Source organism: Ewingella sp. C233 (genome assembly GCF_055407225.1).
In genome coordinates this window covers 343,318-574,003 of sequence record NZ_JBUZRI010000001.1, presented here as the reverse complement: position 1 = coordinate 574,003, position 230,686 = coordinate 343,318, and the positions used below count along the sequence as shown (strand labels likewise).

The 230,686-nt window shown below is 51.0% G+C and carries 194 protein-coding genes, 7 tRNA genes and 8 pseudogenes (2 of these 209 running past the window's edge); 97 read left to right on the top strand and 112 right to left on the bottom strand.

Going from position 1 to position 230,686, the window contains the following annotated elements:
• Nucleotides 1–161 carry the 5' portion of a chorismate synthase gene (aroC, locus tag ACZRKO_RS02710; protein WP_463735721.1) on the bottom strand. Its footprint begins 925 nt before the window's first position, so the window shows 161 of its 1,086 coding nt (coding positions 1–161); the start codon lies at nucleotides 159–161; its stop codon lies off the left edge, out of view.
• 44 nt (nucleotides 162–205) lie between these two features.
• Nucleotides 206–1,138 carry a 50S ribosomal protein L3 N(5)-glutamine methyltransferase gene (gene prmB, locus ACZRKO_RS02705; protein WP_463735720.1) on the bottom strand — a complete coding sequence of 311 codons (933 nt, stop codon included), beginning with the start codon at nucleotides 1,136–1,138 and terminating at the stop codon, nucleotides 206–208.
• 234 nt (nucleotides 1,139–1,372) lie between these two features.
• On the opposite strand from prmB, the gene smrB reads away from it, so the two are divergent.
• Nucleotides 1,373–1,912 carry an endonuclease SmrB gene (gene smrB, locus ACZRKO_RS02700; protein WP_463735719.1) on the top strand — a complete coding sequence of 180 codons (540 nt, stop codon included), beginning with the start codon at nucleotides 1,373–1,375 and terminating at the stop codon, nucleotides 1,910–1,912.
• A 129-nt stretch (nucleotides 1,913–2,041) separates the two neighbouring features.
• Here smrB and sixA read toward each other — a convergent pair whose 3' ends face one another.
• The 4 genes from sixA to ACZRKO_RS02680 form a co-directional block, all read right to left on the bottom strand.
• Complete coding sequence (sixA, locus tag ACZRKO_RS02695) at nucleotides 2,042–2,524, bottom strand: phosphohistidine phosphatase SixA (RefSeq protein ID WP_463735718.1); 483 nt, start codon at nucleotides 2,522–2,524, stop codon at nucleotides 2,042–2,044.
• Between the two features lie 419 nt (nucleotides 2,525–2,943).
• Nucleotides 2,944–5,094 carry a fatty acid oxidation complex subunit alpha FadJ gene (gene fadJ, locus ACZRKO_RS02690; RefSeq protein ID WP_463735717.1) on the bottom strand — a complete coding sequence of 717 codons (2,151 nt, stop codon included), beginning with the start codon at nucleotides 5,092–5,094 and terminating at the stop codon, nucleotides 2,944–2,946.
• Nucleotides 5,091–6,404, bottom strand: a complete 1,314-nt coding sequence (gene fadI, locus ACZRKO_RS02685; RefSeq protein WP_463735716.1) for an acetyl-CoA C-acyltransferase FadI — start codon at nucleotides 6,402–6,404, stop codon at nucleotides 5,091–5,093. Before fadI ends, fadJ begins: the two co-directional genes overlap by 4 nt.
• A gap of 161 nt (nucleotides 6,405–6,565) precedes the next feature.
• Nucleotides 6,566–6,898: a YfcZ/YiiS family protein gene (locus ACZRKO_RS02680; RefSeq protein ID WP_463735715.1), complete on the bottom strand. Its 333-nt coding sequence runs from the start codon at nucleotides 6,896–6,898 to the stop codon at nucleotides 6,566–6,568.
• Between the two features lie 416 nt (nucleotides 6,899–7,314).
• Here ACZRKO_RS02680 and fadL point away from each other — a divergent pair, with 416 nt between their 5' ends.
• The gene (fadL, locus tag ACZRKO_RS02675) at nucleotides 7,315–8,592 is read left to right on the top strand and encodes a long-chain fatty acid transporter FadL (RefSeq protein ID WP_463735714.1); all 1,278 of its coding nucleotides are present in this window, start codon (nucleotides 7,315–7,317) and stop codon (nucleotides 8,590–8,592) included.
• Nucleotides 8,593–8,666: 74 nt separating this feature from the next.
• On the opposite strand, the gene mlaA is transcribed toward fadL, so the two are convergent.
• The 10 genes from mlaA to ccmA all read right to left on the bottom strand — a co-directional run bounded on the left by mlaA (nucleotide 8,667) and on the right by ccmA (nucleotide 16,689).
• Nucleotides 8,667–9,431 (bottom strand): phospholipid-binding lipoprotein MlaA, encoded by a 765-nt coding sequence (mlaA, locus tag ACZRKO_RS02670; protein ID WP_463735713.1) that lies wholly within the window; start codon nucleotides 9,429–9,431, stop codon nucleotides 8,667–8,669.
• Between the two features lie 32 nt (nucleotides 9,432–9,463).
• Nucleotides 9,464–10,675, bottom strand: coding sequence for a c-type cytochrome biogenesis protein CcmI (gene ccmI, locus ACZRKO_RS02665; protein WP_463735712.1), 1,212 nt, complete (start codon nucleotides 10,673–10,675; stop codon nucleotides 9,464–9,466).
• A complete protein-coding gene (locus ACZRKO_RS02660) occupies nucleotides 10,672–11,208 on the bottom strand; it encodes a cytochrome c-type biogenesis protein (protein ID WP_463735711.1) in 537 nt (178 codons plus the stop codon). The genes ccmI and ACZRKO_RS02660 overlap by 4 nt, the downstream gene beginning before the upstream one ends.
• On the bottom strand, nucleotides 11,205–11,756 hold the full coding sequence (locus ACZRKO_RS02655; protein ID WP_463735710.1) for a DsbE family thiol:disulfide interchange protein: 552 nt from the start codon (nucleotides 11,754–11,756) through the stop codon (nucleotides 11,205–11,207). Before ACZRKO_RS02655 ends, ACZRKO_RS02660 begins: the two co-directional genes overlap by 4 nt.
• Before the next feature lie 2 nt (nucleotides 11,757–11,758).
• On the bottom strand, nucleotides 11,759–13,726 hold the full coding sequence (locus tag ACZRKO_RS02650) for a heme lyase CcmF/NrfE family subunit (RefSeq protein WP_463735709.1): 1,968 nt from the start codon (nucleotides 13,724–13,726) through the stop codon (nucleotides 11,759–11,761).
• Nucleotides 13,723–14,217, bottom strand: coding sequence for a cytochrome c maturation protein CcmE (ccmE, locus tag ACZRKO_RS02645; RefSeq protein ID WP_463735708.1), 495 nt, complete (start codon nucleotides 14,215–14,217; stop codon nucleotides 13,723–13,725). Before ccmE ends, ACZRKO_RS02650 begins: the two co-directional genes overlap by 4 nt.
• Entirely contained in the window at nucleotides 14,214–14,492 is a 279-nt protein-coding gene (ccmD, locus tag ACZRKO_RS02640) for a heme exporter protein CcmD (RefSeq protein WP_463735707.1), read from the bottom strand. The genes ccmE and ccmD overlap by 4 nt, the downstream gene beginning before the upstream one ends.
• On the bottom strand, nucleotides 14,492–15,226 hold the full coding sequence (locus ACZRKO_RS02635) for a heme ABC transporter permease (protein WP_463735706.1): 735 nt from the start codon (nucleotides 15,224–15,226) through the stop codon (nucleotides 14,492–14,494). The genes ccmD and ACZRKO_RS02635 overlap by 1 nt, the downstream gene beginning before the upstream one ends.
• Nucleotides 15,227–15,410: 184 nt before the next feature.
• The gene (gene ccmB, locus ACZRKO_RS02630) at nucleotides 15,411–16,070 is read right to left on the bottom strand and encodes a heme exporter protein CcmB (protein ID WP_463735705.1); all 660 of its coding nucleotides are present in this window, start codon (nucleotides 16,068–16,070) and stop codon (nucleotides 15,411–15,413) included.
• Nucleotides 16,060–16,689, bottom strand: a complete 630-nt coding sequence (gene ccmA / locus ACZRKO_RS02625) for a cytochrome c biogenesis heme-transporting ATPase CcmA (protein ID WP_463735704.1) — start codon at nucleotides 16,687–16,689, stop codon at nucleotides 16,060–16,062. The genes ccmB and ccmA overlap by 11 nt, the downstream gene beginning before the upstream one ends.
• Nucleotides 16,690–16,938: 249 nt before the next feature.
• Between ccmA and ACZRKO_RS02620 the strand changes: the two genes are divergently transcribed.
• The 4 genes and pseudogenes from ACZRKO_RS02620 to ACZRKO_RS02605 form a co-directional block, all read left to right on the top strand.
• On the top strand, nucleotides 16,939–17,874 hold the full coding sequence (locus ACZRKO_RS02620) for a formate/nitrite transporter family protein (protein ID WP_463735703.1): 936 nt from the start codon (nucleotides 16,939–16,941) through the stop codon (nucleotides 17,872–17,874).
• A gap of 89 nt (nucleotides 17,875–17,963) precedes the next feature.
• A tRNA-Arg gene (locus ACZRKO_RS02615) sits at nucleotides 17,964–18,038 on the top strand.
• A 179-nt stretch (nucleotides 18,039–18,217) separates the two neighbouring features.
• On the top strand, nucleotides 18,218–19,474 hold the full coding sequence (locus ACZRKO_RS02610; RefSeq protein ID WP_463735702.1) for a tyrosine-type recombinase/integrase: 1,257 nt from the start codon (nucleotides 18,218–18,220) through the stop codon (nucleotides 19,472–19,474).
• Nucleotides 19,475–20,001: 527 nt separating this feature from the next.
• A pseudogene (locus ACZRKO_RS02605) lies at nucleotides 20,002–20,313 on the top strand (recombinase family protein); the annotation flags it as partial.
• Here ACZRKO_RS02605 and ACZRKO_RS02600 read toward each other — a convergent pair.
• Entirely contained in the window at nucleotides 20,284–20,415 is a 132-nt protein-coding gene (locus tag ACZRKO_RS02600) for an AlpA family phage regulatory protein (RefSeq protein WP_463735701.1), read from the bottom strand. The pseudogene ACZRKO_RS02605 and the gene ACZRKO_RS02600 sit on opposite strands and share 30 nt — an antisense overlap.
• Nucleotides 20,416–20,581: 166 nt before the next feature.
• Nucleotides 20,582–21,412 (bottom strand): annotated as a pseudogene (locus ACZRKO_RS02595) (DUF6387 family protein).
• 126 nt (nucleotides 21,413–21,538) lie between these two features.
• On the opposite strand from ACZRKO_RS02595, the gene ACZRKO_RS02590 reads away from it, so the two are divergent.
• Nucleotides 21,539–21,940, top strand: coding sequence for a hypothetical protein (locus ACZRKO_RS02590; protein ID WP_463735700.1), 402 nt, complete (start codon nucleotides 21,539–21,541; stop codon nucleotides 21,938–21,940).
• Nucleotides 21,941–21,975: 35 nt separating this feature from the next.
• Here ACZRKO_RS02590 and ACZRKO_RS02585 read toward each other — a convergent pair whose 3' ends face one another.
• The gene (locus ACZRKO_RS02585; protein WP_463735699.1) at nucleotides 21,976–22,170 is read right to left on the bottom strand and encodes a hypothetical protein; all 195 of its coding nucleotides are present in this window, start codon (nucleotides 22,168–22,170) and stop codon (nucleotides 21,976–21,978) included.
• Nucleotides 22,171–22,579: 409 nt separating this feature from the next.
• Here ACZRKO_RS02585 and ACZRKO_RS02580 point away from each other — a divergent pair, with 409 nt between their 5' ends.
• Both ACZRKO_RS02580 and ACZRKO_RS02575 read left to right on the top strand, forming a co-directional pair.
• On the top strand, nucleotides 22,580–22,663 hold the full coding sequence (locus ACZRKO_RS02580) for a hypothetical protein (protein ID WP_463737449.1): 84 nt from the start codon (nucleotides 22,580–22,582) through the stop codon (nucleotides 22,661–22,663).
• Between the two features lie 238 nt (nucleotides 22,664–22,901).
• Complete coding sequence (locus ACZRKO_RS02575) at nucleotides 22,902–23,711, top strand: tyrosine-type recombinase/integrase (protein WP_463735698.1); 810 nt, start codon at nucleotides 22,902–22,904, stop codon at nucleotides 23,709–23,711.
• Nucleotides 23,712–24,035: 324 nt separating this feature from the next.
• Here the strand turns inward: ACZRKO_RS02575 and ACZRKO_RS02570 are convergent, their stop codons facing one another.
• Genes ACZRKO_RS02570 through ACZRKO_RS02560 form a run of 3 tightly spaced genes read right to left on the bottom strand, consistent with a single transcriptional unit; the run spans nucleotide 24,036 to nucleotide 28,546 of the window.
• Nucleotides 24,036–25,187 carry a phosphorylase family protein gene (locus ACZRKO_RS02570; protein WP_463735697.1) on the bottom strand — a complete coding sequence of 384 codons (1,152 nt, stop codon included), beginning with the start codon at nucleotides 25,185–25,187 and terminating at the stop codon, nucleotides 24,036–24,038.
• Entirely contained in the window at nucleotides 25,184–25,633 is a 450-nt protein-coding gene (locus tag ACZRKO_RS02565) for a response regulator (protein WP_463735696.1), read from the bottom strand. The genes ACZRKO_RS02570 and ACZRKO_RS02565 overlap by 4 nt, the downstream gene beginning before the upstream one ends.
• A 3-nt stretch (nucleotides 25,634–25,636) precedes the next feature.
• Complete coding sequence (locus ACZRKO_RS02560) at nucleotides 25,637–28,546, bottom strand: hypothetical protein (RefSeq protein ID WP_463735695.1); 2,910 nt, start codon at nucleotides 28,544–28,546, stop codon at nucleotides 25,637–25,639.
• Nucleotides 28,547–28,913: 367 nt separating this feature from the next.
• Here ACZRKO_RS02560 and ACZRKO_RS02555 point away from each other — a divergent pair, with 367 nt between their 5' ends.
• The 7 genes from ACZRKO_RS02555 to bamE all read left to right on the top strand — a co-directional run bounded on the left by ACZRKO_RS02555 (nucleotide 28,914) and on the right by bamE (nucleotide 34,769).
• Nucleotides 28,914–29,672 (top strand): ABC-three component system protein, encoded by a 759-nt coding sequence (locus ACZRKO_RS02555; RefSeq protein WP_463735694.1) that lies wholly within the window; start codon nucleotides 28,914–28,916, stop codon nucleotides 29,670–29,672.
• Nucleotides 29,669–29,890 (top strand): ABC-three component system middle component 7, encoded by a 222-nt coding sequence (locus tag ACZRKO_RS02550; RefSeq protein ID WP_463735693.1) that lies wholly within the window; start codon nucleotides 29,669–29,671, stop codon nucleotides 29,888–29,890. The genes ACZRKO_RS02555 and ACZRKO_RS02550 overlap by 4 nt, the downstream gene beginning before the upstream one ends.
• Nucleotides 29,884–31,500: a hypothetical protein gene (locus tag ACZRKO_RS02545; protein ID WP_463735692.1), complete on the top strand. Its 1,617-nt coding sequence runs from the start codon at nucleotides 29,884–29,886 to the stop codon at nucleotides 31,498–31,500. The genes ACZRKO_RS02550 and ACZRKO_RS02545 overlap by 7 nt, the downstream gene beginning before the upstream one ends.
• A gap of 163 nt (nucleotides 31,501–31,663) precedes the next feature.
• Complete coding sequence (locus tag ACZRKO_RS02540) at nucleotides 31,664–32,062, top strand: hypothetical protein (RefSeq protein ID WP_463735691.1); 399 nt, start codon at nucleotides 31,664–31,666, stop codon at nucleotides 32,060–32,062.
• Nucleotides 32,031–33,242, top strand: coding sequence for a relaxase/mobilization nuclease domain-containing protein (locus tag ACZRKO_RS02535; protein WP_463735690.1), 1,212 nt, complete (start codon nucleotides 32,031–32,033; stop codon nucleotides 33,240–33,242). Before ACZRKO_RS02540 ends, ACZRKO_RS02535 begins: the two co-directional genes overlap by 32 nt.
• Before the next feature lie 314 nt (nucleotides 33,243–33,556).
• Entirely contained in the window at nucleotides 33,557–34,369 is an 813-nt protein-coding gene (locus tag ACZRKO_RS02530; RefSeq protein ID WP_463735689.1) for a hypothetical protein, read from the top strand.
• A 94-nt stretch (nucleotides 34,370–34,463) separates the two neighbouring features.
• The gene (bamE, locus tag ACZRKO_RS02525; RefSeq protein WP_463737448.1) at nucleotides 34,464–34,769 is read left to right on the top strand and encodes an outer membrane protein assembly factor BamE domain-containing protein; all 306 of its coding nucleotides are present in this window, start codon (nucleotides 34,464–34,466) and stop codon (nucleotides 34,767–34,769) included.
• An 86-nt stretch (nucleotides 34,770–34,855) separates the two neighbouring features.
• On the opposite strand, the gene ACZRKO_RS02520 is transcribed toward bamE, so the two are convergent.
• The 16 genes and pseudogenes from ACZRKO_RS02520 to ACZRKO_RS02445 all read right to left on the bottom strand — a co-directional run bounded on the left by ACZRKO_RS02520 (nucleotide 34,856) and on the right by ACZRKO_RS02445 (nucleotide 51,112).
• A complete protein-coding gene (locus tag ACZRKO_RS02520; RefSeq protein ID WP_463735688.1) occupies nucleotides 34,856–35,275 on the bottom strand; it encodes a hypothetical protein in 420 nt (139 codons plus the stop codon).
• 115 nt (nucleotides 35,276–35,390) lie between these two features.
• The gene (locus ACZRKO_RS02515) at nucleotides 35,391–35,783 is read right to left on the bottom strand and encodes a hypothetical protein (RefSeq protein WP_463735687.1); all 393 of its coding nucleotides are present in this window, start codon (nucleotides 35,781–35,783) and stop codon (nucleotides 35,391–35,393) included.
• A gap of 30 nt (nucleotides 35,784–35,813) precedes the next feature.
• Nucleotides 35,814–37,691 carry a DNA-binding protein gene (locus ACZRKO_RS02510; RefSeq protein ID WP_463735686.1) on the bottom strand — a complete coding sequence of 626 codons (1,878 nt, stop codon included), beginning with the start codon at nucleotides 37,689–37,691 and terminating at the stop codon, nucleotides 35,814–35,816.
• Nucleotides 37,684–39,021 carry a site-specific integrase gene (locus ACZRKO_RS02505; protein ID WP_463735685.1) on the bottom strand — a complete coding sequence of 446 codons (1,338 nt, stop codon included), beginning with the start codon at nucleotides 39,019–39,021 and terminating at the stop codon, nucleotides 37,684–37,686. Before ACZRKO_RS02505 ends, ACZRKO_RS02510 begins: the two co-directional genes overlap by 8 nt.
• Nucleotides 39,014–40,225 (bottom strand): tyrosine-type recombinase/integrase, encoded by a 1,212-nt coding sequence (locus ACZRKO_RS02500; RefSeq protein WP_463735684.1) that lies wholly within the window; start codon nucleotides 40,223–40,225, stop codon nucleotides 39,014–39,016. Before ACZRKO_RS02500 ends, ACZRKO_RS02505 begins: the two co-directional genes overlap by 8 nt.
• Before the next feature lie 363 nt (nucleotides 40,226–40,588).
• Nucleotides 40,589–40,735, bottom strand: a complete 147-nt coding sequence (locus tag ACZRKO_RS02495; RefSeq protein WP_463735683.1) for a helix-turn-helix transcriptional regulator — start codon at nucleotides 40,733–40,735, stop codon at nucleotides 40,589–40,591.
• A gap of 98 nt (nucleotides 40,736–40,833) precedes the next feature.
• Nucleotides 40,834–41,688 carry a DUF6387 family protein gene (locus tag ACZRKO_RS02490; protein ID WP_463735682.1) on the bottom strand — a complete coding sequence of 285 codons (855 nt, stop codon included), beginning with the start codon at nucleotides 41,686–41,688 and terminating at the stop codon, nucleotides 40,834–40,836.
• 329 nt (nucleotides 41,689–42,017) lie between these two features.
• A pseudogene (locus ACZRKO_RS02485) lies at nucleotides 42,018–42,264 on the bottom strand (integrase core domain-containing protein); the annotation flags it as partial.
• Between the two features lie 105 nt (nucleotides 42,265–42,369).
• Nucleotides 42,370–43,095 (bottom strand): fimbrial biogenesis chaperone, encoded by a 726-nt coding sequence (locus ACZRKO_RS02480; protein ID WP_463735681.1) that lies wholly within the window; start codon nucleotides 43,093–43,095, stop codon nucleotides 42,370–42,372.
• Nucleotides 43,095–44,444 carry a fimbrial protein gene (locus ACZRKO_RS02475; RefSeq protein ID WP_463735680.1) on the bottom strand — a complete coding sequence of 450 codons (1,350 nt, stop codon included), beginning with the start codon at nucleotides 44,442–44,444 and terminating at the stop codon, nucleotides 43,095–43,097. Before ACZRKO_RS02475 ends, ACZRKO_RS02480 begins: the two co-directional genes overlap by 1 nt.
• 15 nt (nucleotides 44,445–44,459) lie before the next feature.
• Complete coding sequence (locus tag ACZRKO_RS02470) at nucleotides 44,460–47,093, bottom strand: fimbria/pilus outer membrane usher protein (protein WP_463735679.1); 2,634 nt, start codon at nucleotides 47,091–47,093, stop codon at nucleotides 44,460–44,462.
• Between the two features lie 54 nt (nucleotides 47,094–47,147).
• Entirely contained in the window at nucleotides 47,148–47,891 is a 744-nt protein-coding gene (locus ACZRKO_RS02465) for a fimbrial biogenesis chaperone (protein WP_463735678.1), read from the bottom strand.
• A 49-nt stretch (nucleotides 47,892–47,940) separates the two neighbouring features.
• Complete coding sequence (locus ACZRKO_RS02460; protein WP_463735677.1) at nucleotides 47,941–48,465, bottom strand: fimbrial protein; 525 nt, start codon at nucleotides 48,463–48,465, stop codon at nucleotides 47,941–47,943.
• A gap of 521 nt (nucleotides 48,466–48,986) precedes the next feature.
• Nucleotides 48,987–49,736, bottom strand: a complete 750-nt coding sequence (locus tag ACZRKO_RS02455) for a helix-turn-helix domain-containing protein (RefSeq protein ID WP_463735676.1) — start codon at nucleotides 49,734–49,736, stop codon at nucleotides 48,987–48,989.
• A pseudogene (locus tag ACZRKO_RS02450) lies at nucleotides 49,729–50,448 on the bottom strand (DDE-type integrase/transposase/recombinase); the annotation flags it as partial. The pseudogene ACZRKO_RS02450 and the gene ACZRKO_RS02455, both read right to left, overlap by 8 nt.
• Before the next feature lie 70 nt (nucleotides 50,449–50,518).
• Nucleotides 50,519–51,112 (bottom strand): helix-turn-helix domain-containing protein, encoded by a 594-nt coding sequence (locus ACZRKO_RS02445; protein ID WP_463735675.1) that lies wholly within the window; start codon nucleotides 51,110–51,112, stop codon nucleotides 50,519–50,521.
• 339 nt (nucleotides 51,113–51,451) lie between these two features.
• Between ACZRKO_RS02445 and ACZRKO_RS02440 the strand changes: the two genes are divergently transcribed.
• Nucleotides 51,452–52,090: a helix-turn-helix domain-containing protein gene (locus tag ACZRKO_RS02440; RefSeq protein ID WP_463735674.1), complete on the top strand. Its 639-nt coding sequence runs from the start codon at nucleotides 51,452–51,454 to the stop codon at nucleotides 52,088–52,090.
• Between the two features lie 142 nt (nucleotides 52,091–52,232).
• Nucleotides 52,233–52,844, top strand: a complete 612-nt coding sequence (locus tag ACZRKO_RS02435; protein WP_463735673.1) for a helix-turn-helix transcriptional regulator — start codon at nucleotides 52,233–52,235, stop codon at nucleotides 52,842–52,844.
• Nucleotides 52,845–53,442: 598 nt separating this feature from the next.
• Here the strand turns inward: ACZRKO_RS02435 and ACZRKO_RS02430 are convergent.
• A complete protein-coding gene (locus tag ACZRKO_RS02430) occupies nucleotides 53,443–59,934 on the bottom strand; it encodes an autotransporter outer membrane beta-barrel domain-containing protein (protein ID WP_463735672.1) in 6,492 nt (2,163 codons plus the stop codon).
• A gap of 562 nt (nucleotides 59,935–60,496) precedes the next feature.
• On the opposite strand from ACZRKO_RS02430, the gene ACZRKO_RS02425 reads away from it, so the two are divergent.
• Nucleotides 60,497–66,505, top strand: coding sequence for an alpha-2-macroglobulin family protein (locus ACZRKO_RS02425; protein ID WP_463735671.1), 6,009 nt, complete (start codon nucleotides 60,497–60,499; stop codon nucleotides 66,503–66,505).
• A gap of 3 nt (nucleotides 66,506–66,508) precedes the next feature.
• Nucleotides 66,509–68,866, top strand: a complete 2,358-nt coding sequence (gene pbpC, locus ACZRKO_RS02420) for a penicillin-binding protein 1C (RefSeq protein WP_463735670.1) — start codon at nucleotides 66,509–66,511, stop codon at nucleotides 68,864–68,866.
• Between the two features lie 94 nt (nucleotides 68,867–68,960).
• Here the strand turns inward: pbpC and ACZRKO_RS02415 are convergent, their stop codons facing one another.
• Entirely contained in the window at nucleotides 68,961–70,121 is a 1,161-nt protein-coding gene (locus ACZRKO_RS02415) for a glycosyltransferase family 9 protein (RefSeq protein WP_463735669.1), read from the bottom strand.
• Between the two features lie 75 nt (nucleotides 70,122–70,196).
• A complete protein-coding gene (locus ACZRKO_RS02410) occupies nucleotides 70,197–70,763 on the bottom strand; it encodes a hypothetical protein (RefSeq protein ID WP_463735668.1) in 567 nt (188 codons plus the stop codon).
• A gap of 345 nt (nucleotides 70,764–71,108) precedes the next feature.
• On the opposite strand from ACZRKO_RS02410, the gene ACZRKO_RS02405 reads away from it, so the two are divergent.
• A complete protein-coding gene (locus ACZRKO_RS02405; protein WP_463735667.1) occupies nucleotides 71,109–71,201 on the top strand; it encodes a SymE family type I addiction module toxin in 93 nt (30 codons plus the stop codon).
• A 34-nt stretch (nucleotides 71,202–71,235) separates the two neighbouring features.
• Here the strand turns inward: ACZRKO_RS02405 and ACZRKO_RS02400 are convergent, their stop codons facing one another.
• The 5 genes and pseudogenes from ACZRKO_RS02400 to ACZRKO_RS02380 all read right to left on the bottom strand — a co-directional run.
• Nucleotides 71,236–71,445, bottom strand: coding sequence for a hypothetical protein (locus ACZRKO_RS02400; protein WP_463735666.1), 210 nt, complete (start codon nucleotides 71,443–71,445; stop codon nucleotides 71,236–71,238).
• Nucleotides 71,445–72,314, bottom strand: a complete 870-nt coding sequence (locus ACZRKO_RS02395) for a hypothetical protein (protein ID WP_463735665.1) — start codon at nucleotides 72,312–72,314, stop codon at nucleotides 71,445–71,447. The genes ACZRKO_RS02400 and ACZRKO_RS02395 overlap by 1 nt, the downstream gene beginning before the upstream one ends.
• Nucleotides 72,315–72,402: 88 nt before the next feature.
• A complete protein-coding gene (locus ACZRKO_RS02390; RefSeq protein WP_463735664.1) occupies nucleotides 72,403–72,786 on the bottom strand; it encodes a DUF6911 family protein in 384 nt (127 codons plus the stop codon).
• Between the two features lie 2 nt (nucleotides 72,787–72,788).
• Nucleotides 72,789–73,634: a cytidine deaminase-like fold-containing protein gene (locus tag ACZRKO_RS02385; protein WP_463737447.1), complete on the bottom strand. Its 846-nt coding sequence runs from the start codon at nucleotides 73,632–73,634 to the stop codon at nucleotides 72,789–72,791.
• A 213-nt stretch (nucleotides 73,635–73,847) separates the two neighbouring features.
• Nucleotides 73,848–74,840, bottom strand: a pseudogene (locus tag ACZRKO_RS02380) (VENN motif pre-toxin domain-containing protein); the annotation flags it as partial.
• On the opposite strand from ACZRKO_RS02380, the gene ACZRKO_RS02375 reads away from it, so the two are divergent.
• On the top strand, nucleotides 74,781–74,906 hold the full coding sequence (locus ACZRKO_RS02375; protein ID WP_463735663.1) for a hypothetical protein: 126 nt from the start codon (nucleotides 74,781–74,783) through the stop codon (nucleotides 74,904–74,906). The pseudogene ACZRKO_RS02380 and the gene ACZRKO_RS02375 overlap by 60 nt on opposite strands.
• A gap of 45 nt (nucleotides 74,907–74,951) precedes the next feature.
• Nucleotides 74,952–75,158 (top strand): SymE family type I addiction module toxin, encoded by a 207-nt coding sequence (locus tag ACZRKO_RS02370; RefSeq protein ID WP_463735662.1) that lies wholly within the window; start codon nucleotides 74,952–74,954, stop codon nucleotides 75,156–75,158.
• Between the two features lie 38 nt (nucleotides 75,159–75,196).
• Here the strand turns inward: ACZRKO_RS02370 and ACZRKO_RS02365 are convergent, their stop codons facing one another.
• The 3 genes and pseudogenes from ACZRKO_RS02365 to ACZRKO_RS02355 all read right to left on the bottom strand — a co-directional run.
• On the bottom strand, nucleotides 75,197–75,496 hold the full coding sequence (locus ACZRKO_RS02365) for a hypothetical protein (RefSeq protein WP_463735661.1): 300 nt from the start codon (nucleotides 75,494–75,496) through the stop codon (nucleotides 75,197–75,199).
• Nucleotides 75,497–75,522: 26 nt separating this feature from the next.
• The gene (locus tag ACZRKO_RS02360) at nucleotides 75,523–76,140 is read right to left on the bottom strand and encodes a polymorphic toxin type 50 domain-containing protein (RefSeq protein WP_463737446.1); all 618 of its coding nucleotides are present in this window, start codon (nucleotides 76,138–76,140) and stop codon (nucleotides 75,523–75,525) included.
• Nucleotides 76,138–78,060 (bottom strand): annotated as a pseudogene (locus tag ACZRKO_RS02355) (hemagglutinin repeat-containing protein); the annotation flags it as partial. The pseudogene ACZRKO_RS02355 and the gene ACZRKO_RS02360, both read right to left, overlap by 3 nt.
• Between ACZRKO_RS02355 and ACZRKO_RS02350 the strand changes: the two are divergent.
• Complete coding sequence (locus ACZRKO_RS02350) at nucleotides 78,046–78,261, top strand: SymE family type I addiction module toxin (protein WP_463737445.1); 216 nt, start codon at nucleotides 78,046–78,048, stop codon at nucleotides 78,259–78,261. The pseudogene ACZRKO_RS02355 and the gene ACZRKO_RS02350 sit on opposite strands and share 15 nt — an antisense overlap.
• A gap of 46 nt (nucleotides 78,262–78,307) precedes the next feature.
• Here ACZRKO_RS02350 and ACZRKO_RS02345 read toward each other — a convergent pair whose 3' ends face one another.
• Nucleotides 78,308–78,694, bottom strand: a complete 387-nt coding sequence (locus tag ACZRKO_RS02345; protein ID WP_463735660.1) for a contact-dependent growth inhibition system immunity protein — start codon at nucleotides 78,692–78,694, stop codon at nucleotides 78,308–78,310.
• Nucleotides 78,695–79,329: 635 nt separating this feature from the next.
• Nucleotides 79,330–80,409, bottom strand: a pseudogene (locus tag ACZRKO_RS02340) (VENN motif pre-toxin domain-containing protein); the annotation flags it as partial.
• A 14-nt stretch (nucleotides 80,410–80,423) separates the two neighbouring features.
• On the opposite strand from ACZRKO_RS02340, the pseudogene ACZRKO_RS02335 reads away from it, so the two are divergent.
• A pseudogene (locus tag ACZRKO_RS02335) lies at nucleotides 80,424–80,594 on the top strand (SymE family type I addiction module toxin); the annotation flags it as partial.
• Between the two features lie 40 nt (nucleotides 80,595–80,634).
• Here the strand turns inward: ACZRKO_RS02335 and ACZRKO_RS02330 are convergent.
• From ACZRKO_RS02330 to ACZRKO_RS02305, 6 genes are all read right to left on the bottom strand, one after another.
• Nucleotides 80,635–80,913, bottom strand: a complete 279-nt coding sequence (locus tag ACZRKO_RS02330; protein WP_463735659.1) for a hypothetical protein — start codon at nucleotides 80,911–80,913, stop codon at nucleotides 80,635–80,637.
• Between the two features lie 14 nt (nucleotides 80,914–80,927).
• Nucleotides 80,928–90,959, bottom strand: a complete 10,032-nt coding sequence (locus ACZRKO_RS02325) for a hemagglutinin repeat-containing protein (RefSeq protein WP_463735658.1) — start codon at nucleotides 90,957–90,959, stop codon at nucleotides 80,928–80,930.
• 70 nt (nucleotides 90,960–91,029) lie between these two features.
• Nucleotides 91,030–92,814 (bottom strand): ShlB/FhaC/HecB family hemolysin secretion/activation protein, encoded by a 1,785-nt coding sequence (locus ACZRKO_RS02320; RefSeq protein WP_463735657.1) that lies wholly within the window; start codon nucleotides 92,812–92,814, stop codon nucleotides 91,030–91,032.
• Nucleotides 92,815–93,194: 380 nt separating this feature from the next.
• Nucleotides 93,195–93,524, bottom strand: a complete 330-nt coding sequence (gene csgC, locus ACZRKO_RS02315) for a curli assembly chaperone CsgC (RefSeq protein WP_463735656.1) — start codon at nucleotides 93,522–93,524, stop codon at nucleotides 93,195–93,197.
• Nucleotides 93,525–93,605: 81 nt separating this feature from the next.
• The gene (locus tag ACZRKO_RS02310) at nucleotides 93,606–94,067 is read right to left on the bottom strand and encodes a curli major subunit CsgA (protein WP_463735655.1); all 462 of its coding nucleotides are present in this window, start codon (nucleotides 94,065–94,067) and stop codon (nucleotides 93,606–93,608) included.
• Nucleotides 94,068–94,119: 52 nt separating this feature from the next.
• Complete coding sequence (locus ACZRKO_RS02305; protein ID WP_463735654.1) at nucleotides 94,120–94,635, bottom strand: curlin; 516 nt, start codon at nucleotides 94,633–94,635, stop codon at nucleotides 94,120–94,122.
• A 909-nt stretch (nucleotides 94,636–95,544) separates the two neighbouring features.
• Between ACZRKO_RS02305 and csgD the strand changes: the two genes are divergently transcribed.
• Genes csgD through csgG form a run of 4 tightly spaced genes read left to right on the top strand, consistent with a single transcriptional unit; the run spans nucleotide 95,545 to nucleotide 97,907 of the window.
• Nucleotides 95,545–96,210, top strand: a complete 666-nt coding sequence (gene csgD / locus ACZRKO_RS02300; RefSeq protein ID WP_463735653.1) for a biofilm master transcriptional regulator CsgD — start codon at nucleotides 95,545–95,547, stop codon at nucleotides 96,208–96,210.
• 1 nt (nucleotide 96,211) lies between these two features.
• On the top strand, nucleotides 96,212–96,601 hold the full coding sequence (gene csgE / locus ACZRKO_RS02295) for a curli production assembly/transport protein CsgE (RefSeq protein WP_463735652.1): 390 nt from the start codon (nucleotides 96,212–96,214) through the stop codon (nucleotides 96,599–96,601).
• Between the two features lie 9 nt (nucleotides 96,602–96,610).
• Nucleotides 96,611–97,015: a curli production assembly/transport protein CsgF gene (gene csgF, locus ACZRKO_RS02290; protein WP_463735651.1), complete on the top strand. Its 405-nt coding sequence runs from the start codon at nucleotides 96,611–96,613 to the stop codon at nucleotides 97,013–97,015.
• Between the two features lie 58 nt (nucleotides 97,016–97,073).
• Nucleotides 97,074–97,907: a curli production assembly/transport protein CsgG gene (csgG, locus tag ACZRKO_RS02285; RefSeq protein ID WP_463735650.1), complete on the top strand. Its 834-nt coding sequence runs from the start codon at nucleotides 97,074–97,076 to the stop codon at nucleotides 97,905–97,907.
• 71 nt (nucleotides 97,908–97,978) lie between these two features.
• Here csgG and ACZRKO_RS02280 read toward each other — a convergent pair whose 3' ends face one another.
• Nucleotides 97,979–98,431, bottom strand: a complete 453-nt coding sequence (locus ACZRKO_RS02280; protein WP_463735649.1) for a nuclear transport factor 2 family protein — start codon at nucleotides 98,429–98,431, stop codon at nucleotides 97,979–97,981.
• A 124-nt stretch (nucleotides 98,432–98,555) separates the two neighbouring features.
• Nucleotides 98,556–99,518, bottom strand: coding sequence for a GlxA family transcriptional regulator (locus ACZRKO_RS02275; RefSeq protein ID WP_463735648.1), 963 nt, complete (start codon nucleotides 99,516–99,518; stop codon nucleotides 98,556–98,558).
• A 213-nt stretch (nucleotides 99,519–99,731) separates the two neighbouring features.
• Between ACZRKO_RS02275 and ACZRKO_RS02270 the strand changes: the two genes are divergently transcribed.
• Complete coding sequence (locus tag ACZRKO_RS02270) at nucleotides 99,732–100,427, top strand: cysteine hydrolase family protein (RefSeq protein WP_463735647.1); 696 nt, start codon at nucleotides 99,732–99,734, stop codon at nucleotides 100,425–100,427.
• Nucleotides 100,428–100,607: 180 nt separating this feature from the next.
• Nucleotides 100,608–100,856 (top strand): CsbD family protein, encoded by a 249-nt coding sequence (locus ACZRKO_RS02265; protein ID WP_463735646.1) that lies wholly within the window; start codon nucleotides 100,608–100,610, stop codon nucleotides 100,854–100,856.
• Between the two features lie 100 nt (nucleotides 100,857–100,956).
• On the opposite strand, the gene alaC is transcribed toward ACZRKO_RS02265, so the two are convergent.
• Both alaC and ACZRKO_RS02255 read right to left on the bottom strand, forming a co-directional pair.
• On the bottom strand, nucleotides 100,957–102,171 hold the full coding sequence (alaC, locus tag ACZRKO_RS02260) for an alanine transaminase (protein WP_463735645.1): 1,215 nt from the start codon (nucleotides 102,169–102,171) through the stop codon (nucleotides 100,957–100,959).
• 117 nt (nucleotides 102,172–102,288) lie between these two features.
• Nucleotides 102,289–102,840 carry a GNAT family N-acetyltransferase gene (locus ACZRKO_RS02255; protein WP_463735644.1) on the bottom strand — a complete coding sequence of 184 codons (552 nt, stop codon included), beginning with the start codon at nucleotides 102,838–102,840 and terminating at the stop codon, nucleotides 102,289–102,291.
• A gap of 113 nt (nucleotides 102,841–102,953) precedes the next feature.
• Between ACZRKO_RS02255 and ACZRKO_RS02250 the strand changes: the two genes are divergently transcribed.
• Complete coding sequence (locus ACZRKO_RS02250; protein ID WP_463735643.1) at nucleotides 102,954–104,627, top strand: LytS/YhcK type 5TM receptor domain-containing protein; 1,674 nt, start codon at nucleotides 102,954–102,956, stop codon at nucleotides 104,625–104,627.
• The gene (locus ACZRKO_RS02245; protein ID WP_463735642.1) at nucleotides 104,624–105,370 is read left to right on the top strand and encodes a LytR/AlgR family response regulator transcription factor; all 747 of its coding nucleotides are present in this window, start codon (nucleotides 104,624–104,626) and stop codon (nucleotides 105,368–105,370) included. Before ACZRKO_RS02250 ends, ACZRKO_RS02245 begins: the two co-directional genes overlap by 4 nt.
• A 42-nt stretch (nucleotides 105,371–105,412) precedes the next feature.
• Here ACZRKO_RS02245 and glk read toward each other — a convergent pair whose 3' ends face one another.
• The gene (glk, locus tag ACZRKO_RS02240) at nucleotides 105,413–106,384 is read right to left on the bottom strand and encodes a glucokinase (protein WP_463735641.1); all 972 of its coding nucleotides are present in this window, start codon (nucleotides 106,382–106,384) and stop codon (nucleotides 105,413–105,415) included.
• A 310-nt stretch (nucleotides 106,385–106,694) separates the two neighbouring features.
• Here glk and ACZRKO_RS02235 point away from each other — a divergent pair, with 310 nt between their 5' ends.
• Nucleotides 106,695–107,960, top strand: a complete 1,266-nt coding sequence (locus tag ACZRKO_RS02235) for an ion channel protein (protein ID WP_463735640.1) — start codon at nucleotides 106,695–106,697, stop codon at nucleotides 107,958–107,960.
• Nucleotides 107,961–107,964: 4 nt separating this feature from the next.
• Here the strand turns inward: ACZRKO_RS02235 and ACZRKO_RS02230 are convergent, their stop codons facing one another.
• Together ACZRKO_RS02230 and ACZRKO_RS02225 are read right to left on the bottom strand one after the other, a co-directional pair.
• The gene (locus tag ACZRKO_RS02230) at nucleotides 107,965–108,663 is read right to left on the bottom strand and encodes an aspartate/glutamate racemase family protein (protein WP_463735639.1); all 699 of its coding nucleotides are present in this window, start codon (nucleotides 108,661–108,663) and stop codon (nucleotides 107,965–107,967) included.
• Nucleotides 108,664–108,746: 83 nt separating this feature from the next.
• Complete coding sequence (locus ACZRKO_RS02225) at nucleotides 108,747–109,235, bottom strand: multidrug/biocide efflux PACE transporter (RefSeq protein ID WP_463735638.1); 489 nt, start codon at nucleotides 109,233–109,235, stop codon at nucleotides 108,747–108,749.
• A gap of 151 nt (nucleotides 109,236–109,386) precedes the next feature.
• Between ACZRKO_RS02225 and ACZRKO_RS02220 the strand changes: the two genes are divergently transcribed.
• The gene (locus tag ACZRKO_RS02220) at nucleotides 109,387–110,271 is read left to right on the top strand and encodes a LysR family transcriptional regulator (RefSeq protein ID WP_463735637.1); all 885 of its coding nucleotides are present in this window, start codon (nucleotides 109,387–109,389) and stop codon (nucleotides 110,269–110,271) included.
• Between the two features lie 9 nt (nucleotides 110,272–110,280).
• On the opposite strand, the gene ACZRKO_RS02215 is transcribed toward ACZRKO_RS02220, so the two are convergent.
• A complete protein-coding gene (locus ACZRKO_RS02215; RefSeq protein WP_463737444.1) occupies nucleotides 110,281–111,939 on the bottom strand; it encodes an alpha-keto acid decarboxylase family protein in 1,659 nt (552 codons plus the stop codon).
• Between the two features lie 338 nt (nucleotides 111,940–112,277).
• Here ACZRKO_RS02215 and mgrA point away from each other — a divergent pair, with 338 nt between their 5' ends.
• Together mgrA and ACZRKO_RS02205 are read left to right on the top strand one after the other, a co-directional pair.
• Nucleotides 112,278–113,267 (top strand): L-glyceraldehyde 3-phosphate reductase, encoded by a 990-nt coding sequence (gene mgrA, locus ACZRKO_RS02210; RefSeq protein ID WP_463735636.1) that lies wholly within the window; start codon nucleotides 112,278–112,280, stop codon nucleotides 113,265–113,267.
• A gap of 164 nt (nucleotides 113,268–113,431) precedes the next feature.
• Nucleotides 113,432–113,851: a DUF2502 domain-containing protein gene (locus ACZRKO_RS02205; RefSeq protein WP_463735635.1), complete on the top strand. Its 420-nt coding sequence runs from the start codon at nucleotides 113,432–113,434 to the stop codon at nucleotides 113,849–113,851.
• A 75-nt stretch (nucleotides 113,852–113,926) separates the two neighbouring features.
• On the opposite strand, the gene ACZRKO_RS02200 is transcribed toward ACZRKO_RS02205, so the two are convergent.
• Nucleotides 113,927–115,159: an Nramp family divalent metal transporter gene (locus tag ACZRKO_RS02200; RefSeq protein ID WP_463735634.1), complete on the bottom strand. Its 1,233-nt coding sequence runs from the start codon at nucleotides 115,157–115,159 to the stop codon at nucleotides 113,927–113,929.
• A 410-nt stretch (nucleotides 115,160–115,569) separates the two neighbouring features.
• Here ACZRKO_RS02200 and ACZRKO_RS02195 point away from each other — a divergent pair, with 410 nt between their 5' ends.
• A complete protein-coding gene (locus ACZRKO_RS02195) occupies nucleotides 115,570–116,775 on the top strand; it encodes a NupC/NupG family nucleoside CNT transporter (protein ID WP_463735633.1) in 1,206 nt (401 codons plus the stop codon).
• A gap of 154 nt (nucleotides 116,776–116,929) precedes the next feature.
• Here ACZRKO_RS02195 and ACZRKO_RS02190 read toward each other — a convergent pair.
• Together ACZRKO_RS02190 and ACZRKO_RS02185 are read right to left on the bottom strand one after the other, a co-directional pair.
• Nucleotides 116,930–117,005: transfer RNA gene (locus tag ACZRKO_RS02190), tRNA-Ala, on the bottom strand.
• A 75-nt stretch (nucleotides 117,006–117,080) separates the two neighbouring features.
• Nucleotides 117,081–117,156: transfer RNA gene (locus ACZRKO_RS02185), tRNA-Ala, on the bottom strand.
• A gap of 354 nt (nucleotides 117,157–117,510) precedes the next feature.
• On the opposite strand from ACZRKO_RS02185, the gene ACZRKO_RS02180 reads away from it, so the two are divergent.
• Nucleotides 117,511–118,302 (top strand): formate/nitrite transporter family protein, encoded by a 792-nt coding sequence (locus ACZRKO_RS02180; RefSeq protein WP_463735632.1) that lies wholly within the window; start codon nucleotides 117,511–117,513, stop codon nucleotides 118,300–118,302.
• A gap of 87 nt (nucleotides 118,303–118,389) precedes the next feature.
• Here ACZRKO_RS02180 and gltX read toward each other — a convergent pair whose 3' ends face one another.
• Nucleotides 118,390–119,805, bottom strand: a complete 1,416-nt coding sequence (gene gltX, locus ACZRKO_RS02175) for a glutamate--tRNA ligase (protein WP_463735631.1) — start codon at nucleotides 119,803–119,805, stop codon at nucleotides 118,390–118,392.
• Between the two features lie 276 nt (nucleotides 119,806–120,081).
• Here gltX and ACZRKO_RS02170 point away from each other — a divergent pair.
• From ACZRKO_RS02170 to ACZRKO_RS02155, 4 genes are all read left to right on the top strand, one after another.
• Nucleotides 120,082–120,157: transfer RNA gene (locus ACZRKO_RS02170), tRNA-Val, on the top strand.
• 48 nt (nucleotides 120,158–120,205) lie between these two features.
• Nucleotides 120,206–120,281: transfer RNA gene (locus ACZRKO_RS02165), tRNA-Val, on the top strand.
• Nucleotides 120,282–120,323: 42 nt separating this feature from the next.
• Nucleotides 120,324–120,399, top strand: a tRNA-Val gene (locus tag ACZRKO_RS02160).
• Nucleotides 120,400–120,406: 7 nt separating this feature from the next.
• A tRNA-Lys gene (locus tag ACZRKO_RS02155) sits at nucleotides 120,407–120,482 on the top strand.
• A gap of 183 nt (nucleotides 120,483–120,665) precedes the next feature.
• On the opposite strand, the gene eutC is transcribed toward ACZRKO_RS02155, so the two are convergent.
• Nucleotides 120,666–121,475 carry an ethanolamine ammonia-lyase subunit EutC gene (gene eutC, locus ACZRKO_RS02150; RefSeq protein WP_463735630.1) on the bottom strand — a complete coding sequence of 270 codons (810 nt, stop codon included), beginning with the start codon at nucleotides 121,473–121,475 and terminating at the stop codon, nucleotides 120,666–120,668.
• Nucleotides 121,472–122,851 (bottom strand): ethanolamine ammonia-lyase subunit EutB, encoded by a 1,380-nt coding sequence (locus ACZRKO_RS02145; RefSeq protein WP_463735629.1) that lies wholly within the window; start codon nucleotides 122,849–122,851, stop codon nucleotides 121,472–121,474. The genes eutC and ACZRKO_RS02145 overlap by 4 nt, the downstream gene beginning before the upstream one ends.
• Before the next feature lie 180 nt (nucleotides 122,852–123,031).
• On the opposite strand from ACZRKO_RS02145, the gene ACZRKO_RS02140 reads away from it, so the two are divergent.
• Nucleotides 123,032–123,586: a nucleotidyltransferase family protein gene (locus ACZRKO_RS02140; RefSeq protein ID WP_463735628.1), complete on the top strand. Its 555-nt coding sequence runs from the start codon at nucleotides 123,032–123,034 to the stop codon at nucleotides 123,584–123,586.
• A gap of 95 nt (nucleotides 123,587–123,681) precedes the next feature.
• On the top strand, nucleotides 123,682–124,020 hold the full coding sequence (locus tag ACZRKO_RS02135) for a FlxA-like family protein (RefSeq protein WP_463735627.1): 339 nt from the start codon (nucleotides 123,682–123,684) through the stop codon (nucleotides 124,018–124,020).
• 24 nt (nucleotides 124,021–124,044) lie between these two features.
• Here ACZRKO_RS02135 and ACZRKO_RS02130 read toward each other — a convergent pair whose 3' ends face one another.
• Complete coding sequence (locus ACZRKO_RS02130; RefSeq protein ID WP_463735626.1) at nucleotides 124,045–124,965, bottom strand: LysR family transcriptional regulator; 921 nt, start codon at nucleotides 124,963–124,965, stop codon at nucleotides 124,045–124,047.
• 108 nt (nucleotides 124,966–125,073) lie between these two features.
• Between ACZRKO_RS02130 and ACZRKO_RS02125 the strand changes: the two genes are divergently transcribed.
• Nucleotides 125,074–126,075, top strand: coding sequence for a bile acid:sodium symporter family protein (locus ACZRKO_RS02125; RefSeq protein WP_463735625.1), 1,002 nt, complete (start codon nucleotides 125,074–125,076; stop codon nucleotides 126,073–126,075).
• A gap of 51 nt (nucleotides 126,076–126,126) precedes the next feature.
• Here ACZRKO_RS02125 and ACZRKO_RS02120 read toward each other — a convergent pair whose 3' ends face one another.
• The 3 genes from ACZRKO_RS02120 to zipA all read right to left on the bottom strand — a co-directional run bounded on the left by ACZRKO_RS02120 (nucleotide 126,127) and on the right by zipA (nucleotide 129,469).
• Complete coding sequence (locus tag ACZRKO_RS02120; RefSeq protein WP_463735624.1) at nucleotides 126,127–126,369, bottom strand: DUF3820 family protein; 243 nt, start codon at nucleotides 126,367–126,369, stop codon at nucleotides 126,127–126,129.
• Nucleotides 126,370–126,374: 5 nt separating this feature from the next.
• Nucleotides 126,375–128,396: an NAD-dependent DNA ligase LigA gene (ligA, locus tag ACZRKO_RS02115; RefSeq protein WP_463735623.1), complete on the bottom strand. Its 2,022-nt coding sequence runs from the start codon at nucleotides 128,394–128,396 to the stop codon at nucleotides 126,375–126,377.
• 80 nt (nucleotides 128,397–128,476) lie between these two features.
• A complete protein-coding gene (zipA, locus tag ACZRKO_RS02110) occupies nucleotides 128,477–129,469 on the bottom strand; it encodes a cell division protein ZipA (RefSeq protein ID WP_463735622.1) in 993 nt (330 codons plus the stop codon).
• 225 nt (nucleotides 129,470–129,694) lie between these two features.
• On the opposite strand from zipA, the gene cysZ reads away from it, so the two are divergent.
• The 5 genes from cysZ to crr all read left to right on the top strand — a co-directional run bounded on the left by cysZ (nucleotide 129,695) and on the right by crr (nucleotide 134,689).
• On the top strand, nucleotides 129,695–130,483 hold the full coding sequence (gene cysZ, locus ACZRKO_RS02105; protein WP_463735621.1) for a sulfate transporter CysZ: 789 nt from the start codon (nucleotides 129,695–129,697) through the stop codon (nucleotides 130,481–130,483).
• A 237-nt stretch (nucleotides 130,484–130,720) separates the two neighbouring features.
• Nucleotides 130,721–131,686 (top strand): cysteine synthase A, encoded by a 966-nt coding sequence (cysK, locus tag ACZRKO_RS02100; protein ID WP_463735620.1) that lies wholly within the window; start codon nucleotides 130,721–130,723, stop codon nucleotides 131,684–131,686.
• A gap of 413 nt (nucleotides 131,687–132,099) precedes the next feature.
• Entirely contained in the window at nucleotides 132,100–132,357 is a 258-nt protein-coding gene (gene ptsH, locus ACZRKO_RS02095) for a phosphocarrier protein Hpr (RefSeq protein ID WP_463735619.1), read from the top strand.
• 47 nt (nucleotides 132,358–132,404) lie between these two features.
• Nucleotides 132,405–134,132 carry a phosphoenolpyruvate-protein phosphotransferase PtsI gene (gene ptsI / locus ACZRKO_RS02090; RefSeq protein ID WP_463735618.1) on the top strand — a complete coding sequence of 576 codons (1,728 nt, stop codon included), beginning with the start codon at nucleotides 132,405–132,407 and terminating at the stop codon, nucleotides 134,130–134,132.
• A 47-nt stretch (nucleotides 134,133–134,179) separates the two neighbouring features.
• Nucleotides 134,180–134,689, top strand: coding sequence for a PTS glucose transporter subunit IIA (gene crr / locus ACZRKO_RS02085; RefSeq protein WP_463735617.1), 510 nt, complete (start codon nucleotides 134,180–134,182; stop codon nucleotides 134,687–134,689).
• 99 nt (nucleotides 134,690–134,788) lie between these two features.
• Here the strand turns inward: crr and ACZRKO_RS02080 are convergent, their stop codons facing one another.
• The 10 genes from ACZRKO_RS02080 to ACZRKO_RS02035 form a co-directional block, all read right to left on the bottom strand.
• Nucleotides 134,789–136,138 carry a HAMP domain-containing sensor histidine kinase gene (locus tag ACZRKO_RS02080; RefSeq protein WP_463735616.1) on the bottom strand — a complete coding sequence of 450 codons (1,350 nt, stop codon included), beginning with the start codon at nucleotides 136,136–136,138 and terminating at the stop codon, nucleotides 134,789–134,791.
• Nucleotides 136,119–136,802: a response regulator transcription factor gene (locus ACZRKO_RS02075; protein ID WP_463737443.1), complete on the bottom strand. Its 684-nt coding sequence runs from the start codon at nucleotides 136,800–136,802 to the stop codon at nucleotides 136,119–136,121. Before ACZRKO_RS02075 ends, ACZRKO_RS02080 begins: the two co-directional genes overlap by 20 nt.
• A 114-nt stretch (nucleotides 136,803–136,916) precedes the next feature.
• A complete protein-coding gene (gene cysM, locus ACZRKO_RS02070; protein WP_463735615.1) occupies nucleotides 136,917–137,801 on the bottom strand; it encodes a cysteine synthase CysM in 885 nt (294 codons plus the stop codon).
• Nucleotides 137,802–137,953: 152 nt separating this feature from the next.
• Entirely contained in the window at nucleotides 137,954–139,048 is a 1,095-nt protein-coding gene (gene cysA / locus ACZRKO_RS02065) for a sulfate/thiosulfate ABC transporter ATP-binding protein CysA (RefSeq protein ID WP_463735614.1), read from the bottom strand.
• A complete protein-coding gene (cysW, locus tag ACZRKO_RS02060; protein ID WP_463735613.1) occupies nucleotides 139,038–139,913 on the bottom strand; it encodes a sulfate/thiosulfate ABC transporter permease CysW in 876 nt (291 codons plus the stop codon). Before cysW ends, cysA begins: the two co-directional genes overlap by 11 nt.
• On the bottom strand, nucleotides 139,913–140,743 hold the full coding sequence (cysT, locus tag ACZRKO_RS02055; protein ID WP_463735612.1) for a sulfate/thiosulfate ABC transporter permease CysT: 831 nt from the start codon (nucleotides 140,741–140,743) through the stop codon (nucleotides 139,913–139,915). The genes cysW and cysT overlap by 1 nt, the downstream gene beginning before the upstream one ends.
• The gene (locus ACZRKO_RS02050) at nucleotides 140,743–141,765 is read right to left on the bottom strand and encodes a sulfate ABC transporter substrate-binding protein (RefSeq protein WP_463735611.1); all 1,023 of its coding nucleotides are present in this window, start codon (nucleotides 141,763–141,765) and stop codon (nucleotides 140,743–140,745) included. The genes cysT and ACZRKO_RS02050 overlap by 1 nt, the downstream gene beginning before the upstream one ends.
• A 221-nt stretch (nucleotides 141,766–141,986) precedes the next feature.
• On the bottom strand, nucleotides 141,987–142,886 hold the full coding sequence (locus ACZRKO_RS02045) for a Dyp-type peroxidase (protein ID WP_463735610.1): 900 nt from the start codon (nucleotides 142,884–142,886) through the stop codon (nucleotides 141,987–141,989).
• 119 nt (nucleotides 142,887–143,005) lie between these two features.
• On the bottom strand, nucleotides 143,006–143,608 hold the full coding sequence (locus ACZRKO_RS02040; RefSeq protein WP_463735609.1) for an RpoE-regulated lipoprotein: 603 nt from the start codon (nucleotides 143,606–143,608) through the stop codon (nucleotides 143,006–143,008).
• A gap of 143 nt (nucleotides 143,609–143,751) precedes the next feature.
• Nucleotides 143,752–144,201, bottom strand: coding sequence for a DUF2919 domain-containing protein (locus ACZRKO_RS02035; RefSeq protein WP_463735608.1), 450 nt, complete (start codon nucleotides 144,199–144,201; stop codon nucleotides 143,752–143,754).
• Between the two features lie 175 nt (nucleotides 144,202–144,376).
• On the opposite strand from ACZRKO_RS02035, the gene ACZRKO_RS02030 reads away from it, so the two are divergent.
• The gene (locus ACZRKO_RS02030; protein WP_463737442.1) at nucleotides 144,377–144,778 is read left to right on the top strand and encodes a YgiW/YdeI family stress tolerance OB fold protein; all 402 of its coding nucleotides are present in this window, start codon (nucleotides 144,377–144,379) and stop codon (nucleotides 144,776–144,778) included.
• A 79-nt stretch (nucleotides 144,779–144,857) separates the two neighbouring features.
• Here the strand turns inward: ACZRKO_RS02030 and ACZRKO_RS02025 are convergent, their stop codons facing one another.
• Nucleotides 144,858–145,283, bottom strand: coding sequence for a GNAT family acetyltransferase (locus ACZRKO_RS02025; protein WP_463735607.1), 426 nt, complete (start codon nucleotides 145,281–145,283; stop codon nucleotides 144,858–144,860).
• Nucleotides 145,284–145,574: 291 nt separating this feature from the next.
• Here ACZRKO_RS02025 and amiA point away from each other — a divergent pair, with 291 nt between their 5' ends.
• The 4 genes from amiA (at nucleotide 145,575) to uriH (ending at nucleotide 148,947) form a co-directional block, all read left to right on the top strand.
• A complete protein-coding gene (gene amiA, locus ACZRKO_RS02020; protein ID WP_463735606.1) occupies nucleotides 145,575–146,459 on the top strand; it encodes an N-acetylmuramoyl-L-alanine amidase AmiA in 885 nt (294 codons plus the stop codon).
• Between the two features lie 70 nt (nucleotides 146,460–146,529).
• Nucleotides 146,530–147,495 carry an oxygen-dependent coproporphyrinogen oxidase gene (hemF, locus tag ACZRKO_RS02015; protein WP_463735605.1) on the top strand — a complete coding sequence of 322 codons (966 nt, stop codon included), beginning with the start codon at nucleotides 146,530–146,532 and terminating at the stop codon, nucleotides 147,493–147,495.
• Nucleotides 147,495–147,944, top strand: coding sequence for a YaiI/YqxD family protein (locus ACZRKO_RS02010; RefSeq protein WP_463735604.1), 450 nt, complete (start codon nucleotides 147,495–147,497; stop codon nucleotides 147,942–147,944). The genes hemF and ACZRKO_RS02010 overlap by 1 nt, the downstream gene beginning before the upstream one ends.
• Before the next feature lie 55 nt (nucleotides 147,945–147,999).
• The gene (gene uriH / locus ACZRKO_RS02005) at nucleotides 148,000–148,947 is read left to right on the top strand and encodes a uridine-preferring nucleoside hydrolase UriH (protein WP_463735603.1); all 948 of its coding nucleotides are present in this window, start codon (nucleotides 148,000–148,002) and stop codon (nucleotides 148,945–148,947) included.
• 70 nt (nucleotides 148,948–149,017) lie between these two features.
• On the opposite strand, the gene maeB is transcribed toward uriH, so the two are convergent.
• The gene (gene maeB / locus ACZRKO_RS02000; RefSeq protein ID WP_463735602.1) at nucleotides 149,018–151,297 is read right to left on the bottom strand and encodes an NADP-dependent oxaloacetate-decarboxylating malate dehydrogenase; all 2,280 of its coding nucleotides are present in this window, start codon (nucleotides 151,295–151,297) and stop codon (nucleotides 149,018–149,020) included.
• Nucleotides 151,298–151,664: 367 nt separating this feature from the next.
• Between maeB and tal the strand changes: the two genes are divergently transcribed.
• Together tal and tkt are read left to right on the top strand one after the other, a co-directional pair.
• A complete protein-coding gene (tal, locus tag ACZRKO_RS01995) occupies nucleotides 151,665–152,615 on the top strand; it encodes a transaldolase (RefSeq protein ID WP_463735601.1) in 951 nt (316 codons plus the stop codon).
• A gap of 15 nt (nucleotides 152,616–152,630) precedes the next feature.
• Nucleotides 152,631–154,625 carry a transketolase gene (tkt, locus tag ACZRKO_RS01990; RefSeq protein ID WP_463735600.1) on the top strand — a complete coding sequence of 665 codons (1,995 nt, stop codon included), beginning with the start codon at nucleotides 152,631–152,633 and terminating at the stop codon, nucleotides 154,623–154,625.
• A gap of 86 nt (nucleotides 154,626–154,711) precedes the next feature.
• On the opposite strand, the gene ACZRKO_RS01985 is transcribed toward tkt, so the two are convergent.
• Entirely contained in the window at nucleotides 154,712–155,779 is a 1,068-nt protein-coding gene (locus ACZRKO_RS01985) for a DUF1176 domain-containing protein (RefSeq protein WP_463737441.1), read from the bottom strand.
• A 215-nt stretch (nucleotides 155,780–155,994) separates the two neighbouring features.
• Here ACZRKO_RS01985 and ACZRKO_RS01980 point away from each other — a divergent pair, with 215 nt between their 5' ends.
• Nucleotides 155,995–157,158, top strand: coding sequence for a hypothetical protein (locus tag ACZRKO_RS01980; protein ID WP_463735599.1), 1,164 nt, complete (start codon nucleotides 155,995–155,997; stop codon nucleotides 157,156–157,158).
• A 115-nt stretch (nucleotides 157,159–157,273) separates the two neighbouring features.
• Here ACZRKO_RS01980 and nudK read toward each other — a convergent pair whose 3' ends face one another.
• A complete protein-coding gene (gene nudK / locus ACZRKO_RS01975) occupies nucleotides 157,274–157,849 on the bottom strand; it encodes a GDP-mannose pyrophosphatase NudK (protein WP_463735598.1) in 576 nt (191 codons plus the stop codon).
• Between the two features lie 112 nt (nucleotides 157,850–157,961).
• On the bottom strand, nucleotides 157,962–158,246 hold the full coding sequence (locus ACZRKO_RS01970; protein WP_463735597.1) for a winged helix-turn-helix domain-containing protein: 285 nt from the start codon (nucleotides 158,244–158,246) through the stop codon (nucleotides 157,962–157,964).
• 398 nt (nucleotides 158,247–158,644) lie between these two features.
• On the opposite strand from ACZRKO_RS01970, the gene acrD reads away from it, so the two are divergent.
• Nucleotides 158,645–161,803, top strand: coding sequence for a multidrug efflux RND transporter permease AcrD (gene acrD, locus ACZRKO_RS01965; RefSeq protein ID WP_463735596.1), 3,159 nt, complete (start codon nucleotides 158,645–158,647; stop codon nucleotides 161,801–161,803).
• A gap of 317 nt (nucleotides 161,804–162,120) precedes the next feature.
• Here the strand turns inward: acrD and ypfM are convergent, their stop codons facing one another.
• Nucleotides 162,121–162,180, bottom strand: a complete 60-nt coding sequence (gene ypfM, locus ACZRKO_RS01960) for a protein YpfM (RefSeq protein WP_139804174.1) — start codon at nucleotides 162,178–162,180, stop codon at nucleotides 162,121–162,123.
• A 259-nt stretch (nucleotides 162,181–162,439) separates the two neighbouring features.
• On the opposite strand from ypfM, the gene ACZRKO_RS01955 reads away from it, so the two are divergent.
• The 6 genes from ACZRKO_RS01955 (at nucleotide 162,440) to ACZRKO_RS01930 (ending at nucleotide 167,247) form a co-directional block, all read left to right on the top strand.
• The gene (locus tag ACZRKO_RS01955; protein WP_463735595.1) at nucleotides 162,440–162,913 is read left to right on the top strand and encodes a tetratricopeptide repeat protein; all 474 of its coding nucleotides are present in this window, start codon (nucleotides 162,440–162,442) and stop codon (nucleotides 162,911–162,913) included.
• A gap of 236 nt (nucleotides 162,914–163,149) precedes the next feature.
• Entirely contained in the window at nucleotides 163,150–164,748 is a 1,599-nt protein-coding gene (locus tag ACZRKO_RS01950; RefSeq protein ID WP_463735594.1) for a toxin-antitoxin system YwqK family antitoxin, read from the top strand.
• A gap of 125 nt (nucleotides 164,749–164,873) precedes the next feature.
• Nucleotides 164,874–165,257, top strand: a complete 384-nt coding sequence (locus ACZRKO_RS01945) for an ArsC family reductase (RefSeq protein ID WP_463735593.1) — start codon at nucleotides 164,874–164,876, stop codon at nucleotides 165,255–165,257.
• Between the two features lies 1 nt (nucleotide 165,258).
• Nucleotides 165,259–166,386: a succinyl-diaminopimelate desuccinylase gene (dapE, locus tag ACZRKO_RS01940; RefSeq protein WP_463735592.1), complete on the top strand. Its 1,128-nt coding sequence runs from the start codon at nucleotides 165,259–165,261 to the stop codon at nucleotides 166,384–166,386.
• A complete protein-coding gene (locus tag ACZRKO_RS01935) occupies nucleotides 166,383–167,051 on the top strand; it encodes a M15 family metallopeptidase (protein WP_463735591.1) in 669 nt (222 codons plus the stop codon). Before dapE ends, ACZRKO_RS01935 begins: the two co-directional genes overlap by 4 nt.
• Nucleotides 167,052–167,061: 10 nt before the next feature.
• Entirely contained in the window at nucleotides 167,062–167,247 is a 186-nt protein-coding gene (locus tag ACZRKO_RS01930) for a YpfN family protein (RefSeq protein WP_463735590.1), read from the top strand.
• An 81-nt stretch (nucleotides 167,248–167,328) separates the two neighbouring features.
• On the opposite strand, the gene ypfH is transcribed toward ACZRKO_RS01930, so the two are convergent.
• From ypfH to dapA, 7 genes are all read right to left on the bottom strand, one after another.
• Complete coding sequence (gene ypfH / locus ACZRKO_RS01925; protein ID WP_463735589.1) at nucleotides 167,329–167,955, bottom strand: esterase; 627 nt, start codon at nucleotides 167,953–167,955, stop codon at nucleotides 167,329–167,331.
• A 37-nt stretch (nucleotides 167,956–167,992) separates the two neighbouring features.
• Nucleotides 167,993–170,050: a tRNA(Met) cytidine acetyltransferase TmcA gene (locus tag ACZRKO_RS01920; protein WP_463737440.1), complete on the bottom strand. Its 2,058-nt coding sequence runs from the start codon at nucleotides 170,048–170,050 to the stop codon at nucleotides 167,993–167,995.
• A gap of 4 nt (nucleotides 170,051–170,054) precedes the next feature.
• A complete protein-coding gene (locus ACZRKO_RS01915) occupies nucleotides 170,055–170,507 on the bottom strand; it encodes a DUF441 domain-containing protein (RefSeq protein WP_463735588.1) in 453 nt (150 codons plus the stop codon).
• 123 nt (nucleotides 170,508–170,630) lie between these two features.
• Complete coding sequence (ypfJ, locus tag ACZRKO_RS01910; protein ID WP_463735587.1) at nucleotides 170,631–171,515, bottom strand: KPN_02809 family neutral zinc metallopeptidase; 885 nt, start codon at nucleotides 171,513–171,515, stop codon at nucleotides 170,631–170,633.
• 226 nt (nucleotides 171,516–171,741) lie between these two features.
• The gene (purC, locus tag ACZRKO_RS01905) at nucleotides 171,742–172,455 is read right to left on the bottom strand and encodes a phosphoribosylaminoimidazolesuccinocarboxamide synthase (protein ID WP_463735586.1); all 714 of its coding nucleotides are present in this window, start codon (nucleotides 172,453–172,455) and stop codon (nucleotides 171,742–171,744) included.
• Between the two features lie 96 nt (nucleotides 172,456–172,551).
• Nucleotides 172,552–173,622 carry an outer membrane protein assembly factor BamC gene (gene bamC, locus ACZRKO_RS01900; RefSeq protein WP_463735585.1) on the bottom strand — a complete coding sequence of 357 codons (1,071 nt, stop codon included), beginning with the start codon at nucleotides 173,620–173,622 and terminating at the stop codon, nucleotides 172,552–172,554.
• 16 nt (nucleotides 173,623–173,638) lie between these two features.
• Entirely contained in the window at nucleotides 173,639–174,520 is an 882-nt protein-coding gene (dapA, locus tag ACZRKO_RS01895; protein WP_463735584.1) for a 4-hydroxy-tetrahydrodipicolinate synthase, read from the bottom strand.
• A gap of 127 nt (nucleotides 174,521–174,647) precedes the next feature.
• Here dapA and ACZRKO_RS01890 point away from each other — a divergent pair, with 127 nt between their 5' ends.
• Both ACZRKO_RS01890 and bcp read left to right on the top strand, forming a co-directional pair.
• On the top strand, nucleotides 174,648–175,226 hold the full coding sequence (locus ACZRKO_RS01890; RefSeq protein WP_463735583.1) for a glycine cleavage system transcriptional repressor: 579 nt from the start codon (nucleotides 174,648–174,650) through the stop codon (nucleotides 175,224–175,226).
• Nucleotides 175,227–175,238: 12 nt separating this feature from the next.
• Nucleotides 175,239–175,706, top strand: a complete 468-nt coding sequence (bcp, locus tag ACZRKO_RS01885; protein ID WP_463735582.1) for a thioredoxin-dependent thiol peroxidase — start codon at nucleotides 175,239–175,241, stop codon at nucleotides 175,704–175,706.
• Nucleotides 175,707–175,786: 80 nt separating this feature from the next.
• Here the strand turns inward: bcp and ACZRKO_RS01880 are convergent, their stop codons facing one another.
• Entirely contained in the window at nucleotides 175,787–176,851 is a 1,065-nt protein-coding gene (locus tag ACZRKO_RS01880) for an AI-2E family transporter (RefSeq protein WP_463735581.1), read from the bottom strand.
• 276 nt (nucleotides 176,852–177,127) lie between these two features.
• On the opposite strand from ACZRKO_RS01880, the gene bepA reads away from it, so the two are divergent.
• Nucleotides 177,128–178,648 (top strand): beta-barrel assembly-enhancing protease, encoded by a 1,521-nt coding sequence (gene bepA / locus ACZRKO_RS01875; RefSeq protein WP_463735580.1) that lies wholly within the window; start codon nucleotides 177,128–177,130, stop codon nucleotides 178,646–178,648.
• Nucleotides 178,649–178,675: 27 nt separating this feature from the next.
• Entirely contained in the window at nucleotides 178,676–179,035 is a 360-nt protein-coding gene (gene arsC / locus ACZRKO_RS01870; RefSeq protein ID WP_463735579.1) for an arsenate reductase (glutaredoxin), read from the top strand.
• Nucleotides 179,036–179,059: 24 nt separating this feature from the next.
• On the opposite strand, the gene hda is transcribed toward arsC, so the two are convergent.
• From hda to upp, 3 genes are all read right to left on the bottom strand, one after another.
• Complete coding sequence (hda, locus tag ACZRKO_RS01865) at nucleotides 179,060–179,767, bottom strand: DnaA inactivator Hda (protein ID WP_463735578.1); 708 nt, start codon at nucleotides 179,765–179,767, stop codon at nucleotides 179,060–179,062.
• Between the two features lie 199 nt (nucleotides 179,768–179,966).
• Nucleotides 179,967–181,259 (bottom strand): uracil permease, encoded by a 1,293-nt coding sequence (gene uraA / locus ACZRKO_RS01860; RefSeq protein WP_463735577.1) that lies wholly within the window; start codon nucleotides 181,257–181,259, stop codon nucleotides 179,967–179,969.
• A 90-nt stretch (nucleotides 181,260–181,349) separates the two neighbouring features.
• Nucleotides 181,350–181,976, bottom strand: coding sequence for a uracil phosphoribosyltransferase (gene upp / locus ACZRKO_RS01855; RefSeq protein WP_463735576.1), 627 nt, complete (start codon nucleotides 181,974–181,976; stop codon nucleotides 181,350–181,352).
• Between the two features lie 234 nt (nucleotides 181,977–182,210).
• Here upp and purM point away from each other — a divergent pair, with 234 nt between their 5' ends.
• The 5 genes from purM to ppx all read left to right on the top strand — a co-directional run bounded on the left by purM (nucleotide 182,211) and on the right by ppx (nucleotide 188,661).
• Nucleotides 182,211–183,248 (top strand): phosphoribosylformylglycinamidine cyclo-ligase, encoded by a 1,038-nt coding sequence (purM, locus tag ACZRKO_RS01850; RefSeq protein ID WP_463735575.1) that lies wholly within the window; start codon nucleotides 182,211–182,213, stop codon nucleotides 183,246–183,248.
• 24 nt (nucleotides 183,249–183,272) lie between these two features.
• The gene (gene purN / locus ACZRKO_RS01845) at nucleotides 183,273–183,911 is read left to right on the top strand and encodes a phosphoribosylglycinamide formyltransferase (RefSeq protein ID WP_463735574.1); all 639 of its coding nucleotides are present in this window, start codon (nucleotides 183,273–183,275) and stop codon (nucleotides 183,909–183,911) included.
• Nucleotides 183,912–184,125: 214 nt separating this feature from the next.
• Nucleotides 184,126–184,701 carry a spermidine N1-acetyltransferase gene (speG, locus tag ACZRKO_RS01840; RefSeq protein ID WP_463735573.1) on the top strand — a complete coding sequence of 192 codons (576 nt, stop codon included), beginning with the start codon at nucleotides 184,126–184,128 and terminating at the stop codon, nucleotides 184,699–184,701.
• A gap of 303 nt (nucleotides 184,702–185,004) precedes the next feature.
• A complete protein-coding gene (gene ppk1, locus ACZRKO_RS01835; protein ID WP_463735572.1) occupies nucleotides 185,005–187,089 on the top strand; it encodes a polyphosphate kinase 1 in 2,085 nt (694 codons plus the stop codon).
• 21 nt (nucleotides 187,090–187,110) lie between these two features.
• Nucleotides 187,111–188,661, top strand: a complete 1,551-nt coding sequence (ppx, locus tag ACZRKO_RS01830; protein WP_463735571.1) for an exopolyphosphatase — start codon at nucleotides 187,111–187,113, stop codon at nucleotides 188,659–188,661.
• An 81-nt stretch (nucleotides 188,662–188,742) separates the two neighbouring features.
• On the opposite strand, the gene ACZRKO_RS01825 is transcribed toward ppx, so the two are convergent.
• Nucleotides 188,743–190,980 (bottom strand): EAL domain-containing protein, encoded by a 2,238-nt coding sequence (locus ACZRKO_RS01825; RefSeq protein ID WP_463735570.1) that lies wholly within the window; start codon nucleotides 190,978–190,980, stop codon nucleotides 188,743–188,745.
• A gap of 551 nt (nucleotides 190,981–191,531) precedes the next feature.
• On the opposite strand from ACZRKO_RS01825, the gene ACZRKO_RS01820 reads away from it, so the two are divergent.
• The 3 genes from ACZRKO_RS01820 (at nucleotide 191,532) to ACZRKO_RS01810 (ending at nucleotide 196,546) form a co-directional block, all read left to right on the top strand.
• Nucleotides 191,532–191,690 (top strand): YfgG family protein, encoded by a 159-nt coding sequence (locus ACZRKO_RS01820; RefSeq protein ID WP_463735569.1) that lies wholly within the window; start codon nucleotides 191,532–191,534, stop codon nucleotides 191,688–191,690.
• Between the two features lie 37 nt (nucleotides 191,691–191,727).
• Nucleotides 191,728–193,167 (top strand): magnesium transporter, encoded by a 1,440-nt coding sequence (gene mgtE, locus ACZRKO_RS01815; protein ID WP_463735568.1) that lies wholly within the window; start codon nucleotides 191,728–191,730, stop codon nucleotides 193,165–193,167.
• Nucleotides 193,168–193,564: 397 nt separating this feature from the next.
• Nucleotides 193,565–196,546 carry a PAS domain S-box protein gene (locus tag ACZRKO_RS01810; protein ID WP_463735567.1) on the top strand — a complete coding sequence of 994 codons (2,982 nt, stop codon included), beginning with the start codon at nucleotides 193,565–193,567 and terminating at the stop codon, nucleotides 196,544–196,546.
• Between the two features lie 22 nt (nucleotides 196,547–196,568).
• On the opposite strand, the gene alkA is transcribed toward ACZRKO_RS01810, so the two are convergent.
• The 7 genes from alkA to ACZRKO_RS01775 form a co-directional block, all read right to left on the bottom strand.
• Nucleotides 196,569–197,429 (bottom strand): DNA-3-methyladenine glycosylase 2, encoded by an 861-nt coding sequence (gene alkA / locus ACZRKO_RS01805; RefSeq protein ID WP_463737439.1) that lies wholly within the window; start codon nucleotides 197,427–197,429, stop codon nucleotides 196,569–196,571.
• A 172-nt stretch (nucleotides 197,430–197,601) separates the two neighbouring features.
• On the bottom strand, nucleotides 197,602–198,177 hold the full coding sequence (locus tag ACZRKO_RS01800) for a TerD family protein (protein ID WP_463735566.1): 576 nt from the start codon (nucleotides 198,175–198,177) through the stop codon (nucleotides 197,602–197,604).
• A gap of 71 nt (nucleotides 198,178–198,248) precedes the next feature.
• Nucleotides 198,249–198,827, bottom strand: a complete 579-nt coding sequence (locus tag ACZRKO_RS01795) for a TerD family protein (protein WP_463735565.1) — start codon at nucleotides 198,825–198,827, stop codon at nucleotides 198,249–198,251.
• A gap of 60 nt (nucleotides 198,828–198,887) precedes the next feature.
• The gene (locus ACZRKO_RS01790; protein WP_463737438.1) at nucleotides 198,888–199,928 is read right to left on the bottom strand and encodes a TerC/Alx family metal homeostasis membrane protein; all 1,041 of its coding nucleotides are present in this window, start codon (nucleotides 199,926–199,928) and stop codon (nucleotides 198,888–198,890) included.
• Nucleotides 199,929–199,953: 25 nt separating this feature from the next.
• Nucleotides 199,954–200,400: a tellurite resistance TerB family protein gene (locus ACZRKO_RS01785; RefSeq protein ID WP_463735564.1), complete on the bottom strand. Its 447-nt coding sequence runs from the start codon at nucleotides 200,398–200,400 to the stop codon at nucleotides 199,954–199,956.
• A gap of 20 nt (nucleotides 200,401–200,420) precedes the next feature.
• A complete protein-coding gene (locus ACZRKO_RS01780) occupies nucleotides 200,421–201,593 on the bottom strand; it encodes a TerD family protein (protein ID WP_463735563.1) in 1,173 nt (390 codons plus the stop codon).
• A gap of 2 nt (nucleotides 201,594–201,595) precedes the next feature.
• On the bottom strand, nucleotides 201,596–202,183 hold the full coding sequence (locus tag ACZRKO_RS01775; protein ID WP_463735562.1) for a TerD family protein: 588 nt from the start codon (nucleotides 202,181–202,183) through the stop codon (nucleotides 201,596–201,598).
• Nucleotides 202,184–202,907: 724 nt separating this feature from the next.
• On the opposite strand from ACZRKO_RS01775, the gene ACZRKO_RS01770 reads away from it, so the two are divergent.
• The 7 genes from ACZRKO_RS01770 (at nucleotide 202,908) to yegD (ending at nucleotide 210,496) form a co-directional block, all read left to right on the top strand.
• Nucleotides 202,908–203,306 carry a transposase gene (locus tag ACZRKO_RS01770; RefSeq protein WP_463735561.1) on the top strand — a complete coding sequence of 133 codons (399 nt, stop codon included), beginning with the start codon at nucleotides 202,908–202,910 and terminating at the stop codon, nucleotides 203,304–203,306.
• 4 nt (nucleotides 203,307–203,310) lie between these two features.
• Nucleotides 203,311–204,360, top strand: a complete 1,050-nt coding sequence (locus tag ACZRKO_RS01765) for an ATP-grasp domain-containing protein (protein ID WP_463735560.1) — start codon at nucleotides 203,311–203,313, stop codon at nucleotides 204,358–204,360.
• Nucleotides 204,350–205,522, top strand: coding sequence for a phosphoribosyltransferase domain-containing protein (locus tag ACZRKO_RS01760; protein WP_463735559.1), 1,173 nt, complete (start codon nucleotides 204,350–204,352; stop codon nucleotides 205,520–205,522). The genes ACZRKO_RS01765 and ACZRKO_RS01760 overlap by 11 nt, the downstream gene beginning before the upstream one ends.
• Nucleotides 205,512–206,348, top strand: coding sequence for an HAD family hydrolase (locus ACZRKO_RS01755; RefSeq protein ID WP_463735558.1), 837 nt, complete (start codon nucleotides 205,512–205,514; stop codon nucleotides 206,346–206,348). The genes ACZRKO_RS01760 and ACZRKO_RS01755 overlap by 11 nt, the downstream gene beginning before the upstream one ends.
• Complete coding sequence (locus ACZRKO_RS01750; RefSeq protein WP_463735557.1) at nucleotides 206,335–207,426, top strand: cysteine protease StiP family protein; 1,092 nt, start codon at nucleotides 206,335–206,337, stop codon at nucleotides 207,424–207,426. The genes ACZRKO_RS01755 and ACZRKO_RS01750 overlap by 14 nt, the downstream gene beginning before the upstream one ends.
• A 12-nt stretch (nucleotides 207,427–207,438) precedes the next feature.
• Nucleotides 207,439–208,371, top strand: coding sequence for an HpcH/HpaI aldolase/citrate lyase family protein (locus tag ACZRKO_RS01745; RefSeq protein ID WP_463735556.1), 933 nt, complete (start codon nucleotides 207,439–207,441; stop codon nucleotides 208,369–208,371).
• A gap of 772 nt (nucleotides 208,372–209,143) precedes the next feature.
• Nucleotides 209,144–210,496 carry a molecular chaperone gene (gene yegD, locus ACZRKO_RS01740; RefSeq protein WP_463735555.1) on the top strand — a complete coding sequence of 451 codons (1,353 nt, stop codon included), beginning with the start codon at nucleotides 209,144–209,146 and terminating at the stop codon, nucleotides 210,494–210,496.
• 78 nt (nucleotides 210,497–210,574) lie between these two features.
• Here the strand turns inward: yegD and ACZRKO_RS01735 are convergent, their stop codons facing one another.
• Complete coding sequence (locus tag ACZRKO_RS01735) at nucleotides 210,575–211,528, bottom strand: aldo/keto reductase (RefSeq protein WP_463735554.1); 954 nt, start codon at nucleotides 211,526–211,528, stop codon at nucleotides 210,575–210,577.
• A gap of 200 nt (nucleotides 211,529–211,728) precedes the next feature.
• On the opposite strand from ACZRKO_RS01735, the gene ACZRKO_RS01730 reads away from it, so the two are divergent.
• From ACZRKO_RS01730 to ACZRKO_RS01675, 12 genes are all read left to right on the top strand, one after another.
• Nucleotides 211,729–212,988: an MdtA/MuxA family multidrug efflux RND transporter periplasmic adaptor subunit gene (locus tag ACZRKO_RS01730; protein WP_463735553.1), complete on the top strand. Its 1,260-nt coding sequence runs from the start codon at nucleotides 211,729–211,731 to the stop codon at nucleotides 212,986–212,988.
• Nucleotides 212,988–216,137, top strand: coding sequence for an MdtB/MuxB family multidrug efflux RND transporter permease subunit (locus ACZRKO_RS01725; RefSeq protein WP_463735552.1), 3,150 nt, complete (start codon nucleotides 212,988–212,990; stop codon nucleotides 216,135–216,137). The genes ACZRKO_RS01730 and ACZRKO_RS01725 overlap by 1 nt, the downstream gene beginning before the upstream one ends.
• Complete coding sequence (gene mdtC, locus ACZRKO_RS01720) at nucleotides 216,134–219,238, top strand: multidrug efflux RND transporter permease subunit MdtC (protein ID WP_463735551.1); 3,105 nt, start codon at nucleotides 216,134–216,136, stop codon at nucleotides 219,236–219,238. Before ACZRKO_RS01725 ends, mdtC begins: the two co-directional genes overlap by 4 nt.
• Nucleotides 219,235–220,710: a multidrug transporter subunit MdtD gene (gene mdtD / locus ACZRKO_RS01715; RefSeq protein ID WP_463735550.1), complete on the top strand. Its 1,476-nt coding sequence runs from the start codon at nucleotides 219,235–219,237 to the stop codon at nucleotides 220,708–220,710. Before mdtC ends, mdtD begins: the two co-directional genes overlap by 4 nt.
• Nucleotides 220,707–222,092, top strand: coding sequence for an envelope stress sensor histidine kinase BaeS (gene baeS / locus ACZRKO_RS01710; RefSeq protein ID WP_463735549.1), 1,386 nt, complete (start codon nucleotides 220,707–220,709; stop codon nucleotides 222,090–222,092). The genes mdtD and baeS overlap by 4 nt, the downstream gene beginning before the upstream one ends.
• Nucleotides 222,093–222,812, top strand: coding sequence for an envelope stress response regulator BaeR (baeR, locus tag ACZRKO_RS01705; protein WP_463735548.1), 720 nt, complete (start codon nucleotides 222,093–222,095; stop codon nucleotides 222,810–222,812).
• Nucleotides 222,813–222,969: 157 nt separating this feature from the next.
• Nucleotides 222,970–223,311: a YegP family protein gene (locus ACZRKO_RS01700; protein WP_463735547.1), complete on the top strand. Its 342-nt coding sequence runs from the start codon at nucleotides 222,970–222,972 to the stop codon at nucleotides 223,309–223,311.
• Between the two features lie 171 nt (nucleotides 223,312–223,482).
• A complete protein-coding gene (gene trhP / locus ACZRKO_RS01695) occupies nucleotides 223,483–224,865 on the top strand; it encodes a prephenate-dependent tRNA uridine(34) hydroxylase TrhP (RefSeq protein ID WP_463735546.1) in 1,383 nt (460 codons plus the stop codon).
• A 534-nt stretch (nucleotides 224,866–225,399) separates the two neighbouring features.
• The gene (gene yegS / locus ACZRKO_RS01690; protein WP_463737437.1) at nucleotides 225,400–226,299 is read left to right on the top strand and encodes a lipid kinase YegS; all 900 of its coding nucleotides are present in this window, start codon (nucleotides 225,400–225,402) and stop codon (nucleotides 226,297–226,299) included.
• 201 nt (nucleotides 226,300–226,500) lie between these two features.
• Nucleotides 226,501–227,715 carry a D-mannonate dehydratase ManD gene (manD, locus tag ACZRKO_RS01685; protein ID WP_463735545.1) on the top strand — a complete coding sequence of 405 codons (1,215 nt, stop codon included), beginning with the start codon at nucleotides 226,501–226,503 and terminating at the stop codon, nucleotides 227,713–227,715.
• Between the two features lie 11 nt (nucleotides 227,716–227,726).
• Nucleotides 227,727–228,752, top strand: a complete 1,026-nt coding sequence (locus tag ACZRKO_RS01680) for a Zn-dependent oxidoreductase (RefSeq protein ID WP_463735544.1) — start codon at nucleotides 227,727–227,729, stop codon at nucleotides 228,750–228,752.
• A 141-nt stretch (nucleotides 228,753–228,893) separates the two neighbouring features.
• The gene (locus ACZRKO_RS01675; protein WP_463735543.1) at nucleotides 228,894–230,183 is read left to right on the top strand and encodes an MFS transporter; all 1,290 of its coding nucleotides are present in this window, start codon (nucleotides 228,894–228,896) and stop codon (nucleotides 230,181–230,183) included.
• Between the two features lie 87 nt (nucleotides 230,184–230,270).
• On the opposite strand, the gene ACZRKO_RS01670 is transcribed toward ACZRKO_RS01675, so the two are convergent.
• Nucleotides 230,271–230,686: the 3' portion of a histidine phosphatase family protein gene (locus tag ACZRKO_RS01670; protein WP_463735542.1), read on the bottom strand. It continues 382 nt past the right edge of the window; 416 of the gene's 798 nt are visible here — the last part of the coding sequence; the start codon falls outside the window, past its right edge; the stop codon is at nucleotides 230,271–230,273.

The window sequence follows — 230,686 nt, the reverse complement described above, 5'->3', positions numbered from 1 at the left end:
CGCGAGGTGCCGGGACGGCGGCGGTCGAGATCGTGTTGCAGGTCGGCTTCGGTCAGCGGAATACCCGGCGGCACGCCGTCAATAATACAACCCAGTGCCACACCGTGGGATTCGCCAAAAGTAGTGACGCGGAAAAACTGCCCAATACTGTTCCCTGCCATCACGGCTCCTTAAATGTTGAGTGAATGGTTAAGTGATGTCCGGATCAATCGCGGAACATTTTAAAGTGATCTGCATGTTCAACCAGTTGTTGTTTGGTCAGCATAAAGACACCGTCGCCGCCGTTTTCAAACTCCAGCCAGGTGAACGGGATCTCAGGGTATTGATCAATCAGATGTACCATGCTGTTTCCCACTTCACAAATCAGCACACCGTCATCGGTCAGGTAATCCGGCGCGCAGGAGAGAATACGGCGCGTCAATTTCAGGCCGTCGCTCCCGGAAGCCAGACCCAGTTCAGGTTCATGGCGGTATTCTTGAGGCAAATCTGACATGTCATCTTCATCGACATACGGAGGATTGGTCACAATCAGGTCGTACTGCAATGGAGGCAGGTCGCGGAACAGATCCGAGCGGATGGGCGTGACCCAGTGTTCGATGCCGTGTGCTTCGATATTTTGCTCGGCAACCGCCAGGGCATCCGGGGAGATATCCACGGCGTCCACTTCGGTTTCCGGATATGCGTAGGCGCAGGCGATAGCAATACAGCCGCTGCCGGTACACATGTCGAGAATGTGCTGCGGTTTGTCGCGCAGAATGCCAGAGAAGCGGTTGTTAATCAGCTCACCAATCGGTGAACGTGGCACCAGTACGCGTTCATCAACGTAAAACTCCATGCCGCAGAACCAGGCCTTATTAGTGAGGTAGGCAACGGGAACGCGCTCGTTTACGCGGCGGATCACGCGCTCGACAATACGGTGGCGCTCGCTGGAGGTCAGGCGGGCATTGTGCATATCTTCAGGAATGTCCAGCGGCAGAAACACGCTTGGCAGGACCAGCTGTACAGCTTCGTCCCACGGGTTATCTGTACCGTGACCGTAATACACATTCGCAGCGTTTAGGCGACTGACAGTCCAGCGAATCATATCCTGGATGGTGTGAAGCTCACCGACCGCTTCATCAACGAATATTTTGTCCAATTTTCTCTCCTGACGGTACGCACTTTTGTAACAGGCGTTTAACCATGGGTTTACAGTGCACCCTGGATTTACAGTGCATGATTTTGCGCATAGTTTGCCATGAAGCCCGCCACAAATCAGCAGCTATAGGCCGTTCTTACGAGAAGTGCTGGAGAATATAAGTTGGAGTTTACTTTCTACGAGGTGACTTGCGCAGGTACACTGTTGAAATGACCTAAGAATGATGACGAATCCATGAAGAAAAAACATGCGCTGAGCCCAGAGGAAAAGACCCTCTTTCGCGAAGCCGTGCCAGGCACCAAGCGCCTGCAAAACGACACTATCACCCACCACCCGTTGCGTAAAAAGGTGACGGTTATGTCGCCGAAAAAACTGTTGCAGGAGCAAGTGGACGCCAGCTACTACTTCTCAGATGAATTTCAGCCAATGCTGCAGGAAGAGGGCCCCGTGCGCCATATCCGGCCGGACGTCAGCCATTTTGAACTGAAGAAGCTGCGGCGTGGGGATTACTCGCCGGAACTGTTTCTGGATTTGCACGGACTGACCCAGCGCGAAGCCAAACAGGAACTGGGCGCACTGATTGCCGCCTGTCGCCGTGAACATGTGCACTGTGCCTGCGTGATGCACGGACACGGAAAACATATTCTCAAACAACAGACACCGCTTTGGCTGGCGCAGCACCCGGATGTGCTGGCATTTCATCAGGCCCCCAAAGAGTTGGGCGGAACCGCCTCGCTGCTGGTGCTGATCGAACTGGATGACAAACTGCAATAATCGTATTTGCCGTTATCTGAAAGAATATTGCGCAAAAATAAAAAGCAAAAAGGCACAGCTTGCTGTGCCTTTTGTTCGTCGGTATCCGGTGAGTGGCCTATCCTGATAAGCCAGAAACCTCTACCGTAATCAGACCTTGGCCATGACCTGACAAGGGCTGAACTGCCATTCTAACGTGCCTTTGCCAGTTTTGGCATCCAGCTCAACGCTTGCGATACCCGAAGTCGCAAACATAGGCGGGCAGATACCTGGGCAGAGTTCCGCCACCAGATAGCCTACCAGAGGCAAGTGCGAGACGACCAGCACGCCGGTGATACCCTCCAGCGCCAGCGCCTCAAGCTCCAGCGCTACAGCGGCAGGATCCCCGCCCGGCGTCAGTTCTTTCAGAACTTCACTCTCAGCAGGTAACGTCAACGTCTGACGTATTTTCTCCAGCGTCTGCTGCGCACGCAGATACGGGCTGACAAGAACACGCTGAATATTTACCGGTCGGGCTTTCAGCCACGCCGCCATATGTACTGTTTCGTCACATCCACACTCAGTCAAAGGTCTGGCCGAATCGCTGGCGGCTTCAAGAGCTGCCTCACCGTGACGCATAATTACAACTTGCATATTGCACCGCTTTTGTTAACAAAAATAGCGCTATACAGAAACGCCTCGCGTGCTGTATCACCCTCTGTCCCATGCTTTCCGAGGAAAGTCTGCCGGACAACCGCATGTACCACAGCTACCTGACGCGCCGTCTCTTAAATGGCGGGCGGGCATTTTGCCTGAAAGTTCACGTAAAGAAAACGCTGTTTTTTACATCAACTCATACCGCTTGTAAATCACTTTGATTATTTATTAAACAGAGTGACGTTTTTTCAAACGCTTGCCGGTTTTACAACCCACCGTTTTTACCGCGACAAAAAATGAATCCCACATCGATGCATTATGCTGGAAAGCATTTTACGTTCCAGATTCCCGCGAAAAAGCCCTTCACACCGTGACACGGGTCACAGTATGACGAGCTTTTATGCCATGAGAGAGGATTATTCGTAAAAACGACTGCCTTCCTGGGCGCGTCTGAGCAATCCGGCACAGGGCGCGAAATGCTCGCCATAATGCTGTTGCAGACCTTGCAGGGTTTGTACTACCGCCGCCGCGCCCAACTGGTCGATGTAACGGAACGGGCCGCCAAGGAATGGCGGGAAGCCAATACCAAACACCGCACCGATATCGCCATCGCGGGCGCTGCGTACTACCTGTTCATCCAGACAGCGCACGGCTTCGTTGAGCATGATCATCACGCAGCGACGGGCGATTTGTTCTTCACCCTGCTGCTGCTTCGGTGTGACATTCAGTAAATGATAGATGGCCGGATCGGCCTGTTTCTTCTTCGTCTGACGGCCTTTTTGCGCGTAGAGATAGAATCCTTTGCCGTTTTTGCGTCCCTTACGATCATCCTTCAGCACGGCATCCAGCGCCGGAGGAGCGGCAAAGCGCGGACCGAGGGCATCGACTAAGATCGGGATAATCTTGGTGCCAACGTCGATTCCCACTTCGTCCAGCAACTGCAACGGCCCTACCGGGAAGCCAAAATTCACCAGTGCACTGTCGATGTGTCCGATGGGCTCGCCTTCAAGCAAACACCGTGTGGCTTCATTAATATAGGGAGCCAGAATGCGGTTAACGTAGAATCCGGCGCTGTCGCCTACCACTATCGCCGTTTTTCCCTGTTTCTTCGCCAACGCCACAGTGGTTGAAATAGTCTGTTCGCTGGTGCCAGCATGAGGGATTACCTCAACCAACGGCATTTTGTCTACCGGGCTGAAAAAGTGCAGGCCGATGACCTGTTCAGGTCTGCTGGCATTGGCCGCAATGGCATGTATCGGCAGAGAAGAGGTGTTTGAAGCGAAAATAGTGTGCGGTGAGGCATATTGCTCAATTTCCGCGACCATCTGCTGTTTCAGCGACAGATCTTCGAAGACGGCTTCAATCACCAGATCTGCCCGCTCAAACCCGTTGTAATCTGTTGTCCCGGAGATCAACATCATCTGCCGTTGCTGCTCGTTACGTTTAAGCCGGCCGCGGCGTACGCGTTTTTCCAGCAGATCCCAGCTGTATTTCAGCGCATGACGGATCCCTTCCTGATTAATGTCCTTTATACGCACCGGTAAACCGGCCCGCGTGGCGGTTACGTTGGCAATTCCCCCGCCCATCAGGCCACCGCCCAGAATACCAATGCGTTTTAACGGCAATGGTTCAGCCCCGGCACCCCGCTCTTTTTTCAGGGAGGTCGAGGCAAAGAACAGACCCCGAAGCGCCGCTGATTGCGGCGTCATCACCAGTTCCCCAAAAGCTTTTGCTTCAGCCTGATAACCACTGGCGCGGCCGTGATCCAGCCCGTTTCTCACCACGTCGATAATTTTTTCTGTCGCGGGATAATTTCCGTGCGTTTTAGCGCGGGTCTGCTTACGCACGAAATGGAACAAGATGGCCTTGCCGAGCGGTCCCCCCACCAGCCGCGCCTGCCACGGCAACTGAGCGCGGGCTTTACGGCCCTGCGCCACGCGTTCCAGCGCCGTTTGCAGTAATATCGCCTGTGGAACCGCGTCATCCACCAGCCCCATTCTTTGCGCCTGTTTTGCGCGAATACTGCGACCGGTGAGCATCATATCAAGCGCTTTCGGCGCCCCGATCAGCCGGGGTAAGCGCTGCGTCCCCCCAGAGCCCGGCAACAATCCAAGCTGCACTTCCGGCAGGCCAAGTTGGGTTTTGTCGTCCAGAGAACAGATGCGGGCATGACAGGCCAGCGCCAGTTCAAGGCCGCCCCCCAGGCAGGCACCGTGAATGGCGGCCACCACCGGCACCGACATGGCCGATATATGCGACATCACTGACTGACCTTTTTGTGCCAGACTGCTGGCCTCCGCCGCCGTTTTGCATCCGGCAATCATGGTGATATCAGCACCAGCAATAAAAGAGTCCGGTTTACCAGAAATAAGCACCAGTCCCTTCAATTGCGGGTACTGTTGAGCTTTTTGTAAAATGGCACAGATTTGTTCAACGAATTCAGACTTTAAGGTATTTACCTTTTCACCGGGAACGTCGATGGTAATGATACCGACATGCTGGTCGGTAAACGCCAGCGTAAACGCCGAAGCGGTGGCGGTTTTAACGCCAATGATCTCGTTACTCATTCTGCTGCCTCCAGGATCATGGCTGCGCCTAATCCTCCTGCCGCGCAGGCGGTCGTTAAGCCGAACCGCCCGCCACGACGGCGAAGCTCATGCAGTGTCTGCGTTATCATACGTGCGCCTGTCGCGGCAAAGGGGTGCCCGTAGGCCAGCGAACCGCCCAACACGTTGAACTTATCCCAGTCAATTTCACCGATAGCCTGATCCCGGCCGAGCTTTTCCCGAGCAAAAGTCTCACTGGCAAACATTTTGACGTTAGCCAGCGTTTGGGCCGCGAAAGCCTCGTGCATGTCTATTAAGTCCAGATCGCCAAGCGTCAGCCCCGCCCTGTCGAGCGCCAGCGGAGTGGCGTATGCCGGGCCGAGCAACATATCTTCCCAGACGTCGATTGCCGCAAACGCAAAACTTTTCAGGTATCCCAGAGGGCGTAAACCCAGTTCCCGCGCCCGCGATTCACTCATCATCAGCACGGCGGCGGCGCCGTCAGTTAGCGGTGTACTGGTGGCTGCCGTTACGGTACCGTGGCGGCGATCAAAGGCGGGCCGAAGTTTGGCATACTGGCCCAGTTCGGAATGCATACGGATGTTATTGTCTTTTTGCAGCGCTTCGCGGTAAGGCGGAACCTGCGCGGTCATGACCTGCGTATCCAGATAGCCATTTTCCCAGGCCTGCGCCGCCAGCGAATGAGAACGGTGTGCAAGTTCGTCTTGCTGCTGGCGCGTAATACCATGGGATTTCGCCATCTGCTCGGCAGTGTCTCCCATCCGCAGCCCGGTCGAATATTCCGCAACCGCTGGCGGCACCGGCAGCAGGTCACGGAATTTCAGCTTGCTGAACAACGCAAGACGCTGAGAGAGCGTACGGGCTTTGTTAACATCCACCAGCGTGCGGGCCAGCCTTTTACTGACGCCAATCGGCAGCACCGACGAAGAGTCCGCACCGCCCGCAATCCCCACGCTAAGGGTGCCGCTGATAATACTTTCCGCCACGTTAGCCACCGCCTGAAAACTGGTGGCGCAGGCGCGTGATACGCTGTACGCATCGGTTGAGACACTCATGCCGGTTCCCAGCACAATTTCACGGGCAATGTTTGGCGCTTCTGGCATCTGCACCACCTGACCAAACACTAACTGGTCGATGATTTTCGGGTCGATACCGCTTTTTGCCAACAGTTCGCTCACTACCATCTTGCCTAAATCCACCGCGGGAATGCCGTGATAGGCCGTCGCTTGTTTGGCGAAAGGTGTACGCAAGCCGTCTACGATCGCAATGCGATCGCCTTCGCGTGTCACCAGCGGGATAACCTTGTTCATAGTGGCTCCGGATTAAGAGGTCTGACCTGATAGTTTAGTTTTAACCATATGTTTACATTTGGCAAAGCCTAACGTAACGAAGTGAGAGCAGCAGCAAAAAAAAACCGCGACCTGTAAAGGTCACGGTTATAGGGATCCACACTTTTATCCGGAAAGAGTAATTACCTTAATGCTAACTGGAAAATCATCGTTTCAGCCTGGCATGAGAAGGTGAAATCGATGTTCAGCTCGATGCCACCGTCCACTTTTTCCATGCGGCTTTCAATCACGCAAGGTTCAGATTCCACACTGCGGGCTTTTTCGGTCAGGCTGTTCAGCATCTCTTTTGCCTGTGCTTCGTTGGCAAATACATGGCTGTAAGAAGCGGTACAATCGGTGTTATCCATAATGGTGCCGACATCTACACAGCAGCAGGCCGCGGTTTCTTCCGCGCCGCATTTGTTAATGGAATGCAGTGGCTGCGTGGATTTCGAAGAGAGAGTTACGTCAGACATTGTGTTCTCCTGGCACAAATCACCGCGTTCGCGAGTCGGCCTTATTTGTCATTAAAGAAGTTATTTTCAGCCTTTATTTTACGCCTGCCTGAGCTTTGCGCCTAGCACTTACTTTTTGTGTGACTTTTAAGTGACTAATATCACAGAAATAATAATGGCTCGTTAAATTCATCTCTGATATCCCTCTTAAACGTTATTTAGTTCACCTCAAACTGTTTGTTTTTTGTTAAGCGGATCTAATTTCTAACATCAAACTGGAAATATATAAGAAACATGATTGCAACATACGTACAGGTCGGACCTATACTTCGCTCACTGGTCTGATTTGTCAGACTGAGAACGAACCCTACAATCCTGCGCTCATTGTTACTTGATGTAACATTGTTTGATAAAAACATAAAATTGAGGTTTTGGTCATGAACCAGAAAAACCTGTTTAAAAGATCAGCTCTGGCAGCTGCAGTGGCAATTGTTTCATCAAATGTGTATGCGGCCGGTTTTCAATTAAATGAATACACCGCAGCCGGTCTTGGTCGTTCGTTTTCAGGTGAAGGCGCCATTGCTGATTCCGCAGCATCCGGCAGCCGTAACCCAGCTACTATGACCATGTTCTCCCGCCCGTCTTTCTCAGCCGGAGCTGTTTACGTTGACCCGGACGTTAATATTACTGGCCGTTCACCTCTCACGGGGAACAGTACGGATGCGGACAATATCGCACCGAACCAGTGGATCCCGAACATTCACTTTATTATGCCGTTGAACGACCAGTGGGCGATTGGCGCCTCTGCCACCTCCAACTATGGTCTGGCAACAGAGTTTAATGATGACTATGCAGCCGGTCCTCTGGGTGGCGAAACCGATCTGACCACGGTTAATACCAACCTGAGTGCAGCCTATCGCGTTAACCAGCATTTCAGTGTGGGTGTCGGCTTTGATGCCGTTTATGCCAACGCAAAAATCACCCGTAATGCGGGTGAATTAGGTCCTATCAGCTCCCACGGTTTGATTAGCCCAAGTACAGAAGTGGCCGACCTCAAGGGACATGAGTGGGGTTACGGCTGGAACGCCGGTATTCTGTACGAAGTCGACGACAATAACCGCTACGGCTTCACCTACCGTTCAAAAGTAAATATCGACTTTGACGGTGAGTACAAAAACGGCATTCCTGCGCAGCTAGGCGGTACAGGCGGCAGCACCATTCCTGGCGCACTGACCCTGAATCTGCCAGAAATGTGGGAAGTGTCAGGCTATAACAAAGTGGCGCCGAAATGGGCAATTCACTACAGCCTGGCGTATACCAGCTGGAGCGAATTTCAGGAGCTGAAAGCCACCGGCAACAATGGTCAGACGCTGTTTGAGAAGCATGAAGGCTATCAGGATGCTTACCGCATCGCGCTGGGTACCACCTATTACTACGATGATAACTGGACCTTCCGCACCGGTATCGCGTTTGATGACAGCCCAGTTCCTGCCGACAACCGCACCATCTCCATTCCGGATCAGGACCGCTTCTGGGTGAGCGCCGGTACCACTTATGCGTTTAACAAAGATGCGTCGGTGGATGTGGGTGTTTCCTACATGCATGGTCAGACGGTGAACATCAGCGAAAGCGCGAGTGCTGGCCTGCCTAACTATGAGTTCCAGGCCAAAGGTACGGCGATGCTGTACGGTGCTAACTTCAACTACACCTTCTGATAGACGTTATTTCATAGACAAAAAAAGCGCCGCGAGGCGCTTTTTTATTAGCTATGCAAAACTCATCGGTTCGGTTAGTTCGCCGAGTCGATACTGTCCAGATCACCCTGAATCGCCGCGGCGTTCGGGTTATTCTGTGGCGTCAGCTTACCGCCGCTTGCCAGGAAGTCGTGACGCTGGAAGTAAGCTTCACGCACCATCAGGTAAGGGTCAGAAGAGTTGCGCAGGATTTGATCGGAATCGAGCAATTCGGCACGGGTTTCCACGCCTTCCAGCACAAATTTACCTGCCGACATCCAGAAGGTCAGGTAACTGAGCATCGGATAGAGGTAATCCACCGTGTCGCCACCTTCATCACGCAGCGTGAAACTGCCGTAAGCCGGAAGCTGAACATAAGGACCATAACCTACGCCGTAGTGCGCAAGGGTGGTACCAAAGCCACGTTTCTCTTCTTTTGCCAGTTTAGGGTTGGCCATTGAAGCCACGTCAATCAGACCGCCCATCCCTAACAAGGTATTGAGGAAGAAACGGTTGAAGTGGATCATCGCTCGATACGGGTCACCCTGTGCAAAGGCGTTGACCATGCTCGCCGGTTCGTCGAGGTTATCGAAGAAGTTGGTCATCCCGTTACGCGCTGGCATCGGCACATAGTTTTTCCACGCTACAGCAACCGGACGCAGTACATATGGGTCCATGATGTTGTAGTTGAAATCAAACATTGTGCGGTTAAAACCTTCGAGCGGATCAGAACGCCCCTGCGGTTCGCTGTCCGATGATGTCCCGGCACACCCTATCAATAATGCGGTCGCAAACGCCAGCCCAGTCAGGCGTAAGTTCATGGCTATCTCCCTATTTTTCTTCGGTTCCGCTTTCAGGGAACCTGCTGATTGATCTCAATTCTGACCTGTCCATTGCCGGAAAAATCAGTCAGCGGACTGTCACCGTACCAGTCGCCTTTAGATGGCGTGGCCAAACCGTTTTGTGAAATTCGAACGCGTACTTTTAACTGATGCAATGAAGAAAGCAATCTTTCAGGCATCATGGCACTGCTGTCGTCCATGGTCATCGCCAGCGGGAAACGGCTCAGCGGCAGTTTTTTCACCGCAACCGGCACCGGGCTGCTGCCATCAGTAACGGAAATAAATACCGTGCCATCCTCAGGAAGATGCTTCGCGGCTTCAGCGGACAGGGCAACATTGATAGCTAACTTCACGTTATCCTGCCCTGATTTAGCCTTAGCCTGCTCAATACTGGCGCGCACCATATCGCTACGCTTGTCACCATCTGGCAGAATTTTCAACATCAACTGCCAGGCACCTATCGCTTGAGGATAATGCCCCTGCTCAAATTCATTGTAGGCCAGCAGGCTCAATACGCGTAAATTGCCCTGATTTTGTTCCAGCATACTGCGTAATAGTTTCCCGCCGCTAATGTTATCTTGCGGTTCCGCAGAGCGGGTTAACACTTCGGCATAACCGAGCTTAACATCCATATCGTCTGGTGAAAGCTGATAGGCATGCGCGAACGCCTGCGTCGCAGTGCTGGCGTTATTCAGCGCCATGCCAACGCGGCCTAACATCATCCAGTCTTTGGCATTCGTCGGGTCACGTTGCAAATCGGTACGCAGCCCCAGACCTAAATCCTGCACGTCCATCATGGTCAGTGGCTGAGAATGCTCGTCGGCCACACGGTGGCGCAGATCAGGCATACGTTCCATAACCTGATTCCAGGCACTTACCTGCCCGAGCCCCCCGGTATATAAATAGAAGCCCAGCGACACCAGAACCAGCAGCAGCACACCCGGCACCAGCGTCCAGCGGCCTATCGGCTGCCCGGCGCGTTGTTGCTCTTCGGGAATATCGCTCAGCAGGTTCTCCTGCAGCTCACGAATATGCTGTGGACGCTCGTCAACGACGCCCTGATCTTCGTCCTGCTCAAGTTCGCTCAGGCGATGTTGATAGAAAGCTTTGTTCAGCGCGTCCCGTGACGTGTGCTCAGCCCGTTCGCCACGCAACACCGGTACAACAAACAGTGCCACGGCGATGATCAACATCACCACAATGATCAGCCAAAAAATACTCATGATCCTTTCCCGCCGCTCTCTTTCTTCGTTACATCAGTCAGTAACTGCGCCAGGCGCTGTTGTTCTTTTAATGAGAGTTCTGAATGTGAAGTCTCTGTTTCTGTCACGACGCTTGCCGTGCTGTTAGCCATGACGCTGCCGGCCTGATGCCGCGACCGCATGACAATCACCGTTGCGCCAATCAGCACAAACAGCAGCGGCCCAAGCCACAGAATAATGGTCGAAGGCGTCACCGGCGGTTCATAGGTCACAAAGTTGCCGTAGCGCGCCACCATATATTGCACGATTTGCTCACGCGTCTGCCCTTCATTGAGCAGCTGATAAACCTTGGTACGCATGTCGGCGGCGATAATCGAATCTGACGCTGCAATGCTGGTGTTCTGGCATTTCGGGCAGCGCAACTGTTCAGTTATCTGACGATATTGCTGCTCCTGCGCATCCGACTTGAACTGATAGGTATCAATCGCGGCAAATGCGCCAAAACTCAGGCACAATCCGAGCAGCAGTGCGGTCAGGGAGCGGAAATATGTCATGCGTCACCGCCATATTTCTTGTACAGCGGCAGGACTTCCTTTTGCCACACTTTATCATTCATATCACCGGCATGGCGGTAGCGGATAATGCCCTGCCCGTCGATGAGGAAAGTCTCTGGCGCACCGTATACGCCGAGATCCAGCCCCAGCATACCGTCGCCGTCATACAGGCTCAGTGCGTAAGGGTTACCCAGCGTATTGAGCCAGTTTACGGCTTTCTGGCGGTCGTCTTTGTAATTAAGGCCAACCACGCGGATGCCTTTAGCTGCCAATGTATTCAGATATTCATGTTCCGCGCGGCAGGTCGGACACCAGGTCGCCCAGACGTTAAGCAGAATAGGTTTGCCGTCACGCAGCACCGACTGGTCATAGGTTTTGCCCGGTTCCGATAAGGATTCCAGTTTAAATACCGGCACCGGTTTGCCAATCAGCGCGGATTCGAGCAGCGTCGGGTCATCGCCGTTGGCGTTACGGGTCAGTTGCACCAGCAACGCGGCGGCCAGCGCCAGAAACAGCACTAACGGAATAAAGAGGAGTTTGCGGTTCATGCTTATTCACTCTCCGTTTTGCTCTGTTTCTTGAGTTTTTTACTCATACGGTAACGCGGATCGAGAATACAGAAGATACCGCCGACCGCCATAAAGATGCCGCCGAGCCAAATCCAGCGGACGAAAGGTTTGTAATATAGCCGCACCGCCCACGAACCGTCGTCCATCTCTTCGCCCAGCGCGGCGTAAAGATCACGCGCCAGATTTCCGTCAATAGCCGCTTCGGTCATCATGGTATGTGCCACGCTGTAGTAGCGTTTTTCAGCGTGCAGCGTGGTCACTAATTTACCGTTGCGCGTCACGTCGATATTGGCTTCACCACCTGAATAGTTCGAGCCCTGAATGTCGCGCATGTCGCGGAAAACAAAGTGGTAATCGTGGATATCCACGCTGTCACCGGCTTTCATTCGCACATCGCGCTCGACGCTGTAATTCTGGCTAAAGGCGATACCAATCACCGTCACCGCCACGCCGAGATGGCCGAGCACCATGCCCCAGTGACTGCGCGACAGATGCGTCAGACCGCGCCAGAAAGTATGGCGGTGCGTGGCGCGTTCGTGCAGTTCCATCAGCGTCAGCACAATCACCCACACCGACATCAGCAGACCGACCACGGTCATACCAATGATTTTGTCCTGCAACAGCCACGGCAGCAGAATCGACAGCAGCAGCGTCACCACCAGCGCGACGCCCAACCGACGCCACAGTTTACTGGGTTCATCACGACGCCAGCGCACCAGCGGACCGATACCCAGCAGCAGCGCCAGCGGAGCCATCAGCCAGGTAAACATTGTATTAAAGAAGGGTTCCCCGATGGAAATACTGCCCATGCCGAGCTGCTTGTGGATCAGCGGCAGCAGCGTACCGAGCAGCACCACCAGCATCGCGGCAATCAGCAACACGTTGTTGCCGAGCAGATAGCTTTCGCGCGAATGCAGTTCATGGCGGCTTGGCGCACGCACCGAGTTGCCTTTGATAGCGTACAGCAGCAGTGAACCACCGATGACAATCACCAGATAGGCGAGGATAAACATGCCGCGCGCCGGGTCAGAGGCAAACGAGTGTACCGAAACCAGCACACCGGAACGCACCAGGAAAGTCCCGAGCAGGCACAGCGAGAAACAGGTGATCGCCAGCAATACCGTCCACGCTTTGAAAGTCCCGCGTTTTTCGGTCACGGCCAGTGAATGGATCAGCGCCGTACCGGCAAGCCACGGCATAAAGGAGGCGTTTTCGACCGGATCCCAGAACCACCAGCCGCCCCAGCCCAGTTCGTAATACGCCCAGGCAGAACCCAGCACAATGCCGATGGTCAGAAAGACCCAGGCAGCCTGCGTCCACGGACGAGACCAGCGCGCCCAGGCTGTGTCGAGCCTTCCGGCCATCAGCGAGGCGATCGCAAAAGCAAAAGCCACGGAGAAACCGACGTACCCCATATAGAGCAGCGGCGGATGGAAAATCAGCCCGATATCCTGCAACACCGGATTCAGGTCACTGCCGTCCACCGGGAAGCCCGGCAAGGTGCGGATAAACGGATTGGACGTCAGCAGAATAAACACCAGGAATCCGGCGGTGATCATTCCCATCACCGCCAGCACGCGGGCCACCGCATCCTGCGGCATCTGGCGGCTAAACAGCGCGACGGCGAGTGTCCAGCAGCTCAGCAACAACACCCATAACAGCAGAGAGCCTTCGTGCGCGCCCCAGGTGGCTGCCATGCGGTAGTAGACCGGCAAAAGCGTGTTGGAGTTATTGGCGACGTAGGCTACGGTAAAGTCGTTCACGACGAACGCGTGAACCAGAATAATAAAGGCCAGCGTGATCGTGGCGAACATGCCGTAAGAGAGCGGGCGGGCCATCGCCATCATGCGGCTATCCTGCCGCGCGGCGCCCCATTGCGGGTAAATACTCAGCAGTATTGCCAGACCTAAAGCCAGACAGAGTGAAAAGGTTCCCAGTTCCGGCATCATGAGGGGGCGTTTCCTTTAGTATTGCCAACGTAATTCACCGCTGGTCCTTTGTGATTGTCTTTCATGGCTTCTTCCACTTCCGGCGGTACGTATTTCTCATCGTGTTTCGCCAGCACTTGCTTGGCTTCCACCACGTTGTCAGCCTGCATCACACCCTGCGCGACCACGCCCTGCCCCTCACGGAACAGATCCGGCAAAATGCCGTTGTAAGTGACCGCAATCGCTCCGCGCGCATCGTATATTTTGAAACTGACCTGCAAGCTTTTCGGATCACGCTTTACGGAACCGGGCATCACCATGCCGCCAATGCGCAGGCGCTGGCCAACAAATGGCATTTCGTGGTTTTCCCCTTTTCCCTGCAGGATCTCGCTGGGCGTATAGAACAGATCAATGTTCGAGCGCAGCGCATACATCACCAGCGAAATACTCAGCCCCAGCCCGACCAGCACGACCAATGCCAGCGAGAGGCGTTTTTTACGACGTGGATTCACAATGACGTCTCCCCGGACAGGTCCGGTTTCACTGGCGCAGGGTTTTTCTCACCCGCTGCGCCCTGGCGTTTTTTCGCCTCAATATTGGACTGTATAATGCGTTTTTCGCGTGCCTGACGGCGGCGCACGTCGGCCAGAATATGGCTGCGCTGCCAGAACGTATGCACCACCAGCGCAATGAGGGAGATCAGGGTAGCGGCGACCGAAAGCCAGACATAGAAGGCGTATCCGCCCATATTGAAAAAGGCCTGCCAGCTGGAAAATGCAGCGTTCATCAGCGGCGCTCCTTATTAACCAATGCTGCCACCCACGGACGCAGACGCTCCTGATGCAGGATCAGGTTACGCAGACGCATAAGCGTCAGGGTGATAAAGAAGAACAGGTAGCCGAAGATGGCCCAGCGCAGCGGATAACGCATACTCGGATCGATAGATTGCTGCATATTGGTCGAACCCTGATGCAGCGTATTCCACCACTCCACTGAATAGTGAATGATGGGAATGTTCACCACGCCGACCAGCACCAGAATGCTTGCCGCGCGCCCCGCCAGACGGCGGTCTTCGAAAGCGTTATAGAGCGCAATCGCGCCGAGGTAGAGAAACAGCAACACCAGTTCTGACGTCAGCCGCGCATCCCATACCCACCAGGTGCCCCACATCGGTTTACCCCAGGCGGAACCGGTGACCAGCGCAATAAAGGTGAACACAGCACCGACCGGCGCCATGGCCGCCAGCGCCAGATCGGACATTTTCATCTGCCAGACCAGACCGATAAAGGCCGCAATCGCCATGGCGCTGTAAATCCCCATCGACCAGATGGCCGCCGGGACGTGAATGTACATGATGCGGTAGCTGTTACCTTGTTGGTAATCCGGCGGCGCATAACCAAAGCCCCAGACCCAGCCAATCAGCAGGCAGGCAATACCGATGATGCCAAGCCACGGGATAAAGCGGCCGCAGACATGGTAAAGCCGCTCAGGCCGCGCGAGTTGATGTAACCATTTCCACATTGTTATCGTTGCTCACTCTAAAATTACACTGTGTGGTATGCCATGAAACCTCAGTGGGCTCTTGCGCGGTCTGACGTCAAATCATCCGCACTTATGGGCATCGCTCTATTGTTCCCTATAGGGAATCGTGATGTTAGTCAAAGGTTGCGCTTTTTCTGCCATTTTGTAACGACAGGTAAATATTTTAGTGAACGCTGACTCTCAGCGCCGCCGCTGTAGCAAAAGGCGTCAAGGTCGCACTGCCCGCCAGCATCGCGCCGAGGATCGCCAGATAGCCGCCAATCGGCATACTCATCGACGCGGCATCTATAGCGCCGGTGGCAAAAATCAGCACCGGAATATAGAGCGGCAGCACCAGCAGGCTGAGTAGTACCCCGCCTTTACGCAGCCCGACGGTCAGCGCCACACCAATCGCACCGATGAAACTCAGCGTCGGCGTGCCCAGCAGCAACGTCAGCGCCACTGCTTTCCAGGTGGCAAAATCCAGCGACAGCAGTAAGGCGATCACCGGCGACAGGAGCAGCAACGGTAAGCCGGTCACTACCCAGTGAGCGCATACTTTCCCCAGCACCGTGAGTGACAGCGGTGAAGGCAGTAACAGCAGTTGCTCCAGCGTGCCGTCAAGATAGTCATCACGGAATAATCTTTCCAGCGACAGCAGCGAGGCCAGCAGTGCCGCAACCCAAACAATACCGGGCGCAATGCGCGCCAGCAGTTGCGGTTCTGGCCCCAGCCCCAGCGGAAATAGCGTGATCACGATAATGAAAAACCACAGCGGGTTAATAATTTCCGCGTTGTTACGAAAGGCAATTTTCAGCTCACGACGCAGGATTTTAATAAACATGAGGCTCACTTGTCAGACGGAGTTTGCGCACGTTGCGGTTAATGCCCTGCAAGTCCTGATGCGTGGTCAGCAACACCATACCACCACGGCTGGCGTGCGCTTCAAACAGCGCAATCAGTGTCGCCACGCCCTGCTTGTCGATGGCGGTCAGCGGCTCATCAAGGATCCACAGCGGTGCGCGGGTCAGCCACAGACGCGCCAGCGCCACACGGCGCTGCTGCCCGGCGGACATTTGCGCCACCGTTACCTCTTCATAGCCCAGTAAACCGACATTTTCCAGCGCCTGATAAATAGCGTCGGCGTCGGTTTTACCCTCAATGGACAGATAGAAAGCCAGATTTTCATAAGCAGTCAGAACAGATTTAATTCCCGGCTGATGGCCCAGAAACAGTAATTGCTGGTGAAAAACATCACGCTGACGGTGGGTGTTTTCGCCCTGCCAGCGAACTTCGCCGGCGTCCGGCGACGACAGCCCGGCCAAGATCCGCAACAGGCTGGTTTTACCCGCCCCGTTCTGCCCTTCAACTTGCACCATTTCACCGGGTTTGATGGTGAAACTTAAGCCACTAAACAGGGTTCGCTCATCGCGAACACAACTGAGGTTAAGGGCTTCAAACATGGGCGCATCCCGTAAATTTCACAAGTGTGCATCATATCATAAGCATCCCGCGCGTCGCAGCCTGCGGTTCAGCGTTTACTCCCGCCAAATCCCTAAAAACCAGCATAAATGCGGGAATATGTTCCATTCGGTACGAAGATAAAAATCTTGTTACTTATTGGGCAGATGCAGACAGTTCCCGCAGCGTCTGCGTAGTGCGTCATCTATGCTTAAACGGCATCCTTTACGAGACCAGAGCGGGAACAGCTTATGAATCAGGAAAATAACCACACAACGTCCGGCGTTGATGTCGACAGCGAAGAACACGCGCAGGGAACGGAGATTGAAGTGGATGAGGAGAATCTGCCCTCACCCGCAGCGGCTATTCATGAGCAGATCCGCCTTGAAGGTGAGAAGGAGCTGGAGCGTGATGGGCTGGCGCTGATGTGGTCAGCAATTGCGGCGGGGCTGTCAATCAGCGCCTCATTAATGGTCAAAGGTATTCTGCACGCACGCCTACCCGACACGCCCGAGCGCTTCTTTATTGAGAATATCGGTTATACCGCAGGTTTTATCATTGTGATCATGGCCCGCCAGCAGCTGTTTACCGAAAATACCGTCACCGCCGTGCTGCCGGTGATGCATAAGCCTACGCTGAAAAACCATTTAATCCTGCTACGGCTATGGGGCGTGGTGCTGGCAGGCAACCTGATTGGCTGCGCCTGCGCGGCACTGGCGTTTCATCTGGTGCCCTTCTTTGATGCCGATACCGACGCTGCTTTCCGCGCCATCAGCTTAAAAATCATGGAGAAAGCCCCAACAGCCATGTTTGTCAGCGGCATTATTTCCGGCTGGCTGATTGCCACCATGGTCTGGATGCTGCCGTCGGCGGGTCCCGCAAAAATATGGGTGATCATGCTGATGACGTATCTGGTCGCCATCGCCGATCTGACTCACATTGTGGTCGGTTCGGTAGAGATCTTGTATCTGGTGTTCACAGGAGTTATCCCCTGGTACGAATTCGTCTGGCCGTTCGCGCTGCCGACGCTCGCCGGCAACATCATCGGCGGTACCTTTATTTTCGCGCTGATAAGCCACGCACAAATCCGCAACGATATGAGCAATCAGAACAAAGCCCAAAAGGCCAAGGCTAACAAGAAACAGAATGCAAACAAGTCGCCCGAAAGCAGCAATAAAGCGCAGTAACTGGCGACGAAACAACCAAACGACCGGCTAACATCTTATTATTGTGACAAAAACGGGTATACTACGCGGGCGGTTTCAACACCGTCCGTGTCTCCTTAGTTAAACGGATATAACAAGCCCCTCCTAAGGGCTAGTTACAGGTTCGATTCCTGTAGGGGACACCATTTCAATATCTACGAACGTCTACTCAAGTCCATTTTATTTCATAAATTCAGTAAGTTAACCCCATCTCTTTGTCCACTTAATTCCAATAGCTTTTATCAACATCCTGCTTGTTTTGTTGGTATCTATGTTGGTATGGTAAGTTCGATAATGCAGATACCATCAGCATGGGAGGTTCTCAATGGCACTTACTGAGGTAAAAGTCAGAAACGCTAAACCTGCTGAGAAGCCGGTAAAGCTGACTGATGGTAGTGGTATGCACCTTCTAATTCAGCCAAGCGGTTCGAAATATTGGCGTCTGCAATACCGTTTTTCAGGCAAACAAAAAATGTTGGCGTTAGGTGTTTATCCTGAAATTTCTCTTGCTACTGCACGCCTTAGAAGAGACGAAGCAAGAAAGCTAATCGCAAACAACATCGATCCTGGTGAGAAGCGAAAATCTGAAAAGATTGAAGAAAAAGGTTTGCACACATTCGAAACGGTAGCCAGAGATTGGCATTCGAGCAACAGAACATGGTCTGATAGTCACAGAACAACGGTGTTAAACAGCTTAATAACTCATCTGTTTCCAGTTATTGGTAAACGGAACATCACTGAACTCAAAACCCGTGATTTATTGCTTCCGCTAAAAAACGCTGAGAAAAGCGGGCATCTTGAAGTGGCTTCTCGTTTACAACAACGCATAACAGCTATAATGCGATATGCCGTCCATAACGCTTTGATTGACCAAAATCCCGCCTATGACCTTTCAGGTGCCGTAACAACACCTAAAAGCACTCATCGCCCTGCTCTCCCCTTCGAACGGCTTCCTGAGCTTCTAAGACGAATTGAAGCTTATAAAGGCAAAGGTATCACCCAAATTGCTGTTCAATTAACTCTGCTGACTTTTATCCGTTCAAGCGAATTGAGATTTGCGCGCTGGTCAGAAGTGAATTTCAAAAACGGCATATGGACGATTCCAGGAGAACGTCAAGAGTTGGATGGAGTTAAGTATTCTGGCAGAGGCTCGAAAATGAAAACGCCTCATTTGGTTCCATTGAGTAAACAAGCCAAAACCCTGCTCGAAAAACTTCATGACATCAGTGGTGATAAAGATCTTATGTTCATAGGTTTTAGTCGTGATGACAAACCAATCAGCGAAAACACTGTCAACAAGGCCCTGCGCACTATGGGCTACGATACTAAGACGGAAGTATGTGGACATGGTTTTCGAACCATGGCATGTAGTGCTCTAATTGAGTCTGGACAGTGGTCAAGAGATGCTGTTGAACGTCAAATGAGCCATCAAGAACGAAACTCCGTTCGAGCAGCATATATACACAAAGCAGAACATCTCGAAGAAAGGAAACTAATGCTCCAGTGGTGGGCTGACTACCTTGATGCATGTGAAGAAAGAGAACTGACTCCTTTTTCATTTTGTAACAAAGCTGGATTTTAGCGAACTTATGGGTACTCAAATTCACCGATGAATAGGGTTCTTGTTAAAGCATGCATTTGTTTAAGAGCGCTATGAATGCAGAGCTTTCCTTGTTTTTGTCTGAATTATCATTAACTTTATCAATTACTTAGCTTGCTAATACAGGATAAGGTGTGGGCATTCTTTTACACAAAAAAATGCCCACACCTTGCGACTTAACCAATGTCCAAATTTCAATTCACCTAAAAGCTACACAAAACCCATCTAGGCGCCTTTTCATTTCAAACCATCATTAGATAACAATCCCTATATCTATTGTTCGAGAGCAAAATTTTTTAAAAAAAGATGTTAAAAAAAGTTCAACAACTCAAAATAGATCAACTTTTAACCATGATGAATTAATAAAGTTGCATCAAGGCAATATAATGATAAATAAAATTCAGGAAGCTCATAAGGTTAATGTTGTTCAATACTTGAGGATGTCAACTGAACATCAAATCTTCACAGTTGAAAACTATGCTGAGTTCATCTCCTAATATGCGCAAAGTCACAATATGAAAACCCTAGGAACATATGATGACCGGGACGATAGTCCCATATCAGAAGACGGTAGGGATAGTTTTAACAAGCTGATCCAAGATGTCGTAACTCATACCATAAAAATAGCGGCTGTCTTGGTATATGATGTTAGTCGCTTTGGCAGATTTCAAGATAATCATGAGGCTGGTAATTATAGTTTTTTACTTAACTTACATGGTTTTAAAGTGATTTTCTGTGCTGTGAACTTACTAGATGAATCGTCAGAAATTCAAATATTAACTTTGCAGACGCTAAGGTATGAAGCACGAACCTTTCATTAAAAGTGTTTGCTGGTCAATTTCTACTTCTATAAAAGCGATATCTCGTGAACCTAACCTGATAGGTTGTGGAAATCGATTATCAGAAATTAATCGATAACCCATGATCTCTTATATCCCGTTCTCGATAGCACTTCTGGAAGTCTAATGAATCATGTTCTTGGTGTGTTCATACTGCTCTCCTCATTTCGGTTTCGACGAGAGCAATTGTAACGGGATAGGAAAAATTCAGTTAGCGTGGCTCGTAACAACAGAGCCGCAGAGGGCTGGATCAGTTAGAATCAATAAGTTTCATGACTTCTGAAACTCTCATGTTTTTTAGGAGAAGATTTCGATTAATGAAAAAGTTTAACTGACGTATAAAATCAATGGTTGCAGCCTTCCTAGAGAGGTGTCTGTCAGCATCTTTAATATGGTAATTCAGCCAGATAACGGCTTCATCGTCTTCGTCTGTATCTAAAAGCCTTGAAAGCCTGTCGTCAGAGACTCGGAGAACATACCTTTTTGCCCACAACAGCATGTCGATCATCACAATGAGACGATAAGAGATAATCTTCTTGTAACCAAAGCGTACTGCGCCTTGACTCGTTAGCTTCTAGACCTTTTACCCGCCTCCATTGCGGAAGTTCTGATTTAATTGATTCTGTGATTTCGTTGTCGATTCCTATCGCAAAGTCTATCTCCAACAAAACATTCTTCTCACATATTGGAGACATTACCGTCGAAACGTAGGCCTCAAGGTGAGGAAGATTAACGGTAAACTCATCGCTACCCTTCTCCCAAGAAATGAGATTTACTTTCAGGACCGTAATGCTAAGTTGCGCCAGCCTGGTAATGTCTGTAATGAGGACGTGGGGGGATTTTGGAAAGTTTGATCATCGTCCAAGTAGTTCAATTGCTCAGCCTTGAACAGCAAGGGCTTACTACGAAAAATCTGCCCCATGTTTCCAGCAAGACCTCGCTTTTCTTCTTTGGTTGGCCACGGCTTGAAGAGTAAAGTCCTCGCCCAATGTTCGTGATACAAGATATTCAAAGAAATGTCTTCAAATTTTCGGTAATTATGGATATTCAGCCATGCTTTGACTTCTTTCGTATTTTCTATTGACTAGTTTTTTATAAGTTTTTCTTTACTATTAATCTTGTATGGATCTAATATTGAACTCTAAAATTCCCATCTGGAATTAGCAACTCTCAACTTATCTCATTTCTCACTAACAAGGATTTTAGTATGTTAAAACTTCCTGAAAAAGCTTTTAATATTGCAATATTGCTACTTATATTTTGCTCTGCTTTCCTTGCAGTGATTGCATATTTATTTAACTCTAACCCCTTGGGTTATTTATTGATTTTTTTACCATTGATTTTCTCCTTGCTAATTACATGGTGTACATACGTTCGATATAGTAAATCTTTGAAGGCAATAGTCGATTTTATTATTTACATACCTGCTTCGATTGCTGCTTCTTTATTTTTGTTGAGGATTGCATTAGATATTCCAAATTTAACTTTCGTCAGTCTTTTTAGTTCTTACGCTGTTGCATTTTATGCATATTTTCTAGCAATAGCTGTAGCCACTAAATGTTGCGTGGCTTTTTGCGATGCAGTATTTTCATATGCGTCTGAAAAGTAATAAATAAGCATTTAATTCGGCCTGAATATATTAATTTACTTTCGGGCTTTTCCTTCAAAAGAATGATTACAAATAAAAATAATTGCTGGGAAGTATGCAGCAGAAAAAGCCACTACAAAAGAAAAAAAGCCCCCCCAGAATCCGCTAACATTTATTGTTCCTAGATTAAGAAAGTAAACTGCAGATATTATATTCATAGTAATAAAAATTGCCAATGTGATTTTTTTCATAAAACCATCTCCTTTTTATTTTAATATATCCATCATGTTATTATTTTGTCAAATTTATTTGAAATTTGTATATTCCTTTAGAGAAATATTTATTTAAATGGTGAAATTCATTTAAGATCATTGCTTTAGTCACTTAACAACCATCTTCATTGGTTCTCAACATAATATCAGACATAATTACCCGATATATTTTTAAAATTATTCCTTTAAGCTATATTCGGTGACATTGATAAAGAGGTAAGTAGACTTCTATATTACTTTTGAGGGCCGTACAGTAAATAATTAAAGCTTTTCAATTCTGTTTGATAGTTAAATAAATACATAAGCCATTCAATTTTTCGCTTTGATGGGGAGTAAGTAGGCCCTCATCAAAGCAGGAGAAACGGAGAAGTTTGGAGATGGGCGCAGCTTGTATTTGAAAGTCCCACCAAAAGGTAAGTCATATTGGATGCTTCGATACACAATCAGCTCTAAGAGACGAGAAATCACCTAAGGTAAGGCCCCGCATCTATCTCTGTCCGAGGCACGTAATCACGCTGAAGATACCTGAAGAAAAGTTGCCACCGGAGATGACCCTATTGCTGAGCGGAAACTTAAATGGACTAAGCTACTCACCACGGTAGATGGATTGTTTGAAGACTGGAACAAAGATCTCGTTAAACGGTTGAAGCATCCCCAAATCCCAGAAAGGATATAAAAATGATATTGCTCCAACGATTGGTCAACTTTCTTTGGCAAAGATAACTCACATTGATGTCCGGTCCATTCTGCAAAAAATTACAGATAGTGGAAGACCAACCATTTCAAATGATGCTCTGCTCTACATTAAGCAACTCTTCGACCATGCAATCAAACTAGGATTATTGTTAAACAATCCAGCTTCTGCGTTTAAGGTCAATGATGCAGGTGGAATCGAAAAAAGTAGAGAAAGAGCATTGGGCTTAGAAGAGATTACTCAGGTGTTTAAAGTTTTCAGAGAACACTCTGACAGCTTCTCTCGTGATAACTACCTTGCCGGTGCCCTACTACTGCTCCTTGCTGTTCGCAAAAGCGAGCTAACAGAAGCTCCTTGGACAGAATTCGATTTGGAAAATCAAACATGGAATTTACCAAAAGAGAGAAGTAAATCAGGTGTAGGCATCATAATTCCGCTGCCACCACTTGCGATTGAGATGTTGAAAGAGCTTAAGGTTAGAGCTTTTAGTTCTGATTATGTCTTTCCGAATTGCAGATCCAGTGAGAATCAACATATGGGAAAAGATACCCTCAACAGAGCTATAGCGAAGCTATTTGATATCGAGCCTGGCAGGAAAAAGCAACAGCCAAACGTTATGGGCGATATTGCATATTTTACAGTTCATGATCTGAGAAGAACGACTCGGAGCTTTGCTTCACTGTCAGTTCCTCCACATGTGGCAGAAAGGTGTTTGAACCATAAACTCAAAGGTGTTGAAGGGATTTATGACAGATACGACTACTTTGAGGAAAGAAAGGATGCGTTTGAATCATTATCAGCATTACTGGGACACATAATCTTATGAATTCCATTAAAGCGTCATAAAATTAAAATTTGGCATCTATATTTTTTACAAAAACATATCTGTAATAGAAAATAATTTTTTTTAAAAATTTACTTAGTGTAATGGTCATGAATAAACGCTATCCAAAAAAAATAGATAAGGGAGGCTAATGCACGTCAATAATTAGTGAAAAATCCATTAAATAAAGCAAAAATAATAATTCTTATAAAATAATTACATTAAAACTACCACTGAATAAATCCTTGGATACCCTTAAGAAGAATCTCTAATGCCACCACCAAATAAAAGGTGGCGGCATAGCATAAATAATATAAAGGCATTAAGTTATTTACATATTTTGTACTTAATAAACTCAGCCACAAACCTTGCTGACAGGACACATGCGGGGGCATGGAAAGAATCATCTTTTAGTTTATCGCCTAAGTCAACAACTGACTTTACCCCAAAATATTCTGGTTTAGATTGTGATTGATAGGCAGCCTCATATAAAGAATACATTTCCATTTCAATTGCTTTCAGTTTACGATGTTGGTTACCTACTTCTTTCATTTTCGCATCATCTGCAATCACTGCAGAACCAGATGATAATGGTCCCAACAAGATATTAGAAGTTGATAGCTCACTTTGGTATAAATTCCTTTTAATCCTTTCCACTACATCTTGATGATCAATGAAGTGACTTATTTCAGTTCTTATTTCGCTTGTTAAAGAAACTTGGTATGGTTCTTGAACAAATTTTTTATCTTTATATTTTCCAGTCTGATACTCCCAACAAGTATCACCAATTACCAAGTCTAAGTAATTTGTTTCACCCTTAATGCCAGCGCAAATACCACTCATCGCTACAATTTTTGGTTGAAAAAGTTCAATGGCTTTAGCGGCAGTTATTGCCATATTTACCAAGCCCATCCTTGGGGGTAATAAGCACAATCCTTTATGCTCTTGAATGCTTACTTCTAAGCAATCCAGGCCTTTGATTATTTTCTTTTCACCGATCTGAGCTAAAGTCTGAGTATAGGCATCTCGTTCTTTACTTAAAGCACAAAATATTAAGAAATCAAACCTAGCTTTATCGCTAATTTTAGTAATTTTCTGCCTTAAGCTATCCTTCCATGAATCACTGCTTTCAGTGTAATGGACTACTGTAACCCCCATCACATTGAAAGATTCAATATTTTCGATATCTTCAAGTTCATATTTTGTTATCGCAATAGCTTCGGTTTGATAATTATCACTATGGTTAAACTCGCCTAAAATATCTTCAGAAACATCTATCGATTCTTGATCGTTATCTCTAAGGGGGAGGAAGATATCAAATATTATTAAATCAAATTTTTCAGATAATAATTTTCTCCTTGCACTGGTAAGACTAATAGCATTCTCTATTCTTTTCTGGTCATTTGTGGAAACACTATTAATAATTTTGGTTAAATTATCGCGCTTACTAACTTCATCTTCAATCAATAAAATATTCATAATGCCCCTATAAATTCTTTCAATTTACCGTGCCAGTCGTTAATGTCGTTATCATATAGCGACACACTCACACTACTGAAACCATATAGATTCTCAAGCTCTGCCCCAGCTTTATCTATTGAATAATAATCATCTTCTATTTCAATCTCTTCGTATTGAGTTAATATTAACACAGGTATATTTTCTTTGTTTCTATAACTCAACTCCAAAAGAATCTCGACCCCTCCAGCAGGCATTGGTATAGGGCTTCCTTCACCAATCTTTGCTGCATGACTTGGAAGTGACATATCCAGAATTATTTTATCAGGATTGTTTGACTTAACATACTTTACCGCTGCATGAACATTATCACACCTTTCGATTAAAATGTCGTCTCTCGTCAAATTGATTATTTGAATAATTTTAGAGTACTTAAAAAAATCATCTTCTACGATTAATATATTCATAAACTAATAATCCATCAGGAAGTCAAAAGAGATGGTAAGAGTTAAATCTCCAAAGCAATAGTCTAAATTCTTTATTAAATTATCATCCTCCATTCTTGTAAGTTTTTTTAGACCACTTTTCTCATCAATGTCATTTGCATCTTCATTATTTTCAACAAGTTTCCTTTCAATTTCGATTTTTTTAAAACTAAAATCCTCTCCATCCTTAAACTCTGACTGAACTGATATATTTAGAGCCTTAACTTTGGTATCAAATCTAATTTCCAAGGATAAATTACCATCACTTTTACCATGCCTTGCAGCATTATGTATTATTAAATACAGAGCATCGTAAATTGCAAAATATTTACCACCGCTAATTTCATACTGGTCATCACAGACCCTCACTAGAGGTTCATAATCATTAAGTAATCCTTTGACTTCAGAGACAACTGCTTTGAAAAGAAGAACTATGTCCGTAGTAGGAGATACTATTGAAGGTTTGTTGAACCAAGAAGATATAGTTCTAAACTTTTCAGCAGATACTGAATTTATATTAGATGCAAAATCCTGATAATCTCTCTTCAGTGACCCGGTAAAATTATGGTTTACAATGTTAAAAACCCCATACTTAGACTTATACTCCATCAACAACTTTCTAATATCTGATAAATCCTCCTCAATAAATCGCCAGCAATACTCAACTATAATATAAGGTATATGTGCGCCACTGGGATCTTTTAAATATGAGTTTAGCAAGTCTCTTAAGAGATGATCAGCCATTAATATTTTTGACTTAGAGAGCAACTCAGTTTTAAGAAAACCATTGGGCTTATTTTTGCTATAGATATGTAGGTACCCATTTTTTAACTCATCTAACATTTGTGTATAGTTTCTTATCCATGAGTTATAATTTTCACTAAACATTCTGTTAGTTTTTAACAAGTTAAATTTGGGTAAATTTTGAATATCATTAATATCCTTCAGCCCAGTTCCTTTAAATGTTCCATGTCTTATTCTTCTTCCCAAATATGAAGCAACTCCGAACAAATTATTGACACAAAACTCTTCGTAGCAACTTAAAATTTCTGATGCAATACAATCTATTACAGTAAGGCCTGATTTAGCTTTGGGCCAATTAGCTTTGAAATTAGAAGCTTCGACCGAATTACTAACGTCGAGCATTTCTAAATAATTCAATATTTGATTAATTTTATTGTCATTTAACCACTGAATATATTTTGTTGTATCTACATAGATCCTGGAGTCATCGATCGTGCCTTTTTCTTTACTTATTTTTATATCAGTCCTGAGGTTTTTCGCTTTTTCAATATAATGTTGGTCATTCTTGATCACACCAAACCACTGAAGGATTTCTGCCCTATTGTTAATAGCATCAATCGGCCTTTCAGTTAAATCGAATAGCTTACTTAAGAAGTTTTCATCACAAAGATTTATAAAGTGCTCAGTTACCGCAGGAGATACTTCATAAAAGTGAACTATCATGGCTATGATATCTGAATTAAAATTCCCAACAATAACTTCTTGAAGGTTTGCTCTGAGAACATGCTCTGCCTTCCTTGTTTTATGCTTTATGAATAATAATGATGAAATTATTAAAGAAATATCAGAGTTATTGCTTGTTTTAAGTATTCTAGTAAGGATTCTTTCTGGACAAATCTCACCAACATCATGAGTATAAGTCATTATCTTAATGAACGCTTCTTCCGAGCCTGAAATATCGCCTTCTTTTTTTTCCAAAAGATAAATTAATGCAGTTGTATTTTCCAGGTGACCTGAGGTATCTTTATTATACTTTTCAAAATTTATCACATAATTATCTATAGATTTTAACCTCAAATCATCAAAACTTGAAACCTCACCAAAATATTCATTAATTAGCCTTTGTTGTAAAGGAGGCCTTTGAAAATATCCAGCCTCATCTTTCCGATAGAAAGCCTCGTGAATTAATCTATATTTAAAAACCCACTCAAGCTCTCCTAAAAGAAAAGCTCCCCTGTAAAAAGACTGGTCAACATATTCATCTTCGCTTACTTCCTTTGACTTATTTACAGGATAATATTCTGACCACTTTTCAAACTCAACTCTTAACTCTTCAAAATTTTCACGACATAATAATGTAAAAGGCAGCTTAATCCTTTCACAGTTTAAAATGTAAATTATTGAATCCAAGAGTGAAAATGAGAAGAATGCATTTAGAGTAGAAAAATAACATTCACTATCAGCAGGGAAAGGATCTAAGAAACTTCTGATTATCCAGTCAGCATAATATTCACTTTTATCATATTTGATTTTCCCATAAAAATTAAAGTACTCATCTTTAGACAAGGATATCCATTTTATTGCATCATCTATTTTTTTTACTCGTGAAACCTGTATTTTCTTTAACGCTTCTTCTAATCCTTTCTTTATACCCCCCTCTTCTTGATTAAGAGATTTAGTTTTTATTAAATAAATTAATTTTAATAAAACAATAGAAACACCATGACCATCTATTATCTCATTGATCAACAGCAAAGAATTTTCATAATCTTCTTGGTAGACACTTCTATATAGACAGCCATACTTCTCGAACACTAACTTTAACTTTCCTGAATTCATTTCAATATTATGAAAAATCTCATCGAGTGAACCAATTTCTTCTTGGTCATTTACAAGAAGACATTTATCTATAAAGTATCTTGAATAATTGTTAAACCTAAAAAGCTCATTACCTCTTATTACACTTACGCATTCTTTATACTGATTTTTGTTGCATACACCTTTGACTTTATTAAGAGCCTTAGTTACATCACCTTTATTATCATTATTCAAAATACCTCTGATAATATTCCTTGCACTAATATTAGAAATATTTGAGATTGAGTAGTTTAAATCTTTGTTACCAGCGGATGAGAACACACAATCAAGCATAGAGCTATCCTTAGATCCAAGAAAAGAGTATTAGAAAAGTCTCATTATAACTTAATTGGATTTATCTTTTTAAGCAAGGGCTAACTTATCGAAGCTACGCTTCACTAAGTTACCTTGCTTTTCTGCCCTTTGGTTGAAAAGAAAAACAACCTAACTTTTTGGATAATCACACTGCTCCCGCACAGCTCCGCTTGAAAAAATCTAAGACAGAACAATAATAATTCTCTAAATAAAGTTAGACATAAGATGCAACACCTGCCGCAAATGTGATTTCGATCACATTCTTCGCAACTAATGCTAAATCCTATTGATGTTATAATAAAAAGATATCCAAAGAATATTATTTCCCCTTCGCAAGGAGTCATTAGTGGGTGAAGAACGCAGGAACATCAATAATAATACGCATATAGTTTTATATGATGAGGTGAGTGGTCTTTGCCCAAAATGCTCTAAACCTTTGATGGTTCAGAATGGCAAACGAAAAATAAAGATCTATGAAGTAGCACACATATATCCTTTTTCTCCTCGTAAAGGTGAAAAAGAATTACTAAAAAACGAGCCACTTCTTTGTGATGATGTTGATAGCGAAGATAATTTAATTGCCTTATGTAGAGACTGTCATAAGTTGTTCGACAACCCAAGAACGATTGAGGGTTATCGGGAAATATGCGCTATCAAAAAGCAGTTAAGGCAAGCTGCACAAATCAAAAACAGGCAATATGATTTTAAGATTGAAGAAGATATAAAAGAGATAATTGATAAGCTATCAACACTTGAGCCAAGTGAAGACTCACAATTATCATACAAGGCAATGAGAGTTGATGACAAAATTAATTCAGAATCTGGCCCTGCTTTTAAAATAAAGATCAAGGCTCAAGTTACTTATTTTTACTCTGAAATAAAAAAACTATTCCAGCAACTAGATCAACGTATCCCAAACACTTCAGAAATAATATTCAATGAAGTTAAAACATACTACCTAACTTTAAAAAGAGATAATTTATCTCAATCTGAGATATACGATCATTTAATTAATTGGATAAAAATAAACACTAAAGAAACTAATAGTGTAGCTGCGGAAGTATTGGTTTGTTTTTTTATCCAGAATTGCGAGGTTTACTCATGATTACACCAAGTAAATCTATCTCAATCCAAGATTCAATATTATATAAGATGACAATCATCTTAGAGACTGACTTTAACGAAATTAATATTACTGATTTATACAAAAAAACATTAAGCAATTTTTCATCTCTGGACGAGTTTGTTTACTCACTTGATTTTTTGTTCATTTTAGAGAAAATCATGTTAAACCCAGCCAATGGGACGGTAATAAAATGCTAAAGAATATATACTGTGAAAAACTAATTAGAAAAGAATTAATTTTCAAAAAAGGTTTAAATACTATATTGGGCCCTAAGAATGGTGCCAACTCCATCGGTAAATCATCAGTTTTAATGTTAATTGATTTTGTTTTTGGTGGGGATGATTTTATAACCTTATGCAAAGATGTTATTTCGCAAGTTGGCCATCTAAATATCGACTTCACTTTTGAATTTGACGGGAAATCATATAATTTCACAAGAAAAACAGAAACTCATAGTAGTGTGTTTTTTAAACTCAATGAAGAAAAGATTGAGTGGTCAATTGTAGATTTTAGAACTTTCTTGGCTCAGAAATATGGATTTTCATCAAACGACCCTTCATTAAGAGACTTAATCTCAAGATTTTCCAGAATTTGGGGAAAAGATAATTACAATCCTAATAAACCTCTTTTGCGCTTTACAGGTGAGGGATATGCTTCAATCAAAGAGTTCCTCATAAAATCCTTCGACTATTATAATTTAATTGAAGAAATTGAAAAAAAGAAAGCCGAAAATGAAGTAAAAAGAAAAAATATTGATATTGCGTTCAAGCAAGGTTTTGTCAAAAAAGTAAATTTAAAAGAATATAGGCAAGCAAAACAAGATCTAAATGTTATCGACAATAAAATTGATATCATAAAAAAAGATTTAGATCTTTTCGCAGCCAACATAAAAGCTATTCTTGACGAAAAAAGCCTAACGTTAGCTGTCGAGAAGGATAAATATCTAAAACAAAAAAACTCTCTCGCAAGTAAATTATTTAGGATTGAAGAAAATATTTCCGATACCAAGCCTATTCCCAAAAGATATTTTAGCAAAGTTGTCGATTTCTTCCCAACTGTTAACATTGAAAAGCTAAATGAGGTTGAAGGTTTCCATTCATCAATTTCAAAAATATTAAGTGATGAGTTGAAAAAAGAAAAAGAACGTCTTATGTACCAATTAAAAGAGATCGATATGGGAATTAGTTTGATTGATCTCAAAATTAAAGAAATAGCAGCATCAGTAGATAGACCGGACGAGATTATTGATGAAGTATTGTCTTTATCTATAAAGAAAAAAGAAGTCGAAGATACTGTTAACTACAGAGAACGCCAGGATGATATCAAGGAAGCCTCTACAGCTATAAAAGTAGAACTGAAAGAAAAAACTGAAGAAATCCTGTCAAAAATCTCAAACTTATTAAATGAAAACCTCAAACTCTTTAACACTAAATTCTATGGTCCAGATAGAATACCTCCCCAGATAATTCTCAGTGATACTAATTATCTTTTCGAACATCATTCTGATTCGGGGACAGGTAAATCTTATGCAAATATGCTGGCATTGGATGTGAGTTTTTTACATACAACAAAATTACCTATAGCCATTGAGGATTCGATTATTTTCAAAAATGTTGAAGTCGCAGCTATAGAAAAGATAGTTAACACATTAAATACTATTGATAAACAAGTTTTTATATCACTAGATCAACTAAATATTTATAGTGAAAATACAAGGTCAATTTTGCGACAAGCAAGTTTTATGAGGATAAGTAGAAAATATCCCGCATTTAAATTCTCATGGAATATTGAATCCAAAAACAAATAATCATTTAGAATGGCTACTAGATATTGAGAACGGTGGCCATTTTATATAATTCCCTCCATTATGAAATCACCACATTGACATTTCTCAAGAATGAAATATAAATATTAGAGAGCATATGGAATATGCTCATATATATAAATTATAAGATATGAAAGGAGTTCATATGGATAACATTTCCAGCCACATTAGCAGGGCTAATATATCAGAAAACCTTCTTAGAATATATTGTGTCAGTGTAAGGCTTAATAAAGATGAATTGCAGCTACTCAATGCAAGGCGTGGTGAAAAAAGCAAAGGCGAATGTTTACGTATGGCTTTCCTTAAGAAATTACCACCTGTTATACCTGAAATCAATACAGAGGCTTGGAAAGCCATATCTGATATATCTCAAAAACTAAATCGTATCGCTACCCATATAGATAGTAAAAGCAAAGACAGCAAGCTTACCCATACAGAATTTTTCGCTGTTAAGCGAGAGTTGAGAGAGCTTCGCCAGAAACTCATCAATGCAGACATATGGAGTAAACCCGATGAAGGGAATGCAGAAGATACGCAGAGGTAAGGGCTTCACTGGCGTAGTCCTATACGCATTAAAAGCGGGAATCCACCATAGAAGCGATCCAACCGTCATTGGCGGGAACCTGCTGAACGACTCTGCACTTGAACTGATCACAGAGTTCGATATAAGCAAAAAACTTCGTCCGGAAGTAGAAAAACCCGTTTGGCACAACTCGCTTCGCCTACCCACCGGTGAATCGCTGTCAAATGAACAATGGGTTATGTTCGCAGATGATTACATGAAGAGAATGGGGTTCAATGATACTCACCTACGCTGCTATGTCCTACATGATGACTCAGCAGGCCAACACATACACATTATCGCCAGCAGAATCGATATGGTCGGGGGCAAACTTTACTTGGGTAGGAACGAAAATCTCATCAGCACTCGTATCATTCATGAGTTAGAACGCGACCATGAGCTGACTAAAACTAGAGGACCAGAAAGCAATTCACCTTTTGCGTCTTTAAAGTTAAAGCCAAAAAGCAAAAAATCACGTAACGAAGAACAAATGGAGCAAAGAACTGGCGGGAAGTGTTCGAAAGCTATAATCCAAGAAGCGATTGATGAGATCACCGCAACGCCGCTGTCTTACCAGGAATTCATTGATGCTCTATTGGTAAAGGGCATAACGACCAAGGTGAATATAGCTTCAACCGGAAAAATGAATGGCTTCTCCTTTGAATACGCAGGAATTGCGTTGAAAGCATCTCAACTTGGAAAACAATACGGTTGGAAGAACCTTCAACTGCGATTAAAACATTCTCTTGGGAGTGATATACCAGCGCAGAAGCTTTGCAGTGATGTTGCCTCCCCACTCCTTTTCCCCGCCACTGACGTTGACCTTGCCATTGAAATTAACGCTGGTGCTGGTGCTGGTGCTGGTGCTGGTGCTGGTGCTGGTGCTGGTGCTGGTGCTGGTGCTGGTGCTGGTGCTGGTGAGTATGAAGAACACATAGAGATTCCGAAACGAAGCTTAATCGTCCTATCGATTCGTTGGTTAGAAGCCATTCCGTATGTGGACTCAATCCTTGCTGTTTTGAAAAAGCTAAAAATCTTCATCCTCAAACGCCCTAAGCCTCACACAAAAATCAATAGCGCTAAAATAATCGATTTAAATTTTTCCCCTTCTAGCCCCCCAATAGATGTTCTTGAAAACACGAAATCTCGCTTAAAAATCTAACCTAATATCCATCTTGACCAGCAATGACGCGGTTTCTAAGCACCCCAATCGATCGTTTTTACCGATCTATAATGCCAAACATGATAGACACAAACTATCAATTGATATTTATCGATCGGTACAAGTGATTTGCTATGAATCAAAAAACAGTCAAAATATCATTTTACGCATAGTCTCTAACAGACTGATTTGACTAGTCTATTTACCCATTCTTAATCATAGGTTCAACAATGACTGATTCCATTTCATTTTTATCCCCATGCTGCTTCATATACCGAATATGAACTTAACTATCGGAACATTAAGGAATCTGTATGAGCATCTTCACTATGAGGCGTTTTTGGATCGCTGTATCTCTTCCCGCACTCATTGCATTACTCATTGGTAAAAACTGGTTAATCCTCACTGGTGTAGTTTGGTTACCACTGAGTTTAGCTTTGCTGTTATGGGCATTTTTCACTTATAGAAGCAACAAGAAAGAAGCTGAAGCAGCAAAAGCTAATTTGCAAAATCATCAGAAACTGCAAATTAATACGCCAAACTTTGATCTTTTTGGTCAAAAATACACTTTTGTAGAAACCTACTCTGGCCAAGTAATCGATACTAATTCGCAAAATCAGAGTGTCTGGGTAAAAACAAATACGGGGGATGAGAAACAGCTTAAAAAACATGGAGTTCCATTCAGAATTTCTCACCGCCTTTGTATTTACGATCTCTTGCAGCAAAATGAAGATGGAACACGTAGATCATTTAGTGATGCACTTATTATTAACCAAAGCACTGGGGAATATGAAGTAACATTAGGAAGGAAAACAATTTCAATTCCAGCGCTTCTTACTATTGTTACTCCTAAAACATCTACAACTTCATATTCATTTGCTATGGATGTTCCTTCCACCTTCTCTCTAGGATTCTATTGCTTATGCGGTATTGCGTTTATCTCATTCGTAACAGTACTTAGCGGCTTTAGAGATGGATATGTTTGGCAAGACCATCAATATGCTTGGGTAACTTACCTATCATCAAGAATTGGCAGCTATATCTATATCAAATGGATGAAACTAAGAAGCAATAGATTTGACAGGGAAATTGAAATCCTTATTTCGTCACTAACAATTACAAAATAGAAATCTATAAGGAAGTTTAAAATTGAAAAAAATTCTTACTACGGCATTAGTTTTAGTGACGCTTTCTGGATGCACATCAGTAGGTAACCAGTCGTTGAAAAATGAAACACAAGACAGCGTAAAATCTAAACTTGTTCAAGGAAAAACAACAAAACAAGATGTCTTAGCATCATTTGGCGAGCCTGATAACCGTTCAACAAGTGATGGTGAAGAACAATGGTCTTATACTATGTATAACAGCCAAGCAAAGAGCACTGCATTCATTCCAGTAGTCGGATTTTTAATCGGCGGTGCAAACACGCAGACCAAATCACTAATGATAACGTTCAAAAAAGAAAAAGTTATTTCTTACAGTTTCAGTGCCGGAGCTAATAACGTTAAAACAGGTATTTTTAAGTAGTTCTATTTGATATTTAATGCCAGCATCAGGGAAAGCAAAACCCATAGAAAATACTATGGGTTTTTATTATTGGCATTTAAGACTAGCTATTTATTCATGGACTTGTTGATTCCATCTTTCTTTGAGAGCAAAGTCATTCCTATAGTGTTTTTTTCGTACTTTCTTTTTTCATTTAGGAATATTTGCTCTGTATAATTTTGATTATTAATGATGAAGTTCGTCAGTAAATCACACATTCTCTTGATTCGCTGAGAATCGACAAATCTACTTTTCACCTTACATTTATAACAAAAATATGACGTAAGAAGAAAAGTTAAAACCATATCTCGATTCGATAGTTGGATTTTATTTATTTCACTTTGAAATTTTATATAAAAACCTGAACAAAAAAGATATGATTGCTCCACTAAAACATTCTCTGGCAGTTCGGAATTAATCAACTTGTTGATAAACTTATCAAATAATATTAAGAACCTTTCCATTGTATTTATATTTTCTTTTTTCATAATTTGCATCCTTGCATTTTACTCTTGTCATCCTGACAATATACTAATAGCATTATAGATTATAAAATCAATAGCTATGTAAGAATTTTTTACATTCTTGTATTTAGCTTACAAGCTAATTATATTTAGGAGGCATGGGTTCTTCTAATTGGTGTTCTTTCAATCCATATTTATACGAGTTATAGTGCCATCTTGTAAACTGCTCTTTATATCTAATATTTTGCTCCTCTAACAATTTAATATGTATTGCCATGTTTTTTATTGTCTGGGCAGCAATGGTTAGATTTGCAGGTTTCTTTAGTGGTATTGCAATTTCTTTTATTAAACTCTTTTTCAACAAATATTCATCAACAATATCTTTATGTTTGTTCAAAGACTGACGTGTTGGTTTTTTTCCAATATGCGACTCCACTGCTTCACATAGTGATTCCCACGTTAATTTCCCTTCCCACTGGTGGATAACGCTTTTTATTTTTATAATATTTGCCTTTGTTAAATGTTTTGCCATAGATACTCCTGTTAATTAAATATTTTCATGTTAATTATCAAAAACTTTACCCTCTAAAGTAGATAAGACTTTCTCGTGGTGTAAAGCCCACTTATCTGCCCCATAAAAACCATCATAGATTGCCTGCTGAGCCAATTTGTATAAAGAGCGAATACTGATGATACTTTTTTCAAGTTGTTTTTGACTGTTCTCGTTATAACCAGCCCATCCGTAGTCCAGGGTTTCGGTAAGCTCACGGCATGGGGGGATCACATAGTTGTGAATGCAGTAACCATTAGCTATTGAATGAATCGCGCCATGTTCTGGTTCATCAAAAGTATTCGAATTTTTAGCAGCAACCAACTCGTTTGCATCTTGATTGCAATAACGATTACTTCCCAGTTTTAGCACTTCCATTTTCTCAAGCATCTCTTCTTGAGATACATGGTTATAAGCTCTGTTCTGTATAACGTTGACTCTTCCTGACCATTTTGCAATATCCATCTCTGACAGCTCACCATGATGCGCTAGAGTATTTAGTAAGTGTCTTGGTTGATGAGAACGTAGATATAATGCTTCCCCCGAATCATCCACATAACCATATCGTGCAAAGATGTTTTTCATTGCCTTTCCTGACTTCTTTGGTTTCTCAATATCTTGATAAAAGGCAGCATAAGTTGGTTTGTACAGTGTGTAGCAGGCTGTTTTTTTCAACTCATGACACTGATGTAAATTCAACAGGCATAGTGCATTGCTGTATCGGACCGACTTTTCCTTGTCGAACCATGGGAAATCCGCAGGGAATGAATCTGTTATCATTTTCCAGAGTGACCTCAGGGTGTAGAACCCCTCGGTAGGGTTAAGAAATGATATGCCTCCATCTATACTCGTGCGCTTTAGCCTTTGAATACATTGCATCTTATCATCAAGCGAATAGCCAAGCGCATGGCATACTTGCGTAACATCAAGTGGCTCATCTTCATCAACTGCGGGGCAAAGCTCGTGTCTGTAAAATTTATCAGAATCAGATTCAAAACAACTGGCAAAAGAACGTGCATTAGCAGACAGGCTTAGCAACCTACTAATGGCTTTTTTTGCAACAGGTATCATTACATCAGGAATCCACTTGATATTGGCTCCAAACCCTTTAGCGGAGTAGAATCGAAGCCCGTAGCGTTCCACACCATTTTTATCTTTTCTGACGATCTCACAGTCAGCACTAAGTGATAAAATCTCAGAAATACGACTTGGTGAACACATCAATAGAGCAAAAACAGATGCGGTAAAAAGATCACGATTACTCAGTTCATCATCTTTTCTTGAAAAAATTTCTGCAATAGAAAACAGAGCGTGTTCGTCAGGTAACTTATTCTTCCTATCTATATTTTCAATCTCTGGAAGATAGTTGTTTTTTATATTAGGTATTACTGGATTAGTCCAACTTAGAAACCCACACTTCACGAGATGATATTCTGATAAAAAATTAGCTAATCTTTCAAGCTCAGCAGCACATTTATATAGAACATTATTTGCATAATACCTACTTGCTATCTGAATAGCCTCATCTAAAACAATTACAGAGGTATTATATACAAAAGCATTCTGGCAAACCTGTAGAAGTGCTTTTTCTAAACATCTTAAAGCCATCATTGCTCCACCCACATTTTTAACCGGATTTAGAGCTTGGTGATAGCGAATATAGCTTTTGGAAAAATCGATATAATCGCCACTCAATGAATCTTCTCTCTTAAAGGCACCTTTTAATCCGTCTAACTTTCTAAATATAGCAACATTTTTCCAAACAGATGATTCCCATTTTAGATCGGCTCCAAAAATAGTTAGTTTATCGCGACAAAAATTAATAAAGTCATGGCAATTTCTTTCCGAACTAAAATCTGAATTGGATTTGAATACAACAACATTACTCATACGCAACCTCCATACCTTCATTCTTTTTTCCAAATGCTCTAAAATGAATACAACTATGACATGGTATTGGCGAAATATCAGGGCATGTTGAACAGTCCTCAAATTTTCTACTACTCTTCACTTTTCCTAGAAAAACATCAGCAATGAAAGATAACTTAGCTGATACGGCCTGATTTATTCTCACTGCACCGTCTGCCAAGTTTTCAACATACACTCCTGCGCTGGCAGTCGAGGAATGATCTAATAGTTCAGCTATAATTCTCACATCACACCCATCACGGGCGAGCTTTGTTCCAATCGTATAACGTAATCTGCGAGCATTTATTTTTATTTTTTCACCAGTTCTTTCAGATAATACAGCCTCTGTTTGAATGACTTTTTTCAGAGCGCTATCAACGACACTTTTGGAGACGTGCAGTTTGTCAGAGGTCAATAACTCTAAAATATCACCGCCTTTAATTATGCGTTCGCAATCAGACTTTTTCAGAAAGATAGGGACTTCATTTCTTTCTACTGTATTTAGCTCTCTGACAACTAGTGTCTCAATCATGTTAACTGAATGATTTACTTGTTCAATTAGAATACCAAATAAAAAATCATTGATTTTCAAATTTCTAAATACCTGTCTGAATTTAAGGCCCTGCTTGATTCTAGGAAAGTTGATGGAGAAGGATGCTTCACCATTGCAGGAGATCCCTTTGATCATGTCTTTATGCTTTAGTGATGTTATTTGTTGTGGCCTTCGTCCGGTAAAACTTGCCAATAATGCCAAAGAACATTCTTGTAATGTAATCTTTTCATTACTATAAGACTTATAGATAGCTTTATTCAAAAACTTATGCTCATTATCCGTTAAAGCTCCTTTTTCAGGATTTTCTTGTTTTACGACATCACCGGGTTCTTTAACCTTTATACGCATTGATTTTAAAATAATTAAGACTTTCTCATCAACACCATAATACCCCAATGAGCACCATGTAGTGAAAAAATTTCTCAGTACAGTTAAATAGTTTTTTTTCTCTTTAGGCAAACCACCTCTGTAGTTCAAAATATTTGGCTCATCTATATAATCGACAATATTTTCTTCAAAAAAATGTCTCAAGATTTTGTTAATATGTTTCACATAAGCAGGACTATATTTACAAGCATAAAAAGCAAGTGTTCTTAGGTAACCTTCTTTTAACTTAATGCTGAGTGAAGAAGTTACTGCAGCAACATTAACTATGTAATCTCTGCTCAACACCCATTTGTTATTATTAATTTTGAAATGATACCCGGTTATTTTTGCTTTGAAGTTTTCATCATATTTTTTTAATTGTACGTTATTCATCTCGTAATCTCCCCATTAAATCGTTTTGATATGCTAAAGACGTTTTATGTGATTGTTCAATAATATGCCTTTGGTTATATATTTTTGCTGTTTCTGTACCAGGCCTCCATCCCATCAGATAAGACCTGATTTGTTCTTCTTTCTCTTCCGAAAAACGTTGTTTCATATTGTCCAGTTTCACTGAAAATTCATAATTCCATGTATGCCTCAATTTATGCCCCGTCAACTCCATTAATGCAGGTGACTGTTTACTAATGGTATCAATAATTTTGTGATATGCAGAAAATGACAATCCTTCCCCCTGTGAATATCCTTTCTTATATGTTACGAAAAGGAATTCATTACCTTTAGATTTTTTGATGTTTTTTCTATCTGATACAATGTAATCGAACAACTCGCTCATCAATAATTCATCGACACGAAAAACTCTTTCACATGTTTTAACCAGAGGCTGATTAATTCTTTTATCCGTCTTGTCATCATGTCTTCTTTTTATAGCAATAGTTGAATTTTGAAAATTAATATCGCTAATCCTAAGATTCAACAATTCACCAGCTCTTAGACCTAGACTAAAAATCAATAAAACAATCAGCCTATTTCTTTTTTGTACTTGATTAGAAAACGGGTTTAAATCAGAACCTACTTTAATAATTGAGAACAAACAGTCTATCTGTTCCTTGCTTAATGCCTTATCTGGGAACTGGTTCTTATATCTATCTGCGTTCGCTGGCCTTTTCATTTTCAAATCCTTAATAAATACCTCTACATTGCTTCTAGTTTCATTGTTATATGAATGAGTTAAATTAATTTTACACAACCATTCCAAATAATCACAAATTACAGTCAACCTAAAATATTTTGTTGGCCCTTTAACGTAATTAATCTCATGCAAATATTTTGTTTTTTTATTTTTGAAATTTTTCGATGTAAAATCCACAAGAGCATCAATTTCATTAACCCTTAAAAATTCCATTCTATTAATCCTTTCCTTGATATAAATCTTTTGATTTAAAAAAAAACGATAAAGCAATGCTAGACTCCCTGCAACAGCCTCCATAGTATTGATTGAACACGATCGATTTCTAACTTGTGTTGTTATATACAGATTGGGGTCATATAGAGGTTCCCCAGTATCTTTATAAATAACATGGCAATATCTTTCACCACTTTCAAAAATAAATGAGTTAACAATAATATTATTCATTTCTACCTCTTAAAAATTTACATTAATGTATAGGTGTAAAATAGTAATAAACTATAGAGTTATATTTTTACAAAAAAACATTTATTTATTTTGTGTTTATTTGTTTCACATCAATCATTTACATGTAATTATTTTCCACCTTATATATAAGGTAAACCTAGCTCCCTTTAAGTTCACCTTATACAGAAAAAAACATCTACATCCCCTGCGGGTGCTCTCTCCAAAATTATATGTAAAGTATTTTGTAAAATATCTTAGCTTTTTTTGCAGTTAAAATTTACATTATTAAATTAGGTAACTAAATCCCATAAAATTTATACTCTACATGTTAATAATGTTAATGAACCATACATTAATTTCAGTTTAAATAAACGCCCCAGGGCTAATACCTAATTTGTTAGGCCGTGGATAATGATTCTTAGAAATCAATCCATAGATCCATGCTCTCTTATATCCCGTTCTTGATAGCACTTCTGGAAGTCTTATGAGTCGTGTTGTTGGTGTGTTCATGTTGCTCTCCTCAGTTCTGTTTCGACGAGAGCAACTGTAACGGGGTAGGAAGAAGTGAGTTAGCGTGGCTCATAACAACAGAGCCGCAGAAGGCTGGGTCAGTTAGAATCCGAGAGTTTCATGACTTCTGAAACTCTCATGTTTTTGAGATGGGGATTTCGATTCATGAAAAAGTTAAACTGACGTACGAAATCAATTGTTGCTGCTTTCATGGCAAGGGGTCTATCAGCGTCTTTAATATGGTAATTCAGCCGGATCACGGCTTCATCGTCTTCGTCCGTATATAGAAGACGAGAAAGGCGATCATCTGACACTCGAACATCTTTCCTTTTCGCCCATAGCAATATGTCCAACATCGCTAGCAAACGGTAGTTTATGATTTTTTTGATAGTTCCATAGCCAAAACGAACCGCGCCAACCTCATCAACCTCAACCCCTTTAATCCGTCTCCATTGAGGCAGTGCTGCTTTTATAGACTCTGTAATTTCATCGTCTGTTCCACTACCCAGATCGATTTCGAGCAGGATAGTTTTCTCACATAAAGGGGACATTAGCGTTGATACATAAGCTTCGTGATGAGGAGCGTTAACACTGTATATATCGTTTCCTCTTTCCCAATTGAAAAGATTCACATTAAGAGCAGATACGCTCAGGTGAGCAAGTCTGCTGATATCCGTTATAAAAATGTGGGGAGGGTTGTAAAGGCTATCATTGGTCATTGGGTAGTCGAGTTGTGTTTCATTGAAAAGTTGGGGGTTGCCTCCGAAAATTTTCGTCATGTAGTTCCACAACCCTTTTTTCTCTTCCTCAGTGGGCCATGCTTTAAACAAATGCGATCTAGCCCAAAGTTCATGATAAAGACCGTTTAAAGTGATTTCTTCGAACTTACGGTAGTTATCTATGTCGAGCCAAGCTTTGATTTCTTTAGTATGCTCTGGGAACCAATTTTTCATCGAAACACACTCCAGCAATAGATCATAATCTGTTAGTGTTGAACTTCCCAGACTTACTCGGTTTATGCAAGTTTCAAAGACTTAACCGATGGCAGCGACATAAAAATTCTTTGTTGGTATTAATGTTGGAACAATTATGACTACCTATAAAAATTCTCTTTTAAATCATGAAAATATTTATACGTTCGATTCCTGTAGGGGACACCAATACGACTCTTTTCACCCCCCATAAAACCAAGAAACCAGCACCTCACAAGGTCTGAGCGTCTTTTTCATTGCCAACCAAAACTATCAAAAAGCATGGGTAGCGATAGTGTAAGCATCCCGTTTTAGTTCCACATGCCTTTTGAGATTTCCGGTTTCTCAGCCATCAGCCGATATTCTTCCGGCGTCAGGTTATTCAGGGATTCACTTGGCCGTAAGTTGTTGTATTCTGTCAGCCAGCGCTCCGTTACCTTCCGAGATTCATTCAGCGTTCTGAAAATTTAAAACAGTATTTCTGTCCGATATGGCCTTAAACCGTTCGATAAACGCATTTTCTGTCTGCTTTCCTGGTTTAATGAATTCCATCAATACGCACTGCTCTTCCTCTCATCCTTCCGGCGTTGCCATAAGACTGCTAAATAGTATTACTCGTGAGTTGGACGCCGAATATGATGAGAATTGACTTCCCACTTGTCGTTATGGGCGAAGTGATTTTTTAGCTGAGACGTTATTTCCATCATCGTTGATTAAGGTATAGGTTATATCGTCTGGTTGCCACGTCGGGAGACTGTTCGTCTCGAGTGTTTTGCTCTCAAAAGGCGGCACCATCCCAATTGCAACCTGATACGGTGCACTGGCAGAAGTAATCTGCGCGGCACTGAAAGTGGCAAAGTACGGCGTCGGATTAGTGACTTTAAGAGTCGCAGATCCAGGCGTTCTGACCAGGTTAAATTGGAGTTTCCCCGCAAGATTATCGACATCAGGGGTAAGATTTTTTGGGCGATAGAACATTTTCAGTTGCAAGCGAACCGCTACTTTTACTGCTGAAATACCCGGAGGCAGGTGTGCATCGGTGGGTGGAATTTCATAAATGTTCAGCCAATAAAGCGATTCACGATCTTGTGGTTGGTTAATCTGCGTTGCAAGGAGACGAAGGTTTTTTTTCTCCCCGGGCTCTAAACGAAAGATGCCTGGCAGAGGTATCACGGGGATGTCATTGGCTGTTTCTGGTGTCCCATCAAGAGCACCATGGTCAATCCAAGCCTGTACGACCACCGGGTAATCATTACCATTTGCCAGCATTAATGAGCGTTCTCGGTCAGAGGCGGAAAAGACCACCCGAGAAGATTCGACCATCACGCCAGCCCAAGCCCCGTGACTGAGGAGCAATAATGTCCCCAACCACCCTGCTAATTTTCTCATTATTGTACCTGAATGATGACTTGTGCTGTGGCGCTGACTTTACCGGGAGTCACTGTTTTACCCGGTAGCGCTTTAAGCGTCGCATTGAGTGTTTTTGTGTAAGTAGTGACCCCGTTGACCACTGAACCTGAGGCGGCATCATCCAGTACTGGATACCATCCGGCGGCATTGCCACCCAGTACAGTGCCACTAACTGTACTCAGCAGATTCAGTGCCGCACCACTTGTCCGGCTGAACTGGATGCCCACACCAGTGGCCACGTTAGGTGCGGAACCATAATTATCGGAAAGTAAATACCCAACTCCTGAACCCGCAGTACCAAATCCGGCAGAGATAGCGGATGCCGCATTTGCTGGATTGACCAGTATTCCCATAGCTGTCTGATTAGACGCGACACCACTACTAAACGCCGTTACACCTGTATTTGCCGGACTGGCTGTCTGACAGCTAAATTGTATTGTCACCGGTCTCTGGCGGGTCTGTCCGGTATTGAGTTCTGAGACACTAATGGTTGGGAACAGTACAGTCGGTGTAACATTCGTCACTGAACACGCCGCGGAACGACGAATGTAAATATGGTTATAAAGGTTTACTGCCCCTGGCCAGGAACCATACCAACCGTCATATTGCGAGTTTGAATCGCCCCCAACCTTGAGGCCGGAAGATACACCCCCGCCTTGGAATGCAATATAGGTTGCGGGTTGAGACTGCGAGTAAACCCCCGTTCCGGTTGTCCCCCCCTTGCTACCACTCAAACGGAACAACTCGACTTGCGTGTTACTGAAGTTTTTGGCCTTCACTAAAATCCAGCCTTGTGAATCAGTATCAAGATTGGTTAAGGGCCGTGATTTCCAGTAACGGGAATAGTATTCCCCCGTGTTCAAGTTAGTCGCCCGCAAAGCCATTCCCGTAGCATATGTCTGATAAGCTTGGGGCAAACCATAGGCAGTACCTACTTCAACATTCCCGGCATAAGTAGCATCGCCATTAGTCGCGTAATACTCGAAAAGACTCCCCGCATCTTTAGCCTGACAGCGGTACAAAATTTGGTCTGCAGAATAGCTCTGATTACCTGATTGGAGAAAGTTTACAGTACCGCTACCTAACAAAGTGCCATCTGGTTGGAACGTACTGTTATTTATGTTGATCACAGTGGGTAGGCTGCCACTGGAACCCGCGGTATCAGCGGCTCCGTCCCAGTTGGCGGCAGTACCTTTACCCGGTTCAGTATAATAATTCGATGTGGAGCTCGTCGTAATAGCGGTAATTCTGTAGCAGGTCGCCCCCACAGGAAGAGACATTATTATGCCTGCAATCAAAATGAGTGAGGTTTTAGCAAATCTAAACATAATTGATTATCCGTTTCAGTGGCCAGCACATGGCAATTCAAGGTGATACATCGACTGCTTCATATCTTGTCCACGCAGATCATAGGAAAGAATGCATTGTTCAGAAGATGATTCTCCCCATTTAATCAGCAACTTACCTTGTTTCTTGGGTGCTCGAGCATAAATCTGGTTGCCCTGTCCAACTAAACCTACAACAGCATTGCTGCTGTCATAGACATTAGTTCCCAATGGCAAACCACCTACCGGTTGGTTAATCAATTTGATTAACAAAGCATAGCCTTCCAGGGTTTTGAAACGCATTTTGACTGCGGCACCAGCATAAGGAGCGATCCGTTGCTGGTTTTCGGCTAGTTCGGCATTTTGATTCTCTATACCCTTGGCATCCAGACTAATGTCGTTATAACGATATGGCACCAATGACGGCACAACGGCATAACCAAACCGGTCAATTTTCGCCCCCATACCGTTTTCAACCTGTGCGCCGTCTGCACCGTCAGCTTCGACGATGCCGAATGTATCCCCCAGATAAGGGCCCAAGGTAAGCCCCCCAGAGTGAGCGACGATAGCTCCGCGGGCACTTGCTCCTCCCTGGGTAAAATTCTGACCATGCGAAAGGCTGCCTCCAACAGTAACGTCAGGCAACTGCTGAGTTAGGTTAGCCCCGAAGCTGGTGCCATTTCCGCTATTGTCATACGCACCGTTGACGCTATAGCTCAATAACTGGCTCGCACCCAGAGTCCCCGCCAGCGCTGTCTGATAATTAGTATGCCCATTGTCACCAGATTGCTGGCTGACACCCGCAGAAAGCACGGGTGAGCGAGAACCTTCGCCCAAAGGTATTGAAAGTGAAAACATCAAAATGTTTTGCGTTGAGCCATTAGAAGAAACGTCATCCGATGACTGCGTGCCATAATGTGTGCTACCTGTCTGCTGACGACTCAGCGACAGGTTGTAACTGACAGAATGATAATTTTGTGAATATCCGATTTGATACTGCGTATCTCGGCTACGATCACCCTGATAGGTATTTGTTGAGCCGGAAACATAGATCTGCCCGTAATCACCGAGCCCCTGACTCACTGTCATAACATATTGATTCTTTTGCTGATAGGTACTGGATGACCAAACGTCGTTATGATTTTGGGCATCACGGAGACCCAGTACATCACTAAGATCACGATAGCCATCCGTGGAGTAGCGATATCCCGCCAAAGCGAGGGTTGTCGAGCTGGGAGCAAAAGTACGGCTGTAAGTTGTACCCAGACGCCAGCCCTGCAGCGTCTCACCCCACATATCGGCACGTGAGTACACAATGTTAGTCCCAAGTGCACCCAGTTCACTGGCCAGTACGACCCCGCCAAGCAAAGCTTGATAACCTTGGGAAACACGTGCTCCAGTGTTGGCGGTGACAGCATTGGACAAACCCGTCTGATAAGTCAGATCAGCAAATGTTGCATCACTGTCACCGATATCACGTACCTGTCCCGCAGATAAACTAACGTGTGAACGCCCTGGTCGCATCGAATCCGGCACTGCAGAGAACGGCATGGTAAATGAAGAGACTCTTCCATCTGCTTCCTGAACTTCAACGACTAAATCCCCCTGATAACTGGTCGGATAAAGATCGTCAATAACAAATGGTCCTGGGGCCACGGTCGTCTGGTATATTTGGGAACCAGCCTGACTAACAGTAACCTTTGCGGTCGTTGCAGCGATGCCATGAATTGTTGGCGCATACCCCCTCTGTGATTCAGGTAACATGCGATCATCTGTTTCTAATTGCACACCACGATAGCCAAGGCTGCTGAATAAACTCCCGGAAGTGAAGCTGTCACCTAACGTCAGCTCGCTGTTAACGACGGGGAGCGGACGCTGTATATAAGTACGTATTGATTTCCAGTGACTGTTGTTACTGTAGTCACTGGTATAGCGTGTATAAGTCGATTGTTGTCGCAATTGCCACATGCCGAGATTCGCCCCGGAATTCAGTCCAAGGTAAGTAGAACCCGTGTTGTTATCTGAAGCTTGCGAATGGTAATAGTTGGTATCGTAATTTGCGAATGCAACCGTTTCGCCCGAAGAGAGATCAGATACCGGGACCGCACCACGCGCAATACGTGTCATTAATCCTTGGGGTATAAACAAATCCAGGCGCAAACGGGCAAAATCAAAACGACTTGTCGCTCCATCAACTTGTTGCTTTAGGTTAAGACACTGTTCATCAATGTCAGTAGACTTAATACTGGCTGGCAATATTCCTGCGCCAATTAACGCATCACGTGTGAAGCATGGCGATACATCGCCCTCTTTACTTGCTCTGAAAACGACTGATTGCCTGTTAAGAAAACTACCATTGACGAAAATATCGACCTGATATGTGCCAGGTTCAACAGCATTAGCCTGATTAAACCGGGCAATACTTTTCTGATCTTTTGCACTACCGACCAACATGCTGTTATCAAATTCGAAGCTGTTATCTTTAACTGTATTACCCGGCCCCATTGTCGTTGCAAATCCGGCTGGTGGGAATAACCATAATGCCAGCACTAATGGTTTTAAACGAAAATTACAGCCTGGTGTCATTCTAGGGATAATACCTGTCATTTTAAGTTTGCCATTTTTAGCTTCCATTTTTATTATATTTGTCATTCCTTCGGCCCCTTAAGGTATAATCCTTCCCTTCAATGTAATTGTTTATAAAAACTATTTATTCAGATCTGCCTGCGCGTCAGTATGGCCGCCATAGTCATTGACGAGAGTGAACTTAATCTTTCGTACACCGCTAAGAGACTGATTAGCTTTATTCAACTCCCAACTCAGCTGAGATTTAGGCGGGACCATACTCACAGCGAACGGGATATCTTTACCCCCAACAATAACTGAAGCATTGATGAGTGTTGCAAAATAACCAGATTCATTGTTTGCAGTCAGGATCCAATGATTATTCTTTTCATTCAGAGAAAACTTAATTTCCTTAGAAAGGTTATCCGGACTGCCTACAATACTTTTAGGACGATAGAATATTTTTATTCTATTGCGTAAAACAACCAGCATCTGGTTCTCTGCACTGCTTGCAGTGTTTTTGGGAGGGATTTGCACAGAGTTTAGATAAAATACAGATTCGCGGTCTTGTGGAAGGCTTTTACCAGTGAATACTAAGCGTACTGACTGACCTGTCTTAGGTTCTACTCTAAATAAAGCAGGAATTGCCATAAATGGCCCATCTGCGTTATCTGGCGTAGATGCTGGATTATTAATATCAGACCATACCTGCATTACATACGGAATATCATCATTATTTGTAAATTGCACCGTCTGCGATTGGGCTTCTCCCGGATAAATAACCCGCGTATTAAGCATAGTGACGCTGGCTGTCGCCGATGCGTTTAGCACAAAGATCAGTGCGGTGACGATACCGAACTTATTACTCCATATTTTTATAGTCATCGTTAATTCTCTAGTGAGCCCCTGCCATAAAAAATGGCAGGGGAAATTATTACTGGTAAGACACTGCGTACTGAACACTACCCAACACAGAACCTGGAGTTGCTACGCCTTCAGAATAATATTCAACCGCAAAATCATGCGATGCTGAGGTAGCGTTGGCTGCCAGAGACAGTCCTGGGTTACCTACCTGGCCAGTCAGATCCAAAGCAGTTGCAGGAGTTGCAGGGTCAACCAGCTGCAAAGAAACGTTACTTGCGTTACCGGTATTACCCATACGGCCATTGCTGGTCAGGTTATTACCAACAAACACAGTCTTAATCGCTGTTGCTGATGTTGATGCTGTACAACCCGTCAGGCTAATAGTGAAAGGCGTTTGTCCAGCCGTCGTTCCTGCAGTTGCCAGTGATGATGAAGGCACGGTCGGAAGCAAAACGAGTGGCGTTGATGCATTACCATTAATGCTAACTACGCAAGTTTGATCGGCGACTTCACCCTGAAAATTAATGGTATTTCCAGCCATTGCAGAAGTAGAAGCAAATGCTGCGCAAGCCATAACGAGTGCTAATTTTTTCATGTTTAAATTTCCTTATATTTAGGTATTGGGCGTATCGTTCAACAAAGTTCCCTTCCGCCCGTTTATTTTTACTACGGTGTAAATTAGGTTTTTATGTATTAATTGAAGATGAGTTTCATCAAAAGTTTTCTTAAAAATCACATTAGGCAAAGCTCTCACCCGATTAATTCATTAATGGTTCAATCGATACACTTAAATTAACCAGATTGTAATACTTCTCATGTGATTTATACCCTGCGTTATGGAGGCCATTATGTAGATAAAAAAAATAAGTCGCAACATTATTTGCGTGTAATAAAACGCCAACAGTCTAATTATGGACCGGTGGTGTATAAAGCTATTCTATTCAAGAAATAAACTGAAGATTGGGAGAAGTAAATGCAGTCAATTAATTTACAGTAAGAGTAAAAAATAATTAATATACAAATCACAACACCTCGTTGTGATAAGTTTTAGAATTTACGGAGCAGGTGGGAACCTATCTGGGCTGAATGGGATGTTTCAACCACTCTTCTGTACATCTAGAATTTTTCAGGCAATTTATTTATCTTAATGAGCAATCCGCGCTTAATCACAATGTACCCCCCTGCTTTTAGCTCGGACAAAATCTTCATTATTCCACTTCGGGACAAAAAAGTTCTCTCCTGAATATATTCAGCTGCTGAGGTCATTGCACGCGTTTCGAAATCTTCATTATTCAGTGCATATAGTAAGTTGCTGATGAGTTTATAAGTAGGGATGCCAGCATGCTTACGTTGATACTCATTCAGCCTAGATGAATGAAACATCAGCAAATAGGAAACATGCTTCCATAAATCATGCTTCTCAATGAAAGCAAGAAACTCATCTACTGGAATCTGCATATATTCAATATCCGTCTTCGCCTCAATTACAACGTCGGCCTCAACTTCGATCAATGTATTTACCCCCAAAATACTGGGTGATGATACTGTCGAAATAACAAGGGAATCTGAGTAACGCGATATCACACAGGAGCCACTATAAAGCAAGAAACATAATGAACTTTTATGTTTCAAGAGTTTGAAACGCTTGCCCGAAATGGCCTTTCTGACTCCTTCAGCCTTCATAAAAGCATCAAGTAGGATCTGAATATGGAGGGTCGGTTTTAATGTTGAAAGGTGATTGAGTGAGTTCATCATAAATGCCATCGAAGGAGAAGTTAATGAACTGAGTATAGATAAGTTAATGAAATGATCAATGAAAATTGGCCACGGCTTTAGAGCTTTCCCAAAATAATATTTTTTATTCATTGGATATTAATTCACCATTATTTTGGTGAGGCCTGAGCTGGCTATAATTGCCAATGATATAATTTGTTATCACTTTGTTTGCTTCGCTAAAATTCATGTAGACACTTTTCAGTACCCATTCTGATTTTAGTCTGCGGAAAAAACGTCCCAACGGACTGTTATCTCAACCATTTCCCCGACGACTCATACTTGGCTTTATACGATACTTCCTCAGTAACTGTCTGACTTTCCTGCTGGTATAGGGACTTCGCTGGTCTGAAGGGAACATACACCTGCGGTTTTACCTCTTGATTCCCTGGCCATCGTTAATGCCTTTCACGTCAGCGCACTATCAGGTGATAACGACATCACCCAGCCGACTGGCCTGCGGGAGAATAAATCCAAAACCATCTCCAGATATGCCCTGCGTTTACCCATACAGATATACGCCACATCGCCGCGCACTGACATTCGGGATATCCACCTGCTCTTCGGTGGCCTTTTTGTAGCGATGCGCAGGTTGTTGGTAACTGTAGATATTAATTTTTTTCATTAAGTTAGCCATACACCAACGGCCTAAAGGCACTCCCTTTGCGCTGACCATACCGGCAATACTTCGGGCACCCGCTGAACCTTGACTGCCGCGATGAATCCCGGATACGTTGCAAACAGTGGCAACAGAAAATCGCGTCCTCAGTTTCTCAACTAGCGAGAATTGCTCAGAGAGTCTGACAATATCACCCCTATTAAGGTGGCCAAATTCACTATGCCACTACATAAAAACATAAAATGATAAACGGAGCTCAACGGGAAGTCTCTGCTCTTTCATGCAAACGAATAAGCAGTCCGTTATACACATCGACACTACGTTCTTTTTTTAAGGTGTCCAGTACGCGAGCAACGGTACTGGAAGAAAGACCGGTAATTCCACTCACGTAGTCTGTTGCTGTGTGGACCAAACGGACTTCCTCACTCTCCTTTTGTAAAGATTGCAACGTGCTATACACAACAGAAACGACATCTACTTTTTTCCGCTTATGGGTTTTGCTGTGTAATTCATAAACCATTTCTGATAAATGGCATACCAATACAGACCATAAATTGTTCTGACAAATCATGTCGGATAGACTTTTGACTGATATCGAGTACACAATGGAAGAATGTATCATCTTTAACGTCAATCCTTCCTCCGGATACATTATCTGATTCAACCCTACCACATATGGCCCGTTCACCATGCCTGAGGGACGAGAATGGATGTCAGAGTAAATAATAGCCACCCCCTTCTCTATAAAATGACACCAATAACTATCATTACATTTTGATGCGATAACGGTACCAGGAAACGAAAAAGATTGTTCACCATTAGATTTAATAAAATCAATAATTCTTTGCATTTTCCGGTTTACCCTCCATGGTTGAAAATCAGACTGCATCATAAGAACATTACGAAGTAATTATATACGCAATAGTATTAGCATTCTAAAAATTAACAAGATTTCATTTATCCAATTAAATTTTAACAATCCATTAATGGACTTGTGATGTTAAAAAGAAACCCAGATCCAATTACGCCATATTCATCATTTTTAGATCAGCAGAGTAAAATTAGAACACATAGCAATTTAAATTTAATATGTCCTATAAGATAATGCCCACTTAGAAAGTCAATATCCAAAACGCACCAACATAACGTGAACGCTCACTTTTGTATATTAATTAACTGAGTATATGATATGTATGATATCAACAAAGTTATCTCAAGTACTGGGCCTGTAGAATGCATACAAGCATTATTTTCTGATTTAAAATCATTTGCTGGTGAAAAATACGGTAAAGAATCACAACGATTTCCACTGGATAAAGATGGACGTCGCATGTGTTTCTTGCTTTATAGTGGTACTTGCATCGTAAAAAGGAATGTTGATTCTCTTGTCCTTTGCACCATCACTGGGCCGTGCATAATCGGTCTTCATGATATTTTTCATGAGAAATCTGATATTCAGGTCATTGCAGTAAGTGAAACTCAATATGGCATAGTTATGGTAGATGAGTTACTGGACTTCGTCGAAGAGAGCCACTTATGGAGAAATATGTCTTATATGCTAATGTTGTCGGCCACACGATTTAGTGAGTACCAACAAGAAACAGTAGGGATCAGCAATTATGGACTTATTTGCAACTTGCTCGTTTCATTGAATAATGAAAACTTCGAAATCCGAGCCACCACAACTGCACTCGAATATATTCAGGACAGAAGCAACCTGTCTCGCAGTGGGATAATGAAAACTCTTGCATCCTTAAGAGACGGTGAATACATCGTTATTAAAAAAGGATTACTGATTAAACTCAACACATTACCTAAAAAGTTCTGATTTATATTAAAAATACAGATTCACCATCAATCTTATATTGGTTGTTTGAGAATAATTAATTTTACCTTCTAATGATGCACCTACTCAGACTCACACTGCAACGTCCTTTAATTTTAGGTAACAATAGAGATAGGTAATAGCCATGATTAATATCATTATCGATGATGATAACATTTTATTTCGTAGCGGGATGGGTTATCTATTGCATGAAATATTTAACTCTCACAATGAGCTCGACATTAATATCTCCCATGAAATTACCAATGAAAATGTGGGATTCGCAGATATCATCATCAAAAAATTCCGCAGTGGTGAAATTTATCTATGCCAGGACATTCTCAATGGTCGTAATAAAGACTGCGTCGTAATGAGCGTCTGTGATCCATGCGTCCCATTAACCAAGGCGAAGCCCACTCTTTGTTTGGAAAATTCTATTTTTATTAGCCGAGATATCACACTGGTTGATTTCAAAATCGAAATAAACCGGCGATTGAAAGATATCTCAGCAAAAAAGACAATTCGAAGTTACCATGACTGTAATAAGTGTAACGTTAAAACCCTTAAGAGTTCGCAGCTCGAAATAGCCGGCCGTCTATTTCGTAAAGAGGATACACAACAGATTGCCCGTGCATTAGGTATAGATGTTAAAACGGTTTCAGGGCACAAACGAAAAATAATGAGTAAGTTTAATTTAAGGAGCAACTGTGAACTGCATGCATTTTTATCACACTATAATAGAAAAGTTGGGTTGTAAGTAGAGTTCCCCCGAGCCCGTACACACTTCTGGCTCGATAATAAAGCACTGGATGAACGCGCAGGACGTTGCAAAGCCGTGTGCCCAATGAACTTTGTTAAATTAGCATCTGAGATTAGATACCGAAAACGACGGTATTATATCTTCGGTGGCAAGGCCCAGCTACCTCGAGGCTATTCAATTACATAGGGCACTTAAATTCCGGAAAATTGCTCAAGATGTTATACGAGGCTGTTATTAAAAATAATACGGCTATCTTTCCAAGATTCATTACCTGACTTTTTATGTTCCGCAATAAACGTGGGCAAAGCCATGCAGGTTTCTTTGCGCATTTGGCACTCTGTGGAATTTGGGTTAAGGTTCGTGGATTGTGAACAGCGAGGGAAAGCATGTGTTTTACCGGATAGCGGAAATTGTTGTTTTTTTGATGATCTTACTTTGGGTAGCGCTGCTGTTTAACGTGGGTGGAATGTCGGTGATGTTGAGTAAGTTCCTGATGCATCTTGAATCGCTCAGATAGCAAACTTTTACTTCGCAACCGGTCGGTTGGCGGCCCAAAATCAGGCCGCCTTTCCCAGAGCTGTATTTCTTAAAACTTTTAGAACGTCCAGCGCACCCCGCCGGTATAGCCCCAGCCTCGGGCCCCGTTACTGTTGATCTCCTTGCGGTAATCCACTTCGGCATACAGTGATAAATCGTTTTTAAAGGTCACCGTTCCCCCCGTGCCCAACTCTCCCATCTGCCCAAATTTACCGCTGGTAAAGGTGTGGCTGATATCGGTATTTTCAGCACCAATGGTGGTTTTCGCTTCACTGCCCCAGCCGCGAATATAGTTAGCCCTCAGGTATGGCGTATATTGACGCCCCTTCTCATCCACCCAGGTACGCTCTGCCCGCAGGCCCAGACGGCCAATGGTCTGGCTGTAATCCTGATAATCCACCGTGGTGCTGTCTTCGTCGGTGAAGTTTTCCATATTAATGCGGGTGTACATCAGTTGTGCCTGCGGTTCAAGTTTCAGGCCGTTGTCGAACAAATATGGATAACCGGATTCCAGCGAGGCACTCCAGCTCTTCGCCTTCGGCGAACCGACGTCGCTCTGACGCGGGATATCAGTTTCGCCACGGTGGTTATCAAATGACAACACGCCATCCATATAGAAACCGTTCTCGCGCTGCCAGGTCAGGTAAAGCGCCAGACTGTCGCTGTTGAACGTGGTGCTGCTAAATCCGTCCGCCGCCTGTGGCCGCAGTCGGCTGTTACCGTGGGTATAAGCCACGCCGCCGCGCAAGCTGTCTTTATCCCCGTCGAGGCGCAGCACGTTACCACCCAACTGCACCGCGCTGTAATCCATATCGAAGTCATAACCAAACTGCTTAAACCCAACGTTGGATTTATAGGTCATGTTCGATCCGATGTAGCGCAGGAACATCTCACCGCCGGGGCCATCTGACAGGCTTTGCTCATGACGCAGTTCGCCAAGACGTTTATGCAGATCGTCTATGATGGATGCGTTGTAGTAAGCCAGCGCCACCGGCGCTGAAATGTAGGACGGCACCTGGGGCGTAACCGCCGGGCGGCCCGGTGCACAGTTATCAATACCGTCGACTACGCAACCGTCGTCCGGTGGGTTAGTCAAAGGCTGAAGAGTGTTATCCACGGGCACATCCGGGTTTTCAGGAGTCCCGGGGTTCGTCGGGGTTATCGCTACCGGACGCACCGCTTTGTTACACGCATCGCCTTCGCAAACGTAAGCATTTCCGATGCGGTAATCCCAGAAGGTGTTATTGAGCCCACCGCTCACTGCACGCTGGTTGGCATCGCTGCTACCCGGCGCAAAGCTGTACAGATCATAGCGCCACGGCCCGGCTGCCAGATAGCCGCCCTTCAGTGCAAAGCTGCTGGCGCTGGCATTGCCCGCCACCTGTACCAGCGAAATCCCTTCGTAGGCGTCCATCGTGGAAGAGTGGTTGAGGTCGGTCTGTTTGCCGGTGCTGACGGCCGCCGGAGTGACATCCAGTGTAGTCGTCCCGCTGCTGGCGTTGCCGTTGATTTTCAGCCGATCGGTGAGCTGATTGCTTAGTACACCGCCGTCATTGAGGTTGGTGATCATTTTCACCACGCCGCTGTCGGAAACCAGATCGCCTGCGATGGTCAGGCTGTTACCCGGCGATCCGCTGCCGTTGGTCAGATCAATGGTGCCCGCGTTGGTGACGATCGCCGAATTCAGCTCACCGCCAGAAATCGTCGGGTTAATGTCGTTACCGGCAAACAGCGTGGACGTACTGTCTATGTTGACGTTGCTGTGCGCCAGTTTCAGGTCACCGGTCAGCTCCCACTGCGTGTTGTCGACGAAGTTAATTACGTTCCAGCCGTTACCGAGGTTGACGCCACGGGTCAGGTCATCGGTAGCAAAACTGCCGCCGCGTGACACAATCTTGGTAAAAGTCACCTCGTTATCGGTGCCGATCCCGCTGGTAATATGCCGGGTCTGCGACAGGTCTACGCCGTTGATATAGGCGCGGTTGACGTTACCCGCACCCAGCGTCAGGCTGCCGTCGAGCGTACCGCCGTTCCAGGTAATGGTGTCATCACCGTCACCGGTATTGATGTCACCCAGCACGCTGCCGGAAGTCAGAAGAATATTGTCATTACCGCCGCTTCCCGCGACGGCCAGCCCGCTGGCGGACGACGGCGTGATGGTGCCCTGATTCTCAAAACGTGCCGTCGTGCCGTTACTGAGATCCACCACCGGCGCCGTCAGGCTGGCTGAGGTCAGCACGCCGGTGTTCAGTACCGCGCCGGCCTTACCCGCCACCAATGCAGAACCGCCCGCGGGGTCGGTAATATTAACCGTGGCCGCCGTCACAACGTCGCCGGTGGTATTGGCGTTAATCCCGCTCCCGCCCGCGCCGCTGACGTTAAAAACGTAGCCGCTACCTAAGTTCAGCGCGCCCTGCGTGGTGGAGAGATCGGCCTGCGTAAAGTTAAACGCGGTGCCGTTGCCCGCGACATTGACCCGCAATGTAGAAGCTGGGTCAAACGCCGTGGCGGTGCGCACACCGCTGCCGTTGGCGAGAGTAATGGTCGAGTCTTTCACGGTGACATTCCCAGTCTCGGCGCGGTTTTCAATCCCGTTACCGCTGCCGCTAACATTCAGCGTCACGTTGTTCATCGACAAGCCCGCCGCCCCGGTATCGAGCAAGACACCCTGCGCCGTGCCACCGCTGGTGATGGTGCTGCCGCCACTGGTGAGTAACAACTGTGCGCCATCAGCGATGCGTATCCCGGCGATACCGTCATCGACATTAATCACCCCGGCGCGCGCCACGGTGGTTCCCGCCCCGCTGGCATCAATCCCTGCACCGTCGGCGACATGCAGCGAACCGTTGTTGGTCACGTTGCTGCCGGAGTTCGCCAGAATGCCGGTGCTGCCTGCGCCAGTCAGATTAAGCGCCCCGTTGTTAACCGCCACGCCGCCCTGTCCGGCTGACATGCCGGTACTGTTGGTACCGGTCAGATTAACCGCGTTCGTGTTGGTTATGGTCCCGCCCTGTAAGGCGTCCATGCCTGTTGCCCCCGTGCCACTCAGGGCCAAAATCCCGCTGTTAGTGGCATTACCGGTGGCTGCCGTCGCCATCCCGCTGCTGTTATTACCGGTAAGGGTGATCGTGCTGTTATTACTGATATTTCCTGCGGCCTGCGCCAGCAAACCGGTGCTGTTATCCCCGATGAACATCATCAGGCCGTTATTGATCACCTGCCCGAGATTGCTTGCAACGTAACCGTTGACCCCGCTGGTGCTGGCTGACAGCGTGGCGGCGCTGGTTAACGTCGTCGCCGCCGGCGCACCGCTGGCCGCACCGGTAAGGTCGTGTTTCTGGCCGTCGGCCAGACCACCGATGCTGTTCACACCCGTCAGCGTCAGCTGGCTTGCCGCATCCAGATTGCCGCTTGCCCCGCCTTCTGTAATGACGCCACGCGCGCCGCTGCCGCTGACAAGCAGGCTGGAACCTCGTGTGTTGAGGTTGGTGTTAAGGCCGGAACCCACCAGCGCCTGGCTGTCATTGCCGGAAGCGGTGAGGACCGAACCGCTGCTAAGCGCCAGCCCCGCACCATCTTCAATGCGGTAGAGCGTCGAGCGATCGGTTGAAGCGTTCAACACGCTGGTCGCGCTGTTAATGGTTGAACCGGCACCGACGGCGCGGTAAGCGATCTGGTCGGTATTATTGAAGGCCGGTGTAGCGGTGCCGGATACCGTAACCGTCGCACCGTTAACCGCTTCAGCCCCAATCGCGCCCACGCCGTTAAGGTTAATCAGTGAGCCATTGCTCAGGGTGGCGGTGGCTTTACTGCCACTGGCGCTGATCCCGGTCGTGCGAGAGGCCGTACTGCCACCGTTGACGTCAATTTTTCCGCTGGTGCTGGCGCTGGTATTCAGAGTACCTGTGCCGCTGTTGACCACTATCCCGGTGCCACCGTCATTAATAGAAATGTTGCCGGTGTTGGTACCGGTTGCCCCGCTTTCGACGCGAATACCCGTCGCGCCCGCACCGGTAAAGGTAATGTCGCCGGAGTTGGTGAGCCCAGCGCGGTTGCGGGCGATGTAGCCGGTTAAACCATTTTGCGCAGAAGTCAGTACCGCCGCCGAGTTCAGCGTGGTGTTAGGCGATGCCGAACCGCTGTTAGCCCCGGTTAAGGTATGTTTTTGCCCATCGGCAATCGCGCCAACGGCGTTGGCACCGGAAAGATTAATGGTGGTATCGGCATCAATGGTTCCTGTCGCTCCCCCTTCAACAATCACGCCGGTAGCCCCGTTACCAGAAACCTCCAGCGTGGCGTTTTTTGTCGCCACCACGGTGCCACCCGTGCCAGTGCCGATAACGCCGACCGAGTTTGTACCCGACGCGGTCAGTGACAGATCGGTGCCATCAAAGTCTGCGCCCTGTTCAAGGCGGAACAGCGTTGAACCGGTCGTAGTGACATTAAACGCATTATTGCCGATGGTGTTGATTTTTGCATTCGGGCCGTAGGCGAAGAAGGCGATCTGATTGCTGCCGCCGGTGAAGGTCGGAACCGCCTGGGCGGCCACATCGACGGTGGCATTACCGCGCGCATGCACACCGATTGCACCGTTGCCCGACAGATTGATCGGTCCGTCAACTTCCGCACTGGCGGTGCCGGTTCCCTGTCCTTCAACCCATACGCCGAAATTGCGCGTGCCGCTGGCCGGGTCTGCGCCGCCTGCCACGTTAATGGTACCGGTTGAATTGGCGGCCGCCGTACTTCCTGCCGTGGCAATGACTTTGATCCCGGTGGCGTTGACCCCGTTGAGATTGATAGTACCGGCGTTGTTGATATTGCCGCCGCTGCCCGCATTGACTACCGACATGGCAATATTCTCGCGCGGCACCGTCGTGGCTTTGCCGTTAACGTCGATGTTGCCGTTGTTAATCATCGTGGTTGCATTGCCGCCGTTGGCAAACATGCCCGCGCCGTTCTGCACCTTCGAGCCAATCACTATGCTGCCGTTATTGACGCCGCTGCCACCGCTGTTCACTTGCACTCCGGCAGTCAGCCCGCTCTGGTTGACCGAGATGTCAGTTGTGCTATCGGCCACGCCGTTCTGCGGCCCGCGTCCGAGATAGATATTGCCCCCGGCGTTGTTTACAAAGCTCGCCGTTGCGTCGCCGACCAGCACCCCCGTCGTGCTACCGGTAGCGCTGGAACCGTTAACGCCGACATTAATATTGCCGCTGTTATTCGCACTTGAACCCACGCCGAGATTGATGGCCGATGTGGTGCCACCGGTGGTGGCGAAGTTGACGATGCCGTTGTTGGTAAAGGTGCTGTTATTGAGTACCTGAACGCCGTTGGACCCCAGCCCGGTGGTGCTCACCCCCGTGCCATCATTTTTGTTAACAAAGCCGCCGTTGATCACGCCATTGTTGACGCCTGCGCTGTTGTCAAGATACAGCGCTGAACCATCCCCTGAAGAACTGGCACTGCTGACCTTGCCGTTGACCGTCACCAGCGCGCCGTTGGAAGCATGGATAGCCCCGCCCGTGGCGCCAATCACTTCCAGTGTTTTACCGGCGGCTACGTTCACTTTGGCATTCGCCCCGCTGGCATTGATGACAATACGATTGCCGATAGCCTGTGCGACGTCATCGTTCGGGTCATCGGCTGAGATGGTGTAATCGATGGTGGTGTTGGTCAGCGTAAACGCTTTTTTGAAGTTGGCCAGGTAGGTGCCCTTGTCCAGATTGCCGGACTGAAGCTGACTTATCAGCCAATCGTTATAACTTTTCAAGCCAGCGGCCGTGGTGACGTTGAAGTTATTGGCCTGATTATCTAACGTCTGCACCGTAAACGCGCCGCTGTAGGTGATCACGTTGTTGACCGCAAACTGGCGCGGGACGTTCGGCGTCGCCGCCGTACCGGTAAAGGTAATGCGGTTATTGGAGTTCCAGTTGAGCGTGGTATCCACTCCCCCGCTTCCGTCAACGTTGAACAACGTGCTCTGCTTGGCCGCCATACTCCAGCCGTTGGTGCTGGCCGTGGACACCGAATTTGCCTGACCGATATTGACGTTGAGCGTGCCGCCGGTGTTCACGTCGGCAATGCGGGTGTTGATATATTGATTGTCCCCCACGTTCACCACGTCAGCGACGACGGTACTGGCATTGATCGGCGCCAGTGCAACCAGACTGCTCGGGTTATAGACCTGAAAGGTGGTATTCCCGCCGGTTGTCGGGTCAGGGATGGTGATACCAAAATTTGCCGGGCCGATATCCAGACGGTCCGCACCAATGGCGCCATGCGCATTCACAATGCGATTAAGCCCCTGCAATGCGCCGAGCGTTGAGTTGACGGAACCATCAATCCCCGTCTGAAAGAGCTGATTCCCGGTCAGGTCCACCATGTTGCCATTGGTGACAGGAACGCTTCCAAACAGCTGATCGTTAGCCACCGGATTATATGCCTGTAAAACCACGGCATAACCTGTATTAGGGAAGAGGACAGCGGAAGGTGAAGCAATCACGGCGAGAACGGCTAAGGCAACGTTTGATAAGGGTTGTCGGTGATGCATAAAGACTCCGGCAGGTAAATTAAACAACGTTGTTAGTCATTAATTCCTCCGTGAATCAGTTCGAATAAAGTCGATAGAAATCCTTTTGTCAGAAGTGGCCCACTGAAAACACCCTGCGCTGAGCGACAGAAATGATTTCATTGATAAATTTAGGTTAAGTTAACGTATAGATTATGTAATAGAATTGCGCAAAATATGAAAATCAGTTTAATTATGAATAATTTTCATACAGCCTAAGGGCTTGTTTTATCGGACAGAAAAATATTGCTAGATTGCTTTGATATCGTTAATTTTCAGATATTTGTGTAGTGGTGATAATGTTTGATGATAAGAATTATCATTATAATTTATGTTTCTAAGGCTACCGGGAAGTCAAAGCAGTAAGTTTCCGTGCGCCGGGATGAAAATAGCCCTTAATAATTCGCTATTTTGAACGCTTTTACTTACCATTCCTTACAAATACAGTGGCACTAACTGCCAGCCCGGTGAAATGATTCCACGCCAGTAAGGGTTGCGGCGCGCAGTGACTCCGATCCTTAATGACAGGACAAAGGTTCAAATAATGGATTTATTACGGTTTTTACTTCGTCTGCCCTTTACCCTGATCAAAGGCGTGTGCTGGGTTGTGTGCAAAGTCTTCTGGCTGATCGGCCGGATTTTCCGCCCGGTGATCGGCAATATTGAGTGGCGTGCGCCGGGCTGGGCAACGAAAAGTGCCCGTGGCCTGAAAAATGGTTTTAGCCGCCTGGAACGTGGGGTCGATAATCACCCGAAATCCGTGGGCGCAGCCGTGCTGCTGCTGATTCTACTGGCCGTCGGCGGCTTTTACGGTTACCACGTCTGGCTTAACCGCCCGCAGCCGATTGAACCGGCCCCGCTGGTCTATCAGGAAACCACGCTGCGCGTTTCACCGCCGCAGCTGATTAACTACAACACCAACAGCCGTCTGCCACAGGAAATTACCCTTAATTTCAGAAACTCGGTGGCACCGATCACGCTGGTGGGTAAAAACGTCGATCAGGGCATCAGCTTGTCTCCGGCCACTGACGGCCAATGGCAGTGGCGTAATGCCTCCACGCTGGTATTTACGCCGAAAGCCCCGTTGCCGATGGGCGCGACCTACAAAATCAAACTCGATCCGGCCAAACTCCTGGCCCCGCAGAGTAAAATCACGCAGACCGAATATGACGTCAGCGTGCCGTCGTTTGATTACCAGCTGGGTCAGGCCGAGTACTATCAGGACCCGCAGGATCCCAAAAAGCGCAGCGCGATTTTCCGCGTACAGTTTAATGCGCCGGTGGATGTCGCCAGTTTCGAAAAACAGATTTCACTGGGACTGACCGAGGGCAAAGAGACGCCGGAGAAAAAGCTTAATTACTCACTGGTCTATGACGAGAAAAAACTCAACGCCTGGGTGCACTCTGAAGCCTTACAGGCGCTGGATCACGGCGGTTCGGTGCATCTGGCCGTGGGTGAAGGTGTGAAATCTACCGCCCCGTCTCAGCCGACGGCAGCGAAGAAAAATAACTGGGTGGCCGTCCCAACACTCTACAGTCTGGCGGTGAAAGACATCAGCGCCACGGTCGTAGACGCCAACGATAATAAGGGTGAACGCGCCCTGATCGTTGCCCTGAGCGATGCCGTAAAAGATAAAGAACTCGGTAGTGCGGTGAAAGCCTGGCTGTTGCCGCAAAAAAATCCGAAAAACAGCGATAATGACGATGATGACCAGAACGCCGTCTATCCGTGGGATATGTCGGAAGTTGACACCGGTATTATCAGGCAGTCCACGCCAGTAAAACTGACGCTTAACGATGCCGAGCAGGAGTATCAGCCGCAGTTCAGCTTTAAATTTGATGCCCCCGCGAACCGCTACATGCTGGTTGAAGTGACCAACACACTGACCTCGTTTGGCGGCTACAAGATGCCGGAAAAACGCTATCAGTTGATCACCGTACCGGACTATCCGACGTCCCTGAGCTTTATGTCACAGGGTTCGCTGCTGTCGATGAGCGGCGAGAAACAAATCAGCGTGGCGGCACGAAACGTGCCGGGCCTCAAACTCGACATCAAGCGGGTGATCCCAAGCCAGTTGCAACACATCGTGTCGTTCAAAAGCAGTGACTACTCCTCGGCACAGTTTAACCGTCTGGGCGATGAGTATTTCACCGAGCACTTCGAATACACCAGCGCGGTGAACAACGATAAACCGGGCGAAGCCAGCTATCAGGGCATCGATTTGTCGCGCTACCTGTCGGATAACCCTAACGCCCGCCGTGGTGTCTTCCTGCTGACCTTGTCCCCTTGGGATCCGGCTAAAAAAGAGACCAAAACTGACGACGCGGCGCAGGATGATCAATACAGCAGCGAAAGTGGCGACGATGAAAGCGAAGCCAGCGTCGGCGACTCACGTTTCGTGGTCATCACCGATCTGGGCATCATCAGCAAGCGTTCGCAGGACAAAACCCGCGACGTGTTCGTCCAGTCCGTGCATTCCGGCCTGCCGGTCGCCAATGCCAAAGTGTCAGTCATCGGCAAAAATGGCGTGGCACTGTTAACTCAGACTACAGACGCCGACGGCCATGCCCGTTTCCCGTCGCTCGACGTGTATAAAAATGAGCGCCAGCCGGTGATGTTCCTGGTAGAAAAAGAGGGCGACGTCTCCTTCTTGCCGACCGGTGAATACAATGACCGGGGTCTGGATCTGTCGCGCTTTGATATCAGCGGCGAAGAAACCCCGTCCGACCCGCGCACTCTGAGCAGCTATTTGTTCTCCGACCGTGGCGTTTATCGCCCCGGCGACACCTTTAATGTCGGTCTTATCACCCGTACCGCCGTGTGGGGGAACAGCCTGGCAGGCGTGCCGGTTCGCGCTGAAATCCGCGACCCGCGCGACACGCTGATGACCACCCAACCGCTGACGCTCAACGCCAGCGGCTTTAACGAACTGAGTTACACCACCAGCGAAAGCTCACCCACCGGCGAGTGGAATGTCTATCTGTACCTTATCGGCAAAGACAAAGACGCCTCTACCCTGCTCGGCCGCGTGGCCGTTAATGTCAAAGAGTTCGAACCCGACCAGTTGAAAGTCAAACTTCAGCTCACACCTGACCGTAAACAGGGCTGGGTTAAACCGTCTGAACTGAAAGCCAATATCGACGTTCAGAACCTGTTCGGTACGCCCGCGCAGGAGCGTCGTGTAACATCAAAACTGACGCTGCGCCCGATGTACCCGAGCTTTGATCAGTTCCCGGATTACCTGTTCTATGAGAACCGCACCAACAGTGACGGTTTCGAAACTGAACTGCAGGACCAGACCACCGACGTTGATGGCAAAGCGGCTATCCCGCTGGATCTGAAGTCCTACGCGGACGCCACCTATCAGTTGCAATTGCTTTCCGAAGCCTTTACCGCCGGCAGCGGGCGTTCAGTCGCCGCCACCGCGCGCGTATTGGTATCGCCGTATGATTATCTGGTCGGCGTGAAAGCCGACGGGGATTTGGGTTATATCAACAAGGGCGCGGAACGTCATCTCAACCTGATTGCGGTAAATCCGTCGCTGGAGAAAATCGCCCTGCCGGATCTGACCCTGTCACTTATCGAACAGAAATACATTTCGGTGCTGACTAAACAGGACTCTGGCGTCTACAAATACCAGTCGAAAATGCGTGAAGTGCCGGTCTCCGACCAGCCGCTCTCAATTGCCGCTGCCGGTCAGGATCTGCTGCTGGAAACCCGTCAGCCGGGCGATTACGTGCTGGTGGTCAAAACCGCGCAGGGCCAGGTGCTCAACCGCGTCTCTTATAGCGTAGCGGGCAACGCTAACCTTAGCCGTTCGCTGGATCGCAATGCCGAACTGAAACTCAAGCTCAACCAGGGTGAATACCAGCCGGGTGAAGAGATCGAGATTTCCATTAACGCGCCGTACACCGGCAGCGGTCTCATTACCATCGAAAAAGATAAGGTCTACAGCTGGCAGTGGTTCACCACCTCCACCACCAGTTCAGTGCAGAAGATCCGCGTTCCGGTCAATATGGAAGGCAACGGTTACATCAACGTGCAGTTCGTGCGGGACGTCAATTCAGACGAGATCTTCATGAGTCCGCTGAGCTATGGCGTGATGCCGTTTAAAATCAGCACCAGCGCGCGCAAAGCCGGGCTGGAACTGACCGCACCAGAGGTGATTAAACCGGGGCAGATGCTGCCGATCACAGTGAATACCGATTCGCCGCAAAACGTGGTGGTGTTTGCCGTGGATGAAGGCATTTTGCAGGTCGCCCGCTATAAACTGAAAGATCCGCTGGAGTACTTCTTCCGCAAGCGTGAGCTGAGCGTAGAAAGCGCCCAGATTCTGGACCTGATTTTACCGGAGTTCAGCAAACTGATGTCACTGACCTCAGCACCGGGCGGTGACGCCGGTGAAGGGTTGGATCTGCACCTCAATCCGTTCAAACGTAAGCGCGACAAACCGGTCGCCTTCTGGTCCGGAATTGCACCGGTCAATGGCCGGGCGCAGTTTAACTATCCGGTACCGGACTACTTCAACGGTAAAATCCGCGTGATGGCAATTTCCGTCACGCCGGACAAAATCGGTACTGCACAGACCGGCACCACGGTACGCGACAACTTCATCATGACACCGAACGTGCCGTCGATGGTCGCCCCTGGCGATGAGTTTGATGTCAGCGTCGGCGTAAGCAATAACCTCGAAGACGTGGGCGATCAGCCGGTCGCCATCAGCGTGAATCTGACCCCGCCGCCGCAACTGGAAGTGATCGGCAATGCCACACAGTCGCTGACGCTTGCCACCAAACGCGAAGGTAACCTGACCTTCCGCCTGCGTGCCAAAGCGGCACTCGGCGATGCGCCACTGGTCTTTAACGCGACCTATGCTGACAAGAGCAGCCGCCGCGTCATCAGCACCTCGGTGCGCCCGGCCATGCCATTCCGCACTCAGTCAGTCATGGGGCGAATGAGTGGTAAAGACCAGACGATTGATCATCTGCGCACAATGTTTGATGCCTATGCCAAACGCGATGCCCGCGTGTCGAACTCACCGCTGGTTCTGACCAGCGGACTGGCGCAGTATCTGGAGGATTATCCGTACTACTGTTCCGAGCAGATTGTCAGCCGCTCTATTCCGCTGATCCTGCAAAGCAAGTATCCGGAGATGAAGGGCAAACTGACCCAGATGGCGGTCAACACCCAGCTCAATAATATGCTCCGTACCCTGCGTTCACGGCAAAATGACAGCGGCGCGATTGGCCTGTGGCAGTCCTCACCGGTCGCCGATCCGTTCATCACGCCGTATGTTGTGCAGTACATGTTGCTGGCAAAATCCGCCGGTTATACCCTCCCTGCCGGAATGCTCGAAGATGCCAATGCGGCGCTGCGTGAACTGGCGGCCAATAACTATGACGACCTTTATCACCTGCGTTTGCGTGCATTTGCGGTTTACCTGCTGACGTTGCAGGGCGAAGTGACCACCAACTCGCTGGCTTCTGTGCAAGACCGCCTGCAAAAAGGGTACGCCAGCAGCTGGCAGACCGACCTCAGCGCGCTCTATCTGGCGTCCTCTTACCGTTTACTGAAAATGGATGACGAGGCCAACAAACTGTTGCAGCCAAGCTGGAATGAACTGAGCAAGGCCTACAATACCGCATGGTGGTCACAGAACTACTTCGACCCGCTGGTGCAGGACGCCACGCGTTTGTATCTCATCACCCGTCATTTCCCGGAGAAAGCGAAGTCGATTCCACCGCAGGTATTGGAGAACATCGTGCGTTCACTGAAAGAAGAGCGCTACACCACTTACTCTTCGGCCATGAGCATTCTGGCGCTGGATAGCTATTCCAGCCAGATTGCCGCGCAGACCAACGCCAACGATCTGAGCATCACGGCCATCAGCAAAGACAAAGCCGTTCAGCCGGACGTGATTTCTACGTTGCAAGGCCTGTTTGCGCAAGGGAACTTCAGCGCTGATACGCAGGCGATTCAGTTCACCAACCCGAATGACGCACCGGCATGGTATGTGGTCACGCAGTCAGGTTACGACGTACAGGCTCCGCAGAAAGCCATTTCTCGCGGTCTGGAAATCACCCGCGACTACACCGATGATCAGGGCAAGCCGGTGACGCAGGTCACGCTGGGTGAGAAGATCAATGTGCATCTGAAAATCCGCGCGAATGCCAAAGAGGGGCTGAATAATCTGGCGATCGTTGATTTGCTGCCGGGCGGCTTCGAAGTGGTGCAGCAGACCACACCAGAACCGGAAAGCGAGGGTGAGAATGCAGACAGCGAGGCTCCGGCCGATAACGTCTGGCGTTCGCCTATCGCCGCCAACGGCTCGACCTGGCAACCAGATTACAGCGACGTTCGCGATGACCGGGTGATCATTTACGGCAGCGCCAGCACCGAGGTGCAGGAGTTTGTCTATCAGATCAAGTCCACGAATACCGGCAGCTTCGTGATACCGCCAGCCTTTGGTGAAGCAATGTATGACCGTGAGATCCAGGCGTTGTCTGTCGGTACGGGCAACATCGTGGTGGTTCCGGCCGACGTTAAAAAATAACGTATGCTGAACACCGCTTCGCTAAAACATCTCTTACAAAACGGCCTGATGGCCGTTTTTTTGCTGGCACTGGTGGTCATCGGTTTTCGTCTGTGGCCCCATCCTCCGCTGTCTCAGGGGCTGCCTTTTTCCAGCACTTATTACGATAGGGATGGCGTGCTGCTGCGCATTACGCTCGCCAATGACGAACGTTATCGCACCTGGACACCGCTGGAACAGATTTCGCCGCTGGTGGTACGGGGCATTCAGCTGCATGAAGACAGCTGGTTCTATTATCATCCGGGCTTTAACCCGGTCAGCCTGCTGCGCGGCTTCTGGCGCAGCTATATTCGCGGTGCCAAGTTGCAGGGAGGCTCGACGCTCACCATGCAGCTGGCGCGTATGCACTGGCATCTCAATACCCGCACGCCGTCGGGTAAGCTCTGGCAGATTGTCCGCGCCGTACAACTTGAACTGAGTTATTCCAAACACGATATTCTCGAGGCCTACCTCAACTACACGCCGTATGGCCGCAACATTGAGAGCATCGGCGCGGCCAGCCTGATTTACTTCGGCAAAGCACCACAGGATCTGACCCTGCCGGAAGCGCTGACGCTGGCGGTGTTACCGCAGTCACCCAGTTTTCGTATTGATACAAAAACCGGGGTACTTGGCAGCGCACTCAACTCTGCCCGCAACCGGCTGTTTGCCCGCTGGCAACAACACTACTCCACCGACAGCAGCCAGAACGCGCTGTTTAAGCTGCCGCTCAGCCTGCGACAGCCCGAACAAATGCCCTACATTGCGCCACATTTTATTGAGCAGATCCGTCAGGACCACCCTCCATTACAACGCACCGACAACCGCGTCGATACCGAACTGGACGCCGGTCTGCAACGCCTGGTGGAGAAACAGATTGATGCCTTTATCACCCGTAATGCCAGCCGTGGTATTCATAATGCGGCGGCGCTGCTGGTCGATACACGAGATATGGGCGTCCGGGCACTGGTCGGTTCCGCCGACTACTACAACCGTGAGATTCAGGGACAAGTGAACGGTACGCGTGCCAAACGCTCGCCGGGTTCCACCCTTAAGCCCTTTATTTATGCGCTGGGCCTCGAACAGGGTGTGCTGCACCCGATGACTATCCTCAAAGATGTACCTTCCACCTTTGGTGCTTACGCGCCAGAGAACTTCGACCGGCGTTTTCTCGGGCCGGTGACTGCCACCGATGCACTGAACTTCAGCCGTAATATTCCGGCCGTGTATGTAGCATCCAGACTGCGCGACCCAACGCTGTACCAGTTTATGCGCCTGTCCGGCGTCGCCAATATGGCCAGTGAAAATCATTACGGCCTGTCGTTGGTGCTGGGCGGTGGTGAAGTCACCGTACAGGAGCTGGCAAAACTGTACGCCCTGCTGGCAAACCGTGGTGAACTCAAACCCCTGCGGCTGCGAAAAAGCGATCCGTCTCCTGCACCGGTTCGCCTGCTCAGCGAAGAAGCCAGCTTCATCACCCTCGACATGCTGCGCCAGCACCGCCGCCCCGGTGACACGCTGGCACAAAAGCAAGCCAGCCTGCCGGTCTACTGGAAAACCGGTACGTCATGGGGATTTCGTGACGCCTGGACCGCCGGGATTTTCGGGCCTTACGTGCTCGTCGTGTGGGAGGGGAATTTCGATAGTAAAGGCAATGGTGCTTTTGTCGGTGCCGACGCAGCCGCCCCGCTGTTCTTCAATATCATCGACAATATTCAGGCGAATTATCCGACGCTGCGCGAACCGAAACACCCGTGGCCGAAACAGCTGAAACGGGTAGACATCTGTCTGGCGAGTGGCGATCTGCCGACGCAGTGGTGCCAGCAGGTGGGTAAAACCTGGTTCATTCCGGGAAAATCGCCGATTAAAGTCGATACTATTTACCGGCCTGTGGTGCTGGATATCCACACCGGCGAAATAGCCTGTCCGCCGTATGAAGCCGGTGAAACCCGCACCGAAGTGTACGAGTTCTGGCCTTCCGATCTGGCTAACGTCTTCGCTCAGGCCGGGCTGCCAAAACGTGCCCCACCGGGAACCGGGCGATGCAAAAATGACGGCCCGTCGGTCAGCGGTAATCCGCCGCGTATCACCTCGCCGCTGCGTAACACCACCTACACGCTGCGCCAGTCACAGCAGGGGCGTGACAGCATCGTGTTCAACGCCACCACCGACGCAGACAGCAATACGTTGTACTGGTTTGTTGACGATATTTATCTCGGCAGCAGCGCCAGTAAAACGCCCATCCAGTGGCGGCCAGAGAATAATGGGCAATACCGGATCCGTGCGGTAGACGACCACGGGCGCGGGGATTCGCGGATGATCAAAATTGAGATTGTGAACTGAGAGGCAAAGCGGCTGAGGTTATCAAGTAAAATCCCGGCAACAGGGCCGGGATTTTAAATATGGCAACTTTATAAAATCGCCCTTCATTTTGAAATTAATCTGTTTTATTCTCTAACAAACCTCTACGCTTTATTTCCTGAAATATAAGATAAGGAACATTAATTTCCTGAGATATCAACCGATTATGAACTATTAACTGACTGGCATTCTCATAACCTGGTGCCCACAGGTCATTATTATCATCCACATCTTTATAAACAGAAATTAATGGCTTCTCCCACGCCGCTGAAATATGAACTATCGACGTGTCTGGCGATATAACCAAATCGACCTCATGAATCAATGCCATAACGTGGTGCAATGTTTTAAAGGGATTAATCACGACATTATCAGGCAATGGTATTTTTATTTCATTTCGATGGTCAAGGAGGATTATTTCAACATCATTGCATACCTCATTGACATGCTTAATTATTTCTACCATTTGCTCTTGTGAGAAACATCGTTCCTTATTCCCTGCGAAGACATTAACAACTACCTTACGTTTATTTTTAAAGGCATCTAAAAACCGTTTAACTTCGTCAAGAATATCATTGGGTATATGTAGATTATATGGCTTTAGGCTTAATGAACTTATCCCCATATACTCAGCTATCAACTCAACTGTTTTGGTTATATGTTCTTTTGGGTTTTCAAATGAGAGTGATATACTGTAATGATTGATACCCTTCCATTTATTAAACCCCAACACTGACTTAGCATTTATTTCGTGCAACAGCTTCATCCTATGCACAGGAATATCGAACAAAGAAGGATCAATAACTAAGTCGTAATTATTTTCTCCTAAGGTTTTAGTTATTGAATTCTGCACGCTATGGTTAAACCCCTTGAGATAAACCTCAGTACATACATCCTCTGCTTCATAGATATTTCTGACACATGGATTGTACTTCATGACTGCGCTACTGGATTTAGTCAGTAAAATATCAATGATATAACCGGCCTCATGTAAGCTATTAACAAGTGGGGAATAAACCACCATATCGCCAATGGTGCCTTCATTACGCAGAAGTAATATCTTTTTTATAGATTTTAGATCTAAGGTGCTTCTTTCTCTCTTGTCCCAGATGATTTTTGCTAAATATATTTTTATAATCGCTCTTACTTCTTTCATGAAGTAATTCTTACGTCTATTTAGCTCTCTGAGCTTCCTGAAACGACCTTTTGATATTGAAATAGCAAAATCCTTTTTCATACAATCTCCATATAAATCAAATTAAAACATCTTCGAAATTCTAGAATTCATTTCAACACTTAAAATAAACAAATCTTAATCTATGCTCTTGGACCCAAACATCCCAGCGCAAATATTATGTATATTCCAACCGATTACATCACCTACATTATTCTTTGTTTCATAAATCATCTTTGCTGTAATTCTACTAGCATCTACCCCAGAAGAAAGCTTAACTACTTCACCGGAATAAACACCATATTTAGCATTCAACTCAGGGATAAAAGATCGATAATGAAAGTAGCGAGGGACCTGCACTCCAATAATATAGTACTGCCCTGCCTTAACTTTATACTGAGATATCTCCTTACCTGAACCTTTTAAAGCCAGATTACGAGTAAGCAACCTTCTTTCGTTAACATCAAAACATCCTTCTTTCGTTAAAGTCGCTCTATATATTGACTGATTATAACTATCATCCAAAACGAATATTTCGGCCGAATCACTTCCATCGTAGCCAGAAAATTTAGGATATAAAGAATTAAATCCTGTACAAGAAGAAATCATTAAAACCAATGAAATACAACCAATTGATTTGTATAGTATTTTAACACCCATCATAGCTTTAGGTGTGATCAATGGCAATGAAAGTTCGTAAGACATATATTTCCCTAAAGAAACCTATAGCTCCCTGAGACAAGCGAAGATACTATTTTTTTCTTATTAACAAAATAAATATTTTCTCATACCTAAGATATTTCCATGAAAAAATTAAAACAATTATTTAACATGCATCTCAGTTTACCCAGAACTCCCGTTCCCGACCTTCGTAAAGAGGAGTTTTATGCAGAAAACGAATTGGTATCAGAACCGCTTTCAAAAAAGTTGAAATGCAATAGCAACTGACTTGTTACCTCTCCCAGCCATTACCTCTTCGGTTATCGCACCAACGGCAACAGGCCCAATCCCAGTTCGCAACTAACGACTAAAGGTAAATGACTGGAGCCGTTGGGGTTTGCGAACGGCCAACCGATGAGTATTACGGCTGAGAACGGGTGTTTGGTGATCAGGGCTGAGATGGGGGCTGATGCTACAAAGTAAAATCCCGGCTCAACAGGTGAGCCGGGATCTGTGTTTATCTGCGCTGATACATATTGAATCGATATATTGACCAAATCACCACACCAATAATAGCACCTACCCCCCCCATTTTTGCTATACGTATCCAATTAAGTTGGAAAACTGTTTTATCAGTTAACATCCACTCAATGACGAAAGCAGCAAATGAACATGCCAAGGCATATACAAAAATCATCAACATTAAGAATATCAATGGATGTTTCATTATTTAGCCTCTTCTTTCACTGATTTATTATTGATAATTACACCGCTATACTCTTGTCCAAATGCGCCTATTGCTCCTCCCGAAATGCCAGGTATAGGGCTCATCTCGCCACCTTTAAACAAGAATCCAGGACCAAACGAACTCTCGGAATATTTTAATGCATTGCTGCTTGCAGGCATACCAAAGTAATCTTTGATAATTCGGGCTTCTAACTGACTAGTAATGAGAGAACCACCGGCAAAACCAATCCCAGTACCTGCCGCCGCTCCCATCATTGCAGCCCGCGAATCCTGTCCCGTAACCTGACTAGTGAAATATGCATTACCTACGTTCAACATCAAGTTGGAGTTCAATGATTTGCCAACGCCCCCAGCCCCAGTGAGCCCAGAGGTGGCAAAACTAAGATAATCAAATTTCTCACCTGTATTACCAGTCATGAGTTGCACACCACCATTTGCAGCATAGCCCATACCACCACCTATTAGTTTATTCCCGATAGTAGTAGAAGAGGTAAACACAGAACCCGTTCCGGCGACTAATCCCCACGTATTTTCAGGCTCACCAATGAAAGCCAATGCTCTATCGCCTTGAGAAGTGTTCTTGATTATATAGTTCAGATCGTAGCCATTCTGATTAAGAATATAAGCTTTAACGTCTTCATTATCTAATGAACCATATAACCAGCTAGGGCGATCAGGGTCAGCTGCAATCAATCCCCCTTCAACGTTCCACTTATCTTCGCCGCTCAATGCAGTTAATGGATCTGTCGCTAATTTCTGCTGCAATTCATCGCGGTTATCTTTATTTTTTGCTTCATACTTACTAATTACCGCATCGCAGTTTCCACCTGAAGCTTTACACGCAGTCATTTCTTTATCGAATGCGCGAGCCTCATCAAAACTCAGATAGTTATTCTCAACGTTTAGGAAACCCAGCCAGTAAACCAGGGTTCTGATCTCAGTTCAAAATATCTACTGATACATTGCCAGTGTCGAAAAACTCTTTAAATATTCTGACAACAAGATCAAAGTCTTTTATTATTTGTCGCTCAGGCCAATAATCACCTAAAAGCAATATTTGCTCATTCGGTAGAGATGAATCCCAGTAAAAACGGACCTTATAGTCATCGTCAGTTTCTTCACCAAGAGTTAGTATATAATTGTCGTTCTGTGCTCTTACCTGAAGCATATCAGGTCCTATATTTCCGCCATCAAGGATATCAAGAGTCAGAGTTCCAGCATTACCTTTTAGTTTACTTAGGCATTCCTTAACCTCTTCCCATGAAGGAGATTTTTTTTTCCCGCCTTGACTATTAAGAGTCCATTTTAGGGATAAGTTCATTTCTATTTTTTCTCCTTGATGGATTTCATACCAGGCTGCCAATATAGGATCGTATTGGTTTTTTCTTCAACTATTGTTAAAGATTTCAAACCCGCTTTATCTGCCATTGCGGCAATATCACCTTTGCAAAAACCACATACAGGCTCTAATGATACGGTTAATGTCATATCACGGCCTTTCGTGATACCTTGTTCAAAAGCTTGCTGAATAACACCAATTTCTGCATGAGCTGTCGCCATATTTCCATTTGGGAAGGTTCTACCTTCACTTTCAATTTTTGCTACAATCCTGCCGTTAATAAGTGTTGGTCGACTTGCATCACCAAGGAAAAAGTCAGGCCTACCGCCTTGGTTCGTATCAGCAAAGAATGTACCTGTTTGAGGGTCAGTCAACTCTGCCGTCACTTTAGGATTTGCAGAAGGTGTTCTGGGATCAAGAGGTTGAGAATTCTCTGCCCACCCAGTACCTTTATTTGGAGAAACAATACCTGTCTCTCCTTTCGATATTACGCTATTCCCAGCTACACCACCAAAGATTGCCGCAGTACCCAGCCCGAGATTAAGTGCACCTTCTCCGTACTTGCCGTCAATGACCTGACCAATGCCCGTTCCCGTCTGATAAGCCCCACCTACGGCTAATGCTCCACGAGCAATTGCACCCTGGCCTCCTGGTAAAGCCAGTAAAGCATCAGTGCCAATAGCAGCCTGACCAGACTGAATACTGTACCCTTGCAGATAACGAACAGCTTCATTATAGGCCTGTACATTATTCGTAGACGCCATAAACGCTCCTCCACTAACAAGTACTTTTATAGCCTCAGCAGCCTTTTGCGGTGAATATCCGTACATTGTCTGTAATTCAAGACCATATTGGTTGAGTAAACCGGCTAGTTCTTGCTTTTGCTCGTCACTTAGTGGCTGACCTTGCTGGTATTTATCCAACAAAAGATTGCTGGCACGGTCTTCATTGGTCAACCTCACGATCGTCTGCGAAGCTTCTACCAGGTTCTTACCGGTTTTCTGGTCTTCGATCGCTTTATTCAGCGTTTCAGCTTTGTGTGGACTAAGGAAATTATTCTCAACCGTTGTCTTCCCGGCCTGCGCCCCCGCCATTGCATCAGCACTAGAGTCGCCCGTCAACCCGCCAGCGAGCCCTGCTGCCAGTGTGCTCAGGGCAGAGATGGTCTGTTTCTCAGTTTCAGATAGCTCGCTGACCGGCTTACCGTACATATCCCGCGCAATAATACCCGCCATTACTTCGGCGGTCACGGCCCCTGCGGCACCCGCTATGGCGCTGTTACCCTGCACATTCGCCAATACCGCGTTAACCACCGCGTGGGCCATCAGCCGTTCAGGGCCATCCTCCGTCGTTTTGGCGATGATATTGGCCAGATACGGCGCACTCCCGCCCGCGATGGCTTTCGCCATGTCGCCGCCGACCAGCCCCTGGATTGCCGCCGTGGCAGCCTGCGCTGCCATCTGGAACTTACCGCCGGTGCCGAAGCCGGAGTCAGTAAACGCTTTGTCGTAGGCGGCCTGGTAAATCAGCCCGTTGATGTCTTTTTCCGTAGCGACCTCGCCCGGATTCTTCGCGTCCCATTTGGCTTACGCCGTCGCACGGTCTGCCGGGTCGTTCTTAGCCAATGCCGCGTTCGCCGCGTTGGTCGCCTCGATTTTCCCCTGCGTGCGACCGATATCCATCACCTGCGCACCTATCTCACCTATCTTCTGCGCTTCCTGCAACCTCTCCTGCTCTTTCTCTTTATCAAAGATCGGGCTTAGCGTCTGGTTGGCGTGCTCGACGTCGCGGCTCAGCTCGGCCACGTCCTGTTTCTGGTTGTCTTTGTCGCGGATGATGATGCTGCCGTCCGAGATGGCCGATTTCGTGGTCGAGCTGTCGCTGCCGTTGCCGTTTACCCCGACCAGCAGCGTGCTGCCCATGTTCCCGAGGAACTGGTCGCCGATGCTGCCGCTGGTGCTCATCCCCGTACTCAGGTGTTCGACGTTGTATTCGGCCTGGTTCTCGATGTCGCTAAAGCCCAGCGTACCGGTGTCGAATACGCCTGCACGCCGCAGAGCGCCGACTTCATACCGTCCAGAGCCGATGAGTATTACGGCTGAGAACGGCTGTTTGGTTAACCATAATCAACTATCGAGGAGTTGATCATGTCTGAACGCTATTCTACGTCAGAACCCGCCACACCCCTAGCCCGCCGTTACACCGTCGGCTATCGCCCCAACGGCGGCAGGCCCAACCCCAGCCCACAGTTGACGATTAAAGGTAAGTGGCTGGAACAGTTAGGGTTTGCGACCGGCCAGCCGGTGAGTATTACGGCGGAGAATGGGTGTCTGGTGATCAGGGCTGAGGCTTAAAAGTAAAATCCCGGCGACTGGACCGGGATTTTGTAACATTATTCTTTTCTTAAATAGACACAATAGCCATTGTTGATTTTGATTGGCTTAGGATAGTCAAGCCGTTCCAGATGGGTACTAATAATAAAATCGTCATCAAAATCAGCAATGATTTCAGTCTCAACTTGTGATGCTAATTCTTCATCACAATCAGTGAATATCCCATCGTAATAAAAAAATAGATGGATATTCTTAGCGTCTAAAATAACAGCTACACATCTAATATTAGGGGTTACATTACCAAGTAATGCCCTTTGTAGGGATAGTTTTAAATAGTTAGATAAATCAGTGTCAATCATTAAAAGTAGCTCCTTACTTATACCTTTCATGGTCTTGCTGGAACAATATGAACACTATTCTTACCATAGTGAACAATGCCATTGGTTGTCGGTGTAGAGATCCCAGTTTGTGGGTCGATGTAATTTCCGATCACTTGACCGTAATTAATTCTCTCTTTTGAACCTGGAGTTCCGACGGCAACATTCCCAACCTGTTGACCACTCCCGACTTTCTGCAACAACACTTCCGAAGATGCTGTGATAGTACTTTTATTTAAACCCGCATCAGAAGCTATTTTGTATTCATTCGTACCTGGTATGTGTTTATTCTGTTGACCTTGGTTAATTGACACATTATTTATAGCACCAGAATTCGCCGTTGCCCCTTTGGTGGCAACCAACTGCTCAACCACATCCGAACTGACTTTCTTACCAGCCTGTTTCTCAACCGCAATCAGCGCTTTCAGTTCTGACAGTTCACTGACCGACATTTTACCTATTGCGCCGACGGTCAGACCAGCAGGAAGGGCATCACCGGCGGCCATTTCTGCTGCCCAGATACTCACTTCATTGGCACACAGAACTGGGGAAGCCGCGCAGGCACTCGCACCGGCCTGGGCCGCTGCGATAATTTCTGGGGTTATCGCAATAACTGCACCACCCACGGCACCGGCTCCCAATACCAGTGCGAGGGCATTATTAACCGCTTTACCAGGTTGACAACTTTCCGAGTCCGGCGCACTTGAGCATGACATCACATCTTTACCATGCTCTTGCACAAAGGCCAGGTGACCACCGTCATCACTGCCACCAATCAGATTGTTGTTAATCGCATTCTGCCCGGCCTGCGCTCCTGCAACAGCATCCGCTGAACTGTCTCCCGTAAGACCACCGGCCAGCCCTGCCGCCAGTGTACCCAGAGCACTGAGCGTTTGCTTCTGCTCTTCGCTCAAGTCTTCTGGCCTGACGCCCGGATACATTTCACCTGCAATGTATCGAGCCATCAGTTCACCACCGGCTGCGCCGGTCGCTCCGGCTAATGCGTTGTTGCCGTTAGCCTGTGCCGTTACTGCGCCCCAGACAGCATGCGCCATCGCGTTCGCGGCAAGGTTCACCGACCCATCCGCGTTGGTGGTCATATCATGAATGATACCGGCAACATACGGACTGGCTGCTCCTGCTAAAGCCTGTTGCATATTACCACCTGCCAGACCTTGCGCCAGTGCCGTCGCCGCCTGAAGCGCTCTTTGCAGGTCGCTACCTGTCCCGTAAGGAGCCATTGCCGTGGTGCTGACCTGACTGTTTATCTGCTCTTGCGTCGGGTTCAGGATCCCTTTGCCGGCCAGTACCTCTTTCGCCGCCTGGATTGCGTTCGGATCTTTCAGCGCATTAGCTTCCGCTATCTTGCCTTGCGTTCTGGCGATATCCATTACCTGCGCACCTATCTCCCCTATCTTCTGCGCTTCCTGCAGCCGCTGCTGTTCCCTCTCTTTATCAAAAATCGGGCTCAGCGTCTGGTTAGCGTGCTCCACGTCGCGGCTCAGCTCGGCCACGTCCTGTTTCTGGTGGTCTTTGTCGCGGATGATGATGCTGCCGTCCGAGATGGCCGATTTCGTGGTCGAGCTGTCGCTGCCGTTGCCGTTTACCCCGACCAGCAGCGTGCTGCCCATGTTCCCGAGGAACTGGTCGCCGATGCTGCCGCTGGTGCTCATCCCCGTGCTCAGGTGCTCGGCGTTGTATTCGGCCTTGTTCTCGATGTCGCTAAAGCCCAGCGTACCGGTGTCGAGGCGGTTTTTATCCGACGTCGCGGTCGAGCCAATCACCGCGCCGTTCAGCTGCGTGTGCTCGCCGACGGTGATGTCGAAACCGCCCTTGCCCGCAAAGATGCCGGTCTGCTCTATCACCGAGTCGTAGGTGCTGTGCATTTTGTCCTGGCTCAGGTTCACCGAGCCGCTGAACGTCCCTATGCCCCCGCTCACCCCTGCGCTGGCGTTCTGCTGTTTCGAGTCGTAGTTGTCGCTGTCCTGTTCGCTGGTCAGTGTCAGGTTACGGCCAACGTCCATCGTCACGTTGTCACCGCTCACCTGCGCGCCGGTGAGCGTGGTGTCGCGCCCGCTGACGATGTTCAGGTTATTGCCCGCGCTGACCGTGGTCTCGGTGTGCGTCACGCCGTTGCCGCTCTCTGAGCCTTTGCCTTTGTTCCCGCTGGCGTTGACCGTCAGGCCGCTGCTGTCCTGCCCGAAGTTAAATCCGGCACCTATCGAGCTGCCGTGGCTTTCGTTGCTGCCGTCAAGCTCGGTGGTGTTGAGGCCCGACCACAGATTCACGTCGCGGTTGGCAATCAGCCCGATGTCCTTACCCGCCTGCAACTGACTGCCCTGCACGTTGATGTCGGTGTCGGTGGCGTGAATATTGAGGTTGCCGCCCGCCGTGAGCGAACTGCCCTGACTCTGTTTGGAGGTCTGGGTTTGTTCAGACTTCGACGACTGGCTGCCGTAGGAGAGGTTCAGCCCGAACAGGTTCTCCGGGTCTTTACCTTCGGCCGCGCCAAGCTCACTCGCCTGATACGCCTGCACCCCGCCGAGCTATTATCTAACAATGTTAAAGAGCATTTAGCACAGCAGAGTATTGTGGGTTACCGCCCTAACCACGGGCAGCCCGATCCGTATCCACAGATCACCCTCAAGGGGCGCTGGCTCGGGCAGCTCGGTTTTACCACCGGGCAGAAGCTCGAGGTTATCACGCAGCCGGGACAGCTGATCATTTGGCTGGCGACTGAAGCGTAATTCACTGACGTATAACGTAAAATCCCGGCTCGATGGCCGGGATTTCTTATATTTCTATTTGATTGATTTTTAATATATCTTTTTTCAAGTCATCATTAACATCAGAAGGGTCAAGTTGGTTTATAACTTGTTTTATTTGGATAAAACTACTTTTCTGCTCTTTTAGAACATCACCTTTTATCGTCGATAAAGCAGCTATAAGCTCACCATCATAATATTCCCCAGCCAGCGGATCCTCCGTCAGAACATCCAACACTTTTGGCATTAACTGATCAATACACACTTCCTGACGTATAGCACGGCAGAGATCTTCCACTGTTAGATCTTCAATAGGTATATCAATGACACGTTCGAACCATTGTTCAAGCGGGGATTGTTGACTCGGCTCTTTGGCTACATTGATATTTCCTACCAGTTTACGGAAGGTGATCATATTCCATGTCCTTTCAGGGCTGATTCGATTTTATTAATGGCATCGGTTGCTCTGCCATATGCTGCTTGAGCTTCGGGATTATTTACATTTTTCAACGTATCTGCATGGTTCCTTAATCCCCTCAGAGTATTTTGCATTTCCTGCATATGATCCCAATACCCACCATCCTCTTTAGGTACAGGATTACCATCCATATCCTTGAGAGTTCCCGTAATATCATGATCCTTTAGAGCATTTTTTATTGTGTTATCAATCTTCTTGATTGCACTTTCTTGCTTCTGATTAAGATTTTCAGCAGGCTTTTCGCTTTGCTGTTTGGGATCATTTTCTGGCGTAGGCGGGGTACCTGTTCCAGATCCCGTTCCGCCAATCTCGGCTTTATCCGCATCAGTCAGATTTTTTCCTATATTCGGCGCACTGCCTTTATCCGAGTCAGACTGACTCTGCGCTGCTAGTATCGCCATTATCACGCAAGCGTCATTCGCCAGACAACCCGCGCTCAGCCCCTGTTTCGCGGCCTTCGTCAGCGCCAGTGCCGCTTGGTCATTCGGGTTTACGCTGCCTGCTTCTGCTGCCGCTGCCGAGTTCATCAGTGCCCATGCCTGCATCTGCTGAATCGCGCCGATACCCGCCATATTATTGCTGATTTCGTTCTGGCCTGCCTGCGCGCCCGCCATGGCATCCGCGGAACTGCCGCCGGTAATACCGCCTGCCAGCGCTGCCGCAGCGGTTCCCAGCGTAACCAGCGTTTGTTTTTGTTCTTCGCTCAGTTGGCTGACCGGCGTATCACCGTACAACGCATTTTTTATCGCTTCACCCACTAAAGCCGTGGTGGCTGCCCCTGCCGCACCCGCTGCGGCTGAGTTTCCTTGTACCGCTGCCAGCGCTCCGGCAACCACCGCATGGGCCATTACACGACTGGACTCATCCGGCGCAACCTGTTTAATCACTTCCGCCAGATACGGCGAAGCACCGCCCGCTATCGCTTTCGCTAAATCACCACCCGCCAGGCCCTGGATTGCCGCCGTCGCCGCCTGGAGTCCCTGCTGGATGGCGCTACCGGTACCGTATTTCGCCATTTCTGCTTTATAGACATCGGTCTTGCGCAGCTCGTCAGCGGACATTTCAGGATGCGCCTTTTTCGCCTCGCCCAGTCCATTCAGGTCCCCTTGCGTTCGCGCAATATCCATCACCTGCGCACCTATCTCACCTATCTTCTGCGCTTCCTGCAACCGCTGCTGCTCTTTCTCTTTATCAAAGATCGGCGAGAGCGTCTGGTTAGCGTGCTCCACGTCGCGGCTCAGCTCGGCCACGTCCTGTTTCTGGTTGTCTTTGTCGCGGATGATGATGCTGCCGTCCGAGATGGCCGATTTCGTGGTCGAGCTGTCGCTGCCGTTGCCGTTTACCCCGACCAGCAGCGTGCTGCCCATGTTCCCGAGGAACTGGTCGCCGATGCTGCCGCTGGTGCTCATCCCCGTGCTCAGGTGCTCGACGTTGTATTCGGCCTGGTTCTCGATGTCGCTAAAGCCCAGCGTACCGGTGTCGAGGCGGTTTTTATCCGCCGTCGCGGTCGAACCTATCACCGCGCCGTTCAGCTGCGTGTGCTCGCCGACGGTGATGTCGAAGCCGCCTTTGCCCGCAAAGATGCCGGTCTGCTCAATCACCGAGTCGTAGGTGCTGTGCATTTTGTCCTGGCTCAGGTTCACCGAGCCGCTAAGTCGGGTACGTCAGTATCCAGCATATTAAACGCGCTACCGGCATGACCACCTATTACAGCCGCACACCCAGCCTGCATCTTAAAGGCGACTGGCTGGCAGAAGCCGGGTTTGGGACAGATACGCCGGTCACCGTGGCTATTGAGCGCGGGCGGCTGGTGATTGAGACTGAGGTTAATGGCTGACGGGTAAAAGTAAAAATCCCGGCTCGAGGGCCGGGATCTATTAATACTCAGAGTGATAAATAATATTATAACTATCCCCAAGTTCTTCTTGAAGATGACGCGCTAGTTTATGACCGTCGTCAATAAATTGTTTTTCGTCCTCATTGCTTTTAAAACCAGACGAAGCCGGATCATCTATATTTAGTATGGCATCATACCGTTCGGCCCATGCTCTAAGCCTATGCTTTAATTCCGAAGATATAGGAAGTTCTTCCGGCGAGATATCTCTATAGTCTTCTGGGGAAACATCCCATAACGGATGACATTGATAATCAGCCATTAATTTAATTCTTCTCATTTCACTGAACCTCGTAAATTAGCACCTACGATATACCCGTTATTTCCTACAGTGACAGCAATATTGTATTTCTTGCCATTTATCACGGTTTCATAGATTGGGCGACCAGTACCAGTTCCTTGATAACCAACTATTTTACCATCAATCACAGCTTTCATTACCACATCAGGAATGCGTGCTTCTGACACACCTATTTGTGCAAATTGGCTACCATGCTCCTCGACAATATGCTGCAAACCTGCTTTAGAACTACCTTTTTCAAGGAAAATAATTTTCCCGCTGGAATCTTTTGCCGCACTAACAATGTTTTCAGGTGTATATTTAATCCCCTGAGCTGTCATTTCTTTAAACAATGATTTAGTCGTGAAGCTATTTTTTGCTATAAGAACAAGATCTTTACCCAGTACTCCTAGTGAAGCCACTGCGGCTTGGTTTTCTGGATCTGATATAAACGTCGCAAATTTCGTCCAAGCAGGACTATTAACATCTATTTTTTCTAGGTCTTGTGCATTCCAGTATTGAACATAGATTTTAGCTTGCTCATCAGTCATCACGTCCACACCAGGCAGATTTCCTATCCATTCTGGACGTTGTGCCATTTCCGAACCCATCTCAATGATCGGTTTGTCAATGTTCTGGCAAAGCAAAGGATTCTCAGCACATTTAGGATCGAGCGTTGCACTTTGCTCATCACTGACTTTCTTCCACTTATCTATTACTGTCGTACAGTCACCACCGGAAGCCTTGCAACCCTGCATTTCTTTATCAAAAGCGAGTCCTTGATCTGCACTCAGATAGTTATTCTCAACCGTTGTCTTCCCGGCCTGCGCCCCCGCTATTGCATCAGCACTAGAGTCGCCCGTCAACCCGCCAGCGAGCCCTGCTGCCAGTGTGCTCAGGGCAGAGATGGTCTGTTTCTCAGTTTCAGACAGCTCGCTGACCGGCTTACCGTACATATCCCGCGCAATAATACCCGCCATTACTTCGGCGGTCACGGCCCCTGCGGCACCCGCTATGGCGCTGTTACCCTGCACATTCGCCAATACCGCGTTAACCACCGCGTGGGCCATCAGCCGTTCAGGGCCATCCTCCGTCGTTTTGGCGATGATATTGGCCAGATACGGCGCACTCCCGCCCGCGATGGCTTTCGCCATGTCGCCGCCGACCAGCCCCTGGATTGCCGCCGTGGCAGCCTGCGCTGCCATCTGGAACTTACCGCCGGTGCCGAAGCCGGAGTCAGTAAACGCTTTGTCGTAGGCGGCCTGGTAAATCAGCCCGTTGATGTCTTTTTCCGTAGCGACCTCGCCCGGATTCTTCGCGTCCCATTTGGCTTGCGCCGTCGCACGGTCTGCCGGGTCGTTCTTAGCCAGTGCCGCGTTCGCCGCGTTGGTCGCCTCGATTTTCCCCTGCGTGCGACCGATATCCATCACCTGCGCACCTATCTCACCTATCTTCTGCGCTTCCTGCAACCTCTCCTGTTCCCTCTCTTTATCAAATATCGGCGAGAGCGTCTGGTTAGCGTGCTCCACGTCGCGGCTCAGCTCGGCCACGTCCTGTTTCTGGTGGTCTTTGTCGCGGATGATGATGCTGCCGTCCGAGATGGCCGATTTCGTGGTCGAGCTGTCGCTGCCGTTGCCGTTTACCCCGACCAGCAGCGTGCTGCCCATGTTCCCGAGGAACTGGTCGCCGATGCTGCCGCTGGTGCTCATCCCCGTGCTCAGGTGCTCGGCGTTGTATTCGGCCTTGTTCTCGATGTCGCTAAAGCCCAGCGTGCCGGTGTCGAGGCGGTTTTTATCCGCCGTCGCGGTCGAGCCAATCACCGCGCCGTTCAGCTGCGTGTGCTCGCCGACGGTGATGTCGAAACCGCCCTTGCCCGCAAAGATGCCGGTCTGCTCTATCACCGAGTCGTAGGTGCTGTGCATTTTGTCCTGGCTCAGGTTCACCGAGCCGCTGAACGTCCCTATGCCGCCGCTCACCCCTGCGCTGGCGTTCTGCTGTTTCGAGTCGTAGTTGTCGCTGTCCTGTTCGCTGGTCAGTGTCAGGTTACGGCCAACGTCCATCGTCACTTTGTCACCGCTCACCTGCGCGCCGGTGAGCGTGGTGTCGCGCCCGCTGACGATGTTCAGGTTATTGCCCGCGCTGACCGTGGTCTCGGTGTGCGTCACGCCGTTGCCGCTCTCTGAGCCTTTGCCTTTGTTGCCGCTGACGTTGACCGTCAGGCCGCTGCTGTCCTGCCCGAAGTTAAATCCGGCACCTATCGAGCTGCCGTGGCTTTCGTTGCTGCCGTCAAGCTCGGTGGTGTTGAGGCCCGACCACAGATTCACGTCGCGGTTGGCAATCAGCCCGATGTCCTTACCCGCCTGCAACTGACTGCCCTGCACGTTGATGTCGGTGTCGGTGGCGTGAATATTGAGGTTGCCGCCCGCCGTGAGCGAACTGCCCTGACTCTGTTTGGAAGTCTGGGTTTGTTCAGACTTCGACGACTGGCTGCCGTAGGAGAGGTTCAGCCCGAACAGGTTCTCCGGGTCTTTACCTTCGGCCGCGCCAAGCTCACTCGCCTGATACGCCTGCACCCCGCCGAGCGCCGACTTCATGCCGTCCAGCGCCGCCAGACGCCCGGTGCTCGCGGTCGTCGCGTCGTTGGCCGTGGAAACTGCGGTGTTTAACGCACTGCCCACGGCCCCCGACAACGCCAGCGTAAAGCCGCTCTGTTTTTGTTCCACGGTATGGGTCTGTACGCTCTGGTTGTCCGCCGCCAGAATGTTGACCTCTTTCGCCGTCAGGTTGATGTCCTTTCCTGCCAGTACATCTGAACCTTTTACGGTCAGGTTATTGCCCGCATTCAGGGTCACGTTACCCTGCGTACTGCCGACCGTGCTGCCGCTGCTGGTGATGCTGTTTTCTGTATCGGTCATGTTCAGGCTGTTGGTGCCGTAGCTCATTCCGATGCCACCGGTGCCGGAGAAGCCGGTTTTTTTGCTCTGGCTGGCCGAACTGGACTGCGTGGTGTTCTCCGCCGTGCCCAGCGTGATATTGTTGCCCGCCGTCAGGGAGACGTCGTCGCTGGCCACAATGTCGCTGCCCATTACGTTGATATCGCGGCCGCTTTGCAGGATCACTTCCTGCCCGCTCAGCATGCTGCCGTTGGCCGTGCTGCTGTGCTCTTCTTTCTGGTAAGCGGTTTCCTTGCTGCTCAGGGTGCCTTTACTACTGCTGCTGCCCTGTAACGACAAATCATGTTCGTCGCGGCTGGCCGTAAGGGAGATATCTCCGGCCGCCTTCAATCCTATCGTCCCCTGTTCACTCTGTACCGTGCTGCCCTGCACGGTGAGGTCGCCCTGCCGGGCGATCAGCGTGACGCCCTCTTTGGCAGTGAACAGGCTGCCTTGCGACGTATCACTGGCGATCTCTTCGTGACGCTGGCTTTGTGTTTTACCGGTCTGGCTCTGCTCGCTGTCGCTTGCCTTCAGCTGCTGATGTGCTTCTTTGATGGTCACCTGCTGGGCGCTCAGACCGATACCGCCGGAGGTACTCTCGACCTTCGCCCCTTCGGCCAGGAAGTTTCCGCCAGCCAGAATGGTGACGCCATTATCGCCGCCGAGCGTGCTGGTGTGCAGGGTATCTTCCCGGCGATCGTTACTGACTGTCGAGGTACGGCTGTTGGCGTCCAGATGGGTGCTATTGGTGGTGGTGTCAGCCAGCAGGGAGACGTTGCCTCCGGCCTGCACCTGGGTTTTACCAGCGGCTGAAGCCTGACTGCCCTGCAGGGTAATATCCTGCCCGGCCTTGAGACTGAGGTTGCCTCCCGCCGTCAGGTTGCTGCCGAGCGCCTGCTGCCATTCGCCGCTGATCTGCGCCAGACGATCTCCGGCTTCTTCCATTCCTTCACGCTTGCGGTTGCCCATGGAGCCGGCTATCACGCTGACATCCGCCGTGTTGGTGCTGCGGGCCGTGCCGATGTTCAGGCTGTTGCTGGCGCTCAGGCTGAGGTTGTCGCTGGCGCTGAGTTTTGCGCCCTGCAGGCTGATGTCACTGCCGCTCAGGCTTATCTCACGCGCACTCATGCTAGCCTGACGCAGCGCGTCTTGCAGGTTAGTGCTGAGGGTGATGCTGTCGGCCTGCACGTTGAGGGTATCGGCGCGGATATCACCTCCCGTTTGCAGGAACTGGCCGGTATCAATGCTCAGGGCTTTATCGGCAAACAGGTTACCCGCATTGTTGAGGCTGCCGGTGGAGAGCTGAAGGTTGCCCCCCGCGATCACCGCGCCGTCGCCGGTCAGGCGTATCGTGCTGTTGGCCAGATAGACTTTTGGCACCCAGACGGTCTGCGGGCCTTCGGCCGTGTCAACGGTTTCGCTCACCAGCCAGACGATATCCTGCTGTAAAGCGGCAATCTGTGACGGTGTAAGGGCCACGCCCGGCATCAGGTGGAAGTCCGTCGCGGCCTTGATGCCGTTGTTCATCAGCGACTGGTACTGTGCCATCGCATCGTCACCCTGAAGTGACGGGCGGCCGGTCAGCATCAGCAGTTGCTCACGCACAATCCGTTGTTCGTAGTAGCCATCCCCCAGTCGTTTGTGCACCTGGCTCGGGTCATAACCCACCCGTTCCAGCATATAGTCGCTGCTGATGAAATTGCTTTTATTAGCAAAACGCGGATCGGTGACCACCAGGTATGGGCTGGCAGGTGATGCTTGCTGGCGGAACAGGCCATTATTGGGAATGTTGGGCGCCACGTTGGCCAGATGCTGTTTGTCGGTCAGCGCCAGTTCAGCGGGCGTCAGTGGCCCGCTGCCTTGCGCCAGATCGGTATCACCCTGCTGCCAGCCGCCTGCGGCGATCTCCACACCGAGAGGGTTACGCTCCCACTCGGCACGTTCGGCAGCGGCGGCTTTCTGTGCTGCTTCCACGCTGCTGATTTGCGCCTGATTGACCGTGGTGTTCTCAAGATGCGCGCCACCGATCGTAACGTTGCCATATCCGCTGATCACACCGTCAATGGTGGTCAGGGCGGTGGTTTGATCCAGTCTGTTCGTCGGATACCAGTGTCCTTCGGCACGGTCATAGTGATCGACAATCACCTCCTGTCGCCGTTCATTGACCGAATACCCCCGGTTGATGATGTTGGCGGTGCCGTCAATGGTCAGGTTGCCGTTGGAACTGATGGTGCCGGCGTCGTTCAGCAATTGCTGCCCGATATGCAGCACCATATTGCCGCCGGAGAGCACGAACGCGCCGATACCGGCAGAGACCAGCTTGTCCGTTGTTGCCGTGCCGGTCACCGTGCGTTCACGCAGGTTATTGTAGTCACTCACCAGCGGCGCGTTGGCGATATCAAGGAATCGTTCTGGATCCCACACCACAGCCTGCCCGATATCATGTTCGCGGCGGAAGGAGTTTTGATAAGGGGTTGGGATAACGTCCTGGTTCCAGCCGCGCACGTCGTAAAACGTCATGGCATAGCTGCCATCGACATTGGGGATCAAGGCAAGATAGTTGACCCACAGGTTGACGAGTTGCCCGGTGTTGTCTTTCACGCGCACTTCCGCCCGCTTACCGGCGGCGTCGATGTTCAGCAACGTGCCATACGGGTTACTTTCAGCCGCCGTGTCATCGCGGAACGTCAGTTGCTGGGTGTTCGGCGCCATGGTGCTGACATCGGTATTCGCATTCTCACCAAAGGAGCGCCAGTAGTAGTTATAGCGATGCCATTTGTAATCGCTCGATTCTGCCTCGCGCGTGATCTCCAGCCCTTCGCGCAGGTTGTCAAAACGACGGGCCGTCAGGGTCAGATCCCCTTCGGCTTCAATATTGCTGGCCCGGTTCTCGATCAGGTCTCCGCTGGAGAGTTGTAACGTTCCGCCGCTGTAAATCAGCGCGCCATCACGGTTGGTCAGGCGTTCGCCGGTCAGCAGGCTGATGTTTTGCGTGGCCGCGATCAGCGCGTCGCGACCGTGGTTGTCAATGATCCGGCTGTTAACCGTCAGGTTATCGGCCATCAGCGTGGTCTGGTTATCCAGATTATCGCTGTCGATGGTCAGGTTATCGGCTTCGATACGCCCCTGATTAAGCAGTGCTCCCGTCGTCAGATGCAGTGTATTACCAACCAGACTCGCCAGATTATTCAACTGAGTGCTGTAGAGGGTCAGATCGCCCGGCAGCAGCCAGTCCGCCAGATTGGTCAGAACACCCGCCACCCGCAACGTGACCGCGGTATTACTGCTGAGGGTGTCGCCGGTACGGTGGGTGTAGTCCTGATCGACCGTCAGCTGCAACGCCTGCTGGCTGAGTAAGGTTCCGCCAAGATTGTCGAACGTGCGAGCGGTGACCGCTAACGTCCCGCCGCTTTGAATATTGCCGCCCTGATTAAATACCGCCAGTGCCGGAGAGGCTCCTGCGCTGATACTGAGATTATTATTGGATAAAATCGCGCCCTGATGGTTATCAAGACGCTCCAGCTGCGAGAGAGTCAGGGTGCCGGCGCTCTGTACACGGCCCGCAGTGTTATCCAGCGTTCGCGCACTCACATCAGTCTGCGTGGTGCCGATGAGCAGGCCGCCGTCCCGGTTATTTAACTGGCCGGTATGAAGAGTTAATGCGTCCTGACTGCTGATGATCCCATTGTTGCTGTTATCAAGGCTGTCACTGGTGAGCGTCAGCGCCTGACTTGAGACCAGTTGCCCCGCCCGGTTGTCTACAGCAGAACCGCTCAGCGTGAGTGCGCCACCGCTGTGGATTTTACCCTGCTGGTTATTAAGCGCGTTGAAGTGGTAATCGCCCGCGCCCTGGCTTATCACCATGCCGCCGACGTTATCCAACTGGTTAGCGGTCAGACTGAGGTTACCCAAACTGCTGATCACGCCTTGCGCGTTCTGTACGCTGTCGGCAACGATGTTCTGCGCCTGATTGGCGCGCACTGTGCCTGACGTATTGTCCAGCGCGCCGGTCAGTTGCATTTTGAGCTGCTGCTGGCTGTCGATAACGCCCTGAGTATTGAGCAGTTGGGCGGCGTTTATCTGCATCCCTTCGCCGCTTTGCAGTTTGCCTTGCCGGTTATCCAACTGGTCATTGAGCGTCAGTTGCAGCTGTTTCTGGCTATAAAGCAGGCCATTTTGCTGGTTGTCGATGCCCTGCGCCCGGACCGCTAACTGCTCTCCGGCCAGCAGTTGTCCACCCGCATTGTGCACTACGCCGGTCGCGGTGGTATCGGTAAGTCCCTGTAACCAGAGACGTGCCTGAGCGCTGATTTTACCGCCCTGATTGGCGATATCCTGCGCCGCACGCAGCATCAGGCTGGCGGCAGACTGTAAGGTGCCGGACTGGTTGTTCAGGCTGGTGACCGTCAGCGAGGCGTCCTGCTGGCTGACAACTTGCCCTTCCTGGTTATCAAACCCCTGACTTACCGCTGTGAGTGTGCCGAGACTGCCGATCCAGCCCTGATTATTGAAGATGTTTTCTGCCTGCAAACGCTGCGTCAGCTGGCTGATGATATTGCCCCTGCGGTTATCGAGCGCGCGGGTGAATTGCATATCCAGCGAATCCAGTACCTGAATCTCACCCTGCGTATTGATAAGGCTGAGCGCGCGTACCTTGCTGCTGCCACCGCTGGCTAATTTCCCGCCCTGATTGTCCCAGGCTCCGGCAAGATTTAAGGTCAGCCCCTGCTGGCTTTGTACCAAGCCGTGCTGGCGGTTATTCAGCTGGCCGCCCAGCAGCGACATCGCGCCACCGCTTAACAGCGTGCCTGCATCATTGTTGAACAGGCTGAGCGCGCCCCCCTGCCAGTACAGCGCCTGTTGCGCCGTCAGAGTACCCGCCTGATTATTGACGTCGCCGGTCGTATTGAGGGTTAAATTGCCACCCGATTGCAGCTTGCCTCCCGCGTTGTCCAGACTGGCGGCCGAGACATTTGTCTGCTTCGCGCCTACGGCACTGCCGTTGCGGTTATCCCAGCTTCCGGCGGTAGTGACATCCAGCACGTCACCGGCTTCTATCAGCCCCTGCTGGTTATCAAGGGACTGACGGGTATTCAGGTTCAGCTGCCCCTGACTGATCATCTGACCCTGTGCGTTGTTCAGCCCTTGTGCAGCGATGTGGATATTTTGACCCCGGATATCGCCAGCCTGATTGCTGAGCAATCCCTGACTGTTGAGCGTCAGATTGCCACCGGACAGTAATTTTCCCTGATGGTTGTTCATCTCCTGCCGGGTTGCCAGCGTCAGATCTGACTGACTTTGCAACGTTCCTAACTGGTTATCCAGCGCTCCGGTATCCAGTTGCAGACTGCCGTTGCTGCCCAATACACCCGACTGATTCGAGAGCAGGCCGCCGACACGCCAGTACTGCGCTGCGTTGTCCAGCGCGATGATCCGCCCGCGCAGGTTGTTGAGGGTGGCCGTATTCAGGTTGAGCTGACGGGTTTCTATGCTGCCGTCGGCATTATCCAGCGCACCGGTCAGGGCGAAGCGGCTTTCACCCGCTCCCACCTGTGACCAGATGCCGCCCTGATTGAGCAGGCTCTCGCCAGTGATTTCCCAGCGTCCGGCGCGGATTTCAGCCTGCTGCGTGTAGACATTGCCCTGACTGTTTACGGTGAGCTGATCGCTGTCCACCTGCGCTTGGTTCAGGGCAACATCGCCCCCTTTCGAGGTCAGTACGGTCTGCCCTGCGGCCAGTTTGCTCTGGCTGATGTCTACCCGGCGGCCTGTGATGTTAACCTTTTGCTGGCTCAGCAAACTGCCGCTGGCGCGGATATCACCCTGACTTTCCAGCGTTAAATCAGCCGGACGCACCAGCGTGCTGTTGGCATCGCTGCCCGCCAGAAGATGCCCGCTGCTGCGGATATCCTGCCCGGCGCGCAACGTCACGTTACCCGCCGCGGCCATCGTGCCGGACTGCGTGATCTCTCCCTGCCGGCTCTGCACATTGAGCTGACCCCCGCTGTAGAGTTTGCCCTGATGTTCGACGCTGTCGCGGGCCGATAAGGTGATATCCCCTCCGGCTTGCGTAGCAGGCTCCGCCTGCCAGATGAGTTTGCCTTCGCTACTGACCGTTAACGTCTTGTCGGCCTGCAGCTGTCCACCCTGATTGCGCACCCCCACCCCGGCCTCGGTGCCGACCATGCGGATATAGCCGCTGTACATGCCGCCCATCTGGCCCATGTCGATGGCCATCTCAGGCGAAGCGCCATCAGAACCCGCCAGTGGCGTGACGGTTTTACCATCGGCACTGATCTGGTTACGCCCGGCCACCACCGCGATCTCTTCGCGCGCCCAGACTCCGGCGTTTATCTGTACGGCCCGCGCCAGGACATCCGCATACTCGGTGTCATGGCGCGGATCGCCATTAAGGCCGCCGCCTTCAATGCGGATAAGCCCGCGCTCAACTTTATAACCTGCGAGGCTGCCATCCGCATTCAGTTGTGGCTTACCGGTAGTCAGCGTCATGCGCCCGGCATTGATGGTGCCGCAGCCGTCACACACAATGCCCGACGGGTTGGCAACCACGACCTGCGCTTTGCCGCCCGCCACTTCCAGAAAACCGCGTAACTGGCTGGGATTGTTACTGTTAACTTCGTTAATGATGACTTTAGCAGGAGCCGAATTCGGGTTGAGTTTGGCGTTGCCCTGAATGTATCCGCCCAGTTGGGTGGAGGTCATGACTGCGGAGTTGTTGAGGATCGCGCCCTGCTGGCCGACGTCAAATTGCTGGTACTGGTTGTGGGAAACACCCGCCTGATTGGGGGCATTGATATTGACCTGCGGCAACCCGTTCTGGGTGTTGATCACTTCAGGGCGCTGCGCGGGCGCAATCTGGCTGTCGGCAACGATCCCGCTGGCGAGCACCGGTCCGCTAAACAGAGCCAGCCCCATTAGCCACATCACAGGACGCAGGGTTACCCACAGACGCGCAATACCCGTCCCCTGGCTTTGACCGGGCTGTGTGCTACAACTGCTGGCCAGTTCTGATACGACCCTCAGCTCACCATGAGTACGGCTGAAGATGATGCGATAACATTGTTTGTTCATGCTTAACGTCCCTGTTAAAAATTAGTCTACTCAGTCAACGGCGTTCGCCCATTCATCAGGCGGCTTGCGGCTAGATTTGCAGGTTGATGCTAAAGCCGCTGGTCACGCCCGAAGTGTGGAAACTCTCCGGCTTGTAGAGCGGCACACCCGCAAACAGGTCATAGCTGAAGCGCTGCCAGAACGCTCCGCGGATCCCCAGCGCACTGCCTGCCAGTTGCTGACCGGCCAGATAGCGGGTACCCGGACCATCGACCCGGCCATAATCCATGGCCCAATAGAGTTCATGGTCGTTCCCAAGCACCTTCCAGCCCAGTTCATTGCGCCAAATCAGCCCCTTTTCACCGGATAAGTTCTGCTCACCATCAAAGCCGCGCACGGTATAGCGCCCGCCAATCGCCAGACGATCTTGCGGCGTCAGCGGCGAGTTGCTCCACTGCCCGCGCAAACTGTTGTTGTAGCGCCATGACTGTTCGGCCCAGCGGAAAGGCAGATTCAGGCTGATATCGCCCATCAGCATGCTCGGGCGCGAGGTGCCGCCGTTATAGGCTTCCTCAGGCGCAGGCAGCGCGCCGAAAGCGCCGTTACCGCGACGCCAGTTGATGTTGGCATCTACGCCCGCCTCACCGAAAAAGCTGTGCTGATTCAGCCCGAGTTCCCAACCTGCCGTGCGGCGCTGCTGCTGATCAATCTGGATGTCGTCCACCGCATTGGTGGAGTGACGGCGGTAGACGCGCATATTGAGTGTTGTTTTGTGTGCCTGATTGCGAAACAGCAAACGGGAGACCGCAAATTGGGCATTTTCGCTTTTGCCGCTGTATGTGAGGGTCTCGTTGGCATTGGCAATATTCTGGTGATAGTTGTAGTCGTTATAGTTGGCAGAAAAGCCCCAGTAACCCAATGGAATGGTGTAGTTCAGGGTGTTAGAACGGCTGTCATAAGGGCCGTCGCGAAAAAGGCTTCTGCCAATGTTGGCGTAGAAGAGATCGTTCTGGGCGAAGGGAGCGTCAATCGCCAGCGTCGTTGAGCCCTGATATTTACCGGTGCTTTTTGACCCGCTATCGTCCAGCCCGAGGCTAAGATGCACCGGGCGGCTCTCTTTCCAGGCGATCAGCAGATCGCTGGTGGCTTCATGTTGTCCGGGCGCAATCTTAATATCGGCATCCACATTGGAAACCCGTTTGAAGTTCTCCAGTGCCTGTTCGATATCACGCAGGTTGAGGATATCCCCTGAACGGGCCGGGACCGCGTTCCAGAGTCTGGCCCGGTAAGAGACCGGTCCGTCAAAACGGATCTGTTCAATACGGCCCGGCTGCAACGTCAGGGTAAAGGTTCCCTGAGTGAGATCCTGCTCCTCGGCCATAACGCGCGTCGTAACATACCCTTGTTCTAAAATGGCATTCTGGACTTTGTTGATCACCAGCAGGATCCCTTGGGAACCCAGACAGCGGCCTTTCGCGCTCTTAACCGCGTCAAGTGCCCACTGGAAACGGCTGGCTGAATCGCCGGTCAGTCTGAAGGTCGTGATCGTGAAACACGGGGACTCAGTCGCGGGAAAATCCGGTAATGGCGTTTCAGGTCGCGCAAGCCGGATGTCGGTTTGCGGGGTGTTCTGTTGTCGTAACGCGCGCTCCCGCTCCTGCTGGCGGATTTGCTCCTGAGCATCAATGGCGGCGGCGCTACGGGAAAGTACGGACGGCGGGACATTGGCTAACGGCGCAGCAGATGGCTGTGACGCAAGAGGCTGAACACTGAACGGAGATGAGCCTGAAACCGGGGCGGCATAGCTTGCAGACATCGCAAAGCTAAACGTAAAAACCAATACGCGGCAGGCAATATTAATCGCGGGGCGAAGCACGGAATATCCTTATTAGCATCTTGTCGAAAAAAAAGCATCCTTGTTGCGGCGCATTATGCCAACGTAAAATACATTTACAATAAATATTAATTTATTTACGAAGTGAAATATTTCAGAGGGGGAGAAAAACCTTAGGGGATTATGTGAATTTTCTTGTAAATCATAATATTAAGCAAATAAAACTTATCGAGTCAGGCTTTAAAAGCGGTAAAAAGCATGAGATCTTCAATCAAAATAAACGCTTATTGTAGCGTTATAATTTACAAGGTGAATATATTTTTATGCGGTACTTCCATACCGGGCATTATTCACATCCGTTACCCGAACGCGTTATTTAGCCCTTCCTGCTGGCAAGAAATTTCTTATGTTTCGCGAAAGACTTAACTATTATCTGGCAAAATCAATTGCCTCTCCATGAGCAAACCTTTGCCGTCGGTCAGGCTGACGGTGATTTGTGTCCACTCCCCCTTCTGCATTGAAAAACGCATCTGGCCCAGTGTTTGTTCCTGATTGGCGGCGAGGGTGATATTGCCTTGCTGACGGCTGGTGCTTTGGCCTTCACCCGCGCGGTGGGAGACGGCGATGGTTATCTGACAGGCGCAACCGGCGGTAAGTGTCGCCATCGGCGTAACGATGTAGGTGTCGGCATCAGAATGCGTATCAAACCACAGTTGATTCGACATGATGGCAGCGATCAGTAAAACATGCATTGGCCCAGATCCTCGGATGAAAAGACAAAACAGGGCTCGGGCCCTGTTTTGTTGAATGCTGCTTACACAGAAATAGCCAGATTAATGCTGGGAAGCATAAGCCTGGTTGTTGCTGCCGTACTGCTGAATGTTTGCCAGGCTGCCGTCTGCACTTTGGCTTGCCTGAGCATAGTTAGCAGTACCGTTCTGGCTGACCAGCACTATGCTCTTGTCTGCGCTTTGTGACACATTGGAGGTGTTGTAATCACCAAACTGGCTGACTTTCACCAGACTTTTGTCACCCGTCTGATTGGTGCCAGCGGTGTTTTTAAAGCCGTGCTGATCGATAGCGGTCAGAGACTTAGAAACGCCCGTTTGGGTGGCATTTGCCAGGTTAGAAGTACCTGCCTGATAAATCTGAATTTCCGCGTTCCAGTCGGTAGTTTGGAATACCGGCGTCGTTGACGGAGGTGTTGATGGACCTGAGCCGCCACCGCCATAACCTGCGAATGCACTGCCACTGACAACTAAAGCTGAGACTGCCACAATTTTCCAAAGATTCATGATGCTACCCCATTGGTTAAATTTCGGATGACCTTCAGTTGAAACGGAATATTTAACGCTGTGTCACTCTAATCGCCATTCCTGACGAATCTTGCACGACACCGGCGGACCGGTCCGTACCACTCTGGCTAATTTGCGTCACGCTCCGGCTACCTCGCTGGAGAATGACTGCCGTATTGCCAAAATCTTTCTGATCTATCGATGCTGAACTGCTATTACCCTGTTGCACAACGACGGCGGTATTATCGCTCCCACTTTGTGTCACATCGGAACTGTTACCATTTCCGCGCTGATTAACATAGGCAGTATTGTCATTGTTATATTGTGTAATATTACTTCTGTTACCGTTACCCACCTGACGGGAGACAGCCACATTGCTGTTACCGTTCTGGAGAATAATACTTGAGTTACCGGTGGCTGATATTCCACCTGCCGCTAACTGTTCAAAAGTGCTGTTATATGTATCGCTGATACCTATGCCCGCTTCACTGTGGGCAAAATCGTTGGGTTGCGCTACAGCAATAAAAGGTAATGACAGCAACGCAACGGCAAAGAATTTCATTTTCATAATGCGACCCTGATTTATTTTCACTCAACTTTGATACTGCGGTTAAAGCGATAAATCTTTTCGGATGCTCAGACGTTTTCTGTTTGACGAGTTGAGTATGGATATTCGTGAAAATAAAAAACTCACCTGTAAGTCGTATTTTATTTACAGCCTCACCATAAAGTATGAGTTTCACTATTTTTACACTCGCCTGTCCCGATGCCATGCAACATGCCGGGATGAGATATGGCATTTATCCTAAAATAGAGTTTCTGCTCTTTTTTATTCATCACACAAATCGATAAATTCTTATTAAGAAAAATGCGAAAAATAATCGTCGCCTGGTTTATTTTTAACAGGTCGATGCTTCTTTCGGGTGAGATTGTGCGCTGCATCACCCGTTTGCACGGGGTCAAACCTGAGTAAAAAGCGTGAAATCCACCTCTCACCTTAAGAAAACGGGTGTAAAGACGGCTCCATGTTTGGGATAACGTAGACTAAAGATGCACCAGATTACTGATATCAGCCGATTATTCTGTCCATATGGCAGCAGAAATGACTTTGTTTACAAGGGTCTTTGTAAGGAATGCGTTAAGGGCTTAGTTAAACAAATTTAATCGATAACGGGTCAATCACTTAACGAACGTTAAGAAAAGTTTACACATTTTAATTTACATTTAGAAACACAAATAGACCTTGCTTTAGAATACCCAATGACTAGATTGAAGCTGTACCAAGCAAGGGACTTCTAAAAATACGTACCTAACCTGTGTGACGGAAATTTAACTATTTAACTATCTTTAGCTTATTTATGGTTAAACAGTTGGCTGTTCCACAAGCTACATTCAGCAGCAGTGATGCAACCTATTTTGTGCCTTCAATTATAAGGTACTACCAGGTTGCGGAAAAAAATCAGGGTGGAGTTTCATTATGAGTAATGAAGCAAATATAAATAATAATCTTTTATTATTAGTAACCAGGCCGTCGTTACAAGCCAGTGCATTATTACAACAACTTAAACACCAGCTATGTGTAAACACTAAACTGCATAATATCAATAAGTCTCTTGAGAATAGCCCCCTCGACGATACGCCATTAACCCAGGCACTTATTCTGTTTGATATGATGGAAGCCGACCGGCGACAGATCGTTCTTTGGCAATCTGTTCTGAGCCGCTTCCATGAAAACATCAAGTTATTATTATTCAACACCCCCAATGACTATCACTTTCGCGAGATCGAGACCTGGCCGCGGATCAGTGCGGTATTTTATATCTCGACCGATGAAAACAAACTGGTCGAAGGTATTAATAGCGTGATCCACGGCGAGTGTTATTTCACCCAGGGGTTTGCCAGCTATCTGATCAATCAATCTGGTCAATACCGCTATCTGAATTATGAAGAGTCTGGCCTCACCCACCGGGAGAAGGAAATCCTCAATAAACTGCGCGTAGGTGCGTCAAACACCGAGATCGCAAAGTTGCTGTTTATCAGTGAAAACACCGTCAAAACGCATCTTTATAATCTGTTCCGCAAGATTTCCGTCAAGAACCGTACTCAGGCGGTCTCCTGGGCAAACGATAACCTTAAGTGCTGACATGAAAAAAATCGCCATGTGTCTGCTTTTCTGTTTCACGCTGGTGCTCAGTTGTAGCGCTGGCGCAGCAGAACTCAAAGATCCGGGGCTGATCACTGACCATACAGTGACGTCAGTCGGTCATGATTTTTATCGTGGGTTTACCGATCGCTGGGAAAAGACTTACCCGGAGACCATCACCATCAGTGAAAGACCCAGTGCGCGCTGGGGCAGCTGGATAAGTATCAAAATCGGGCAGGATACCCTGTATCAAACGCTGCTGTTCCCCAACCGACGCAATTTTAATAAAGAGATCGATACAGCGGTCGCCAGCGTGCTCGATGCACTGTCTCGCCGCCAGATTGATAAAGCCCTGCTAAGCACCGGCGATCTTACCGGCGATGAATTTTAGGAGCACACCGTGAAAACTTATGTATCCCTTTTGTCGTTGCTACTGGTCTCCCCACTCTCCTGGGGAGGAAATATGGTCTTCCAGTTCGTCAACCCGAACTTTGGCGGAAACCCAAACAATGGCGCGTTTTTACTCAACGAGGCCAATGCGCAGAACTCCTATAAAGATCCTGACGGCTACAACTTTGACTCTTCTACCCCGTCGGCCCTCGATAACTTTACCTCCGCCTTGCAGTCACAGTTGCTGGGTAACCTGATGGGCAATATCAGTCAGGGCAAACCAGGACGCATGGTCACACAGGACTTTATCGTGGATGTGCAGAACACCGACGGTCAGTTGGTGATGAACGTCACCGACCGCAAGACCGGCAAAGTCTCCACGATTCAGGTTCAGGGTATCTCAGGCGCCAACTGAACCTGACAGGCACCGCACCCCAAAAATCGATTCACAACAAAGATCGGGAAGGCCATCTATGCGCAGCATCTTTTTACTTCTTGCCACCCTCACCCTCACCGGGTGTTTGACTGCACCACCGAACCAGGCAGCGAAACCCACGCTGTTACCTCGTGCTCAGAGTTATCAGGATCTGACCAATCTGCCACCGGCACGCGGCAAGATTTTTGTCTCGGTTTACAACATTCAGGATGAGACGGGCCAGTTCAAGCCTTATCCGGCCAGTAACTTCTCGACGGCGGTGCCACAAAGCGCCACGGCGATGCTGGTGTCAGCGCTCAAGGATTCAAAATGGTTTATTCCTCTGGAGCGTCAGGGGCTGCAGAACCTGCTCAATGAACGCAAAATTATCCGCGCAGCGCAGGAGAACGGCAGCGTAGCAGTGAATAATGCGCGGCCACTCTCGTCACTGGTGGCGGCGAATATCCTGATTGAAGGCTCGATTATTGGTTATGAAAGTAATGTGAAATCTGGCGGGGTTGGCGCGCGCTATTTCGGCATTGGCGCCAGCACGCAGTATCAGTTAGACCAGATAGCCGTGAACTTACGTGCTGTCGACGTCAATACCGGGGAAGTTCTGTCGTCTGTAAATACCAGCAAAACAATATTGTCCTATGAAGTTCAGGCCGGGGTATTCCGCTTTGTGGATTACCAGCGATTACTGGAAGGAGAACTGGGTTACACCACCAACGAGCCGGTGATGCTCTGTTTGATGTCTGCAATCGAGACTGGCGTGATTTATCTGGTGAATGACGGTATCAGCCGTAACCTGTGGCAGTTGCAAAATCCACAGGATGCCTCAGCACCGGTACTGGAAAAGTATAAGAACCTGATTGTCCCTGTCGCGTCGTAATACGATAGTTGGCGAGGGAGAACGGCCGGTTGAGGCGGTTCTCCCTCTTTTTTTTGAGCTTTTAAACATCGTCACGCGTCATCAGGTTTCGGCGGTTGCTGATAATTCTTTACCCGCTTCTTATCCTCCAGATTGAAATCAGGATCGAGATAAATACTGAGCCTTTTGATGCGCAAATCCTCAAACTCAAACACCGAACAAAAGTGATGGCTGCCGGTTTGCGGCGCAGGCCAGCGTTCACCGGTTTGCATCACTCCGCGCATCTGCCCTTCCAGCACCAGCGTTTCACCATCACTGATAAAACGAAATTTATCCTGAATATGCTGAATTTTGTCGATCTCCAGCGCGAAGCGTTTACCCAGTTCCCCCAGCGATGATTTACCTTTCGCCGTGCCAAATTTCGGGAAAAACACCTCGGTATCTTCGGTAAACAGATCCAGCAAGGTTGCGTCCGCCTGATCCAGCTTGGCGTAAAATTGCCTGATCACCTCGATGCGGCCTTTCTTCAGCGCGTCCTGTGTCATTTTTCCCCTCTTATCACCCATAGATGAACTTTTATTCACCTCACTAAGCCTAGTGACTTGTGCTGAATTTGCCTGTCTGACGGGCCAAATAAGAAAACTCTCAGCAACACAAAGGGTTAGTACATCAACCGTGGCTACCCCGGAACTCGCGCCGATAAAGCGACGGGGAGGTTTTGAACTGTTGCTGGAAATGCCTGCGCATCGACAACGCCGAACTGAAACCAGATTTCTGCGCCACCAGTTCCACCGGCTGATCGGTTTTTTCTAAAAAGCGCTGCGCTACGGCCAGCCGCTGATTTAACAGCCACTGCGTCACAGTGGTCCCGGTGGTTTGCTGAAAGCGACGGGTAAAACTGCGGCGGCTCATGCAGGCTTTTTCACAAATGACATCCAGGCTAAGTTCGCTTTGCAGGTTTTCGGAGGCCCAACTGAGCGCTTCCATAAAACGGTCGCCACCGGCGGTGTTATAGACCGGCTGCTCAATGTACTGCGCCTGACCGCCCTGCCGGTGCGGAGGCACCACCAGCAGACGCGCCACGGCGTTTGCGGCATCGGCACCGCAATGCTGGCGCACCAGATGCAGGCAGCAGTCGATACTGGCGGCCGTTCCGGCGGAAGTCACAATGTCGCCGTCGTCCACATACAGCACGTTCCTGTCTACCGAAATGGACGGATAGAGGCGCACAAAATCCGGCATCCAGTGCCAGTGCGTGGTAGCCCGACGGTTATCCAGCAGGCCCGCCGCCGCCAGCACAAAGGCCCCCATACACAATCCGACAATCCGCACACCCCGCTCGTGGGCGCGTTGCAGTGCTGAAGTGAGTTCAGCGGGCGGCGCCTGCTGCGGTGTGCTCCAGCTCGGCACCATCACCATATCGCAGGATTCAAGCGCGTCCAGCCCGTGCTCGGCAAGAATGGAAAAACCGGCATTGGTGCGCAGCGGCCCGGCTTCGGTCGCACAGATTTTCAGGCTATAGGCCGCTTCACCCTGCGCATTCAGCGCCTTTTCGAATACCGCACAAGGTACCGACAGATGAAAAGGGATGATGTCGTGAAATACCACGATCCCAACGTTAATGACGGACATAACACTCCTTGTTGCTCGCAGGCAGTTACCGGGTCAGAGATCAAAAATAGCATTTTGGCGCAAAAATACCGCTTTTGGTTACTTCGCTGTCTGTGGCGGTACAGAGGAAAGCCCCAGAATGGCCGCCAACGCAGACACGGTGCCCCCTACGGCAATCTGTTTCTGACTCAGCCCAACGGAACGGGATCAGCATGATCTCATGGAGATACTACAATGAAAAAACTACTGGCTTACAGCGCTCTGGCGCTCTCAATGGTGACGACAACAATGACGATGAATACTGCAAATGCACAAACTCACTCAGCCCCGACTATCCGCACGATGAGCAGCGCCCCGGCGACTACCTCGTTACAGGCAGGAGAAACTGCGCTGATTGTGATCGACTTCCAGAACGAATATTTCACGGGAAAAATGCCGATCCCAGATGGCATGAAAGCGTTAAAGAAAACCCAGGAACTGGTGAAATTTGCCCATGACAAGAAGATGCCTGTGTTCTTCGTTCGTCATGAAGGTCCGGCTGACAGCCCGCTGTTCGCTAAAGGCACCACCTTCTCTGAATTCCATAAAGACTTGCAACCTGCGGCTGGCGACAAAGTGATCACCAAGGCAACACCGAGCTCCTTCGTTGGTACCGATCTGGAAAAACAGCTCAAAGATCTGGGTATCAAAAAGATCATCGTGACCGGTCTGATGACTCACATGTGTGTCTCTTCAACGGCGCGTGACGCTGTCCCCCTGGGTTTTGACGTGATCATCCCTGAAGATGCCACGGCCACCCGTGACCTCGATACCTGGGACAATAAAAAGGTGGATCACGCCACGCTGCAACGCGCAGCACTGGCCGGTGTGGCTGACGTTTTTGCCGAAATTATGACCACCAAACAAGTGCTGGCGCTGCCAGTTAAGTAATTCTGCCGCCGTCCTGCCGCACATTTTTTTCGGCCGTGTTTGTTACTCAATGTTAACCACGGCCGTTTTCGCGATCCTCATGGTCTACAGTTAGTCATGTATGAATCACATGCACTATTTTGTTCATTGAATGAGCCGGACCTAAATCTGGTCGGTCCCGCAGACAAGAAGGAACTGCTTATGTTTGATAAAGCGAAAGATAAAGTTGAAGAAGTGGTAGGTAAAGGTCAGGAAGAATTTGGCCGTGCAACGCAGGATCGTGATTTGCAGGCTGAAGGCGTCGTACGCAAAAATCTTTCTCAGGCCTCCTACGCGGTGAATGATGCCGTTGATACCGTGAAGCGTCAGACCTCTGACAACCCGGTTCCGGCCCTGCTGATTGCCGCCGGTGTGGGTTTCCTGCTGGCGAAACTGGTTGGCCGCAGATAATTTCTGCCTGACGTGCACCAGAAACATGGGTGTTGCAGGCCATAAAAGAGTAAAACCCGGCGAAAGCCGGGTTTTTTGTTGGGTGCAGGAAAGCACGTCATCAGGCTTTTGGTGCGAGAACTCCGTCGGCGCGGAACATGGCTTTGATGCCGCGAACGGCCTGTCGAATACGGTCCTGGTTTTCAATCAGGGCGAAACGCACGTGGGTATCCCCGTAGTCTCCGAAACCGACACCCGGCGAGACGCACACTTTAGCGTCGGCCAGCAGGCGTTTGGCAAATTCGAGTGATCCTAAATGGGCGTATGCTGGGGGGATTTTCGCCCAGACATACATAGAGGCTTTCGGGTTATCCACCATCCATCCGGCTTCGTGCAGCCCACGCACCAGCACATTACGGCGCTGACGGTACTGTTCGGCAATGTCTTTCACGCACTGCTGATCGCCTTCGAGCGCCGCAATGGCCGCCACCTGCAACGGCGTAAAGGTACCGTAGTCGTGATAGCTTTTGATGCGGGCCAGCGCGTTCACCAACTCAGGGTTACCGACCATAAAGCCGATGCGCCAGCCGGCCATATTGTAACTTTTCGACAGCGTGAAGAACTCCACCGCAATGTCTTTCGCGCCCGGCACCTGCATAATCGACGGTGCTTTCCAGCCATCGTAAACAATGTCAGCGTAAGCCAGGTCATGAATGACCAGCACGTCATACTGCTTAGCGAGCGCGACGACGCGCTCAAAAAAGTCGAGTTCAACGCACTGTGCGGTCGGGTTAGACGGGAAGCCGAGGATCATCATTTTTGGACGTGGAATGGTTTCGCGGATCGCGCGCTCCAGTTCGGCGAAAAAGTCCACGCCTTCGGTCAGCGGCACAGAGCGCACCTGCGCACCAGCAATCACAGCGCCGTAAATATGAATCGGGTAACTTGGGTTGGGCACGAGAACGGTGTCACCGTGATCAAGCGTGGCCAGCATAAGATGCGCCAGCCCTTCTTTAGAACCGATGGTGACAATGGCTTCGCTTTCCGGGTCGATCTCGACCTGATAACGGTCGGCATACCAGCGGGAGATAGCCCGGCGCAGGCGCGGAATGCCGCGCGAGGTGGAGTAGCCGTGAGTGTCTTCGCGCTGGGCGACCTGCACCAGTTTTTCAACAATGTGCGGCGGCGTAGGGCCGTCCGGGTTCCCCATACTGAAATCGATAATATCTTCGCCGCGACGTCGCGCAGCCATTTTCAATTCAGCGGTGATATTAAAAACATAAGGGGGAAGACGATCGATACGTGAAAAACGACGTGGAGAACGTGAGTCAGCCATAAATTCCTCGAGGATACGTGAGCGCCCGGACCGTCCGAGCGACGCTGACCGCATTTGCGGTCCTCAATGAACATATCTCAGGCGCAAAAAACTGTCGAGTCTTTGAGCAACAAATTTTTAACTGCGCGGATCGCCTGCCAAAATACCCAGCAGCCAGTCGTTATGCCAGGTTTCACCGATGCGGTAACTTTCGCGCAAATTGCCTTCCAGACGAAAGCCGCACTTCTCCAACACGCGGCGTGAACCGTCGTTGCCCTCGAGCACGTTGGCCTGTAAACGGTGGAAATCGCACTGATCGAACGCAAAATCTAGCACCGCGCGCAGAGACTCCACTGCATAGCCTTTCCCCTGATATTCCGGCGAAATAATGAAACCCACTTCTCCCTGCTGATAGGGCCGCCAGTCAGGAAAGAAGCCGGTCAGCCCCACGGCGTTACCGGTGTCGCGTTCGCGGATAATCAGGCATAGCCAGAAATCGGCATAGCGATCCCAATAACCTAAGCGCTGTTCGAAGCGGCTGCGGATTTGCGCCGGTGTATCCAGATCGCCGATAAAGCGCATCACGTTGGCGTCCTGATACAATTTCTGGAACAGCCACCAGTCGTCTTCTTCAATCGGCTGCATGGACAAACGTTCAGTCGTTAACAACAAAGGCGTCAGCGTTTTCATTACTCATCCTGCGCGAAATAGTTAAGGAAAAATTGCGTAATTCTGCCCGCACTCAGGGCGTTTTCAACATACAATAGTTCGCATTCCCATTGCCACCACCCAGAGAGCCTGCCGTGCCGCAAGTTTTTGAAATGTTACTGGCGGTCTTTGACCGTGCTGCCCTGATGTTGATCTGCCTGTTCTTCCTGACCCGCACCCGCCTGTTTCGCAAGCTGCTCCAGAAAGAGAGCCATAACCACACGCCGCTGGAGCTGGCTGCCGTCACGACGATTTTTTCCCTGTTTGCCATTTTTGGCACACTGTCGGGGATTAACGTCGAAGGCTCACTGATCAACGTGCGCACCATCGCCATTATGTCTGGCGGCATTCTGTTCGGACCGTGGGTGGGCATCATTACCGGGGTGATTTCCGGTTCCCACCGCTTTCTGATCGACATTAACGGCCCGACCTCACTGCCTTGTCTCATCACCAGTATTACCGCCGGTTTCCTTTCGGGATATATCAATCTGAAAGTGAAGAAAGCTAATCACTGGAAAGTCGGTATTGCCGCCGGGATGCTGTGCGAAGCACTGACTATGCTGCTGATCCTGCTGATGGCAAAACCCTTTTCTCTGGGGCTGGATATTGTGATGAACATTGCCGCGCCGCTGATTCTCGGGGCCAGCTCCATCGGACTTATTGTACTGCTGGTACAGAGCGTGGAGGATGAAAAAGAGGTGATCGCCGCCCGTCAGGCACGGCTGGCGCTGGATATTGCCAATAAAACGCTGCCGTACTTTCGTAATATTAATGCCGAATCTCTGGCAACGATCTGCGGCATCATCCGCGAGGATATCGATGCCGACGCCGTGGCGATCACCGACACCAAAAACATTCTGGCGTACGTCGGCGTCGGCGCGGAGAAGTACAATATTGGTGAAGAAAGCCTCAGTGATATCACTAAACTGACGATCGAAAAGGGTAAAATCACCATCAAGAATAATGATGAGATGCACCGCACGCCGCAAATTCACTCGCTGATCATCATTCCTCTGTGGGAAAAAGGGGTGGTAACCGGCTCGCTGAAAATCTATTACTGCCACGCGCATCGCATCACCTATTCACTGAAAGTGATGGCGATCGGGCTGTCGCAGATCATCTCGACGCAGATGGAAGTGTCACGGGCCGAACAGCTTCGCGAAATGGCCAATAAAGCCGAAATGCGCGCACTGCAAAGCAAGATTAACCCTCATTTCCTGTTTAACGCGCTGAACGCGATTTCGTCGTCAATCCGCGTTCGCCCGGATACGGCGCGCCAGTTGATCATCAATTTGTCGCGCTATCTGCGCTATAACCTTGAGCTGAATGACGAGCTTATCGATCTGCGCAAAGAGCTGCATCAGGTACAAGATTATATCGCCATCGAACAGGCGCGCTTTGGCAGCAAACTGACGGTGATTTATGATATCGATGAAGATATTTCGGTACGTATCCCGAGTTTGCTGATCCAGCCGTTAGTCGAAAATGCCATCGTTCACGGCATTCAGCCTTGCAGCGGCAAAGGCGTGGTGGTGATTGCCGTTAAGCACAGCAGCGGCAATGTCAGGGTATCGGTCAAAGATACCGGCCACGGTATTAATCAGGAAACGATTGCGCGGGTCGCGGCCAACGAGATGCCGGGAAATAAAATCGGCCTGCTGAATGTACATCACCGCGTTTCGTTACTTTACGGTCAGGGGTTGCAGATCCGTCGTCTGGAACCCGGCACCGAGATTTCATTTTTGATCACCACGGAAAAAACCGCATGAAAGCCATTATCGTTGAGGATGAAGTCCTCGCTCAGGAGGAGCTGAGTTATCTGATTAAGGCTCACAGCAGCATCAAAATTGAGGCCACTTTTGATGACGGGCTGGACGTGCTCAAGTATCTGCAAACACATGAAGTGGATGCGATTTTTCTGGATATCAGCATTCCTTCGCTTGACGGCGTATTGCTGGCGCAAAACATCAGTAAGTTCGCCCATAAGCCCTACATCGTGTTCATCACGGCCTATAAAGAGCACGCCGCTGAAGCCTTCGAGATTGAAGCCTTCGACTATATTCTCAAGCCGTACCATGAGTCGCGTATTGTCACCATGCTGCAAAAGCTCGAATCACATTTTAAGCGAGACAAACAAGAGCAGCAGGAGCAAACCCAGAGTGCACCGAGCGCCGGACGGGTCAGCCACAGTATTAATCTGATCAAAGATGAACGGATCATCGTCACGGATATCAACGACATTTATTACGCCGCGGCGCAGGAGAAAGTGACGCAGGTATTTACGCGTCGGGAAGAGTTCACGATGCCGATGAATATCAGCGAACTCTGTACCCGGCTGCCGGAAGAGCATTTTTTCCGCTGCCACCGGTCGTACTGTGTGAATTTGTCGAAGATCCGCGAGATCGTGCCGTGGTTTAACAACACCTATATTTTGCGGTTAAGTGATCTGGACTTCGAAGTGCCGGTCAGTCGCAGCAAAGTGAAAGAGTTCAGAAGGTTAATGCGGTTTTGATTGTTGCTCCTTCCCTTTTAAGGGAAGGAGCAAGGACTTGCTTCAAGGATGCAGGGTATGCCCCATTGACTGACGCAGATAGGCTCCGGCGCCTAATAAACCCGGTTGGTCGTGGGTGATCAGGTAAACCGGAATATCCACCAGGTAATCCTTGAAACGGCCTTTGTCTTCAAAGGCGGCGCGAAAACCGGAAGCTTTGAAGAATTCCAGGAAGCGCGGCACGATACCCCCGGCAATATACACCCCACCAAACGTCCCCATGTTTAGCGCCAGATTGCCGCCAAAACGTCCCATGATCACGCAAAACAGCGAGAGTGCGCGGCGGCAATCAATGTCGTCTTCGCCAAGGCCACGTTCGGTCACATCTTTCGGCGCCAGATTTTCCGGCACACGGTTATCTGATTTGACGATCGCGCGGTAGAGATTCACTAACCCCGGCCCGGAGAGAATACGTTCGGCAGAGACGTGACCCATTTCGGTGCGCAGTTGTTCGAGGATCATATCCTCTTCTTCGCTGTTCGGTGCGAAGTCAACGTGACCGCCCTCGCCCGGCAGGCTCAGCCAGCGCTTATCGGCATGGATCAGATGCGCAACACCAAGCCCGGTACCTGCGCCATAAATCACTGCCGGTTTACCATCGATGGGCTTTTTACCGCCAAACTGCAGTAAATCCTGCTCTTTTAGCATCGGAATCGTCATCGATACCGCCGTAAAATCGTTGATCACTTCGAGGTGATCCAGTTTCAGGCCGGCTTTCATCTCTGCGATGGAAAATGCCCACGTATGGTTGGTCATTGCCACCCAGTCGCCAGTGATAGGACAGGCAATCGCGATACATGCATGCTTCACGTCCTGATGCTGCTGCTCGAGATAAACACGCGCCACCGCTTCAAGACTATCGTAATCCAAACCTGAAAAAGTCTGGGCAGCAGAGATTTCCCCGCTGTCGAGTGCGCAAAGTGCCAGACGACAGTTAGTGCCGCCGACGTCACCCACGAGGGAGTATTGGGTCATTTTATTCTCCGAAAATGTAAATTCTTGATCCTGCTGAATACCGGGGCTTAACAAAAGCCATAAAGCCGTTATTATCAATCGTTGAGGCTGTTTAAACCCCACCAGCAAGACTCTAAAAGATCGCACAATTGTGAGGGCAAAATAGCGGTAATTGCTATAGGCTGCAATGCCGATTTAAGCCAGCGCGCATTTATGCACAGCGTCATTTAGAATAATATCGCCGCCGGCCAGATTCTTCGCCATCATGGCGATCGCGAAGCCAGTGCTGAAGCCCGGGCAAGTGCGTTACTTCATATAAAGGAAATTTTGCATGTTTCATCCCCGTGCGAAAACAATGCTGGTCTTTGCCCTGCCAGCAATGATCATCGGCGCGCTGTCGAGCCTGATACTGGTGGCCGTTATGATGCTGGCCGGTGCGCTGCAAACGTTACTCTGGGAGCATATTCCCTCGGCACTGCATATCAATACGCAGTCGGCGACCTGGACGCTGTTTATGTTAATGCTGACAGGCTTAGGTGTCGGCGCATTGATTAAGTATATGCCGGGCCACGCCGGGCCGGATCCGGCAACCGAATCGCTGATCGGCGCACCGGTTGCGCTCAATGCCCTGCCGGGGCTGGCATTAGCGCTGATGCTCGGGCTGGCGGGCGGCGTAAGCCTCGGGCCGGAATATCCGATCACGGTGATTAACATCGCGCTGGCGGCTGCCGTGGGCCGACGTTTATTACCCCAGGTTCCTACCACGGACTGGGTGATCCTGGCCGCGTCAGGCACCATCGGCGCCCTGTTTGGCACGCCGGTAGCCGCAGCCCTCATCTTTTCCCAAACGCTGGGGGGCGACAAAGACGTCCCACTGTGGGACCGCCTTTTCGCGCCGCTGGTGGCTGCGGGTGCCGGTGCGGTAATGACAGACCAGTTCTTCGTGCCCGATTTCTCCCTGAAAATTGCCCCTTATAACGCCACATCGCTGATTGACTTGTTCAGCGGCTCCGTGGTGGTGCTGATCGCCATTGCGCTCGGCATGATAGGCGTATGGATATTCCCGCACCTGCACAAAATGTTTAATGGTATCCGCAACCCTATTTTGAAGCTGGGTATCGGCGGTTTTATCCTCGGTTTGCTGGCGCTGATAGGCGGGGAAATTACCCTGTTCAAAGGGCTGGATGAGATGAAACAGCTGGCGGAGTCTAATGAGATGTTTGGCATCAGCTCAATGCTGGCGATCACGCTGACCAAACTTGCCGCACTGGTGGTCGCCGCTGCCTGTGGTTTTCGCGGCGGACGCATCTTCCCGGCGGTGTTTGTCGGCGTCTCGCTCGGCCTGATGTTGCATCAGTACGCGCCGAACGTTCCGGCGGCAGTCACCGTCTCCTGCGCCGTCATGGGCATGGTGCTGGTGGTAACGCGGGATGGCTGGCTGAGTCTGTTTATGGCCGCGGCGGTGGTTCCCGGTTTCAAACTGTTGCCGCTGCTCTGTATTGTGATGCTGCCAGCCTGGCTATTGCTGGCTGGCAGGCCGCTGATGTTGGTCAGTAAATACCTTCCGGCCAGCCGGAATAAGAGCGAACCGGAGTAAACGTTTACGGCACGCGGAGCGCATACTCTGCCGCCGCGAAGGCATGAATGGCGGTGGTGTCGAATACCGGTACCGCCGCATCTTCTGCTCCCACCAGCAGGGTGATTTCAGTACACCCCAGAATGATCCCTTCGACGCCCTGCTGCTCCAGTGTGCCGATGATCCTGCGATACTCTTCGCGGGAGGCATCACAGATTTTCCCCAGACACAGCTCCTCATAAATAATGCGATGCACGATATCGCGGTCGGCTTCCCCCGGCGTCACCACGTCAATCTGATGTTTATCCTGCAAGCGCCCGCGATAAAAATCCTGCTCCATCGTAAATTTGGTGCCCAGTAAACCGATGCGGCGCAGCCCCTGCTGTTTGATTTTTTCAGCCGTCGCGTCGGCAATATGCAGTAAGGGTAAACCGCCAATACGTTCGATATCGTCGGCCACTTTATGCATGGTGTTGGTACACACCACGATCACTTCCGCCCCGGCGCGGGCCAGAGCCTGTGCAGCGTCACCCAGAATCTGACCGGCCTGCTGCCAGTCCCCTTTAGCCTGCAACTGCTCAATATCGTAGAAGTCCACGCTATGCAAAAACAGCCTGGCAGAATGTAATCCGCCAAGCTGTTGTTTGATGTGCTCATTGATAGTGCGGTAGTAAGGAACGGTGGATTCCCAACTCATGCCGCCGATCAAGCCTAATGTTTTCATCTGCTGCGCCTTCTGGTTGTTCTTATCCTTGTCAGAATAAGAACATAACCGAGGTACCGCCCGCTGACAAATCGGGTCAGAGATTAATGCTTGGCCGAACAGCGTTTTACCGCTTTTTCACTTCTGACACTTTTACGGTTCAGCACGCGCTGACGCAGCGTGTCATACAGCCAGTTATACGCAACGGTGTACGGCAGGAAGAACAGGAAGAAACCGATCTCCAGCATAAACGCATTTGTAAGCGAAATGCCCAACCAGCCTGCCGCGATCGGTAACCCGATCAGGATAAACCCACTTTCAAAACCCAGCGCGTGGCAGATACGCACTTTCATCGTACGGGTGACGCGGCTCACCGGCCAGAAACGGTCGAAAAATGAGTTATAAATAATGTTCCACACCATGGCGGTCGTGGAGAGCAGGATCGCCAGCGTACCCATTTCGAACATGGATTTGTTTAAAAGCCACGCAGCGACCGGGGCGGAAATCAGTACCGCCAGCGCCTCAAAACCGACGGCGTGCAAAATGCGTTCACCAAATGATTTTTTAGCGATATTTTTTGTTTTGATTGACATAAAGACCTGCCATTTTCCGTTGTTGTTGTACAAATTTACGCAGTGACGGCTGTCACAGGTCGCCATTATCATCGCTAAATAAGATGGATGAAAGATAGTTAATATCGATAAAATAGATAGATTGAGTGCCGGAAAAAAGTGAGAAACTGCGATGCGTTATTCCCCGGAAGCGTTAATGGCGTTTGTGGAAGCGGCCGATACCGGTTCGTTTTCTGCCGCTGCACGCAAATTACGTAAAAGCCAGTCGACCGTCAGTACGGCGATTGCCAATCTTGAGGTGGATTTAGGGCTGACCTTGTTTGACCGCAGCAGCCGCCAGCCGGTGCTGACTTCGCAGGGCAAGCGGGTGCTGAACCATGTGCAGGCGATTCTGGCGGCCAGCGAGCGGCTGGATGAACTGGCGATCCGCCTCTCTACGCAAATCGAAACACAGCTGACGTTTGTACTGTCTGATACCTATCAGCCGACGCACCATGAAAATCTGCTTAAGCGTTTTGAGCGGCGCTATCCGGATATCGAGTTCGAATGCCTTATTGCCGAGGATCAGGATGTGATTGATCTCTTGCAGGCGGGACGTGCGCACATAGGCATGCTGGAGGTTCAGGATTCGTACCCGCCGGACATCGGCGTCGCGCGCCTGCCCGAGCAGACCGATATGGATATCTTCGTCAGCCGCGACCACCCGCTGGCGCAGCTGGCAAATATTCAGCAGGAACAGCTCCACACCTTCCGTCAACTGATCCTTCAGCCCTACCGGCGCACAGAAAGCCGTGCGCCGGGGCAAACCTGGTCTGCGCCGAGTTATCTGATGCTGCTCGAGATGGCCGAACAGGGATTTGGCTGGTCAATCCTCCCGCACTGGCTGGTACGCCAGTTCGGGCATAACAAACTGGTGACGCTGCCGATGCGCGGCTGGCCGAAACTGATTTCAGTCGATGCTGTGTGGAGCAAAAACAATCAGCCCGGCCCGGCGGGAAGCTGGTTCATCGACCAGCTGATTGATCCGCAGTTGGCCGGTATAAGTCCTGAGGCTTAACAGGCAGCGTTACTGGCCCGAATTACGTTTAGCGATAGATTGTGTGACGGCCACCAGCAGCTCAGGGATATCCATTTTCGGCAACACCACTTCCACCCAGGCCAACTGCGGTTTGTCCCTTATTTTCGCCATCACCGCACTGAGCTGATGGCGATCTTCTACCCGCTCACTCAGCACATTTTTGCCGCCAAACGCGGCCGGAAACAGCGTCCAGTTCCATTGGGCAATATCGTTGTAACGCTGGGTTTCGCCATGAATGGCCCGCTCCACCGTGTAGCCGTCGTTGTTGATCACGAAGATAGTCGTTCTCAGCCCGTAGCGGATCGCCGCGCCCAGCCCCTGTAAAGTCAGTTGGGCGGAGCCGTCGCCGATGATCAATATCACTCGTCTGTCTGGTTCGGCCGTTTGCGCGCCGAAGGCCGCCGGTAAGGTAAAGCCAATCGATCCCCACAGCGGTTGCACAATAAAATCACAGCCCTGCGGCAGATTCAGCGCAGCGGCGCCGAAACTCGCGGTTCCCTGCTCTACCACCAGAATGTCGTCAGGCTGCAGGAACTCCTGAATTTGCTGCCAGAACACCTGCTGGTCGAGAGGAATGGTATCGGAAACCGGCAGAGGCGTGCGGGTGAAATGCGGGGTTTCCCATTGGTGACAAAGCTCTGCCGTCAGCTGATGCAGCGCTTTCACTGCGGCGTGCATCGGCAACTGATGGAAAATCTGTTTACCGATACGCGCACTGAACGGATCCACGTCAATGCATTTTCCTTCGGGCAGCTTTTGGCTAAATCCGGCGGTAATTGTGTCGGTAAAACGCACACCGATGTTAATCAGCACGTCGGCCTGCTCGATAACATTTTTGACCACCGGACAGCTGGCCACCCCGGAATAAGTCCCCGCAAAATGTGGCCGTTGTTCATTGAACAGCCCTTTGCCCATTAATAACGTCGCATGTGGCAGCGGTACGTCTTCCATCCAGCGGGAGAGTGCGTCCTGAACCCCAAAGCGGTCAGCCAGAAAATCCCCCAGCAACGCCACGCGCCGTGCTCCCCGCATCAGCTCACGCGCCGCCGCCACAAACGCCGTCAGGGAGTCTTCAGAGAAAGTGGCCGTCGGCACGGTTTGCGGCACGGCACGGCTGGCGACCGGCAACGCCGCGACGTCGCTCGGCAGCAATAAATAGCCCGGCCGCGAGTAATAAAGCGCCTGCGAGACGACGCGGTCAATCTCCTCCAGCGCATTCTCCGGTGTCAGTAACCCTTGCGCCACGCTGACCGGCTGCGCCATTTTGGCGAAATGGTCGAAGTGGCCGTCGCCCAGTGAATGGTGCAGTAATTCTCCTTTGCGCTGCGAGGAGAGCGGCGGCGCACCGACAATATGAATAACGGGGAGATATTCGGCGTAACTGCCCGCCAGACCATTGAGGGCGCTGAGTTCGCCCACGCCAAACGTCGTCAGCAAGGCAGCGGCCCCTTTGCGGCGCGCGTAGCCGTCAGCGCCGTAGGCGGCGTTAAGCTCGTTGGTGCAGCCTACCCAGGCAATTTTCGGGTGACTGATCACGTGGTCAAGAAATTGCAGGTTGTAGTCGCCAGGGACTCCAAACAGTTCAGTCACGCCCGCGTAATTAAGGCGGTCTAGCAGATAGTCACCTACTGTATAAGCCGTATTCATCATGATCCCCTGCAATTTTTGATTTATATAGTCGATCACTCTATTAAAGTATTAGCGTAGTTTGTGAATTAGGACATTTATTAGAAAAAATAGTGATTGGAAATTTTGGGTTACAGCCCTGCACGTTCGTGTCGCATGTCTTGCGGCTAATCAGTAAAGGTAATGCGCAGGCGTAACCCCTGCTTTACGCAACGAAAAGGAATGCTCTGAAAGCGTGTTATCAGCGCGGGCTGTGATCAAGTTAGCTGGCAAAAGCAGTGAAAACGCATACACTAAAACGTCTTTTTACTCTGTTCTCTGCCGGCACTCCGGTGCTGATTAAAATAATAAGGACTCCTATGGTTTACCAGGCCAGCCCTACCCGTTACGACTCAATGGAATACCGCCGCTGTGGACACAGTGGTCTCAAACTGCCCGCGGTTTCCCTCGGTCTGTGGCACAATTTCGGTGACAATGCTCACTTCGACAATGGCCGCAATCTGATCCGCCACGCCTTCGACCACGGCATCACCCATTTCGATTTAGCCAATAACTACGGGCCGCCTCCGGGGTCGGCCGAAGAACATTTTGGCCGTATTCTGCAGGAGGATTTACGGCCTTACCGCGACGAGCTGATCATCTCCTCCAAGGCCGGCTACACCATGTGGGATGGCCCCTACGGTGATTGGGGTTCGAAGAAGTATCTGGTCGCCAGTCTGAACCAAAGCCTCAGGCGTATGGGGCTGGATTACGTGGACATCTTCTATCATCACCGTCCGGATCCTGACACGCCGCTGGAAGAGACTATGGCCGCGCTGGACCTGATTGTCCGCCAGGGCAAGGCATTGTACGTTGGCCTGTCGAACTATCCGGCAGAGCGTGCAAAGCAGGCGTTTGACATCCTGCAACAACTCGGTACTCCTTGCCTTATCCATCAGCCAAAATACTCGATGTTTGAACGTTGGGTTGAAGCCGACTTACTCGACACGCTGGCGCAGAACGGCGTGGGCTCTATTGCCTTCTCCCCTCTCGCCGGTGGCGTACTTACGGACCGCTATCTGGCCGGTATTCCGCAGGATTCCCGTGCCGCCAGCAGCAGCCAGTTCCTGACCAGCGACCAGTTGACCAGCGAAAAACTGGAGAAAGTCCGCCAGCTGAATGCTATCGCTGAAGCGCGCGGCCAGAAGCTGTCGCAGATGGCGCTAGCCTGGGTCTTACGTGGGGATAAGGTGACGTCAGTACTGATAGGTGCCAGCAAAACCAGTCAAATCGATGATGCGGTCGGTATGGTGGCTAACCGTCATTTCAGCGAAAAAGAGCTGGCGGATATCGAAGCCATTTTAGTGTAAGCGGTTACCCTTGCATCATCGAAATGGCAATACAGGCAGTAAAATTGTGTGTAAGTATTTCGTTAAGCTGGGTAAAGCATTCAAAACAGGATTGCAGGCAATAGAATAGTTGTCGCCTCCCCCTTATAACTGTTACCAGAAATTATAAGGAATCAGGAGGCGCCATGTTAAAGCCTTTATTGTTTGGAACATTGTTGTTTGCCCTGTTGCCCGCCGCAGCACCCGCAGTGCAGGCCAGCAGCTTTAGCCTGAATACGCCGGGCCTTTCTATCAATATCGGTGACCGCGATCGTCGTGGTTATTACTGGGATGGTTACGACTGGCGTGATGCCGGTTGGTGGAATAACCACCGTGGCCGCTACTACGGTGAGCGCAGCCATCGCGGTTATTACTGGGACGGCGGCCGCTGGCGCGATCGCGGTTGGTGGGACAGCCGTTCACGCCATCGCCCACCTCCTCCGCCGCGTTATTACGGGCGTCCGTACCACGATAATGGTCATCACAGCCACGATCATGGTCGCGGTCCGGATCGCGGACACGGCGGGCATGATGGACACGGTGGTCATGGCGATCACCGCCGGTGAGTCGGCAGATTTAGAGATAAAGAAAACGGGACAGCGCAAACTGTCCCGTTTTCTTTGGCAGAGATTCAGCGAGACCTACCTGAAGATCATTCCTATCAGCAGGTAAGCGTTCAGACTTACCACCACCAGCACAATAAGACGCCCCGCCCACTGCACCGTTTTCGAGTTCACCATATCCCCCATTAACCGGCGGTTACCCGTAAAGGCCAGCAGTGGCAGCAACGCCAGCGCAATCCCGAAGCTCAGCAGTACCTGGCTCATGACCAGAATACGCGTCGCGTCCAGCCCCATCAGGATCACGATAAAGGAAGGCAGCATGGTCACGACGCGGCGTACCCAAATCGGAATATAGAATTTTACAAAACCCTGCATCACCACCTGTCCGGCCAGCGTACCGACCACAGTCGATGAAAGCCCGGCGGCGACCAGGCTCAGACCAAAGGTGGTGGCGGCAGCGTTGCCAAGCAGCGGTTGCAGCGTGAGATACGCCTGATCGAGTTCGCTGATGCCGCTGTGCCCGCTGAAGTGAAACGCGGCAGCGGCGGTCGCCATCATCGCCAGATTGACGAAACCGGCGATGGTCATGGCAATGCTGACATCCAGCTTGGTCGCCGAGTAACGCTGCGCTTTCGATGCATTCCCCGCCCGTTGAGTAAGCGAAGAGTGCAGATAAATGACGTGCGGCATGATGGTCGCCCCCAGCACACCGGCGGCAAGATAAACCGCATCACCCGACGCCAGGCTCGGGATCAACATCCCTTTCCCCAATGCCACCATGTCTGGCTGCGAGAAGAACAGTTCAACAATATAGGCCGCCGCGACAAACAGCAGTAAACCGGCAATCACCAGCTCCAGCGGCTTCTGCCCGCGCTTTTGCAGGGCGAGGATAATAAAGGTAGCGATGCCCGTCAGCACTGCGCCCTGAAGGAGCGAAACGCCTAATAAAAGCTTGAAGCCAATCGCCGCGCCGATAAATTCGGCCAGATCGGTTGCCATAGCAATAATTTCAGCCTGAACCCAATAGGCCCAGACGGCAGGACGCGGAAAGCGATCACGAATGTGTTCGGCCAGATTCTTGCCGGTGGCAATACCCAATTTGGCAGACAGCAGCTGGATTAACATCGCCATGATATTCGCCCACACCACTACCCACAGCAGCTGATAACCAAAAGAGGCCCCGGCCTGAATATTGGTGGCGAAGTTACCCGGATCGATATACCCGATGGCGGCAATAAAAGCCGGCCCCATCAGCGAGAGCTTTAACTTGCGGGATGCACGGCCGGAGGACTCCGCACGGCTGTTCTGCATATCAGTTAACCTTACTTTTATTGCGCTTATGGCAAGCATATATAATTGATAATGATTATCAAGTGCATTTAGATTAATCTGAGTGATTTCTCTGATAGGCAGGAAGCAACTGAGATGTTATGTGTCAGGCTTTCCGGAAAGTCCTGATGAGATGCCTGTGGCAGAAACAGATATTTCTAAAAAACGAAAATTAATCCCAGATTCTGAACGTACTACGGCAGATAATAAAACTAGCACAGGAATGTCAATTGTGCCTGTTTTTCTAACATCTTGATCTTTTGTGTCATCAGCTCAGAAATGTTGCAATTGATGTCTGTAATTTCTATATTTGCAGGCCACTTCACGTTTTAAATGTACGCGTTACATAGAATGTCCGTCGAAATATAGCCTGCCTCAAATTTGGAGCACCCATGTCCCGAATACTGCACTTTGTATTAGCGTTGGCCGTTGTCACATTACTGGCGTTACTGGTGAGCCGTGATCGCAAAAATATCCGTTTGCGCTTCATCGTCCAACTGTTGGTCATTGAAGTTCTGTTAGCCTATTTCTTCCTGTCCTCAGAAGTGGGATTAGGATTCGTTAAAGGTTTCTCAGATTTCTTCGAAAAATTATTAGGTTATGCCGCACAAGGGACGGGTTTTGTATTTGGGAACATGAGCGATAAAGGATTAGCGTTCTTCTTCCTGAATGTATTGTGCCCGATCGTGTTTATCTCTGCACTGATTGGTATTTTGCAGCATATCCGCATTTTGCCTATCGTTATCCGCGCGATTGGTACCGTGTTATCAAAAATTAACGGCATGGGGAAACTTGAATCCTTCAACGCCGTGAGTTCATTGATCCTAGGCCAGTCAGAAAACTTTATCGCGTATAAAGATGTTCTGGGCAAAATGTCAGAAAAACGCATGTACACCATGGCCGCTACCGCAATGTCGACGGTTTCCATGTCGATTGTCGGTGCTTACATGACCATGCTTGAACCACGCTTTGTCGTTGCCGCGCTTATCCTCAACATGTTCAGTACCTTTATCGTACTGTCCCTGATCAACCCTTATAAAGTTGATTCAGAAGAGGATCTGCAAATCGGTAATATCCATCAGGGTCAGAGCTTCTTTGAAATGCTGGGTGAATACATCCTGGCAGGCTTCAAAGTGGCCATTATCGTTGCAGCCATGTTGATTGGTTTCATCGCGCTGATTGCGGCACTGAACGGCTTGACTGAGTGGATCTTTACCCTCTTCAACGTGCAGGGTATGAGCTTCCAAAAACTGCTGGGTTTTGTCTTCTATCCGTTTGCCTGGATGATGGGCGTACCAAGTCACGAAGCGTTGCAGGTGGGCAGTATTATGGCCACGAAACTGGTCTCCAACGAATTCGTTGCGATGCTGGATCTGCAAAAAGTGGCGGGTGACCTGTCACCACGCGGCGTCGGTATTCTGTCCGTGTTCCTGGTCTCTTTCGCTAACTTCTCCTCGATTGGTATCGTTGCAGGGGCTATCAAAGGCCTGAACGAACATCAGGGCAACGTGGTTTCTCGCTTCGGCCTGAAACTGCTGTACGGCTCAACGCTGGTGAGCGTACTGTCTGCTTCTATCGCCGGTCTGGTTCTGGCGTAAGTCGCAAGCATCGTGAAGTGGTTTAGGTAGTTTAAGAAAGGCGCTTCGGCGCCTTTTTTTATGTCTGCGATTTGGTGATTGATGAAAGTGGTACTGAGCAGAAAGGGGAATGCCAGAAAGCAAAAAACCGGCCAGAGGCCGGTTTTTAAAATTTTGGTGGAGATAAGCGGGATCGAACCGCTGACCTCTTGCATGCCATGCAAGCGCTCTCCCAGCTGAGCTATACCCCCACACGAGGTAGTTCACAATTTACTTCTTTCTGTTTCCTCTGGAAGGAAACAACCAACTTGTCCTGGGAAGGAAGTTGGTGGAGATAAGCGGGATCGAACCGCTGACCTCTTGCATGCCATGCAAGCGCTCTCCCAGCTGAGCTATACCCCCAATTCAGACCGGTTAAAAACCGGTGAACGGGGCGCATAATATGAAACCCCGCCTACCCTGTCAACGGCTAAATCGGTTTATGCTATCAAGCGATGAAAAAGCCGCCAACCCGGCCACGGCATTGAGGAATTCCGCGCCGCCTGTAGCAAATTTGTAGCTAAATACGTCATCTTTACTTTAAGCACCCGCCTACATTTTTCGTCAGCATGATGATCTTCTTACTCATTTCTTTAACATGTGTGATTTATTGATTAATGAAATGTTAGCAAGCTATGAAAATCGGCTTGTTTCCAGAAAATTCTGGATCTAGACTGCCCGCGCAATAATCATATCCATCTACTTTCGAGCCATCCCATGTCCTTGTATTCACCTAAAGAAATCGCATCCATCGCTGTAACGGCTGGAGTTAATAAAAGCCGTGCAACCATGTTGAATTTGTTAATTTTAGGATTCCTGGCTGGCGCATTCATCGCCACCGGTTTCCTGCTCGATCTGCATGTAATAGGAACATTGCCTGCATCCTGGGGCTCGTTCAGTAATTTATTGGGCGCAGCGGTCTTCCCGGTTGGGATCATTTTGACGGTACTGGCAGGGGGAGAACTGCTGACCGGCAATATGATGACGTTGCCCATCGCCTGGTTCGCGCGTCAGATAAGCCTGCTCTCCGTTTTGCGTAACTGGTTCTGGGTCACGCTGGCTAACCTGCTCGGCAGTCTGGCCGTGGCGTACTTCTTCGGTCACGTTCTCGGCCTGACTGAAGGCCCGTTCCTGGCGAAAACCGTGGCAACCGCCACCGCGAAGGTCAACGCTGACTTCACGCAGGCGTTCATTTCCGGTATCGGCTGTAACTGGCTGGTGTGTCTGGCGATCTGGCTGGCGTTTGCCAGTAAAGAAGTCGGCGGGAAAGTGATCGGTATGTGGTTCCCGGTCATGGCCTTTGTGGCGATAGGCTTCCAGCACGTGGTGGCTAACATGTTTATCATTCCGGCAGCGATTTTTGCAGGCGCGCTGAGCTGGTCACAATACTTCCCGAACTTCGCGGCCGTATTCCTCGGTAACGCAGTCGGTGGTGCCGGTTTTGTTGGTCTGATGTACTTCCTGGCTTACCGTCCGGGCGCTGCAACACCGGCAGAACAACAGCCGTAATCTGTTTTTGACGCATTAAAAAAACCAGCCGGGCGATCATTCAACCCGGCTGGCTTTTTCTTTTCGTATTACTGCCTGTTCAGAACCTTATTGCTGCGCTTCACGCTCAGCAATAAAAGCCAGCGCCTGATCGATACGCGACAGCGTACGGCCCTGGCCGATGGCATGGACGGTCACGTCCATTCCTGGCGACATACCCGCACCGGTCACAGCAACGCGCAGTGGCATACCGACTTTACCCATACCAACACCCAGCTCATCCGCAGTGCCCTGAATCGCGTTATGAACGTTTTCAGCAGTCCAGTCAGTGATCGCAGCCAGTTTGGCGCGAACGGCTTCCAGCGGCTGGCGTGCTACCGGGCGCAGGTGTTTCTTGGCTGCGTCAGCATCGAATTCGCTGAAGTCTTCATAGAAGTAACGGCAAGATTCCGCCATCTCTTTGAGCGTTTTGCAGCGTTCGCCTAACAGAGTGACGATTTCAAATAACTGGGGACCATTGCGGGTTTCGATACCCAACTGCTCGACGTGCCACAGCAGGTGCGTTGCCACATAATGCGGATCCATCGAGTTGATGTAGTGATGGTTCAGCCATTGCAGTTTTTCAGTATTGAACGCACTGGCTGATTTGCTGACGTTATCCAGTGTGAACAGCGCTTTCATCTCTTCAATGCTGAAGATCTCCTGATCACCATGTGACCAGCCCAGGCGCACCAGATAGTTCAGCAGCGCTTCCGGCAAATAACCATCGTCGCGGTACTGCATTACGCCGACAGCGCCGTGGCGCTTGGACAGCTTTTTGCCGTCATCGCCAAGGATCATCGAGACGTGTGCATAAACAGGCACCGGCGCGCCCAGTGCTTTCAGAATGTTGATCTGACGCGGGGTGTTGTTGATGTGATCTTCACCACGGATCACGTGAGTGATCTCCATATCCCAGTCGTCCACAACCACACAGAAGTTGTAGGTCGGTGAACCGTCGGTGCGGCGGATGATCAGATCGTCCAGCTCGTCATTGCTGAATTCGATCGGGCCACGGATCTGGTCGTCAAAGATGACAGAACCTTCCTGCGGGTTACGAAAACGCACTACACAAGGCTCGTCAGCAGCGTGATGCTCGTGGCTGTCACGGCAACGGCCGTCGTAACGAGGCTTCTCGTTGTTAGCCATCTGCTCTTCGCGCAGCGCTTCCAGACGCTCTTTGGAGCAATAACACTTATAGGCGGTGCCGTTTTCCAGCATTTGGTCAATCACGCCGTTGTAGCGGTCAAAACGCTTAGTCTGGAAATACGGGCCTTCGTCCCAGTCCAGATTCAACCAGTTCATGCCATCCATAATCGCGTCAATGGCCGCCTGCGTGGAGCGTTCGAGATCGGTATCTTCAATACGCAACACAAACTCACCGCCGAGGTGACGGGCGAAAAGCCAGGAGTAAAGCGCGGTACGGGCGCCACCGACGTGCAGATAGCCGGTTGGGCTCGGAGCAAAACGGGTTTTGATTTTCATCTGGAGTGCAGCCTTACTTATTTATAGTGTTATAGCCAACGCAGTAGACGTTGCTATCAATTAACAAAAAGTGGCTGACATTCTACCACTCTGCCCTGAATCCTCAACGCCGATAGGGAGTTCGTGAAGGCTATTCAGTGGATGAATGCGTAAAGAATCAACTACGCGGGCGAGAAATCGGTCAGCTTGTCTAATTTTGCGCCGAACAGTCATTTTTGTTTTTAAAAACCGTTGACGTAAGTTCAAGGATCCCTATAATGCGACTCCATCACGACGGGGCGATTAGCTCAGTTGGTAGAGCATCTCCTTTACACGGAGGGGGTCGGCGGTTCGAACCCGTCATCGCCCACCACTCTTTTTAAGAGTGAACGCGTTGTGATAGTAAGAAGAATTGAGAATTGGGCGATTAGCTCAGTTGGTAGAGCATCTCCTTTACACGGAGGGGGTCGGCGGTTCGAACCCGTCATCGCCCACCAATTCTCAGTATGTTTTTCTTACGTTGTGGAATACCCAGAAGTGGGCGATTAGCTCAGTTGGTAGAGCATCTCCTTTACACGGAGGGGGTCGGCGGTTCGAACCCGTCATCGCCCACCACTTCTGCGGGCCGTTAGCTCAGTTGGTAGAGCAGTTGACTTTTAATCAATTGGTCGCTGGTTCGAATCCAGCACGGCCCACCAATTCAGAAAAAAGCGCCTTTAGGCGCTTTTTTCGTATGTGAAATCCGGGGTCAATCCGTGATGGAGGCGAACCAGCTGCTGGTTCGAGCGAAGCGAGACGACAACGCGCCAGCGTTGCCCGCGCCGAATCAATCCAGCACGGCCCACCACTCTTTGTTAATACAGAAACGAAATATAATCCCCCTACACCAGCTTAAACATCGGCATCACTTTATTATGCAATGCCGGATTGTCGCTCTCATCTTTCAAATTCACTCCAGATAACTGCCGTTGAAATGCCTGCTCCAGCAGCCAGGCCAGTTTGAACGCTGCCTGCGGGTGATCCAGTCCTTCAGGACGCACATTCGAAATACAATTGCGCTCCGACTCCAGCCTTTTGGTATGCGGCCCCCAGGTCATGTAAATACCCAAGCTGTCGGGAGATGATAATCCAGGCCGTTCGCCAATCAGTATCGCGACCGCTTTTGCCTGCATCACTTCGGCAATATCATCTCCCAGTGCCACGCGTGACTGATGCGCTAACACCACCGGCCCCAGCGTTAACCCGAGAAGTTGTAAATACGGTAACAATGCAGCAATTAGCGGGACAGCCTGCCGGTGAACTGCTTTTGAAGAGAGCCCATCCGCGATGACCAATACCAGGTCAGCCGCTTTGCTGGCTTGAAGGGATAGCATTTTGCGGCTGTCTGCACTGAGTTTCCTACCCAAATCCGGGCGACACAAATAAGTCGTGCGATCCACCGCAGCGCTGGCGACGGTCAGGGTGCTCAGCCCCAATTCATGCAGCGGTGCCTCCAAGTCTTCGCTGGCAAAAGGCAGATGGACGGCATCCCTGGCTTGCGCATGCGCCAGACCAAAGTTCAGCAGTTCTGCCGTCGGCAGGCTCGATCCAGTACGCCCCAGTGCAATGCGCGCGGCGGTGAACTGACGCAGCGCCTCCCACGGATTGGGATGAACCAGTGACAAATACCTTTTTTCAGTTTCCTCGGTCATACGGCGGCCCTCAGTTGCAATAACGGGTGAGATGCGCGGGCGTCCAGCAACTGCCCCTGCGGGTCAAGAATGTGCATTTTCTCCAGCCACAGGGCAAATTCCGGCGCATGTTTCAACCCCAAAAGCTCACGAATGTAGAGCGCATCATGGAACGAGGTGCTCTGGTAGTTGAGCATAATGTCATCCGCGCCAGGCACGCCTATCAGAAACGTCAGCCCTGCCGTCCCCAGCAGGGTAAGCAGCGTGTCCATGTCATCCTGATCCGCTTCGGCGTGGTTGGTGTAGCAGACGTCGCACCCGAGCGGTAAACCGAGTAACTTGCCGCAGAAATGATCTTCCAAGCCGGCACGGATGATCTGTTTGCCGTCATAAAGATATTCTGGCCCGATAAACCCCACCACGGTGTTGATGAGCAGCGGCGAGAAATGCCGCGCAATTGCATAAGCCCGCGCTTCGCACGTCTGCTGATCGACACCGAAATGCGCATTGGCCGACAGACAACTGCCCTGCCCGGTTTCGAAATACATCACGTTATTTCCAAGCGTCCCCCGATTAAGGCTCAGAGCTGCCTGCTGCGCTTCCGCCAGCAGCGCCAGATTGATACCAAAACCGCTGTTGGCCGCTTCGGTGCCGGCAATCGACTGAAACACCAGATCAACCGGCGCGCCGCGTTCCACCAGTTTGATGGTGTTGGTCACGTGCGTCAGCACGCAGGACTGCGTGGGGATCTCAAAACGAGTGATGATATCGTCGAGCATGTAATTCAGATTTTCCAGCAGCGGCAGACTGTCGCTGGCCGGATTAATGCCAATCACTGCATCCCCCGAACCGTATAGCAGCCCGTCGAGCATACTGGCCGCGATACCTTGTAAATTATCGGTCGGATGATTAGGTTGCAGCCGCACGCTCATGTGTCCGGGCAAGCCGAGGGTATTGCGAAAACGGGTGATCACGCGGCATTTTTTCGCCACCAGAATCAGGTCTTGATTGCGCATTAACTTACTGACAGCGGCGGCCATTTCCGGGGTTATGCCCGGAGCGACGCGGGCCAGCACAGCGCTGTCGGTTTTTTCACTCAACAGCCAGTCACGAAAATCCCCCACCGTAAGATGAGAAATCAAAGCAAATGCCTGAACGTCATGAGTATCGATGATCAGCCGGGTCACTTCGTCGCTTTCATAGGGGATGAGCAGTTGTTGCAGGAAGGTTTTCAGCGGCAACTCAGCCAGCGCCATTTTGGCGGCCATGCGCTCTTCTGCGCTGCCGGCCGCCACTTGCGCCAGAGAATCCCCGGAACGAGCCGGGGACGCTTTCGCCATCAAGTCCTTAAGGTCGCGAAACTGATAGCTGCGGTGGCTCAACGTGGTTTGATACATAACGCTCCTCAGGCTGACGGGTTCTGGATATCAAAAGCAGCGAACATAAAGTGTGCAGGCAGAAACGATAATAGCCACGTTCACCGCGCGCAGTACAGCCCTGTGCAGTAACCTTTCACTCATTCCGTTTTGTCATCTTGCTGGTTTACACTCTACTCATCAAAAAATGGGAGGAAACGGATGACTGAGCAGCAACGGCAACAAACCATTATTGGCTGGATTGAGCAGGATCCCATGCGCATGTTGGCGCTGCGAACGGCACGGGAGCTGGAACTCAACGACTGGTGTCTGGCGGCGGGCTTCGTGCGCAATCTGGTATGGGATCGCCTGCATGACGTAGCGCAGACCACGTCCCTTAACGATATCGACGTGATCTATTTTGATTCACAGGACGTCTGCGTGGAAACAGAGAAACGACTCGAACAGCATCTGGCCAAGGCCGCCGCGCTGCCGTGGTCGGTGAAAAATCAGGCCCGAATGCATGTGATGCACGATCATTTGCCCTACTCTTCCAGCAGTGAAGCCATGAGCTATTGGGTTGAAACAGAGACGGTGATTGGTGCAGCGCTGAGCCCGGACGGTGCGGTGGAACTGGTCGCGCCCTTAGGCACGGCAGAACTGTTTGAATTTAGCATCACGGCGAACCCGCGCCACGGCAGTCCGCAAGTTATGCTGGAGAGAGCCGAAAGTAAGGGTTGGTTAACCCGCTGGCCGCGCCTGCAGCTTAAAATGTAAGTATTGCGAAAACAGCGTAAAGATCCCAAACCGGCCGCCGATACCTGTTGAGCACAATCACGTGTAAAGCAGGTGAACCCATAACGGAGGCAATAATGACGACGATCAACGTAACCACGACCAGCTCGGCGGGCAGCGTGTCATCCAGCGGTGGCGGTGGGCAAATTGCTCAGTTGACCCAACAAATCCAAAAACTGACGCAAAAAATCAAAGATTTAAGCCAGGGCGGCGGGGATTCCGATGCAGTTCAAAAGCAGGTGGAATCTATTCAGCAGCAGATTTTGATGTTGCAGGAACAAATCCAGCAGATCCAGCAACAGCAGGCGCAAAAAGCAGAGCAGAAGGCCGAACAGGCTCAGCTGGCCGCAAACGCAGCCGAAGATAAAAGCGTTAACAGACCGGCCTCATCCGGCCAGATTGATATTTATGTCTGACCCTTTTTCTGGGCAGAAACGGCGTTAAAGCAATCCGCGCAGGCTGCGTTTTTCAGTGAGATGCGCCGCCTGCTGTTTTACGACCTGCCAGATAGCCTGAGCTGCGGGTGAAAGGGAACGGTTTTTTCGCCGTACCAGCATCAGCGCACGGTTGATTTCTGGCGTCAGAGGACGCACCACCAGCTGGCTGCCCTGCGGTAACGGCAGCGCCAGCGCCGGAAGCACGCTGATACCAATACCTGCTTCAACCATAGGAAACAGCGTTGCCGGATGCCCTATCTCCTGGGCGATCTCCGCTTCTACCCCCTGCTGCATCAGCGCACTGTCGATCAGCATCCGGCTGCCTGAAGCGTAATCCTGCAATACCAGCGGACAGCCGCTGAGCTCTTTCCAGCTAACCGTAGGCTGACTGGCGAACGTGTGGTCACCGCGGCACAGCAGCAGAAAAGGCTCGTGGAGAATCGTCTCGCACTCCAGATCGGCACTGACGCCGGGATCAATCACAATGCCAAAATCCACCTCCCCGTTGCGCACGCTGTTAAGTACCAGCCGCTGAGCCTGATCGCGCAATAAGATGCGGATTTCCGGATACTCCAGCCCTCCGCTGGCGATGCACTGCGGCATCAGTTGGGCCGAAATCGTCTGGCTGGAGGCAATGCGCACGCGGCCATTGTGCTGGGTACCAAAACTGCGCGTATCGAGCAGCATAGCGTGCAACTCATCCAGCAGCGGCTCCACGCGGTGAACCAGACGCTGCCCGGCGTCCGTCAGCACCACTTCACGCGTAGTGCGGTCCAATAACCGCACGCTCATTTCGGCTTCCAGCTCCTTCATGCTATGGCTGATAGCTGACTGACTCAGCCCGATGGCTTCCCCGGCCCGGCTAAAACTCTGATAACGGGCCACGGCCACAAACACGCGAAGCTGTCTGAGTGAATAATTCATGAATTAATTTCATCAATGTATTAAATAAATCAATTTTTTAATTGTATACCTCCCGTTCAGAATAGCCGCATAGATTTATGTCGTTCCTTACTTATGCTGAGAACCGCTATGCGATTTATGCCCGATCGTTTCACCCTTACGCTGATTGCCACCGTGCTGTTAGCCACCTTTTTCCCCGCCAGCGGCGTCTTCGTCGCCTTCTTTAATAACCTGACGATTATCGCCATCGGCCTGCTGTTTTTTATGCACGGCGCCAAGCTGTCGCGCGAAGCGATTTTCGCCGGGAGCAATAACTGGCGGCTGCATTTATGGGTGATGTGCAGCACTTTCATTCTGTTCCCCGCGCTGGGATTACTGTTCCAATGGTGGCATCCGGTGGATGTCAGCCCGCAAATTTACAGCGGCTTTGTTTACCTGTGCATTTTGCCTGCCACCGTGCAGTCAGCCATTGCCTTTACCTCTCTGGCTGGCGGTAACGTAGCGGCCGCAGTGTGCAGCGCGTCGGCATCCAGCCTGCTGGGTATTTTTGTGTCGCCGTTGCTGGTCAGCCTGCTGATGCATGTGCAGGGTTCTGCCGGTGACAGCCTGCAGCAAATCTGGCACATCATATTGCAGTTACTGGTGCCGTTTGTGGCCGGGCATTTGCTGCGCCCGCTGATTGGCGGATTTGTAGAGCGCCACCGCAAGATGATCGGCAAAACCGATCAGACCTCAATTCTGCTGGTGGTCTATTCCGCGTTCAGCGAAGCTGTCACGCAGGGCATATGGCATCAGGTGGGGTTGGGTTCACTGCTGTTTATCGTGGCCTTCAGCCTGGTGCTGCTGACGTTTATTCTGGTGATCAATACGTACATGGCCCGCTGGATGGGGTTCAGTAAGCCCGATGAAATCACGATTGTCTTTTGTGGTTCGAAGAAAAGTCTGGCGAACGGCATTCCGATGGCCAACATTCTGTTTCCGGTCAGCGCCATTGGCATGATGGTGCTGCCGCTGATGATTTTCCATCAGGTTCAGCTAATGACCTGCGCGGTGCTGGCAAAACGCTATAAGAGCAAACAAGAAGTGAAAGCCGCAGAGCCGCAAAATCAGGTGCAGGCCAAAGCTAACTGATTTTCGGTGAATGTCAGACAGAGAAAAGGCGCTGACATCAGCGCCTTTTTGTCACTCGTCGGTACCTGAAAGCCCCGGCCCGCTGCGGCGCAGCGGGTTAATCAAACTTTGCAAACCTTCGCTTTTAATTGCCAGCGTCAACTGCATCAGCTCGCCTAATTTCCCTGCCGGAAATTCGTCTTTGCGGGCGAACCACAGCAGATACTCCTCGGGCAAATCGATCAATACGCGCCCGGCATATTTGCCAAACGGCATTTTCATGTTGGCGATTTCAATCAGATCTTCTTTTTCCATGACGTTTATTCACCCAGCAGACGGATCATTTCCGCTTCGTCGATCACTTCAATCCCCAGCTCCTGCGCTTTTACCAGCTTGGAACCGGCCGCTTCACCCGCGATCACCAGATCGGTTTTCTTCGACACGCTGCCGGACACTTTCGCCCCGAGCGCCGTCAAACGATCTTTGGCTTCGTCACGCGACAGCACGGTCAGCGACCCGGTCAGCACCACGATTTTACCGGCAAACGGGCTGTCGATATCTTCAGGAACAATCACCTTCACGTCTGGCCAGTGAATGTTGATTTCCGGGCTGAGCAGCTCGTTAATCACCTGCTGGTTATGCTCTTCTGAGAGAAAATTCACCACGTGTTTGGCGACGACATCACCCACGTCTGGCACGGATTTCAGCGATTCCACGTCCGCTGCGCGCAGGGCGTCAATCGAACCATAATGGGCAGCCAGATTGGCAGCCGTTGACTCACCGACTTCACGTATTCCAAGGGCATAGAGGAAGCGGGCCAGCGTGGTTTCTTTGGCTTTTGCCAGCGCATTGACTACGTTCTGCGCCGACTTTGGCCCCATACGGTCCAGACCGGTGAGCTTACCCGCCGTCAGACGGAACAGATCCGCCGGATTTTTGACGTACTCTTTTTCTACCAGCTGGTCGATAATTTTATCGCCCATGCCGTCAACATCCAGCGCGCGGCGGGAGACGAAATGCTTAAGCGCTTCTTTACGCTGCGCACCGCAAATAAGGCCGCCGGTACAGCGGGCCACGGCTTCGCCTTCCACGCGTTCGACGTCAGAATTACACACCGGGCAGTGCGTCGGGAACACCACTTCACGAGCATTCTCCGGGCGTTCATCCATCACCACGCCAACGACTTGCGGAATAACGTCACCGGCACGGCGGACAATCACCGTATCGCCGATACGCAGGCCGAGACGCTCGATTTCATCGGCATTGTGCAGCGTTGCATTACTGACCATCACACCGGCAACCAGCACCGGCTCAAGACGCGCTACGGGTGTAATTGCGCCGGTACGACCAACCTGGAACTCCACGTCTTTCACCAGCGTAATTTGCTCCTGCGCCGGGAATTTAAACGCCGTGGCCCAGCGCGGCGCGCGGGCGACAAAACCTAAGGTTTCCTGGATATCCAGCGAGTCAATTTTCACCACCACGCCGTCGATATCAAAACCGAGCGTCGGGCGGTCTGCTTCTACCTGACGGTAAAACGCCAGCACTTCGGCGCTGCCGGTGCACAAGCGAACCCGATCGCTGACCGGCAGTCCCCACTCTTTAAACTGGTGCAGGCGGCCTATATGGCTGCGCGGCAGTTCTCCGCCTTCCAGCACACCGACACCGTAGCAGAAAAAGGTCAGCGGGCGTTTGGCGGTAATGCGCGGATCGAGCTGGCGCAGTGAGCCTGCGGCGGCGTTACGCGGGTTTGCAAAAACTTTGCCTCCGGTGCGGCGTGCTTCTTCATTCAGCGCCTCAAAACCGGGTTGCGGCATGAATACTTCACCGCGCACTTCGAGACGCGCCGGGATGTTCTCACCGCGCAGGCGCAGGGGGATCGCACGGATGGTGCGCACGTTAGCGGTAATATTCTCGCCCGTTGTGCCATCGCCGCGGGTCGCGGCCTGAACCAGCTCACCGTTTTCATACAGCAGACTGACGGCCAGTCCGTCGAGTTTCAGCTCACAGCAAAAGGTCAGCGGCTCAGTGGTTTTCAGACGATCCTGCACACGCTTGTAGAATGCCAGATAGCTTTCGTCGTCGAAGACGTTATCCAGCGACAGCATAGGTACCTGATGTTTCACCTGCTCGAAAGCCGAAATCGGCGCAGCACCGACGCGTTGGGTCGGGGAATCGGCAGTGATAAGTTCAGGGTGGGCAGTTTCCAGTTCGCGCAGTTCGCGCATCAGCCGGTCATATTCCGCATCGGGGACTTCGGGGGCGTCCAGCACGTGATACTGGTATTCATGATGGCGCAGCTGCGTACGCAATTGATTGATTTGATTTTCGATTGTGGCCATGACTCACCATGAAGATAAAAAACCCCCGGCTAGCGGGGGTCATTGGAAGGAGATTACGTCTGGAAACGCGTATTGCCCGATCAGGCAGTTGCCTCGAGAACCTCGCGGATCCGCGCTTTATAGGTTTCCAGTTTTTGTGGTGTGATCATCCGACGCTCATCATCAAGCACCATCCCACCCACATCGTCAGCAATTCTCTGTGCTGACTGTAATAACAATTTGAAGTTCTGATGCGCGTCGCCATAGCAAGGCACCATCATAAACAGCGTGATACCAGGCGTTGAGAAGTCAGACATGTTCTCCGGGTCGAAAGAACCCGGCTTAACCATGTTGGCCAGACTGAACAGAACCGGACCACTTCCCGCCGGGCTGACATGCCGGTGGAAAATGTTCATGGCACCAAACTGGAAACCGGACTGAAGCACGCTGTTGAGCAACACTTCCCCGCCGATCACACCGCCCTGATGGGCTGAGACGTGCAGTACCAGTACGGTTTCTTTCAGTTTCTCTTTCACTACAGGCTGTTCTTCGGCCAGTGCAAAAGGCGCATCGTGATGTGGTTCGGCTTTGGCAGCAGGGGCTGCATCAGCATGAATTTCTGCAGGCGGAACCGGTGCATGACGGTTGTCATCGTGCTGAGGAGAAAAATCAGCAACGGGTTCACGACGAGGAGCATCAGCCGGATCAGCCGCTGAATAACCGCTCAGCAAAGGATCGCCCTGCGGCGAAGCTGGCTGCTGGACAGGCTGACGCGGCGCAGGCGCTTGTTGCACAGGCGGGGCCTGTGGCGGACGCTGCGGCTGAGTGCGAACAGGAGCAGGTTGCTCAGGTTCGTCATATTGGCCCAGTGAAGGTTCATCCTGCGGATACGCGGGACGCACGCGCACTTCACCAACCCCGTCAACGAAATCGTCGGCAGGAGATTGCTCTCGTTCTTTTTTCACACGTTTAGCTGGACGATCGCGAAAAAGCGAAGAGCGTTCTTTACGGCTGGTCCACAAACCGTGCAACAACAACGCTATTATGGCGATCGCGCCAACAACGATTAATATCAGACGCAAATCCTGCATCATTGCTATCTCTAGGTTGTTCTAATCCATTGCCACCACGGCAAACATTCACATTTCTAACTCTATTTGCCTGAGGTGATAAGTGCAAGTCTCGGCTCTACTTTCTGCTAATAAACATGATTGAGACACCTCTTTTTGCTGCTTTTTCAACCAACGGGCAGCTAGCCAGTGTAAAATCATACCGATATGATAGCCCATGTCCTTCAACTCAGAGAGAAAATTTCGTTTATGGCATCTTCACAACGCGCTGAACAGGTTAATGGCGTGCACTATTTCAGCCGCGGCTGGTCACTGATCTCCCTTCCCGGTATCCGCCGTTTTGTCGTTTTACCGCTACTGGTGAATATTATTTTAATGGGCGGTGCGTTCTGGTGGCTGTTCGCGAAGCTGGGGGAATGGATACCGGCGATGATGAGCAAAATCCCGGCCTGGCTGAGCTGGCTGGATTATCTGCTGTGGCCCATCGCGGTGCTGTCGGTCCTGCTGGTGTTCAGTTATCTGTTCAGCACAATTGCCAATATTATTGCCGCACCCTTTAGCGGCCTGCTGGCTGAACAGCTCGAAGCGAGGCTGACCGGAAAAACGCTGCCCGATACCGGCATCTGGGACATCATGAAAGATCTGCCCCGCATCATGAAACGTGAATGGCAGAAATTGGCCTATTACCTGCCACGTGCCATCGTGCTGCTGGTGCTCTATTTCATCCCCGGCATCGGCCAGACGGTCGCGCCGGTACTGTGGTTTTTGTTCAGTGCCTGGATGCTGTCGATTCAGTACTGCGACTATCCGTTTGATAACCATAAAGTGAGTTTCCTCGATATGCGCCATTCGCTGGGGCGTCATAAAGTTGATAACTTACAGTTTGGTGCGCTGGTGAGCCTGTTTACGATGGTGCCGGTACTTAATCTGGTGATCCTGCCGGTGGCTGTTTGTGGCGCAACGGCAATGTGGGTTGACCGCTACCGCACGCTGCACGTGGGGGGTAATAAAGACATTTCAAACACCCGTCATCCCTGATCCTTCTTTCGCACCCGCCCTCCTTTGTGGGTGGCGGGTGTCACGTTTGTGCCCTTGTGCCTGAAACATATTTCTTAATAACATATAATATATCAATTCCTTACTTCACTGAAAAAACCGATCGCGTATGCTTTTGTGATCCTCACTATTTTCATAGTGTTGAAGGTTTCTCCAAAACGAAACGTTTCACACCGCGAACTATCCTACAGTCAAAGGCCTACAGTCAAAGGACGGGTTATGAGCAAGATCTACGAAGACAATTCATTAACAATCGGCCACACGCCGCTGGTTCGTCTGAACCGTATTGGCAATGGTCGTATTCTGGCTAAGGTCGAATCCCGTAACCCGAGCTTCAGCGTTAAGTGCCGTATCGGCGCGAACATGATTTGGGAAGCTGAGAAAAGCGGCATCCTGACCAAAGACAAAGAACTGGTTGAACCGACCAGCGGTAATACCGGGATCGCACTGGCTTATGTAGCCGCCGCACGGGGATATAAATTAACCCTGACGATGCCTGAAACCATGAGCGTTGAACGTCGCAAACTGCTTAAAGCATTGGGTGCCAATCTGGTGCTGACCGAAGGCGCCAAAGGCATGAAAGGCGCCATCGCGAAGGCAGAAGAGATCCAGGCCAGCGACCCGCAGCGTTATTTAATCCTTCAGCAGTTCAGCAATCCTGCTAACCCTGCCATTCACGAAAAAACCACTGGCCCTGAGATCTGGGAAGATACCGATGGTGACGTGGATGTGTTTATTGCGGGAGTCGGTACGGGCGGTACGCTCACAGGGGTTGGCCGCTATCTGAAAGGCAAAAAAAGCAGCATCACCTTGGTCGCCGTGGAACCGACCGATTCACCGGTCATCACTCAGGCGCGCAATGGCGAAGAAATCAAACCTGGCCCGCACAAAATCCAAGGTATCGGCGCAGGCTTCATTCCGGGTAATCTGGATTTGACCCTGATTGACCGCGTATCCCTCATCACGAATGATGAATCGATCAGCATGGCACGCCGCCTGATGGAAGAAGAAGGCATTCTGGCGGGGATCTCTTCAGGTGCCGCCGTGGCTGCCGCCGTAAAATTATCCGAAGAACCTGAGTTCACAGATAAAAATATCGTCGTTATCCTGCCTTCTTCCGGTGAACGCTATCTGAGTACCGCATTGTTTGCAGATTTGTTTACTGAAAAAGAATTGCAACAATAATGCCACATATCTGAAAACGGCATGTAATTGGTTAATAAAGCACCCAAGTGGGTGCTTTTTTGTGGGCTACATCAAACTTTACACCACTCTATGATTGATTTTAGTCGCCAGGTTTAGTATTTAACCGTTCAATTATTTCGGTGCGCGAAATTAATCGCCTCCATAGTCGCCTCACGCTGAATCGATTTACCGATTTGTTACATGAGGGAAAAAGACGGCATAATGGGGAGATAACAGAAAAGCCTAGATCTAGGGCAAAGAGTTTTATCGCTGAGTGCGCTATTTTCTCTTTTCTGTTGCATACGAACCTGCCCCTGAACCATAGTCAGGCGCTAATCTCTACAGGCTAAAGTGAAGCCAATACGCTAAACTTTAGCTCCACAACATTACTTTAATAAGTTGGGGAAACAACAATGTTCCAGCAAGAAGTTACTATCACTGCACCTAATGGTCTTCACACTCGCCCTGCTGCACAATTCGTGAAAGAAGCGAAAGGCTTCGAATCCGACATCACCGTGACTTCTAACGGTAAAAGTGCCAGCGCAAAAAGCCTTTTCAAACTGCAAACTTTGGGTCTGACTCAGGGCACAGTGGTCACGCTCTCTGCAGAAGGTACAGATGAGCAGAAAGCCGTTGAACACTTGGTAAAACTGATGGCAGAGCTTGAGTAACTAGCCCGGTCTTAATAGTTTAAACCAGTCAAGAGAAAGGTAGGGTTATGATTTCAGGCATTTTAGTATCTCCCGGTATCGCTTTCGGCAAAGCACTTCTGTTGAAAGAAGATGAGATTGTCATCAACCAGAAAAAAATCTCTCCTGAAGAAGTTGATCAGGAAGTTGAACGTTTCCTGACTGGCCGTGCGAAAGCATCTGCTCAGTTGGAAGTGATCAAGACCAAAGCCGGTGAGACCTTCGGTGAAGAGAAAGAAGCCATCTTCGAAGGCCACATTATGTTGTTGGAAGACGAAGAGCTTGAGCAAGAAATCATAGCCCTCATCAAAAAAGAACATAATTCCGCCGACGCGGCAGCCTACTCCATCATGGAAGAGCAGGCTAAATCACTCGAAGATCTCGATGATGAATACCTGCGTGAACGTGCAGGTGACATGCGTGACATTGGCAAACGTCTGGTTCGCAACATTTTGAACATGCCGATTGTTGATCTGGGCTCCATTCAGGATGAAGTGATCCTGGTGGCGACCGACCTGACTCCGTCAGAGACCGCACAGCTGAACCTGAATAAGGTGCTCGGCTTTATTACTGATTTGGGTGGCCGAACTTCTCACACCTCAATCATGGCCCGCTCACTGGAACTGCCTGCTATCGTAGGTACCAGTAACGTGACCAAACAAGTCAAAAACGGTGACTATCTGATCCTCGATGCCGTGAACAATAAAATCTACGTCAACCCGACGCCGGATATTATTGACGAACTGAAAGCCGTCCAGAATCAGTACATCGCAGAGAAAGACGAACTGACCAAACTGAAAGACTTGCCGGCTATCACGCTGGATGGTCATCAAGTTGAAGTTTGCGCCAACATCGGTACCGTGCGCGACGTCGATGGTGCAGAGCGCAATGGTGCCGAAGGCGTCGGCCTGTATCGCACAGAATTCCTGTTCATGGACCGTGAAAGCCTGCCTACCGAAGACGACCAGTTTAAGGCGTATAAAGCCGTTGCTGAAGCAATGGGCTCTCAGGCTGTTATCGTACGTACCATGGACATCGGTGGTGACAAAGACCTGCCGTACATGAACCTGCCAAAAGAAGAGAACCCGTTCCTGGGCTGGCGTGCAATCCGCATCTGTTTGGACCGTAAAGAAATTCTTCACGCCCAGCTGCGCGCGATTTTACGTGCCTCTGCCTTCGGAAAACTGCGCATCATGTTCCCGATGATCATTTCTGTAGAAGAAGTGCGTGAACTGAAAGCAGAACTTGAATTGCTGAAAACGCAGCTGCGCAACGAAAGCAAAGCGTTTGATGAAAGCATTGAAGTTGGCGTGATGGTTGAAACTCCTGCTGCGGCAGTGATTGCTCACCATCTGGCGAAAGAGGTTGATTTCTTCAGCATCGGTACTAACGATTTGACCCAATATACCTTGGCTGTCGATCGCGGTAATGAGCTGATCTCTCATCTTTACAACCCAATGTCACCTTCTGTACTGAGTTTAATTAAGCAAGTCATTGACGCATCTCATGCTGCCGGTAAATGGACAGGCATGTGCGGTGAGCTTGCCGGTGACGAACGTGCTACACTTCTTCTATTGGGCATGGGCTTAGATGAGTTCAGCATGAGTGCTATCTCTATCCCGCGCATCAAGAAAATTATTCGCAATACAAACTTCGAAGATGTGAAAGCGCTGGCAGATCAGGCCCTGGCCCAACCTACGGCGCAAGAGTTGATGAACCTGGTTAACAAGTTCATTGAAGAAAAAACACTCTGCTAATTGCGCGACGCTGGAAAGCTGCCCAAATAATTGCTTAGGAGAAGATCATGGGTTTGTTTGATAAACTGAAATCATTAGTTTCTGATGATAAAAAAGATGTTGGCACTATTGAAATCGTAGCGCCAATTTCTGGTGAAATTGTCAATATTGAAGATGTTCCTGACGTTGTTTTCGCTGAAAAGATCGTTGGTGATGGTATTGCTATCAAACCATCTGGCAACAAAATGGTTGCTCCGGTTGATGGGACTATCGGTAAAATCTTCGAAACTAACCATGCTTTCTCAATCGAATCTGACAGCGGCATTGAGCTGTTTGTCCACTTCGGGATTGATACCGTTGAACTGAAAGGCGAAGGCTTCAAACGCATCGCTGAAGAAGGCCAACGCGTGAAGAAAGGCGATTTGATTATCGAATTTGATCTGGCCCTGCTGGAAGAGAAAGCCAAGTCTACCTTGACTCCGGTTGTCATCTCTAACATGGATGAGATCAAAGAGCTGATTAAACTCACTGGTAGTGTGACTGTTGGCGAAACGCCGATTATCCGTATCAGAAAGTAATTTGCTTAACGATAATAAGTAAAAAAACGGCGCTGATAAGCGCCGTTTTTTATTGCCCCTAAAAAACTTATTTCACATAAACACAACGCTCATGTCGCATCAAATTTTCCAGTGTGGCACTTGCAGGCTGATCACCAGGCCATGCGGCTCCGCGTTCCGGGCTTCAACTTTCCCCTCGTGCGCCAGCATCACTTTACGGGTGATCGCCAGACCTAAACCATAACCCTTACCTGACAGTGGCGACTTCACGCGAACGAATGGATCGAAAATGCTGGAAAGCTTATCCTCTTCAACACCCGGCCCCTGATCTTCCACGTCAATATTCAGCCTTTGATCAACCTGCGTTAGAGACACGGTCACAGTCTGTCCACGGGCAGAGAAACGCAGTGCATTGCGAACGACATTATCCACCGCCCGGCGCATCAGCTCCGCATTGCCTTTTACCGTATAGTCCGTCGGCTCTGGCCCATCAGGTTTGAGCAGAATTTCCACCCCCGGTAACTGGGCTTCATATCTGGCGTCATTAACGACAGCCTCCACCAGCCCGTACAGATCGAAATACTCTTCGTCCGGCATTTTGCTGTTTTCAGCCCGCGATAGCGCCAGCAATTCACCGATCATTTTATCGAGGCGGCCCGCCTCGTGTTCAATACGCTGTAGCGATGTTTCGACGTTAAGCGGGTTCTGACGCGCTAACCCAATCGCCAACTGCAAACGGGCCAGAGGTGAGCGTAGCTCGTGTGAGACATCGTGCAGGAGCTCCTCACGGGCCTTAACCAGCACCTGAAGACGCTCAGCCATGGAATCGAAGTCACGGGCAACATCAGAGAGCTCATCGTGTCGCTTGCCCATGCTGGAAAAGAGCCGCACAGAGAGATCGCCCTGCGCCACTCGGCCAAAGGCCCTGCGCATCTGCAACATCGGGCGCGTCAGGTTCCACGCAAGCACGGCGCTGAATAACAATCCGCCTAACCCCCCGATCCACAGCAATGGCGTGGGAATGTTGAGCATATGTTCACGGCGCTTAGGCCGGTACTCACTCATCAGGCCTGCGACGTCATAACGCAGACGATAACCCTGCCCTTTCGGCCCCTGAACAAACTCCACAATTTCTTTTGGGATCTTGCCCGGTTCAAGTGCTTTCATGGTGTCGCCCTCTGCAGGCACCATGGACGTTGTCACGGAGAAATATTGGCGGTCAGCGTCCGGCCAGTCTGCCATCATCGCGTCAAGCGCAGGCATTCCCCCGGAACGTAACGTAGAAACGGCAGAGGTAATTTGCAGTTTTACAAAACGCCGCGCGATACCGCTTTCAGGCGGCTCGTGGTGATTATAAAAAGTGAAAACCACCCAGAGAACCTGGGTGATAGCGATAAACGTGAACCAGAATCCGAACAGGATTTTCCAGAATAGCCTTCCTCGAAGGCGTTTACCTGATGCGATAGCCAATACTTCTTACCGTTTCAATAGTCAGGATATCGCCGCCTTCGAGCGACGCCAGTTTCTGGCGGATGTTGCTGATGTGCACATCGATACTGCGGTCATAGGCTTCACGCGGACGACCCAATCCCTTTTCCGATAACTCATCTTTGGACACCACTCGCTCAGGCGCGCGCAGCAAAAGTTCCAGCAGGTTAAATTCAGACGCAGTCAGGTCAAACAGCGCACCGCGCCATTCGCTGCTGCGGGTCGCCGGGTTAAGCGTCAGATCGCCATAGTTAACCGTTGAAGAGTCGGACGGCGCTTCCTGCTGCTCTTCCACACGGCGAAGCACGGCACGCAGACGCGCCACCAGTTCACGCGGATAACAAGGCTTAGGCATGTAATCGTCAGCGCCCATTTCCAATCCAATCACGCGGTCGATATTGTCGCCCTTGGCGGTCAGCATGATGATCGGCAGACGGCTGTTTTTACGTACCTGTCGCAGCACGTCGATACCGCTCATGTCAGGCAGCATAATGTCGAGGATCATCGCGGAATAATCGCCGGACATCGCCCCGTCCACACCGGCTTTACCGGTCAGCACCAGCGATGCGTTGAAACCTTCGGCTATCAGGTATTCGCTGAGCATGGTACCCAGTTCGAGATCGTCATCGACTAACAAAATTTTCATCATTTATTTCCGCCTAACTGAATTCTGGTCATTTTTACCCCTAACCCGGTTACGTGCAGCCGCTTTTACTCTAATTTTACACTCTGTCTGTAGAGAGTAGCTGATGCCAGAGAGTCAGACATCAAAAACGCCGGTAGATAAATACCGGTCGCCGCGGTCACAGATAATGGCAACCACCACGCTTGCGGGGTTATCCCGCGCAACGCGTATCGCACCCGCAACGGCACCGCCGGAGCTGACGCCGCAGAAGATCCCCTCTTCACGTGCCAGCGCGCGCATGGTCTCTTCGGCTTCTGTTTGGCCCATATCAATCACATCATCTACCAGATCAGCCTGGAAAATCCTTGGCAGATACTCCTGCGGCCAGCGGCGGATGCCCGGAATGCTGCTGCCCTCCGAAGGCTGTAGCCCAATAATGTTTATTGCGGCGTTTTGCGTGCGTAGAAAGCGGCTGACGCCGGTGATGGTACCGGTGGTTCCCATGCTCGAAACGAAATGGGTGATGCGACCCTGTGTCTGCCGCCAGATTTCAGGACCGGTGGTGGTGAAGTGCGCCAGCGGGTTATCCGGATTATTAAACTGATCAAGGACTTTACCCTGCCCCTGTTTTTCCATCTCCAGTGCCAGATCCCGTGCGCCTTCCATCCCTTGCGCACGGCTGACCAGCAACAGTTCGGCGCCGTAAGCACGCATCGACGCCTGCCGCTCCAGACTCATGTTTTCGGGCATCAGCAGTTTCAGTTTGTAGCCTTTGAGCGCAGCAATCATCGCCAGCGCAATACCGGTATTGCCACTGGTAGCTTCAATTAGCGTATCGCCGGGATGAATTTCACCGCGCTTTTCAGCCTGCTCAATCATAAACAGTGCAGCACGGTCCTTGACCGAACCCGCCGGATTATTGCCTTCCAGTTTGACCCAAATTTCGCTGTCCAGATCCTTTGACAGACGCTGTAATTTCACCAGAGGCGTATTACCGATGTAATGTTCGAGCGTGCTCACTGTAATTGCCTTATCGCTATTGGTTATAAACACCAATAAAAATTGAATAAATGAGTATCAGACGATAAAAAGGGCGACTCGCAGACCGCCCTTTCTCTCTAACCGTTAAAACAAAGTCGTACCCGTTAAAATAATATCCCCGCTAAAAGCTATCAGGCACTCTTCGCCAGTGCAACGGGTTGAAGCTGATCGTCGCCGGAGTACAGACGCCCGTTAAGTCCCCCGACGTAAAAACGATCGCCACGAACCGGGGTGGACTGGCCGTTGAAGTCCGACAGTACCACTGACAGAGGCTCATCATGCCAGCCTTCAGCCTGTACAATAAGCTGCCAGAAGTGACCACGCGGGCTGACTTCCAGCACTTTCACCGGCAGCGGACAACGTGCGTTACTTTGTGAGGTGATCTCCATTTCCCACGGACGCAGGAACAGATCCACCGGCCCCTGATGCAGCGGAGGATTATCCAGCGACCAGTGATAATCGGCCACATAAAGTTGTGAACCGCGGATCTCACCGCCAATTTTATTTACTTCGCCCATAAATTCGAGCACGAAGCGGGTCGCAGGATCACGCCAGATCTCCTGCGGCGTGCCGACCTGCTCAATATTGCCCTGACTCATGACCACCACCCGATCAGCGACTTCCATCGCCTCTTCCTGGTCGTGGGTCACGAACACGCTGGTGAACTTCAGCTCTTCATGCAATTGACGCAGCCAGCGGCGCAACTCTTTACGCACCTGCGCATCCAGCGCCCCAAAGGGCTCATCCAGCAGCAGAATTTGCGGTTCAACGGCCAGCGCACGTGCCAGCGCGACACGCTGTTTCTGCCCGCCGGAAAGCTGAGCAGGAAAGCGGTTTGCGAGATGAGCGAGCTGGACCATCTCCAGCAGCTTGGTGACTTTTTGTTTAATGACTTCTGCGTTCGGGCGTTCACGGCGCGGCAGCACGGTCAGACCAAAAGCAATATTGTCGAACACAGTCATATGGCGGAAGAGCGCGTAATGCTGGAACACAAAACCGACCTGACGATCGCGGGCATGGACACGCGTGACGTCTTTGCCATGAAAACTCAGCTGACCGGCGTTCTGGTTTTCCAGACCGGCGATAATGCGCAGCAGCGTGGTTTTCCCCGAGCCGGAAGGCCCGAGCAGCGCCACCATCTCTCCGGAAGCAATATCGAGCGAGATATCATTAAGCACTTTCGTGCGGCCGAAATATTTGTTGATACCGTTAATTTCAATGCTCATTGCTTTCCTCCCGCTCAAGACGGTCATTTTGGCGCTTCAAACGCCATTGCAGGCCGCTTTTCAGAAATAAGGTCACTATCGCCATCAGGGTCAACAGCGCGGCGGCGGTAAACGCACCGGCGGTGTTGTAATCCTGATGCAATAATTCCACTTGCAGCGGCAGCGTGTAGGTTTCACCGCGAATAGCCCCGGACACCACCGACACTGCGCCAAACTCACCGATGGCACGCGCGTTGGTCAGCACCACGCCGTAAAGCAGCGCCCAGCGAATATTCGGCAACGTGACACGGCGGAACATCTGCCAGCCAGAGGCTCCCAGTAACACCGCCGCTTCATCTTCATGGCTGCCCTGACTGAGCATCACCGGTACCAGTTCACGGATGACGAATGGACAGGTCACGAATACCGTCACCATCACCATGCCCGGCCACGCAAACATAAACTGGATGTTGTGCGCATCCAGCCAGCCGCCCAGCGGGCCATTGGTACCGTAAAAAAGTAAATAAAGCAGCCCCGCGACCACCGGCGATACTGCAAAAGGAATGTCAATCAGCGTCAGCAACAGCTGGCGACCAGGGAAATCAAAGCGCGCCACCAGCCAGGCCAGCAGCGTGCCGAAAATAAGGTTAACCGGCACGGTGATCAGTGCCATTAACACGGTCAGCCAGATCGAATGCAGCATGTCGGAGTCAGACAGATTCTTCCATACCGCCGCAATGCCATCAGAAAGCGCCAACACAAAAATGCTGATCATTGGCACCACCAGCAGCAGCAGACAGATCAACATGCCGGTACCGATTAATAACCATTTCATCCAGTCGATGCGCTGACGCGTTTGACCTGCAAAAGCCGGAATATCAGACATCAGTGACCTCCAAGACGACGGCCATAGCGGCTTTGTAAGGTATTGATCGCAAAAAGCAGTAATAACGACGCAGCCAGAATGACAGAAGCAATGGCGCTGGCGGCAGGGAAATCAAACTCCTGCAAACGGATGAAAATCATCAGTGAAGTGACTTCGGTTTTCCAGGCAAGATTTCCGGCGATGAAAATCACCGCACCAAACTCGCCCAGGCTGCGCGTGAACGAAAGTGCCGTGCCCGCCATAAGCGAAGGCATAACTTCCGGCAATACCACACGGCAGAAACTCTGCCAGCGGGATGCCCCGAGCGTTTCAGCGGCTTCTCCATATTCCGGCCCCAATTCTTCCAGCACCGGCTGCACTGTGCGAACCACAAAAGGAATACTGGTAAACGCCATCGCCACCGCTATGCCGAGCCAGGTATAAGAAACCTTGATATCAAAATGCGCCAGCCACTGGCCGTAAAAGCCGTTGACCGAGAACAAACCGGCCAGCGTCAGACCCGCCACCGCCGTCGGTAAAGCAAAAGGTAAATCCATCAGGCCATCGAGCAGGCTTTTGCCCGGAAACTCATAGCGGGTCAGGATCCAGGCCATCAGCATGCCGAAGAAACAGTTAAAAATACTGGCGACACCCGCAGAGAGCAGCGTCACTTTATAAGCGGCAATCACCTGATCATTGGTGACCACCGCCCAATACTGGGCCAGCGTCATTTGCGACAGCTGCATCACCAGCGCACTGAGCGGCAGCAGCAGCACCAGACAGACGAACAGCAGGCTGCTGCCGAGGCTCAGGGTGAAGCCAGGAAGTACGCGTTTGCTCGACAACAACATTACTTGTGACCTTGCTCTAACAGTTTGTCCAGCTCACCGCCGGTACTGAAATGGGTGTTCATCACTTGCGGCCAGCCGCCAAACTGATCTTCAACTTTGAATAATTTGGTGTCCGGGAAATGCCCTTTCGCGGCTGCCATCGCGTTTTTATCGTAAACACGATAGTTAAAACTGGTAATAATCTGCTGCGCTTGCGGGCTCCACAAATAGTTCAGGTAATCTTTCGCCGCTTTTTCGGTGCCGTTTTTCTCAACATTTTTATCGACCCAGGCGACCGGAAACTCCGCCAGAATATCGACCGGCGGCACGATCACTTCGTACTTGTCATCGCCGTACTGCTTACTGATATTATTCACTTCAGATTCAAAACTGATCAGAACATCGCCGAGGCCACGCTCAACAAACGTGGTGGTTGCGCCACGGCCGCCGGTGTCGAACACTTCGACATTTTTCAGCAGGCTGGCCATCTTGGCGCGGGTTTTATCCTGACTGCCGCCGTCTTCCTGATTAAACGCACCCCAGGCACCGAGATAGGTATAACGACCATTGCCGGAAGTTTTTGGATTCGGGAACACCAGTTTGACATCAGAACGGGTCAGGTCGTCCCAGGTGTGGATGTTCTTCGGGTTCCCTTTTCTCACCAGAAACGCCATGGTCGAGTAGAAAGGTGAACTGTTGTTCGGTAACCGGCTCTGCCAGTCGGCGGGAATAAGATTGCCGCGATCGTGCAATATTTGCACATCGGTCACCTGGTTGTAGGTCACCACGTCAGCTTTCAGTCCCTGCAAAATAGCTAATGCCTGTTTGGAGGAGCCGGCGTGAGACTGTTTGATCTCCAGCTTGTCGCCGCCGTTCTGCTCGGCCCACTGTTTCTGGAAAGGAGGGTTGAGCGCTGCAAACAGCTCACGCGACACATCATAAGAGCTGTTGAGTAATTCGGTGGCAGACGCCGCGCCGCTCGCCAGAACTAAAGCGGCAAGAGAACCTTTCAGTAATCCGTTTGTTATCCAGACAGTTTTCATGCTCAGCCTTAAATGAGGGTGACCCGGCATGGCAAGCGTTAGCCACGTAATATCACACAGTGTATTTATAACTGGCGGTCAGGCTGTAACGGTTTTATATACCGTTTGGTGATTTTCAAGCATGAAAAGCTATAAGGCATTAACAACTGCGAGGGGAAAGCGGAGAGAATATCAGACAGCACGCCCGCAAACGGGCGCGCTGAGCAGATCAGGCAGCGTGATCACAGTGCCAGAAGCTGCGTTAACGACGGTGCAAAATAGTAGCTGCCGGTTACCGGTCGGGTGAAGCGTAACATGGCATCGCGTTTGCCATCGAGATCGCCAAACATGCTGAGTAGCTGTTTCTCAATGTTCCACAAACGGGCGCAATAAGAGATGAAGTACAAGCCGTGCTCACCGCTGGCAGTGCCATATGGCAGGCTCTGGCGCAAGATTTTCAGGCCCTTGCCCTCTTCTTTGAGGTCAACGCGGCTGACGTGAGACGTATCAGGGCGGGTGTCCGGATCCAGCTCTTCGTCCGTCTGCTTGGTGCGGCCAATCACCTCTTCCTGCTGTTGCACAGAAAAACGGTTCCACTGCGTCAGGTTATGCTTCCAGCGCTGTACCATCACGTAGCTGCCACCGGCATCTGCTTCACCTTCAGGGATAATCGCCACCTGTGCGCGCGCCTCAGCTTTCGGGTTTTCGGTGCCATCAACAAAACCGCTCAGGTCACGCTCTTCAATGCCGCGGAAACCGTGGGTCTCTTCTTCAACGATGATCGATGGACCGAAAGCCGTCAGTGCGGCCTGCGCGAGGGCAAAGTTAACATCATGGCGTAATGACTGAATGTGCAGCAGCACATCGCGCTGGGTAGCTGGCGCCAGCCCTTTGCCCAATGGCACAAACGGCTTGAGCTCACCGGCCCCCAGCCCACCGGACAGATCGCGCCACACATCGTGACCAAACGCCACCACGGCCCCAAGATTTTCTTGCGGGAATTTCTGCTGCATATCGCTCAATGCAGCCGCAAACTGACGGCAGCCCTGCCGCAGGTCATCCAGTTCACCCTGAACTTTGGCCTCGATGAAAATGCCAAAACGGCAATGCTCGAGCAGAATGCCGCTCTGAACCTGATTCATGTTTTATTCCTCATAATTTTGACGCGGCTATCATAACGTAAGTCAATAAAAATGCCTTGCGCGGACGCAAGGCATTGAGGATTTATCATTGCCCCGCAAAGGGCTTTATCACAGCGAAATTACTGTGCCGGATTGGCACGCCAGATAATTTTACTGACTTTCCACTCTTTCAGGGCATCGTCTGAGGGCATCAGCTCTTCAGGGCCATGCCAGATCCCGCTGAACACGTAGGAGACATGTGTACTTTGCGGCGCCTTACATTCTACGTTTTGCGCGTCGTCACCTTTGCCTTTCTGGCAGGCGTCAAACGCCTTCGTGTAGAGGTCGCTGAATGGCGTGCCGATTTTCACACCCCAGTCGCTTTCTACTTTACTGTCTGTCACGTCAACACGCTGCACGTTGCCTTTCGGCTCGCCGCTGATGGTCATCTTGACCTCTTTGTCGTCCATCGCCTGATAGAACGCCAGCATTTTTCCGTCATTCATCGACATACCACTGCGCAGGCGATAATCGCCGTCGAGTGCATCCTTCACGCCGTCTTCCGTGAGCGGCGTGCTGGCCGAGATGTTACCCACCCCTTTGTCGGTCACTTTGGCATTACTGCCAAACCAGTTCATCGGATTCATGCTTGACCAATGTACGCTGGGCCAGGACATATTTGACATCGTCGAACAGCCGGCAAGCAGCAACGGCAAAGCCAGCAATAGTGGGCGGATCGTCATTCGTTTCACTCCTTTAATGTCCATGTCAGTCTGCCATCAGGCATCTGTTGAGATTTTGAGAAAATCCCACAACAGAATTGACTCATTGTGTCAGCGGCAGTTCGAGTCCGGATAGGCCCGAAAAGTTCAGCGGAGGGCATCAATTAGCTCTCTGCCAGCCGCTGCCCTGAATCAAAACAGGCGCGTAAACGGCGGCTGAGCAGCCAGTAAGCCAGCGCAGCGGCGTCAAGCAGCGCCAGCGCCAGATCAATCAACGAGGGCGTGTCGCTGCTTTGCCATAAGCCTAAGCCCTGCAGAGCGAAGGTCGCGAACATCCCCGTTAGTAATAGCCAGTAACCGGCCTGCCAAACGCGCGGCCAGAGATGACGGCGTCCGCTGAGCAGAAAAGCGAGCGCGGGGGGCAGCCCCAAAATAATGCCATGCCAGAAACTTTGCGTGTCCGGATAAAAGAGCTTGAGCAGATCCGTACCCTGCTCACGCGATGCAGCAGCCATCACAAACAACAGCCAGGTCCGCGCCTGCAAAATCAAAATGGTCCAGAACCACAGCGGCAACCGCAACATGCCGTGGCTGTTATAATCATCCGGGTTCATAGCCTCAGAAAACTTCCTTCGATTCAGTGTTAAATACAAATTAACCAACCCACCTTAAGAAACCGTTAAGAACAGTCTGTTTTAATGGTCCTCAGCGCGGCAACGCACCTTAAACAGTGCCATAGTTGCTGAATTCAACCGACCCAACCTTCAAGTTTAAGGACGACCTATTATGATGAAGAAGATCACTCTGGCAACCCTCATTGCACTTTGCACCCTTCCGGCTCTCGCTCAACAGAGCGGCGGCTTTACCGGTCCTTCGGCTCAGCAACCACAAACTCAGGCGTCCAACCCACAGGGCGGATTCACCGGAACCACCGCTCTGAGCACGGTAAAAGATGCACAAAGTATGAAAGACGACCAGTGGGTGATGCTCGAAGGCTTTATCGATCAGCGCATCGACCACGATAAATACATTTTCCGCGACAACACCGGCACCCTGAATGTGGAAATTGATGGCAAACGCTGGCATGGCCAGAACGCATCGCCAAAAGATAAGGTGCGCATTGAAGGGAAAGTGGATAAAGACTGGAACTCTGTGGAAGTGGATGTGAAATCCGTCAGCATCATCAGGTAATCTGCTTTTCCTTCAAAGAAAAGCCCCGATGTTTCCATCGGGGCTTTTGCATTTCACGAAAGAGGCAGTTGGGAATAAATTAATATTCCTGATCTTCAATAAGCCGCTTGCCCAGTGACAACGTATCCGACACTTCATAGCCCAGCTTTTCATACATGCTGACTACCGCATCGTTTTCAGCACGCACCATTAAATTGATTTTCGGGCAGCCACGGGCAATCAATTTCTTTTCCAGACGATTGATCAACGCATTGGCGATCCCCCGCCCGCGATAATCCGGATGGACACCCAGATACCCGGCCGAGCCGCGATGGCCATCGTAGCCGCCCATCAGCGTACCCACCACTTCACCGCCCACTTCAGCCACCAGGAAAAACTCAGGGCTGTGATTAATTTTGCGCTCGATATCCAGTTCAGGATCATTCCACGGGCGCAGCAGATCGCAGCGCTCCCATAAGGTCAGTACTTCTTCGAAATCTTCTTGACGGTATACGCGAATTTCCATCACTGATCACCGCTGTCCTGTTAATAAGGTATGAGGAGTTTATTTAATTATCGCGTGATCTGCTTGATACGCAATATTAAAATCACAATTTGTGCAATTAATGACCGTCGCATCCGGCTAAATATGGCCGTTAAATTTCGTCGTAAATCATTAAACAAACGACCACTTAAGCGTGGAATTATTCATTTACGACACAAAATTCATAAACCGTAATAGTTATCAGATCGAAACTATAAAAAAGATACTCTATAACATAGAGCATTCTGCACTTTTTCTGACGGTAATGGACTGATGTTAAACCCCCTGAACAAATTTTTGCACTTCCAGCCACTGCCCGCTTCCGCTACCCGTCGCCAGTTGTTGCTCTCGGGGCTGGGTTTAGCGATTGCTGCCTTTGGTTCCCGTTCTGCCAGCGCCGCACAGCAGGAACACATCACCAAATCGGCTCCTGCCCCCAAGCCGCCAGGTTCTAAAAAACTGGTGATGATTGACCCCGGCCACGGTGGTATCGACTCCGGCGCGGTGGGACATGAAGGGTCAGAAGAAAAACATGTGGTACTGGAAATCGCCAACTATGTGCGCGAATTCCTCGGCTCGCACAGCAATATCGAAGTCAAACTCACCCGCGATGCCGATCACTTTATCCCGCTGTATCAACGTGTTGAAATTGCCCATCAGCATCAGGCCGATCTCTTTGTCTCTATTCATGCCGACGGCTACACCAGCCCGTCCGCGTCGGGAGCTTCCGTTTTCGCGCTTTCTAATCGCGGTGCCAGCAGTGCAATGGCCCGTTATATGTCGAAGAAAGAGAACGATGCTGATCTGGTCGCAGGCAAAAAAGTAGCGCAGGAAGACAATAACTATCTGCAGCAGGTGCTGTTTGATCTGGTCCAGACAGACACCATTAAAAACAGCCTGACGCTCGGCCATCACGTATTGGACCGTATCCGTCCTATACATCATCTGCACAGTGAACAGACCGAACAGGCAGCCTTCGCAGTGTTGAAATCTCCTTCTATTCCTTCAATTTTGGTGGAAACGTCTTTCATCACCAATCATCAGGAAGAACAACTGCTCAGCACCACGGCATTTCGTAAGGAGATCGCCCAGGCGATTTCACAGGGAATTGTTAATTTTTTTGGATATTTCGACGCCAACGAACGCAGGCCACGCTAAGCTGCCAACCCGAACTCAATTCACGCTATACTGATGCCCTTATTTTGATTCAGCGCCCGCAAGGTGCTGAATGTCTTTTCAGTCAACGTCTGTGAGTTTACCCGTGAGCCTACCGATACCCGATATCACTCAAGTCAAAGCCTTCCTGTTATCCCTGCAGGATCAAATCTGTCAAAAATTGGCTGCCGCTGATGGCAAAAGCCAGTTCGCCGAAGATCAGTGGGTGCGCGAAGAAGGCGGCGGTGGCCGCAGCCGGGTTCTGACCCACGGAGCGGTGTTCGAACAGGCAGGCGTTAACTTCTCCCACGTTTCGGGGGCAACGCTTCCGGCGTCCGCCACCGCGCACCGCCCGGAACTGGCAGGACGCAGTTTCCAGGCGATGGGCGTCTCACTGGTGATTCATCCGCAGAGCCCTTATATTCCGACCAGCCACGCCAACGTGCGATTCTTCATTGCAGAGAAAGCCGGAGAAGAGCCGGTATGGTGGTTTGGCGGCGGATTTGATCTCACACCGTTTTACGGTTTTGAAGACGATGCCCACCACTGGCATCTGACCGCGCAGCAGCTTTGCCAGCCGTTCGGTGACGATGTATACCCGAAATATAAAAAATGGTGCGATGACTACTTCTTTATCAAACACCGTAATGAAGCACGCGGCATCGGCGGCTTGTTCTTTGATGACTTAAATACGCCCGATTTCACCACTTGCTTTGCTTTCATGCAGGCGGTTGGAAACGGCTTTACCGACGCCTATCTGCCGATTGTCGAAAGACGCAAAGGCCTGCCGTGGGGCGAACATGAACGTCAGTTCCAGCTGTACCGCCGCGGGCGTTATGTCGAATTCAATCTGGTGTGGGATCGCGGCACGCTGTTTGGATTGCAAACCGGCGGCCGTACCGAATCGATCCTGATGTCTATGCCACCGCTGGTGCGCTGGGAATACAACTTCCAGCCTGAAACTGATAGCCAGGAAGCCGCGCTCTACCGTGATTTTCTGCCGGTACGCGACTGGCTCAGCAACGGGGAGAAAGAGTAATGCAAATCTGGGTCGATGCCGACGCCTGTCCGAACGTCATCAAAGAAGTGTTGTTCCGCGCCGCTGAACGCACCGGCATGATGGTGACGCTGGTGGCAAATCAGATAATCCGTACACCGCCGTCCAAATTTCTGCGCACCCTGCGGGTGGAAGCGGGTTTTGACGTCGCCGATAACGAGATCGTCAGGCGTACAGAGCCGGGTGATTTGGTGATCACTGCAGATATTCCACTGGCTGCCGAAGTGATTGAAAAAGGGGGCGTAGCGCTTAACCCGCGCGGCGAACGCTACACCACAGAAACAATTAAAGAACGCCTGAATATGCGCGACTTTATGGACACCATGCGCGCCAGTGGTGTGCAAACCGGCGGGCCGCCGACGCTCAACCAGCGCGACCGCCAACAATTCGCCAATGAGCTGGATAAATGGCTGCAACAGGCCAAAAAATAAATCCCGCCAGGCAGCCAAAACCGACGTACCACTACATTGATTAAAGGAATATGAAATGGTTAAAAAAATCATTCTGGATTGCGATCCGGGACATGACGATGCTATCGCTATGCTGCTGGCACACGGAAACCCGGAAATCGAGTTACTGGCGGTAACCACAGTGGTGGGTAACCAGACGCTGGAAAAAGTCACCCGCAATGCACTGGCTGTGGCCCGCGTAGCGAATATCACCGGCGTACCTTTTGCCGCTGGTGCCACCCGCCCGCTGGTACGTCCTGTGGAAATTGCCGATACCATTCATGGTGATTCAGGCTTAGACGGCCCGATACTTCCGCAGCCCACCCTGACACTGGAACCTGTTCACGCCATAGATCTGATTATTGATTTAATCATGTCGCATCCGCCAAAAACCATCACGCTGGTCCCGACCGGTGGGCTGACTAACATCGCCATGGCGGTGCGTAAAGAGCCCCGGATTGTCGAGCGGGTAAAAGAAGTGGTACTGATGGGGGGAGGTTACCACGTAGGTAACTGGAGCGCCGTAGCCGAATTTAATATCAAGATTGACCCAGAAGCCGCGCATATCGTGTTCAACGAAAAATGGCCGCTGACCATGGTTGGTTTAGACCTCACTCATCAGGCGCTTGCGACTCCTGAAGTCAAAGCCCGAATTGCCGCCATCGGTACCCGTCCGGCGAAGTTCGTTACCGAGCTGTTGGAATTCTTCAGCCTGACTTATAAAAAATGCCAGGGTTTTGACTCCCCGGCGATACATGACCCCTGCGCAGTGGCCTATGTTATCGACCCAAATGTCATGACCGTACTCAAAGTGCCGGTAGACATTGAACTGACCGGCACCCTGACGTTGGGTATGACAGTGGCCGATTTCCGCGCCCCGCCGCCAGCGGATTGCCACACACAGGTCGCTGTGACTCTCGATCATCAGCGTTTCTGGGACTTAATCATCGATGCGCTGGAGCGCATTGGTGAAGTGAAATTCTGAGACAATATTCGTAAAAAATGGGCGCCGAAACGGCGCCCATTATCATGTTGTCACAGCGTAATGCTCACATTCATAAAGGTTCGGTTTGCGCCTCCACGACGGCCAGCGCCACCATATTGACGATGCGACGCACGGAGGCGATCGGCGTCAGAATATGTACCGGTTTTGACACTCCCATCAGCACCGGCCCGACGGTAACCCCTTCAGAACTGGACACCCGCAACAGGTTATAACTGATACGAGCCGCTTCCATGTTAGGCATGATGAGGATATTGGCCGCTCCTTTCAGCGGGCTATCGGGCATGATGTCCTGACGGATACTTTCCACCAGCGCAGCATCACCGTGCATCTCACCGTCAATTTCAAGGTCGGGTGCCATCTGATTCACCAGTTCCAGCGCTCTGCGCATTTTACGCGCCGCCGGGCAATCTGAAGTGCCAAAACTGGAGTGCGACAGCAGTGCCACTTTCGGCTCTATACCGAAGCGGCGTACCGTTTCTGCCGCCATCAGGGTGATGTCAGCCAGTTGTTCCGGCGTCGGGTCATCGTTGACGTAGGTATCGGCAATAAACGTATTCCCGCTCGGCAGCAGTAAAGCATTCATGGCACCGGCCACGCTAACCCCTTCGCGGAAACCAAAGACCTTTTCCACCACGTCATAATGCTCATGGTAAGTGCCGATGGTGCCGCAAATCATCGCATCCGCCTCACCGCGTAACAGCATGATGGCGGCAATCAGCGTTGGGTTACCAATGACTGCCCGGCGCGCCTGCTCTTGTGACACACCCCGGCGCTTCATTAGCTCGTAATATTCGCGCCAGTATTCATTAAAGCGCGGATCGGATTCGTTGTTTACTACCTCAAAATCCTTGCCTGCCTGAATCTGTAATCCCAGCTTTTTAAGACGCATATCGATAACGCTCGGACGCCCGACAAGAATGGGTTTCGCCAGCCCCAGCGTCACCAGTTCCTGCGTGGCCTGCAGCACCCGCTCCTCTTCTCCCTCCGCCATAACGATGCGTTTGGCGTCCTTTTTGGCCTGAGAAAAAATCGGCTTCATAAACAGATTGGTTTTGTAGATAAACTCGGACAGTTTTTCGACATAGGCATCAAAATCTTTGATGGGCCTTGTCGCCACGCCGGAGTCCATCGCGGCTTTCGCCACCGCAGGCGCAATTTTCACGATTAAACGCGGGTCAAAAGGCTTTGGAATCAGGTATTCGGGCCCGAAAGAGAGTTCCTCTTCGCCATAAGCCGAAGCCACAACGTCGCTCTGTTCGGCCATTGCAAGATCGGCAATCGCATGAACGCAGGCCAGCTTCATCTCTTCGTTAATGACCGTCGCACCGACATCCAGCGCACCACGGAACAGGAACGGGAAGCACAGCACGTTATTGACCTGATTGGGGTAATCGGAGCGCCCGGTGCAAATAATAGCGTCAGGACGAACCGCTTTGGCAAGCGGCGGTAAAATCTCGGGTTCAGGGTTAGCCAGCGCCAGAATCAGCGGGCTTTTCGCCATGAGCTTTACCATCTCCTGCGTCAGCACGCCGGGGCCGGAACAGCCGAGGAAAATATCCGCATCAGCAATAACGTCCGCCAGGGTGCGCTGACCGTTATCTTCAATGGCGTAGGCCGCTTTAGTTTCTGCCATGTTCTCTTCACGGCCTTTATAAATCACACCGCGTGAATCGCAGGCAACAATGTTGTGAGCCTTCAGACCCAGCGCCACCAGTAAATTGAGGCAAGCAATGGCCGCCGCACCGGCGCCTGATACCACCAGCCGCACGTCGGAAATACTTTTCCCGACCACGCGCAGACCGTTTAGCACCGCCGCCGTACAGATGATCGCCGTACCGTGCTGGTCATCGTGGAAGACCGGGATCTTCATGCGCTCACGCAGTTTTTGCTCAATGTAAAAACATTCAGGGGCTTTGATGTCTTCAAGATTAACGCCGCCGAACGTCGGTTCCAGCGAGGCAATAATGTCGATGAGCTTATCGGGATCCAGTTCATCGATTTCGATATCAAATACGTCAATGCCCGCAAATTTCTTAAACAGCACGCCCTTGCCTTCCATCACCGGCTTACCCGCCAGTGCGCCAATGTTACCCAGGCCAAGCACCGCCGTGCCGTTGGAAATCACCGCCACCAGATTGCCCTTGGCCGTGTATTTGTAGGCTGCCAGCGGGTCTTTCTGAATTTCCAGACAAGGAGCCGCGACACCCGGAGAATAGGCCAGCGCCAGATCACGCTGGGTAGCGAGCGGTTTGGTTGGGGAGACCTGAATTTTTCCCGGTACCGGGAACTCATGGAAGTCGAGCGCACTTTGCTTGAGTTGTTCGTCCATCGTAGGGTCCTTTTTTGTTTTTGTAGGGGAACAAGGAAGGTTGTTAGTCACCTTTCACGCTATTAAGTATAGAGAACCTGCCACGCCAAACCATGAAGCACGACCAAAACTGGCGCGTTACATCGATTAATTTTCATTCGCGGAAGACGTCTCGCAAATTTTGACTAAGCTTAAAGTTCCCTCTTGCGCAACTCAGGCTGAAAGCTCAGCCTTGCGTAGGCTTTTGCGTTCTCATTGCTCTCACCCATTACAACAATCAGAAATAGCGCATTCAAATTGTTAACAGAATGATGCAGGGTAAGAGCCCTACGAAAAGAGTCGAACGGCCATATTGCTGTATCGTTTTTTCTTGCTAAGGAGAATTGGAATGAACCAGTTAGACGCCCTCAAAAAGCTGACTACCGTCGTTGCCGACAGCGGTGACATTGAATCTATCCGTCATTTCGAACCTCAAGATGCCACCACCAACCCTTCCCTGATCCTTAAAGCTGCCGGTTTGCCTCAGTATCAGGGACTGATCAAAGACGCGCTGGAGTACGCCCGCAAGCAGGGTGGCAGCAAAGAGACACAGGTGATCAATGCCAGTGACCGTCTGGCCGTCAATATCGGTCTGGAAATTCTGAAAAGCGTCCCAGGCCGTATTTCGACCGAAGTCGATGCCCGGATGTCATTTGACCGCGAGCAGTGCCTCGCCAAAGCCCGCAAACTGATTGCCATGTACAAAGAGCAGGGCGTGGATAAATCACGCATCCTGATCAAACTGGCGTCAACCTGGGAAGGCATTAAAGCCGCCGAGGAACTGGAGAAAGAAGGCATCAACTGTAACCTGACGCTGCTGTTCTCCTTTGCTCAGGCGCGTGCCTGCGCCGAAGCGGGTGTCTATCTCATCTCCCCTTTCGTCGGGCGCATCTATGACTGGTACAAAGCCAAAGAACCCGCCGCAGAATATAACGTGGAAAAAGATCCGGGCGTGAAGTCTGTCCGCGACATTTACGAATATTACAAATCCCACAAATATCAGACCGTGATCATGGGTGCCAGCTTCCGTAAAGTTGAACAAATTCTAGCGCTGGCAGGCTGTGATCGCCTGACCATCTCGCCAAACCTGCTGGAAGAACTCAAAACCAGTCATGAGCCGGTGGAACGAAAACTACAGACATCCACCAAAGGCCTCAAACAACCTGCCCCACTCAAAGAAGCCGAGTTCCGCTGGGAGCATAATCAGGATCCGATGGCCGTTGAAAAACTGGCAGAAGGTATCCGCGCCTTCGCCGTCGACCAGCAGAAGTTGGAAGATATGCTGTCCGCCGAACTTTAATTAAGGGAGTAGAAAATGCCCTCTCGTAAAGAGCTAGCCAATGCAATCCGCGCACTGAGTATGGATGCAGTCCAGAAAGCCAACTCCGGCCACCCCGGCGCCCCGATGGGCATGGCTGATATTGCCGAAGTCCTGTGGCGCGACTACATGAACCATAATCCGGCCAATCCTCACTGGGCTGACCGCGACCGTTTCATCATGTCTAACGGCCATGGCTCCATGCTTATTTACAGCCTGTTGCATCTCACAGGCTACGATTTGCCGATGGAAGAGCTGAAAAACTTCCGCCAGTTACACTCCAAAACACCGGGTCACCCTGAATACGGCTATACGCCGGGTGTTGAAACCACCACCGGCCCGCTGGGTCAGGGTATCGCCAACGCTGTGGGTTTTGCGATAGCTGAACGCACGCTGGGCGCGCAGTTCAACCGCCCTGGTCATGACGTCGTCGACCATCATACCTACGCCTTTATGGGTGATGGTTGCATGATGGAAGGTATTTCCCACGAAGCCTGCTCATTGGCAGGCACCATGAAACTCGGCAAACTGACTGCGTTTTATGATGACAACGGGATCTCTATCGACGGCCACGTAGAAGGCTGGTTTACCGATGACACCGCCAAACGTTTCGAAGCCTATGGCTGGCATGTGATCCGTGGCATTGATGGCCACGACTCAGACGCCATCAAAAAAGCTATCGACGAAGCGCACAGCGAGAAAGACAAACCATCATTGCTGTTGTGTAAAACAGTGATCGCCTTTGGTTCACCCAACAAGGCCGGGACACATGGCGCACATGGCGCAGCACTTGGCGATGACGAAGTTGCCGCCACCCGTAAGCATCTGGGCTGGAACTCGCCGCCGTTCGAAATCCCGCAGGATATCTATGCTGACTGGGATGCCAAACCGGCTGGAAAAGCGAAAGAGTCGGCGTGGAACGAAAAATTCGCCGCCTACGCCAAAGCCCACCCTGATCTGGCAAAAGAGTTCAAACGTCGCGTGAGCGGTGAACTGCCTGAAAACTGGCAGGCCGATGCACAGAAATTTATCGAAGAGCTGCAGGCAAAACCTGCCAGCATTGCCAGTCGTAAAGCCTCACAAAATACGCTGGAAATCTTCGGGAAAGTGTTGCCTGAATTCCTTGGCGGTTCTGCTGACCTCGCGCCAAGCAACCTGACTATCTGGTCTGGCTCGAAGTCACTGGGTGACGATCTGGCCGGTAACTACATCCACTACGGCGTACGTGAATTCGGCATGACGGCGATTTCCAACGGCGTCGCGCTGCACGGAGGGTTCCTGCCCTATTCAGCGACTTTCCTGATGTTCGTGGAATATGCCCGCAACGCGGTGCGCATGGCAGCACTGATGAAGATCCGCAACGTGTTCGTCTACACCCATGACTCTATCGGTTTGGGTGAAGATGGCCCGACGCACCAGCCCGTCGAACAAATGGCCAGCCTGCGTGTCACGCCTAACATGAGCATGTGGCGCCCGGCAGATCAGGTCGAAACCGCCGTGGCGTGGAAATACGCGATCGAGCGCAACGATGGCCCGGCAGCGTTGATCCTCTCCCGTCAGAACCTGACACAACAGCCACGCAGCAAAGAGCAATTAGCGAACATTGTGCGCGGGGGTTATGTGCTGAAAGACTCTGGTGGGACACCGGATGTGATCCTGATTGCCACGGGTTCCGAAGTGGGTATCACCGTGGAAGCGGCAGACAAACTGGCTGCAGCGGGTACGAAAGTACGCGTGGTGTCCATGCCGTCTACCGATGCCTTTGACAAACAGGATGCAGCGTACCGTGAATCTGTGCTGCCGAAGGCGGTCACCGCACGCGTGGCGGTCGAAGCAGGTATTGCAGATTACTGGTACAAATATGTGGGCTTGAATGGCGCCATCGTTGGCATGACCAGCTTTGGCGAGTCAGCCCCGGCGGAAGAGCTGTTTAAAGAGTTTGGTTTCACCGCTGATAACATCGTTGCGAAAACACAGGCGCTGCTGAAATAGCATGTATGTGTGATGTTTGATCTAAAAAGCACCCGATAGGGTGCTTTTTTACGCCTGAATCCCCTGCTGAGTTCGGCCATTTCAGACTATTGGGTTACCCATAACACCGGCCACTCGCCGCTAGTGTTGTAGCCATCGCAGCTGGGCTCCGAGGCAAACGAAGTGAGCTGGAACTCTTTTCCGTCATAGATCCAACGGGATGCTACGCCGCAGTCACCAATTCCACGGCCTTTATCAAAGGTCGAAAGTTCGCCGGTTTTCTGGTCAAAGTCAGCATTAATCAGCTCCGGTGACTGTTCGTCATCCCCCAATTTAAACGGCATGCTCAGTGTCAAATCATCCGCTTTGTAAGGTGCCTGACGGGAAACGGTGAAGCCCAGAACAAACAGGTTATAAGCTCCCATATCGCAATTGACCGTCATCAGCGCTTTATCATTGCTCAGGGCAAACAGATGGACTTCCCGCTCAGAAGGCTCGAGGCTGCAATCGTTGTTATCAATCGTCGCGGCGACATTCTGCGTGATGGCGGAAATTTCTGTATCGCTCAGTGGATGAGGTTCACTAAAGTGGGGTTTAGCGGGTGCCGCTGGGGCAGCGGGAACCGTGCTCAGAGGTTTCGCCCCCCGGCTGATCCAGGCTGATTTCGTGCCGACGCGGCCCTGCTGGGCGTCAATCGCCAACAGGGCCGCTTTCAGACCTTTAAGCGAAATAGCCGGATGCGCCGTTTGTGGCGACTCCAGTTTGCCACTCAGTTGAATCGCCTTGCCGTCACGAATACCATTGATGAATTCATTGACCACCACACGGTTGCTGGTGGAGAGCTCTTTTTTACTGACATCCCATTCCCGATGATTAAACGTCAGGGTTTTGCCATCAAGTTGTAAACGATTCACGATAGGCTGCCCGGAACTTTGCTCGTCACCATTGGGTTGATACTCAATTTTAACTGATGAGCGCCCTTCGGCTCCGGCTTCGCGGGTAATTTTCAATACCAGCTCCTGACCATCCTGCGAATTGCGCGTCGTACAGTGATTCAGGTTATCGCAACTGACCTGCCAGTCATTGTAGACAGCCTGCAACGGGTCAGCCTGAACGTTACCGGCCAGCAGGCAAGTCAGCAAAAATAGGGGGGCGGTTATCCAATGGGAAGTCATCACGTTCTGCTCTTTTTGCGAATTCATCGTCCTGATAATAGCGTATGAGGGTACCGGGCAATGACATAAATTGCACAATTATCAAATACCCAACAAAAAAATCGGCGTCGACACATTAACTCGCCCCTGAGGCTGATATTCTGTGGTAGAAGAAATCTAAAAACAGATAAGCAAAAAGGTACGAAAGGATAAACCTCATTTTTCAGGAGAAACGGATGAAGTTTTGGATTATATCGATGATGCTTTTTTCATTGTCTGCTTTTGCCGAAGAACCCCTTTCGGTGTTTACCGGGACACTGGGCAAAGCCAATATCGTGATGGAGCTCGACCTGAACAAACCCGATGAGATCACGGGGCGCTATTTTTATCAAAAACACCGGCTGGACCTTCCGCTTAACGGAACACTTAAAGATAACGAATTAAGTCTGAATGAAGGTGCAGATGATTTTGACGACACACCTCGTCCTGCCCTGACGCTGGATCATGATGATCAGGGCAACTGGCGGGGAACCTGGACCGACACTGCGGGTAAATCACTGCCACTGCTTCTGACACCGGCCGTACTGCCGGATTCCGCCGATGATAGCTATCCGGGTTCGCTGATACACAGCGATCCGTACGAATATTTACGTTTATCAGGCCTGAGTTTGGTGGAAGGCAAAAGGCAGCAGTTCATGGGTTATACACTGCAATGGTGGAGTGAGCCGCAGTCGCAGATAAGCTTATTCGACATTACTTCGGGGTATCCGGAAAAAGAGCTTGAGGCCATTAATCAAAAACTTCGCGCCCGCCTCTGGCAGGAAGTCATTGGCTTGCATGCCTGCATGTTAAGCGCCAGTCGGTTTGGCGAAGGCGAGTACAGCCAGACCGTCACGCCAACCTTTATGAATAAGGACGTGGTCAGTATCAGCGTTTTCACCAACTATGACTGCGGCGGAGCGCATCCTGATTTTGGCGAAGCACCCGTGAATCTTAACGCCAAAACGGCGGAGCCATTATCGCTCGAAGATTTGCTTTGGGTCGGTGAAGGCAAACCTATTCATTACATTGAAGCGGAAGACCGCGCATCAGCAGGCAACAGTGATGTCGATTTTGATACCTTCGCGGAATATCGAGAGAAATCACTGGCCCCCTGGCTGACCAAGCAGATGACGATTGCGCACCCGAAAGAGATGGCGAAACCAACCGAAGACAGCGACGACGACTGTGATTATTCCGACCCACAGATCTGGCATTTCCCGGCCTGGTATTTCACGGCTAAGGGCATCTATTTCGGTCCGACCTTCCCCCGCGTGATGCGCTCATGCGAAAGCCCGGACTGGTCAATATTGCCGTGGTCAGCGATGAGGGGCCATAGCGGCAGGTTGATGTTGCCATGACCTAACGGCAACTGATCGGGCGAAAATGTGAACGGGGTAAAAATACATAAATCATTAAGGGCCTTACGGCCCTTTTGCTTTTATCACGACGGGAACGGGTGCAGTGTTATTCAACTTATGCCATCCAGCCCTGATTTTGCGCGTAATGCAGCAGCATGATGGTTTTACCGTCTTTAATGCGTCCGTCTTTTATCATCTCCAGAGCCTGAGTAAACGGCAGCTCCAGAACTTCAATATCTTCATCCTCCACACCCCCACCAGCAGTAGCGCGCTGAGATTCGTCATACTCGGCAGCAAAAAAATGTACCACTTCTGTTACGCTGCCCGGTGACATGTAAGCTTCAAAAAGCTTCTCCACCTTGCCAATCACATAGCCGGTTTCTTCGATGGCCTCTTTGCGAATGCAATCTTCCGGCGAATCGTTATCCAGCAGACCGGCGCAGGTTTCCAGCAGCATCCCGCTGGCATTGCCGTTGACATAGGTCGGCATGCGGAACTGATTAATCAATAAAACGGTTTTTTTAGGGCGGTTATAAAGCAAAATAGTGGCGCCGTTACCACGGTCGTAAACTTCACGGACCTGCGGCTGACATTCACCATTTTGTTTGATCAAATCGTAGGTATATTTGCGCAGAACATACCAGTTATCTGAAAGTAACTGGGTTTGGATATTTTCAATCTTCGATGACATTCCGCGTCCCCGCTCAAAAGGTGGATGAGTGAAGCCAGTCATCATAAGTGCCTTGTGCGCAGTATGCCAATGTAAATAGTGCGTTTTTTATTTCGCTGCAATGTAATAGCGGCTAGCCCTGTGCGATAGCATTGAGGATCAGTTCACAGTTCTTCTCTATCCACTGCGCGTCCAGCGGTCCCCAGCCGTTGAGCTGATAATAGCCGTCATTGTTTCGAATACCCTGTTGAATAAACTCCAGTTCAACGCCCATACCGGGCAAGGCTTTCAGTACGTCTTGCAGGGTTCGTCTTGGCCAACCGGTCAACGCCATTAATTTAGGGACATTAGGCCGTTGTTCGCTTTTCAATAACCAGCAGACATACAGCCGGCGGGCAAATACCGAATTCAGCCCCATCAATAACTCCTGTTCTCTGTTGTTTTTTGATTGCATTATCGTTTTATACTTCATGACCTGTTCATCAAATAGTAGTCTGAGAGTAAGAAAATTGTCGGCCGGATAATGTGTCAGAGCTATTCTTTTTTACATTATCTCCTTTATTTCTCCACGTTTTCTTCCAGACCAACGGGTAAAGTGCTTATGCATAATGTTGTGACACCATCGACATCTGTGTTGTGACATCATTTTGGCGTACGGGATTATTTTTCGATGCGAAGACATCGGCGCTCAGGGGAATTCCCTTTTTAGCGTTTATCAACTTGTCAGGATATAACGTCACCCAGCGGGTGGCAGTAATTCTGTTTATTTACTGATGTTCGTCGCTCCGTCTGGGGTGATAACGAGGTTTTTGACGCATGGCCAACTTTTTCATCGATCGCCCAATTTTTGCCTGGGTTTTGGCGATCATTCTTTCCCTGTCCGGTGCGCTGGCCATTCACTCTTTACCTATTGAGCAATATCCCGATTTAGCACCGCCAAACGTGCGCATATCAGCGACCTATCCGGGGGCTTCCGCCCAGACGCTGGAGAACACCGTTACTCAGATCATTGAGCAGAACATGACCGGGTTAGACAACCTGATGTACATGTCCTCTCAGAGCAGCAACAACGGTAAGTCACAGATAACCCTGAGCTTTATCGCTGGCACTGACCCGAACGAAGCACTACAGCAGGTGCAAAACCAGCTACAACAGGCGCTGAAGCGTTTGCCACAAGATGTACAAACTCAGGGCGTGACCGTGTCGAAAACCGGTGATACCAACCTGATGACCGTGGCGTTCGTCTCCACCGACGGCAGTATGGATAAGCAGGATATTGCCGACTATGTTGCCTCGAATATTCAGGATCCGCTGAGCCGTATCGATGGCGTGGGCAGCATCACCGCCTACGGTTCACAATATGCCATGCGCGTCTGGCTCGACCCGAACAAACTCAATAATTACCAGCTGACCACCAGCGATGTGGTTTCTGCCATTGAAGCGCAGAACAGCCAGGTCGCCGTCGGTCAGTTAGGCGGCGCACCTTCCGTCGATTTTCAGGCGCTGAATGCCACCGTTAACGCCCAGTCGCAGTTGCAGACCCCGCAGCAGTTCCGCGATATTACGTTGCGGGTGAATCAGGATGGATCACAGGTCAAACTCGGTGATGTCTCGGTAATTGGATTGGGGGCTGAAGACTACAGCATTCTGAGCCGTTATAACGGTCAGGCTGCTTCCGGTATGGGCGTGCAGCTGGCGTCTGGTGCGAATGAGCTGGAAACCGATAAACTGGTTCGCGCACGTCTGTCTGAGCTGGAGAAGTACTTCCCGCACGGTCTGGAAACCCGCATTGCCTACGAAACGACGCCGTTTGTCAAAGCCGCGATCACCGACGTAGTAAAAACGCTCTTTGAAGCGATCGTGCTGGTGTTCCTGGTGATGTACCTGTTCCTGCAAAATTTCCGCGCGACGCTTATCCCGACCATCGCCGTGCCGGTGGTTCTGCTCGGCACTTTTGTGGTGCTGCATCAGTTCGGTTATACGATTAACACCCTGACGATGTTCGCCATGGTACTCGCCATCGGGCTACTGGTGGATGATGCCATCGTGGTGGTGGAAAACGTCGAACGCGTGATGAGCGAGGAGGGGCTGAGCCCCAGAGAAGCCACGCGCAAGTCAATGGGGCAGATTCAAAGTGCACTGGTCGGTATTACCATGGTGCTTTCAGCGGTATTTATTCCGATGGCCTTCTTTGGCGGCACCACCGGCGCCATTTACCGCCAGTTCTCCATAACAATTGTCGCCGCCATGGTGCTGTCAGTGTTTGTGGCCCTGACGCTCACCCCGGCACTCTGCTCGACGCTATTAAAGCCCATAGCTAAAGGACACCATCACGGAAAAACCGGTTTCTTCGGCTGGTTTAACCGCATGTTTGACCGCAATGCCAACCGATATGAAAAAGGCGTGGGCAGCGTGCTCAAACACAGCTTGCGCTACATGCTGGGTTATCTGCTGATTCTGGGCATTCTGGCTTTCCTGTTCGTCAAACTGCCGACCTCCTTCCTGCCGCAGGAAGATCAGGGCGTGCTGACGGTGCAGGTTCAGTTGCCGCCGGGTTCTACGTTGCAACAAACGCAGAAAGTGGTCGAAAAGATCGAACACTACTTCCTGACCGATGAGAAAAAAGACGTCGTTTCGGTGTTCTCCACGCTGGGCGCAGGTCCGGGCGGTAATGGCCAGAACGTTGCCCGTCTCTTTATCAGCCTGACCGATTGGGATTCGCGCACCTCCGGCAAGAACTCCGTGTTTGATATTATCGAGCGGGCCACTAAAGAGTTTAAACACATAAAAGAAGCGCGGGTGATCGCCAGCGGACCACCGGCCATTAACGGTCTCGGGACGTCTGCCGGTTTTGATATGGAATTGCAGGACCACGCAGGCAACGGCCATGACGCCCTGATGGCCGCGCGCGACCAGTTGCTGGAAATGACGGCGAAAAACAGCAATCTGAGCCGTGTCCGCCATAACGGTCTGGATGACAGCCCGCAGTTGCAAATCGATATTGATCAGACCAAAGCGCAGGCGCTTGGCGTTTCAGTTGCGAATATCAACAGTACATTGAGCACCGCCTGGGGTTCGACTTACGTCAATGACTTCGTTGACCGTGGCCGCGTGAAGAAAGTCTACGTACAGGCGGAAGCGCCGTTCCGCATGATGCCTGATGACGTGAACAAATGGTTCGTGCGCAATAACGCCGGCACCATGGTGCCCTTCTCGGCCTTTGCCACTTCGCACTGGGAAACCGGTTCGCCACGCCTTGAGCGTTATAACGGTTATTCCGCGGTAGAAATTGTCGGTGAAGCGGCCGTGGGTGTCAGCAGCGGTACCGCGATGGATGACATGGAACAGCTGGTCGCCAAACTGCCGAGTGGTTTTGGTCTGGAATGGACTGGCCTTTCTTATCAGGAACGTCTGTCCGGTGCGCAAGCTCCGGCGCTATACGCCATCTCACTGCTTGTCGTATTCCTGTGTCTGGCGGCGTTGTATGAGAGCTGGTCCATACCGTTCTCCGTCATGATGGTGGTGCCGCTGGGGGTGATCGGTGCGGTGATCGCCACCTGGCTGCGCGGACTGGAGAACGACGTTTACTTCCAGGTGGGGATGCTGACTATCATCGGGCTGTCGGCGAAAAACGCTATTCTGATTGTCGAATTTGCCAATGACCTCAATATGCGGGGCAAGACGTTGCTGGAAGCCACGCTCGAAGCATCGCGTCAGCGCTTACGTCCCATCCTGATGACGTCTCTGGCATTTGTGTTCGGCGTACTGCCGATGGCGACCAGTCAGGGCGCAGGTTCTGCCAGTCAGCATGCCGTTGGCACCGGGGTTATCGGTGGGATGATCTCCGCCACCGTACTGGCTATCTTCTTCGTTCCGCTGTTCTTTGTGCTGGTACGACGCCGCTTCCCGATCAAACATCCGGCGACGCCGCTGATCGGCGATATCGTTGAAACCACTCAGGATCCGCAGAAATAAAGGCGGAGAATGGGTGACAAAAAAGGCGCTAACCTCGGTTAGCGCCTTTTTATTTACAGCCACTTTAACAACAACGGCTTTACTGCTGTATTACGTTGTATATAACAAAAACGAAACGTTCAGCTGCGGTGTAATAAGTGGTTCACAAATTTTCATCCGGACACACTTTTTTATATTACTGTGTATGCCGTTACAAGATGAGTATGTATATATCCGTTTCCCACGGGTGTCATATTAATATAAAGCTAAATTAAACAATGACAACGAACTCAACAAACACAATCCTGATGACCTTTATCTTCATAAATTTTGAGCGTTTAACCGCGCAGCATCGCTTCGATAAAGTCTTTCCAATTACCTAACTCTTGTTCGACCATGATACTCCCCTTTAAATTAACGAACGGGATTATACGGCGAAAGTTTAACCAAACCAATTCTAATTACCGATATCTTAATCAGGATCACAGTGGGAAAATCGGTTATCAGAGGAATCATAACGTTAGCGTGAATCCTAAAAACCCGACACATATTGCCCAATTCTTCCTGACGCGCTATTTTATTTGACTTTAGTTCTTCATCCGTACTTCGTTAACTGTTCCCGCTTCCATCCCAAAAGAAAGAGTAAGGTCAGTGTACATGCTACAGACAATTGAGAAACTGAGCCGTCAGGGCCGTTATGAAGATGCGTTACAAAGCGCGCTGAGTATGCTGTCGTCGAAAACACAGCACCCGCAATTGCTTTACAAAGTGGCTTCCCTGTATGACGTTCTCGGGCTGGAGCAGCAGGCAATCCCTTTTTATCGGGCAGCAATAAAGCACCATCTCGGCGGCCAGGATTTACGCGACGCTTATCTGGGGCTTGGCAGCACCTACCGTGCTCTGGGCCGTTATCAGGAGTCGCTGGAAACCTTCGATGAAGGATTACGCCGGTTCCCTGATGCCAATGATATTCGTATGTTCCGTGCCATGACGCTCTATAATTTGGGCCATGCTAAACTGGCCGTGTCGCAATTATTAATACTGATGACAGAAAATAGCTCGTCGCAGGAAATAAGTCGCTATCAAAAAGTGATTGCCCATTATTGTGATGACCTCGATCGTATTGAATAAAAAATGACACCACGTTCATCATGATAACGATAATAAACGCCTCTTTTCCCGCTATTCTAATGACCGGATTGATTAATAAAACTTCACAGTTCTGATATTAAATAATCGTCTTCATTATTTTATCAGGCGCACAGGACATCGGCTTAATGCGCTAATGATTGATTCAACATTAAATTAACCAGTAGAATCATTTCATGTAACCTAGTCGCATTATTTTCAATGGAACGGGTCAGGGAATGAAAGCAACAGGGTTACTGATTAGTGTTGTATTGCTGAATACGGGCGGGCTGGTCAGCACCGCAGTGGTGGCATCCGACGAAAGTGCATTATCTTTTTATCAGGGCAAAACGCTGGCGCATCCGATCATTTCCGGTGCACGTTATAGCAGCGCCATACTGGTATTTGTTCAGGAAAATCAGTTAGTAAAAGGCTATTACTGTTTTTGCAGTCAAGAAGATAAAAGTGTCGATCACCTGCCGCATCTGCTCGGTACTTTTCCAAATTCCACGATCGAATCAGTGTTTTACGTCGACGTCGACGGTGCAGGTCAGATAACACTGGTATTGAGTAAAAATCAGGGCAAGTTTGCACTACACGGCTGGCGTTATATGCCCGATGGCAGCTATATTTCTGTCCCGCAATTACAACCGGCTCTGGACATTCTGGTCCGAAATAATAAAGACCTCAGCTCAACGCTTGTCAAACGTGCGCTCGGCAAACTGCCACCGTATGACTACAGCGCGCAATACCCAAAATCCGGCAACGCTGATTTTGATCAAACGGATCACACGCAGGGTAAGGTCGTCGGCTGGTATCGCGACAACGGTGAGCCCTCTTCAGACACAAAACAACCGGCCCCTGACACCTTCTTCTATAAAAAAACGTTCGCCCAAAAAGACGGACTGTTCCTGACTGCCACCTATCTGCGTCAGGAATCCGGCATAAACAGCTCAATGCCAGACTATCGTGTCTCCACCGTCAGCTGGCAGTCCGACCCGACCAGATTCACCGGCAGCGAGAACGGGCCGTATATCAATTACCTGCCGGAAGAGGGTCTGGTGACCGGCTTTTATAAAAAGGGTATCGCCAGCGGGAAATGGGTCACATACAGTCAACGCTACGAAACAAGCGGTGAATTTGTCGAAGGCCAGCAGCAAGGCCCCTGGACCATCGGCACACAGCAGGAGACTGCCAGCGGGATGATGAAAAACAGCCAGCGCGAAGGCCGTTGGGAAATTACTGACGGCGTAGACGGAGAGACAGCCGAACTGAGCGGTTTCGACACCTATGTGCATAATCTGCGTAATGGCCCGAGCGAGCGGCGTCTGGCGGGAGAGGTCTGGCTGAAAGGTGTTTACATAGATGACCGGCGTGAAGGTTATTGGATTGCAGAACACGGCGAAGGCCCGTTTGTAAACGGCATAGCCAACGGTGTGTGGAAACTGAAAACCGGCGACGGTGAAACTCAGCAAGTTCAACTGACCGGCGGGAAAAGACAGGGCGAACTGCGCTGGCGCGATAAAAACGGCCAGCTGACCCAGGTGATCAATTACAAAGATGACATTCCTGACGGGGTATATCAGAAATACAACGTGGCAGGAAAAATGGTTTATCAGGCGGATTATGTGCAGGGCAGACAGAACGGTCATGAAATCGAATATTATGACGACGGCGTGACTCTGCGCGCCGACCGCAGCTACCGCAATGGCGAGCTGGACGGCCCCTATATTTATAATTTCGCCGACGGCAGGCCACAGTCTGTCTCCACTTTCGTCAACGGGCGAGAAATCAAAAGACCGGCAAAAGAATCATCCGATGAGAAAAATGCTCAATAAGTTCAGACTGGGGCTTTAAGCCCCTTCCCGTCTGGATCCTGTCTCGGTTTTCCCGCATTATTGTTAATAACTTTGGGCCGTTAAACTGGCCCGGCTCGACATCATGTTTACAGGTAACGTTTTCCATGGCAGACACATTCTCAGCGGTTCCTTTCATCCTTTATGGCATTAAAAATTGCGATACCGTCAAAAAAGCCCGCCGCTGGCTGGACGAGAACGGCACCGGCTATCGTTTCCATGATTACCGGGCCGACGGTCTGGACGACGCGCTGCTGCAACAGCTTATCGATAAGCAGGGCTGGGAAGCGATGCTGAACACCAAAGGCACCACCTGGCGCAAGCTGGACGAAGCAACGCGCGCGGCCTGCGATAACCAGGCCACAGCCAAAACACTGATGCTGGAACATCCGGCCATCATTAAACGCCCTTTATTACTCGCCGCCAGCGGTCAGTCACTGTTGGGTTTCAAGCCTGAAAGCTATCAGCAGTTCCTCGCGGAGGTGAAGTAAGATGAGTTGTCCGGTACTCGATTTAGCACAACAACTGATCCGCCGCCCTTCCCTCAGCCCGGACGACGCAGGCTGTCAGGAGATCATGATCGCGCGATTGAAAGCCATCGGCTTTCACATCGAAACCATGAATTTTGGCGATACCTTGAATTTCTGGGCAACGCGTGGCGAAGGCAAAACGCTGGCGTTTGCCGGACATACCGACGTCGTGCCAACCGGCGATCATAAACTGTGGGTCACCGGCCCCTTCGAACCGGCCCTGCGTGACGGGATGTTATATGGACGTGGTGCGGCGGACATGAAAGGTTCGCTGGCTGCCATGGTGGTCGCCGCCGAACGTTTTGTCGCCAGCAACCCGAACCACAAAGGGCGCCTGGCGTTTCTTATCACCTCTGACGAGGAAGCCAGTGCGGTCAACGGCACGGTGAAAGTGGTTAATGCCCTGATGGAACGCCACGAACGGCTGGACTTCTGTCTGGTCGGCGAACCGTCCAGCACCACCCGCGTCGGCGATATTGTCAAGAATGGCCGACGTGGCTCCATGACCGCCAATCTTCACGTTCACGGCGTACAGGGCCACGTGGCATATCCGCATCTGGCAGATAACCCGGTACACCGCGCGATGCCTGCCCTTAATGAACTGGTGGCCACCGAGTGGGATCGCGGTAATGAGTTCTTCCCGCCAACCAGCATGCAGATTGCCAATATCAACGCCGGTACTGGCAGCAATAATGTCATTCCGGGTGAGCTGTACGTGCAGTTCAATTTTCGTTTCAGCACCGAACTGACCGACGCTCTGATCAAACAACGCGTGGCAGAACTGCTTGACCGGCATAATCTGCAATACACCCTGAACTGGGTGGTTTCTGGTCAGCCGTTCCTCACTTCGCGTGGCGAACTGGTGGACGCAGTGGTGAATGCCGTGCGCCATTACAGTGAAATCACGCCAGAACTGCAAACCACCGGCGGCACCTCAGACGGGCGTTTTATCGCCCTGATGGGCGCGCAGGTGGTGGAACTGGGGCCGGTCAATGCCACTATCCATAAAATCAACGAATGCGTACACGCCGCTGATCTGCAACTGCTCAGTCGCATGTATCAGCGCATCATGGAACAGCTGGTCGCATGATAGATAATGCAATGCTGACAGGCCGTTCCGAGACACATTTAGTGCCGCTGGGGGACGGCCCGCACCGCCTGCAACCGCAAGCCGCAGAGGCATTTTGCCGTATGCAAGCGGCGGCACGTATCGCCGGATTTGATCTGCAACCGGCCAGCACATTTCGTGATTTCGATCGCCAACGGGCCATCTGGAATGGCAAATTTTGCGGCGAGCGGCCAGTATTAGATAAGCAGAGTCAGCCGGTTGATGTCAGTTTGCTGACCGATGCTGAGCGCTGTGAGCTGATCCTGCGCTGGTCGGCCCTGCCGGGTGCCAGCCGCCACCACTGGGGAAGCGATCTGGATATTTACGATCCGACATTGCTACCGGCGGGCAGTAAATTGCAGCTGGAGCCCTGGGAATATGAAGAAGGCGGTTATTTCGCCGCGCTGAATCAGTGGCTTACAGCTAATATGAATGAGTTCGGTTTTTACCGGCCTTTTGCCGTGGATCGCGGCGGTGTATCCGTCGAACCCTGGCACCTGAGTTATCGTCCTCTGGCCGAGTTGTGCGAAGTACAGCTCACCCCGGAGGTTCTTATCAACGCTTGGCTTGGACAGGACGTTGCAGGTGCAGACTGGGTGACAGCCCATCTGGCAACCATCTTCCCGCGTTTTATCGCCATTAATTAAGGAGTCAGCCATGGAGTGGATTAAAGATTACTGGTGGATCATTCTGATCGTACTGGCAGGGATCATCATCAGCGGCGTCAAAGAGCTGAACCGTGTTGATGTTAAAAAGTACCTGAACGACAAACCTGAAGTTCCGCCGCATCGCGATAATAATGCTGAGTGGGATAACGACGACGACTGGCCGAAGAAGAAGTAATTCTGTCAGATCCAAAAAAGCAGCCCTGCGGCTGCTTTTTTATTGATACTCATTCACTGAAACTTCGTCACTAACACCTGTTTAGCCGCGCAAATAGGCCAGCGCAGTATTAATCATCTGCGGGTCCAGCCCGTGCGCCATACCTGGTTGCAGATCCAGCGTGCACGTATTGCCGAGTGATGTCAGACGTTCGGCAGCGCTTTTTGACTGAAACGGATTAATCACCGGATCCTGTTCACCGTGAATGAAATGAATTACGGTTCCGGCATCAATCGGGTTTTCAGGCAGATTACCGAAGCGCCCGCTGAACGCCACAATTCTGCCCGCCAGTCCGGCCTTCACCTTGGTGGATTCAAGCGCCATTATCGTTCCCTGTGAGAACCCGACCAGTACGGTATTTTGCGCCGCTACGCCACTGCGTTGCTGCCATTCACGCACTGTGCTGATAAATAATGGCATCGCTGCATTAATACGTGACTGACGGTTTTTCTCGGTCACACCCTGTACTGAAAACCACTGGAACCCGCGGCCAAAATCACAGATATCCGGACTGCCAATGCTCACCACCAGCGCAAGAGGAAACGCAACCGCGAAATATTTCCCAATTTCCCCCATCGATACCGGATTATCACCTACCCCGTGAAACAGAAGGATCAGCTTATCCACCGGGCCTTCCGGCTGCTGGACGAGGATATTTTCAATGGCCATGGTGATTTCCTGAATGATTCAAAAGAGGGTGCGCCGTTTAACGCCGTTCTCCCGCCACTATACCGCGCGGTAATGTGAATTGCTGCCATCGCTGACAAAGCGTGGCGTCGAGGGTTTCCAGCGCCAGCGCAGTTTCTTCCCGCCAGCGACGCAGCAGGGCTTTACGGCCACTCAGGTTCAGGTTTTCGGCACACTGCGCGGCAGTGAGCCCCTGCTGAAGGTAGCTGCGCAGCGCCGTCAGCGGAAGTTCGCTGTGCAATAGCAGCCGCTGCAACGCCGCATAGCTGCTTTCCAGCGCCCGATGGGCAAAGGCAAAACCGGCCAGTTCCTGCCAGTCGGCCTCGGTCAGGGTCGCGTCATCGCTGACCGGCAGAGGTAAATTCAGTGGGATCAGACGTTGCAACCAGAACCCGTCACGCGCCAGTTGCTGTGCGGCGGCGTCGCACATGGCATTCCCTGCTTCGGTCAGCGGCAGCACCGCCATCGCGGCGAAGCAACCGCTGCTGGCTTCGCGCTGGCTGCCAATGCGCACCAGTTTGTAACCGGCGCGCTGCCACAACGCGTTCAACTCAGGGGTATAACCAAAACTGACTGACAGAAAATCCAGCCCCTGCGACCTTGCCAGCCCGGCCTGTTGCGCCAGCAACGTGTGCGCAATCCCCCGGCGGCGCATCGCGGGCTGAACCGCAATGCGGCTGACGCGGCGAGAGCGCAGCACAGGTGCGTTCCCCTGCCCGCCGTGGGCCGCCAAAGATTGCGCCACCAGATTGCCACGCGGGCGCCGTCTTCCGGCCCAAACTTCATGGGCCAGCGCCTCGCTTAACCCACCTTCATCCACCAGCCAGACCGCTCCCGCCATGTTGCCCTGCCACAAGGCGGCGGCAAAAGTACTGCCGGGCGCATCAAGCAGACGGCGCAAATCCAGTGGTGAAGTCCGGTAATGTGCGCTGGTCAGCAGGCCGTAGAAACCGGCCAACTGGTCGGGTTCTGCCAGCCATTGTGTACCGTCTATCGTGCACATCTGAACGTCACTTTCAGGCTGAAGGGCCAGAGCCGGTGAGTCATTAAACAACAGCAGGTGGTCAAGAAAAGGTTCGAGCGGATCGGCCGCAGACCAGCGGATCGGCGCGTTTAGACGCAGGTCATGCCACTGCGGGAGTGATGCACAGAATTTGAGAACAAACCCCCGTCCGGTGCCTTCATAGCCCTGTACCGTGGTGGTCAGCAGAACGCGCGGGAAACAGGCCACAAGTTTTGCTAATAGCGGCGTCGGAATGGCGGCTGCTTCGTCGATCAGCAGCCAGTCGATACCGCTGACAGCATGATTTTCACAATATTCCAGCAGCGCATCGGGCGACCAGAATTGTGCTTTCCCCAGACTTTGATCGCAAAGTTGCTGTGCCGCCGCTTTTGCAGGCGCAGTCACCCAGCAGGTTCCCGGCCACTTCGCGACTAACATGCCCGCCAGGGTGGATTTCCCCCGGCCACGCGCGGCAGTCAGCACCCAAATACCGTCTTTGGCATCCAGTAAGCGGGACAAAATTTGCTGCTGTTGTGGTGTCGGCTGACCGTCCGGCGGCATCCAGTCAGTGGCTGGCGGCAACGGCGCAAACACGCAAGCCTGATGCTGACGCCAGATAATGCAGGCAGGATCCTGCTCCAGTGATTGCTGAAAACGACGGATGAAGTTTGGCGTCGGGATAGGCTCGGGCTGTTCGCTCCAGCGCAGACTGTCGACATCAGGTAACCACGGCCACGGCTGCCATGGCGGTATCAGTAAAACCAGCCAACTTCCGGCGCGCAGCGTACCGGCGAAAGCGGCCAACGCTTCTGTATTCATGCCAAGCCGCGCATCAAAAACGCCGTGCAGCTTTTCCTGTCCCAGCAGGGTGTGAACCGCAGAGAAGGTGACTGACTCAGCCCATAGCGGCGGTGTGTCACTGACCCATAGCCAGTCGCCATTCAACCCGTCACTGAACGCGGCCGCCTGCTCTGCACACCAATGCGCTTCACCGCTGAACACCAGCAGGCGGCGCACACCCAGTTGTTGCATCTGATGTTGCAGGGAGGCTTTCAGTACGAGAGCGGGTTGCATCACGTTAGGTTTTCCCCACCATTAACGAGAGCAGACCGGCGGCAATCAGCGGCCCGACAGGTACACCCTTGAACAGCGCTACGCCCAGCACGGTGCCAACCAGCAGACCGGCCACCAGATGAGGCTGAGATCCCATTAGCGTTAGCCCACGGCCGCCCAGCCACGACACCAGCACGCCGACCACAATGGCCAGAATGGATTTCCAGTGCATAAACGAGTGCACAATAGTGCTGGCGCTGATCTTCCCGCTGGCAATCGGTGCCATGACGCCAATCGTCAGAACAATGATGCCAATGGTCAGGCCGTAACGTTCTATCCAGGGGAAAAACTGGTTAAGCGGCGTGATGCGGACGGTGAGAAGGAAAAACATCGCGATGGTAACGGCACTGTTGTTACTGATGATCCCCAGACCGGCGAAGACCAGTAAAATCAAAAGAGTAGGATCGAGAAAGGCCATGGCTATCCCTGCGCTTCAATAAAGTAAGAAAAGAGAGGCCCGCAGGCCTCTCTGGATCGAACGGTGATTATTGAACAGTTTCTTCAGACAGACCAGCGGTGAATGGTCAGAACTGACAGGGAATTATCGGCTGGCAAAGGTGTTGCACTGGTTAGGATCCCCGCCGTCGAAGCCACGTTTGAACCACGTATAGCGTTGCTGCGACGTGCCGTGCGTAAAGCTGTCCGGCACAACACGGCCCTGCCCCCGCTGTTGCAGACGGTCATCGCCGATGGCCTGCGCGGCGTCGAGCGCCTCTTTCAGGTCCCCCTCTTCCAGCATGTTCTGCTGCTGCTGGCTGTGCCCCCAAACACCGGCGAAGCAGTCGGCCTGCAATTCCATCTTCACTGACAACTGATTGACAACGGTTTGCGAAGCGCCCTGCTGCATTTGACGCACTTTAGTATCGATGCCCATCAGATGCTGCACGTGGTGACCGACTTCATGCGCAATGACATAGGCCTGCGCAAAGTCGCCGCCTGCGCCAAGCTTGTCTTTCAACTCCTGGTAAAAGGAGAGATCGATATACACGGTACTGTCCGCCGGGCAGTAAAACGGCCCCATGACGGACTGGCCGGTGCCGCAGCCTGTACGGGTTGACCCACGGTACATCACCAGTTTAGGGTCAACATAGGTCTGCCCCTGACGTCGGAAGATCTCTTTCCAGGTATCTTCAGTCGACGCAAGAACCACTGAGGTAAATTTGGCCTGCTCATCATCCTTCGGACTTATCGACTGAGCGCGCGTCTGCGTCTGCTGCGTACCGCCGGATTGCCCGCCGTCAATCAGCGGCGTGAGATCCACACCGTAGTAACCGGCCACCAGCACCACAATAATGATCACGATACCGCTTTTACCGCGAATAGGCAGACGCATTCCGCCCCCGCCTAAGCCACCCGGCCCGCCACCAGAACTTTGCCCGCGCCTGTCTTCTACGTTGTCGCTTTCACGACGCCCTTGCCAACGCATATGTTCATCTCCCGCTGTTTTCTTAAGACTAGATAATGAGTTCGGTAAATACCATGGACTCTACGCGGCAATTTTAGTGCACATGAGCATAAAGAGAATGAAAACCGCCGAATAAATGGCAAGAAATAAAAAACGGACGATCAAATGACCGTCCGTTTCACTGAAAAGGGCGCGTTTAAAGCCGCGTAAACGATTGCGTATTCTGCCTAAAAAAATCAGGTACCGATCAGTCCAGCTTTACACCAATACGGTGAGCGACTTCTTCATAGGCTTCGATCAGGCCACCCAGACTCTGGCGGTAGCGATCTTTGTCCATTTTGTTGAGGGTTTTCTTGTCCCACAAACGGCTGCCATCAGGAGAGAACTCATCGCCCAGCACTACTTCACCGTTGAACAGACCGAATTCCAGTTTGAAGTCGACCAGGATCAGGCCCGCATCGTCAAACAGTTTGCTCAGTACGTCGTTGGCTTTGTAGCTCAGCTCTTTCATGCGCGCCAGATGCTCTTCGTTCACCCAACCAAAGGTCTTGCAGTAAGACTCGTTGATCATCGGGTCATGCATCGCGTCATTTTTCAGGAACAGATCAAACAACGGTGGATTGAGTTCCAGACCTTCTTCAATACCCAAACGCTTTACCAGCGAACCCGCAGCACGGTTACGGATAACGCATTCAACCGGGACCATATCCAGTTTCTTCACCAGCACTTCGGTGTCAGACAACAGACGTTCCATTTGTGTAGGAATACCGGCTTCTTCCAGCTTAGCCATGATGAAGTGGTTAAACTTGTTGTTAACCATGCCCTTACGGTCGAATTGCTCAATGCGCTGACCATCCAGTGCTGACGTATCATTGCGGAACTCCAACACCAGCAGGTCTGGGTCTTCGGTGGTGAAGACGGTTTTCGCCTTTCCGCGATACAACTCAGCTAACTTTTGCATCTTAAGTTACTCCAATATGTAGTGGTAAAACTTGCAACATCATTCGATAAAAAAAAAGTATGTAAAAAGGGGCCGAAGCCCCTTTCTGATAACGTCTTACTTCGCAGCGCTGCTCTGGTTGAACGCGGCCTGCATGACCGTCACCATCGCGTCGTTCTGCGACTGGCTGAGCGCATGTCCTTTAGGATCAAGGAACTGCAAGCTACTGCGGTTGTCGAGATCGCCGACCTGAAGTTTGTAATCACCGGATGACAGACCCGGATCTTTCGCCCCTAGGGTATCCCACGCGTCGTCGCTCAACGGTTTGTAGGTCACAGACAACGTACCTTGCGGACGGCTGCTGTCGGTCACTTTCATGCCAGCTTTCGCCAGGGCATTAGGCAGACGATCCCACACTACGCCATAACTTGAACGCACAATCAGTACCGCTAAACCGGTGTCATCCGCGCCGCTCTGCACGTCAATTTCGCCGACTTTGCGGTTATCGAGACGGGCTTGCGCATCCTGCTGAACTTTGTCGAGGCTACCGGTGATGGAGTTCAGCATCTGGCTGTTGTAACGCTGGATCTCAGCCGGCGCAGTGACCGCTTTATCCTGTTGTTTCAGCTCAAGCGTTTTCACAGTCAGCGCTAACTGGTAGCTCTGCTGCTGAACGCTGATCTGGTAACGGCCCTGATACTGGAAGTCTTCATCAGCACGATTCCAGTCAACCATGTCGGTGGACAAGGTCTGGTTGGCATCGTCGCGGCTGGCAATTTTGAAGTTATTTTGCTGAACGGCTTTGACTACGTTATTCCACAGGTCACGGTTTTGCGGGGTATTTTCCAGCAAGACGGTGCCGCTGTCGCCGGTAAACTGGGTACGCGAACCGTTAAGCAGCGCCAGTGGCTGCATTGGCGGACGAATATCCAGTTGTTTGCCCACGTTGCCTTTAAGCTCGCCAGCAGGAATATCATAAGTACCGTTTTGCAGCGGCAGAATCATCCCGGCAGGCGCTTTCAGCTCTTTGACAGGAGGCGCGTCAAGGTAGGCTTCATCGCCGCTTACCTGACGTTTATAGCGCTGATCGCTGGAACATGCCGCTAACAACATAATGAGGGATACACCCACTACTTTCGCGATCATGGACTTTTGCAATCTGGTTTTTTGAACTAATGAACAGGCCATCAAATCTCCCTAAGAGTTACAGCAAACCGGCGCTTTTTAATGCGTTTTCCACTACCGGACGGGCAGCATCTGTTAACGGCGTCATAGGCAGACGCAGTGTATCGGTTGCCATCAACCCCAGTGCCTTACAGGCCCATTTCACCGGGATTGGGTTTGCTTCTACAAACAAATGCTGATGCAACGGCATCAAGCGCTGATTTAAGCGACGCGCTTCGGCAAAATTGCCCTGCGCGGCCAGCTCACAAAGTTGTGCCATTTCACGTGCTGCCACGTTGGCCGTCACGGAAATAACCCCTTTGCCGCCGAGTTGCATGAAGTCCAAACCGCTGGCGTCATCGCCGCTCAGCAAAATGAAGTCTTCATCATCAACCAGCACTTGGATCTGGCTAACACGACTTAAGTTCCCTGTTGCTTCTTTAAGAGCAACAATATTCTTTATTTTTGCTAAACGCGCCACGGTTGGCGGCAGCATGTCGCAGCCGGTACGTGAAGGCACGTTATAGAGAATTTGCGGCAGAGACGTGTGTTCAGCGATGGCTTTAAAATGCTGGAACAGACCTTCCTGAGTCGGGCGGTTATAATAAGGCGTGACGGTAAGACAGCCAACAACACCTGTATTTTCAAAGCGTTGGGTGAGAGAAATCGCTTCCGCGGTGGAATTAGCACCGGTTCCGGCAATAATCGGAATGCGTCCGTCGGACAGTTCCAGCGTTTGCATGACCACGTCACCGTGTTCGTCATGCGTTAATGTCGCTGACTCACCGGTTGTGCCTACGGAAACGATCGCCGCAGTACCACTGGACACATGATAATCAATCAGTTTTTTTAAACTCGCGCGATCGACGGCACCTTTGTCGTCCATCGGCGTAACCAGTGCAACAATACTTCCCGTAAACATTGACCTTCCCCTCCACAAACAGGTCACTCATGGTACTTTTGACACCACTGCAAAAGCAAGCAATCAACGTGTTGTAAGCGCTTGTCCGGCGGTTTTTTTTATGTTTACCTTGGGAATACTCCCAAGCATGACAGGAAGAGCAATTTTGCCGCAGCCACAACAACACTATCTTGTTATCACCGCATTAGGTGCTGACCGCCCCGGTATCGTGAACACCATTACCCGTCAGGTCAGCAGTTGCGGTTGTAATATTGAAGACAGCCGTCTGGCGATGCTCGGTGACGAGTTCACTTTTATCATGTTTCTCTCCGGTAGCTGGAACGCCATCACCCTGATTGAGTCCACCCTGCCGCAAAAAGGCGCAGAACTTGAGCTGTTGATCGTGATGAAACGCACCAGCGCCCACGAACGCCCGCCAATGCCTGCCACCGTGTGGGTCAAGGTTGAAGTCAAAGATTCACCGCATCTGATAGAGCGTTTTACCGACCTGTTTGATACACATCAGATGAACATCGCCGAGCTGGCCTCGAAAACCCGCTCGGCCGATGGCGTTAATCCGGCGCAGTTGTCTATACAGATCACCGCCCACAGCCCTGCTAACACCGACGCAACAATTATTGAACAAGCTTTCCATCAGCTATGTACAGAACTGAATGCGCAAGGCAGTATTAATGTCGTGAGCAACACTCAGCATGAAGACAATTGACGGAGATATAAAATGAGCCCACTGAAAGCCGGTGATCCTGCGCCGCAATTTAGTTTGCCCGATCAGGACGGCGAACAGATTAGTCTGGCCGACTTCCAGGGACAACGAGTCCTGGTCTATTTCTACCCGAAGGCCATGACACCCGGTTGTACCGTTCAGGCCTGCGGTCTGCGTGACAATATGGACCAGTTGAAAGAAGCCGGTGTAGAAGTGCTGGGGATCAGCACCGATAAACCAGAAAAGCTGTCTAAATTTGCTGAAAAAGAGCTGCTGAACTTCACGCTATTGTCCGACGAAGATCACAAGGTCTGCGAACAGTTTGGTGTCTGGGGCGAGAAAAGCTTCATGGGTAAAACCTATGACGGCATCCACCGCATCAGTTTCCTGCTTGATGGTAACGGCAAGGTTGAGAAAGTGTTCGACGATTTCAAAACCAGCAATCACCACGACATCGTCATGGCTTATCTCAACGAGAAATAAGCCTTAGCGACCAATGCATGAGATGAAAAAAAAGCGCAGATGCGCTTTTTTTATTTGTTCCAGCTGACCAAAATGACGCCCTAAGGCGTCTCGTTGAGCAGTTCATCAGGCCAGACATGTACTACGGCTTTGACCAGCGTTGCCAGCGGGATCGCAAAGAACACGCCCCAGAATCCCCACAACCCGCCGAAGATCACCACGGAAAGAATAATCACCAGCGGGTGTAAATTCACCGCCTCCGAGAACAGCAGTGGGACAATCACGTTGCCATCTAGCCCCTGCACGACCAGATACGCCACAAACAGCGTCCAGAAGTCTGCGCCCATGCCCCACTGGAACAGCGCCACCACCACCACCGGAATGGTCACCAGCATGGCGCCGATGTACGGGATCAGCACCGACAGGCCGACCAGCACCGCCAGCAGCAGCGAGTAGCGCATATCCATAATGAAGAACACCAGATAGGTCGCCACGCCAACAATAATCATCTCCAGCACTTTGCCACGGATGTAATTGGTGATTTGCTGGTTCATCTCCTGCCAGACCAGCCCCGCCAGTCCGCGGTCACGCGGCAACACGCGGCGAACCGCGCTGAGCATCTGCTCTTTGTCTTTGAGCAGGAAAAACACCATCATCGGCACCAGAATCAGGTAAATCGCCAGCGTCAACAGGCCCACCAGTGACGCGAGTGAGAATTTCACCAGATTGTCACCCACGCCCGAAAGCTTGGCGCGCAGATTTTCGGCCATCATATCGATGATCCCGGCATCCACCAGCGCAGGATAACGCTTCGGCAGGGTGGCGGCAAAATCGTAAAAGCGGTTAAGCATACTGGGCAAGTCAGCCATCAGGTTGATGCCCTGCTGCCAGGTGACCGGCGCGATAACAAACACCGCCAGCATCACGACACCGGCAAAGATCAGCAGCACGACACTGGTCGCCAGCGTGCGGGACAACCCCAGATGTTGCAGCCTGGCTACCGGCCATTCGAGCAAATAGGCCAGTACAATCGCGACCAGTAGCGGGGCGAGAATACCGTTGAGGAAATAGAGGATACAAAAACCTGCGACCAGAATCGCCAAAAGGGCGATGGCCTGTGGATCGGTGAAACGTCGGCGGTACCATTGTAATAACATCTCTAACATCGGATATCGCTCCTGTTAAGATCCATGTGTAACGGGTCAGCACAGAGTTTGCCTGCGTCCCTGCTCCAGAGATAGAGTAACTTTTTACTGAATCTGTTGTCACAGAGGGTGACGATTAAGTACTTCAACATTTTCTGACATAGCTACTATTAAGTATCAGAAAAATAGCAAAGAATGTGCCTGCGCAAGAGTGTACTGGAGTCCGTTTCACGGAAGAAGAACTCTTATGGCTGTTTACGTCAGAGTGATCAACTATTCATTGGGAATGGCTTAATTATGGCAATGCGGTTTAACAAAACGCTGACCGCCCTGTTGATGGGCACCCTGTTGACAGGGACACTGGCGCCCGCCTTCGCGGATGACAGCAGTTACTGGACTACGCCCATTGCGTCCTCCAATCCAAACAAACCGGTGATCGCCGATCAGTTACCTGATATGGGCACCACGGCCGGGGGCACGCTGAGTATCGCTCAGGAAATGCAGATGGGCGATTTCTACGTTCGTCAGATGCGCGCCAGCACACCACTGATTAACGATCCTCTGCTTAATAATTACATCAATGAACTCGGTCAGCGGCTGGTGGCGAGCGCTTACTCAGTGAGAACACCTTTCCACTTTTTCATCGTCAATAATGATGAACTGAACGCCTTCGCCTTCTTTGGCGGCAACGTGGTGCTGCACTCCGCCCTGTTCCGCTACACCGACAATGAGAGCCAGCTGGCCTCGGTCATGGCGCACGAAATCTCGCACGTAACCCAGCGCCATCTGGCGCGTGCGATGGAAGATCAACAAAAGAGCGCCCCGCTGACTTGGGTGGGTGCCCTCGGTTCTATTCTGCTGGCAATGGCCAGCCCGCAGGCCGGTATGGCCGCGCTGACCGGTACCCTCGCCGGAACCCAGCAGAATATGATCAGCTTTACGCAAGGTAACGAGCAGGAAGCTGACCGTATAGGCATTCAGGTATTGCAGCGCGCCGGTTTTGACCCGCAGGCAATGCCCGCTTTCCTGCAAAAATTAGCGGACCTGTCGAGTTACTCGAGCAAGCCGCCGGAAATGTTGCTGACGCACCCCCTGCCTGACAGCCGCCTGGCTGATATCCGCAACCGCGCTAACCAGATGTCTCATCCGACGGTGCATTCGTCGCAGAGTTTCCTGTTAGCCAAGGTGCGAATCCTGGGCATGTACGGTTCGGAATCCTATCCGCTGAGTGATGACTATCTGCACCAGTTGAGTAACGGCAATATTCGCGAGCAGTTAGCGGCAAAATACGGGCAGGCGCTGCAATTCTATAAAGCCAAAAAATTCGAACAGGCACGCGCTATTCTGGACCCATTACTGGCGAAAGATCCGGATAACGACTGGCTTCTCGATCTCTCCACCGACGTCGACATTGACCAGAAACATACGCCACAGGCCATCGCCCGGCTGGAAAAAGCCAACGCAGAGACCAGTAAAAATCCGGTGCTGTTGCTCAACCTGGCTAATGCCTACGTAGAAGGCGGCCAGCCCGCTAACGCCAGCCGCATCCTCAACCGCTATACTTTCACATACCCTAATGATCCCAATGGCTGGGATTTATTGTCTCAGGCCAATGCTGCTCAGGGTCTGCGTGCTCAGGAACTGGCAGCACGTGCCGAAAGCATGGCGCTGGTCGGCCGTCTGGATCAGGCGATTGAACTGTTGAGCAACGCCAGCGCGCTGCAAAAATTGGGCAGTCTGGAACAGGCCCGCTACGACGCACGCATTGATCAGTTACGCCAGTTGCAAAGGCGTTTCCGTCAATATCAGAAAGGTTAAGCCTTTCAGGAATCAGAGGAGATGAACATGCCACATCATGATGTCGCGATTTACCACAATCCACGCTGCAGCAAGAGCCGTGAAACGCTGAAGTTACTGGAAAATAAAGGGCTGAAGCCTGACGTGATCTTGTATCTGGAAACGCCACCCTCACCTGACACGCTGAAAGAACTGGTCAGCAAGCTGGGATTCAGTTCAGCGCGTGAACTGATGCGCAAAGGCGAAGAGATTTACAAAGAGCTGAATCTGGCCGATCCGGCGATGAACGAGCAGCAATTGCTGCAGGCGCTGTCCGATCATCCACGCCTGATAGAACGCCCGATCGTGCTGGCTAAGGGCAAAGCGCGTCTGGGCCGTCCGCCAGAGCAGGTGCTGGATATTTTGTAAACGCGGGAAAGCCTGTGGCTGACGCTACAGGCTGAGAATATCTTTTACGAAGGGAATAGTGAGTTTGCGCTGCGCCGTGATCGACGCCCGATCCAGCTGATCCAGCGTGGTAAATAACGTGCGCATCTCGCGATCCAGACGCTTCAACAGGAAGCGCCCGACGTCTTCCGGCAGTTCAAAACCGCGCAGTTTCGCCCGCAGCTGGAGTGCCTGAAGTTTTTCTTCGTCGGACAATGGCTGAAGTTTGTAGATTTGCCCCCAGTCTAACCGTGAAGCAAGATCCGGCAGGCTGAGATTCAGCTGGCGCGGCGGGCGATCGCCGGTGATAAACAGCCGCGTACGGCCGGTTTCCAAAATACGGTTATACAGATGGAACACCGCCGCTTCCCACTCATCATCCCCGGCAATGCCTTCGATGTTGTCAATGCAAACCAGCGCCAGATGCTCCATGCCGTCCAGCACTTCCGGAACAAAATAAGCCCTCTTATCCAGCGGCACATAACCGACGGCCTCACCGCGTTGAGAAAGCTCCGCACAGGCCGCGTGCAGCAAGTGGCTGCGACCACCGCCTTCACGTGACCAGAAATAGATATAGGTGCCATGCTCCTGATGCAGCGCCGTCTGAATCGCAGAGAGCAGAGAGGGGTTCTCACCCGAATAAAAACTGGCAAAAGTTTCATCATCAGGAAGATAGAGTGGCAGGGAAAGTTGTGCCGGCGTATTCAGAAGCACCTCAACCAATACGGCATGAAAACCGCGAATGTTGTTATCAACAAAAAGTTGTTATCTCAGCTGTTATCTAAACGGATATGTACGGCCAGAATTCTAGCATAAGATCCAGCCGGAATTGAACTGCGTGCCGTACAACCGCTTGCTAACCGAACGAACCGCCGCAGCGTGATCCTCTGCGGCGGGGTTTCGTGCATCAGGATCAGACTGGCGGATTTTCCCGCTCGTCCTCAATGTCGATGATCTCTTCTTCGCCGCGCACCATTTCGATCACTTTAAACAGCAGGCTGAGGAAGATACCCACGATGGTCGCCAGCGCCATGCCTTTCAGCTCAGCCGCGCCGATGTGAATTTTCGCGCCACTGACGCCAATGATCAAAATCACCGCGGTCAGGATCAGGTTCTGCGCTTTGTTGTAATCCACTTTGGATTCAATCAGCACACGGATGCCTGATGCGCCAATCACCCCGTAGAGCAGCAGGGACACACCGCCCATCACCGGCACAGGCACGGCCTGAATCGCCGCCGCCAGCTTACCGACGCAGGAGAGCATAATAGCCAGAATGGCCGCACCGCCGATCACCCAGGTGCTGTACACCTTGGTGATGGCCATGACGCCGATGTTTTCGCCATAGGTGGTATTGGGCGTTGAGCCGAAGAAACCTGATAATACCGTGGACAATCCGTTCGCCAGCATAGAGCGATGCAGGCCGGGGTCTTTCAGCAGATCTTTTTTCACAATGTTGGCCGTTACCACCAGATGGCCGACATGCTCGGCGATCACCACCAGCGCCGCAGGCAGAATGGTCAGGATCGCTACCCATTCGAAGCGCGGAGTGTAGAAGGTCGGCAATGCAAACCAGTGTGCCTGCGCGATGGGTGTGGTATCGACCACGCCCATAAAGAACGACAACGTATAACCGACCAGCACGCCGATCAAAATCGGGATGATGGCCAGGAAACCGCGGAACAGCACCGACCCGAGCACGGTAACGCCGAGCGTCACCATCGAAATGGTGATGGTGGTGGAATCCACCGACACGCCGTCAGCCGGTAACAGCCCGGCCATGTTGGCCGCTACGCCCGCCAGCTCCAGTCCGATAACGGCCACAATCGCGCCCATCGCCGCCGGTGGGAACATCACGTTGATCCAGCCGATACCGGCTTTTTTCACAATCAGCGCTACGAGACAAAACAGCAATCCGCAGACGATAAATCCGCCGAGCGCCGCTTCATAACCCATCGGCAACAGCAGCAGTACCGGCGAGATAAAGGCAAAACTCGATCCCAGATAGGCCGGGATTTTGCCTTTACAGATGTAGAGATACAATAAGGTGCCAATGCCGTTGAACAGCAACACTGTGGCCGGATTGATTTTGAACAAAATAGGCACCAGCACCGTGGCGCCAAACATGGCGAACAGGTGCTGCAAGCTCAGGGGGATAGTTTGCAGGAGCGGCAGGCGCTCGCTTACCCCGATGACACGACGGGTCATGGATTGATCCTCTGTGAAGTGATGTTGAAGTATGACCAGTAAAAAAAATTCAAAAAAAAGCCGACTTCTCAGTCGGCTATTGCTTGCTGCTTATTTCGTACCAAATATCTTATCGCCCGCATCCCCGAGCCCCGGCATGATGTAGCCGTGCTCGTTAAGTCCGTGGTCGATAGAGGCGGTGTAGAGCTCAACGTCAGGATGCGCTTTCTCCAGCGCGGCGATGCCTTCTGGTGCAGCCACCAGCACCAGCACTTTAATGCTCTGGCAGCCGGCTTTTTTCAGCAGGTCGATGGTAGCAATCATAGAACCACCGGTCGCCAGCATCGGGTCAACCACCAGCGCCAGACGTTCTTCGATATTGGAAACCAGTTTCTGGAAGTACGGCACAGGCTGCAGGGTTTCTTCATCGCGATAGACGCCGACCACGCTGATGCGTGCGCTTGGCACGTGCTCCAGTACACCTTCCATCATACCCAGACCTGCACGCAGGATCGGCACAACGGTAATTTTCTTGCCCTTGATCTGGTCGATTTCAACCGGACCGCACCAGCCTTCGATAGTCACTTTCTCAGTTTCTAAATCAGCGGTCGCTTCATACGTCAGCAGACTTCCCACCTCAGAAGCCAGTTCGCGAAAACGTTTCGTGCTGATGTCATTTTCACGCATCAGGCCCAGCTTGTGTCTCACCAGCGGGTGTTTCACCTCGACGATCTTCATTTTTTATTCTCCTAAGGTGGTTGAGCTGCAAAAAAAAATCGCGAGATTATAACGCCTTTTTTTTTGAACGCCACCGCGATTAACTTGATCGGCATCAATAGAATACTGATAAAGAGTATAGTCAGGAGAATGATCAACACACCGCACAAGCTCCTCGCAAACGTTTGCCTGGGCTGTTAGAATTGCCGCGCTTCATTTCAACCACCAACCGCAAACCGTCGTGGGGATTTCGCAGTGACCGACAAAACCTCTCTCAGCTATAAAGACGCAGGTGTGGATATCGATGCCGGCAACGCATTGGTAGACCGTATCAAAGGTGTAGTTAAACAGACTCGTCGTCCGGAAGTGATGGGTGGATTGGGTGGTTTTGGCGCCCTGTGCGCGCTACCGCAAAAATATCGTGAACCTGTGCTGGTTTCGGGAACCGACGGCGTTGGCACCAAGCTGCGTCTGGCGATGGACCTGAAACGCCACGACACCATCGGCATTGATCTGGTCGCCATGTGTGTCAATGATCTGATTGTTCAGGGTGCAGAACCGCTGTTCTTCCTCGACTATTACGCCACCGGTAAACTCGACGTCGACATCGCCGCCAGTGTTATCACCGGTATCGCCGAAGGCTGTAAGCAGTCTGGTTGCGCGTTAGTGGGTGGTGAGACCGCTGAAATGCCGGGTATGTATCACGGCGAAGATTACGACGTGGCCGGTTTTTGCGTCGGCGTGGTCGAAAAATCAGAAATTATCGACGGCAGTAAAGTGGCTGACGGTGACGTAGTGATTGCCCTGGCCGCCAGCGGCCCGCATTCCAACGGCTATTCGCTGGTGCGCAAAATTCTGGAAGTCAGCAACACCAATCCGGAAACCACCGATCTGGCGGGCAAATCTCTGGCCGATCACCTGCTGGCACCGACCAAAATTTACGTAAAATCCATCCTCAAGCTGATCGAAACTGTCGACGTTCACGGCATCGTTCACCTGACCGGTGGCGGCTTCTGGGAAAATATTCCGCGTGTTCTGCCGGAAAACACTCAGGTCATCATTGATGAAGCCAGCTGGCAGTGGCCGGACGTCTTTACCTGGCTGCAAACCACCGGTAACGTCAGCCGTCACGAAATGTACCGCACTTTCAACTGTGGCGTCGGTATGTTGGTTGCATTGCCTGCCGAACGGGCAGACGAGGCCGTTGCCCTGCTCAATGCCAACGGTGAAAAAGCGTGGAAAATCGGCAGGATTAAAGAGTCTGACTCTGCAGAACGCGTTATCATTAAGTAACTTTGGCTAAAGATGGGTGTTGAGATGAAAAGGATTGTGGTTCTGGTGTCCGGCGAAGGGAGTAATCTCCAGGCGCTGATCGATGCCTGCCAGCAGGGACGAGTTTATGCGAAACTCAGCGCCGTCTTCAGTAATAAAGCGTCAGCGTTCGGACTGGAGCGTGCCCAATCAGCCAATATTCCGGCACACGCGCTTGATGTGAAATCCTATGCAGACCGAGCGGCGTTTGACGTCGCTCTGGCTGATGCCATCGATGCTTACAACCCCGATCTGGTGGTTCTGGCCGGTTACATGCGTATTCTCAGCGCCGACTTCGTCCAGCGGTTCGCGGGCCGGATGCTGAATATCCACCCTTCCCTGCTGCCAAAATATCCCGGTTTACACACTCACCGTCAGGCGATTGAAAATCAAGATGAAGCACACGGCACCTCGGTTCACTTTGTGACAGAGCAGCTCGACGGCGGACCGGTTATTTTACAGGCCAGGGTCCCGGTATTTAGCGATGACACCGAGCAGGACTTGATAGAGCGCGTGCAAACGCAGGAACACAGCATCTATCCGCTGGTGATCAGCTGGTTTGTGGATGGCCGCTTAGAGCTAAAAAACGGTCAGGCGTTTCTCGATGGAAATCCTTTGCCGGAGCAGGGTTACGCAGCAGATTAAACCGGATTATAGCGATGATTTCACTACAAACCGGCCACGTGCCGGTTTTTTGTTTTAATTCGTTTACGTTTGTTTACATGCTCACCGCTATAATGATCCAGTTGGTACACGTTTTAATGTCGTTTGTGTACCCACCTTTTCTTAAAACAGGACTGTTTTAAAGAGCCTAGTTTCTAAAAAGTATCCGAATAAAACGACCTTTCGGGAAAAATTTATGTCTAGCAATACCCGCGTCCGATTACGTCCACTGGAAAAAGACGATCTGACGTTTGTACACCGCCTCGATAACAACGCCAGCATTATGCGTTATTGGTTCGAAGAGCCTTATGAAGCCTTTGTCGAACTGACTGACCTCTACCACAAACATATTCACGACCAGAGCGAACGCCGCTTTATCATTGAATTTGAAGGTGGGCCGGTTGGCCTGGTCGAGTTGGTGGAAATCAACCACATCCACCGCCGTGCGGAATTCCAAATCATCATCGACCCGTCCCATCAGGGTAAAGGCTTTGCCGGTGACGCCGTCAGGCTGGCGATGGACTACGCCTTCTCAGTTCTTAACCTCTATAAGCTCTATTTAATCGTCGATAAAGAGAACAAAAAGGCGATCCATATTTACAGCAAATTAGGATTCGAGCTCGAAGGGGAATTGAAGCAGGAGTTCTTCGTTAACGGGGAATATCGCAGCGCCATCCGGATGTGTATTTTCCAGCCGCAATTTTTGGCGAAGTACAAAACCAAACCGGCTGAAGCCAAACGCGTTGATCCCATCGGCGCAGGCGTAGTGTAAACCCATAAAATCTCAGCTTCCGTCTCTTGCGAATAGTTGAGAAAATACGGGTGAACAGGATTTAACCTGTTCACCCGTAAGACTTTTCTCGTCCCTTTCCCCTTCTTTTCCAGAGCATTTTTATCCATCTTCTCAAACCTCTGCTTTATGTTGGACATTCCTGTCAATCTTTCGCAATATTGTTCATAGACACTAAGCCCCTCTCTCTCCGAGATTTCCATCAGAGATATGTCGAGAACATTGCAGGTAAAGCCAACACGCCTGCAAATTGAAGTGTGACGGGTATAAATGAATGGGGTTTAAATGGGTCAGGAAAAGCTATACATAGAAAAAGAACTGAGCTGGCTGTCCTTCAATGAACGCGTGTTGCAGGAAGCAGCAGACAAGAGCAATCCCCTGATTGAACGCATGAGATTTTTGGGCATCTATTCCAATAATCTGGATGAGTTTTACAAAGTCCGCTTTGCCGATCTGAAGCGCCGGATCTTAATCAGCGAAGAACAGGGATTCATTGGCGCATCACGCCATTTGTTGAAAAAAATTCAGGCCAAAGTCCTGCAAATAGATCAGGAGTTTGACGGTCTCTACAACGACCTGCTGCTGGAGATGGCACGTAACCAGATATTCCTGATCAACGAGCGCCAGGTTTCTGAAAATCAGCAAAACTGGCTGCGCCAGTACTTTAAACACCATTTACGCCAGTTCATCACCCCGATTCTGATTAACCGCGACACCAATCTGGTGCAGTTCCTCAAAGACGATTACACCTATCTGGCGGTCGAAATTATCCGCGGTGAGGAGATCCACTACGCGCTGCTGGAAATTCCATCAGACAAAGTACCGCGCTTTGTTAATCTTCCCCCGGAAGCGCCACGCCGCCGTAAGCCCATGATTCTCTTAGATAACATCCTGCGCTATTGTCTGGATGATATCTTCAAAGGCTTCTTTGATTACGACACGCTCAATGCTTATTCGATGAAAATGACCCGTGACGCCGAATATGATCTGGTCACCGAAATGGAATCGAGCCTGCTGGAACTGATGTCCTCCAGCCTCAAACAACGCTTAACGGCAGAACCGGTGCGGTTTGTCTATCAGCGTGATATGCCGGATGACATGGTGGAGCTACTGCGCGAAAAACTCGGTATCTCCAACTACGATTCAGTGATCCCCGGCGGGCGTTACCACAACTTCAAAGATTTCATTGGTTTCCCGAATGTCGGGAAAGCCAATCTGGTGAACCGCCCGTTGCCGCGCCTGCGCCATCTGTGGTTCGACAAATTCCGCAACGGCTTTGCTGCGATCCGCGAGCAGGACGTTCTGCTGTACTACCCGTATTACACTTTTGAGCACGTGCTCGAACTGCTGCGTCAGGCATCGTTCGACCCGAACGTCCTGTCGATTAAAATCAATATTTACCGCGTGGCGAAAGACTCGCGCATCATTGAATCGATGATCCACGCCGCCCATAACGGTAAAAAAGTCACCGTCGTGGTTGAATTGCAGGCGCGTTTCGATGAAGAGGCCAATATCCATTGGGCCAAGCGTCTGACCGAGGCCGGTGTGCATGTAATCTTCTCGGCCCCTGGTCTGAAAATTCACGCCAAATTGTTTCTTATCTCACGCCGCGAAGGTGACGAAATTGTCCGCTATGCTCATATAGGGACCGGCAATTTCAACGAGAAAACAGCCCGCCTTTACACCGACTATTCCTTGCTGACCGCCGACAGCCGCATCACCAATGAAGTTCGCCGGGTCTTCAATTTTATTGAAAACCCATACCGGCCAGTTACCTTCGAACATCTGATGGTGTCACCGCAGAACTCCAGAAGCATGCTCTATGGATTGATCGATCAGGAGATTGCCAATGCGCAAGCCGGTATCAAAGGCGCAATCTCGCTAAAAATCAATAACCTGGTGGATAAGGGCCTGATTGACCGTCTTTATGCTGCCTCAAACGTCGGGGTGAAAATCCGCCTGCTGATCCGCGGAATGTGCTCGCTGGTACCGGACCTGCCGGGGGTAAGCGAAAACATTCAGGTAACCAGTATTGTTGACCGCTATTTGGAACATGACCGGGTATATGTATTTGAAAACGGAGGGGATAAAAAAGTATTCCTGTCCTCTGCCGACTGGATGACCCGTAACATTGATTACCGTATCGAAGTGGCGGTAGCGCTATTGGATCCCAAACTCAAACAACGCGTGCTGGATATCCTGGAGTTGCTGTTCAACGATACGGTGAAAGCCAGATATATTGATAAAGATCTCAGTAATCGTTATGTTCCACGCGGAAATCGTCGTAAGGTGCGCGCGCAATTAGCTATCTACGACTATCTGAAAACGTTTGAGTACGGTAATAACAAACAGCAAAAAGATCAGGCCTGACACTTTGGAGCACCACCTATTATGCCCCTGAAAAACACCATCAATACCAAACCACAGGAAATCGCCGCTATCGACCTTGGGTCGAACAGTTTCCATATGGTGATTGCCCGCGTCGTCAATGGCGCGCTGCAGGTGTTAGGCCGCCTGAAACAACGCGTCCATCTGGCCGATGGCCTGGACAACAACAGTGTCCTGAGCGAAGAGGCTATCCAGCGTGGTCTGGATTGTCTGGCGCTGTTTGCTGAACGCTTGCAGGGCTTTTCGGAAAATAACGTTACGATTGTCGGCACTCATACGCTGCGTCAGGCCGTCAATGCCGAGGAATTCCTCAAACGCGCCGCAGAGGTCATCCCCTATCCCATCGAAATCATTTCCGGTCAGGAAGAAGCCCGACTGATTTTCATGGGTGTTGAACATACGCAGCCGGAAAAAGGCCGCAAGCTGGTGATCGACATCGGTGGTGGCTCGACGGAGCTGGTCATCGGCGAGGATTTCGAGCCATTGCTGGCAGAAAGCCGCCGCATGGGTTGTGTCAGCTTTGCGCAGATGTTTTTCCCGCACGGTGAAATCAGCCGCAGCAATTTTAAACGTGCACAGCTGGCCGCCGCACAAAAGCTCGAAACACTGGCATGGCAGTATCGCCTGCAGGGCTGGCAATATGCGCTGGGTGCATCAGGCAGCATTAAAGCCGCTCATGAAGTGCTGATCGAAATGGGTGAGAAAGATGGCTTAATCACACCGGAACGTCTGGAGACCCTCACCGAAGCTGTACTGAATTTCAAAAGTTTCGACGATCTCGATTTACCGGGGCTGTCGGAAGATCGCCAGTCGGTCTTCGTGCCGGGGCTGGCTATCCTGCGCGGTGTCTTCGACGCGCTGGCAATCAAGGAATTACGCCTCTCTGACGGCGCGCTACGCGAAGGCGTGCTGTATGAGATGGAAGGCCGTTTCCGCCATCAGGACATCCGCACCCGCACGGCGAAAAGTCTGGCAGAACACTACAATATTGATCGCGAACAGGCACGCCGCGTGCTGGAAACCACTGAACTGCTGTACGCCCAGTGGCTGGCGCAAAACAGCAAGCTGGTTCAGCCTCAGCTGGAGTCGTTGCTAAAATTTGGTGCCATGCTGCATGAAGTGGGTCTGAGTATTAACCACAGCGGTATGCACCGCCATTCGGCCTATATTCTGCAAAATACCAACCTGCCGGGATTCAATCAGGAGCAGCAAACGCTGCTGGCGACGCTGGTACGCTTCCACCGTAAAGCCGTGAAGCTCGAAGAGTTACCTCGCCTGAACCTGTTTAAGAAAAAGCATTATCTTCCGATGGTGCAGCTGCTGCGTCTGGGGGCTCTGCTCAATAACCAACGTCAGTCGACCACCACGCCGGAAACCCTGCGTCTGCATACCGATGATAACCACTGGACGCTGCGCTTCCCTGCCGGTTATCTGGCGCAGAACAACCTGGTGCAGCTCGACTTCGAGCGTGAGCAAAGTTATTGGGATGACGTCACCGGCTGGAAGCTGATGATAGAAGAAGAAGATCCTGAGCAGGATGCTTCTGCTGAATAGTCCGTTAAACAGTAAAAAATTAAAAAACCCTCTGCGTGAGGGTTTTTTATTGCGCCGCGGTGGGGATGCTCAGTGAAAACTTTACTCCAGGCTGGGGACCTGATGTGAAATCAGGGTGATCAGGGGTTCTGGTTTGCCAATCAGGTAGCCTTGCATGTAATCCACACCCTGAGCACGCAGTGCGTTACGCTGCTCTTCGGTTTCCACATACTCCGCTACAATCGACAGATGTTTCATCCGCGCTACCTGACAGATAGACTGCACGATATACGCGTCCAGCGGATCCGTCAGCATATTGCGCACAAAACTGCCGTCTATTTTCAGGATATCGGCCTGAATCAGCTTAAGGCGATCGTAGCTGGCGTAGCCGGTGCCAAAATCGTCAATGGCGATACGGCAGCCGTAGTTGCGCAGGTCACGCATTGAGTAATCGGCGTATTTCACATTGTGCAGCAGATGGGATTCCGTCACTTCCAGCACGATCTGGTACGGCTCCACCTGATACTCCACCATCAGCGCTTTAAATTGCGAACTGAACGCCGGACGGCAGAGGGTCGAAGGCGAGAAATTTACCGCGAAGCGCGCACTTGGCAATTTTTCGCGGTGCTCATGAATAAACATCAGCGTGTGTTTGAGCACCCACATATCCAATTGATAGGCCAGACCGAATTCATGCACAACCGGCAGGAATTTATCCGGTGACATCAGGTCGCCACTTTCATCCAGCATCCGCAACAGAATTTCGTGATAGCTATCGCCACGTACGCCCGCAATAGGCTGCGCCATAAGAATAAAGCGATCTTCATCCAGCGCGCGCTGGACTTTATGCAGCATCTCGACTTTACCTTTAATCTCCTTTTGCACCTGACTATGATCGCTTTTATTCGATTCCGGTTTACCGGTCGTCAGCGATACCTCTGCAATACCACTGAGCTCACCTAATAACATGTGCAGATGCTCAACTGGCGGGAAGACGGTGCAATAAGCCAGACCGATGTTTGGATGAAGCGGTAATCCATTCCAGATGAGACGGAAATCATCCACATAATGTTGCAGACGCTCCAGTTTCTCTTCGGTGCCTTCACAGTTCAGACGTAAAACCAGATCATAACCCGGCAGGTGATACACCTTCTCGCCTGCTTGCAGGAAAGGTTTGAGGCCAATAGCCAACTGCTGCTTAAACTGAATACGTAGCTGCATACCGTAGTTACGGCTAAGTACGTCCATTTCAGAAACACGGATAAAACAGAGCAGCGAGCGTGGGTAACGCGATAAATCCCGGTTGAAGGCACGCAAATTCGGCAGGCCGAAAACAGGGTCAAGCAGAGAAGCTGAACGGGTTTTCTGTAGCAACCGGCGCTGGCGGGACGAAATGGCTGACATCATCAGCAGACTGAGGGTAAACACCAGCATCAGTGCCGAGACGAACACCAGATTATGTATAAAGCCGCTTTCACTGATGAAACCCTGATAGTGGCTAAAAAGAATAATCAGTGTAATGGTCCACACGATAGTGATGAAATGATAGCCATAGCGCATCGCGCCAAACAGCAGCACGGGTAACAGCAACGTCAGCGTGTAATCACTGAGCAGGATCTTGGCAACCGGACTACTGATGCCTTGCAAAGACAACATAACGACCATCGTCCCCAGCAGCATAAACCAAAGCACCACTTCTGCCGCTTTCACGCCTGGTGCGCGCTGGCTGCGCATTTTTGCCCGTATTACACGCAGATAGCGGGGTTTACGAATAATGCGCAGCACCAGATACCACAAATGCCCGCTAAGCAGCGTTCCCAGCATCATCGCTTGTAAATTGATGAGCGTACGCAGGGTCATGAAATTACGGGTGACCATCCCCAGATAACCGGGCAACAAATCCAGTTCGACAATAATCTGTAAGATGAAGACAAAGAATACCGACAGAAATACCACCAGCCACAGGATTCGCGGCAACGGCAATCTTAATAAGCCAAACGATGCTGACCAGCGCGTTCCTGACTGAGAACGGTAACCTCCCCAGGCCATCGAGAGCGAAAACAGATAAATCACCGTCAGCAATGCGCCCATTTCGGCGCCGATGCGCAAGTCATAACGGACAAACATGGCCAGAGCAATGCCCGGTAGTGCGCGCCAGTCGAAGACCAACAGCAAGGCGACGCAAACGGCCAGCGGCATATACATCAGATAAGTGCGGCCTTCAGGCAGCATAATGATGGGAGATAACCATGACGACAGGTTAATGAGAACCAATGCACAAAGCACCGGTAAGCCCCACCATTGGCGGCTAAACTCTCGCCAGGATAAATATTTATTCATAAAGTCTGTCATGTTTAATCCGCATGAAGTTCACACAATATCTGCCAGTCAGCGCCAATAGAAAATCAGGCGAACATCACAAGAATAGTCTCACCGGAGGATGTCCAGCGTTCTGCCGGTAACGCCACACAAACAAGAGGGTTTGAAAAGGTCGCGCAGGCATACCACAAAATGCGGCAAAACAATTTTTTCAGTTTTGAGAAATTAAAGATGGATTCTAGTTCGGTCTATATTAAACCATTTGATGGCGATCAAGAAACCGAGCTTTTCATAATTAGCACAAAAGCGTTGTGGAACAAATTCACCTATAGGTTAATAATTACATCTTATATTTCAGGCAAGTAACAATTATAGCTGAATTTCCCGTTTCACGTGCTAAACCCGCGTCATTTCAGTCGGAAAATTCTTACGAAACTTACAGGTATTTCTTACGGATGTCGGCTTTTTCTGGTCGGTCAACTTGATGTGATATATATTGATAATGGTAATGCGAATGGTTTAAGTCATTATTTTAACCTGATTGAACATGGATTTAATAAGCTAAAATAACTATGTCGAGAAAAACCAAGATCAAAATGACAAAGATTGTTTTAACAATCAGCTTCATTATTTTGTTCGGACGCCTCATCTACTCGGCGATCGGCGCCTGGTCTCACCATCAAAATCAAAAGCAGACTCAGGTCGAGCAATCCGAAAAACCGGCTCCCTGATATGATTTTGTGAGAAATGAAAGGATAACGATCCAGCATGTCTGCCACTAAGCATCGGTATCACATACAAAAACTGGCGGATACACGCGGCCGTATTCTGCACCTTTTACTCGACAGCGATGAGCTCGCTGACAGTATTCTTGGCGAGTCCAAAGAGCTCGATGAACCTACGCGCGCCCAACTCATGGACCAGACGGCTGAACTCAGCCAGCTTATTTCCGGGTTGCACGCCGCTGACCTTGCCGACATTTTAGAAGCCCTGCCCCGCCATGAGCGCCTGGCCTTATGGCGGCTGATCGACCCTGCCGACCGCGGCAAAGCGCTGGTAGAAGTCTCCGAAACAGTCTGGGACAGTCTGATTGAAGAGATGAGCGACAGAGATTTGCTGAAAACCATGTCGCTGCTGGACGTGGACGATCAACTCTATCTGGCCGAATACTTACCGCGTGACCTGATGGGCCGCGTACTCACCTCACTGGATCCGCGCCAGCGGGAAAAAGTCCGCGAGGTGATCAAGTTTGGTAAAGATACTGTCGGGCGAATCATGGATTTCGAACTGCTGACGGTGCGTCCGGACGTCACGCTCGGCACCGTTCAGCGCTACCTCCGCTACCGCAAAGCTATCCCAGAAGCCAGTGACAAACTCTTCATCACCGATCGTAAAAATACTCTGCTCGGCGAATTACCACTGACCACCATTCTGCTAAATCCGCCGCATCGTCTGGTATCGGAAGTGATGAATGAAGATCCGACCTGCTTTGAAGCCGACGATAAGGCCGAGGATGCAGCAGGGGCTTTCGAACGTTATGACCTCATCACTGCGCCAGTTATCGACAAAAAAGGCAAGCTGATGGGCCGCCTGACGGTCGAGGAAATTGTCGACTTCGTTAACAATGATACGGACACCAATTTGCGGCGCATGGGGGGGCTCAGCGCGGAAGAGGATGTCTTCTCCCCGGTAAGCAAAGCGGTTCGCAACCGCTGGGCGTGGCTGGCGATCAATCTTTGTACGGCCTTTGTGGCCTCACGGGTCATTGGCCTGTTTGAAGGCACCATTTCACAGTTAGTCGCATTAGCCGCACTGATGCCGATCGTGGCAGGTATTGGCGGAAACACCGGTAATCAAACCATCACCATGATTGTCCGTGCTCTGGCGCTACATCAAGTGCAGGTGGGCAACCTGAAGTTTTTAATTTTCAGGGAACTGGGCGTCGCACTGATCAATGGACTGGTGTGGGGCGGGCTGATGGGTATAGTGACCTGGCTGCTTTATGGTGACTGGGCTATGGGGGCGGTCATGACGCTGGCGATGGTGCTGAATCTGCTGGTCGCCGCCATGATGGGCGTGATTATCCCGCTGACCATGGTACGAATGGGACGCGACCCGGCGGTCGGTGCCAGCGTGATGATCACGGCCATTACTGATACCGGCGGTTTTTTCATTTTCCTGGGTCTGGCGACCATTTTCCTGCTGTAAATCCGCTATTAAGCTAGTCTTTGATTAACCTCTCTTTCAATGTACTGACAAAACGCCGCCCCGAGATGCAGGGGGCGGAATGTTGGCGGCCCATGGTCAATGGAAAAGCCTCCCCACAGGTTTACTTGTAGTCATTCAACATTCGTTATCAATGAATTACTGAGGTAGAATTCATAAAATTCATCAATCCCTGTCGAGATCACGCTTTCCTACTACACTGTCAGGCTACAGCCAGCCAGGCCTCAGACAAATGTTGACTAAAAAAATCGCGCCACAATTAAAACGTCAAACTTTAACGCCATAACAATAACGCCAATGTCTTTCTTTTATGTATCGTTACTCTCGTCCGACGCTGGCCGGATGGAGTCTGAGAAAGGTTTTCACAGTGGAAAAAAACATGCTTCGTCTGTCCGCGCCCTCACCGGTCGCCTGGAAAATGTCACTGGCATTAGCGCTCAGCGTTTGTTTGCTGGCCCTTGCCTGCCTGAAAATCATTCAGCAATCATCGAGCCTCGCCGCCGTCTGGCTGCCTACGGCCTTGCTAATCCCGGTGCTTTTCCATCATCGCTATCGCGACTGGCTGCCCCTTTTCTGCGCCGCCGCGTTGGGGATTGCTGCCGCGCATACGCTGGCGGGCACACCGTTCCTGCACTATTTTCCCTACATTCTCAACAACCTGATTGAGGCCGGGATCTGCGCGCTCTTACTGCGCAAACTGCTTCCGGCTCTGGACCCGCTCTCCGGGCTGGCAAACTGGGTAAAATTCCTGCTGATTGCCGTCGTATTTAGCCCGCTGCTCAGTTCCGTGATCCTGACGCTGTTCATTGTCCACCCGCATTCACCGCAGGAACTGCAACAGCGTTTCGCCACCTGGTTTATCTCCGAAGCCGTCGCTATTTTGTCACTGACGCCGCTGGGTCTTATCTATCAGCGCGGCTATTTACAACAACTGACTCACTCGCGACGCCTGTATGAAATGCTGCTCACGCTGACACTCACTCTGGTGGCAGGCTTTCTGGCGCTGAAATGGCTGCCTTATCCTTTTGCTTTTATTACGATCCCTCTGCTGTGGGCCGCCATCAGGCTGCCCCGTACTGAAGCTTTTTTTATTTTTCTCTGCATGACGCTGATGATTGCCCTGCTGCAAACCCTCGGGGTTATCTCCGTCATACCCCGAGCAAATAGCCTTCAGGAAGGTTTACTGTTCACTCCGCTGCTTTTGATCCTGTTGCCCGCCAATGCGATGGCGATGGCAATGCACGCATTGCGCGTGGAGAAATCCTACATAACCCAAAGTGAAAACCGTTTTCGTAATGCCATGGAGTATTCTGCCATTGGTATGGCGCTGGTCTCACCGCAAGGCAAATGGCTGCAGGTGAATAAAGCGTTGTGTAACCTGCTGGGATATGACGCCAGTTATCTCAAAACGCTGACGTTTCAGGAGATCACCCATCCAGAAGACCTGAGTAAAGATCTGGCCCTGTTGCAGCAATTGCTGGATGGGGAGATTCAGAACTACCAGATGGAGAAACGCTATCTGTGCCGCAGCGGCGAGATGGTCTGGGCGCTGCTGGCCGTATCGCTGGTGCGTGATGACCAGCAAAACCCGGTCTATTTTATTGCTCAAATAGAAGATATCAGCGAGCTGAAGCAGACAGAAGTCACCAATAAACGGCTTTCAGAAGCGCTGCATGAAGAGAAAGAACTGCTGCATATCACGCTCAATGCCATCAACGAAGCCGTAATATCGACTGACCGCAACATGAGTATTACCTTCATGAATCCGGTGGCAGAAAAGATGACCGGCTGGACAGAGCGGCGGGCGCAGGGGAAACCGGTCAGCACAGTGGTACATATCAGCGTCGGCCCAAATGGCCCACTTATCGACAATCTGATGCAGTTTGATATCAACGAAAACCTGCACTCTTCAGTCGACCAGTCTCTGATCCTGCACGGTTATCATACCGGCCAGTTTGACGTGCAACTGGCGGTGTCGCCGCTGCGCACGCTCAAAGATGAACCGATAGGCATCGTACTGGTATTACAAGACGTCAGTAAATCGCGGGAACTGATGCGCCAACTGAGCTACAGCGCTTCGCATGATCTGCTCACCGGTTTATCTAACCGTGGCAGTTTTGAAGACAGTCTGAAAAGTGCACTGCACCTGACGGCAGAAATGCATCAGCATCACACCCTGGCATTTATCGATCTTGATCATTTTAAAGCAGTCAACGACACCGCGGGCCACGCGGCTGGCGACGAATTGTTACGTCAGTTAAGCCATCTGATGCAGGAGCAGATCCGCAACAGTGACAAACTCGCCCGGCTGGGCGGCGATGAATTTGCCCTGATCCTATTTAATTGCCCGCAGGAACAGGGGTTACAGGTCATTCAGCAAATGGTGAGCCGAATCAACGATTTCCAATTTATGTGGAATAACCAGATTTACCGTATCGGCGCCAGCGCCGGCGTCACCCGTATTATCGATGGCTCCGTCAGCGGCAGCGAATACATGGCTCAGGCTGATATCGCCTGCTATACCGCGAAAAATGGCGGGCGCGGGCAGGTCTTCAATTACGAAGCGCGGCAAAAACGCCTGCTCGCTTCCCATACCGCCATTTTCAGGCCCGAAGATATCCACCGGATCCTCGATGAGGATCAGCTGTCGCTACATTGCCGCGCCGCTTCACCGCCTAAAACCCCGCTCTCGGTCTGCTTTTATCAGCTTTCCATGCAGTTTATTGAACCTCGCAACGGTATTCAGCGAGCGGATGTCCTGCTCGAAGCTGCCCGTTTTTACGACATGATGCCGGACGTTGACCGCTGGCTGCTGCGCAAAATCCTGAAGGAGCACGCACAGGGGATCAGCAACAAAGGCATTTGTGTCGCGATCCCGCTCTCCACCGAGGGGTTGTTGCAAGATTCCCTGCGTGAGGAGCTGGTCAGCTTGCTGGACAACACGGTCATGCCACTCCCGTCGGTTAATCTGATGATTGATGACACCGTACTGCTCAAACATAAGCATCTGAGCGCTTTCATTGCTGGACTTAAGCAACGTGGTTGTAAAATTGTGCTACAGAATGTCGGTAAGAATCTCAATGAATTTAATAAACTACCTCAAGGATGTGTAGATTACGTGCAGATCGACCCGACCTTCATGAGCCAGATCCACTACAACCAGATGGATGAAGTACTGGTGACAATTTTGCATGGCAATACGCACCGGATGGCGGCACAAACTCTGGCAGGACCGGCGGATATTAATGAAACGCTGGAGAAGCTCACCAGTATCGGTATCGATCTGGTCGAAGGCGATACCATCGCGCCGTTAACCCCCCTGCACAGCCTGCTCAATACCGGCTATTTCGGCATCCACTGATTTTTGCGACGGCACGCGGCGATCACTCCGGCATGAAGCCGTCGTTAAACCATAAATGCAGCGTGGCGTAAGTGCGCCACGGCTGCCACATTTCAGCATAACGGGCGATTTTCGCCGGTGTCATGCCGGGAAAACGCTGTTTAATCAGATAGTCACCACAGAGGAAAACATCCGGTGCCGACCATGCCCGCATGGCAACATAGCTGGCGGTCCAACTGCCAATCCCCGGCAGTGCCAACAATGCTTTTACCCCCTGTTTCACATCCGTCATAGTATCCAGCGGTAAATCTCCCGCCTCAACCGCCTGCGCCACACCAATCAGGCAAGCTGCACGTTTGGCCTGCACACCTATACCACGCAGATCGTCAACGCAGAGTTCAGCTATACGCGCTGGCGTGGGGAAGAGATGTGTCAGCCCGTCAAACGGTGTTGCAACGGGCTCACCCCATTTTTGGGTCAGACGGGTCGCCAGCGTGGCCGCCATTTTTACACTCACCAACTGCCCCAGAACCGCGCGCACGGTCAGTTCAAAACGGTTAATACACCCCGGTAAACGTAATCCCACGGCGTTTTCGGCCAACCGTCCCAACCCGCTGGCAATCAGTGCTGGGTCGGCATCCAGATCCAGTAACCGTCTGACCTGTTGTTCCACCTGCCCCGCTACTGCCTGCAACGAAGGCGAGAGTTGCAGCTCGACGCAGTGTTTCTCTGCGACAGGCCGCAACCTTAACCAGCCTGAGAGCGTCTCCTCACCGGACTTCACCATCAGCGTACGCTGATAAAATTCACCCTCTTTTTTCTCAATACCGGTCAGGGCACGAGCACCAAGAAACGCCATCATCCACTGCCAGTCATAGGGCGGCGTATAGTTGAGATAGGTCATTGCAGACACAGTCACTCCCGGAGTGAAAAACAGCGTGGAAAGTAAAGAAAAAACCTGTGAGGAGTGTAGCAGGTGAGAAGCAGGGATAAAAAATCCCGGCGGAATTTCCGCCGGGATGGGGTATTGCAACGCAGGTCAGTTCAGCGGGGCAACGTGTAATGTCACATTACCCTCAGATATTCACGCCGAAATTTTTCGCCAGCGCAGACAGGCCACCTTCATAGCCCTGACCTACGGCTTTGAATTTCCACTCACCGTTGTGACGGTAGAGTTCGCCAAAGATCATCGCGGTTTCGGTTGCCGCATCTTCAGACAGGTCGTAACGCGCCAGCTCTAGTTGATCGTCATTATTGACCGCACGGATGAAACCGTTGGTGACCATGCCGAAGTTTTGCTTACGTTCTTCTGCTTCATAAATCGTCACTGCGAAGACCACTTTTTTAGCTTTTGCATCGACTTTATCCAGATGGATCAACAGTTGTTCGTCATCGCCGTCCCCTTCGCCGGTACGGTTATCGCCCTGATGCACGACGCCACCACAGCTACTGGTTTTATTATTGAAGAAGATAAAGCTGCTGTCAGAGAGCACTTTGTCATCTTCGCCGACAATAAACGCAGAGGCATCAAGGTCAAACGCCGAACCGTCAGTTTTGCGGGAGTCCCAGCCAAGACCGAAAAGCACGGTTTTCATGGTTGGGGCTTCTTTGGTAAGCGAGACGTTGCCGCCTTTTTTCAGAGATACTGCCATGATCACATTCCTTATCTTGAACGAGAATAGTGCTGCGCCTGGCGCAGTCTGTTAACCGGCATCACCACCGCTTATGCGGCACTGACACCAAAATTGGCGCACAGGGCCGAGAGCCCACCGCTGAAACCCTGACCCACGGCGCGGAATTTCCACTCACCGCTGTGGCGATACAGTTCGCCAAAAATCATGGCAATTTCAGTGGAGCTGTCTTCCTGCAAATCGTAGCGGGCAACTTCGGCCTGACTTTCGTCATTCGCCAGACGAATAAAAGCGTTACTCACCTGCCCAAAATTTTGATGACGCGCAACGGCGTCATGGATGGTGACGGTAAACACCACCTTATCGACATTCGCCGGGACCTTATCGAGCATGACCAGCAGCTTTTCATCATCGCCATCTCCTTCGCCGGTGCGGTTATCACCCTGGTGCACCACCGAGCCACAGCGTGAGGTGAGATTGTTATAGAAGATGAAGTCGTCGTCTTGCGTGACTTTGCCGTTAGCCTGGAGCAGAAAAGCTGATGCATCCAGGTCAAAGTCCTGTCCGTCAGTTGAGCGGGCATCCCAGCCCAAACCGACCAGCACTTTTTTCAGGCCAGGATCTGTTTTGCTCAGCGAAACATTGCCGCCTTTTGAAAGTGAAACTCCCATGTGATTCTCCTTTTCTTATCAGGGTTTGGAGGGGGTTCCCCCTCGCGTTTACAACGTTTTTTATGGCTGACTATCCGCTTCCGGCTCCGCTTTGGCCGGGAATATCACGCTGGCAACAATGCCAATCGCCAGTACGACCAACACCACATACAGGCTGGTTGTCGCGCTGATACCAAAACCGTGGCCCCACAGATGGTCACTGGCGTTCAGCCCCAGCTTGAAGGCGATAAAGAACAGCAGCGCAATTACTGCTTTCTCCAGATGCACCAAATACTTGCGCAGGGCTTCAAGCACGAAGTACATGGTACGCAGGCCCAGAATGGCAAACATCATGGCGGAGTAAACAATCAGCGGCTCACGGCTCACGGCAATGACGGCCGGTACGCTGTCAAAGGCAAACATGATGTCGGACAGCTCCACCACAGCCACGCACAGCAGCAACGGTGTGGCATATTTCGCGCCTTTCTTCACATCGAAGCTGAAGCCTTTGTTTTCCGGCTTCTCCAGTTCAGCGCTGACTTCTTTGGCACTCAGCATGAAACGGTTACCCGCCAGCTTTGGCCAGACCGGATAGAAGCGCCGAACCAGGCGATTGGCAAAGTGATCGGAATAGTCTTCCGTTTCGCCGTCATCATCCCCGGAGCGCAGCATCATCACGGCAGTCAGGGCCACCAGCACCGCGAATAACATCTCTACCCACGGGCCGAGCATCAATAAACCGGAACCGATAGCAACAAAAATGGCGCGGAACACAATCGCGCCGATAATTCCCCAATACAGCACCCGGTGACGGTAGCCATCCGGCACTTTGAACCAGGCAAAAATCGCCATCATGACGAAGAGGTTGTCGACGGACAGAACCTTTTCGAGCGCATAGCCGGTAATAAACAGGCTGGTGACCTCAGCGCCATGGCTCACGTAGAGGAAGCCAGCAAAGGCCAGCGCCGTGGCGATCCAGAACAGTGACCACAGCACCGCACTTTTTAACCCAATGGCTTTATCACCACGGTGCGCCAGTAAGTCGATCAACAAGGCGGCGATTGCCAGCACCGCAAACACGGCGACAGTTACCGGCGGAAAACCAATCAGGGTAGATTCCATCATTACTCTCAATCAAAACGAACAATCAGAAGAACTCTTCGGGCTTAAGGCCCAACTCGTTACACACTTCCAGCAGCGCCCGCTTTTCTTCTTCATCAAAATTGGCGTCACTTTTGGCAATCATCACGCCCAGACGAACAGCAGCACGTGCCTCTTCCGGTTTTTTGCGCAATTTGCCGATGGTCTTCAGGCACTCAGAGCGGCCAATGTCCCGATCGAAATCGAACTTGGCGGAGAGCTTCTGAAATTCGCTGATCACCTCTTCGGTACTGAACACTTTCAGGGTGTCGCTGATTTCAAAATACTTGATCAGTTTTTGTTTCTCTTGCGCACTCACTACACCATCGGTGAAGGCGATATAGGTGCCTACGGCGACACAGCCCTGCATGAAATCCTTGCCCTTATAGCGGCTGACTTCAGAGAGCAACGTTTCGCGCCCCTGATTAAACTTGTTCTTAGCCCAATCCAACATGTTGCTTTCCTCGGTGAAATTTATTTGCTGCCCGCACGCCAGTTGAAACCCCAGCCATAGGCTTTATCCATAGGTTCATGACCACCGAAATAGGCGTTCAGGCGCTCGACTTTTAAGGTGTTATTGACGTTCTCAAGGCGGGCAATGGCACACATTGACTGGCTGCCACCGTCCGAATTCAGGCGCGTTTCTATGGGTGGCTGCTCCGGCAATTGCAGCGTTACCACACCGTCGGTTTTCGCCCAGTTAGGTACGCCTTTATAGATGAAGGCGAAAATCACCACTTCTGCGATGTCATCCCACTTCGCACCGTTGATATTGAGCCACTCACCTTCGGAGGCCGAGCCGGTGCGGTCATCGGCTTCAAGATGCACGTAGGGAACGTTCTGGAAATCGCCAAAACGGTTGCCCAGCGCCTGCACTAGATCCTGATGGCCATCTTTGAAGCGTACGTACGCGCCCAGATCCAAGTCGATAGCGTTGAGTTTGCTGAAAAAACCGCCGCCTGAAGCCCGGTTCCAGTTGAGATTGACGCGAATACGGCCAAAGCCCTGCCCTTTGCTGAGACTGACCGGCTTGGTTAAATTGACACTCGGCTGCTCTTTGGTGAGCGTCACCTTACTGAGATTGACAGTCTTCGCTGTCGGGGCCTGAGAAGGAACCGGCGTAGCCTTCGTCGCCTCTTCAGCCGGTGCGTCTATCGTCACGCCAAAGTGCTCGGCCAGCGGCTGTAAACCGCCGTTGAAGCCCTGCGCCACAAAGCGGAATTTCCACTCACTGTTGCGACGATAAAGCTCCCCGAGGATCAGCGCAGCTTCGTTACGGCCGGCGACATCAACCGGACAGGTCAGATGCGGCTGGCCGTTCACTTCCACGCTGATACTCAGAGTCCGCAGCGTCTGAATGGTGTGACCCGCCCCAGGCGTAATGGTAAAAGCCACCTTTTGCACGCTGGCAGGCAACCCACTGAGATTGACTGAAAATGAGCTGTTATCCCCTTCAGTCAGCAGCAGGAGTGAACGGTCCAGACTCTGCTTCTGCCCGTAGAAAATAAAATCGTCATCGGACCGCGTTTTTCCATTCGCGTCTAGACGAAAAGCCGACACATCGGCAGCAATGCCGCATTTAACCCGGATGACCAGCGTGGTTTCGGGTACTGGCCCGTTGCCACCGGCAATAAGTTGAGTCGCCATGCTTACCCCACCAGCTCGCGGATAACTAACGGCAGCATACTTTCCACGGTGCGTCCGCTGGACGTCAGGCCATGTGCCTTGAAGGTCCAGTCGTTGCCCTTACGGGAAAGCGAAGCGATAAACAACGCCGAGTGCGCTCCCTTTTCTGACAAATTGAAATTCGCCAGCTCCTTGCTGCGTTGGTCAAGAATGCGCACGCTGGCGTTCTCAACCTTGGTGAAATTCTGGCCGGTGAAACTGTTCACCGTGAAAGCGAGATGTTCGACGTCAGAAGGCACACGGCCAAGATCGATGAGGATGACTTCATCGTCGCCATCTCCGGCACCGGTACGGTTGTCACCGCTGTGTTTTACCGAGCCGCAGCTTGATTGCAGCTTGCGAAACCAGATGGTGTCGACCGCTTCACCGTCGCCGTCGAGCATGACGCAGGAGGCATCCAAATCAATCTCACCACCGCCGCCGCCAAACATGCCAAACAGCCCTTTGCTTTTCGCCGCATCCCATCCCAAACCGATATGCACTGCGGTCACGGAAGCGCCGGACTCTTTTGCCAGGGAGACGGATTGATTTTTACTGAGTGAAATAGCCACGAAATCTCCTTTTTGAAAAAACGGTATTAAACATCGATTAATTTAAATAATTTCCGGCTAATATCCGGTGCGATTCAATAACCACAAAATTAACCATGATAAATTTAGGATTACTTTTAAATTCTCCAGAAAATATAAATGCGACCGGCACACAAATAAAAATGCACACAAAATACGCATAATTCTGGGATAGATTCACTGGTGTTGTGTGCGAACCGTTTTACGCGATTTTATTCACTTTGTTTAGGGAAGGTTTATTGTTTTACACAGAAACACACTTTTGATAGATAAATTGACAATAATCATAACTATTCTCACGCTTATTATTTTCATGGCATCGATAAGTTATCCGCAATCTCCTGACTTCGTTTTCTAACTCAAAAACCCTAACACCACAAAATCGTAAGCCTATGTTTTAGCGCTAACAATATACGAAAAATCCCTATTTTTATTTTTATGGATCTGCATTCAAAATTACACACACCAGCCCGAAAAAAATCTTCACGGACGTTTTTTTTATTTATGATGGAATACTGAAAAGAAACGTAAATAACATTGCTTAAAGCATTTTATTTGCTGCCAACTATGAAAAATTCGTAACTAAATACGCTGTTATTTTATAAAGAACATTGCCCATCAAATCTCATTAATATTATTTTTCATTCAGCCAATTTCGGTGTAATTAATTCACCTGGCTGACAGCTTAGTTTCAACGTTATTTCTGGTGGTTCCGTTAGTGATAAATTCCAATAGATACAATCTATTTAACATTCGGATACAGCTTATCTTCGCCTTTAGCTCGCCGCTTAGTGTACAGGCGAAGGATCGCCAATTACTCAGCGAAATAATCCCCCGCTGCAGCAAGAATTCGGCCTTCAGCATCGAGCAGATCACCATGCATAGCGAGGGTGTAGAACTCCGGCTCACTATGTCTCCGGAGACGGAGATCCCGATGCTGGTTAACACGCTGAAGACCCACAGCGCTAAACAACTGGGAGAGCTGACGGGCGTAAAAAAGAACGGGCTGTGGCTGCGCGGCTACGTGGCGCATTCCCTTGGGGATCTGCCGCAAGCCCAACAAAATTTGTCAGCGCTGATCGCGAAAAACCGGCGGGAGAAATAGTCCAATGATCTGGTCAATGGAAGGTCTTTCATCACAACGCGGCATTCTTCACGCCCTGCGCTGTGCTATCACCACAGAAAAATGGCACAACCGTCAGGGAACGCCTTTGCAGCTGATGGCATCGCATAGGGATTTCCGTCCGGAAATCACCGGTATGGCAGACGTCGCACTGCGCGAACCGGCAGATAAACCCCGTAAACTGGCGTTTATTCTCGACAATATTGCCCGTTATAACGTGAGCCTGATCCACGCCGGGCGCGGCGATGCCTGGTTTGAGCAGCACCGCCCACAGATAGAAGCGGCAGGCGTGGTGTTGATCACCGGCACGCTGAATATTGAAAGCCTGTTACTGGCCGAGGATAAGTACCGTTTTACCCTGCAATTGGCGCAAAACGGCATCGCCCACACGCCAGCTTGTCTGGTGGATTCCCTTCCCGCGCTGGAAGCCGCGCTCAGGAGCATTAAGTCTGATTTCCCCGAACTGTGCGTAAAACCCAATCAGGGTATTTATGGCTGCGGTTACTGGCGGCTGGATGACAATGCGCCTGCGGATCTGGTGCTGCGAAAACCCGAAACCCGGCGGGTAAATACGCAAATTTATCTGGATATGGTGGCGAAAAGCGGCGGATTGTCGCAGCCGATGTTGGTCATGCCTTACCTGCCGGGGCCAGAGTGCAGCATTGATATGGTCACTGAGCAGGGCCGCACACTTGCCGTACTCGGCAGGCGCAAAAATGACGCACTTCAGCAGTTTTTTACCGAGGGTGAAGAGATCAAACTGGCCCGTCAGGTGGCAAAACTGCTTCATGCCGATGGCATGATCAACGTACAAACCCGTGCTGACAATCAGGGCAAAGCCCGTGTACTGGAGTGCAACCTGCGCCCGAGCGGCGGTGTGCCTTACGGCCTGCAAAGCGGCATCAATTTACCTGCCATCATGGCCGCCTCGCGTCTCGGGCTGCCCCTGACGGAGCAAAAACTGACACAACGCAACGTGCGTATTCTTGACCATGCCGTCCACATACCTGCCGCTGAGATGACTAATGAAAATTGAATCCGTGGTTGATGCCCCCTGTCAGAAGCAGTATCAGGCTGAAGAACGCTATCAGGCCGCGCTGAGTGCGGGTGTGATGTCATTGCAACTTCGCAGCCAGTCCGGCTGGAATGCAGAAAGCTTGTTTGATATGGCCCAGCGGCGCAATCCGCGCCGGGCATTTTTGTTCGTCAGTAAAATTTTGGGGCGTCATATTCCCTGCCCGCCGCGGCTGATCCGCAAGGCCTTCACGGATCTCGCCAACAGCATTCCCGATGGGCTGCCCGGTCCGGTGCTGGTCACCGGTATGGCAGAGACGGCAGTGGGGCTGGCGGCCGGTGTGCACTCAGTTCTCTCGCAGCGCTATACCGACAGCCTCCTGCTGACCACCACGCGGCATCCGCTCGGGGCCGATTTACTCTGTCGCTTCGAAGAGGAGCACAGCCACGCCACCGCGCATCTGGTCCATATCCCAACCGAGCCTAAACTTCGGGAAAAACTGCTACAGGCCCGCACGCTGGTCATGGTGGATGACGAAGCCACAACCGGGAAAACCTTTCTCAATTTATACAATGCACTGAAAGAAGCCGGACTGAACCAGCTCGAACATATTGTCACGGCGACACTAACCGACTGGTCGGAAAACGCGCTGGCCGAACATATCAGCCTGCCGGTCACGGCGGTTTCACTGGCCCGTGGCCGCTGGCAGTGGGAAGCCGCTGCAAATCCGCCGCCGGTCAACGCCCCGAACGTTAACGTCACGGCCCGTGGCTCACAGCCGCTCAATGATATCGCGGGTTTATGGGGGCGAACCGGCGTTGAATGTCATACCCGCTTACTGACGGCGGCGGCACCTCAGAAAGGCCAGCGTATTCTGGTACTCGGCTCAGGCGAATATGTGTGGCAGCCCTATTTACTGGCGCAGTGGCTGGAAGATGAGGGAGCGGAAGTCTGTTTCAGCTCAACCACTCGCTCACCGGTCGCGACAGGCAATGCTATCCGCTCTGCCATGAGTTTTACCGATAACTACGGCCTTGGCGTGCCGATGTATGTCTATAACGTTGACCCTGCGCAGTGGGATCGGGTGATTTTATGCTCAGAGACGCCGGCAGACTCGTGGGACCCCGCCTTTCTGGCGCAATTCAATAATCTGGAAATCAACGAGGCCGTCCATGACTGCTAATTTCGCCACGCGCCCGCTGATCTTTACCGATCTTGATGACACCTTGTTTCAGACCGGCCGAAAAATTACCGATGCCCGCGAGCGTGAGCTCAGCAAGCCTGGCGCGCTGGACCGAAGCTTTGCGCCCCGCAGTTTCATGACGCCGCGTCAGAACAATATGGTGCAGTGGCTGCTGGCGGGTGCCGAAACCATTCCGGTGACCGCACGCGGTACCGAAGAGATGGCCCGCGTGTGCATTTCTTTTGATTCATGGGCAATTACCACCCACGGCGCAGTGATCCTCACCCCTGAAGGCAAAGCCGATGCACAGTGGCAACGGCTTATCGCAGAGCAAATGCGCGACTATTTGCCGCGTCTTTTCGCACTGGAACGGCACCTCAGCCAAATGCTGGCTGACCCGCAGGCCGTTTCATCGCACCTGCCCGTTGAGGCGGGATGGTGCCGGATGAACGAGGAGTACGGTATGCCCATCTATCTGGTCATGAAGGTTAACGACAGTCAGCACCTTAGCGCGCTGAATCAGTACGCCGACTGGGTAGAACAGACTTTCGATATGAAGGGTTTTTATGTGCACCGCAATGGCAATAACGTCGCCTGGCTACCAGCCTGCATTGAGAAAGTCCATGCAGTGAAATTCTTGCTGACGCGGCTTCGGGCTGAACATCCTGACCGCCCGGCGCTGGGTTTTGGCGACAGCCTCTCAGACTTCAGCTTTATGCAGCAGTGCGACTTTATGGTGTTGCCACAGCGCAGCCAGTTACTGGCCGCTCTGGAGAGTGCCCTTCCCACCACCGGACAGCGGGGAGGGAGCCATGCCGCAACCTGAATTATTACAGCAGACGCTGCTGTCAGGCTCATATCCGCCGGGCGACATTCAGTTTTTACTCGCTCCGGCGCAGATTACGTTCATCTCAGTAGCAGAGAAAGAGCGACTTATCCAGAGCGGCGAAAAGCACTATTCGGACATGCTGTCGCAGGAGCCATCGCCCTCTGACAAACATCTGTCGCTCTATCAGCACGCCATGACCGACTTCGGCCCGCGTCTGGCGCGCGAAGTCACCGCACTGGCGAAAGGTCTGGCGACGCAGATCACCGCCCGTCCGATTGTACTCACCTCGCTGGTGCGTGCCGGCGTGCCCTTGGGTGTCTGCCTGCTCCATGCCCTGCGGGATTTACACGTCGACGCGGTGCATTACGGCATTAGCATCATCCGTGACCGTGGGCTGGACGAAGCCGCACTGGGCTATATCACTCAAAAACACGGCAGCGAAGGCGTAGTCTTTATTGACGGCTGGACCGGCAAAGGGGCGATTTCACGCCAGCTTTGCGCGTCGCTAACCGACAGGCCTGAATTCGGTTCACCGCCGAGGCTGGCGGTGCTGGCTGACCCCGGCGGCTGTGCATGGCTCTCTTCCAGCGGAGAAGACTGGCTGATGCCTTTTGGCATTCTCGGGGCACCGGTTTCCGGGCTGGTCAGCCGTTCGCTATGGCGCGAAAGCGGCTTTCACGCCTCGATGTTCTGCCAGCACCTGCAACCTTTCGATCTCAGTGCAGCTTTCGTCGCAGCGATCGACGCCCTGCGCCATCAGCAGACCGCCGATATTCCCGCCGTGTTCCCACGCGATGAAGAGAAAAACCACCTGCGGAAAATGAGCGGGCAGGTGATTAACCGGCTGGCCGAACGTTTTAACGTGCGTTCGCTTAACCACATTAAACCCGGTATCGCCGAAGCGACCCGCGCCGTAATGCGCCGCGTACCGGATCACGTGCTGGTCGCCAGTAAGCAAGATGCCGACGTCGCGCTGTTGGTTCATCTGGCCGAAAGCCAAGGCATCCGGGTAGAGGAAGTCGGGGCTGAAATTGGCGCCTATCGCGCCGTAACCCTGATTAAGCATGTGGCATGAGCCGGAGAAAGTTTGATGAAAAAAATCAGTCCTAATGACCTCGGGGCCACCCTGTATGTTCCCGCAACGCACCACGAACTGACGCACATTGCCTGCGGCGAAAAGTACCCTGAACTGCTGTCGATGGTGATCTGTCTGGAAGATGCCGTGCTGGACAGGGATATTCCGCAGGCGCTGGACAACTTGCGTAAAACGCTGTTCATTCTCCAAAGCCCCCGCAATTTTGGCAACGGTCCGCTGGTGTTTATTCGCCCACGTCATGCTGCCATGGCCGCTGCGCTGGTGGCGGATAAAACGTTTTGCCTGCATGCGGCAGAGGGGCTGGTGTTACCCAAATTTACGCTATCTTCGCTCGATAGCTGGCTGCGGATCACCGCAGGCACCCATTTATTGTGGATGCCGACGCTGGAAGATGCCGAGGTTTACGATGTCACTAAAATGCAGCAGATGGCAGAAGCGCTGAAAGCCAAAGCGGCTAACCGCGTACTGGTGCTGCGCATCGGCGGCAATGATTTGATGAGCGTACTGGGTTTGCGCCGCAGTAAAGAACATACCCTGTACGAAGGTCCGCTGGGTTATGTGATTAAAATGCTGGTCAGCGTATTCGGTGCGCAGGGATTTGCCCTGACCTCCCCGGTTTGCGAGCTGATTGACCCCGACGACATGCTACGTCGCGAGTTAAAACAGGACGTCCTGCATGGTTTAGTCGGCAAAACCGCCATCCACCCGAGCCAAATCCCCATCATCCACAACGCCCTGCGCGTCGCCCCCCGTGATTATCAGGAAGCGTTACGTATTCTCAATGCCGACAGCGCGGTCTACAAATCCGACGGCGCCATGTGTGAACCGGCTACTCACGTAAACTGGGCGCACCGGGTCATTCAGCAGGGGAAGAAATACGGGTATGGGGAGCCATCCGAATGGCGATTCGAAGATGCGCTTTAGATGAGTTGGAGGGCAGCCAAAAGCTGCTTTTAAATCTTTAAATTCAAATTCAAGGTCGTGGGCTCGCCGCCCACACTGGCTTTTAAATTCAAGGTCAACACCTTGGGCTGCCGCCCAAACTGGCCTCAAGGGTGGTCTATCGCCACCACCCTTGAGAATCCCGGGCTCTTTTTAAAAACAGCAGCTGCGCAAGTTGGGATGGCCGTGTTTCAGGGGCTTTCGTTATAGCCGCAAAATAGCGCCGCGTTGCGGTGCCTTCGCTGCGGGTTACAACCCGCGAAAAAAGACTCGCGGTTTTCCACCTCTGGCTCAGCGCCATTTTTGAATGCGGCCCACACTTTGTTGAAAGACAAACACAGTCTGGTTTTGAATTTAGAAAAGCCGGGACCGCGTTCAAAATCCCGCTTTGGTTTTGAACTTAAAAAAGCCTCGGCCGCATTCAAAATGTCACCGGCAAGTCGATGGAGAGACAACATCTTTACCGTTGGCTCGAACCCGTAGCCGGGAAGCCCGTCAGGGCTGACATTTTGCGGCTATAACCGAAATACCTGAAACACGGCCATTGTGACCAGCGTAGCTGCTGTTTTTAAAAGAGCCGGAGATTCTTAAGAGGCGCGGCGATAGACGCCTCTTAAGGCCAGTTTGGGCGGCAGCCCAAGGTTTTGAATTTGAAGATTTAAAAGCAGGTTTGGGCTGCCGCCCAAGCATTAGAGTTGAATTCGAAGTCAAAACCACATACAGTCCTGCCCCTTCTTTGGCATGGGGAACTGTGATGTTTATTGGATTTGACTACGGCACCGCAAATTGCTCCGTCGCCGTGATGCGCGATGATAACGCCCACCTGTTGGCGTTAGAGAACAACGATCCCTATTTACCCTCCATGCTCTGCGCGCCTACGCGTGAAGCGGTCAGCGAATGGCTGAACCGTCACGGGCAGATTCCGGCGGGCAGTGATGAAAACCTTGCACTGCTGCGCCGCAGTATCAACTTTAACCGCGAGGAAGATATCCCGGTTAATGCCAACAGCGTGAATTTTGGTTTGCAGGCGCTTTCTACCTATATGGAAGATCCGGAAGAGGTCTATTTCGTGCGATCGCCGAAATCCTTCCTGGGTGCTAACGGTCTGAAACCGCAGCAGATTGCGCTGTTTGAAGATCTGGTATGCGCCATGATGTTCCACATCAAGCGTCAGGCAGAAAACTCCCTGCAACAAAGTATCGAGCAGACGGTAATTGGCCGCCCGATTAACTTCCAGGGGATGGGCGGCGAAGACGCCAACCGTCAGGCACAGGGAATTTTGCAACGCGCCGCTGAACGGGCTGGTTTCCGCGATATCGCCTTCCAGTTTGAGCCCGTGGCCGCAGGGCTTGATTTCGAAGCTACGCTGACCGAAGAGAAAACCGTGCTGGTCGTTGATATCGGCGGCGGGACCACCGACTGCTCGGTGTTGCTGATGGGGCCACAATGGCGTGACAAAGCCGAACGCCAGCAAAGTTTGCTTGGCCACAGCGGCTGCCGCGTGGGCGGCAACGATCTGGACATCATGACCGCGTTTAAACAGCTGACGCCACAGTTTGGTATGGGCAGTGAAACCGTGAAAGGCATTGCGATCCCTTCCCTGCCTTACTGGAACGCCGTCGCCACCAACGATGTACCGGCACAGCTGGATTTCTACAGTGTGGCGAATGGCCGTATGCTGCGGGATTTGATCCGCGATGCTGCACAACCAGAGCAGATTAAACGGCTGCTGAAAGTGCATCAGCAACGTCTGAGCTATCGTCTGGTGCGGACAGCCGAAGAGAGCAAGATCGCGCTGTCCGAACGTGAAAACGTCACTGCCACGCTGGACTTTATTGAAGCCGGTCTGGCCGAAAATATCAGCCAGCAGCAGCTGAGTGATGCCATTGCGCAGCCACTGGAACGCATTCAGGAGCAGGTGAATCTGGCGCTCTCCACCAGCGATATCAAGCCGGACGTGATTTACCTGACCGGTGGCAGTGCACGTTCACCGCTTCTGCGCGCCGCATTACAGGCCCAGTTGCCGGGGATCCCACTGGTCGGTGGCAATGATTTTGGCTCGGTGACCGCCGGGCTGGCACGCTGGGCACAAACGCTGTTCCGTTAAGTTTGTCTGCCTGAACGTAAAAAACCGCCTGCGTTAAGTGAATATCGCAGGCGGTTTTTTTGCACTGATAAGCGTGGTTTACCAGCTGCTGGCTTCGTTCAATGCACGAATATCCGCATCATCCAGCGTCAGGTCAGCGGCTTTTGCCAGTTCATCAAGCTGTTGGAGCGAAGTCGCACTGACTATCGGTGCGGTCACACTCGGGCGCGCAATCTGCCACGCCAGCGCAATCTGCCCCGGTTTCGCGTTATGTTTCTGCGCCACCTCATCCAGTGACGCCAGAATCTTCAGGCCACGCGCATTGAGGTAGGTATCCACCACTTTTGAGCCGCGCTGACTTTTACTGGCATCGGCTTTGGTACGGTATTTCCCGGTGAGGAACCCGCTTGCCAGCGCGTAAAAGTTGATCACTCCCAGACCATGGTCAGAAACCACCTTCTCCAGATCCTCTTCATACACCTTGCGGTCGCATAAATTATACAGCGGCTGAAGGGTTTCGTATCGCGCCAGATTATTGTCTTTACTGACTTTCAGCGCTTCAATCAGGCGCGGTGCGCTGTAGTTGGAAGCCCCGACAGCACGTACTTTCCCCTCTTTGATCAGCGCATCAAAGGCGCCCATCGTTTCCGCCAGCGGCGTGTCTGCATCGTCATCGTGAGACTGATACAGGTCGATATAATCCGTTTGCAGGCGCGTGAGCGAGGCCTCAACCGCCTGTTTAATGTAGCGTGGGGAGAGGCCAACATTGCCTTCGCCCATCGGTTTGCCCACTTTAGTCGCCAGGATAATCTGGTCGCGCTTGCCGGATTTTTTCAGCCAGTTGCCGATAATAGTTTCAGACTCCCCCCCTTTATTGCCCTCCACCCAACTGGAATAGACGTCGGCGGTATCAATAAAGTTGAGATTATGTTCAAGCAAGGCGTCGAGAATGCTAAAAGATGTAGATTGATCAATGGTCCAGCCAAATACATTACCGCCGAAAGTCAACGTTGGTACCTGAATGCCGGAACGACCCAGTTCTCTTTTACTCATGACGTGTTCCCTTTTTAAGTTCAGATTGAAAATTGCTTTGTCTGTGAATGATGAGTGCAGAAAGAATAACAGTAGCACTTCAGTACATAATGTCAGGCGGAAGAAGGCGTTAAATTGTCAGCGGATGAAAGTGACTCCTTATTTCCTTCATTTTTCATCTGCCGGCGATGGCTACACTATGCCTATAAAAAGGGATGAACATGAAGAGTGAAACTGTGCGTAAAAGCCCTCTGCGAATAGTAATTATCCTGCTGGTGTTGGTGATTGCCGCGCTGGGCGTCTGGTATTTCTCGATGGGAAAGCCCGACCCACAGAGCGTAAAAACCGGTGCGCAAAATGTGAAAAGTGTGGCGCGTCCCGCAGGCGGAGGGCGGCGCAATATGCCGCTGCCTCCCGTGCAGGCGGCGCTGGCTATCGAGAAATCCGTTCCTCAATATCTCAGCGGGCTGGGCACCGTGACGGCGTCCAATACCGTGACGTTACGCAGCCGGGTGGATGGTCAGCTGATGTCGCTGCATTTCACTGAGGGTCAGCAGGTCAAAACCGGTGATCTGCTGGCGGAGATCGACCCGCGTCCTTATCAGGTGTTGTTGACTCAGGCGCTGGGGCAGCTCAACAAAGATCAGGCCACGCTCGATAACGCACGCCGTGATCTGATGCGATACCAGCAACTGGTCAAAACCAATTTAATTTCACATCAGGAACTGGACACCCAACAGTCACTGGTGCGTCAGAGTGAAGGCGCCGTGGCGGTGGATCAGGGTGCGGTTGACAGTGCCAAGCTGCAACTGACCTACAGTAAAATAACCTCCCCCATCGATGGCCGTGTGGGCCTGAAGCAGGTGGATATCGGGAATATTATCTCCAGCAGCGATACGACCGGCATTGTGGTGCTGACCCAAACGCATCCGATTGATGTGGTTTTCACCCTGCCGGAAGCAACCATCAGTTCGATTGTTCAGTCGCAGCACAATGCTCAGCCGTTGACAGTTGAAGCCTGGGATCGCACCAATCAGCATCAGCTGACACAGGGCACCTTGCTGACGCTCGATAACCAGATTGATGTCACCACCGGCACCATCAAACTGAAAGCGCGCTTTGATAATCAAGACGATGCGCTGTTCCCTAATCAGTTCGTCAATGCGCGCCTCAAAATCGGCACTCTGCAAAACGCCGTAGTGATACCAACCGCTGCGGTGCAAATGGGCAACGAGGGTCACTTTGTCTGGGTGGTGGACAGTGACCAAAAAGTGAGTAAACACATCGTCACCACCGGAATGCAGGACAGCCAGCAGACCGTCGTCACCGCCGGGATCAGCGCAGGAGCGCGCGTAGTAACCGACGGTATTGACCGCCTGACTGAAGGCGCCACCGTCGAGGTTATTGAGCCTGAAACCGCCGCGCAGGTCGCGGCAGCGGCGGATAAACCCGCTGAAAAACATCGTCACAGGAAATCCTGATGCAGGTGATGCCGGATAAACCTCAGGGCGGCCCGTCGCGTCTGTTTATTCTGCGCCCGGTGGCGACTACGCTGCTGATGATTGCGATTCTGCTGGCCGGGATTATCGGCTACCGTGCCCTGCCGGTAGCGGCGCTGCCGGAAGTCGACTATCCGACCATTCAGGTGGTTACGCTCTATCCGGGTGCCAGCCCGGATGTCACTACGTCAGCCATTACCGCACCGCTGGAGCGCCAGTTCGGCCAGATGTCTGGCCTGAAACAGATGCAGTCGCAAAGTTCCGGCGGCGCGTCGGTTATTACGTTACAGTTCGGGCTTGAACTGCCGCTGGACGTCGCCGAGCAGGAAGTGCAGGCCGCCATCAACTCCGCCACCAATTTACTGCCAACCGATCTGCCCAACCCGCCGGTTTATAGCAAGGTTAACCCGGCTGATCCGCCGATCATGACGCTGGCGGTGACCTCTACCGCGATGTCGATGACCGCGGTAGAAGATCTGGTGGAAACCCGCGTGATGCAAAAACTGGCACAGGTCAGCGGCGTCGGACGGGTGAGTATTTCCGGCGGTGAGCGCCCGGCGGTAACGGTCAAACTGAATGCACCCGCGATGGCTGCCCTCGGGCTAACCAGTGAAATAGTTCGCGCTGCCATCGCCGCGGCCAACGTCAACTCCGCCAAAGGTAGCTTCGACGGGCCGGAACGCTCCGTGACGCTTTCCGCTAATGACCAGATGAAATCCGCTGCCGATTACCGCGCACTGGTGGTCAGTTATCAAAATGGCGCGCCGGTGTTGCTCAGCGATATCGCCAGTGTCGAACAGGGCGCGGAAAACAGTAAACTGGCGGCCTGGGCCGATAAACGCCCGGCCATCGTACTGAATATTCAGCGTCAGCCGGGAGCGAATGTCATCACCACCGCTGACAGCATCCGGGCAATTTTACCGACCCTGCAACAGAATCTGCCGAAATCAGTCCACATCGATCTGGTGACTGACCGGACCACCACCATCCGCCACTCGGTTAGCGATGTGCAGTTCGAATTACTGCTCTCGGTGGCGCTGGTTGTCATGGTGATGTACCTGTTTTTACGCAATGTGGCCGCGACGCTGATCCCAAGCGTGGCGGTGCCACTGTCACTGATTGGCACCTTTGCAGCGATGTATTTTCTGGGCTTCTCGGTCAATAACCTGACGCTGATGGCGCTGACCATCGCCACCGGTTTTGTGGTCGATGACGCTATCGTGGTGATCGAAAATATTTCGCGCTATATCGAGAAAGGCGAGACACCGCTCAATGCCGCGCTGAAAGGCGCGGGCGAAATCGGCTTTACCATTATTTCCCTGACATTTTCGCTGATCGCCGTGCTGATCCCGCTGCTGTTTATGGGCGATATTGTCGGGCGGTTATTCCGCGAATTTGCCGTCACGCTGGCGATAGCCATTTTGATCTCCGCTGTCGTCTCGCTGACGCTGACGCCAATGATGTGCGCCCGTATGCTCAGCCATGAATCGCTGCGTAAACAGAACCATTTTTCGCGCGCGTCGGAGCGAATGTTCGAGCGCATTATTGCCACCTACGGGCGCGGGCTGACGGTGGTACTGCGCCATCAGTGGCTGACGCTCGGCGTGGCGCTGGGTACGCTGGCGCTGACCGCCCTGCTCTATATGCTGATCCCTAAAGGGTTTTTCCCGGTACAGGACAACGGGTTGATTCAGGGAACGCTGGTCGCACCACAATCGGTGTCGTTCAGTAATATGGCCAGCCGTCAGCAACAGGCGGCGGCGATTATTTTGCAGGACCCTGACGTTGAAAGCCTGACCTCGTTTATCGGCGTGGACGGCACTAACCCAACGCTCAATACCGGCCGGTTGCAGATTGCCCTCAGGCCACTCAGTGACCGCAGTGACCGTGTGGATGCCATCATTCCGCGCCTGCAGGAAGCGGTCGCCAGACTGCCGGGCATCGCGCTTTATCTGCAACCGGTGCAGGACCTGACTATCGACACGCAGGTCGCCCGCACGCAGTATCAGTTCACTTTACAGACCCTGACCACTGACTCCCTTGGGCGCTGGGTGCCGCAACTGCTGGACAATCTGCGCGCCCTGCCGCAGTTGCAGGATGTCAGCAGTGACTGGCAGGATCAGGGACTGGAGGCCTACATCAAGGTCGACAGAGACAGCGCCAGCCGTCTGGGCATCAGCATGACCGATGTCGATAATGCGCTGTATAACGCCTTCGGCCAGCGGCTGATCTCCACCATTTATACTCAGGCTAACCAGTACCGCGTGGTGCTGATGCACGATACCGCGCAGACGCCGGGCATAAGCGCGTTGCAGGATATCCACCTCAATGGCAGCAACGGCAACAGCATTTCACTCAGCGCCATCGCCCAGTTTGAGCAGCGCAAGACCGCGCTGTCGGTCAACCATCTGGATCAGTTCCTCTCGGCTAGCGTCTCGTTTAACGTCGCGCCGGGCTATTCGCTTGGGCAAGCGGTGGACGCCATCAAACTGGCGCAACAAAATCTGGCGATGCCTGCCGATATCAGCGTGCATTTTCAGGGCGCAACGCTGGCGTTTGAGGCAGCACTTGGCAGCACGCTGTGGCTGATTCTGGCCGCCGTGGTGGCGATGTACATCGTGCTCGGCGTACTCTATGAAAGCTTTATCCATCCGGTGACGATTTTATCGACGCTGCCGACGGCGGGCGTCGGGGCACTGCTGGCGCTGATGCTGGCGGGCAGTGAGCTGGACGTGATTGCCATCATCGGCATTATTTTGCTGATCGGCATCGTGAAGAAAAACGCCATCATGATGATTGACTTCGCGCTGGCCGCCGAGCGCGATCATGGCATGACGCCGTATGAGGCAATTTATCAGGCCTGTCTGCTGCGCTTTCGGCCGATTCTGATGACCACGCTGGCGGCGCTGCTCGGGGCATTACCGCTGATGCTCAGCACCGGCGTAGGCGCAGAGCTGCGCCGCCCGCTCGGCATCTGTATGGTCGGCGGGCTGATCGTCAGTCAGGTGCTGACATTGTTTACCACGCCGGTGATTTACCTGCTATTTGACCGGCTTGCGCGCCGACTGCGCCCGCATGCTTATACTCCGCCTGCGGAGCATGAATCGCAGACTGAGCGGTCCCCGCGATGAAATTCTTCGCGCTGTTTATCCACCGGCCGGTCGCCACCACATTATTGACGCTGGCGATTGTGCTGGCAGGTGTGCTGGGTTTCCGGCTGCTGCCGGTCGCCCCGCTGCCGCAGGTGGATTATCCGGTGATTTCCGTTACCGCGACGCTGCCGGGGGCCGATCCTGAAACCATGGCGTCGTCCGTCGCCACGCCGCTCGAAAGCACGCTGGGCCGCATCGCCGGTGTGAATGAGATGACTTCTGTCAGTACGCTCGGCAGTACGCGCATCACACTGGAATTTGATTTTGACCGCGACATCAACGGGGCTGCACGCGATGTGCAGGCGGCGATCAACGCTGCACAAAGTCTGCTGCCGTCAGGAATGCCGAGCCGCCCGACCTACCGTAAAGCCAATCCGTCCGACGCGCCGATCATGATAATGACCCTGACCTCGGATACCTACAGTCAGGGCCAGCTGTACGACTACGCCTCGACGCAGTTGGCGCAAACCCTTTCACAGCTGGACGGCGTGGGTGACGTGACCGTCGGCGGCAGTTCACTGCCTGCGGTACGGGTCGATCTCAACCCTGAGGCGCTGTTTAATCAAGGCGTATCGCTGGACGCCGTACGCACCGCCATTGCCGCCGCGAATGTGCGCAAGCCGCAGGGCGCCCTCGAAGATGACAGCCAGCATTGGCAGGTCCGCACCAATGATGCGCTGAAAACCGCCAAAGATTACGCGCCGCTGGTGGTACACGTCAGCAACGGCAATGTTGTCCATCTGCGGGATATCGCAGACGTCAGCGACGGTGTGCAGGATCAGCGCAATGCCGGGCAGACAGGTCTTGAAAAAGGCGGTGTCAGACCGGCCATTTTGCTGCTGGTCCGCCGCAGCGCCGACGCCAATATTATCGCCACCGTTGACCGTATCCGTGCCGAACTTCCCCAGTTGCGGGAGGCCATTCCAGCCGCGATTACTCTCCAGGTGGCGCAGGACCGCTCGCCAACCATTCGCGCCTCACTTGATGAAGTGGAAACCTCACTGAGCATTGCGGTAGCGTTGGTGATCCTGGTGGTATTTCTGTTTCTGCGCTCAGGCCGCGCAACGCTTATCCCTGCGGTGGCCGTGCCGGTGTCGCTCATCGGTACTTTTGCGGCCATGTATCTGTGTGGATTCAGCCTGAACAATCTGTCACTGATGGCACTAACCATCGCCACCGGTTTTGTGGTCGATGACGCAATCGTGGTGCTGGAGAATATTTCGCGGCATATCGAAGCCGGAATGAAACCGATGGACGCCGCGTTGCAGGGTGTGAAAGAGGTCGGCTTTACCGTGTTGTCGATGAGCCTGTCGCTGGTGGCGGTGTTTATTCCGCTGCTGTTAATGAGCGGTTTGCCGGGGCGACTGTTTCGCGAATTTGCCGTCACGCTGTCTGTCGCGATAGGGATTTCGTTGCTGGTGTCGCTGACTTTAACGCCGATGATGTGCGCCTGGTTGCTGCGCCCGGCTGCCCTGCCGCAGCCGCCGAAAAAGCACGGCGTCAGCTCACTGTTGCTGAGACTTCAACAGGGTTATGGCCGGTCACTGAACGGGGTGCTCAATCACGCGCGCTGGGTCGGCGTCGTATTGCTGGCGACTATTGCGCTGAATATCTGGCTTTATATCGCCATTCCGAAAACCTTTTTCCCCGAGCAGGATACCGGCCGCCTGATGGGCTACATTCAGGCAGACCAGAGCATTTCATTTCAGGCGATGCGCGGCAAAATGACTGACTTTATCCACCTCGTCAGTCAGGACAAAGATGTGGCCAACGTTACCGGCTATACCGGCGGTTCACGCACCAACAGTGGCATGATGTTTATATCGCTTAAGCCCCTGTCTGTGCGCACAAGTAATGCGCAGGAGGTGATTGCGCGCCTTCGCACCGCGGCGTCGCAGGAGGCCGGGGCCGGGCTTTATCTCTCGGCGGTGCAGGACGTGCGCGTCGGTGGGCGACAGGCCAATGCCAGCTATCAGTACACGCTGCTGTCGGACAGTTTGCAGGATTTACGTCAGTGGGAGCCCAAAATCACCGCAGCACTTGGCGCACTGCCGGAGCTTGCCGATGTGAGTTCCGATCAGCAGGATCAGGGCGCAGAAATGCAGCTGACCTACGATCGCGCCACCATGGCGCGCCTTGGCATTTCGATTTCCAATGCCAACGCGTTGCTCAATAACGCCTTCGGCCAGCGGCAGATTTCTACCATTTATCAGCCACTCAACCAGTATAAAGTCGTGATGGAAGTCGCACCGCAGTACACACAGGATGTCAGTTCGCTGAGTAAAATGTTTATTATCAACAGCGCAGGAACCTCAGTCCCACTCTCTGTTTTCGCCAAATGGCAGCCCGCCAACGCGCCGTTACAGGTGAACCATCAGGGTATGTCGGCAGCGGCGACCGTCTCCTTTAACCTGCCTGAGGACGGCAGCCTGTCGGAGGCCTCGGCGGCGATTGACCGCACCATGACGCAACTTGGCGTACCGTCAACCCTTCACGGCCAGTATGCCGGTACCGCGCAGGTGTTTCAGGAGACGCTCAAATCCCAGTTGCTGCTGATTATCGCCGCCATTGCCACCGTGTATATTGTGCTGGGCATATTGTATGAAAGTTATATTCACCCGCTGACCATTTTGTCGACGCTGCCCTCGGCGGGCGTGGGGGCCCTGCTGGCGCTGGAGCTGTTCAGCGCACCGTTCAGCCTGATCGCCCTGATTGGTATTATGCTGTTGATAGGTATTGTGAAAAAGAATGCCATCATGATGGTGGATTTCGCCCTTGACGCGCAAAGACGCGGGCAGCTTACCGCCCGCGAGGCCATTTTTCAGGCCTGTCTGCTGCGCTTTAGGCCGATTATGATGACCACGCTGGCCGCGTTATTTGGGGCATTGCCGCTGGTGCTGACGTCCGGCGACGGCGCGGAGCTGCGCCAGCCATTAGGGATCACTATCGTCGGCGGTCTGATCGTGAGCCAGCTGCTGACGCTCTACACCACGCCGGTGGTGTACCTGTTCTTTGACCGGCTGCGCAGCCGATTCAGCCGACAATCAAAACTCACCCCGCTTGCGGACACGGATTTATGACATCACCTTCTGAGATAACAGACACTGCCCCGCCCGCCCCGCTGCCGCCTTCCGTACGCTGGCAGTTGTGGATTGTGGCCTTCGGTTTTTTCATGCAGGCGCTGGATACCACCATCGTCAATACGGCGCTGCCTTCGATGGCCGCCAGTCTGGGTGAAAACCCGCTGCATATGCACAGCGTCGTCGTCGCCTATGTGCTGACCGTCGCCGTGATGCTGCCCGCCAGCGGGTGGCTGGCAGACCGTGTCGGTGTGAAATGGGTGTTCTTTTCGGCTATCGTTTTGTTCACGCTCGGTTCCCTGCTGTGCGCGCAATCGTCCAGTTTGCAGGAGCTGGTGATGTCGCGCGTAGTACAAGGGATTGGTGGCGCGATGATGGTGCCGGTCGGGCGGCTGACGGTGTTGAAAATCGTACCGCGCAGCGAATATATGGCCGCAATGACCATGGTGACGATCCCCGGTCAGGTCGGTCCGTTACTCGGCCCGGCGCTGGGCGGTTTTCTGGTGGAGTACGCCAGCTGGCACTGGATTTTCCTGATCAACCTGCCGGTGGGGCTGGCCGGGGGGATCGCGACGTTGATGATCATGCCCAATTATCAGATGCAGACCCGGCGCTTTGATATCAGTGGTTTCATCATGTTGGCGATCGGCATGGCGACCCTGACGCTGGCGCTGGACGGCAGCCGGGGACTCGGCCTTTCGCCGTGGCAACTGGCGCTGCTGGTGGCGGTCGGTGTCGCGTCACTCGGTATTTACTGGCTGCACGCACGCGGTAATCTCTCCGCACTGTTCTCGCTGCGGTTGTTCCATACGCCAACGTTTAAAATTGGTCTGATCGGCAGCTTCCTCGGGCGCATCGGCAGCGGTATGTTGCCGTTTATGACGCCGGTATTTCTGCAACTCGGCATGGGCTTCACGCCGTTCCACGCCGGTCTGATGATGGTACCGATGGTGATCGGCAGTATGGGGATGAAGCGCGTAGTGGTGCGGCTGGTGAACAGGCTCGGGTATCGCCGGGCACTGGTGACCGCCACATTATTACTGGCGCTGATCACCCTGATCTTCCCGTTCGTGGCGATATACGGTGCATACTGGATGATCCCGGTGGTGCTGTTCTTCCAGGGGATGGTCAATTCGCTGCGTTTCTCGTCAATGAATACACTGACGCTCAAAGATCTGCCGTCGCGTCTGGCGAGCAGCGGCAACAGTTTGCTGTCGATGATCATGCAGTTGTCGATGAGCCTCGGAGTCAGCGTGGCGGGAATTTTCCTCGGCCTGTTCGCCCACCAGCAGGTGGTCGCAGGCAGCGCCACGATGCACAGTGCCTTTCTTTACTGTTATTTATGCATGGCGCTGGTTATCGCCCTGCCCGCTTGGGTATTTTCACGCGTGCCGGATGACGGCCTGAAAAATACCCTGATTGACCGCCGCCGCGCCCAGGCCGGTTCACCCGACCCAATGAGAAAATCATGAGACCTGGAATTACCGCCAAGCTGTTTATGGCCATCTTCTTCACCTGCGGCCTGGTGTTAATCACCATGAACTGGGGCGTGCGGATGAGCTTTGAGCACGGCTTTATCGACTATATTCGCCAAAGTAACGAGCAGCGCGTGGAGCTGCTGGCAGATACATTGCAGGAGCAGTATAAGCTGCACGGCAGCTGGGAGTTTTTGCAAAAGAACGACAAGTTGATCTATCAGATCATGCGTTCATTCGAACAAAATAATGGCAGCAGCCTGCCGCCGCAGGGCTGGCGGACTAAGTTCTGGATCCTCGACAGCCACGATCAGCGCATTGGCGGTTCCGATCTCCCCATTCCGCCGGATATGAAAGGGACACGGCGCATAATGAACGTCAACGGTGTGAATATCGGCACCGTGCTTTCCACGCCCGCCGAGCGCCTGACGCGTAACGCCGACATTAATTTCGATCGTCAGCAGAACCGCACCAGCTGGATCATCGTTGGCTTTACCGCCCTGCTGGCCGCCGCCGTCACCTGGCTGCTGTCGCGCGGTATGCTCGCGCCGGTCAAACGGCTGGTTCAGGGGACACATCAACTGGCGGCGGGCAATTTCAGTAGCCGGGTTAAAGTGGACAGTCAGGACGAGCTCGGCAAACTGGCGCAGGATTTCAACCAGCTGGCGACCACGCTGGAGAAAAATGAGCAGATGCGGCGTGCTTTTATGGCGGATATTTCCCATGAACTGCGTACGCCGCTGGCAGTATTGCGCGGTGAGCTGGAAGCGATGCAGGACGGCGTGCGCAAAATGACGCTCGATTCGCTGAGTTCGTTGCAGTCCGAAGTCGCTATTTTGACCAAGCTGGTGGATGACCTCTATCAGCTTTCGCTTTCGGATGCGGGCGCGCTGGCCTACCGCAAAGAAGAGATCGATGCCGTACATCTGATTCAGTTGGCTGAAGCCGGTTACCGCGACCGGTTCCAGCAAAAGCAGTTGTCGCTCAACAGTTCGTTGCCGGAAAAAGTGATGCTGTTTGGTGACCCGCAACGTCTGTCGCAGCTGTTCAATAATTTGCTAGAAAACAGTCTGCGCTATACTGACGGCGGAGGTGGTCTGCAAATTATCGCCAGCAAACGGGATAAATCGCTGCGCATTGTTTTTCAGGACAGCGCACCGGGCATTAATGACGAGCAGTTACAGCATATTTTTGAGCGGTTTTACCGCGCTGAGGGCTCGCGTAACCGTGCCAGCGGCGGCTCCGGTTTAGGCCTGGCGATCTGCCAGAATATTGTTGAAGCCCACGGCGGGCGGATAAGCGCCAGCCACTCGCCTTCCGGCGGCGTTTGTATCACCATCAGTCTGCCGCTTTCTATTCCCCTTGGACCGAGAAACTGAATGAATTCCTCTGCGATATCCGGCCCTGCGCCGCTGCAAATTTTGATTGTTGAAGATGAGCCGAAACTCGGTCAGTTACTGGTCGACTACCTTGAGGCGGCCGGTTACGCCACACAGTGGCTCTCCAACGGGAATGACGTGGTGCCGCTGGTGAAAACCAACCCACCGGCGATGATCCTGCTGGACCTGATGCTGCCGGGCAGCAGCGGCCTGAGCATCTGTCGCGATATCCGCCAGTTCTCCGATATCCCGATCATGATGGTCACCGCCAAAACTGAAGAAATCGATCGGTTGCTGGGGCTGGAAATCGGCGCGGATGATTACATCTGCAAGCCTTACAGCCCGCGTGAAGTGGTGGCCAGAGTAAAAGTGATCCTGCGCCGCTGCGTGCGTCCGGCGGATAATCCGGCCGATGATTTGGGTTTGCATATCGACGAAGCCTGTTTTCAGGCCAGCTATCAGGGCCACGAACTGGAACTGACACCGGCAGAATTTCGCCTGCTGAAAACGCTGTCGGTGAAACCGGGCTATGTCTTCACCCGCGAAGTGTTACTCAATAATCTCTATGACGATTACCGCGTCGTTACCGACCGCACTATTGACAGCCACATCAAGAATTTACGCCGTAAACTTGAGTCTATCGACGGAGATAAGGCCTTTATCCGCGCCGTTTATGGTGTGGGCTATCGGTGGGAAGCAGAACCCTGCCGGATGATTTAACAGCAGACGAATGCATAGAAATGTAAATCTGGCCTAAGTCTGTCTTCCAGATCACAGTTTCAAAGATTAAAACGCCACCCTGTGACCGTTGCGCTGCGAAAAACCTTTCGTTAACTACACTTATCTCTGGATGAATTCACTCACAGGAGAGATTGCTATGGCGACGGGTCATTATGAACTTAAGAAAGCGAAGAACGGACAGTTTCACTTTAACCTGAAGGCTGGCAATGGAGAGATCATTCTCACCAGCGAGATGTATGCCAGCAAAGCCTCGGCGGAAAATGGTATCGCCTCCGTGCAAGCCAACTCCACCGATGAAAAACAGTTTGAAGTCAAACCGGCTAAAGACGGTCAGCACTATTTCGTGCTGAAAGCGAAAAACCATCAGATTATCGGGGTCAGTGAGATGTACACCACCGAAGCTGCCGCCCATAAAGGGATTGCTTCCGTCAGTAAAAATGGACCTTCAACGGATATCCGAGACCTGACCGCGAATTGACCACTCCTCTTTTCCTCACTTGCGCATATAAGGGGCTAAATTGATCTAGCCCCAACTTCCCCCAAATACCCACACTAACTGGCTGCTTTTTACCTTTTCAGGCGTTACAATCCGGGCCTTTCGTCGCCCCCTTCGGGACGGCCCTGACTTGCTATCAGACTGAGAATAACTATGTTTACTCCGGAATTACTCTCTCCGGCCGGTTCGCTTAAGAACATGCGCTACGCCTTTGCTTACGGTGCAGATGCAGTTTATGCCGGCCAGCCCCGTTACAGCCTGCGTGTGCGTAATAACGAATTCAACCATCAGAATCTGGCCATTGGCATCAATGAAGCCCACGAACTGGGTAAGAAATTCTATGTGGTGGTAAATATTGCGCCGCATAACGCCAAGCTGAAAACCTTCCTGCGTGATCTGCAACCCGTGATCAATATGGGGCCAGACGCCCTGATCATGTCTGATCCGGGTCTGATTATGATGGTGCGCGAAGCATTCCCGCAGATGGATATTCATCTGTCGGTACAGGCTAATGCGGTGAACTGGGCCACGGTGAAATTCTGGCAGCAAATGGGGCTTACGCGGGTGATTTTATCGCGTGAGTTGTCACTGGATGAGATCGCCGAAATCCGCGCACAGGTGCCGGATATGGAGATTGAGATCTTCGTTCATGGCGCACTGTGCATGGCGTATTCTGGCCGTTGCCTGCTCTCCGGTTATATCAACAAACGCGACCCGAATCAGGGTACCTGCACCAATGCCTGCCGCTGGGAGTACAAAGTTCAGCCCGGCAAAGAGGACGATCTGGGTAATATTGTGCATCAATATGAACCGATCCCGGTGCAACAGGTTGCGGAGGAAGCCGCGCCAGAACCCACGCTCGGCATCGGTCAGCCCACCAGCGAAGTCTTTATGCTCGAAGAGGCACTGCACCCAGGCGAATACATGAGCGCGTTCGAAGATGAGCACGGCACCTACATCATGAATTCCAAGGATCTGCGCGCCATTCAGCACGTCGAGAGTCTGACAAAAATGGGCGTGCATTCGCTGAAAATCGAAGGCCGTACCAAGTCCTTCTATTATTGCGCCCGCACCGCACAGGTTTATCGCCGCGCTATTGATGACGCCGTTGCCGGAAAACCGTTTGACCCGACGTTGCTCACCACGCTCGAAGGGCTGGCTCACCGTGGTTATACCGAAGGTTTTTTGCGCCGCCACACGCACGATGCCCAACAGAATTATGAGTACGGTTTCTCAGTCAGTGACCGCCAGCAGTTCGTGGGCGAATTTACCGGTCAGCGTGTTGACGGCTGGGCGGAAATTGACGTCAAAAACAAATTTAGCGTGGGTGACAGCGTGGAAATAATGACGCCTAATGGCAACGTCCAATTTACCCTTGCAGCGCTGCGCAATAAAAAAGGTCAGCCGGTGGACGTTGCGCCGGGTAACGGCCACATAGTTTATGTTTCACTGCCGGAAGAAATTGACCTTGAGTTCGCCATTTTATTGCGAAATCTGGAAAAGACTGACACGCGCAATCCGCACGCCAAATCCTGACAGGGTGAAATCTGGATATAGCTGCCGATGAGCATGGGTAAAAACGCCACATTAGGTGGCGTTTTTATTCTTCTTTTTTAGATAATAACATCAAAAATAAGAAACCGGTCACATTCACCCCCGTTTTGTTTCGTTATTATCCTTTTCGCAATTTATACGAATGATAAATAAATTATCGGACATCAAAAAGAACCACCTCCTTGGCCGGCTCAATCTCCCTTGAGCTGGCTTTTCTTTTTTATTTCAACACATTACTAACACACGAAATCATTCTCTTTACATTATGAAATGCAAATAGAGTCATTGCATTAATAGTCAAAATAAACTTAACCGCTAATTATAATTAAGTCTACTCATTGAAATAACTGCCTTTATAATTAACTATTTCCGTCTTATTATTTCATAGTTAATAACGCCATCATTTTCTGCTTCATTACCTGATTATTCCGATAGCCGTAGCAATGGTTTGTCATCTATCTTTACTGCTTAAGTCTGAACCTTGTTACAGACAGGAGACCATTCATGAAGGAAAGCATGAACGACACGCCCGCCGCGCTACTGATTTTAAACGGAAAAGGTGCAGGTAATGAGGCGCTGCGTGAAGCGATATATAGCTTACGCGCAGAAGGAACGCGGATTGAAGTCCGTGTTACCTGGGAGCATGGCGATGCTGCACGTTATCTGGCCGAAGCCGTAGAATTGGGCTGCCAAACCGTCATTGCCGGTGGCGGCGACGGCACAATTAATGAAGTCGCCACCGCGCTGGTTAATTTGCCCGCAGGGCCACGACCGGTGCTGGGGTTATTACCGATGGGCACCGCCAACGATTTTGCCACCAGTTGCGATATTCCCGTTGCGCTTGATCAGGCACTGCTGCTGGCGATAAAAGGCCGTGCAGTAGAAATCGATCTGGCCCGCGTCAATGACAAACATTACTTTATCAATATGGCAACCGGCGGTTTTGGCACGCGTATCACCACCGAAACGCCGGAAAAACTCAAGTCTGCACTCGGCGGAGTCTCCTATTTCATTCACGGTCTGCTGCGGATGGATACGCTCAAAGCCGATCGCTGCGAGATCACCGGACCTGATTTTTCCTGGTCGGGAGATGCGCTGGTAATTGGCATCGGCAACGGGCGTCAGGCCGGTGGCGGCCAGCAGATCTGCCCTGATGCACTGATCAATGATGGTTTGTTGCAGCTGCGCCTGCTGACGTCTGAAGAGCTACTGCCGTCATTTATCCGCAGTCTGGTCAATAAAGAAGAGAACAAAAATGTGATTTCAGCGTCGCTTCCGTGGCTGGAAATCAATGCACCGCACAACATGACTTTCAACCTCGATGGCGAGCCCCTGGCCGGCACCCATTTTCGTATCGATGTTATTCCCAACGCGATCCGGTGCCGCCTGCCACCACAATGCCCAGTATTAGGCTAAAGCGACACCTTTGCTTTGCTGCTCCCTGCTCCGGCGGGGAGTCATTCCAGTCCCCTCCTTCTCCACTTCCCTTCACCTTTACGCTACAAACTGTGATCACCTCCTGCAAAATTTGACACGCATACTTGTATGGTAGTTGGCATTAAGCGTAATTTTCACTCAATGAACTGAGCCCTAATTTCTGCACAAAAGGTTTGATTGATGAAAATAGTTAACGCTGAAGTGTTTGTTACCTGCCCGGGCCGTAATTTCGTCACGCTAAAAATTACTACTGACAGCGGCCTGACCGGTATTGGTGACGCCACCCTGAATGGCCGTGAGCTTCCGGTCGCCTCTTATCTGAAAGATCATGTCTGCCCGCAACTTATTGGCCGAGATGCCCACCAGATCGAAGACATCTGGCAGTTCTTCTACAAAGGGGCGTACTGGCGTCGCGGGCCGGTCACTATGTCGGCGATTTCCGCCGTGGATATCGCGCTGTGGGACATCAAGGCCAAGGCCGCCAATATGCCGCTGTACCAGTTGCTCGGTGGCGCGTCGCGCACCGGCGTGATGGTTTATTGTCACACCACCGGCCACTCCATCGATGAAGTGCTGGACGACTACGCCAAACATAAAGCGTTAGGGTTCAAAGCGATCCGCGCGCAGTGCGGCGTGCCGGGTATGAAAACCACCTACGGAATGGCAAAGGGCAAAGGCCTGGCCTACGAGCCAGCGACGAAAGGCGTCTGGCCGGAAGAGCAGCTGTGGTCGACGGAAAAATACCTCGATTTCACACCAAAACTGTTCGAGGCCGTGCGCAATAAGTTTGGCTTCGACGAACATTTACTGCACGACATGCATCACCGCCTGACCCCGATTGAAGCCGCGCGCTTTGGCAAAAGTATCGAACAATACCGTCTGTTCTGGATGGAAGATCCTACGCCGGCTGAGAACCAGGAGTGTTTCCGCCTGATCCGCCAGCATACCGTCACACCCATTGCGGTCGGCGAAGTGTTCAACAGTATCTGGGACTGCAAACAGCTGATTGAAGAGCAGTTGATCGATTATATCCGCACCACCCTGACCCATGCGGGCGGCATTACGGGTATGCGCCGTATTGCCGATTTCGCCTCGTTGTATCAGGTACGTACGGGCTCGCACGGCCCGTCGGATCTTTCTCCGATTTGCATGGCCGCCGCGCTGCACTTTGATCTGTGGGTACCTAACTTCGGCGTACAGGAATACATGGGTTATTCCGAGCAGATGCTGGAAGTCTTCCCGCATAACTGGACCTTTAATGACGGCTACATGCATCCGGGCGAAAAACCGGGGCTGGGCATCGATTTTGACGAAAAACTGGCGGCTAAATATCCGTACGAACCGGCGCATCTGCCGGTGGCTCGTCTGGAAGACGGCACACTGTGGAACTGGTAAGGGAATCGAAAATGAAAAGCGTCGTCATAAAGCAACCAGGCAAACTGGTCATTGAAGAACGCCCGCTGCCGCAACCGGCCGCCGGTGAAATCCGCGTAAAAGTCAGTTACGCCGGGATCTGCGGCTCCGATGTTCATATCCATCACGGCCATAATCCGTTTGCGAAATACCCACGGGTGATTGGGCATGAATTTTTCGGGCTCATTGACGGCGTGGGTGACGGCGTCGATGCCCGCCGCATTGGTGAGCGCGTTGTAGTCGACCCGGTGGTCAGCTGCGGCCATTGCTATCCCTGCTCCATCGGCAGGCCGAACGTTTGTACCGAATTACAGGTTATCGGCGTGCACCGTGACGGTGGCTTCAGTGACTACGCCTGCGCACCGGCCGCCAATGCCTACCTGGTTCCGGCCGCCATTCCCGACGAGCTGGCCAGTATGGTGGAACCCTTTACAATTGCCGCAAACATCACCGCATTTCTGAAACCACAACCACAGGATACCGCGCTGGTTTACGGTGCCGGGCCGATGGGGCTAACGGTTATTCAGGTGCTGAAAGGCGTCTATGGCGTGACTAAAGTCATCGTGGCAGACCGCATTGACGAACGTCTGACAATGGCAAAACTGAGCGGCGCAGACCAGACCATCAATAATCAGCAACAGTCTGTGGCCGATGTACTTGCCGCTGACGGCATACGCCCGACGCTGGTGATTGATGCGGCCTGCCATCCGGCGATTTTACAGGAAGCGATTCTGCTGGCCTCACCGGCGGCGAGGATCGGCATGATGGGCTTCTCCGGCGAAGCCAGCAGCGTCACCCAGCAAAGTATTACCAGCAAAGAGATCTCCCTGTTTTCATCGCGCCTGAACAGCCACCGTTTCCCGCAAGTCATTCAATGGATGGAAGAGGGAAAAATTGACCCACAAAAACTAGTGACGCACCTGATGCCCGCCGCAAAAGTTGAAAACGCGATGGATTTATTCGCCAACGACCCGCGCGCCTGTTGCAAAGTCCTGCTGAAGTTCCCAATGGATGTCTGACCACGAGCTTAATTCGTTAAGCCGTTATAAAAGAGGGATGATTTTTCATCCTTCTTATTTTTTCACTTATATCACCCGTTTTTAAATACCCTACAAAACGCAACACGATAAAAATGACATTAAACACTCAGTGGAGCACCTATGTTTAAAAACCTACGTTGGGTCATCGTATTCCTATTATTTATGGTCTACATGATTAATTACCTCGACCGCGTTGCGCTGTCGATTACTGTACCGATGATAGAAAAAGAGCTGACGATTAATCCGGAACAATTCGGCATGATATTTGGAAGCTTCTTCTTTGGTTATGCCATATTTAATTTCCTCGGCGGTTTGGCCGTCGATAAATTTGGCCCGACCATTGTGATGGGCCTCGCCGTCGGTCTCTGGTCACTGTTTTGCGGAATGACCGCCATCGCCACCGGCTTTTATTCCATGCTGATTCTGCGGGTTTTATTTGGCATGGCTGAAGGACCAATTTGTGCGTCGGCGAACAAGATGATTAATGGCTGGTTCCCGAAGAAACAGGCCGCCACCGCGATGGGGTTACTGAGCGCAGGCTCACCACTCGGCGGCGCAGTCGCAGGCCCGATTGTCGGCTATCTGGCGATCTCTTTTGGCTGGCGCCCGGCATTTATGGTCATCGCGTCTATCGGGATTGTCTGGATGCTTATCTGGTTCTTCACCGTGGCTGATAATCCGCTGAAAAGTAAACGCGTCACGCAAAACGAACTGCGTTTAATCGAAGAGATGAAGAATGAACATCTCACTAAAGAAGAGGATTTAGCCCAGGCCGCGCACGGGTTAGGTTATTATTTGCGCCAGCCCATTATTCTGGTCACCGCCTTCGCCTTCTTCTGCTACAACTATATTTTATTCTTCTTCCTGAGCTGGTTCCCGGCTTATCTGGTGCAGGCACACGGTCTGAATATTAAAGAAATGAGCCTGACGACGGTGATCCCGTGGATTGTCGGTTTTGTGGGTCTGGCACTCGGCGGCATTATTTCCGATAGGATCTTCAATATTACCGGCCGCCTGTTATTGTCGCGAAAAATAATATTGGTGGTCAGCCTGTTAGCAGCAGCCATTTGTGTGGCTCTGGCCGGTGTTGTCACCAGCGTAGTACCTGCCGTTGTGCTGATGTCTATTTCCATTTTCTTCCTCTATACCACCGGTGCTATTTACTGGGCGATTATTCAGGATGTGGTGCATAAATCACGCGTTGGTGGCACCAGCGGATTTATCCATCTGGTTGGCAGCGTGTCAGGCATCATCGGCCCGGTAGTGACAGGTTTCATCGTGCAGAATACAGGCCGCTTCGACAGCGCCTTTATCCTTGCCGGTGGCGTCGCCGCACTCGGGGCTATTCTGGTGTTCTTTGTGATTAAACCGCCCAAGCACCTGCCGGTTAACGGCGTGACCCAGCTGTAAATCAAACCCCACACAGCAATAAAAACGCCTTCTGTATTCAGAAGGCGTTGGTTTTCTTACGGTTCGCTCTTTTTCAACCGCTAGCGCTTACTGCCTACCTTTTTCAACGTAGCTCATATCCCCCACCTGACCGACGGTGAATTTGCCGTTGTGGTAGGTGACTTTAGTGACGCTGGCATTCTTGAGGGGTTCACGAAGTTGATCGGCAGGCGCCCAACCTTTCAGCATGGTCAGGATCGCCATACCGTGCGATACCACCAGCACGTTGCCACCGCCGTCTGCACTGACTTTTTCGGCAATAGTACGTAGCTCATTTTGCATACGGGTACGCACCTGAGCGGCGTTTTCTGTCTGACCACTCGGGTCTGTGGCCGCCAGAGTATCCATCATCTGGTCCAGCGTGATCTCACTTTTACCCAACGCCTGCCCCATCGATTCAAAATCTTTGTATCCCAGCTTTTTTGCTACAGGCGCCCAGGTTACCGATTCCAGCGTTCCTTCAA

Excerpts from the sequence above, each read along its gene's own strand:
- smrB (WP_463735719.1), top strand. The coding sequence starts at position 1,373 with ATGAAGAAAAAACATGCGCTGAGCCCAGAGGAAAAGACCCTCTTTCGC.
- sixA (WP_463735718.1), bottom strand. The coding sequence starts at position 2,524 with ATGCAAGTTGTAATTATGCGTCACGGTGAGGCAGCTCTTGAAGCCGCC.
- fadJ (WP_463735717.1), bottom strand. The coding sequence starts at position 5,094 with ATGAGTAACGAGATCATTGGCGTTAAAACCGCCACCGCTTCGGCGTTT.
- fadI (WP_463735716.1), bottom strand. The coding sequence starts at position 6,404 with ATGAACAAGGTTATCCCGCTGGTGACACGCGAAGGCGATCGCATTGCG.
- ACZRKO_RS02680 (WP_463735715.1), bottom strand. The coding sequence starts at position 6,898 with ATGTCTGACGTAACTCTCTCTTCGAAATCCACGCAGCCACTGCATTCC.
- fadL (WP_463735714.1), top strand. The coding sequence starts at position 7,315 with ATGAACCAGAAAAACCTGTTTAAAAGATCAGCTCTGGCAGCTGCAGTG.
- mlaA (WP_463735713.1), bottom strand. The coding sequence starts at position 9,431 with ATGAACTTACGCCTGACTGGGCTGGCGTTTGCGACCGCATTATTGATA.
- ccmI (WP_463735712.1), bottom strand. The coding sequence starts at position 10,675 with ATGAGTATTTTTTGGCTGATCATTGTGGTGATGTTGATCATCGCCGTG.
- ACZRKO_RS02660 (WP_463735711.1), bottom strand. The coding sequence starts at position 11,208 with ATGACATATTTCCGCTCCCTGACCGCACTGCTGCTCGGATTGTGCCTG.
- ACZRKO_RS02655 (WP_463735710.1), bottom strand. The coding sequence starts at position 11,756 with ATGAACCGCAAACTCCTCTTTATTCCGTTAGTGCTGTTTCTGGCGCTG.
- ACZRKO_RS02650 (WP_463735709.1), bottom strand. The coding sequence starts at position 13,726 with ATGATGCCGGAACTGGGAACCTTTTCACTCTGTCTGGCTTTAGGTCTG.
- ccmD (WP_463735707.1), bottom strand. The coding sequence starts at position 14,492 with ATGAACGCTGCATTTTCCAGCTGGCAGGCCTTTTTCAATATGGGCGGA.
- ACZRKO_RS02635 (WP_463735706.1), bottom strand. The coding sequence starts at position 15,226 with ATGTGGAAATGGTTACATCAACTCGCGCGGCCTGAGCGGCTTTACCAT.
- ccmB (WP_463735705.1), bottom strand. The coding sequence starts at position 16,070 with ATGTTTATTAAAATCCTGCGTCGTGAGCTGAAAATTGCCTTTCGTAAC.
- ccmA (WP_463735704.1), bottom strand. The coding sequence starts at position 16,689 with ATGTTTGAAGCCCTTAACCTCAGTTGTGTTCGCGATGAGCGAACCCTG.
- ACZRKO_RS02620 (WP_463735703.1), top strand. The coding sequence starts at position 16,939 with ATGAATCAGGAAAATAACCACACAACGTCCGGCGTTGATGTCGACAGC.
- ACZRKO_RS02610 (WP_463735702.1), top strand. The coding sequence starts at position 18,218 with ATGGCACTTACTGAGGTAAAAGTCAGAAACGCTAAACCTGCTGAGAAG.
- ACZRKO_RS02600 (WP_463735701.1), bottom strand. The coding sequence starts at position 20,415 with ATGGGTTATCGATTAATTTCTGATAATCGATTTCCACAACCTATCAGG.
- ACZRKO_RS02590 (WP_463735700.1), top strand. The coding sequence starts at position 21,539 with ATGTTAAAACTTCCTGAAAAAGCTTTTAATATTGCAATATTGCTACTT.
- ACZRKO_RS02585 (WP_463735699.1), bottom strand. The coding sequence starts at position 22,170 with ATGAAAAAAATCACATTGGCAATTTTTATTACTATGAATATAATATCT.
- ACZRKO_RS02570 (WP_463735697.1), bottom strand. The coding sequence starts at position 25,187 with ATGAATATTTTATTGATTGAAGATGAAGTTAGTAAGCGCGATAATTTA.
- ACZRKO_RS02565 (WP_463735696.1), bottom strand. The coding sequence starts at position 25,633 with ATGAATATATTAATCGTAGAAGATGATTTTTTTAAGTACTCTAAAATT.
- ACZRKO_RS02560 (WP_463735695.1), bottom strand. The coding sequence starts at position 28,546 with ATGCTTGATTGTGTGTTCTCATCCGCTGGTAACAAAGATTTAAACTAC.
- ACZRKO_RS02550 (WP_463735693.1), top strand. The coding sequence starts at position 29,669 with ATGATTACACCAAGTAAATCTATCTCAATCCAAGATTCAATATTATAT.
- ACZRKO_RS02545 (WP_463735692.1), top strand. The coding sequence starts at position 29,884 with ATGCTAAAGAATATATACTGTGAAAAACTAATTAGAAAAGAATTAATT.
- ACZRKO_RS02540 (WP_463735691.1), top strand. The coding sequence starts at position 31,664 with ATGGATAACATTTCCAGCCACATTAGCAGGGCTAATATATCAGAAAAC.
- ACZRKO_RS02535 (WP_463735690.1), top strand. The coding sequence starts at position 32,031 with ATGAAGGGAATGCAGAAGATACGCAGAGGTAAGGGCTTCACTGGCGTA.
- ACZRKO_RS02530 (WP_463735689.1), top strand. The coding sequence starts at position 33,557 with ATGAGCATCTTCACTATGAGGCGTTTTTGGATCGCTGTATCTCTTCCC.
- ACZRKO_RS02520 (WP_463735688.1), bottom strand. The coding sequence starts at position 35,275 with ATGAAAAAAGAAAATATAAATACAATGGAAAGGTTCTTAATATTATTT.
- ACZRKO_RS02515 (WP_463735687.1), bottom strand. The coding sequence starts at position 35,783 with ATGGCAAAACATTTAACAAAGGCAAATATTATAAAAATAAAAAGCGTT.
- ACZRKO_RS02510 (WP_463735686.1), bottom strand. The coding sequence starts at position 37,691 with ATGAGTAATGTTGTTGTATTCAAATCCAATTCAGATTTTAGTTCGGAA.
- ACZRKO_RS02505 (WP_463735685.1), bottom strand. The coding sequence starts at position 39,021 with ATGAATAACGTACAATTAAAAAAATATGATGAAAACTTCAAAGCAAAA.
- ACZRKO_RS02500 (WP_463735684.1), bottom strand. The coding sequence starts at position 40,225 with ATGAATAATATTATTGTTAACTCATTTATTTTTGAAAGTGGTGAAAGA.
- ACZRKO_RS02495 (WP_463735683.1), bottom strand. The coding sequence starts at position 40,735 with ATGAACACACCAACAACACGACTCATAAGACTTCCAGAAGTGCTATCA.
- ACZRKO_RS02490 (WP_463735682.1), bottom strand. The coding sequence starts at position 41,688 with ATGAAAAATTGGTTCCCAGAGCATACTAAAGAAATCAAAGCTTGGCTC.
- ACZRKO_RS02480 (WP_463735681.1), bottom strand. The coding sequence starts at position 43,095 with ATGAGAAAATTAGCAGGGTGGTTGGGGACATTATTGCTCCTCAGTCAC.
- ACZRKO_RS02475 (WP_463735680.1), bottom strand. The coding sequence starts at position 44,444 with ATGTTTAGATTTGCTAAAACCTCACTCATTTTGATTGCAGGCATAATA.
- ACZRKO_RS02470 (WP_463735679.1), bottom strand. The coding sequence starts at position 47,093 with ATGACAAATATAATAAAAATGGAAGCTAAAAATGGCAAACTTAAAATG.
- ACZRKO_RS02465 (WP_463735678.1), bottom strand. The coding sequence starts at position 47,891 with ATGACTATAAAAATATGGAGTAATAAGTTCGGTATCGTCACCGCACTG.
- ACZRKO_RS02460 (WP_463735677.1), bottom strand. The coding sequence starts at position 48,465 with ATGAAAAAATTAGCACTCGTTATGGCTTGCGCAGCATTTGCTTCTACT.
- ACZRKO_RS02455 (WP_463735676.1), bottom strand. The coding sequence starts at position 49,736 with ATGAATAAAAAATATTATTTTGGGAAAGCTCTAAAGCCGTGGCCAATT.
- ACZRKO_RS02445 (WP_463735675.1), bottom strand. The coding sequence starts at position 51,112 with ATGCAAAGAATTATTGATTTTATTAAATCTAATGGTGAACAATCTTTT.
- ACZRKO_RS02440 (WP_463735674.1), top strand. The coding sequence starts at position 51,452 with ATGTATGATATCAACAAAGTTATCTCAAGTACTGGGCCTGTAGAATGC.
- ACZRKO_RS02435 (WP_463735673.1), top strand. The coding sequence starts at position 52,233 with ATGATTAATATCATTATCGATGATGATAACATTTTATTTCGTAGCGGG.
- ACZRKO_RS02430 (WP_463735672.1), bottom strand. The coding sequence starts at position 59,934 with ATGCATCACCGACAACCCTTATCAAACGTTGCCTTAGCCGTTCTCGCC.
- ACZRKO_RS02425 (WP_463735671.1), top strand. The coding sequence starts at position 60,497 with ATGGATTTATTACGGTTTTTACTTCGTCTGCCCTTTACCCTGATCAAA.
- pbpC (WP_463735670.1), top strand. The coding sequence starts at position 66,509 with ATGCTGAACACCGCTTCGCTAAAACATCTCTTACAAAACGGCCTGATG.
- ACZRKO_RS02415 (WP_463735669.1), bottom strand. The coding sequence starts at position 70,121 with ATGAAAAAGGATTTTGCTATTTCAATATCAAAAGGTCGTTTCAGGAAG.
- ACZRKO_RS02410 (WP_463735668.1), bottom strand. The coding sequence starts at position 70,763 with ATGTCTTACGAACTTTCATTGCCATTGATCACACCTAAAGCTATGATG.
- ACZRKO_RS02400 (WP_463735666.1), bottom strand. The coding sequence starts at position 71,445 with ATGAAACATCCATTGATATTCTTAATGTTGATGATTTTTGTATATGCC.
- ACZRKO_RS02395 (WP_463735665.1), bottom strand. The coding sequence starts at position 72,314 with ATGACTGCGTGTAAAGCTTCAGGTGGAAACTGCGATGCGGTAATTAGT.
- ACZRKO_RS02390 (WP_463735664.1), bottom strand. The coding sequence starts at position 72,786 with ATGAACTTATCCCTAAAATGGACTCTTAATAGTCAAGGCGGGAAAAAA.
- ACZRKO_RS02385 (WP_463737447.1), bottom strand. The coding sequence starts at position 73,634 with ATGTACGGATATTCACCGCAAAAGGCTGCTGAGGCTATAAAAGTACTT.
- ACZRKO_RS02370 (WP_463735662.1), top strand. The coding sequence starts at position 74,952 with ATGTCTGAACGCTATTCTACGTCAGAACCCGCCACACCCCTAGCCCGC.
- ACZRKO_RS02365 (WP_463735661.1), bottom strand. The coding sequence starts at position 75,496 with ATGATTGACACTGATTTATCTAACTATTTAAAACTATCCCTACAAAGG.
- ACZRKO_RS02345 (WP_463735660.1), bottom strand. The coding sequence starts at position 78,694 with ATGATCACCTTCCGTAAACTGGTAGGAAATATCAATGTAGCCAAAGAG.
- ACZRKO_RS02330 (WP_463735659.1), bottom strand. The coding sequence starts at position 80,913 with ATGGCTGATTATCAATGTCATCCGTTATGGGATGTTTCCCCAGAAGAC.
- ACZRKO_RS02325 (WP_463735658.1), bottom strand. The coding sequence starts at position 90,959 with ATGAACAAACAATGTTATCGCATCATCTTCAGCCGTACTCATGGTGAG.
- csgC (WP_463735656.1), bottom strand. The coding sequence starts at position 93,524 with ATGCATGTTTTACTGATCGCTGCCATCATGTCGAATCAACTGTGGTTT.
- ACZRKO_RS02310 (WP_463735655.1), bottom strand. The coding sequence starts at position 94,067 with ATGAATCTTTGGAAAATTGTGGCAGTCTCAGCTTTAGTTGTCAGTGGC.
- ACZRKO_RS02305 (WP_463735654.1), bottom strand. The coding sequence starts at position 94,635 with ATGAAAATGAAATTCTTTGCCGTTGCGTTGCTGTCATTACCTTTTATT.
- csgD (WP_463735653.1), top strand. The coding sequence starts at position 95,545 with ATGAGTAATGAAGCAAATATAAATAATAATCTTTTATTATTAGTAACC.
- csgE (WP_463735652.1), top strand. The coding sequence starts at position 96,212 with ATGAAAAAAATCGCCATGTGTCTGCTTTTCTGTTTCACGCTGGTGCTC.
- csgG (WP_463735650.1), top strand. The coding sequence starts at position 97,074 with ATGCGCAGCATCTTTTTACTTCTTGCCACCCTCACCCTCACCGGGTGT.
- ACZRKO_RS02280 (WP_463735649.1), bottom strand. The coding sequence starts at position 98,431 with ATGACACAGGACGCGCTGAAGAAAGGCCGCATCGAGGTGATCAGGCAA.
- ACZRKO_RS02275 (WP_463735648.1), bottom strand. The coding sequence starts at position 99,518 with ATGTCCGTCATTAACGTTGGGATCGTGGTATTTCACGACATCATCCCT.
- ACZRKO_RS02270 (WP_463735647.1), top strand. The coding sequence starts at position 99,732 with ATGAAAAAACTACTGGCTTACAGCGCTCTGGCGCTCTCAATGGTGACG.
- ACZRKO_RS02265 (WP_463735646.1), top strand. The coding sequence starts at position 100,608 with ATGTTTGATAAAGCGAAAGATAAAGTTGAAGAAGTGGTAGGTAAAGGT.
- alaC (WP_463735645.1), bottom strand. The coding sequence starts at position 102,171 with ATGGCTGACTCACGTTCTCCACGTCGTTTTTCACGTATCGATCGTCTT.
- ACZRKO_RS02255 (WP_463735644.1), bottom strand. The coding sequence starts at position 102,840 with ATGAAAACGCTGACGCCTTTGTTGTTAACGACTGAACGTTTGTCCATG.
- ACZRKO_RS02245 (WP_463735642.1), top strand. The coding sequence starts at position 104,624 with ATGAAAGCCATTATCGTTGAGGATGAAGTCCTCGCTCAGGAGGAGCTG.
- glk (WP_463735641.1), bottom strand. The coding sequence starts at position 106,384 with ATGACCCAATACTCCCTCGTGGGTGACGTCGGCGGCACTAACTGTCGT.
- ACZRKO_RS02235 (WP_463735640.1), top strand. The coding sequence starts at position 106,695 with ATGTTTCATCCCCGTGCGAAAACAATGCTGGTCTTTGCCCTGCCAGCA.
- ACZRKO_RS02230 (WP_463735639.1), bottom strand. The coding sequence starts at position 108,663 with ATGAAAACATTAGGCTTGATCGGCGGCATGAGTTGGGAATCCACCGTT.
- ACZRKO_RS02225 (WP_463735638.1), bottom strand. The coding sequence starts at position 109,235 with ATGTCAATCAAAACAAAAAATATCGCTAAAAAATCATTTGGTGAACGC.
- ACZRKO_RS02220 (WP_463735637.1), top strand. The coding sequence starts at position 109,387 with ATGCGTTATTCCCCGGAAGCGTTAATGGCGTTTGTGGAAGCGGCCGAT.
- ACZRKO_RS02215 (WP_463737444.1), bottom strand. The coding sequence starts at position 111,939 with ATGAATACGGCTTATACAGTAGGTGACTATCTGCTAGACCGCCTTAAT.
- mgrA (WP_463735636.1), top strand. The coding sequence starts at position 112,278 with ATGGTTTACCAGGCCAGCCCTACCCGTTACGACTCAATGGAATACCGC.
- ACZRKO_RS02205 (WP_463735635.1), top strand. The coding sequence starts at position 113,432 with ATGTTAAAGCCTTTATTGTTTGGAACATTGTTGTTTGCCCTGTTGCCC.
- ACZRKO_RS02200 (WP_463735634.1), bottom strand. The coding sequence starts at position 115,159 with ATGCAGAACAGCCGTGCGGAGTCCTCCGGCCGTGCATCCCGCAAGTTA.
- ACZRKO_RS02195 (WP_463735633.1), top strand. The coding sequence starts at position 115,570 with ATGTCCCGAATACTGCACTTTGTATTAGCGTTGGCCGTTGTCACATTA.
- ACZRKO_RS02180 (WP_463735632.1), top strand. The coding sequence starts at position 117,511 with ATGTCCTTGTATTCACCTAAAGAAATCGCATCCATCGCTGTAACGGCT.
- gltX (WP_463735631.1), bottom strand. The coding sequence starts at position 119,805 with ATGAAAATCAAAACCCGTTTTGCTCCGAGCCCAACCGGCTATCTGCAC.
- eutC (WP_463735630.1), bottom strand. The coding sequence starts at position 121,475 with ATGACCGAGGAAACTGAAAAAAGGTATTTGTCACTGGTTCATCCCAAT.
- ACZRKO_RS02145 (WP_463735629.1), bottom strand. The coding sequence starts at position 122,851 with ATGTATCAAACCACGTTGAGCCACCGCAGCTATCAGTTTCGCGACCTT.
- ACZRKO_RS02140 (WP_463735628.1), top strand. The coding sequence starts at position 123,032 with ATGACTGAGCAGCAACGGCAACAAACCATTATTGGCTGGATTGAGCAG.
- ACZRKO_RS02135 (WP_463735627.1), top strand. The coding sequence starts at position 123,682 with ATGACGACGATCAACGTAACCACGACCAGCTCGGCGGGCAGCGTGTCA.
- ACZRKO_RS02130 (WP_463735626.1), bottom strand. The coding sequence starts at position 124,965 with ATGAATTATTCACTCAGACAGCTTCGCGTGTTTGTGGCCGTGGCCCGT.
- ACZRKO_RS02125 (WP_463735625.1), top strand. The coding sequence starts at position 125,074 with ATGCGATTTATGCCCGATCGTTTCACCCTTACGCTGATTGCCACCGTG.
- ACZRKO_RS02120 (WP_463735624.1), bottom strand. The coding sequence starts at position 126,369 with ATGGAAAAAGAAGATCTGATTGAAATCGCCAACATGAAAATGCCGTTT.
- ligA (WP_463735623.1), bottom strand. The coding sequence starts at position 128,396 with ATGGCCACAATCGAAAATCAAATCAATCAATTGCGTACGCAGCTGCGC.
- zipA (WP_463735622.1), bottom strand. The coding sequence starts at position 129,469 with ATGATGCAGGATTTGCGTCTGATATTAATCGTTGTTGGCGCGATCGCC.
- cysZ (WP_463735621.1), top strand. The coding sequence starts at position 129,695 with ATGGCATCTTCACAACGCGCTGAACAGGTTAATGGCGTGCACTATTTC.
- cysK (WP_463735620.1), top strand. The coding sequence starts at position 130,721 with ATGAGCAAGATCTACGAAGACAATTCATTAACAATCGGCCACACGCCG.
- ptsH (WP_463735619.1), top strand. The coding sequence starts at position 132,100 with ATGTTCCAGCAAGAAGTTACTATCACTGCACCTAATGGTCTTCACACT.
- ptsI (WP_463735618.1), top strand. The coding sequence starts at position 132,405 with ATGATTTCAGGCATTTTAGTATCTCCCGGTATCGCTTTCGGCAAAGCA.
- crr (WP_463735617.1), top strand. The coding sequence starts at position 134,180 with ATGGGTTTGTTTGATAAACTGAAATCATTAGTTTCTGATGATAAAAAA.
- ACZRKO_RS02075 (WP_463737443.1), bottom strand. The coding sequence starts at position 136,802 with ATGAAAATTTTGTTAGTCGATGACGATCTCGAACTGGGTACCATGCTC.
- cysA (WP_463735614.1), bottom strand. The coding sequence starts at position 139,048 with ATGAGCATTGAAATTAACGGTATCAACAAATATTTCGGCCGCACGAAA.
- cysW (WP_463735613.1), bottom strand. The coding sequence starts at position 139,913 with ATGTCTGATATTCCGGCTTTTGCAGGTCAAACGCGTCAGCGCATCGAC.
- cysT (WP_463735612.1), bottom strand. The coding sequence starts at position 140,743 with ATGTTGTTGTCGAGCAAACGCGTACTTCCTGGCTTCACCCTGAGCCTC.
- ACZRKO_RS02050 (WP_463735611.1), bottom strand. The coding sequence starts at position 141,765 with ATGAAAACTGTCTGGATAACAAACGGATTACTGAAAGGTTCTCTTGCC.
- ACZRKO_RS02045 (WP_463735610.1), bottom strand. The coding sequence starts at position 142,886 with ATGAATCAGGTTCAGAGCGGCATTCTGCTCGAGCATTGCCGTTTTGGC.
- ACZRKO_RS02040 (WP_463735609.1), bottom strand. The coding sequence starts at position 143,608 with ATGACGATCCGCCCACTATTGCTGGCTTTGCCGTTGCTGCTTGCCGGC.
- ACZRKO_RS02035 (WP_463735608.1), bottom strand. The coding sequence starts at position 144,201 with ATGAACCCGGATGATTATAACAGCCACGGCATGTTGCGGTTGCCGCTG.
- ACZRKO_RS02030 (WP_463737442.1), top strand. The coding sequence starts at position 144,377 with ATGAAGAAGATCACTCTGGCAACCCTCATTGCACTTTGCACCCTTCCG.
- ACZRKO_RS02025 (WP_463735607.1), bottom strand. The coding sequence starts at position 145,283 with ATGGAAATTCGCGTATACCGTCAAGAAGATTTCGAAGAAGTACTGACC.
- amiA (WP_463735606.1), top strand. The coding sequence starts at position 145,575 with ATGTTAAACCCCCTGAACAAATTTTTGCACTTCCAGCCACTGCCCGCT.
- hemF (WP_463735605.1), top strand. The coding sequence starts at position 146,530 with ATGTCTTTTCAGTCAACGTCTGTGAGTTTACCCGTGAGCCTACCGATA.
- ACZRKO_RS02010 (WP_463735604.1), top strand. The coding sequence starts at position 147,495 with ATGCAAATCTGGGTCGATGCCGACGCCTGTCCGAACGTCATCAAAGAA.
- uriH (WP_463735603.1), top strand. The coding sequence starts at position 148,000 with ATGGTTAAAAAAATCATTCTGGATTGCGATCCGGGACATGACGATGCT.
- maeB (WP_463735602.1), bottom strand. The coding sequence starts at position 151,297 with ATGGACGAACAACTCAAGCAAAGTGCGCTCGACTTCCATGAGTTCCCG.
- tal (WP_463735601.1), top strand. The coding sequence starts at position 151,665 with ATGAACCAGTTAGACGCCCTCAAAAAGCTGACTACCGTCGTTGCCGAC.
- tkt (WP_463735600.1), top strand. The coding sequence starts at position 152,631 with ATGCCCTCTCGTAAAGAGCTAGCCAATGCAATCCGCGCACTGAGTATG.
- ACZRKO_RS01985 (WP_463737441.1), bottom strand. The coding sequence starts at position 155,779 with ATGACTTCCCATTGGATAACCGCCCCCCTATTTTTGCTGACTTGCCTG.
- ACZRKO_RS01980 (WP_463735599.1), top strand. The coding sequence starts at position 155,995 with ATGAAGTTTTGGATTATATCGATGATGCTTTTTTCATTGTCTGCTTTT.
- nudK (WP_463735598.1), bottom strand. The coding sequence starts at position 157,849 with ATGTCATCGAAGATTGAAAATATCCAAACCCAGTTACTTTCAGATAAC.
- ACZRKO_RS01970 (WP_463735597.1), bottom strand. The coding sequence starts at position 158,246 with ATGGGGCTGAATTCGGTATTTGCCCGCCGGCTGTATGTCTGCTGGTTA.
- acrD (WP_463735596.1), top strand. The coding sequence starts at position 158,645 with ATGGCCAACTTTTTCATCGATCGCCCAATTTTTGCCTGGGTTTTGGCG.
- ACZRKO_RS01955 (WP_463735595.1), top strand. The coding sequence starts at position 162,440 with ATGCTACAGACAATTGAGAAACTGAGCCGTCAGGGCCGTTATGAAGAT.
- ACZRKO_RS01950 (WP_463735594.1), top strand. The coding sequence starts at position 163,150 with ATGAAAGCAACAGGGTTACTGATTAGTGTTGTATTGCTGAATACGGGC.
- ACZRKO_RS01945 (WP_463735593.1), top strand. The coding sequence starts at position 164,874 with ATGGCAGACACATTCTCAGCGGTTCCTTTCATCCTTTATGGCATTAAA.
- dapE (WP_463735592.1), top strand. The coding sequence starts at position 165,259 with ATGAGTTGTCCGGTACTCGATTTAGCACAACAACTGATCCGCCGCCCT.
- ACZRKO_RS01935 (WP_463735591.1), top strand. The coding sequence starts at position 166,383 with ATGATAGATAATGCAATGCTGACAGGCCGTTCCGAGACACATTTAGTG.
- ACZRKO_RS01930 (WP_463735590.1), top strand. The coding sequence starts at position 167,062 with ATGGAGTGGATTAAAGATTACTGGTGGATCATTCTGATCGTACTGGCA.
- ypfH (WP_463735589.1), bottom strand. The coding sequence starts at position 167,955 with ATGGCCATTGAAAATATCCTCGTCCAGCAGCCGGAAGGCCCGGTGGAT.
- ACZRKO_RS01920 (WP_463737440.1), bottom strand. The coding sequence starts at position 170,050 with ATGCAACCCGCTCTCGTACTGAAAGCCTCCCTGCAACATCAGATGCAA.
- ACZRKO_RS01915 (WP_463735588.1), bottom strand. The coding sequence starts at position 170,507 with ATGGCCTTTCTCGATCCTACTCTTTTGATTTTACTGGTCTTCGCCGGT.
- ypfJ (WP_463735587.1), bottom strand. The coding sequence starts at position 171,515 with ATGCGTTGGCAAGGGCGTCGTGAAAGCGACAACGTAGAAGACAGGCGC.
- purC (WP_463735586.1), bottom strand. The coding sequence starts at position 172,455 with ATGCAAAAGTTAGCTGAGTTGTATCGCGGAAAGGCGAAAACCGTCTTC.
- bamC (WP_463735585.1), bottom strand. The coding sequence starts at position 173,622 with ATGGCCTGTTCATTAGTTCAAAAAACCAGATTGCAAAAGTCCATGATC.
- dapA (WP_463735584.1), bottom strand. The coding sequence starts at position 174,520 with ATGTTTACGGGAAGTATTGTTGCACTGGTTACGCCGATGGACGACAAA.
- ACZRKO_RS01890 (WP_463735583.1), top strand. The coding sequence starts at position 174,648 with ATGACAGGAAGAGCAATTTTGCCGCAGCCACAACAACACTATCTTGTT.
- bcp (WP_463735582.1), top strand. The coding sequence starts at position 175,239 with ATGAGCCCACTGAAAGCCGGTGATCCTGCGCCGCAATTTAGTTTGCCC.
- ACZRKO_RS01880 (WP_463735581.1), bottom strand. The coding sequence starts at position 176,851 with ATGTTAGAGATGTTATTACAATGGTACCGCCGACGTTTCACCGATCCA.
- bepA (WP_463735580.1), top strand. The coding sequence starts at position 177,128 with ATGGCAATGCGGTTTAACAAAACGCTGACCGCCCTGTTGATGGGCACC.
- arsC (WP_463735579.1), top strand. The coding sequence starts at position 178,676 with ATGCCACATCATGATGTCGCGATTTACCACAATCCACGCTGCAGCAAG.
- uraA (WP_463735577.1), bottom strand. The coding sequence starts at position 181,259 with ATGACCCGTCGTGTCATCGGGGTAAGCGAGCGCCTGCCGCTCCTGCAA.
- upp (WP_463735576.1), bottom strand. The coding sequence starts at position 181,976 with ATGAAGATCGTCGAGGTGAAACACCCGCTGGTGAGACACAAGCTGGGC.
- purN (WP_463735574.1), top strand. The coding sequence starts at position 183,273 with ATGAAAAGGATTGTGGTTCTGGTGTCCGGCGAAGGGAGTAATCTCCAG.
- speG (WP_463735573.1), top strand. The coding sequence starts at position 184,126 with ATGTCTAGCAATACCCGCGTCCGATTACGTCCACTGGAAAAAGACGAT.
- ppk1 (WP_463735572.1), top strand. The coding sequence starts at position 185,005 with ATGGGTCAGGAAAAGCTATACATAGAAAAAGAACTGAGCTGGCTGTCC.
- ppx (WP_463735571.1), top strand. The coding sequence starts at position 187,111 with ATGCCCCTGAAAAACACCATCAATACCAAACCACAGGAAATCGCCGCT.
- ACZRKO_RS01825 (WP_463735570.1), bottom strand. The coding sequence starts at position 190,980 with ATGAATAAATATTTATCCTGGCGAGAGTTTAGCCGCCAATGGTGGGGC.
- ACZRKO_RS01820 (WP_463735569.1), top strand. The coding sequence starts at position 191,532 with ATGTCGAGAAAAACCAAGATCAAAATGACAAAGATTGTTTTAACAATC.
- mgtE (WP_463735568.1), top strand. The coding sequence starts at position 191,728 with ATGTCTGCCACTAAGCATCGGTATCACATACAAAAACTGGCGGATACA.
- ACZRKO_RS01810 (WP_463735567.1), top strand. The coding sequence starts at position 193,565 with ATGCTTCGTCTGTCCGCGCCCTCACCGGTCGCCTGGAAAATGTCACTG.
- alkA (WP_463737439.1), bottom strand. The coding sequence starts at position 197,429 with ATGACCTATCTCAACTATACGCCGCCCTATGACTGGCAGTGGATGATG.
- ACZRKO_RS01800 (WP_463735566.1), bottom strand. The coding sequence starts at position 198,177 with ATGGCAGTATCTCTGAAAAAAGGCGGCAACGTCTCGCTTACCAAAGAA.
- ACZRKO_RS01795 (WP_463735565.1), bottom strand. The coding sequence starts at position 198,827 with ATGGGAGTTTCACTTTCAAAAGGCGGCAATGTTTCGCTGAGCAAAACA.
- ACZRKO_RS01790 (WP_463737438.1), bottom strand. The coding sequence starts at position 199,928 with ATGGAATCTACCCTGATTGGTTTTCCGCCGGTAACTGTCGCCGTGTTT.
- ACZRKO_RS01785 (WP_463735564.1), bottom strand. The coding sequence starts at position 200,400 with ATGTTGGATTGGGCTAAGAACAAGTTTAATCAGGGGCGCGAAACGTTG.
- ACZRKO_RS01780 (WP_463735563.1), bottom strand. The coding sequence starts at position 201,593 with ATGGCGACTCAACTTATTGCCGGTGGCAACGGGCCAGTACCCGAAACC.
- ACZRKO_RS01765 (WP_463735560.1), top strand. The coding sequence starts at position 203,311 with ATGATCTGGTCAATGGAAGGTCTTTCATCACAACGCGGCATTCTTCAC.
- ACZRKO_RS01760 (WP_463735559.1), top strand. The coding sequence starts at position 204,350 with ATGAAAATTGAATCCGTGGTTGATGCCCCCTGTCAGAAGCAGTATCAG.
- ACZRKO_RS01755 (WP_463735558.1), top strand. The coding sequence starts at position 205,512 with ATGACTGCTAATTTCGCCACGCGCCCGCTGATCTTTACCGATCTTGAT.
- ACZRKO_RS01750 (WP_463735557.1), top strand. The coding sequence starts at position 206,335 with ATGCCGCAACCTGAATTATTACAGCAGACGCTGCTGTCAGGCTCATAT.
- yegD (WP_463735555.1), top strand. The coding sequence starts at position 209,144 with ATGTTTATTGGATTTGACTACGGCACCGCAAATTGCTCCGTCGCCGTG.
- ACZRKO_RS01735 (WP_463735554.1), bottom strand. The coding sequence starts at position 211,528 with ATGAGTAAAAGAGAACTGGGTCGTTCCGGCATTCAGGTACCAACGTTG.
- ACZRKO_RS01730 (WP_463735553.1), top strand. The coding sequence starts at position 211,729 with ATGAAGAGTGAAACTGTGCGTAAAAGCCCTCTGCGAATAGTAATTATC.
- ACZRKO_RS01725 (WP_463735552.1), top strand. The coding sequence starts at position 212,988 with ATGCAGGTGATGCCGGATAAACCTCAGGGCGGCCCGTCGCGTCTGTTT.
- mdtC (WP_463735551.1), top strand. The coding sequence starts at position 216,134 with ATGAAATTCTTCGCGCTGTTTATCCACCGGCCGGTCGCCACCACATTA.
- mdtD (WP_463735550.1), top strand. The coding sequence starts at position 219,235 with ATGACATCACCTTCTGAGATAACAGACACTGCCCCGCCCGCCCCGCTG.
- baeS (WP_463735549.1), top strand. The coding sequence starts at position 220,707 with ATGAGACCTGGAATTACCGCCAAGCTGTTTATGGCCATCTTCTTCACC.
- baeR (WP_463735548.1), top strand. The coding sequence starts at position 222,093 with ATGAATTCCTCTGCGATATCCGGCCCTGCGCCGCTGCAAATTTTGATT.
- ACZRKO_RS01700 (WP_463735547.1), top strand. The coding sequence starts at position 222,970 with ATGGCGACGGGTCATTATGAACTTAAGAAAGCGAAGAACGGACAGTTT.
- trhP (WP_463735546.1), top strand. The coding sequence starts at position 223,483 with ATGTTTACTCCGGAATTACTCTCTCCGGCCGGTTCGCTTAAGAACATG.
- yegS (WP_463737437.1), top strand. The coding sequence starts at position 225,400 with ATGAACGACACGCCCGCCGCGCTACTGATTTTAAACGGAAAAGGTGCA.
- manD (WP_463735545.1), top strand. The coding sequence starts at position 226,501 with ATGAAAATAGTTAACGCTGAAGTGTTTGTTACCTGCCCGGGCCGTAAT.
- ACZRKO_RS01680 (WP_463735544.1), top strand. The coding sequence starts at position 227,727 with ATGAAAAGCGTCGTCATAAAGCAACCAGGCAAACTGGTCATTGAAGAA.
- ACZRKO_RS01675 (WP_463735543.1), top strand. The coding sequence starts at position 228,894 with ATGTTTAAAAACCTACGTTGGGTCATCGTATTCCTATTATTTATGGTC.